Source organism: Verrucosispora sp. WMMD573, from assembly GCF_027497175.1.
In the GTDB taxonomy this organism is placed as follows: domain Bacteria; phylum Actinomycetota; class Actinomycetes; order Mycobacteriales; family Micromonosporaceae; genus Micromonospora.
In genome coordinates this window covers 686,703-915,337 of sequence record NZ_CP114901.1, presented here as the reverse complement: position 1 = coordinate 915,337, position 228,635 = coordinate 686,703, and the positions used below count along the sequence as shown (strand labels likewise).

The following is a 228,635-nucleotide window of genomic DNA, read 5'->3' as shown; positions in this document are numbered from 1 at the left end:
CACCGCCCGCAGCGCGATGTACGCCATCGTGGCGGGCGGTGAGGTGGTCGGCATGATCCGGATGAGCCGGCGGGACGAGCCCGGCGTTGCCGAGGTCGGCATGTGGCTCGGCCGGTCGGCTCGTGGCCAGGGAATCGGCGCGGCAGCGCTGCGCGAGCTGCTGCACCTGGCGGCGGCGGCCGGTATGCGGACCGTGGTCGCGGACACCGCGCCGGAGAACCGCGGCGCGCTGTCCGTCCTGGAAAGGTGCGGCGCGAAGCTGCGCGAGGCCGACGACCGGGTGTACGCCGAGATCTCGCTGGACGACGCAGCTCCCTGCTGACCGGGTCTGCTCAGCCGCGCTGTTCGGCGTACGCGGCCAGCCAGGCGACCTGGGCCGGGTCCAGGGACGGACGAACGCGGGACCGGGCCGCCGCGACGTGTTCGGCGGTGACCGTGGAGGCGGTCAGCGACTCGCGCATCGCGGCCAGCGCGGCCTCCCGCACCAGCGCCGCGCAGTCGGCGGCTGAGAACCCGTCCAACTCCGTGCCCAGTGCGGGCAGGTCGACGCCCTCGGCGAGGGGCACGTTGCGCGCGGCGGCGCGCAGGATCTCGGTCCGGGCCTCGGCGTCCGGTGGCGGCACGTACACCAGCCGTTCCAGCCGACCCGGGCGCAGCAGCGCCGGGTCGACCAGGTCGGGACGGTTCGTCGCGCCGACCACCACGACGTTGCGCAGCGCCTCCACCCCGTCCAACTCGGTCAGCAACGCGGCCACCACCCGGTCGGCGGTGCCGCCGTCGGTGGCCTGGCCGCGCACCGGGGCGAGCGCGTCCACCTCGTCGAGGAAGACCAGCGTCGGGGCGGCCTCCCGGGCGCGGCGGAACAGTTCCCGTACCGCGCGTTCGCTCTCGCCGACCCACTTGGACAGCAGCTCCGCGCCCTTGACCGACAGCACGTTCGCCCGGCCGGTCCCGGCCAGCGCGGTCACCAGGTAGGTCTTGCCGCAGCCCGGCGGACCATAGAGCAGCACCCCGCGCGGCGGCTGCACGCCGAGCCGGGCGAAGGTGTCCGGGTAGGTCAGCGGCCACAGCACCGACTCGGTAAGCGTCTGCTTGACCTCCACCAGGTCACCGACGTCATCGAGAGTCACCCGGGCGAGTTCGAGGGTGGCTGCGGCCATGGTGGTCGGCCGTACCACCTCCAGGGCGGCGGTGAAGTCCGCCATCAACACCACGGGCGTCTGCGCCGACTTCTGCCGCAGCGCCGCGCGTACGCCGGCCTCGCGGACCAGCGCGGCCAGGTCGGCGGCGACGAAACCGGGGGTACGCGTGGCGACCTCGTCCAGCCGTACGTCGTCGGCGAGCGGCACCGGACGGGTCAACACGGTGAGCTGATCCCGGCGCAGGGCGGCGTCGGGCAGCGGCACGTCGATCCGTAAGGAGAGCAGGTCCGGGGCGCGTAGGGCCGGGTCGACCGCCTCCGGTCGGCTGCTGGTGCCGACCACCGCCGCTCCCGCCCGTACGAGCTGCGCCACGCACTGCCGGAACACGGTCGCCACCGGTCCGGGAGCCTCTGCCGGGGCCACCGCCTCCACGTCCGTGACCAGCAGCACGGCCGGCCTGCCGGCCAGTGCCTCGGCCGTCACCGCCCGGAGCCGGCCGGCGGCCGAGTCGTTCGTCAACGCCGCGACCTCCGGCGCCCAGAGCGGATGCACCCGGGCACCGACCTGGGCGGCCACCGCCCGCACCAGGGCCGCCTTGCCGGAGCCGGCCGGCCCGCTCACCAGCACCCCCAGCGCCACGGTGGTGCCCAGCCGGCTGAGCACCTCCCGGTGGTGGAAACCGAGGTCGAGCAGCTCGGTCAACTCCTCGGCCTGGGCGCGCAGGCCCGGCAGTTCGTCCACCGACGGCACGGCCCGCCCGCTCGACTCGTCGGCCCGGGCTTCGTCGGCCTCCGATCCCACCTTGGCCCGTAGGGCGTCTCTGCCCGGCACCTTGGCCCGGGTACTGCTGCCACCGGCACCGGCGGCGTCCGCCGCCGAACCGGCGGTCCGCAAGCCGTCGGTCTCCGTACCCGGCCAGTCGCTGATTTCGCCACCCGTGCGCGGGCTGCCGGCCACCCCGGAGCCGCCCGTACCGGTGCCGCCGTGGCTGGTTGGGCCGTGCTCCCAGCCCACCAGGGTGTCCATGGTGACCAGCGCGCCGGGATCCGGTTCGGCGGCCAGCACCCGCAGCAGGGTGCTCGTCCAGGCGTAGCCGACCCGGGTGGCGAGACTGCGCCGAGCCGCCTCGACCAGGGTGCGGGTCGCGGCGTCCGGCAGCACGTCCTGGGGCAGCAGGGACACGTCGTCCCCGGTGGTGACCACCTTGCCGAGCAGGGCCAGCCGCAGCATCTCGGGGGAGACCACCGCGACGACCTCGGCCGGCCCGGCGAGCAGCACCCGGCGGGCCGGGGTGACCGGAGTCGGACTCAGTCTCACCTGCGCGCCGTCGCGTACGCCGAGGTTGCCCAGCATCAGGTCGTCGGCGTGCAGCAGGGTCACGCTGGCGGTGCCCTCGGCCGCCGCGACGAGGCCGGCGGTCACCCGCCGTCCCGCGAGCCGGACCGGGTCACCCGGGCGCAGCGCGAGGGCGGTGAGCGCCTCCGGGTGCAGCCGGACGATGCCCCGCCGGGCGTCCAGCGCGGCCGGCCGCAGGCTCGCGATCAGGGTCAGCTCGGGTTCGCCCACCGCCCGACCCTAGCGCGTGCGTCGAAGCCCCTGGCCAGCCTGCGTCGGGCCCAGCCGCGACGATCGCGTCGCGGCCACCCCGCCCGGTCAGCCCGCGGGTTCGTCCCCGGCGAGCAGGGACGGGTCGCGGCGGATCAGCTCGGCCAGCCGGGCGGCCGGATCGTCGTTCAGCCCGTCCTGCGCGGAGGACCAGCCGGGCACCGTCTTGACCGACAGCGGCCAGGACGGTGGCGGCTCGGCCGGCTGTCCGCTGACCGTGACCTCCTGATCGACCCAGGCCACCCGCAGGTCGTACGCCTGCCCGTCGTGCTCGACCCGGGCGGCGACGGATGCCCCCGGATGCGCCGCGACGGCCGCGCGCAGCGCCTCGGCCACGTCCTCGACCGGGTGCCGCGGCGCTGCCTGGTGGACCGGTTCGCGGACACCGGGCCAGCCGGGCCCCGCATTGCGGCTGTCGGCACGGCTCCAACCGGAGTCTTGGCCCGGACCGGGCTGGTCGTCGGCCGCCACCGTCGGGTCCGCGGCCCGTCGACGCAGCGCCTCCTCACGCCGGCGCATCCGGGCCAGAGTCTCGTCCAGTCCGCCTCTCATCCGCCTCACCCCTTCCCACGAGGGGCCTGCGAGCCGGTCGGCTCAGGCCCGTTTCTCCCGGGTGGCCCGGTCCAGCGCGCGGTCCAGGACGACCAACAGGGCGTCCCGGACCGAAAGCCGGTCCCGTGCGTCGAACTGCACCAGGGGCACATGTTCGCCGATCGCCAGAGCCCACCGGATCGCACCCAGGTCGTGCGCCAACCGCCCGTCGAAGGCGTTGACCCCGACCACGAACGGAAGTCCCGACCGTTCGAAGAAATCGATCGCCGGGTAGCAGTCGTCGAGCCGGGCGCTGTCGACCACCACCAGTGCGCCGAGCGCACCCCGGGCCAGGTCGTCCCACATGAAGCCGAAACGGGTCTGGCCCGGCGTGCCGAACAGGTAGAGCTTCAGGCTTCGATCGATGGTGACACAACCGAAGTCCATCGCCACGGTGGTGGTGGTCTTTCCGGAGCGCTGACCAGGGTCGTCGACCCCGATCCCGGCGGTGGTCATCTCCGCCTCGGTGGTCAGCGGGGCGATCTCCGAGATCGAGCCCACGGTGGTGGTCTTGCCCACTCCGAAGCCGCCGGCCACCAGGATCTTCACCGGGATCGGCGGGGTCGCCCGATGGGTACCCGTGGTGGCGGGTGTCGCGGCCGGCGGCCGGTACGGCGGCGGCGCCGGGGCAGCAGCATGGGCCGTTGGCGGTGGCGGTGGCGGTGGTGCCGTGGCCCGGCCGATGGACGGTGGGGTCGGCGTCGGACCGCCGTAGCGGGCTGCGGCGCTGTTGGCGGCGAGCGCGCCCGGTGGCGCGGCGGGCCAGTCAGGAGATTGCACGGAGTCCATCAATCACTCGCAGGATGACGTCGGGGTCGAGGGCGTCGTCGGCGTCGGTCACGTGTACGTCCAGGTGGCCGGCGGCGCGCAGATCGCCCACCAGCACTCGGGTCACGCCGAAGTGCAACCGGGTCTTGGCGGAGATCTCGGCCACCGAGATCGGCTCACCGCAGAGCGCCACGATGGCCTGGAGTTCCGGGCTCAACCGGGTGGCCGTGACACTCCACGGTTCGGTGGTCGGTCGGGCGGTCACCTGGGTCTCCAGGCCGATCGTGGGGTCGGCGCCGGCCACCCGGCCGGCGGTGAGCACGAAGGGGCGAGGCCCGGTCGGCCCGGCCTCCTCGGGCTCCGGCCCGATCGCCGCCGGTGCGCCCGCCGGGCCGGCGGAGCCGGCCGGGGAGGACTCGCGCAGGTAGGGCCGGATGCGAATCACCGGCTCCTGTTCCGCACCGGCGGCGTCGGGATTCATTGCTGAACGGAGTTCTTGAGTTCGGCGATCAGGCGCGGGGTGAGCGCACCACCGGCGCGACCGGCGAAGAGGGTCATCTCGTAGGCGACGGTGCCCAGGTTCGCCGACCGGTCGGCGACCACGCCGAGCACCGAACCGCTGCTGATCGCGCTGATCAGTAGGTAGCCCTCGGCCATGTCCACCACGACGCGGTTGAGGCCGCCCAACGCGTACCAGCTGGCGGCCCCGCCGGCCAGGCTGGTCATCCCGGAGACGACCGCGGCGAGACGCTCCGCGTTGGACCTGTCCTTGATCGCGGACATGGCCATCAGCAGGCCGTCCGACGACACGGCGATCGCCTCCACCACTCCCGCGGTCCCGGAGGTGAAGGAATCCAGCAACCAGTTGAAGGTGCGGGCCTCGGGGCTGAGGTCCCCGGCGGGATGGCTCTGGTGGTCGAGGTTCTCGTGCACGTGCGGGCTGGTCAACGTGGCGTTCCTTCATCGTCGCTGCGGTCGTTACGGACATCGCGCAGAGCCCGGGCGACGCCCGTCTCGAACGCGTTGATGCGATCGCGGACCTCGGCCGGATCGCCCGGGTCCTGGTTGAGCGGTTGTTGCGGTAGCTGCGCGATCAGATTGGCGCCGGGCACCCTGCGGGACAGCTGGGACAGCCCCGGGGGAGCGGGCGGCTCAACCGGCTGTGGCAGGGCGTCGGCCTGGCTCAGCTCGGCCCGGCGTACCCCCGACTCGAATGCCTCCACAGCGGCGCGAGCGGCGCTGGGGTCCACGCCGTTGGAGTCGACCGGGCCCACTCTCGGCGCCGTCCTCGGCAGGCTGGCGCCGGGCACCCGCTGCCGGATGCCGGGCATCGGGGCCGGCGGGGTAGCCGACGCCGGTGCGATCTGCGGCACCGGCACGGTCGCCGGGTCGATGGCGGCCGATGCCGCGTCGGTCTTCCCGGCGGGCTCCGGGCCGGTGGCGAACGCGTCCCAGGACTCGGACAGCTCCATGCTCTCGGTGGCCCGGGTCAGCAGCGTGGGGTTGAACCCGACCGGATCCGCCGCCGGGCTGGACAGGTCCACCGCCGTTGGGTTGTCCCGGGTCGGTGGCACCGGTTCGAGCTGGTGCCGGGCCGGCAGGGCGGCCACCGGCGCGGCCCGGCCGACCGGTGGAACCGGCGGGCCAGCCGGCTCGGGCGTCCCGACGACCAGCGACGTACGGGGAATCCGAATGGTTGCGGTGACGCCGCCGCCCGGGGTGGCGGCGAGACCGACCGCCCACCGGTGCCGGCGGGCCAACCGACCCACCACGAACAGCCCCAGCACCTCGGTCGGGGCGAGGTCCAGCCGTTCCCGGCGGGTCAGGCGGGCGTTCTCGTCGGTCAGCCGCGCCTCGGTCATGCCGATGCCATGGTCCACCACGGTGAGCTCTACGCCGTTGTCGGTGAGTTCGCCACTGACCAGCACCCGGGTGTGTGGCGGCGAGAAGACGGTGGCGTTCTCCATCAGTTCGGCGAGCGCCAACACCAGGTCGCCGACGATCGCGGGTGCCGCGGCGGCCTCGGTGGGCACCTGGACGTCCACCCGGGTGTAGTCCTCGATCTCACCGAGGGCGAGGCGGACCACGTTGGCCAGCGGAACCGGTGCGACGTGCGCGACGTCACCCACCGCACCGGAGAGCACCACGAGGTTGCCCGCGTTGCGCCGCAGCCGGCTGGAGATGTGGTCGAGCCGGTACAGGTTCTCCAGCCGCCCCGGATCGGTCTCCTGCTGCTCCAACCGGTCGATCAGGGCGATCTGTCGACCGACCAGGTTCTGGGTACGCCGGCCGACGTGGCCGAACATCTGGGCGACGTTGCGTCGGCTCGCCGCCTGCCGTTCCACCAGCCTCGCGGCCGTGTTCTGCACCCGCTCGAAGGCCCGGGCGAGGTCGCCGACCTCGTCCCGGGCGCGGACGTCGACGGGATCGAGCCGGACGGGTTGGGCGTTGTCGGTCTCGTCGTCGGCCACCCGGACCAGCTCGGACTCGGCGACCCGGGCGACCCGGTCGGCGGAGCGGGTGAGCCGGGTCAACGGCCCGGTCACCGTGCGGCCGATGGCCAGGGCGAGCAGCACCACGCCGACCAGGATCACCGCGACCAGCCCGGTCACCCAGTACGCCCCGGACAGCGCCGTCTGCCGTTGCGCGCGTACCTCGGCGGTCACGTCGGCGACCAGTTTCTTCTCGACGAACTGGCCCAGCGTGATCAGTGAGGAGACGGTGGGGAAAAGGGCCTGGATGGGGATGTCCGCCACCGCGGCCACCGGGTCCTGAGCGCTCTGCTGGAGAAACTCCGGGCTGGTCCGGGCGTCGACCGCGGTCTGCTCGATGTTCACCAGCGCCTGCTGCTCCGGGGTGAGCAGGTCGAGCATCTTGCTGCTCTCCGACTGGAGGGTGGCCATGTTGGCCACGAACGCGGTGGCGAACTGGGGGTTCGGCGAGGAGGCGACCAACACGATCAGGGCACCGCCGCCGCTGAGGCCCTCGCTCTTGCGCAGGATGCTGTCCAGGGCCAGCGTCTGCCGCCCGGCCGGGGTCCGGGTGTCCACGTCGTGCGGCAGCCGCAACGAGTCGATCAGGGCAATGTGCACCGGCCCGTACGCGCCGATGACCTGTGGCGGCGTTGCCTGTCCGGCCAGTACGGCGGTGCGTACCTCGGCGAGTTGCGCAACGCCGTCGAGTGCTCCGTCCACCTCGGCCGGAAGGTCGCCGTCGAAGTCGACCCGCAGATCGACGATCCGGTCGTCCACCTCCGCGATCTCCTGCACCAGCGTGCTGCGCTCGACCTGCCCGAGCAGGAGGCCGATGGCGAGCATCCGTTCCCGTTGCAGGTGCTGGAGCAGGGTGCCGACCCGGCTGGCGAGCTGGACGGTCTGGTCGATGTCGGCGGCCCGCTGCGCCACGCCGGCTCGTTCCCAGACCACCGGCAGGGTCAGCCCCAGCATGCAGAGCAGGGGAATGGTCACCAGCAGGGTCAGTTTGCCCCGGATGCGGAGCCTACCGAGCAGCATCGAACGGCCTCCACCGATCCGGCTCGTGGACCTGTCCCACCGGCTGGAGCGCCGGTGGTGGTTCGGCGGGACGTGACCCGACGGCAGCCCACTGGACGCCCGACGGGGGAGTCGGCAGGCCGCCGCCCGCCGGGGCGGCAGAGATGTCTCTCGGACGGGACATCCAGCCGCTGACCGCGAAGCCGACCAGCAGCAGTGCGGCGAGGCCGCCCGCGCCGAGGATCAGCAGGCGATCCCGGTCCAACCCGTCGAGTCGCTCCGCCAGAAGCCGGTCGATCTCGTCGAGGAGGACCGGGTGGAGCTGCTTCGCGGCCTGTTGTGCCTCGTTGCGGGCGGCGAGGAGCCGGGTCGTGTCGACCGTGCCGGCCCGGTCGACCGGTTGGGAGTGCAGGGCCATCGTCTCGACAGCCCGCTGGTAGGCGTCGAAGGGGGTGAGCACGTTTGCGCCGAGGTCGGCGCTCTCCGTGTTCTCCACCACCGCCCGAAGATTGTTGGCCAGGTCGTTGGCGGGTTGCAGGGCGGCAGCCCGAAGGGTGGCCATCTGGCTGAGCGACTGGAGCCGCTCGGCAGCGGACCGGCGGCTCATCAGCACGGCCAGGTCGGTGAGGCGGCCGGCGGCCACCAGCGCCTCCGGCATCTCCTCCGCGACGCCGTCCTGAAGGAAGTACGCGTCGACCCCCGGGTCCCGGATCAGGCCGGAGGTCTCCCGTACCTTGCTGTGCAGGGCCAGCAGCAGGTCGGTGATCTCGCCGTACACGGTGAAGGCGGCCTCCGGGTCGGTCAGTGAGCGTTCGGGCAGCGCCTCCAACTTCGCGCGGAGCCCGGCCCACCGCTCACTGGTGCTCAACTCGCCACCGATGCGCGCGTCGACGGTGGCGGCCTGCTCGACCGCCTGGTCGAGCGGGTCCCGGCGCAGCGACCGCCCGGTGACGGCGGCGCTCTGTGCGTCGACCAGCGCGTCGGTCACCGGGGCCAGGGCGCGGAGGTACTCGACGCCGAGTCTTTCCCGCGCGACCACATCGCGGTCGTTGTCGACGAACTCGTGTGCCTGTACGACGAGGAACGCCACCGGCAGCAGCAGCGCGGTGGCGAGTAGCAGCGGCAACAGCCGGCCCGGGGTCCGGGGTCGGCGACGGACCCGCGGAGCGGGAACGGTCATGGTTGTCTCCTCCGGCATGGCGCAGGTTGTCCGACGGCGTCGACGAGCCGGTCCCGTGCGCCGGACCGGAAAACTAATCGAAGCCTGGTGCTATCGGTCGGTCGGCAACCGTCAGCTTTGCGTCACTTCGAGCGATGTAACTCACGGCGATCAATTTGCTCACGGTGGGTGCCGTTGATGCGGGAGATAGGCGTAGTTGAGTATCTTTTCAAGTGAAAGGCAGGAATTTCCGCGATGCGAAGTCATCTCAAAGGTTCGCCGACTGGACGGTGTGCGGATGACCTTCGCCGGATGCCGATCGGGCTACCAGAACGGACGTACGGCGGATCTCAGCTAATACTCAGGTTTTGGGCCGTACCGTGTGCCCAATGAGATCGCCGTTCTCGGCCGCGCGGATCCGACGTGCCCTGCCCACCGGTCGCCGGGCCGTCGCCACCACTGCGGCTGTCGTCCTGCTGGCGGTGGCCGCGGTGTGGGCGGTCTGGCCGGACCGGCCGGGCTTTCGTACCGAGTCCGCGATGCTTACCGTCCGGTCCGGAGCGGACGGGAACGAGCCGGTCGACCTGGACACCACGTTGTACCTTCCGCGTGACGCCGCCGCCGGCCGCGAGGTACCGGCGGTCCTGCTCGCCCACGGCTTCGGCGGCACCAAGGAGTCGGTCCGTACCGACGCCGAGGAACTGGCCGACCGTGGATACGCCGTACTGACCTGGACCGCGCGCGGCTTCGGTCGCAGCGGCGGCAAGATTCACCTGGACAGTCCCGACCATGAGGTACGCGACGCGCAGCGGCTGCTGGACTGGCTGGCCGCGCGTCCGGAGATCCGTACCGACGCCACCGGTGACCCACGGGTGGGTGTGGTCGGCGGCTCCTACGGTGGTGCGCTGTCACTGCTGCTCGCCGCCCAGGACCAGCGGGTCGACGCGATCGTTCCCATGATCACCTGGAACGACCTGTCCCGCGCCTTCCTGCCCGAGAGCACCGGCGGCGAGCCGACCGAGGGCGTGTTCAAGTCCGGGTGGGCCGGCATCTTCTTCGGCGGTGGCGGAAACGTCGGCTCCGGTCCGGCCGGGATCTCCGGCACCGGCGCCGAGACGTCGGAGGGCGCGCCGGGTGCCGGTCCGCCCAGCCCCGCTCCGGGCCAGGGGCCCGGCACCGCACCCGGCGCACCGGCCGTCGGTGGTCTGCCCGATCCCTCCTGTGGACGGTTCGCCACCGACGTCTGCGCCGCGTACCTGCGCATCGCCGCCACCGGCCGGGCCGACCAGGCCGCCGTCGACCTGCTGCGCAGGTCCAGCCCAACCGGGGTGCTGGACCGGATCACCGCGCCAACCCTGCTGGTGCAGGGCGCGGCGGACACCCTCTTCCCGCTCGCCGAGGCCGACGCCAACGCCCGGGGCATCGCCGCGAACGGGACCCCGGTGCGGGTCGCCTGGTTCACCGGCGGCCACGACGGTGGCTCCGGACCGCAGACCGACTCCGACCGGGTCAAGTTCCTCACCGCGCAGTGGCTCGACCACTACGTGGCCGGCGACGCTGACGCGCCCGGCGACACCTTCACCTTCTCCCGGATCGCCGGCTTCGACGCGATGGACCGGGGCCTGGTCGCCACCGGCTACCGCACCGACGACTATCCGGGTCTGGGCGGCGACTCCCGGGTCGAGGTCACCCTGGCCGGCCCGGTCCAGCCGGTGGCCAACCCGCCCGGCGGCAACCCGGCCGCGATCTCCTCCGTACCGTTCGCCGGCTCGCTGGGCTCGCTGCTCAGCGGGGTGGCCGGCGACATACCCGGGCAGCACGCCCGGTTCGAGTCCAAGCCGCTGACCGAGGCGGTCGACATCGTCGGTGCGCCGACCGTGTCGCTGCGCGCCGCGTCGAGCAGCGGCGAGGCGGTCCTCTTCGCCAAGCTCTACGTGGTCGACCCGGAGGGGGCGGCCACCCTGCCCAGCGGGCTGATCGCGCCGATCCGGCTCAACGACCTGCCGGCCAGCATCGACGCCGCCGCGCCGGTCACCGTGACCCTGCCGGCGATCGTGCACCGGGTGGAGGCCGGGCACCGGCTCCGGCTGGTGGTGGCCACCTCGGACCAGGCGTACACGACCCCGACCGAGCCGGCGGTCTACTCGGTTGCGGTCGGCGACACGCCGATCAGCCTGCCGACGGTCGACAGTGACCCGATCCCCACCGAGGCGGCGCTCTGGCGCTGGATCCTGGTCGGGTTGCTCGCCGCGATCGTGGTCGGGCTCGTCGTGCTCGTGGCCGTGCTGCGCCGCCGGCACCGTCGCCAGGACACCTCCGTGCACCCGGAGTACGCGGACACCCCGTTGGCCGTGCGCCGGCTGCGCAAGGAGTACGCCGACGGCTTCGTCGCGGTCTCCGAGGTGGACTTCGAGGTGCATCCCGGTCAGGTGGTCGGTCTGCTCGGGCCCAACGGCGCCGGCAAGACCACCACGCTGCGGGTGCTGATGGGGCTGACCCAGCCGACCGCAGGGGAGATCTACGTCTTCGGGCACCGGCTGGTGCCCGGCTCGCCGGTGCTGTCGCGGATCGGCGCACTGGTGGAGGGGCCGGGGTTCCTGCCGCATCTGTCCGGCCTGGAGAACCTGAAGGCGTACTGGCGGGCGACCGGCCGGCCGGAGGGCGACGCCCACTTCGAGCAGGCACTGGAGATCGCCGGGCTGGGTTCCTCGGTGCACCGGCGGGTGCGTAAGTACAGCCACGGCATGAAGCAGCGCCTCGCCATCGCCCAGGCCATGCTCGGTCTGCCGGAACTGCTGGTGCTCGACGAGCCGACCGACGGGCTGGACCCGCCGCAGATCGCCGAGATGCGGCGGGTGCTCCAGCGGTACGCGACCGACGGACGGGCGGTGCTGGTCTCGAGTCACCTGCTCGCCGAGGTGGAGCAGACCTGCACCCACGCCGTGGTGGTGAACAAGGGTCGGATCGTGGCCTCCGGACCGGTCGAGGAGATCGTCGGCGACTCGCCCAGCGTGCTGGTCGAGGTGAGCGACCCGACCGCGGCCCGGAGCGTGCTCGACGGCCTCGGTGGGGTACGGGTGCTGGACGACGCCGACGGGCAGTTGGTCGTGGACACCAACGGCACCGCCCGCAGCGAGGTGGTCGCCGAGTTGGTCCGGGCCGGGATCGCAGTGGACCGGGTGGTGCCCCGGCGCCGCCTGGAGGACGCCTTCCTCGCCCTGGTGGGCGAGAACTCTCGGGGAAGCGGGGACCGGTGATGGCGGGATCGACTGTCGAGCCGACGCGGGACACGACCGGCGTCGCCGCCTCGGGAGCGGCGGCGGGTTACCGGCCCGCCCGGACGCTGCCGTTCGGTGCCGAGTTCCGCCGGCAGGCGTCGCGCCGGCGTACCCAGCTGGCGCTCGGCTTCATGGTGCTGCTGCCGCTGATCATCCTGATCGCGTTCCAGTTCGACACCAACGACGACGACAACGGCGGGGGTGAGTTCGGCAGCCTGATCGACCTCGCCACCTCCGGCGGGTTGAACTTCACCCTGTTCACCATCTTCGTGTCCGCCTCGTTCCTGCTGGTCGTCGTGGTCGCGCTGTTCTGCGGCGACACGGTGGCGAGCGAGGCGAGCTGGGGAAGCCTGCGCTACCTGTTGGCGATCCCGGTGCCCCGGGCCCGACTGCTCGCGGTGAAGCTGCTGGTCGCGCTCGCGTATTCGGCGCTGGCGCTGATCCTGCTCGCCGGCACGGCGCTGGCCATCGGCACCCTGCGCTACGGCTGGTCGCCGCTGCGCAGCACGGTCGCCGCACAGTTGGAGCCGGGCGAGGGGCTGCTGCGGTTGCTCGCGGTGCTCGGCTACCTGGCCATCGTCCTGCTGGTGGTCGCGGGCCTGGCGTTCCTGCTCTCGGTGACCACCGACGCGGCGTTGGGCGCGGTGGGAGGCGCGGTGCTGCTGTGGATCCTGTCCAGCATCCTGGACCAGATCACCGCGCTGGGCGCGATCCGGTCGTTCCTGCCGACCCACTACAGCACCGCGTGGTTGGGGCTGCTCTCCACGCCCGTACAGACCGACGACATCGTCCGGGGCACGGTCTCGGCGATCTGCTACGCGACCGTGTTCTGGGGCCTGGCGTTCTGGCGCTTCACCCGCAAGGACATCACCAGCTGAGCTCGCTGCCCGCGACCGCTCGGCGCGAGCCGGGCGGTCGCGGGCGACAAGAGCGTGCGGTGCTATGCCGGGACAGCTCAGAGCAGCGGGACCGGGGTGGTGGGCGGTGGGTTCGGCGTCGAGGGCGTCGGCTCCGGCGTGCGCGGCTCCTGCTTCTGCCAGGCGCTGACCCCAAGCCGGTCGGTGTTGCCCAGGTCGATCCGCCCCTGCATGACGACCCGTTGCGCGGGCCGGCCGCGCAGCGGGGCGACGTCGAGGTGCTCGGCGTTGGTCGCCACGACCGTTGGGTTGTCGACCAGGTTGCGCCAGAGCAGGGCGGTGCCGGCCGCCTCACCGGGGGCCAGCACCAGCGGCCGGGGTGGATCGTCGAAGCCGGACGTGATTCCCTCCGCGCCTTGGATCACCCGGACCGGGATGAGGGTGCCGTCCGCGTCCCGCAGTTGCGGCGCCGGATACCCGTGCAGCCGGTAGGGGCGGTCGCCGCAGTTGACCAGTTCCAGGCCCATCGCCCGCAGCCCCATGGCGGCGCTGACGCCGCGGTAGGTGATCCGGACGCCGGACACGGGGCAGCCGGACGTCGGGCTGTCGCCTCCGGCGAGATCGCCGTCCCGGGACGGCGTGCCGCCGAGATCGGCTCCGTCGGACGGTGCGCTGCCGGGTCCATGGGAAGCCGGGAGCGGGCGGGGCGGCGCCCCCGGGGCCTCGCCGGCCGGGGCGCAGCCGGCGAGCAGGCCGAACGCTGCGGCGATCGAGACCGGCACGGCGACGAGCCGACGGCCACCGGAAGCCGGAGTGCGGACCGTGGTGCGTGGCATCGCAGCATCGTCGCATCCGCCCGTGTCGGCTGGTGTTCCCGCCACCCACGCAAGCAGACCACAAGGTTTACACAGTGCTGCTGCCGCCGGAAGTTTCGGCCGCTAGACTGAGTGTGGGAGCGTTCCCAACAAGAGAGATTGAATCGACAACTATCTATAGATTCCGCATTCTGGTACCACCACCCCACTAGTAGGAGGTACCAATGCGCACTGACCGGTTCGGCGGGCCGGCTCTGTCCCTGTTCCGCATTGTCATCGGTTTGTTGTTTCTCATTCACGGCATGTCGTCCGTCTTCGGCGTCTTCGGCGGCAACCGTGGCACCGGCGAGGCGGTGCCGCTCGGCCAGTGGCCGGGCTGGTACGCCGCAATGATCCAGTTGGTCTGCGGCGCCCTTGTGCTCCTCGGCCTGTTCACCCGGCCCGCGGCCCTGCTGGCGTCGGGCTCCATGGCCTACGCGTACTTCGTGGTCCATCAGCCCGAGGCGCTGCTGCCGCTGCGGAACAACGGCGAACTGTCCGTCCTGTTCTGCTGGGCATTCTTCCTGGTGGCGGTGCTCGGACCGGGCACCTGGGCGGTGGACACGCTCTGGCGGCGCGGGGCTGCGACGGTCGCCCTGGCCGAGGGCGAGCGGCGGTCCGTGCCGGCCTGACGGCGATGCTCAGCGGCGCCGGGGGGACGGCAACGGCGCCGCTGAGGTTTCGCTCACAGGCTGGGATTGGCAGGCGACGGCCGCGTCCGGATTGCCTAGACTCGGCGGCACAACTGCATACCTCATCCAGAGGGGCTGAGGGATACGGCCCGACGACGCCCCGGCAACCACCTCGCGCGCTCACCGTTGAGCGTCCGGCGGGGCAGGTGCCAATTCCGTCCCCGCCGCAGGGTGCGATGCGGGGAAAGATGAGAGGACTTCGACATGACGTCGACGCTCGCCCCGTCCGGCATCGACACCGCCGCCAGCCCCGCCCGCGCCCTGGTCTGCCGGGCCTGTTCGGCCCGCTACCCGCTCGCCGCCCAGCATGCCTGTTACGAGTGTTTCGGCCCGCTGGAGGTCGACTACGACTCGGCCGCACTCGCCACCGTCACCCGCGAGCAGATCGAGGCCGGTCCACGCAATCTCTGGCGGTACGCCGCTCTGCTGCCCGCCGGTCAGGACCCGGCCACCCGGGTCACCCTGGACCCGGGGTTCACCCCGCTGGTGGCCGCCGACCAGCTCGCCGCCGAACTGGGCATCACCGCGCCGCTCTGGGTCAAGGACGACAGCGCCAATCCCACCCACTCCTTCAAGGACCGGGTGGTGTCGGTGGCGCTGACCGCCGCCCGCGCGCTGGGCTTCTCCCGGTTCGCCTGCGCCTCCACCGGCAACCTGGCCAACTCCGTGGCCGCCCACGCCGCCCGGGTCGGTGCGCCTTCGGTGGTCTTCATCCCCAGTGACCTGGAGCAGGGCAAGGTCGTCACGACCGCCGTCTACGGCGGCGACCTGGTCGCCATCGACGGGTCGTACGACGACGTGAACCGCCTCTGCGGCGAGCTGGTCGAGACGGACGAGTTCGAGGACACCGCCTTCGTCAACGTCAACGTGCGGCCGTACTACGCGGAAGGGTCCAAGACGCTCGGCTACGAGGTGGCCGAGCAACTCGGGTGGCGGATTCCCGCCCAGGTGGTCATCCCGATGGCCTCGGGCGAGCTGCTCACCAAGATTGACAAGGCGTTCAGCGAGCTGGTCGAGATCGGCCTGGTCGAGGCCCCGGCGGGTGGCTGGAAGGTCTTCGGGGCGCAGTCGGCCGGCTGCAACCCGATCGCCACCGCGCTGCATGCCGGCACCGACGCCATCACCCCGGTCAAGCCGACCGGGATCGCCAAGTCACTGAACATCGGCGACCCGGCGGCCGGGCTGTACGCACTGGAGGCGGTGCGCCGCACCGGTGGCTGGATGGACTACGCCGACGACGACGAGATCCGGGCCGGGGTGCGCCTGTTGGCGCGTACCACCGGGGTGTTCGCGGAGACGGCCGGCGGGGTGACCGTGGCGGTGCTGCGCAAGCTGGTCGAGTCGGGCCGACTGGACCCGGCCGCCGAGACGGTGGTGTTCAACACCGGCGAAGGGCTGAAGACCCTCGACGCGGTCGCCGGTGAGGTCGGCCCCACTCACCGGATCAAGCCTTCGTTGCGGGCCGCCCGCGACGCGGGCCTGCTGGGCTGACGACGACGAACGGATGAGTAAGCGGTATTTCGCAGGGAGTGAGCGAAACACGCCGCCAGGGACTTGACGACCGCAAACGGACGGCGCAAGATGCTCCGTGCGGGAGGGCGCTTCGCCGTAGACTTTCAGTCTTTACGACCCAGCGCCGGAGGCGTTGTGCGATCGTCCCTCCCGACCAACGTCCGAGCGGGCCAGCGAAAATTCGCTGGCCCGCTCGTCTGTCGCTGGCGCAGGCTGCCGTCATGACCATCACCATCACCCCGGTCGGGGCCGCCGACGAGGCGGCCGTCCAGCAGGCGTATCAGGTCGGTGCCGCACAGGTGGCCGCCGACGAGCCGGACTTCCCGCCCCTCTGCCGGCAACGATTCACCGCCCTTCTGCGCCATCCGATGCCGGGCTACGAAACCCGCATGCTGCTGGCGCGGATCGACGGTGAGCCGGCCGGTTTTCTCCGGCTGGACCTGCCGCAGTTGGACAACACCGAGAACGCCTCCGCTGAGCTGATCGTGCATCCGGCACAACGCCGCCGAGGCGTCGGCCGAGCGTTGGCCGAACATGGGCTCGGCCTGCTGCGCGAGCGCGGGCGTAAGCGGGTGAGTGCGATGAGCCGCGCTGAGCTTGCCGGCGAGCCCGGTCGCCGGTCGCCGGGTAACGCGTTCGCTGTGGCCATGGGCGCGGTCGATGCCCTGACCGATGTGCGGCGACGCCTCGACACCGCCGACCTCGATCAGGCGAAGCTGGACGCGCTGCGGGCCGACGCCCGGGATCGCTCGACCGGCTACCAGGTGCTGTGCTGGCGCGGGTACACCCCCGACGACCTGGCCGCCGACGTGGCGTACCTCGACGGACGGCTGCTGGCCGACGCGCCGATGGGCGATCTGGCGTGGGAGCCGGAGAAGGTCGACGCCGATCGCCTGCGCGGCACCGAACTGGCGCTGGATGCGCGGGGCCGCCGCCGTTACCACGTCGGCGTCCGCCACGAGGCATCCGGTCGGCTGGTCGCATGGACGCTGCTGGACGTCGGTGCCTCCGCGGACTGGCACTCGTTCCAGCAGATCACCATCGTCGACCCGGAGCACCGGGGACACCGGCTGGGCCTGCTTGCCAAGATCGAGAACCTGCGGCACCTGCTCGCCCACGAACCGGGCGTGCGGGTGATCGACACCTTCAACGCGGCCAGCAACGACCACATGATCGCCATCAACGAGCAGCTCGGTTTCCGGGTGCAGGACCGGTGGAGCAACTGGCAGTTGACCATCTGAAGTTGTGACACGCCCCTACTGATCTGAGGGCTTCGTGTTGCATGATGGCGGGCATGACGGAGACCCCGCACCCCCGCTACGACAGGCACGCCGAGACCCTCAACCGCGCGCTGACCGCGATCACGGAGCGGGGATACTGGTCCGCCTACCCGGAATCACCAAGCCCACGGGTGTACGGCGAGACCGCCGCCGCCGACGGCAAGGCCGCGTTCGAGGCGTACCTGGGTGGGAACTTCCCGCTCGACCAGCCGGGTGACGGCGAACGGGTCGCCACCGAGCACAGCCCGTTCGGCGTCGCCCTGAACGTGCGCTACCCGCACGCCGACGCCGACCAACTGGTCGCCGCCGCCTCAGCGGCGCTGCCCGCCTGGCGCGACGCCGGCCCTCAGACCCGGGTGGGCGTCTGTCTGGAGATCCTCGACCGGCTGCACAAGAACGTCTTCGAGTTGGCCAACGCGGTGCAGTTCACCAGCGGTCAGGCGTTCGTGATGGCCTTCCAGGCCGGTGGTGCGCACGCGCTGGACCGCGCGCTTGAGGCGCTGGCCTACGCGTACGCGGAGATGACCCGGCACCCGGGCACCGCGGGCTGGGAGAAGGCCGCCGGCAAGGGCGACCCGCTGCGGATGTCCAAGACCTTCCACGTGGTGCCCCGGGGCGTGGCCCTGGTCATCGGCTGCAACACCTTCCCGACCTGGAACTCGTACCCGGGTCTGTTCGCCTCGCTGGTCACCGGCAATCCTGTCGTGGTCAAGCCGCACCCGCGCGCCGTGCTGCCGTTGGCGGTCACCGTCCGGTACGCCCGGGAGGTGCTGGCCGAGGCCGGGTTCGACCCGAACCTGGTGCTGCTGGCCCCCGAGGCCCCCGGCGAGAAGATCGCCTCGACGCTGGCCCTGCATCCGGCGGTCCGGATCGTCGACTTCACCGGCTCCACCGAGTACGGCGACTGGCTGGAGGCGAACGCCCGCCAGGCGGCGGTGTACACCGAGAAGGCGGGGCTCAACACGGTGGTGATCGACTCCACCGACGACTTCACCGGGATGTGCCGCAACCTGGGCTTCACGCTGACTCTCTACAGCGGGCAGATGTGCACCACCTCGCAGAACATCCTCATCCCCCGGGACGGCATCGACACCGACCAGGGGCACAAGAGCTTCGACGAGGTGGCCGGCGGCATCGCCACGGCGATCGGCAAGCTCACCGGTGACCCGGCCCGGGGAGTGGAGCTGACCGGCGCGATCGTCAACGACGGGGTGCTGGAGCGGCTGGACGAGGTGACCAAGGTCGGTTCGCCGGTGCTGGAGTCGCGTACCGTCGAGCACCCGTCGTTTCCGGACGCCGTGGTGCGTACGCCGACCATCGTCAAGCTGGACGCGGGCGACACCGAGACCTACTCCCGGGAGTGGTTCGGGCCGATCTCCTTCGCCATCGCCACCGACTCCACCGCACACAGCCTGGAGATCCTGCGCTCGACAGTGGGTGAGAAGGGTGCGCTCACCGCGGCGGTCTACTCCACCGACGACGCGGTGCTGGACGCCACCGAAGCGGCGGCGATCGAGGTCGGGGTGCACCTGTCGGCCAACCTCACCGGCGGCGTCTTCGTGAACCAGTCGGCGGCCTTCTCCGACTTCCACGGCAGCGGGGCGAACGCGGCGGCGAACTCGGCGTTGACCGACGGAGCGTACGTGGCGAACCGCTTCCGGGTCGTGCAGAGCCGCCGGCACGTCTGAGGCGTGGTGGGGCTCCGGGGTCTTCCCCGGGGCCCCAGATCGGCGATCGTCTGTCGTGGCTACGCCGCCCTACGCATCTGGAGTTCGCGCAGGGTGGGGATGTTGGGGTGCGGGAGGCGGACGCCGGTGTCGACGAATCCCAGCCGCTGGTAGGCCCGGTAGGCGCGGTCGTTGCCGACCACCACCTCGAGCATCAGCTCGTTCCGCCGGCAGGCCCGGGACCAGGCCGCCACCCCGTCGACAAGATCCGCGAGCAGGCCGGTGCCCCGCCAGCTCGGGGTGATGTAGACGGCGTAGAGCACGGTCACCCCCGGCTCGGCCGGGTGCGCCATGCCGCCGGCGTGCCCGACGAGCCGGCCGCCCGGATCCGCCACGAACTGCGCTGTGCCCGGACCGGCGGAGACCTGGGCGACCCGGGCGGCGTACTCGGCGTGTGGCCGGGCCGCGGCCTCGGCGATCGTCTCCAGGAAGGCCAACGGCGCGTCCGCGAGCATCTCCAGACGCAGTGCCCGCATCCGAGCTGCGTCGGGTGGCTCGACTCGGCGGATGACGGCCCGGCGCAAGCCCGTTCCGTCGGTGGCGCTTGTCATGCCGGAATGCTTATCACAATGACGTACGACGATACGGACGATAGTAATACGCCCGATTTGTGGTCGTGCGCCGTCGTCACTCCTCGTGTAGCGTGCGATTTCGGTCACCCGTTTCAGTGGTCGTCGCCGACCGCCGAAACCGGTGGTTTCCGGGTGCCGGTGCGCCGGCGACCCGAGGTAGTGGAACGCCGTGCAGAGTGAGGAAAACACCGTGGCACAAGGCACCGTGAAGTGGTTCAACGCCGAGAAGGGCTACGGCTTCATCGCCGTCGACGGCGGGCAGGACGTCTTCGTTCACTTCTCCGCGATCGAGATGGACGGCTACAAGGCGCTGGACGACGGTCAGCGGGTGGAGTTCGAGATCGCCCAGGGCCAGAAGGGCCCACAGGCCGAGCGGGTACGCGTCATCGCCTGAGCGCCGACCACCCACCCCATTCGACCGATCGTCGTCGGGGTGGCGTGACCATCGCCGGAGGGGGCAGCGGTGCCGGCGCCCCACAAGGGAAGATCATGGACCGAGCCAGCCGTCGCTGAGGAGGTCCCATGTCCGACCAGCCGCCCCCGACAGGTCCGTCCTCTCCACCTCCGGGCGAGCCGCAGCCGCCCGCCGGATGGGCCGGCCAACCACCCCTGCACCCCGGCGGGACGCCGTATCCCGGCCAGCCGTTGTACGGCTGGTACCCACCGGGCGGCTACGGCCACGACCCCTCCGATGCCCTGGTCAACCCGCCCGGGGTCGGGCTGGGCGGCTGGTTCGCGCGGTGTGTGGGCGCCGCGCGCCGGGGTTGGCGACCCCTGTTGCCGATCCTCGTGCTCACCCAGGCGCTGCCGGCCGCACTGCTGTCGGTGCTCGTGCTGGCCGTGGACCCCTCGGCCCGCTGGGACGCCCAACTCGCCAGCGACTCCGCCGCGCTGCCGGCGAACTTCTGGTCGGACCTCGCGACGCTCCTGCTCGCGGTGGTCGGTGGCAGCCTGCTGCTCGGTGTGGTGCAGGCCCTCGGCTGGGCCGCCGGCACCTGGGTCATCGCCCGACAGGCGGTCGGCGAGTCGGCCGGCCTCGGTGCCGCTCTACGCTACGGAACGCGCCGGGCGTTGGGTCTCTGGGGTTGGACACTGCTCATCACCCTGATCGTCACCTTCGGGTTCTGTCTGTGCTTCCTGCCCGGCGTGTACGCGGCGTTCGCGCTGGCCCTGGCCGGCCCGGTCTACCTCTTCGAGCGGCACGACCCGCTCAGCAGGTCGCACCGCATGCTGCGGGACCGGCTGGGGCTGCTGCTCGGCCGGGTCGCACTGGTGGGTGCCGCCGTGATCGGTTTCTCACTGGCCGCGAGCGTGCTCGAGTCGCTGGCGATCCTGCCGTTCGGCACCACTCCGTTGGACTCGCCGGGCACGGCGGTGGGCGCGGTGCTGACGATTGCGGTGGTCGCGGTGCTGACGCTGCCGGCGTACCTCGCGCAGCTGGTCGGGCTGGTCGTCACCTACGCCGAGCAGCGGGCACACGAGGGCCCGGTGAACGCCGCCCAACTGGCGGCCGAACTCGGCTGACCCGGGCCATCGTGCTTGCACTCGGCAGGGCAGAGTGCTAAACAAGTCATTGGCACTCGCATGGCGTGAGTGCCAGCTGGTCGGGACGGTGGGGCTGCGGTCGCGCCCGTGACATAACCACGGGTGGGGCACGTGGCCGGTCGTCGCGGGCTATCCGGCCCGGCCGAGGAGACGTCGCCGTCGCCAGGTGGCGACGTCCCAAGGTGCGTACACCAGACGGCCCATCCGGGGCACAACACTCGGGTGGCCCGTGAGTGTCCAGGAGGACAACGCCGTATGGCCAAGATGATCGCGTTCGACGAAGAGGCGCGCCGCGGCCTCGAGCGGGGCATGAACCAGCTCGCCGACGCCGTGAAGGTGACCCTCGGCCCCAAGGGCCGCAACGTCGTGCTCGAGAAGAAGTGGGGTGCCCCCACCATCACCAACGATGGTGTGAGCATCGCCAAGGAGATCGAGCTCGAGGACCCCTACGAGAAGATCGGCGCCGAGCTGGTCAAGGAGGTCGCCAAGAAGACCGACGACGTCGCCGGTGACGGCACGACGACGGCGACCGTCCTGGCCCAGGCACTCGTTCGCGAGGGCCTGCGCAACGTGGCCGCCGGTGCCAACCCGATGGCCCTGAAGCGGGGCATCGAGGCTGCGGTCGCGAACGTCTCGGAGGAGCTGCTGAAGCTCGCCAAGGACGTCGAGACCAAGGAGCAGATCGCCTCCACCGCCTCCATCTCCGCTGGTGACACCAGCGTCGGCGAGATCATCGCCGAGGCGATGGACAAGGTCGGCAAGGAAGGCGTCATCACCGTCGAGGAGAGCAACACCTTCGGGCTCGAGCTGGAGCTCACCGAGGGTATGCGCTTCGACAAGGGCTACATCTCGGCCTACTTCATGACCGACCCGGAGCGTATGGAGGCCGTCTTCGACGACCCGTACATCCTGATCGCGAACAGCAAGATCTCGTCGGTCAAGGACCTGCTCCCGATCCTGGAGAAGGTCATGCAGGGCGGCAAGCCGCTGCTGATCATCGCCGAGGACCTGGAGGGCGAGGCCCTGGCCACGCTGGTGGTCAACAAGGTTCGTGGCACCTTCAAGTCGGTCGCCGTCAAGGCGCCGGGCTTCGGTGACCGCCGCAAGGCCATGCTGACCGACATCGCCATCCTCACCGGTGGCCAGGTCATCAGCGAGGAGGTCGGCCTCAAGCTGGACGCCGTCAGCCTCGACATGCTGGGCCGGGCCCGCAAGGTCGTGGTGACCAAGGACGAGACCACGATCGTCGACGGTGCCGGCGACGCCGAGCAGATCCAGGGCCGGGTCAACCAGATCCGGGCCGAGATCGACAAGAGCGACTCCGACTACGACCGGGAGAAGCTGCAGGAGCGGCTGGCCAAGCTGGCCGGCGGTGTTGCGGTGATCAAGGTCGGCGCGGCCACCGAGGTCGAGCTCAAGGAGCGCAAGCACCGCATCGAGGACGCGGTCCGCAACGCCAAGGCCGCCGTCGAGGAGGGCATCGTCCCGGGTGGCGGTGTCGCGCTGGTCCAGGCCGGCAAGACCGCCTTCGACAAGCTCGACCTGGCCGGCGACGAGGCGACCGGCGCGCAGATCGTGAAGATCGCGCTGGACGCCCCGCTGCGGCAGATCGCCGTGAACGCCGGCCTTGAGGGCGGCGTCGTGGTGGAGCGGGTTCGCAACCTCGACCCGGGTCACGGCCTCAACGCCGCGACCGGCGAGTACGTCGACCTGCTGGCCGCGGGCATCATCGACCCGGCCAAGGTGACCCGTTCCGCGCTGCAGAACGCCTCGTCGATCGCCGCGCTGTTCCTCACCACCGAGGCCGTCGTGGCGGACAAGCCGGAGAAGACCCCGGCCGCACCGGCTGGCCCGGGCGGCGGGGACATGGACTTCTGAGTCCAGCTCCAACGCCGGAAGGGGCGGGCCGCGTCAGCGGTCCGCCCCTTCCGCTGTGTCGGCGGTGGCGAGACTAGGTCGGCAGTGGCCGCTGGTTCCGTCGCTCTCGCGCCCGGTCGTACGGTGGTCGGTGCTGAACCGGCTCGTCCACCAGGATGAGCGGCTCCTCGGGTGGCTCGTCCACACCGGTCATCTCGGCCAGCTGCTCGGCGTCGCCATAGTCGAGCCGGTCGATCGGCAGTTGGCCGGGGAGGCCGTGGAGCGCGGCCCCGGTGGCTGGTGGGACCTCCCCGGCCTGATCGTCGTCCGTGCTCATCGCTGCCTCCTCTACCGAAACGGTAGGACGCGCCGGGCACCGGGATGAGCGAATGGCATTATCAGGATCTTTTTACTATTTGCCCCGTTAAGGTATTCAAGGGCGCTACGTACGTAAGAAGCTGCATTCGGTACTGCCCGAGTAATGATCAACCACGGGCAGCCGAGACAGCCGCGTACGCGTCGACCAGCCCGGCGCCCACGACGTTCGCCGGGCCGCCACAGTCATCGGTGCGCGCCCGGGCCGGGTCGCTGGTCCCGATCGGGTCGGCCGTCTCGCGGAGGATCCGCCGCGTCCGGTCGAGGTCGCCGACGAGTTCCGGGTTGGCCGACCACATCAACGCGACCACGCCGGCCACCTGTGGTGTGGCCATCGAGGTGCCGTCGAGCACGGCGTACCCGCCGCCAGGCATCGCGGAGATGATCCCCGCCCCCGGCGCCATCAGATCCGGTTTGGTCACGCCTGCGACTGTCGGGCCACGGGAGGAGAAGTCGGTTACCCGCCGCCGGTCGTCCACCGCGCCAACGGTCAGCACGTCCGCGTACGGTGCGGGCGGGTCCTGCACGGAGCCGCAGAACGGGCCGGTGTTGCCGGCCGCCGCGACGACGAGAATCCCGGCAGCCTCCAGCGCCTGCGCGGCCGGCCGCAGCGCTGCGGGATCGCAGCCTTCGATCGGCGGGCAGCCCCACGAGTTGGTCAGGATCTCCGGTGCCCGGGCGGGCCGCCCCTGTCGGAACGGGTCGCCGCCGAGCGGGAAAGGCGCCAGCATGAACTGGAGGCAGTCGAGGTAGGCGGCCGGGTTCCCCAGGTTGCGGTCGAGGTTGACGCAGCCGACCCACCGCGCTCCGGGGGCCACACCGATGCCGTCCCGCCCGACGGCGCTGCCGATCGTGTGGGTGCCGTGTCCGCTGCGGTCGGTCGGCGTCCCGCTGCCGTTCCACGGGTCGAACCACGAGTCGCCGCCGCCCCGGAAACCCTCGGCGAGGGTCGGATGCCGCCCGTCCACTCCCGAGTCGGAACTGCCCACGGTCACCCCGTCACCGGTGACGCCGAGCTCGGACCAGACTCGATCCGCGCCGATCATGGTGATGTTCCAGGGCGGACCGGACGGAGGCGAAGCGCTGCCGGTGGCGCTGTCGGCGGGTGCCGGCAACGGACGCAGTCGCTGGCTGATCAGCACCCGGGCCACCTCGGGTCGGCTGGACAGCCAGGCCCGTACCGCCGGCCCACCGGCCACCTCGATCGCGTTGACCAGGTAGTAGGGGGTGTGCGGCAGTCGGACCCGACGCAGGTCTCGCCGCAGGTCGGCCTGGGTCCGTTCGGCGGTGTCGACCAGCCGTCGGTAGACCTCCTCGGCGCGTGCGTCCCGGCCTGCCCGACCTGACCCACCGCTCACACCGCTCAGGTCCGCCTGCTCGCGGAGCAGCACGAAGAGCCGCTCCCCGTGCAGCCCCGGCTGGCCGGCGGTCGCGCCGACCAGACTGACCGTGACCAGCAGCGTCAGGGCGCTCGCCACGGCCAGCGCCCGGCTCGGCGTACGGGCCGAGCGGCGCGCCAGCAGCAGGCCGTACCCGACCGCCAGCACCAGCCCGACGGTGAGGCCGAGACCGGTCGCGGCCGCGACCCAGAAGGGCACGTCGCGGTTGCCGACCAGCAGCAGGCTGACCTCCTCCGGGTCGGTGAAGGCAAGCGGGCCGAACACGCCGAGCCCGACCAGCCAGGCCGCTGGCGTCCGACCGCCGTTCCCGGCCGGATGGTGGGCCACGACAGCCCCGGTTGTCGGTTGATCCGGCGGAACCTGACCCGTGCCGGGGTGGGTGACACCACGTCCGCCGGCCGGCCGGCGGCTGATGAGATGCAGCGCGGCCATCGCGAAACCGGCCGGCGGCAGCGTCACCAGCAGGGGCAACTGCGCTCCTGAGTGGCCGGTGCCGGCACCGATCAGCAGCAGCACCACCCCGGCGACGAGCCCGCCCAGCAGCACCAGCCGGGCCGGTCGGGGCGGCTCGTCGGCCTCGAAGCGACCCCAGAACCGGACGTCGAGCAGCGTCGCGGCCAGCACGCCGACGGCCGCCGCAGCCAGCCCGGCGAGGATGGTCTCCACCAGCCCGCCGAGCGCGCCCCACCAGACCCAGGGCAGCAGCAGGGCGAGCCCGGCGGCCGCCGCGAGCGCGGCCGGCACCGACGGCTGCCCGCCCAGTCGCGCCGGACGCCCGGTCTCGGCGTGCCGGCTGAGGCCGAGGACGTGGGAGGGCAGTCGGGAGGTCACCACCGTCAGCAGCGTGGCCACGAGAGCCAGCGCGCCGAGGTACGCCTCGTGGTGCACCGGGGGGATCGTCCGCAGCAGACCGAACAGGCCGAGTACGAGCGCGCCGGCGAACCAGACCCGGCCGGTCACACGGACCGCCGCCGAGCGGGGGACGAGCGCCAACGGTAGCGCCGCGGCGGCGATCAGCAGCACGGTGAGCAGGCAGACCACCGGCCAGAGCGGCACCAGCCGGTCCAGTCCGCCGATCAGCACCACCTGGTCCACGGCCCAGCCGCCGGTCTGTGCCAGAACCGTGACCGCGACCGTCCAACAGCCGGCGAGCACCGCCGCGACGATCGCCCAGGGGCTACCGGTCGAACCGGGTGTGGTGGGTTCCGCCCGCATCCGCACACAGTACGGCCCAACCGGCGCGCCGTCGGACGGATCTGACGGGCAACGGGTCGAGGTGCCCGGGCCGGCACGTGTCGGGGAGCACCGGGCCGGTTAACGTGGACGGGTGCGTGATCCGAACGTTCTGCGGTCCGTTGCCGGGCAGTTGTCGCCCGCCCGCCGCGCCGCCGACCTGCGTCGGTTGCGCGCCGAGCGGTTCGACGTGCTGGTGATCGGGGGCGGGGTGACCGGTGCCGGAGCGGCCGTCGACGCCGCGTCCCGGGGGCTCAAGGTTGCCCTGGTCGAGGCCCGCGACTTCGCCGCCGGCACCTCCAGCCGGTCCAGCAAGCTGATCCACGGTGGCCTGCGCTACCTGGAGCAGCTGGAATTCGGCCTGGTGCACGAGGCGCTGACCGAACGCGGGCTGCTGGCCACCCGGCTGGCACCGCACCTGGTGCGGCCGGTGCCGTTCCTGGTGCCGTTGCCCGCCGGTCAGGGCGTCCGCGACCTGCCCGCCCGACTGCTGCGGCGGGCCTACTACGGTGCCGGGGTGGCCGCGTACGACGCCTTCGCCGGAGTTTTCGGCGGCGGCCGGGGCATGCCGTTGCATCGCCACCTGAGCCGGGAGGGTGCCCGCCGCGTCTTCCCGAGTCTGCGCTCCGACGGCCTGGCTGGCGCGATCCGCTACCACGACGGGCAGGTCGACGACGCCCGCCTGGTGGTCACCCTGGCGCGTACCGCCGCCAGCCTCGGCGTGACCGTGGTGAGCAGTGCCCGGGCGGTCGGGCTGATCCGGCAGGCCCGGGAGGTCACCGGGGTCCGGGTCCGTGACCTGGAAGCGCCCGCCGGTTCATCCGAGGCCGAGTTCGAGGTACGCGCCCGTACGGTCATCGCCGCCACCGGTGTCTGGACCGACGACATGTCCCGCATGCTCAACGACGTCGGGCTGCGGCCCGGTATCCGGGTCCGGGCGTCCAAGGGCGTGCACCTGGTGGTGCCCCGCTCGGCGATCACCGGCGAGACCGGGCTGATCCTGCGTACGGCCACCAGTGTGCTGTTCGTCATCCCGTGGGGCGGGCACTGGATCATCGGCACCACTGACACCGACTGGCGATTGGACCGTTCCCACCCGGCCGCCTCCGCCAGCGACATCGAATACCTGCTCCGGCAGGTCAACACGGTGCTGGACCGCCCGCTGACCACCGCCGACATCGAAGGCGTCTACGCCGGGCTGCGTCCGCTGCTGGCCGGCGAGGCGGACTCCACCTCGAAGCTCTCCCGGGAGCATGCCGTCATCGAGCCGATGCTCGGGCTGCTGCTGGTGGCCGGCGGCAAGTACACGACGTACCGGGTGATGGCCGCCGACGTGGTCGACCGGGCGGTACGCCGACTCGGTGGCCAGCGGTTGTCGCGTACGGCGGACCTGCCGCTGCTCGGCGCGGACGGGTACGTGGCGATGTGGCGGGACCGGGCGGACCTGGCCCGCCGTCACGGATTGCCGGTGGGCGTGGTGGAGCACCTGCTGGAGCGCTACGGCAGCCTGACCCTCGACCTGCTCGCCCTGATCGACGCCGACCCGTTGCTGGCCTCGCCACTGGCGGGGGCGCCGGAGTACCTCGCCGCCGAGGTGACGTACGCGGCCCGCGCCGAAGGCGCGTTGCACCTGGAGGACGTGCTGACCCGGCGTACCCGGATCTCGATCGAGACCAGCCACCGGGGCCTGGAGTCGGCCGAGCACGCGGCCGAGCTGATGGGTGCGGTGCTGGGCTGGGACGCGGCTCGGCGGGCGCGGGAGGTCACCCACTACCGGGCCCGGGTGGAGGCTGAGCGACAGTCCCAGCTGATGCCGGACGATGCGACCGCGGACGCCGCGCGACTCGGTGCGCCGGACGTGCGTGGCTACGCTGCGGATCGGGGCGCCGACGACGGCGCGGCGGGCGTGGCCCGCTGAGAGATCCACTTTGGATATCGTGGAGCATGGATATCTTTCTGACGGGTTACGCTCCCTACCTACGGTGGGGTAAGTTCCGCGAGTGATGGCGCTTTCCCGATCACGACAGGCCTTCCTGTCCGGCATCGTCCTGCTGGCGGTCGCTCTCGGCGGCTGTGCGCCTTTCGGCGACAACTCCGAACCGGCCGTGGAGGCGAGCGCGCCGGTCGCCGGGCAACCCGGCGGTGCGGGGGCCACCACCACCGGAAAGGGCCGGGTCAGCCTGCTTCAGAACGACGGGGCTGACGGTCCGCTGCGCACCCTGAACGTGGAGCCGGACGGACGCTGGGAGTGCATCGACTGTGCCGGCGACGGAGTCACCTCGACCGGCGAGTTGAGTGCGGAGCACCGGGAGCGTCTCCAGCAGCTGCTTGCCGAGCCGGACCTGGCCCGGGAGACCGACGAGGCACGCGGCTACCGGGTCAGCTGCGTCGGCGCGCTCACCTCCACCCTGCTGACCGCCGCCGGCCTGATCACCTCGCAGGACTGTCCGGGGGAGGAGCGACCGCCGGTGGCCGAGGAGATCCTGCTGCTGCTCACCCAGAACACGCCCGCCGAGATGGTCGGCTGACGGCTGCTCGGTCAGAGCACCTTTCCGGGGTTGAGCAGGCCGGTCGGGTCCAGCGCCGCCTTGATCGACTGGTGCACGCGTACGCCCACCGGCCCGATCTCCCGGGCCAGCCAGTCTCGCTTCAGCAGCCCGACGCCGTGCTCACCGGTGCAGGTGCCGCCGAGGTCCAGCCCCAACCGCATGATCTCGTCGAAGGCCCGTCGGCCGCGCTCCAGGCTCGCCGGATCGGCCCGGTCGACCACGATGTTGGGGTGCATGTTGCCGTCGCCGGCGTGACCGACCACCCCGATCGGCACCTGGCACTCGGCCGAGATCCGGGCCACGCCGTCGAGCAGTGCGGCGAGCGCTCCCCGGGGCACCGCCAGGTCATCGATGATCAGGCCACCGCTGCCGCCCGGGTACGTCTCCGCGGCGTACTTCTCCATTGCCGGATGAGCCGACCGGCGGGCCTGCAACAGTGCGGCTGCCTCCACCGCGTCGCTGGCCGCGTACACCTCCTCGGCGCCGGCCGCCTGGCAGACCGCAGCCAACTCGGCCAGGTCCGCCGCCGCCCGGGGGCCGGTGTCGACGGCGGCCAGCAGCAGCGCCTCGGCGTCGGTGCGCAAACCCATCGGTCGGTACGCCTCGATCGCCGCCAGGTGGGTGCGGTCGAGCAGTTCCAGCAGGCTGGGGGAGAGCCCCTGGGCGGCGATCCGGGCCACCGCCTCGCCCGCGCCCGCGGTCGAGCCGAAGACGGCCACCAGGGTCAGCGACTCCGCTGGTGCGGGTCGCAGCGCGACGGTGACCTCGGTGATCACGCCGAGGGTGCCCTCCGACCCGACGAAGAGCCGGGTCAGGTCGTAGCCGGCCACGCCCTTGGCGGTGCGCCGCCCGGTGCGCAGCACCTCACCGGAGGCGAGCACCACCTCCAGACCGAGCACGTACTCGCTGGTCACGCCGTACTTGACGCAGCACATGCCGCCCGCGTTGGTGGCGACGTTGCCGCCGATGGTGGACGACTCCCAGGAACCGGGGTCGGGCGGGTACCACAGACCGTGCTCACCCACCGCGACGGTGAGCGCGGCGTTGATCACTCCCGGCTGGACGACCGCGATCCGGCTGACCGGGTCGATCTCCAGGATCGCGTTCATCGAGGTGGTGCTGATCACCGCCGCGCCGGCGACGGCGTTCGCCGCGCCCGCCAGCCCGGTACGGGCACCCTGCGGCACCACCGGTACGCCGTGCCGCCCGGCCGCCCGGACCACCGCGACGACCTCCTCGGTGCTGCGCGGGCGGGTCACCACCAGCGGCGTCGCCGAGGCACAGAGATCGGCCTCGTCCCGCTCGTGCCCGCGCAGCAGGTCAGGATCGGTGATCACCGCGTCCAACCCGAGGGCGGCACGCAGGTCGTCGAGGAGCGGGGAGGTGGCCATGGGGCCGAGGCTACGACCGGCCCCTCGTGATCATCAACCTGGGTCGACGCCCGGTACGGTGGCTGAGTGATCTACGTGGACCGGCCGTCCTGGCCGGGGCGCGGCCGGCTCTGGTCGCACCTGATCAGCGACGTCTCCCTCGCCGAACTGCACGCCTTCGCCGAGATGCTGGGTGCTCCCCGGCGGGGCTTCGACCGGGATCACTACGACATTCCCGCCGAGCGCTTCCCGATGGCCGTCTGGCTCGGCGCTCGGGTCGTGCCCAGTCGGGACATCGTCCGTCTCCTGCGCGCCGCCAACCTCCGCCGCCCCAAACACCTCTCCCACCCCACTCCCCCTCCCACCCACCCTCCCTCCCTCCCTCCCTCCCTCCCTCCCACCCCCCCGCCGTCGATCATGCAGTTGTGGTACGTAGCAAAGCGAACAAAGCACCCATAGCGCCTGCCACAACTGCATGATCGGCGAGGCGAGGAGGGGCAGGGCGAGGCGGGTGGGGTGGGGGGCTTGTTAGGGGGTGAGGTGGGTCAGTTCGCGGGTGAGGTTGGTGTGGGCGAGGTGGGTCCAGCGGGTGGCCAGGGCGGGGATGCGGTACAGGGAGGGCAGAGCGAGCAGGCCGGCGAGCACCCGGGCCCGGCCGGCCCGGTAGTCCGACTCGGGCACGTGGGCGTACTCCCGGCGGATCGCGGCGGCGTACCTGTCGTACTCCGGTGGTGACGCGGCCAGCACGGCCAGGTCGGCGTCGCAGAGCAGCGCGCCGTCGGCATCCGCCGGATCCACCAGGTGACCGGCGGTGAGCAGGACCAGTCGATTCACCTCGGCCACCTCGGCCGGAGGCAGCCCCAGCCGGGTGAGCAGGGCGTCGGCGAGCGCCGCGCTGTCGCGCTCGTTCCGGTCGCCCGCCGCGCGGGGGTCGTACACCGCGTCGTGGCACCACGCGGCGAGTCGCACCAGATCGGGTCGTGACGCGGTCGACGCGTACCGATCGATCACGTCGAGCACGGCGGCCAGGTGCCCGATCGTGTGGTAGTGCCGGTGTGGCTCCCGCCACCGTTGGAGCAACTCCGCGCCGGCGGCGTCGACCGACGCCGGGTCATCCGCTCCGGCTGCCCGGGCGGCGGTACGCCATCGTGCGATCAACCCCGTCACCGGCCCGAGTCTGCCTGATCCGGCGACAAGCCGTGATCTGGTGTCGGCCGTCCGCAGCGATGTGCCGCTTCGGCGGGAATGTCCGGGCGTCAGGTGGGTAGTCCCGGCCATGGCGGTGGCCCGGCGCGGACTTTCCCGGCTGCTGCGCCGAGGCGGCGAGCGCGACGGCCGGTCCGACGTGGACACGGCCCGGATCGCCGGGACGATGGCGCAGCTGCATGACCGGAGCAAGGCGACCCTGCGCGACCGCCTGCACCGGGTGCGCCTGTCACTCGGCCTGGCCGCGCAGGCGGGTCTGGCCGCCGGGCTGTCCTGGGTGGCGGCGCATGAGCTGCTGGGCAATCCGCAACCGGTCTTCGCCCCGATCTCCGCCGTCGGCACCCTGGCCGTCTCGGTGGGTCAGCGGTTCCGCCGGACCGTCGAGTTGATCCTCGGGGTGGGCGTCGGGGTCTTCGTCGGCGACCTGCTGATCTATTTCCTCGGCACCGGGCCGTGGCAGCTCGGGCTGGTGGTGACCTCCGCCATCGTGCTGACCGTCTTCGCCGGGGGCAGCGTCGCCATCGTCATCCAGGCTGCGGCGACCGCGGTGCTGATCGTGACGCTCAGCCCGTCGGTGGAGGATCTGGAGATACCCCGGTTCATCGATGCGATCGTCGGCGGCAGCATCGCGCTGCTGGTCACCGCGATCCTGCTGCCGCTCAACCCGCTGCGGGTGCTCAATCGGGCGGCCCGGCCGGCGCTGGACCTGCTCGCCGCCCAGCTCGATCTCGCCGCCGACGGGCTGCGGGAGCGCGACGCGGGCAAGATCCAGAGTGCGCTGGACCGGCTACGCGACAACAAGGAGGAGTTGGCCACCTTCTCCGAGGCGATCGAGGGTGCCAAGGAGACCGCGCTGCTCTCGCCGGCGCGATGGCATCGGCGCAGCGAGCTCACCCACTACGCAGAGGCGGCGGACCCGATCGACCGGGCGATGCGCAACAGCGGCACCCTGATCCGGCGGGCGGTGACCCTGGTGGAGGACGACGAGCCGATCCCGGAACCGATGCCGGACGCGGTCGGTCACCTGGCCGAGGCGGTGCGCCAGCTACAGAAGGAGTTTGCTCAGGGCGAGGAGCCCGAACAGGCCCGGGAGCGGTCGCTGCGCGCCGTCAGCGAGGCCGGCCGGGCGTACGCCGAGGGGGTCGGATTCTCCGGCAGTGTGGTGGTGGCCCAGGTGCGTACCACCGCCAGTGATCTGCTGGTGGCCTCCGGCATCAGTCAGGAGGAGGCGAACCGGCTGGTGCGCCGCTCCTTCGGTGAGCTGGACCGGCCGGCGGCACCGGCCAAGCCGCAACCGGCTGGGCAGCGGCCCGCCGCACCGCCGGTCGGCTGAGTCCTCCGCAGCGGGCCATGCGCCCGGCCGGACGGGCCGCGCATGACTACGCTGACCGCATGGCCGTCACCCCGTCCGGCGGATCGCTGCCGCCGTCGCCGTCCGTGCCCGTCGCTCCAGGCGCGGGTGACGGCGTACCCGGAATGCCGCGACGCCGCCTCAGCTGGCGACGGGCGCTGGTGCTGATCGGGGTGATCATCCTGATCGCGGCCTGCGCGATCTTCATGCTCTTCACGCTCGGCACCAGCCTCGGCCCGGAGGCGCTGCTGGTCGGTACCGCCGCTGCGGTACTGCCGGTCCCGGTGCTGGTGGCCTGCTTCCTCTGGCTCGACCGATACGAGCCCGAGCCGTTGAAGTACCTGGTCTTCTGCTTCGCCTGGGGTGCCTTCGTCTCCACCGCGGCGTCCCTGACGGTGAACGAGACGGCGGCCGGCTGGTTCGAGGACCAGGGCCTGCCCGTCGCTCTCACCGCCGTTCTGGTCGCGCCCTTCATCGAGGAACTGACCAAGACCCTCGGCCCTATCCTGCTGTTGATCTTCCGGCGGCGGGAATGGTCGGGCATCACCGACGGCCTCGTCTACTGCGGGCTGTCCGCGATCGGCTTCGCAATGGTGGAGAACATCCTCTACCTGGGCGGGTACGGATACGCCTCGGGGGTCGAGCAGTACGGGCCGGCGACCGGGACGCAACAGGTCATCGCCATCTTCATCGTCCGGATCCTGCTCTTCGGGTTCGCCCACCCGTTGTTCACCTCGATGGCCGGTATCGGGCTCGGTATCGCCGCGCGGTCGGCGGACCGTCGGGTGCGGTTCTTCGCCCCGGTCGCCGGGCTGCTGCTGGCGATGATGCTGCACGGGACGTGGAACCTGCTGCCGACGCTGACCCAGGCCACAGGTCAGGTGTTGATCTCACTCTTCGGCTTCGTTGGCGTGATGGTCCCGATCTTCTTCGGCATGGTCGGTCTGGCGGTGTGGCTACGGGCCTGGGAGGGACGGCTCACCGAGCGGGTGCTGCCGGACTACGTACGGGCCGGTTGGCTCACGCCGCCGGAGGTGGCCGCGTTGAGCAGCCTCGGCCGCCGACACGCGGCCCGGGTGTGGGCCCGGCGGGTGGCCGGCGACGCCGGTCTACGGGCGATGCGTGGCTATCAGTTCGCGGCGACCCGGTTGGCGCTGCTGCGGGACGGCGCCACCCGAGGTCTGGACCGCCGCCCCGTCGACCGGGACCGGACGGCCCGGGAGGAACAGGAACTGCTGCACTCCATCGCCGCGTACCGGTCGTACTTCGTGGGTCGGGATCCGCAGTCGCCGGTAGGCGTCTGGGATGGGCACCGCTACCACCTGCGGTTCCCGGACGGCTCGCAGCGGGCGGTGGCGGCCCCCGAGGAGCCGGTGGTCCCGATTCCGGTGGTGCTCATCCCGCCGCCACCTCCGCCGCCCGCATTTCCCGCCGGCTACGGCCAGCCCGGCTGGTACGGTCCACGTCCCGCCGCGCCCTGGCCGCCCGGTCACCGCTGACCGCTCCGGTCACCGGCCACCGTTGCTCCGCCCCGGGCCGACCAGCCAGCCGGTGACCGGAGCGACCGGCCAGTGGGCTCAGGTCATCAGGCTGGTGAGGAAGTCCCCGAGCCCTTGGGCCATCATCATCAGGGCCGCACCGATGGCCTTGAACATCTGTGCGGCGCCCTCCGGCCGGAACGCCATGAAGTAGATCAGAAACGCGAGGCTTCCCCAGGCCAGCACCTTCTTCACGAATACCGGCATCGTCCCTCCCCAGGCCGGTGGTGCGGCTGGCTTCCCGTCGGGGAGCGCGACAAACGAGGCGCGGACCGGTCGAGCGTGCCGAAGCCGGTCAGAGATAGAGGCCGGTGGCGTTCTCCTCGATCCGCTCGGCGGCCACCGCGTGCACGTCGCGTTCGCGCAGCAGCACGTAGCCCTCGCCGTGCAGCTCGACCTCGGACCGGTCATCGGGGTCGAAGAGCACCCGGTCGCCGGAGACGATGGAGCGTACGTTGGGGCCGACCCCGACGGCGGTGGCCCACGCCAGGCGTTTGCCCACCGCCGCGGTGGCGGGAATCACGATGCCGGCGCTGGAACGCCGCTCGCCGTCGCTGCCCTCCATTCGCACCAGCACGCGGTCGTGCAGCAGCCGGATGGGCAGGCCGGAGTCGAGGTTCGGATCGGCGGTCACGCCGCAGACGCTACCGTGTCGTCCCATCCGGGACGCCGGTGGTCACCGGGTTGGCGGACCGGTCGGCGGGGCACTGTGGGTGGCGTATCCGTCCTACCGTTGCCTGGTCGGGCGTATCCTGTCCGACCTGACGCAGTGCGCAGGCCGATCTGCCGGGAGGTGCGCTTGAGCCGCTTCGAGCGGATACGCGGACGGCTGCGTCGCGCGTACGAGTCGGGCAAGGAGTCGGTCAGAGCGGGCAGCCAGACTCCCGCCGATGCCGCGGAGCCGCCCGGCCTGGCGTCGCCGTCGAGCCCTGGGCCGGTGGCACCGGCGGCGGCGACCGTCGTCGGTGCCGACCCGCCCACCCCACTGCACAACTCCACCTCCAGTCGCGACGACGCCGACGTGCCGCACGCGCTGCGGATCGCCGCCGCCTGGTGCTGGCGGCTGATCGTTATCGGCATCGTCTTCTGGGCGCTGCTGAAGCTCGTCGGCACGATCAGCATCGTGATCATCCCGTTGGCGGTGGCGCTGCTGCTGTCGGCGCTGCTGGCACCCGCGGTCGGCTGGCTGCTACGGGCCCGCCTGCCGCGATCACTGGCGACCGCAGTGGTACTGGTCGCTGGGCTGGCCGCGGTGATCGGCACGCTCACCCTGGTGGTCAACGAGTTCATCAAGGGCGTTCCGGAACTGACCGCGAAGTCGACCCAGGGGCTACAGCAGATTCAGCAGTGGCTCAAGACCGGGCCGCTGCACCTGTCGGACAACGACCTCGACCGGTACATCGAGGAGACCCAGCGGTGGGTCGACAACAACACCGAGCGATTCACCAGCGGCGCCCTCTCCACCGCAGCCACCCTGGCCGAGGTGCTGACCGGCACGGTGCTGGTCCTCTTCGCCACCTTCTTCTTCCTGCGCGACGGCAACATCATCTGGCGGTTCCTGGTCCGGCTGCTGCCCGTCGCCGCGCGCTGGAAGGTCGACGACGCCGGCCGGGCCGCCTGGGCGACGCTTGTCGCCTACGTGCGGGCGACGGTGCTGGTCGCCTTCATCGACGCCGTCGGCATCGGCATCTTCCTGGTCATCTTCGACATCCCGTTCGCCTTTCCGCTGGCCGCCCTGGTCTTCCTCGGCGCGTTCATCCCGATCGTCGGCGCGACCCTCTCCGGGGGCGTGGCGGTGCTGGTGGCATTGGTGGACAGCGGCCCGGTGACCGCGTTGATCATCTTGGGCGTGGTGATCGGCGTACAGCAGGTGGAGGGCCACATCCTCCAGCCGTTGATCATGGGCAGGGCGGTCGCCATCCACCCGCTCGCAGTGATCATCGGTCTGGCGGCCGGCGTGGTGCTCGCCGGGATCACCGGCGCGCTGGTCGCGGTGCCCATCATCGCGGTGCTCAACACGGCCGTGCGACGCCTCGCCGCCCGGCGCGTTCCGGACACCCCGCCCGACGCCGTCGTCGTCGCCTCCCGGGCACCCTGAGCCGGCCCGCCTGCCGCGTGCGACGCCAGCCGGTTCAGCTCGCGGCGAGACGGGCCAGCGCGCCTCGGGCCACCTCCGGACGGGTCGTGTACCAGAACGGCGGCAACGAGCGACGGAGGAACGAGCTGTAGCCGCGGGCCGTCTCCAGCCGGGAGTCGAGTACCGCCACCACGCCCCGGTCACCGCTGGCCCGGATCAACCGGCCCACGCCCTGTGCGAGTCGAACCGCCGCGATCGGGACGCTCACCGCGGCGAAGCCGGAGCCGCCCTGCGCGTCGACCGCCGCCGCCCGGGCCGCAGCGAGCGGCTCGTCGGGGCGGGGAAACGGAAGCCGGTCGATCACCACGAGTTGGCACGCGTCGCCCGGAACGTCGACGCCCTGCCACAACGACATCACCCCGAACAGGCAGCTCGACCGCTCCTCGCGGAAACGTCGGACCAGCAGCGGCAGCGTCTCCTCACCCTGAAGCAGCACCGGCAGGTCGGTCCGGGCGCGCAGCAGCTCCGCCGCCTGCTGCGCGGCCCGGCGTGAGGAGAAGAGCCCGAGCGTACGCCCACCGAGCGCGGTGACCAGCGCGAGCAGTTCCTCCCCGGCGGCCTCGGGCAGCCCGGACGCCCCCGGGCGGGGCAGGTGCGCGGCCACGTAGAGGATGCCCTGCCGGGGATAGTCGAACGGCGAGCCAACGTCCATTGAACGCCACCCGAGCCCGGAGTCCGTCAGCCCGCCCGCGTCGTCCGGCCTGCGCGGTGCGGTGCCACCGGCCCCCTCGTCGGGACCGGACGGTCGCCGGGTGGCCTCGGCGAGGGCAGCGGCGGCCGGCGACGGGGGGCCGGTCGGAGGCGAGTCGAGGCCCAGTGCCCGGGCGACCGTGTCGAACCGCCCTCCGAGCGCGAGCGTGGCCGAGGTGGCCACCACGGTCCGCTCGTCATAGAGGTGGGTGGCCAGGGTGCCGGCGACCGAGAGCGGCGCCACCACAAGTGCCCGCCGTCCGGTCACGTCGTTGCGCTCCACCCAGGCCACGTCGTGCTCGGCCTCTTCGAGCAGCCGCTGAGCGGTGGTGGACAACTCGTCGAGGACGGCCTTGGCCTGTTGCTTGCGTACCGGGTCGGGGTCGTCGGCCTTGACGTCGCCGATGCTGTCCAGGGCGGTACGGGTGGCGGCGTCCAACAGCGTGCATGCCTCCCGCAGCGGGCCGGGCAGCCCGCTCGTGATCCGTCCCGCCGGTGCCTCGGCCAACCCGACCGCGAGGGCGTCACCCGATGCGGTCAACGCTTCGGCCGTCTCCGGGCGCAGCAGTGGCCGGGCCCGCCGGGCATACCTGTCGATCAGGTCCGGGGTCAACTCCGCCTGGGCCGCCGAGGAGACCCGGTCCGCCAGTTCGTGGGCCTCGTCGACGACCAACAGCCGGTGGGGCGGGACGATGTGCCGGCCGGCGAGCATGTCGACCGCGAGGAGGCTGTGGTTGGTCACCACGATGTCCGCCTCCCGGGCCCGGGCCCGGGACGCCTCGGCGAAGCACTCCGCACCGTACGGGCAGCGGGAGGCACCGACGCACTCGCGGGCGGGCATGGAGACCAGCCGCCATGTCTGGTCGTCGACGCCCGGGTCCAACTCGTCGCGGTCACCGGTGTCGGTCTCCAGTGCCCAGTCCCGCAGGCGCTGGACCTGCTTGCCCAGCCGGCCGGCCTCACCGAGCCAGCGGGTGCCGCCGGGACGTTCGGCCGGGGCGTCGAAGAGAGTGTCTTCCGGTTCGTCCGCTGTGGAGTTCTCCAGCCGGGCCAGGCAGAGGTAGTGGTGGCGGCCCTTCAGCACGGCGAACGTGGGGCGGCGTCGGAGCAGCGGTTCGACGGCGTCGGCCAGCCGGGGCAGGTCGTGCTCCACCAGCTGAGACTGCAACGCCAGGGTGGCGGTGGAGACCACCACGGGTCCGTCCACCGTCAACGCCGGGGCGAGGTACGCCAGGGACTTGCCGGTGCCCGTGCCGGCCTGCACCAGCAGGTGGTCCCCGGTACTGATGCATTCCTCGATCGCCGCGGTCATCCGCTGCTGGCCCGGTCGGGCCGTGCCGCCGGGCACGGCACCGACCGCAGCGGACAACAGCTCGGCTCCGCCCGGCCGGTCGCCCCGCCGACGTGCCTTGTCGCGGGCGGTGCCGGTGCCGGTGGCGGTGCGGGGCGGGGTCACCGTGGCACGGTACCCGCCGGGGCGGACGCGGTCGGTACCGAGCGGGCCCGTGTCGCGGTCGCGCGGCACGGAATTCTCCCTGTCGTCCGGTAACTTCCCGGCGGCGAGCCGTGGGCGGAATCGGCTAGGGTGCGACTCATGCCGAGCGACGTGATCCGTGTGATCTACCGCAAGTTCGACGGCAGCGCCCACCGCGACTACCCGGCCCGCCGGTTGGCCGAGGACGACCTCGGCATCTGGCTCGGCGTGCCGGCCGGCACCAGCTCGGTCTACCACGGCCGGCCGTCGGTCGAGCAGATTCCCTTCGTGCTGCTGGTGCCTCACCACGCCTGGTGGACCGGCATGTTCAACCCGCCGCCCCGCACCAGCGAGGTCTACTGCGACATCGCCAGCCCGGCCCGCTGGGAGGGCGAGGACACCGTTCATCTGATCGACCTCGACCTGGACGTGGTCCGGCGTCGCGAGACCGGCCTGGTCGAGCTGCGCGACGAGGACGAGTTCGCCGAGCACCGGGTCCGCTTCGGGTATCCCGACGACCTGGTGGTGGAGGCCGAGGCGGCGGCGCGCTGGTTGTTCGGCGCGCTCGGCGACGGCACCGAGCCGTTCGCCACCTCGTACCGCAAGTGGCTGGCCCTGGTGGTCTGACGCTGCCGTTTCCGGCGGGCGATCGTCCCCGCATCGCCGGCCCCCGGCCCGGGCGTGCACCGGCTCCGTCGCGCGGACCGGCGGCGGGCGGGTGATGATGCTCCGATGGTGGACGACTGTGGCTTCGACGTGGTGGCGCCGAACGGCGGCGCGGTACGCGACCTGCTCCGGGTACGGCCCGGCGGACCGGTGGACCTCGCGGAGATCGATCCCCGCTCGACTCCGGGGTTGCCCGGCCCGGAGGTGACCTGGCCGGACCGCAAGACCTGGGCCCGCCGGCAGCTGACCCGGCTGGGTGCGGGGCTGGCCGGGCAACAGGAGATGCTGTTCGCGGGCGCGAAGGCCGAACCCGGTGTCGGCCGGCGGGTGCTGCTGGTGCTCCAGGCGATGGACTGCGGCGGCAAGGACGGCACGGTCAAGCGGGTGGTCGGGGCGATGAATCCGCTCGGCGTGCACATCCGGGCGTTCGGCCCGCCAACCGCCGAGGAACTGCGGCACCACTTCCTGTGGCGGATCCGCCGGGCCCTGCCGCCGCCGGGCAACCTGGGGGTCTTCAACCGCTCGCACTACGAGGACGTGCTGGTGCCCCGGGTCCAGGAGCGGGCGCCGGAGGACGTCTGGCGACCCCGGTACGCGGAGATCGGCGAGTTCGAGCGGGAGTTGACCGACGCCGGGGTGACAGTGGTCAAGGTCTTTCTGCACATCTCCAAAGCCGAGCAGGCGAAGCGGCTGCTGGCCCGCCTGGACGATCCCACCAAGCATTGGAAGTACCACCCGTCCGACGTCGACGCCCGGACCCGGTGGGACGACTACCAGGCCGCGTATGCCGAGGTGCTCGCCAGGTGCGATACGGACCAGGCGCCGTGGTACGTGGTGCCGGCGGACCGCAAGTGGTACCGCGACTGGGCGGTGGCGCACCTGCTGCGTGAGACGTTCGACACTCTTGATCTGGGGTATCCGCCAGCCGACTTCGACATCGAGCGGGAACGGGAGCGACTGCTGGGCACCACGGGACCGGTGAAGGTGAACGGAAGTTGAACGAGCGGTGAATGTCATCTGGCCAGGGGTGGGCCGAATAATCGCCGATCTGACGGTTCCCTAGCATTCCCTCAGCAGGGCGCCCGAGCCACGGCCGCCACCCCTTCCACCCGACACGACGAGGTCCGTGCTGTGAGGTTTTCCTTCCGCCCCAACGAGGGCGCTTTCTACGAGCTCTTCACCAGGGCCGCGCAGAATCTGGTCCGGGGTACCGAGCTGCTCAACGAGCTGGCCCTGCCCGATGTCGAGGTGCAGTCGGTGAGCGAGCGGCTCACCGAGGTGGAGCACGACAGCGACCAGATCACCCACGACCTGTACAAGAAGATCAACTCCACCTTCGTCACCCCCTTCGACCGCGAGGACATCTACCGGCTCGGTTCCCTCCTGGACGACGTGATGGACCACCTGGAGGCGGTGGGCAACCTGCTCTACCTCTACGGGCTGACCAAGCTGCCGTCGCTGCCCCGGGAGATGCACGAGCTGGTGCACGTACTCGACCAGCAGGCGAAGCTGACCGCGGACGCGATGCCCCGACTCAAGTCGATGAAGGATCTCGAGGATTACTGGATCGAGATCAACCGGCTGGAGAACGACGGCGACCAGGCCTACCGGATGCTGCTGGTACGGCTCTTCTCCGGTGAGTACGACGCGTTGACCGTGCTGAAGATGAAGGAGGTCGCCGACGAGCTGGAGGCCGCCTGCGACGCCTTCGAGCACGTCGCCAACACGGTCGAGACCATCGCGGTCAAGGAGTCCTGATCCTGTGAGTCCCGAGCTCATCGCCGTGCTGGCGGTGATCGGGGTGGCCCTGGTGTTCGACTACACCAACGGCTTCCACGACGCCGCCAACGCGATCGCGACAAGTATCTCCACCCGGGCGCTGACACCCCGGGTCGCCCTGGCCATGGCGGCGGTCGGCAACTTCATCGGCGCCCACTTCGGCGCCGAGGTCGCCAAGACCGTCGGCAGCGGCCTGGTCGAGCTGCCCACCGGTGTCTCCAGCCTGGGCATCGTCTTCGCCGGCGTGATCGGCGCGATCACCTGGAACCTCATCACCTGGTACTTCGGCCTGCCCTCGTCGTCCTCGCACGCCCTGATCGGTGGCCTGGTCGGCTCGACCGTCGCCGCCTCCGGCACCGTGCTCTGGACCGGCATCGGCGAAAGCGTGATCATCCCGATGATCCTGTCGCCGATGGTCGGCTTCATCCTCGGCTACATCGTGATGATCGCCGTGCAGTGGGTCTTCCGGAACGGGCACCCGGGCAAGCTGAACCGCGGCTTCCGCTGGGCCCAGACCGCCTCGGCGGCGGCCATGTCGGTCGGCCACGGCATGCAGGACGCCGCCAAGACCATCGGCATCGTGGTGCTCGCCCTCTTCGTGGGTGGCTACCAGGACGATGCCACCTACATTCCGGAGTGGGCGTTCTGGACCTCGGCGGCCGTGCTGGCGGCCGGCACCTACGCCGGCGGCTGGCGGATCATCCGGACCCTGGGCCGGAAGATCATCGACCTGCGCCCGCCGGAGGGTTTCGCGGCCGAGACCGTGGCCAGCGGCGTGCTCTACTTCAATGCCCTGGTGCTCGGTGCGCCGATCTCGACCACGCACACGATCACCTCAGCGATCATGGGTGTCGGCGCCACCAAGCGGCTCTCCGCCGTGCGCTGGGGCGTGGCCGGCAACATCATCGGTGCCTGGATCCTGACCTTCCCGGCGGCCGGCTCGATCGGTGCCCTGATGTACTTCCTGGTCCGTCCTATGTTCAGCTGACCTGTGTCGAAGGGCCCCCGTCGTCCCAGGGGCCCTTCGACCTGTCAGATGTAGGAGACGCCGATCTGGGCGCGGATGTCGTCCAGCAGGCCCATGATCTCCAGGGTGGCCGAGTGCGGTACCAAGGGGCTCTCGGTCAGCCCCTCGGCCAGGCACCGCTGCACCTCGATGGCCTCGTGCTGGTAGCCCGAGCCGACCAGCTCCTCGGTGATCGTCTCGGGTGCCGCGTCGGCGCGGTACAGGGTGAACCGGTCGGGTCGGAAGAACGGCTCGGGTAGCTCGATCCGCCCGTTGCTGCCGGTGATCGAGGCGGTGAGCCCGGTGGCGCCCACCATGCCGCAGCTCAACGTGGCCACGGCACCGGAGTCGTAGCCGAGGATCAGGCCGGTGTTCTCGTCCGTGCCCTCCGGGCCCAGCTTCGCCCAGGACCGTACGTGCTGCGGCGTGCCGAGCAGCAGGTGGGCCAGGCTGATCGGGTAGACGCCGAGATCCAGCAGCGCGCCGCCGCCCAGCGCCCGGGCGCGCATCCGGTGCTCGGGCGGGAAGGGGCCGGCGACGCCGAAGTCGGCCCGGACCCCGGTCAGCGTGCCGATCGCGCCGTCGGCGATCAGCTGGCAGACCCGCCGGATGAGCGGGTTGCACCGCATCCACATCGCCTCCATGAGGAAGACGCCGGCGGCGCGGGCGGTGTCGACGAGTTCGGTGCTGGTGGCCAGGTCGAGGGTGAACGGCTTCTCCACCAGCACCGGCCGGCCGGCGGTGAGGCAGGCCAGGGCCGCCTCGTGGTGGGCGGCGTGCGGGGTGGCGACGTAGATCACGTCGACGTCGGCGTCCGCAGTCAGTTCCGTCCAGGAGCCGTACGCCCGTGGTACGCCGTGCCGTTCCGCGAAGCGTTCCGCGGTCTCGGCGGTGCGGGAACCGACCGCGACGAGTTCGGCCCCCGGCACCAGCCGGAGGTCCTCGGCGAAGCGGGCGGCGATGTGGCCGGTGGCCAGGATGCCCCAACGAGTCATGGCGCGACGCTACCGAAGATCAGCAGAGGACTGTACTGGGCATCCGGGGGTCGGGACTAGTCTCGGCGCATGACTATCGACCGTGGCTTCCCGGCGCCGCCCGCGCTGGTGCAGCACGTCCGCCGGTTCCGGGCCTCCGGCGCGGTGCCGGCGGTGCCCCGGGTGGCCGCCACCGTGCTGCTGCTCCGCCCGGCCGACGACGGCTTCGAGGTCTACCTGATCCGCCGGGTCGCGGCGATGGCCTTCGGTGGCATGTACGCCTTCCCAGGTGGTGGAGTGGACCCCTCGGACTCCACGATCCACCTGGACTGGGCCGGTCCGGCACCGACGGACTGGGGGGCACGCCTGGGGCTGGCTCCGAACGCGGCGCAGGCGGTGGTCTGCGCGGCGGCCCGCGAGGTCTTCGAGGAGGCGGGGGTGCTGCTCGCCGGGCCGGACGCCACGCGGGTCGTCGGCGATGTCAGCGACGACGGCTGGGAAGCTGCCCGGGTCGACCTGGAGCAGCGGCGGACCGGGTTCGCCGACCTGCTCGCCGGGCGCGGGCTCACGCTCCGGTCGGACCTGCTGCTGCCGTGGAGCCGATGGGTGACCCCGGAATTCGAGCCGCGTCGGTTCGACACGTACTTCTTCGTGGCGCTGCTGCCCGAGGGACAGCGGACCCGCGACGTCTCCGGCGAGGCCGACCACACGCTGTGGATCCGGCCCGTCGAGGCGGGCCGACAGGCAGCGGCCGGGGACCTGACCATGCTCCCGCCGACCCTGGTCACCCTCGGCGAGATGGCCGCCTGCACCGACCTCACCGCGGTGGCAGCGGCGGCGGCGGACCGCGACGCGGTCACCCCGGTCACGCCCCGGCTGGATCTGTCCGACCCCGACCGACCCCGGTTCTACCTGCCCTGACGGCGGATCAGCCGAGCTGGTAGTTGACGTGGGCGGACCAGCGGGCGAAGCCGAGCCGCTCGTAGAGCGCCACCGCGCCGGTGTTCGACTCGTCGACGTAGAGCATCACCCGGTCCAGCCCACGTCGGTCGCGCAGGTGGGCGAGGCCGGCCATGGTCAGGGCCCGGCCGAGCCCGCCGCCGTGCGCGGCGGGCTCCACCCCGAGCACGTACACCTCACCGATGCGGGCGGAGCCGGGTCGCTCGTGCACCTTGGTCCAGTGGAAGCCGAGCAGCCGGCCGGTCGCCGACTCGACGGCGAGCAGGAAGCCGGCCGGGTCGAACCACGGTTCGGTGAGCCGTACCCGCAGGTCCTCTGTGGTCCATCGGCCCTGCTCCGGATGGTCGGCGAAGGCTCGCGCGTTCAGTGTCAGCCAGGCTTCGTCATCGCTGCCGGGGCGGAACGCGCGCAGCGTCACCCCGTCGGGCAGGCGCGGTTCGGGCAGCGGAGCGGCGAGCGGCCGACGTAGCTGCCAGAGAACCCGGGCGCGGTGGAAGCCGAGGTCGACCGCGAGGGCGGCGGCCGAGGGGTGGTCGCCGTGCGCCCACGCCCGCAGTGGCCCGGCGGCGGTGGCCAGCACTCCCCGGGCCAGCGCCCGCCCGGTACCGCGCCGACGGTACGCCGGGTGCACCATCAGCTCCACGCCGACGCCGCTGTCCGGGTCGGTCGTGTCCAGGTGCGCGTACCCGGTGAGCGTGCCGTCGGCGGAGCGGGCAACCAGGTGGCTCGCCGCAGCGTGTTCGTCGCGCAGGCGGAGCAACACGTGCTCGTCCATCGGGTCAGCCCCGTCGGCGTCGCCGGCCGTTCGGGCGAGCGCCAGCACTTCGGTGATCTCCGCCGGGCCGAGCCGGTCGACGCGGCTGACCTGGTCGATGCCCGCCTGGCTGCTGCTCATCGCATCACCGTAACCGCACGGAAGGTGCGCCGCGCGCACGGGACGGTTGCTGCCCCCGTCACAGTCCGCGCGGTGGCAACGCCTGAACGTCGAACCGGCCGGCCAGATCGGGGAGGATCCGGTACAGCGAGTTGACGGTGCCCTGACGGTCGCCGCCCGCGTCGTGTAGCAGGACGATCGAGCCGGGCCGTACCCCGTTGATCACGGAGGTGGCGATCCGGGTCGCGCCCGGCGCCCGCCAGTCGGACGGGTCCAGCGTCCAGTGCAGCGGCGCCATGCCGAGGTCGCGGGAGACGGAGATGACCGAGTAGGTCCAGGCGCCGCCGGGCTGCCGGTACCAGGCGATCGGCGCGTCCGGCACGGCGGCGCGGATCGCCTCGCTGGTCCGGATCAGGTCGGTGCGGATCCACTCGGCCGACCGGGCACCCAGGGCGACGTCATGGTCCCAGCTGTGATTGCAGAGGGTGTGGCCCTCGGCGACGATCTGCTCGACGAGCCAGGGGTACGCCTGGGCGTTCTTACCGACCACGCAGAAGGTGGCCGTGACGTGGTGCTCCCGCAGGATAGCGAGGACCTGCGGGGTGTAGTCAGGGTGTGGTCCGTCGTCGAAGGTGAGCGCGACATCGGCGGTGCCGGTGCTCACCCGGGTGCCCATCGGGCCGACGTTCGGGTCCTGCTCCTGTTCGTCGCTGCGCTGCGACCCGTCCGGTGCGCGGGTGGCGTCGGGCTCGGCGTCGATGGGGGCCGACTGGTCCGCGTACTCGGGGTGTTCGACGCCGGTCGCGGTGACGACGTTGTCGGTCCGCGACGCATCCGGCACCAGGCTTCGTCCGAGCAGGTACGCCGAGCCGAGGACCGCCGTCACCACGAGCGTGATGATCCCGACGGCCCGTGCCGCCCCCACCTGGTTACCGCCCACCAATGCCCCCCGCTGGTCAACTGGCAGTCACGATAGAACGCACTAGTCGACCAAAAAGGGCATATCGGTAATTAGCCTTCGATGGTGAGTGCCCGCATCGGCAGCGGCGTGTGCTCGGTGGCCTCCGACAAGGTCCGCGACGACGGCACCACGAACTTGTAACCCACCTGCCGGACGGTGCCGATCATCGACTCGTACTCGGAGCCGAGCTTGGCGCGCAGGCGACGCACGTGCACGTCGACCGTGCGGGTCCCGCCGAAGTAGTCGTAACCCCACACCTCGCGCAGCAACTGGTCGCGGGTGAACACCCGACCGGGGTGCTGGGCGAGGAACTTCAGCAGCTCGAACTCCTTGTAGGTGAGGTCGAGCGGGCGACCCTTGAGCTTCGCCGCGTAGGTGTCCGGATCGATCATCAGCTCGCCGGCCCGGATGGAACCGCCGGCGCCGGCGGTCGCGTTGCTCAGCCTGCCGACCGCGAGCCGCAGTCGGGCCTCCACCTCGGCGGGGCCGGCGGAGGCGAGGATGACGTCGTCGACGCCCCAGTCGGCGTTGAGTGCGATCAGGCCAGCCTCGGTGACCACCGCGACCAGCGGTACGCCGAGCCCGGTGGCGTGCAGCATCCGGCAGGTGGCCCGGGCCTCGCTCAGCTCGGAGCGGGCGTCGACCAGCACAGCGTCCGGGCTGGGGCCGGCGACCAGGGTGCGGACATCGCGAGGTGCGGTGCGCACCGAGTGCGGCAGCAGGTCCAGTGCCGGCAGCACTGCGGATGGTTCGCCTGCCCGTGCGGTCACCAACAGCAGGATCTCCACGATCACCTCCGTCCCGGCGGCCGGTTGCGGCCGCGCGCGACCAGCGGCACTCCTGCGGGGTGTGGCGCTGGGAACTTCCGTGGGTCCCGGCGTCGCTGACGGGCGGGTTTCGCCGTTGAGCGTAACTGATTGCTCGCGTGCGACCTTGGCGCGGTTTCCTCTTTGCCCTATCTGCCCCTGATCGCGGCCCAGGTTTTAACGTCGCGGAAACGCTGGCACCCGCGATGTGAGGTTGGTCTGGCACGATCGGTGGGTGTTTCCCTCCAACTCGCCCGAGACCGGCCGTGACCCGTGGGCCGAGGATCCGCCCGCCCCGGGAGGATCGCCGCCGCGTACCGGTCCGGCCGTGGAGACCGACGAGCGGCCCTCACGCGGCCCTCGCCGTCTGCGCCGGGGCGGTTCGGCTCGCCGCGTCGACGACGAGGCGGACGTCGAGGACGAGGAGGAGGAACCACCGGTCGAGGTGCGCCGGCAGCTCTCCCTCGCCATCGGCGGCTTCGCCGCGCTGCTCGGTCTCGGCCTGGTCGTCGCCGGGCAGACGTCCAGTCCCGGGCACCGGCTGCCCTTCACCCTCGTGGTGCTCGCCGTGCAGGTGCTGTTCGTGCTCGTCTGGACCATGGTCACCCGGCCGCCGGCACTGGCGGTCGTCCTCGGGGTCGGCGCGGTGTCCGCGGTGGCGGCCGACGTGGTGGCCGTACGGTCGGCTGAGGCCCGGTTGGCGCCGCTGCTCTACATCGCGATCGTCGGGGTGCTCGCCGCGGTGCTCGGTCAACTGGTCCGACGGGTGGACCGGGTCCGGGTGACCGACTCGCTGCGGACCACCGCCACCATCGTGTTCGGAGTGGTCGCGTTGGCCACGCTCATCGTGCTCAGCCGGATCCCGGCAGGCACCCAGACGATCGCCGTCTGCCTGACCGCAGCCGGCGCGGCGCTCACCGTCGCCCGGGTGACCGACGCCGTCGCGGCCTGGCCGAGGCTCGCGCCCCAGGTGCCCAGGGGGGCGGCAGGGGTGGTCGGCGGCGCGATGGTCGGCACGCTGATCAGCGCGCTTCTCGGTGGTTACCTGGTCACCCCGTTCACCCCTACCCGGGCCGCGATCATCGGCCTGGCGGCGGCCGTCGTCGCCGTGCTGGCCGACCTTGCCGTGAGCTACGCCGAGGCGGGCCGGTTGATGGCCGGTGAAGTGCCGTCGGTCTGGGCCGTACGGCACGTGCAGGGGCCTCTGGGTGGCTTCGCGATGGCGGCGCCGGCCGCGTACCTGATGTGTCGGCTGGTGCTCTGACCGTCAGCGCGTGGCGGCCCGCCCGGCCGCGCGATTGAGAAATCCGGACCACGGGTACCACCGGTCCACCGCTGACGGCATCGAGGTACGACGAGACAGGAGACGGCGTGGAGCAGGAGCAGACGTACGAGCGGCGGCCGCGGCGACGCGGACGCAAGGTGCTGATCGGGTTCGTCGTCCTGCTGCTCGTGCTCGCCGGACTGATCGCCATCGCCGACCGGGTGGCGGCGAGCGTGGCCGAGCGCACCATCGCCGACGAGGTACGCCAGCAGGTCGCCGAACAGGGCGCGCAATCCTTGCCGCCCGAGGTCGAGGTGGGCGGCTTCCCGTTCCTCACCCAGGTGCTCGACGGCCGGTACGAGCGCATCTCGATCAAGCTGCGGGACGTGCGCGCCTCGGTGCAGGGCGACGCCGTCGCGCTGCCCAGCCTGGACGTGGACGCCCGGAACGTGCGGGCCTCGCTGGACACCCTGCGCACCGGCCAGGGTGAGGTGGTGGCCGAGACGGTCAACGGCACCGGCACCATCAGCTACCAGAGCCTGTCGGCCCTGCTCGACCGGGAGGGGCTGACCCTCGGTGAGCGGGACGGGCAGCTCGCCGTCACCGCTCCGGTGGACATCCTCGGCCAGCGGTTGACCGTCACCGGCACCGCCGACATCGTCGTCGGTGAGCAGGGGCAGGTGGCACTACAGTTCGACGACCTGGACGCCGAAGGGCTGCCGGACGTGCCGTTGGCCCGCACCCTGGTGAGCAACTTCGCCCGTAGCATCTCGGTCGACGTGCCCCTGCCGGAGTTGCCGTTCCAGCTCACCGTTCGCGAGGTTCGGCCGCAGCCGCAGGGGTTGACGGTGACCGCCGACGCACGGGACGTGCCGATCAACTCGGTCGGCTGACCGCCGGCTCGGCGTCCCGGATGCTGGTCGGCCCGATAGAGATATCTGGGATCGCTGGTAGGCTCCCTGCTCATGGGGACGCTCCTCACCAAACGGCGCGCGGTCGACCTGTGCCGCGTGGCCACCTGCCTGTGTCGCCCCGTCATCTGACGGCGGGGCTGGCTCGGGCCGCCTAGCGGCCAAGGCACCAGGGGCACGCGTACCTCGTTCCCGGTGCACCCCACCGGACGCCCGGCAGCGGCGCCGTCGCACAAACCCGTGATCCGTTCCGAGCTATGGGTCCCGCGCGTGGTGCGACATCTTGACATCCCGATCTCCGCGCGCTGGCTCACCATCCATCCTCACCAGGGAGTGATCTGATGAGTCGCGACACCGCACTCGTCTCGGCCGAGTGGGCCGAGAAGAACCTCGACGCCCCGGGCGTCGTCTTCGTCGAGGTCGACGAGGACACCTCGGCCTACGACTCCGGCCACATCGCCGGTGCCATCAAGCTGGACTGGAAGAACGACCTTCAGGATCCGGTCCGCCGGGACTTCGTCAACAAGACCCAGTTCGAGGCGCTGCTCTCCGAGCGGGGGATCAGCAACGACGACACCGTCATCCTGTACGGCGGCAACAACAACTGGTTCGCCGCGTACGCGTACTGGTACTTCAAGCTCTACGGCCACCGCGACGTCAAGCTGCTCGACGGCGGTCGCAAGAAGTGGGAGCTGGACGCCCGGCCGTTGGTCGCGGACGCCGTGACCCGCCCGTCCACGCAGTACGTCGCCAGCGAGCCGGACACCAGCATCCGGGCCTTCCGGGACGAGGTCGTCGACGCGATCGGCACCAAGAACCTGGTCGACGTGCGGAGCCCCGACGAGTACGCCGGCCGCCTGCTCGCCCCCGCCCACCTGCCGCAGGAGCAGGCACAGCGCGGCGGCCACATCCCGACCGCGATCAGCGTGCCGTGGTCGAAGGCGGCCAACGAGGACGGCACCTTCAAGTCCGACGACGAGCTGCGCAAGATCTACGGCGAGGCCGGGCTGGACGACAGCAAGGAAACCATCGCCTACTGCCGCATCGGCGAGCGCTCCTCGCACACCTGGTTCGTGCTCCAGGAGCTGCTCGGCCACCGCAACGTGAAGAACTACGACGGATCGTGGACCGAGTACGGCTCGCTGGTCGGTGTGCCGGTGGCGCTCGGCGATGAGCCGGGGGAGGCCTGAGATGACCGCACCCACCGCCGCAAGCACCGCCGCCGGCTGCGCGGCCCCCGACCAGGCCGCTCCGCTGCCTGCCGGCCTCGACCTGGAGCGGGAGACGGTCATCACCGGTGTCGTCCGCTCTGCGGAGGGCGAAGCGGTGCCGGGCGCGTACGTCCGCCTGCTCGACTCGACAGGTGAATTCACCGCCGAGGTGGTGACCTCGTCGGCCGGTCAGTTCCGCTTCTTCGCCGCGCCGGGCGCCTGGACGTTGCGGGCGCTCTCCCGCCAGGGCAACGGAGACACCACCGTGACCGCCGGTCGCGGCATCAACGAGGTGGCCGTCACCGTCACCGACTGATCCCACCCTGCTGACGGCGGGTGGCCCGCATCCCTCCCCGAGAGGAATGCGGGCCACCCGCCGCGCTGCGCGCTGCCCGCGCTGCGCGCTGCCCGCGCTGCGCGCTGCCCGCGCTGCGCGCTGCCCGCGCTGCGCGCTGCCCGCGCTGCGCGCTGCCCGCGCTGCGCGCTGCCCGCGCTGCGCGCTGCCCGCGCTGCGCGCTGCCCGCGCTGCGCGCTGCCCGCGCTGCGCGCTGCCCGCGCTGCGCGCTGCCCGCGCTGCGCGCTGCCCGCGCTGCGCGCTGCCCGCGCTGCGCGCTGCCCGCGCTGCCCGCAACTTCGCTGATGTTGCTGCCTCGTCGCCGCCGGATGCAGCAGTATCCCTGAAACTGCCGTGAATTCCTGGCGGGTGTTGCGGGGGTTGTTGGGAGTTGGGGGCGGGGCGCCGGCCCGTGAGGGCCGGCGCCCCGCCCTGCTAGTGGGTCAGATTCCGGTGGCTCTGGTGCAGGTGGAGGTGGGTTCCAGGGCGAAGTCGAGCGTGCCGACCATGCCCGCCTCGATGCGGTGGCGCTGCACCTGCGGCACCCAGCCGTCCTTGGCCACGATCACCTCGTAGCGGCCCTTCGGCAGCCACCAGGCGTAGCGGCCGTCGGCGCCGGCGGTGAGGGTGGTTCCGGTACCGGCCGAGATCAGGTTCACCCGTACCGTCGCCGGGATACCGACCGTGACGCCACCGCAGGTGGTGCCGGTGACGGTGCCCCGGATCTTGCCCCAGCTGGCCGGCGGCGACACGTTCATCTCCACCGAGACCGGGGTGACCGGGTAGGGGCTGTCGGAGGCAACGGCGAGTTCGCCCGCGTACCGGCCGGGTTGGGCGACGCCCGCCGCCTCGGTGGCCGTCAGGGTGACGGTCACCGTCCTCGACTCACCCGGCGCGAGGGTGAAGGTGGTCGGGGAACCATCCAGCCAGGGCAGGTCGGCATCGGCTGCGCAGAGTTCCAGGCCACCGAGCCGCTCACTGTCTGCGCTGCCCACGAAGGAACTGGGCGACCCGCCGATCTTGTAGGCGCCGCAGGCGGCGGCCCCCCGGTACCGGCTGAACCGGACGTTGGGCAGGTCACGCCAGGCCCCGGTGACCGGGTCGAAGCCGACCGTGCGGTTGGTGACCGCAGTCGATCCGTCGGTCACCCCGCCGGCCAGCACCAGCAGCCCGCCGGCCGCCGCGTACTGCGAGCCCCACAGCTCCACCGGCAGCTCTGGCAGCGGACTCCAGCTGTCGGCCGAGGGGTCGTACCGGTAGGCATCGGTGTACTCGGTGCTGCCCGTGCCACCGGCACAGTAGACCGAGGCGCCGATCCCGCCGCAGGCCAGCCACGAGACCGGGTGTGGGTAGGCGGCACCGGTGCTGAACGAGCCGGTGGCCGGGTCGAACACCACCAATTCGTCGCTGTCGGTGCAGGTGGCGTCGGCGCAGCCGCCCACCAGGTACACCTTCCCGCCGACCACGGCCGAGCCGGCCGCCGCGACCGGGGCCGGGTTGGCCGCCCCTGGCAGGGTGCTCCATGTTCCGGTGGCCGGGTCGAAGACGTCGACCGTGGCGACGGTCGCGTCGTCAGCGCCCCAACCGCCGATCACATAGAGTTTGCCGCCGACCGCCGCCGCAGCTGGCTTGGACCGTACCGTCGGCAGGTCGGGCAGGGCGGTCCAGGCGCCCGGCGCGGGGTCGTACACCCATGCCTTGCGCTCGGTGCCGGTGCCACCGCCACCACCGACCGAGTAGATCTTCCCGTCCAGCCATGCGGCGGCGTTGTCGAAGATCGACGCCGGCAGCTTGGCGATCTCGGTCCACGCCTCGTCCTCGGCGGTACCGGCCTGCGGTGCCGCCCCGCCGTACGCGGTGCCGGTGCGAGCCTTGCTGATCCCCTTGATCTTCTGCTGCCGCAGCGGTGCGCCGTCGCGCCTGAGCAGTTCGAACTGACCGGCGCGTTCCAGCAGATCGACGCTGGCCGGCGCGGTGCCGGTGTTGCTGACCGTCACCCGGGTGGTGCGGGTGCTGCCGTACGGCTGATGTGACTCGATCGACGTCGGGCTGACCGTCAGCCGGCCGGCGGCGAGGGCGAAGTTCGCCCGCTTGACCCGGTCGGCGGTGACCGTCACCTGCTTGGTCACCGGTGCGTACGGGGTGCGCTCGGCGGTGAACGGGTGGGCGCCGGTGAGCCCGGAGAAGAGCCAGTAGAAGCCGTCCGGCTCGGCCGGGTCCTCGGGCGTGGCCGCCGAGACCGCCCGGTCGTCGGGACGGTGATCGCTGGTCACCGTCACGCCGTTGAGCGGGTCACCGGTGTTCCGGTCGGTGGTGGTGCCGACCACCAGCCCGCCGGGCACCGGCGAGCACTCGCGGTTGACCACCGCCACGTCGTCCACCTGCCACCACCAGGCGAAGGTGCCCTTGAACCGGAAGCGGAAGAGCGCGGAAGCGGCGTTAGCGGCCGGGTCGAGCGGCACCTCCTCGACCCGGGGGCCACGCCGGCTGGCGGTCTGGTGCCAGACGTTGGTCCAGGTCGTACCGCCGTCGGTGGACACGTCGATGTCGGCGGTGTCGCTGATGCCGACGGCCCGCCAGTCGCTGCGGAACCGCAGCACCGGTGCGGCCGTCGTGGACAGGTCGACCGGCGGGGCGATCAGGTCCGTGTCCTGGGTGTTGCCGGAGCCGAGAGCGTCGCTGTCGATGATGGCGAAGCCACCGGTGCCGCCGGTGAGATTGCCCCGTGAGTCTGGATCGTCGAAGACCCAGCCGCCGGAGGCGGTGCGGTTCTCCACCCTCCAGCCGGGCGGCGCGCTCGTGCCGTCGAAGCTCTCGGTGAGCAGCGGCGCACCGAACTGTGCCGTGTAGCCGGCGGCGGTGCAGGCGGCGTCGACGGGTACCGCCACGTTGACCGTGGTGGCGTCGTCGCCTACCGCCACCTCGCGGGTGGCGGTGCGGTAGCCCGGGTACTCGGCGGTCACGGTCAGCCGGTACGAGGTGTTGCCGGGCAGCGTGACGGAGTAGCGGCCGGTCACCGGATCGGTGAAGACCGGATCGCCGGGCCGGCCCGCCACCTCGATCTTGGCGTACAGCGGCCAGCCGTGGCCCGAACCGTCGGTGACCTTTCCGCTCACTGTGACCGCCGGGGTGGCCAGCAGGGCGAAGTCCAGGCTGACGGTGTCACCTTGGGGCACCGTGACCGTCGCGGACTCCGCAGCGTAGCCGTAGGCGCTGGCCGTGAGCGTGGTCTCGCCGGCCGGCACGGTGAGCGCGTACCGCCCGTCGGCGTCGGTGGTGGTGCTGCGGGTGCCGTCGGTCACCGTCGCGCCGGACAGCGGTTCGTCGTCACCGGAGTCGGTGACCACTCCGGTGACCCGGCCGACCGGTCCACGGGGTGCGTCCCGCACCGCCCCGTACGCGTCGAGCCGTCCCTCACCGAAGACGTTGTTGTCGGCCGGCGTGCCACCGCAGGTGGTGGCGTCGACATCGCGGGCCGTACGGTCCAGCAGCGCCTCGGTCGCGGCGAGGTCGCCGCGCAGTCCGGGCGCCGCCGCCCAGAGCAGTGCCACCGTGCCGGCCACGTGCGGCGCGGCCATCGAGGTGCCGCTGAACGAGGCGTACCCGCCGTTGCGGACGCTGGAACGGACACTGCTGCCGGGTGCGGCGATGTTCGGCTTGAGCGGGTCGGTGCCGGAACCGCGTCCGGAGAATCCGGCGATGACGTTGTTCACGTCGTACGCGCCGACGGCGTACGCGTCGGTGTAGTCACCCGGTGAGCCGGCGCTGCCACACGCCGGACCGTCGTTGCCGGAGGAGAAGACCGGGAACATCCCGGCGGCCCGCCAGGCGGCCACGGTCTGCTGGTACCAGGGGTCACCACCGTCGCCGCCCCAGGAGTTGTTCACGATGTCGGGCCGCAGGTCGGGTCGGGGGTTCTGGCCGTCGGCGTCGGTGGGCGCGAGCACCCACTGACCGGCGGCGAGCAGCGAGGCGTCGGAGCAGTTGTTCGACTCGCAGCCCTTGGCGGCGATCCACTTCGCGCCGGGGGCGACGCCGATCTGGTTGCCCGCACCGTCGTCGCCGACCATGGTGCCCATGGTGTGCGTGCCGTGGTCGTTGTTGTCGCAGGGCGCGGTGCCGGCGCACACGCCGGCCGGATCGAACCAGTTGTACGCGTGGTCGTAGCTGCCGCCGCCGAGGTTGCCCCGGTACGAGCCGACGAGGGCGGCGTGGTCGTAGCGCACCCCACTGTCGATGTTCGCCACCACGACACCCTCCCCGCGGGTGCCGAACTCGTCCCACACCCGCGGTGCGCCGATGTTTGTCAGTCCCCATTCGACGGCGGCGGTGCGCGCCCGAGCGGTCTCGGTCGCGGTGGGCCGGATCAGCGGGTAGCTGCGGCTCGGTTCGATCCGGGCCACCTCGGGCCGGCGGGCGATCTCGTCGAGCAGCGCCTTGTCGCCCTCGACCCGCACCGCGTTGGCGATCCAGTACGCGGTGTGCGGCACCTTGCGATCGTCGAGCAGCGTACGCAGGTCGCGTTGGGTGCGGGTGGCCGTGGTGGTGAGCAGGCGGTGCACCTCGTCGGCCCGGGCGTCGGGGTCCCGCAGCCGACTGGCCTGTGCCAACGGCGCGGTGTCAGCCAGGTAGACCAGGAACGGTGCGGTCGACGTGGTACCGATCTGGTCGAGCAGCGCCGGGTCGACGGCGGCCCGGTGGGCCACCGGCGGTTGGGCCGGCGCGGCGAGCGCGGGCTGGCCGGTGACGCCCAGCACGGCAGCGGCCAACACCGCCACCACCCGCCATCGTGGCGACCGGGTGGATGGTCGTCGTGTGAACAATGTTCCTCCCCCACGTCGTCGGTCCCGATCCGTTCGGGCCCGCACACCCGCGCGCCGCGTTGCGGCTGCGCGCAGCGGCCGGGGCGATGTGGGTGGCCGGTGATGGTGCCTCCGCCCGCTGAAGTCATGCTCTTGCCCCAACCGTCGGTGATCAATGGACGGCGTCGGTCAGTACTCGGTCAGTGACGAGGCGCGATTCTGGCAGTTAGGCTGAGACCGGGTGTCATCGGTGACCGTCACTGGCGATCGGTGGGAGTCGCAGGTCAGAGGCGCCCTGGGGGAGGCGTCGTGTCCGGTCCAGAGTTCCCGATCGTGGTCTGCGTCAGCTCCGACGCCACCGTCCGGCAGCGCGTGGTGCAGCGGCTGGAGGGTGTCGGGCCGGTGGTGATCTGCGCAGACCTCGCCCAACTGCGGGCGGTGTTCCCCGCCCCGTCGGCTGAGCCGGAAGGGACCCACGACGAGCCCGTCGAGCGCCCCACGGAACGGCCGGCCACCTGGGGGGATCTGATGGTCGATCGAGCGGGGCACCTGGTCACCTGGCGCGGTGCACCGCTGGGGCTGACCCGTACCGAGCGGGAGTTGTTGGCCCGCCTGGTCAGTCCGCCCATCACGTTGTGGAGCTACGAGCGGCTGTTCGCCTCGGTCTGGGGTGGCGCCTACCTCGGCGACACCGCCATCCTGCACTCCGCCGTGAAGCGGCTGCGTCGCAAGCTGCGGACGCTGCCCGACGGGCCGCAGGTGCAGACCGTACGCGGTGTCGGTTACCGGCTGAGCGTGCCGCCGGAGGCCGGCGACGGGCGTCCCGGCGGGCGGTCGTAGCAGGCGTGACACGATGACCGGGTGAGCAACGCCGTCCACACCGGGTACCCGCCACCGACCGGTTCCCGATCGCCGGCCGCCGGCTCCCGGTGGCCGCGCTGGCTGATCGCGGTGACGGCCGTCTGGGCGGCACTGCTGGCCGGCCTCACCTGGATGTCGTCGGCCGAGGACCCGCCCACCGTCCGGGAACAACGCAGCCTCACACAGGCCGGGCCGGTGGTCGACGGTGCGATAGGCGAAATCGTCGCGGCGGCCGACGCCGGTGTGCCGGCGCTGGTCCCTGCCGAGGTCGACAGGGGCTGCCGGATCAGCCCGTTCGCGGACGGTGCGACGCTGACCCGCGTGGTCGATCTGGCCGCGCCGGTCGGTGAGGAGCAGGCCGTGCTGCAGCGGGTCGCCGACCGGCTGCCCGCGCGGTGGCGGGCCGGTGTCCGACTCACCCCGGATGGTCCTCGCCTCCGCGCCGACGCGGGCGAGTTCGTCACCGTGACCGGGCGGCCGGCGATCGCCGGCCGCATCCGGTTCACCGTCGACACCGGGTGCCGCCCGGTGGGCGACGACTACGACAGCGCCGGGGCCGCCTCCACCGGCCCCGAGGTGGGCGCGCTGGCCGAGGCGGTGCGTGCGCTCAACGGCCGCGTCGGCGACCGGGAGTCGGTGGTGAGCGCACCCTGCCCCGGTGGCGGCACGGCCCGCACCATCCGCTCGGTCGTCGACCCGGTGGCCACGGCACCGCAGGCCGCGCTCGCGCCGTTGGCCGGCGGCACGCCGGTGGTGGAAACCACCGAGGTGTACGCCTACCGGCGCGACGGCGTCGCGGTGCTTGCCGATTTCCAGCCGGAACAGGTCGTGGTCGCCGCGACGACGGGTTGCGCCGGCTGAGCCTCGCCCCACGTTGCCGAAGCTGAGGGTCGCTCAGTCCGGTCGGCGCGGCCCCTCGTCGCGGCTGCGACCCAGCGCGTCCACCCGGCCCCACCGGCCGGGGATGTCCAACAGCTCCACCCGGCCCATCCCGGCTGGCACGTACGGGTCGATGATCAGGTGCTCGCCCTGCGGTTCGAGTCCGAGCATCACCCGCAGCAGCAGCAGCGGGGTGCCCGCCGACCATGCCTGTGGGCTGCACGCGGTCGGATACTCCACCGGGTAGTCGGTCAGGTCGCGTTCGTAGCCGGCGAAGGCCTCCGGAAGCCGGCCCAAGAAGTAGCGGGACGCTTCGAACATCGACTCGCAGATCCGACCCGCCTCCTCGCGCAGACCGTACTTCCACAGACCCCACGCGATGATCGAGTTGTCGAACGGCCAGACGGTGCCGACGTGGTAGCCGATCGGGTTGTAACGTCCCTGGTCGTCGGCGAGGGTACGGACGCCCCAGCCGGAGAAGAGCCGGGGACCGAGCAGGTGCTCGGCGACCCGCTGAGCGCGGGAATCGTCGACGATGCCGCTCCAGAGCAGGTGCCCGATGTTGGACGTGAGCGCGTCGACCGGGCTGCCGTCGGAGTCCAGGGCCAGCGCGTAGTACTCCTTGTCCGGCAGCCAGAAGTCCCGGTTGAAGCGTTCCTTCAACTCGGCGGCCTCGCGTTCCAGCCGGTCGGCGTAGACCGGGTCGTTCCAGTACAGTCGGGCCAGCCGGGCGCCGCGCAGCTTGGCGTCGTAGGCGTAACCCTGCAACTCACAGGTCGCCCGGGGAAAGCTCGGCAGCCGACCGTCGGAGTAGCAGATGGCGTCCCAGGAGTCCTTCCAGCACTGGTTCTCCAGGCCGACCCGGGGGCTGCGGGTCTGATACCAGACGTAGCCGGTGCCGAGTAGGTCGCCGTAGGTGTCGATCCAGGTCAAGGCGGCTCGCGTCGAGAACTCCAACCGTTTGACCAGCTGCACGTCGCCGGTCCATCGCTCGTACTCGTCGAGCAGGATCACGAACAGGGCGGTCGAGTCGGCCGAACCGTAGTACGGCGAGTGCGGCTGCTCCTCGAAGCCGGCGGACTCGCCGTAGCGCAACTCGTGCAGGATCTTGCCCGGCTCCTCGTCACGGAAGTCGTCCACCCGGTGGCCCTGGAGACCCGCCAGCATGGTCAACGTCGGCGGGATCAGCTCCGGCACGAACGGCAGCACCTGGAGCGAGGTGAAGATGCTGTCCCGGCCGAACAGCGTCATGAACCACGGCAGACCGGCGGCCATCAGGCGGACGCCGAGCGCGATCGACTCGTACCGCAGCGCGGCCAGGTCGGTCAGGCTGCGCCGGTACGCCCCGGCCATCGGTTCGCAGTCGCAGCCCAGCTTGGGTGCCCGAGCGACGAATTCGGCGTGTTCCGCCTCGATCGCCGCCGTCGTCCGGCTGCCCGCGAAGGGCAGCAGGGCGCGGATGTCCTGACCGCGGGCGCCGTAGATGACGACGTTGACCGTCAACCGGGTGGTCCATTCGCCGTGCGGCCCGATCCGGATCGGGAAGGTCATGCCCCGGCGGTCGACCTGGGCGGTGGCAGTGCTCGTGATCGTCGTCTCGCGGTGGAACGCGTCCCGCCGGTAGGTCAGCCGCAGCGAGTTCTCCCCGGGTGCGGCGGTGTTGTGTCCCTTCTTGCGCTGGGTGTCCTTGATCTCGAAGATGTCCGCGAAGTCGGAGGCCATCTCCACCCGGACGGTGAAGCTCATCTCCTGCCCGGAGTGGTTGAGCACGGTCAGTTCCTCGGACAGGTCACCGCTGATCGCCCGACTCCTGATCACCGAGACCTTCGCGTCCAGGAAGTGGGTCGGCTCGCCCGGCACCAGGAAGTAGCGGGTCCGGTAGGACTCGGCGTCGTCGATGGAGAGCGCGTGCAGCCGTTCGCCGTCGATCAGCAGCAGCCAGGTGGACAGGAACCGGGTGTCGAAGGCGAACAGCCCGGTGGGAAAGTCCAGCGAGGGCTCGACGTCCCCCCGGCGGTCGCTGACCAGGAACGTGTTGCCGTCGAGGATGCTGACCAGTTCCTTCACCGGGTCCACCTGGCGTGCTCGCGGGCGACCTCGCGCGGATCACGGGTGCCGGGTGCGGTCGGGAAGAACAGGCGGAAGGCGAGAAACAGCACCACGTCGCCGCGAAAGGTGCTCTCGTTGCGAAGCACCGCGGAGATGGCCTGCGCGCGTCCGGTGACCAGTCGTTCGAAGAGATCGACACCGCAGTACCAGGTCGCGTCGCCCGGCTCCGCCCCCTGGTCGACCTCGGCCGCGCCGGGCCGCATCCGGACCAGCCAGTGTTCGGTGCGGTGCCCCTCGGACAGGTCGATCCGCAGCGTTCCCGCGACCGGAGTACGGAGGACTTCCGGGGCGCGGGCCGGCAGGGTCGTGAAGAACTGCTGGGTGGCCTCGGTCACACCCGAATCGTAGGCATTCGCCCGTCTTGTCGGGTGGGTTCCGACGCCTTCCCCGGCAGTACCCGGCGAGCCCTCCCGGACACTGACCGGCTAGTCAGTAGACGAGCGCCTGCGCGCTCTCGGCCATCGTTTCCTCGACGAAGACGGCCGCCCCGGCGATCCGTACTCCGGGGATCACGTCGCCGGAGTCGATGTCCCGGCGTGCGGCGCACTGGGTGCAGGCCGTCACCGTGCCGGTGGCGAGGATCACATGCAACAGCTCGGCCAGCGGGGCCGAGTGCGGCAGTTCGAAGCTCTGCGCCCGGCCGGGCAGTGCGAACCAGGTCGACTCACCGGTAAGCCAGAGGGAGACGGACACCCCGGCGGCTGCTGCGGTGGCCGCCACGGTGAACGCCTGGGCGCACCGTTCCGGTGCGTCGGCGCCGGCGGTGGCCTTGACGACGAGAGAGCGGGCCATGACCGCCAGCATAGGATGACCCGGATGGTCACCGAGATCGGGTTCGTCAGCCTGCTGGTCGCCGGCCTGGGCGCGCTCGCCGGTGGCCTGGTCTACCTGGCGGTACGCATATCGAGAGGCAAGTGGTGATCCGGTTCTGCGAGGCCCGCAGTCGCGAACGAAGGTGGTCCGGTGAGTGCGAGCAGTGACGACAACCCGTTGGCGCCGCCGCCCTGGCTGAACGCGCCGCCGGTGGAGGCGTACCCCTTCGAGGAGAGTCACGACCTGCGGGTCGGCCCGAAGCTGCACCCCGCGCTCGACGGCCTGCTGCCGTACATCGGGGTCTGGCGCGGCCGGGGGCGGGGCGGTTTCCCCACCATCGAGGATTTCGACTTCGCCCAGGAGATCCGGATCAGCCACGACGGGCGGCCGTTCCTGCATTACGAGTCGCGGGCGTGGATCCTCGACGAGCAGAGCCGCCCGGTGCGGCCGGCCGGTCGGGAGGTCGGTTGGTGGCGTCCGGTGCTGGACGGCGACCGGGCGACCGACGAGCTGGAGGCCCTGCTGACCACCCCGACCGGGGTGATGGAACTGCACCTCGGCCGGCGGAAGGGCACCCAGGTGGAGTTCGTCACCGACGCGGTGGTGCGCACCTCCACCGCCAAGGAGGTCACCGCTGGTCACCGCCTCTTCGGCATCGTCGAGGGCGCTCTGCTCTACGCGCAGGACATGGCCGCTGTCGGTCAGCCGCTGTCCCCGCATCTGTCCGCCCGCCTCATCCGGGTCGCCGGCTGATCCGCCGCGCACCAGGCCCATCCGGCTGCCCGGGCAGGGGTTTGGTCCGCTCCGGAGAGCCTCGGGAGACGCGGCCTATGGCAGCGGGAAGCCGAGCAGTTCCTGCAACGTCCGGGTGAGCGGGCTGGACGGCAGCGGCTCACCGTCGAGGGTGTGCACCGCGACCAGGCCGCGTACCGACGAGGTGAGCCACACTCCGTCGGCCTCGCGCAGGCCCGTCGGGGTGACCATGCGTTCGGCGGCCCCGCAGCCAACGTCGGCGGCGTGGGCGAGCAGCCAGGCGACGGTGGTGCCGGGCAGGATGCCGGTGCGACCGGCGGGCACCGTGCACAGCGTCTCCCCGGCCAGCCAGACGAGGTTGGCGGACGGTCCTTCCAGGGCGTACCCGTCGGAGGAGATCCAGAGCACGTCGTCCACGCCGGCCCGAGCGGCCCAGCGCCGGGCGGCGCTGCTGGCCCCGTACGACGTGGATTTGATGCCCGCCGGCAGCCAGTCCAGTTCCGGCCGGGCCTCGGCGGGCACCCCGAGGGAGAGCGTGGCGACGCTCACCCCCTCTTGCCGGTCCCGCCGGGCTGTGGGGGTGACCTCCGACAGGGTTGCGTAAACGGTGGGCGGGCCGCCGTGCTCGGGCCCGCGAGTGCAGATCAGCCGCAGTGCGCCTTCCACCTCGGCCGGCCAGCCGGCGGCGACCTCGTCCAGCAGGTCGGTCAGGGCGGCGTCCGCCGGCAGGGTCAGTTCCACAGCCGCCGCGCCGGTCCGCAGCCGGGTCAGGTGCTCCTGGCGCAGCCAGGCCCGGCCGTCGCGCAGGTGCATGGTCTCGAAGAGCCCGTCACCGCGGAGTACGCCGAGATCGTCGGCGCGCAGCACCGGCTCATCTGCCGGCAGCCGCCCGCGACCCAGCACGCCGATCCGTGAGGCCACCACGGGGGCCGAGCATAGTGCGGTGCCGGTCGTGCCGGGAGGTACGCGCGCGGCCGAACTATGATCGGGGGGTGTCCGAATCATCCCTCGCGGAACTGCTCCGCGCCCGTGGGCTGCGGCTGACGGCGCAACGACAGCTGATCCTCCAGGCGGTGCTGGATCTGGGGCACGCCACCCCTGAGCAGGTGCACACCGCTGTACGCGAGGTCGCCGCCGGGGTCAACATCACCACCATCTACCGCACGCTGGAGCTGCTGGAGCGGCTCGGCCTGGTCACCCACACCCACCTCTCGCACGGGTCGCCGACCTACCACGCCGCTGGTGAGGATCAGCACGTGCACCTGGTCTGCCGCGAGTGCGGCGCGATCGACGAGATGGATCCGGAACTGATGCGTCCGCTCTCCGACCAACTGGCCGGGGAACGGGGCTTCCGGGTGGACATCGGGCACGTCTCCTTCTTCGGCTTGTGCGCGCGGTGCGGAGACGGGGAACAGACATGATCGACATCGCGGGCGCGGTGGCCGTGGAAAGTATCGACGAGGCCAGCCGGGACCAGCCGGAGCCGGCGCACGCCGCAGCCGGGGTGCGGGGCGTGGCCGCGCACTACGGCGACCCGATGCGCGAGCAGCGCCAGTTGGACACCGAGGTCGGCCTGGTCGACAGGTCCCACCGGGGCGTCGTCGCGGTGCCGGGAGTGGAGCGCATCTCCTGGCTGCACACCCTCACCACCCAGCACCTGGCCGAGCTGGGCCCGTGGCAGGGCACCGAACTCCTCGTGCTCTCACCGCACGGCCATGTCGAGCAGCACGCCATGGTGGCCGAGGACGGTGACACCACCTGGCTCGACACCGAGCCGGGAGCGACCACGGGGCTGCTGACCTACCTGGAGAAGATGCGATTTTTCAGCCAGGTCGACCCCCGTGACGCCACCGTTGAGCACGCGCTGCTGTCGCTGGTCGGGCCGAAGGCCGCCGAAGCGGTGGCCCTGCTCGACGTGCCGCCGCTCGCCGAGCCGGACGTGGTGGGGCTGCCCGGTCCGAAGTTCCGGTCCGGTGAGCTGCCGCCCCGCCCGACCGCCCGCTACGACGTGCAGCCGCTGCCGCAGGGTGGCTGGGCCCGGCGCGGTCCGCTCGGTGTGGACCTGCTGGTTCCCCGGCCCGCGATGGACCAGGTGGTCACGCGGCTGCGGGAGAACGGCGTGCCCCCGGTCGGGCTGTGGGCGTACGAGGCGGTTCGGGTGGCTGCCCGGCGGCCCCGGGTCGGTGTCGACACCGATCATCGGACGATCCCCGCCGAGGCGAACCTGATCGCCCCGGCCGTGCATCTCGACAAGGGCTGCTACCGGGGGCAGGAGACGGTCGCCCGGGTGCACAACATGGGTCGTCCGCCACGCCGGTTGGTGCTGCTACACCTCGACGGGGTGTCCACCGACCAGTTGCCGGTCGCCGGTACCCCGGTGACCGGGGACGGCCGCACGGTCGGTTTCGTCGGCACGGCGGTGCTTCATCACGAGCTGGGGCAGGTCGCGCTCGCGGTGGTCAAACGTTCGGTGCCCGACGATGCCGCGCTCCGCGTCGGCGACAGCGCCGCCGCCATCGACCCCTCGTAGACACCGACACCGCTGGTGGCCGGGGGCGCTCTAGGATCGCCGGCATGACGACAGGGACGTTGATCACGGTTGCCCCCACCGGTGCGGAGTCGGCGAAGTCGGAGGTGCCGGCGCTGCCGGTGACCCTCGACGAGCTGCTGCTCACCGCCAAGGAGTGCGAGGCGCTGGGTGCCTCCGTGATCCACGTGCACATTCGCGACGACCAGGCCCGGCCTACCCTGGACCCGGGACGGCTGCGGGCGACCGTGGCGGCGCTGCGGGAGAGCACCGACCTGATCGTGCAGCTGTCCACCGGCGGCGCGGTCACCGACCCGGAGGCCGACCGGCTCGCCGTGCTGGACGCGGCCCCGGACATGGCCTCCTGCACCATGGGTACTGTCAACTTCGGCGACGAGGTGTTCCTCAACCGCTGGGAGTTCGTCGTCGACCTGCACACCCGGATGCAGGAGCGGGGCATCGTGCCGGAGTACGAGATCTTCGACCTCGGCCACCTCAGCGCCCTCCAGCGCCTGCTTGGGAAGTACGGCCTGCCGCACGGTGGCCACGTCCACGTCGACTTCGTGATGGGTGTGCCGGGAGGCATGCCCGGAACCACGGCGACGCTCGTGGCGGCCCAGCAGATGCTCCGGGATCTGCCGGAGGGCACCACGTTCTCGGCTACCGGCATCGGCCGGACCAGCCTTCCGGTGCTGCTCGCCGCGCTCTCGGCCGGCGGTCACCTGCGGGTCGGAATGGAGGACACGGTCACGTACGCCAAGGGCCGTCCGGTGGAGTCGAACATGCAACTGGTCGCGCGTGCGGTCGGCTTCGCCCAACTCGCGCAGCGCCCGCCGCTGAACACCGTCCAGGCCCGTGAGCTGCTCGGCCTGTAAGGCACGAGTCGCCCAGCATTCTTTACGCCCGGAGGTGGAGTCCCTGCTCACCCCGGCGTGAGGCCGGCCGGACACCTCGGTACCGTCCACGTTGTGGGAAAGACGTACGAGGGCGGCGTACCGCTCGCCGAGGTGGTCCGGTCCGGTTTCGTGGAGGGCGTGCACCGTGGCTCGGTGGTGGTGCTCGACAGCGCCGGTACGCCGCTGGCCGCCGCTGGCGACGTCACCTCGCCGATCTTTCCGCGCTCGTCGAACAAGCCGATGCAGGCGATCGGGATGCTCCGCGCCGGGCTGTCGCTTCCCGAGCCGGCCGACCTGGCCATCGTCTCGGCCAGCCATGCGGGGGAGGAGTTCCACCTGGCCCGGGTCGCCGGGCTGCTCGCGGGTGCCGGGCTCGGCGAGGACGCCCTGCATTGCCCGCCGGACCTGCCGGCGGGCGATCTCGCACGGATGACGGTGCTGCGGGCCGGGGGCGGTCCGGCGCGGATCCAGATGAACTGCTCCGGCAAGCACGCCGGGATGCTGCTGACCTGCCGTGCCGCCGGCTGGCCGATGGAGGGCTACTGGCGGATCGACCACCCCCTCCAGCGGCGGCTGCGCGAGACGGTGGAGGAGTTCACCGGCGAGGAGGCGGTGGCCGTCGGCGTCGACGGCTGCGGCGCCCCGGTGCTGTCCGCGTCGTTGACCGGACTGGCCACGGCGTACCTGCGGTTGGTCGCGGCCGAGGGCGACACCGGCGCGGGTCTGGTGGCTGACGCGATGCGGGCCCACCCGGAGGTGGTCGGCGGTACGCAGGCGGACGACACCCGGCTGATGCGTGGCGTACCCGGGCTGCTGGCGAAGATCGGCGCGGAGGGTGTCATCGCCGCGGCCCTGCCCGGCGTCGGTGCCGTGGCGTTGAAAATCGACGACGGCGCCGGGCGGGCCCGGATGCCGGTCCTGGTCTCGGCCCTGCGCCGACTCGGCATCGCAGCGCCGGTCCTGACGGAGTTCGCCGAGCTGCCGCTCTTCGGCGGCACCCTCCCCGTAGGCGCCACCCGCCCCCTCTGGTAACCACCCCACCCCACCCACCCCATCTCGGCGATCATGCAGTCGTGGCACCTGTTACGTACCGAAAGTGGCCTTTGCCCAGTGCCACAACTGCATGATCAGCGGCGAGTTGGCTGGGGCGGCGTCTACGGATCAGGGGAGGAAGGTGAGGAGTTGTGGGTTGATCTGGGTGGGGTGTTCCAGGGGGAGCAGGTGGGCGGCGTTCGGGACGTCGGGTAGGCGCACCGCGTGGGGTGCCTCGGCCGCGATCCGATCGGCTAGATGGCGGATGTCGGGCACGTCCGCGGCGCCTGCCGCGACCAGCACGGGCATGGTCAGCTCGGCGAGTCGCCCGATGGCCGGTGGGTCGAGTTCGGCCACGTCCACGGCGCTGAGAGCCAACTCGGCGGCGAGCGCGCGCTCGTCCATCGAGGTGGCGAAGGCGACCAGCTCAGGGTCGACGTCCGTGGGTTCGCGGTCCGGACCGACCACCCAGAACCGCACCTCACCCGCGGCCGTCGCGGCGAAGTCCTCCGGGTCGACGTCGCCGACCAGGTTCTCCCACAGGTCGTTCGTCTGCTCCGACCACTCGTGCCCAGAAACCGCAGTACCGAGCAGGGCGAGCGCGCTCACCCGATGCGGGTGGGCGAGCGCCGTGTCGATCGCCACCGCCCCGCCGAAGGAGCAGCCGACCAGTGCCGCCGAGGACAGCCCGAGGGCGTCGAGCAGGCCCACCACGTCATCGTGGTGGGCGAAGGCACTCGGTGGCAGCTCGGACTCCCCGTACCCGCGCAGGTCGAGGGCGATCACCCGGTGTCGGGTCGCGAGCGGGGCGATCTGGTCCCGCCACATCCGGCGGTCTGCGATACCGGCGTGCAGCAGGACGACCGGCGATCCGCTGCCGACCTCGTCGTACGCCAGCAGGGCGCCGTTTACCTGGATCTTGGTCACCGCAGGACGGTACGGCCGGGCGGGAACGGTTCGCAAGCCGGCAATGAGACATCGCTAACTTCGGCTAGCACTTTGCTTGCAGCTGCTAGCAGCGCGGGCTAGCGTTGAGTCATGGCCACTCCCAAGGACCTTCCCGACGTCGGCGGGTTCATTCGTGACCTGCGGCGGAATGCGAAGATTTCGCTCCGGCAACTGGCCGAGCAGGCGGGGGTCAGCAACCCCTACCTCAGTCAGATCGAGCGCGGTCTGCGCCGGCCGAGTGCCGAGGTGCTCCAGCAACTCGCCAGCGCCCTGCGGGTCTCCACCCCGGCGATGTACCTGCGGGCCGGGCTGCTCGACGACAAGGAGGGGCAGGGTGTGCTGGCCGCCATCGCCGTCGATCCGGACCTGACGATGGCGCAGAAACAGTCCCTTACCCAGATCTATGAGACATTTCGCCGAGAGAATGCGCGGCTGGCCGAAGCGACCGGGGCCACGACCGGCGCGAGCGGTGAGACCGGCGGTCCGGCCGGTGGCGTCCAGGCCGGCGGATCCGGCATCAGCGGTGAGGCCGACGCCGCGAACGTGGCCGATCGGACCGGCGGATCCACCGGGAGCGGTGAGACCAGTCCTTCGAACGCGGCTAACGCAACCGCCCCCGACCTGGCCAATCTGGCCGCGACCGGGCCCACCACCGCGGCGGGCACCCCGACCGAGGCGGTCCTCGAATCGGTGGCCGTGACCGAAGCCGGTTCCGCTCCCGCCCCGAACAGCACCCCAGCCAGGAAGGCCGCCCGCAAGGTGGTCCGAAAGACCGCGACGGCGGTCCAGGAGGAGAAGTAACGATGACCCAGCCGAAGACCAATCGCATCCCTGCCCCGCTCTACGCTGCCGCCGGCGCTGGTGAACTGGCCCTGCAACAGCTGCGCAAACTGCCCAATGTGGTCGGTGGGCTGCGCGACCGCGTCGTCGCCGATGGTGGCCGGGTCGTCACCGAACTCGGCGGCAAGGCCGTCGTCACCGGCTTCGAGCTGCGTCAGAAGGCCAACGACACGCTGCGTAACGCCAACCGGACGGCCGAGACGCTGCGGCAGAAGGCCGCCCCGACGGCCGATCTGAACCGGCTGCGTGAGCACGCCGACCTGACCAGGCTCCGCGAGGCTGCGGATCTCACCAAGCTCCGCGAGACGGCTGACCTGACCAAGCTTCGGGAGGCGGCCGACCTGGACCGACTGCGGGAAGTGGCCAGCCGCAACGCGGCGGTCGTCGTCGCCGGTGCCCAGGCCGCTCAGGTGCGGGCGCTGGCCGCGTACGGCGCGCTGGTGGCGCGGGGCGAGCGAGTCGTGGGTGCCGGTGTGCTGGAGGCCGCCGACACCGTGAACGCCGACATCGAGGCGACCGGGACGACCGCGCCGACGTCGACGACCGCGCCGACGTCGACGGCGACGGCCGAGAAGACCGAATCGGTCGAGGTGCCGAGCCCGGCGGAGGTGGCCGGGATCGTGGAGGCCAAGCCGGCCGCCGCGAAGAAGGCCACCCGGGCGAAGTCGACCACCCGGCAGCCCGCCGCCAAGCGGACCGACAGCCCGTCGGCGAAGCTGCCCCGGGGCACCAAGCGAAGCGAGTGAGTCAGCAGCCGGTGACCCCGGGACCGTCCTGTCGCCACGGATCCGGGGTCGCCGGCATAAGCTTGCCGTCATGGCCAACGCCGCGCCGATCTTCGTCTTCGACGTCCGCTACGTGATCGAGCTGATCCTGTTCGTCTTCGCACTTATCGTGCAGGGGGTGGCTCTCGTGCACGCCGTCACGCAACGCTCCGATGCCTTCCCGGCCATCGGGACCTTGCCGAAGGGCGGCTGGATCGCGATCATGGCGGTCACGCTCCTGCTCACCCTGCTCACCCGCTCCACCCTCAGCATCTTCGGGCTGATCGGGGTGGCGGCGGCGCTGATCTACCTGCTCGACGTCCGGGTCGGGCTACGTGACCTCGGCGACAACAGAGGGTCCTGGTGAGAGCTTTCCGCTGGCCACCACCACCGGACGGCGGGCCACGCACCTGGGGACCCGGCCCGGGTGCCCCGCGGACCGGCCGACCGCCGCTACCCGATCCGGAAACGGAACTGGTTGCCACCCCGCACGGCGTACGCCTGGAGCGGCTCGTCACCGGCGTCGGTGACCCGGTCACCGTCTTCGCGCACGGGTTGGCCAACGGCATCGCCACCACCCGACCCTTCGGCAGCGGTGTCACAGGTCGTCGAGTCTTCTTCCAGTTCCGTGGTCACGGCCGCTCCGACGCTCCCGACAGGCCGTGGAGCTACCTGGACCTGGCCCGCGACCTACGGGCGATGGCTGACCTCAGCGGTGCGACGCGCGCCTTCGGGGCCAGCCTGGGCGCCGGTGCGTTGTGCCGCCTGCTCGCCCAGAGCCCGGAACGGTTCGAGCGGCTCGTCTTTTTCCTTCCCGCCGCGCTCGACCAGCCGCGCGGACCGGTCGCCTCGGCGCGGCTGAGCGAGTTGCTGTCGGCCGTGGAGAGCGGCGACGCCTCGGCGGTGGCGGAAGCCGTCTCCACCGAGCTGCCGCCGGCCGTACGCAACACGCCGGCCGGCTGGGCATACCTGCGGCAACGGCTGGATCATCTGCTGCGCGACGGCCTCGCCGCCGGGCTGATCGATCTGCCGCAGCAGGCGCCGCTGCCCGATGCCGGCGTGCTCGCCCGGGTGACCGCGCCGGCACTGGTCATCGCCGCCGAGGGCGACGACCTGCACCCGGTGGAGGTGGCCGAACAACTCGCCGCCACCCTGCCCCGAGCCACCCTGCACCGCTACGACCGCCCCGGTGTCCTCTGGACGGAGCGCGCCGACCTACGCAGCCGGATCTCCGACTTCCTCAACGGCTAGCGCCGCCCGCCCGCCGCCGCCCGGCCCGCCCGCCACCCGCCCGCCCGCCGCCGCCCGCCCGCCGTCGGCCGCCCGCTGCCGCCGCACGAGTTGCGGCATGTCGGGGTGTCCGGCGCGCGGGAGGACCTGTGATGCCGCAACTCGCGAGCCAGATCGTGGCCTTCCCGGGTCGATCAGCCGACGCCGCTGCGACAAGTCAGCAATACCTGCCACCAGGTGGCAGGTATTGCTGGCAGCGTGGAGCGCATGACGAAACCGCTTATCGGAAAGGTGGCGCTGGTCGCCGGGGCCACTCGGGGCGCCGGCCGGCAGATCGCCGTGCAGCTCGGTGCCGCAGGCGCCACCGTGTACGCGACCGGCCGCAGCAGCCGCGCCGGCCGCTCCGAACTTGACCGCCCGGAAACCATCGAGGAGACCGCCGAACTGGTCACCGCCGCCGGCGGTACCGGCATCCCGGTCCGGGTCGACCACCTGGTGCCCGACGAGGTGCAGGCGCTGGTCGCGCGGATCGACGCCGAGCAGGGCCAGCTTGACGTGCTGGTGAACGACGTGTGGGGCGCCGACCCACTCATCACCTGGGAGAAGCCGGTGTGGGAGCAGCCGCTCGACGCTGGTTTCCGAACGCTGCGGCTGGCGGTCGACACCCACGTGATCACCAGCCACTTCGCAATGCCCCTGCTGATCCGCCGGCCCGGCGGACTGGTGGTGGAGATCGGCGACGGTACGAAGGCGTACAACGAGGAGAATTACCGGCTCTCGGTCTTCTACGACCTGGCCAAGACCTCGGTCAACCGGCTCGCCTTCAGCTGGGCTCACGAACTCAGGCCGCACGGCGGTACGGCGGTCGCGCTCACCCCGGGCTGGATCCGCTCGGAGGCGATGCTGGAGCACTTCGGCGTCACCGAGGACAACTGGCGCGATGGCGCGGCCAAGGACCCGCACTTCCTCATCTCGGAGACCCCGGCGTTCGTCGGCCGCGCCGTCGCCGCGCTCGCCGCCGACCCGGACCGGGCACGCTGGAGCGGTCGGTCCGTCTCCGCCGGGGAACTGGCCAAGGTGTACGGCTTCACCGACGTCGACGGCTCCCAACCGGACGCCTTCCGCTACATCAGCGAGGTGGTCGACGCCGGCAGACCCGCCGACGTCACGGGCTATCGCTGATCCTCCCGCCCGTCTGAGCGGCCCGGCCGGCATTCAGCCGGACGGTGCCGCCCGGTCGGCAGACCGGTCGTCGGCGGTGGAGTACAGCGCGGCGGCTCTGGTCGCCGCCTCGGCCAGCCGCGACCGTAGCTCCGGCGGCTCGATCACCTCCACCTCCGGCCCCAGCGCGAGCAGTTGGGTGTACGCCACCTCGACGGACTCGACGGGCAGGCGGGTCCGCACCCAGCCCTGCCCGTCGGGTTCGTCCGCCGCGGCGACCGCCGCCTCGTACCCGAACGGGATCTCGGCGAGGTGGCGGAGTCGGCGCAGGCCGGCGGGGCTCAGCCGGATCGTCACCTCGGCCCGCAGCATGCCGCGCAGGAACGCCTCGGCCTGGGTCCGCCAGTGGCCGGCCAGGTCGAATCCGGGATCCCGGTCGAAGCCCTCCTCGTGCTGCTCGACGGCGACAACCCGGTCCACCCGGTAGGTCCGCAGGTCCTCGCCGACCCGACCCACCAGATACCAGGTCCCGCTCTTGAGGACCAGGCCGTACGGGCAGACCCGGCGGGTGACCTCACGCTCCCCGCGCCGGTAGTGGAGCGTCACCACCCGGTCCCGCCAGACCGCACCGGCCAGCTCGGCCAACCACTGCGGCGGCGCGGTCTCGCGGTACCAGCCCGGCACGTCCAGGTGGAACCGCTGGCCGGTGCGCGCGGGGGCGTCGCGCAGGCTCGGCGGTAGCGCCGCGAGAAGCTTCAGTTCCGCCGCCGCGACGGCGTCGGCCAGTCCCATGTCACCGGCCGGGCCGGGCAGACCGGCCAAAAAGAGCGCCTCCGCCTCGTCCCGGGTCATCCCGGTCAACCGGGTCCGGTAACCGGCGAGCAGCCGGTAGCCGCCGGCCCGCCCCCGGTCGGCGTAGATCGGCACCCCGGCGGCGGAGAGCGCGAGCACGTCCCGGTAGACCGTCCGCTCGGACACCTCCAACTCGCGCGCCAACTCCGCCGCCGTCAGCGCCTCACGGGTCTGCAACAGCAGCAGCAGGGATAGCAACCGCGACGCCCGCACCGACGCTCACCGGCCACCGGGGGTCAGCAACCCCCGGTCGTACGCGACCGCCACCGCGGCGGCTCGGTCGTTGACCCCGAGCTTGGCGTAGACGTGCAGCAGATGGGTCTTCACAGTGGCCTCGCTGATGAACAGGCGCGCCGCGGCCTCGCGGTTCGACGATCCCCGAGCGACCAGGGTGAGCACCTCCAACTCGCGTTGGCTCAGCGGCTCCTCGGCCGGCTGGCGTGGCGTCCGCAGGCGACCCATCAGCCGGCCGGCCACGCTTGGTGAGAGCACCGACTCGCCTCGGGCGGCGGCCCGTACCGCCCGGACCAGTTCGTCGCGGGGCGCGTCCTTGAGCAGGTAACCGGTGGCGCCGGCCTCGATCGCCGGGAGCACGTCCGCGTCCGTGTCGTACGTGGTCAGTACCAGCACCCTCGCCGGGGTGTCCGTCGCGACGAGACGGCCGATCGCGGTGACCCCGTCCATCCCCGGCATCCGCAGGTCCATCAGCACCACGTCGGGGCGGTGCCGGGCGGCCATGGCCAGCGCCTCGGCACCGTCCGCCGCCTCGCCGACCACCTCGAACCCGGGATCGCCGGCGAACATGCCGCGCAGCCCGTCCCGCACCACCGGATGATCGTCGACGATGAGCAGGCGTACCGGATCGGTCATGCGGCGGCTCCGGGCAGGGCCGGTACGGAGGCCGAGACGGCCGTCCCGCCACCCGGCTCGGACTCGACGGCGAGCTGGCCACCGACCCGGTTGACCCGCTGCCGCATCGCGGTCAGGCCGTAGCTTCCGTGCTGATCCGGAGTGGTCGACCGGTTGGCCACGTCGAAGCCGGATCCGTCGTCGCGGACGTCCAGGGTGACCACGTCCGACATGTACGACAGGGTGAGCCCGACCCGGGACGCGGCGGCGTGCCGGGCCACGTTGCTCAGCGCCTCCTGCGCGGCCCGCAGCAGCGTCACCTCGATCTCCGGGTGCAGTGGGCGGGGCGTCCCGGTGGTGCTGACGCTGGCCGTCACCCCGTGCACGGCCGACCAGCGTTCACCCAGCTCGGAGAGAGCGTCGGGCAGGCGGGCCAGCTCCAGCGGCTCGGGGCGCAGCGCCCGGACCGACCGGCGGGCTTCGGTGAGGCTCTCCCGGGCCAGCGCCAGGGCGTTGTCCACGTGGCGTCGCCAGTCGGCGGAGCGGTCGCGGGTCTGCCCGGCCGCCTCCAGTTGGGTGATGATGCCGGTCAGGCCCTGGGCCAGGGTGTCGTGGATCTCCTGCGCCATCCGCTGCCGCTCGTCAAGTACGCCGGCCTCGCGGGCCTGGGTGATGAGCTGGGCGTGCAGCCCTTCGTTCTCGCGTACCGTCTCGGCGAGTTGGCGGTTGGTGGCGGCGAGTTCCGCCACCAACCGCTTGCGCCTGGCGTCCTCCCGCTCACCGACGAGGTTGAACCAGCTCACCGCACCGGACAGGACCAGGTTGACAAGCACCAACACCAGCCACAGCGGCCAGTTCGACCACGAGGACAGCAGGCCGCCGCCCTGCGCGGTGGCGACCAGCACGGCTGTCGCGGCCATGCCGACGAACCGCCATCGCCCGTTGAGCACGAGGAAGGCGTGCAGGAAGCCGACCCAGGCGAAGAAGCCGTACCACGGGCTCGCGGCCACCAGGACGGCGGCGAAGGCCAGCAGCCCGACGTAGTAGACAGTCATCGACCCCTGCCGCCCCTGCCACTTCGGGTGCAGGACGACGAACCAGGTGACCCAGCAGGCGGTCAACCCGGCGATGACCAGGGTGAGCAGCATCGGCAGGCCGCGCGGTGCCGGCGCGAAGGCGGCCAGCAACGAACCCACGAGCAGCCCGCCGTAGGGCAGCACCCGGTGCAGCCGCGCCTCCCTTGCCCGCCAGGCGGCCAGCCAGTCGTCGTCGGGAGGCACGGCGTCGTTGCGGCTGGCCGCCGAGCCGCCTCCGCCGCAGGTCATTCCGTCCCCGCTCACCATGCGCTCACTCCCAGCGGAACAGCCTCGCCGCTGCGGCACCGGCCGCCACGGCGATCACGGCCATTATCCCCAGTTGTAGCGGGTGCGGTGCGGTGCCCGTCCAGGCGTCGAGCAGCGCCTGGACCCCGGGCGGCGTGTAGGCGCCCACGTCGGCCAGGAAATCGGGCAGCAGGAACCGGGGCAGGTACACCCCGCCGAAGAACATGATCACCATGAACAGCGGCACGGCCAGCGCCTGGGCCGCCTTCGCGGTGGGCGCGACCGCCGCCACCAACAACCCCACCGCGAGCAGCGCGGCCGTACCCAGGACGAGCGCCGCCGCGAACCCGAGCGGATGCCGCGGCAGCGGGGTGCCGAACGCGACCCGGGCGACCACCGCGAGGAGCACCGCGCTGGCCAGGATTCCCACCAGGGCCAGTACGAGCTGGGCGGCCAGCAGCGCCAGCGGACTCGCCGGTGTGGTGGCCAGCCGGCGGAGAATGCCGCGCTCCCGGTAGGTGGCCAGCACGGTGGGCAGCGCGTTGATGCCGACCATGGCCAGTGTGATCACCAGTAGCGAGGGGGTGAAGTACGTGACGAAGGACTGGTTGCCGAGGTCCGGACTGGGTTCGCGGAGTGTGGGAATCAGCCCGAGCACCACCAGGATCAGGGTGGGCAGGCCGACGGTGAGCACCAGCGTCGGGATGTCCCGCAGGTGCAGCTTCGCCTCAGTCTTGAGGATCTGGCCGAAGGCGTGCATCGTGCCCCTTTCAGTCGACGAACCGGCGCCCGGTCAGCTGGACGAACGCGTCGTCAAGCGTGGCCTGCTCCAGCCGTAGGTCGGCGGCGATGATCTGGCGGCGGGCGAGCACCGAGGTGACCGCGTGCAGTACGTCACCGGTGCCGGTCACCACGATCTGGCTGCCGCTGCGTGTCACGGCCGTGACCTGCGGCAGGTCGGCCAGCAACCGGTCGTCCAGCGGTGCGGACGGGCGGAACCGGATGCGCTGCTCCGGGGCCACGGCCGAGATCAGGCCGGCCGGGGTGTCCAGGGCCACCACCCGTCCCTTGTCGATCACGGCGAGGCGGTCGCAGAGTCGCTCGGCCTCCTCCATGAAGTGGGTGACCAGCAGGATGGTCACGCCGCGGTCCCGGACCCGCTCGATCAGATCCCAGGTGTCCCGGCGGGCCTGCGGATCCAACCCGGTGGTCAGCTCGTCCAGGATGGCGATCCGTGGGTTGCCGACAAGCGCCAACGCGATGGAGAGCCGCTGCTTCTGGCCGCCGGACAGCTTCACGTACGCGGTGTTCCGCTTCCCGTCGAGGCCCAGCTCGTCGATGAGCTGCGCCGGGTCGGCGGGGTCGCGGTAGAACGAGGCGTAGAGCTCCAACGCCTCAGCGACCCGGAGCCGGTCGGGCAGTTGGCTCTCCTGGAGCTGCACCCCTACCTGTTGGCGCAGCCGGGCGGCGTCCCGGCGGGGGTCGAGCCCGAGGACCGACACCCCGCCCCCGTCTGGGACACGCAACCCGGCGACGCACTCCACAGTGGTGGTCTTTCCGGCGCCGTTCGGCCCGAGTACGCCGAAGATCTCGCCGACCTCGACGTCGAAGGACACGTCGGCCACCGCCACCGTGTCGCCGTACCGTTTGTGCAGGCTCGTCACCTCGATGACCGGCATGGCCACCGCCTCTCGCCGTCGGGTCGTCGGGTACGACTCAAGCGTCGCGAGAGCAGGCCGGCGGCGAATCGACCGGCTGGAGGTGACCTTGGTCAGCGCCGGCTGATTCCGGCGATCCGTCAACCGGTGGATGCGCCGACGAGTGACTACGCTCCTGGACGTGCACGCATCCGAGATTCCCGCCACCGCCGTGGGCACGGGCCGCCGCTTCGTCAGCGGGGCCACGCTGCTGCTGCGGGGCGTCGGTCTGTACGTACGCAACCCGGGCCTGATGCTGCTCGGCGTCATCCCGGCGCTGATCTCCGGGGCGATCTTCGTGTCCGCGTACGCTCTGCTGGTCTTCTTCGTCGACGACCTGGCCGCCGCGGCCACCCCGTTCGCCGACGACTGGGCGACGACGCCGCGCAGCGCGGTCCGGGTGATCGCCGGGCTGGCCTTCCTCGGTCTCGGTGGCCTGCTCACCGTCCTCACCTTCACGGCGGTCACCCTGGCCATCGGCGATCCGTTCTACGAGAAGATCTCGGAGCGGGTGGAGCGGCGCTACGGCGGTACGCCGGACGCGGTCGAGGTGCCGTTCTGGCCGTCGCTGCGGCGCAGCGCCGCCGACTCACTCCGGCTGGTCGCCCTGGCGGTGTTGTTCGGTGTGCCGCTGTTCGCCGCCGGTTTCATTCCGGTGGTAGGGCAGACCGTGGTGCCGGTCATCGGTGCGGCGGTGGGCGGCTGGCTGCTCGCCGTCGAACTGACCGGCGCGCCCTTCTCCCGGCGGGGCAAGCGACTGCCGCACCGGCGCGCCGCGCTCAAGGCGGACCGCCCCACCGCACTCGGCTTCGGAGTCGCGGTCTTCGTCTGCTTCCTTATCCCGCTCGGCGCCGTACTGCTGATGCCGGCCGCGGTGGCCGGTGCCACCCTGCTGGCCCGCCGCTCACTCGGCCAACCCATCACGGAGAGTTGACATGGACATCGCCCTGGTCGAGGGGGACATCACCGCCGAGCGGGTGGACGCGGTGGTCAACGCCGCGAACTCGTCGTTGCTGGGCGGCGGCGGGGTCGATGGAGCGATCCACCGCCGGGGCGGCCCGGCGATCCTCGCCGAGTGCCGCGCGCTGCGCGCCTCCCGCTACGGGCGCGGCCTGCCGACCGGACAGGCGGTGGCCACCACCGCAGGCGACCTGCCGGCGCGTTGGGTGGTGCACACCGTCGGCCCGGTCTGGTCGGACACCGAGGACCGTTCCGCGCTGCTGCGCGCCTGCTACACCAACAGTCTCACCGTCGCTGACGAACTGGGCGCTGCCACTGTCGCCTTCCCGCTGATCTCCGCAGGGGTGTACGGCTGGCCGGTCGAGGACGCCGTCCGTCAGGCCCTGTCGGTGCTGTGCGCGGCGACGCCGACGACGATCACCGAGGCCCGGTTGGTGCTGTTCGGTGCCGACACCCGCGCGATCGCCGAGCGGGTGTACGCAGAGCGTTAGTGCATCTCGCGTACGCAGGACCACTGGCTGGCCACCCGTCGGTAGCCGAGCCGGTCGTTTACCGCCAGCATCGGCGCGTTCGCCGCGTCGTTGCCGGTGTACGCGACGGTGACGCCGCGCTCCGCCGCCCGGTGCAGCGCGGCCAGCTTCACCAGCCGGGCCAACCCGCGTCCCCGGTGCTGTGGCACGGTGCCGGTGTAGTCCGACCACATCCGCGCGCCGTCCCGCTTCACCAGGCTGATCGCCACCAACTCGCCGTCGACCTCGACGCCCATGCTGGCGTCCCGGTCCAGCCCGACGTTGTCCCAGGTGGTGGCGAGCCAGTCGGCATAGCCGATCGCGCCGGACACGACGTCGCCCGGCTCGTCGGCACTGGCCACCACGTCCACCCGGTGCACACGACGAGGGTCGACGTCGGCCAGTGGGACCAGTCGGGCGCCGTCGGAGGGGGTCGGCAGCGGCGGCAGCATGTGCAGGTCCAGGGCTGAAAAGTGCTCCTGGCGACTCGGGGTAAAGCCGTGCCGGCGGACGAACGGCAGCGCCTCGGGCAGCGCGCGCCCGTGCAGCCGGGTCAGGTCGAGCGGGGCGAGGTGCGTCACCGCCTCGGCCAGCAGCGCGCTGCCGATCCCCCGGCGTCGGTGGTCGGGGTGTACGTGCAGCAGCGACACCTCCCCGACAGCCTCGGTGGTGTGCTCGTTTCGGGACGCGCACACCCAGCCCACGATGTGCCTGTCGACCTCGGCGACGAAGCCGGTCCAGTGCAGACCTGGAGGCGGGGCGGCGATCAGCTGCCGGGTGGACGCGACTCCCCGGACCAGGAAGGGAAACACGAGCGTACGCAGCGCCACCACGGCTGCGGCGTCGTCGGGATGCGCCGGACGGATCAGCGCGGACGACCGTCTTCTGGAATTCGACATGCGCGGCAGGCTAGTGCGGTGGCTCTCGTACCGCCTCGGCTTTTTGCCTCACCTGAATGGCGGCGCACGTGCCGACGCACTCCGGCCGGCAGCTCGCTGCGGCACCGGTATCCACCTGTTCGGCGGCTCGGCTGAACGTGGCGCTTCGCGGCAGCGTTGTGGGGACCGGACAGCGTCCGTGCCCGAAGGCAGACCGTGACGGGAAGGCGGACTGGGGTGAGGACCTGCCGATACCCGGTTTTCTCAATCCAGGCCGGTCGTGGATGAACCGGCGACGGTCCCGCACCGTCATGCGCGTGCCGTACTCGCGCGGACGGGCGCGTGCGGCTGACCGGCCATAGGAGGGCTGCATGACTGTGCGTACTGGTTCCTTCTCGCCCCGCCGCATGTGGACGAGCACCCGAGCGGCGTTGGTCGTCGTGACGGTGCTCGCCGCCGGTCTGATCGTGGTGATGTCCAGCAGCTCCGACGCCGTCGCGGGCGAACGCGTCACGTTCGTCAACCGCACCGGGGAGACGTTGTGGGTAGGTGCGGGCGAGAGCGGGGACGGCTCGCGCCGGATCAGCGGCCTGCCCGTCCTGCGGCCGGGGGAGTCGAAGAGCATCGTGATTCCGGACAGTGGACAGCCGGGCCACTGGCGGGGCAGGTTCTTCGCCCGGCAACGGTGCGGTGGAGATCCCGGCGGCACGTTCAAATGCCTCGTTGGTGACTGCGGCCCGTACCTGGACCACTGCGAGCGGGGTGCGGAACCGGTGAGCCTGGCCGAGTTCAACTTCGACCAGAACAACCCCGGCGCGCCCTGGTACAACGTCAGCTACGTCGACGCACTGTCGGTGGTGATCACCATCGAAGCGCCAGGTGCGCCGAATCCGGCACTCGCGGGGAGCTGCGTCAGGTCGGCCTGCGGCGGCGGCCAGATGCTCGCCGCCTGCCCCGAGGCACACGCCGTACGTGACCCGCGTCGGGGCGACCGGATCAACTGCGTCAACCCCAACCGGGACGCGGAGAGCGCGTACACCGCCGCCCTGCGTCCATTCGGCCCCCGGGCGTATCTGTGGTCGACCCACGACAAGGTGCCGGGCAACGAGACCGTCTTCAACTGCCCGGGGTGTGCCGACTTCACTGTCACCTTCCGCAGTTCCGGGGCGGCCAACCCGGTGCCCCGGCCGGAGGAGCGGGCCGACACCCCGGACTCCTCGACCTTCAGCCTGCGCGGATTCGCGAACAAGTGCGTCGATGTGCCGGGCGGCATCTCGGCCGACGGCTCGCAGATGCAGCTCTGGAGGTGCAACGGCACCGGGGCACAGCGGTTCACCCGTGGACCCAACGGCTCGCTGGTGGCGCTCGACAAGTGCATGGATGTCGCCTGGGCGGCGCGGGACAACGGGACCAAGGTGCAGCTCGCGCACTGCAACGGTGGACCAGCGCAGATCTGGGTCGCCGAACGGGGCATGGTGCGCAATCCACACTCCGGTAAGTGCCTCGACGTACGCGACTGGAATGCCAACGACGGCGCCCCGTTGCAGATCTGGGAGTGCAACCCCGGGCAGGACAACCAGACCTGGCGGGCCATTCGACACTGACCGTCGCGGCGGGCCGGGCTGTCCGACGGCCCGCCGCCAAGGTTCCTCCGACTAGCCGGAGGCGATGGCCACGCGGTGCGACAGCAGGACGAAGGGGTACGAATGGAGTCAGGGCGCTGCCGACCGGTGGCGAAGTACTGGTTGGCGCTACCGTGGCTGCTGGCCGCCTTGCTCGTGCCCCTCGGCCTGGCCGGTCCGGCCACTGCGGCACCCGAGGAGACCGGCAGGTACTACGTGGTCGGGCCGCCGGTCAACGGTCAGCGGGAGTATCTGTACAGCATCGCTCTGGTCACCCTTGGCAACGGTAACCGGTTTCGCGAGATCATCGATCTCAACCGGGGGCGCGTGCAACCGGACGGCGCTACCTTCACCGACGGCGTCGAGCTGGGCCCCGGCTGGATCCTGGTGTTGCCCCGGGACGCGGACGGGCCGGGCGTGCGGAAGGGCGCGCTTCCGGCGATCGGCCCCCCGACGCTCCGTTCGTCGCCGAGCACTGTCGCACCGACCCCGAGCACTGCGGGACCGTCGCCCTCGCCGAGCGTCACGCCACCACCCCCGAGCGCGCACCCGCGACCTTCGACGGACAGCCCGGCCGTCGTCGCCGTCAACCCTCCGTCGGAGTCCGGCTCGGGGCCGCTAAGTCCCAATCCGGTCCGGATCGGCGCAGCCGTGCTCGCAGTGCTCCTCGCGGTCGTCGCGCTCCTGGTTCTGCCCCGGCGCAGGCGCCAACTGCGCTCGGCCGGTCTCGACGACGGGCCCTGGCCGCCGGAGCGGCATCACACACCGACCCCGGCGGAGCTTGCCGCCTTGGCGACCGATACCCCGTCGACGGCTCCATCCGCCCCGGCAGACCCGTCTCAGCCACCCCCCGCCGCGGATCCGCCCCCGCCACCCCCCGCTCCGCCGCCCCCCGCTCCGCCGCCCCCCGCTCCGCCGTCGGTGGAGCCTGGCCCGTCACCCGCCTCGCCGCCTCCCGCGCCAGCGGTATCGCCCCGGCCGGTGGCTGCGGAAGGGCTGGGCGATGCGGCGGGTGACGATGAGACGGCGGACCGGGTCGACCTGCCCCGGCCGACGCTGCCGGTCGACGGTGATGTGCCGTACGTCCGGACTGAGGTGCTCACCGAGGTCGGCTCGGTCATGGTGCGCCTGATCGGCGTCACGACCGGTCCCAGTACCCCCGCCTATGTATGGCTCGCCGACGACGAAGCGGCGCCCGAAGCAGCGGTGCCGCTGGTGCTGGGACGCCGGGGGGCGTGGCGGCTCCAGGTCGACCTCGGTCGGGCACCCGACGTCTTCACCCTGGTGGGCGACCTGGACGAGTGCCGACGGTTGGTTGCCGCCTACGCGCGGCAGTTGCACACGGGCGGGGTCGGGGTCGGGGTCGTCGGTGACGCCCTCGGCACCGACAGCTTTCCTGGCTGCCGCCGCCTGGACGGGCTCCCCAGGCCGAGCGACCTGGACTCCGACCGGTACGTCGTGATCACCGCTGGCCTGCCGAAGGGCCCCGAGGTTCGAGGGCTCGCCGCCGCCACCGGCGGTCGCTGCGTACCTGTGGTGATCGGTCCGGTTCCGGACGGCCGATGGTCCGCTCAGGTCGGCGCGGGGGTCTGAAGCTGAGGCACCACGGAGGGCAGCGGGCCCATCGGTGGCCCGGCCACGCGGAGCCAGGCGTCCGCCTCGGCCCGATACACCCTGCGTACCCGGACCCGGGGGTAGGAGCGGCTGCCGAGGATCAGCTCCACCTGCGCGGCCCGTAGCGGTTCGGCCTGGGAACGGACCTGGGCGAGTGGGGCGAGCAGATCGGCTGTCGACATGACGTCGATCGCGCGCCCCCTCGGCACCTGGAGTTCCAGCAGCAGCCGGCCGGGCTGGACCGCTGGCTGACGTCGGTGCAGCCGCAGCCAGTTGCGCGGCAGTTGAAGACGTCGTGCCGGCAGGAGCGCGTACGCCCGGCGGGTGCCGAAGGCCGGCCAGCGTCGTACCTCGTGGGGCAGACCGGCGATCGAGCGGGCCCGGGATCCGCAGCGGATCCGCAGCGGCTCGCCCTCGCAGTCACCGGTCGGCGTCAGGCGGCCGGTGTGGTCGACATCGAAGGTGTCCACCGCGGAGGTCCGGTCCAGCCGCGCGGCCGGCAGGAGATACGCCTCGCGGAGGCCACGCAGGTGCTGAAGGCGTGCGGGCAGCGCAGCCCGGAGCACCGCCATCGGGATCGCACCGCCCGGCTCCACCCGGACCCGTACCTGCCGAGCGCCGTCCGGCACCGACCTGGGATCCAGGAAGGCGAGCAGGAAGAGTTCGGCACCGGGCAGGCCGTCGGCGATCGATGCAGCGTCAACGGGGGCGGCGACGAATGCCTCGAACTGCTCGGCGTTCACCTGCTGCGCCGCCGACAGCCATGCCGGGCCGTACGTCGCCCGCCGGTTCTCGGCGGCCAGCGCGGGCCGGGGCAGCGGCAGCACCGGAACGGTCGACGGCGGCTGCGCTGTCCCCGGCGGCTCGACGGCCGGTAGCGGGTCTGTCGTCGGTGGTCCGCTGTCCGATGCGGTCGTGCTGGTGGCAGTGCCGACGACGTCGGCGGAGACCGGGACCAGCAGGCCGGTCGAGGTTGCGTGCAGCGTCGGTGGGCCGAGCGCGCACCGGGGCCGGAACGCCTGCCACTCGGCGGGCTCTCCCGCCTGATCGAGGGCGCGCAGATCCTGCCGGCCGTCCACCAGTTCCGCGCTGCCGCCCGGCGGGGGTGTCCAAACGGTGGCGCCGGTGGTCTCGGCCAGCTCCTGCGCTTGCCGACGGAGCCGCTGCTGCTCGTCCGGATCGGACGGCCAGGTGAGCCAGAGCCGCAGTTCACTGCCGTAGAGCGGCAGATCACCCAGCAGCGCGGCGAGCTGGCCGCCGTCGTACACCCGCTGGGTTCCGCCGTAGTCGCCGACCAGGAAACCGCCGGAGCGGGCGGTCACCGCGATGGTCACCAACGCGTCCGAACCCGCGCCGAGCCGGTGCGCGGTGGCCCGCCGGGTGACGAAGTCGGCCCGGGTGGCCAGGACCACCCCGCCCTGGAGCGGTAGGCCCACCACGCCGGTGCGCGGACGCACCACCCCGTGATCGAGAGTGAACCAACCGGGTAGCGGGGTGGCCAGCTCGGGTGGCTGGATCACGATCCAGTCCCGGACCTGGCGGGTGGTCCGGTCCAGCGGTATCGCGTGTCGTGGTCCGTTCCCGACCTGCCGGTCGTGGTGCCGGATCACCGCGCCGTCCGGGCTGACCAGGACGTCGTGGGCGAGTAGCCCGGCGACCTCGCCGAACAGATCCGTGTGCCGGGCCCCGTCCTGGGTCAGGATCCGTACGTCGTCCGCGGTTTCGCCGGAGCGCCGGACCAGATCGGTGATGGCCGACGCGGTCAGCGGCCGGTCGGGCCGGTCCGGCACCACCAGACCACCGTGTACGCCCGGCTCCAGCCAGAGATCGAACAGCCCGGTGATGCGGCGGTGTCGGCGGGGGTCGAAGCGGTGTGTGGTTTGCGGCTTGTCGAAGCCTGCGGCTGTCGTCCTGGTCATGGCGTACACGCGCTCTCACCACCGTCCGTTCGGCTCGACGCCCGCCGCCAGGCCCGGCGGCCTGAACCCCGATTCCCGGTCGGCACATGGGTCGATGTGCGGCCTCCGCCTTCACGACGAGGATCGCGGGGCGCTGGTTCAGCGCGACTCGAACGTTTCTGCCGATCTGATTGAACGGATCCGGCGCTGATCCGCTGTAGAGGGTGTCGGCCGCGCCGATCGGCCGCAGGCTACCGAAGGAGGACAGATCAGTGCTGGCGAACGTTGGACGCCTGCTCGCGGGCGTGGCGGTTGCCTGCTGCCTGGTCGTGGCCATGGCCGGTCCGTCGACGGCTCAGAAGGCCCCGCCGGACCCGCAGGCATACGTCAAGTACTACGTCGTCGCCGCGACGTACCAGGGGCAGCCGGAGAACCTCGCAGAGATCGCGAACCGGTTTCTCGGCAGCGGTGAACGATCCGCAGAGATCTACAACCTGAACGCCGGGCGGTTACAGCCGGACGGAGCGAACCTGACCGACCCGGCCCGGCTCAACCGTGGCTGGTATCTGGTGCTGCCGTGGGACGCCGCCGGCGAGGGAGTCAAGTACGGGCAGGTACCGTCCGGCACGAAACCGACCAGACGGCCGGCGCCCACCGGCACCGCGAAACCATCCGGAAGCCCTCGGCCCAGCGCATCTCCCAGCGCCAGCCCGTCCCCGTCCGGCACGAAGGGGCCGGGCTGCACCGCCGTGGCCGCGTCGAGCAGCCGCTCGGACTGGGCCCAGCTGCGGATGGCGGCCGACGGAGCGTGGGACCTCAGCCGGGGTAACGGGGTCATGGTGGCGGTGGTCGACTCCGGGGTGGACGGCGATCTCGAACAGCTCAGTGGCCGGGTCGCGGTCGGTGCCGACGTCACCGTCGGCAACGGGCGCGGTGACACCGACTGCCACGGAACCGGCACCGCGATGGCGAGCATCATCGCCGCTGACTCCGGCGAGGACCGGGTCCCGGCGGGCCTCGCGCCGGACGCCACGATCCTGCCGGTACGAATGGTCGGTGCGTCCGGCAAGAGCCGGGCGACGGACGCGGCGAACGCCATCGAGGTGGCGGTGAGCGCGGGTGCGACGGTGGTGGCCCTGGGCTCGCACGTGGATCTGGCCGATTCGGCGGTTGTCGCCTCGCTCACCACGGCGCTCAACCACGACGTGCTCGTGGTGGCCGGCGCACCGACCCGGCCCGTCACGCTCCCGGCCCCCGGTGAGTCGTCCGCCACCGGCGCGCTGCTGCTGGTCGGGGGGATCGGCGCCGACAACCAGTTGGTCGAGGAGTACCAGCCGAAAACCGTGGAGGTGGTGGCTCCCGGCGCGGACGTGACGAGCGTCGGACCGGGTGAGGCGGGACCACTGAGCTACACCGGTACCCGCTTCGCTGTCGCCTTCGCGGCCGGTCAGGCGGCGCTCGTCCGGGCCGGTTACCCGGAGCTGAACGCCGTCCAGGTCGAGCAGCGGATCCACGGCACCGCCGACGCGGTGGGCGGCGATACCCCCGACGACCGGTACGGCGCCGGGATGATCAACCCAGCTGCCTCGGTCGCCCGACCGATCGAGGACGAGCGTCCGCTCGGGGTCGGCGCGGACAGTGGCGGTGGCAGTGGCGGGCTCGGTGCGCTGGTCCTGCTCGGCCTGGCGCTCATCGGCGGTGGTGCCTTCCTGACGCTCCAGCTCCGTCGCCGTCGTGCCCTCGGCTGACCGCACCTGATCAACCGACGGCGACGGGGTACGGGCATCTCGCCCGTACCCCGTCGCGTTGGCGCGGACCGCGGGCTACCGCTCACGCCAGGTCTGCTCGGCGTTGCCAACGTAGATCCACAGCTCAAGTGGCTTGTCGGCGTTCTTGACCGTCATATCGACGTCGACGGACTTGCCGTTGAGCTTGCTGATGATGCCGCCCTTGTCGTTCAACTGCCAGGACTGGGCCGCGTTGCCACTACAGACGGCCACCTGGATGGCGGTGCCGTCCGTGGAGCCGGCCCAGGCGATGTCCATGCAGAGCCCACGGGCCCGGATCGTGCCGTCCTTGCGGAACTCCCACCACTGGGCCGGATCCTCCGTGCAGGGCTTCAACAACAGCCGGGTCCCGTCACCCGTCTTGCCGGAGCTGATGCATCGTCCGGTACGCGGGTGGAAGATCTGCTTCATCCCGGACGGCCGGACCGGCTTCGGTGCCGCGGTGGTCGACTTCGGTGCGGCAATGGTCGGTTTCGGCTCGCTGGCCGAGGGCTCCGGGCCGCCGGTCGGCGAGGTCGGCGTGGCGGTCGGTGTGGCCGACTCGCTCTCCCTCGGCTTGGGCGCCGTGGTCGTCGGTGCCGGCGGTGCCGGCGTGGGGCGGCCGAGCCGGGTGTCGAGCACGTAGAGGTCGGTGAGTGCCTTCACCGCACGTAGGAACGTCTCGGTCGGCTGGTCGAGCGTGCCGGCGGTCTGCCGTACCGCGGTCGGGCCGTTGCGGTAGGCGGCCAGCGCCAGCAGGTAAGGGTCACCGTCGAGACCGGACAGCTCCGAGACCAGACCACACATCGCGACGCCAACGGTCGGTACCGCCACGGCCGGATCCCAGGCCGAGCCATCGGCCGGCCCGTACGCCTGCCACACCTCCGGACGGAACTGTGCGACGCCCCGCTGCCCGGTCGGCCCCAGCAGGTTCGCGTCGAAACCCGAGATAGCCATCAGTTGGGCGGCCACCATCGGCGGCGTCACCTGTTCGCAGACCGATCCCGCCGCCACCACCAGGGGCACGTACTTGGCGGGCACCCCCTTCGCGTCATTGACCGGCGGGGCCGTAGGAGTGGGATCGCCACTGCCGCCGAACTGCCGCAGCTTGCCGTAGTACCCGGCGTATCCACTGACCCGGTCGACGTACTCGACGGCACCGGCGGGCACCCCCTTCGCCTGGGTGACGGTGGGCAGGCCGGTGTGGAAGGCGGCCACTGAGAGGCGCCACGGGTCATCGTTGATGCCGGCCAACCGCAGTTGACCGCTGTAGTCGCACATCTGGTGGGCCAACGCCAGGATGCTCGCGGAGATGTCCGAGCGTCGGGCGTCCGGCCACGGCTTCCACGTTTTCCAGTCCTCGTCGTCGAGGCCGGCGATGCCCCGGCCGCCGGAGGTGGTCTGCCGCTCGCGGTTGTTCAGGCCCGACTCGGCCATGAGCTGTCCGGCGATCCGCGCCGGGTCGAGCATCGGGCAGGAGCGGGCGGCGGCGGCGATCGCTGTCATCTGCTGCTGGCTCACCGGGTCACCGACGAGCGTGTCGTCGCGTGCCGAAGCGACGCTCCAGTTGATGGTGGCGAGGACGGCGGCGAGCACCGCCAGCGCGGCCAGTACGGCCGCGAGCACCTTGCGCGGCATCCGGCCGAAGGTGATCTTGTTGGGTACGAGGTCGGTTGTCACGGGGCCATCCCTTTCGGCGTGGCGACACCAGTCGTGACGGATTTCCACCACCCCGCGTTCAGATCCGGTGCGGATTTCTCCTTCGGAAGTTTGGGCTTCGGCTGAACCGGCTGAACCGGCTGAACCGGCTGAACCGGCTGAACCGCGTGGCCGTCAATCGGGCTGCACGCGGCCTGCCCGCTGAGCACTCCATCGACCTTCGATCCGCAGCCCCAGCCGTGGTGCGGCTATGCTGCGTTTCAGGGCCGTGGGGGCGAGGACGCGTCGCGTCGACCCGGCCGGCAGGATGCAATCCGTCCGTCAGGGAGGCGGTCTGTGTCGGCGGTGCCCAACGAGTCCGTTGGACCGTGTCTATCGGACAGTTCCGCCGTCGAGCCGTCCGCCGCCACGGCACTGCTGAACCAGGTCGTCGAGGAGTACCGCCGCCCCCTGCACCGGTTCCTCACCCGTTTGCTGCTCGGGCAGCAGGAGCTTGCCGAGGATCTGGTGCAGGAGACGTTCCTGCGTGCCTGGCGGCACGCGGAGACACTCGCCGCCGACCCGTCGAAGATCGCGCCGTGGCTCTACACGGTCGCCCGGCACGTGGCTATCGACGCCATGCGGGCTCGGCAGGCCCGGCCGCCGGAGGTCAGCCTGCCGGATCTAAACCGGGTGTCGACCAACGACGACGAGATGGACCGGGTGGTGAACGCCCACGCGGTGCGGCTTGCGCTGACGAAGATCAGCCCGGAGCATCGTGCGGTGCTTCACGAGATGTACTACCGGAGCGCCTCGGTCGCCGAGGCGGCGGTGCGTCTGGGGATACCCGAAGGTACGGTGAAGTCCAGAGCCTTCTACGCGGTGCGTGCCCTACATGCCGTGCTCGGCTCTTCCGAGTCGTCCTGATGCCAGGCCGTCCCGGGCCCAGACCAGTGAACACCCGTGGTGCCGACCCGTTGAGGAGAGGGCTGGATGCGCGCAGGCGGGGATCACACAACGGCCGAGCAGGAGAGGCTTGCCCTCTACCTCATGGGGGCCTTGGGCGACGCTGAGCGCGAGTCGTTCGAGGAGCACCTCGCCGGCTGCTGGCAGTGCCTCGACGAGGCGGCCGTGATCGGTCCTCCGATCGCCGGGCTGGCCGGGCTGAACGACGACGACTGGGCGCTGCCCGGCGCTGGTCCGGTGGTGCCGGCACCGTCGCCCGCTGCCGATCCCGTGCTGCCGGCCCCGCCGGCCGTCCACCCTCCGCCCGGCCCCGCCACTGCTTCCCCGTCCACGGCTGACACCGCTTCGATCGGTCCGGCCGACAGCCGTCCGGCCGACAGCCGTCCGGCCGACAGCCGTCCGGCCGACAGCCGTCCGGCCGACAGCCGCCCGGCCGACAGCCGCCCGGCCGGCAGCCGTCCTCCCGGCCGGCGTGCGACAAATTCGCGCCCGGGGGCGGCGGCCACCGCCTGGCGCCGCCGCCGGGTTCTCTGGACCGGCGCGCTAGCGCTGGTCCTGGCCCTGGCCGGCGGTGTGGTGGCGGTCAGCGAGTGGGCGACGTCCCCCGATCCGGTGCTTACCGCCTCCGGGGAGGCACCCGGTTACGGCGCCAGCCTCTCCGTCGCGATCACCGTTGGTGACCAGGGCAGCGCCACGATCCGGATCACCGTCACGGGCCTGCGTCAGGGCCTGCGGTACCGCCTCTTCGCGGTGACCCGCGACGGTGCCACGCACGTGGTGCGGGACTGGACCGCCACCTCCGGTCCGCAGGAGGTGGCCGGTGAGACGTCCCTGCCGGTGGCCGAGCTGTCCTTCATCACGGTCGGGCTGGTCGACGGCTCCGCGATCGTGACCGCACCGATCGCCCAAGGGCCAGCCTCTCCCCGCTGAAGCTCACGTCCCGCCTTCGCGTCTGGCTGGCCCGCTGACGCTTCTGGCGCGCCCCTGCTCGACGGAGCACCTCGTCCAGACCCGCCCTCGACGGCTGCCCTGCCGCCGCGGATGAGGTCGGGAAAAAGTTCCAACCTCTGCTGAACCGACCGGCCGGTAGCGCCGTTAAGCGGCCGTCGCCAGTGCCACATCGGTGGCTGGTGATCGCAGCTGGCGAGCAGGAAGGGAGGTGAGGCGGATGGGCAACGGATCGGTAGCGCTACGGGGGTCGGGGGTTCCGGTCGCGGGATCGACGCTGGACGAGCCGATCGGCCTGCGGGCGTACGACAGCGGTCGGACCGGCCGGCGCGACACCCTCTCCGACGACGGAATCGGGTGGATCGGCGCGCACGGCGGCGCCGGTGCGAGCACCCTCGCGCGCCTGTTGGGCGGCACCGACATCGGCTGCCGCTGGCCGGACCCGGCCCTTGCCGAACCCGCCCAGGTCATGGTGGTTGGGCGGACGAACCTGGACGGGTTGCGGGCGGTCTCGCGAGCATTGAACGCATTGCGCGAGGGTCGGCACCCGACCGGGATGCGACTGGTCGGGGTGGTGTTGATCGCCGACGCTCCCGGCCGGCTTCCGCCGACGCTGCTCGGCCGGATCCGGCTGCTGCGGTCGATCGCCCCGGTGCACCGGCTGCCGTGGATCCCGTCGTACCGGGTGGGTGCGGAGCCGAAGCGGCCGCCCCGGCAACTGTCCCGCCTGGCCACGGTGGTGGACACCCACGGCGAGCGACGGAGACAGCCGTGACCAGGATGGTCCGGAGCACGGCGGCTGTCGTCGTCACCGTGTTGGGGGTGGGCCTGCTGGCACCCTCGGCCGCGTTGGCGGCCGAGGACAGCTACACCGTGAGAATCCACGGCGGCGGTGCCATCTACTTCTACACCCTCTGCCTCAAGACGACCACCACCATGGCCCGGCCGCGCGGCAACGGCAGCGACCGCATCTGCACCGGAAAGAGGAACTCGACGAACGGCTCCTACGACCTGTCCGCCCCGTACACGGAGGGCGACACGGTGAAGATGGACGTCGAGATGCACACCGGCCTTGCCGGCGAGTCGGTCACCAAGGACAACATCGAGATCACCGGGGCGACGAGCTGCACGATTTCGGGCGTCCTGCACGCCGGGAAGTTCGAGTGTGACACCCCGATCAACAGCGTCAGGTTCTCACCGCCGGCCATCGAGGCGTACACGGTCAATACCAATCCGGACAAGGCGGTCTCGAAACTGCTCGGCTTCATGGCGTGGCTGGTGAGTGCCGCCGCCGTGGCCGGCCTGCTCATCACCGCCGCGACCCTGGCGTCGCAGGTGCGTCGCGGTGCTCTCGAGGAGCGGACCGACTATGTGAAACACCTGGCCTTCGTCCTTGTGGCGTGCCTGGTGGCGACCACAGCCGGCCCGATCATGGCGTGGCTCGACGTGACCGGGTGACTCCCGTCCGGGGCACCAGCCCGAGCCCTTGGCATAAACGATGATCCTGATTCGAAGGAGACACGATGATCCTCCCCGACATCTACCACCGGAGCATTCTTCTTATCTCCGTGCTCCGGGCGCCCGACGATCCCGATGGCGGTGGCTCAGTCCCGCAGCCCTCGATCGGTGGCTCACTGCCGGACGGCCTCGCCACCAAGGTCGAGCAGGCGCTCGGCCTCATCGCCTGGGTGGGAACGGCGGCAGGTGTCGTCGGCATCCTGGCCACCGGTGCGGTCATGGCCATCTCGCACAAGCGGGGCGAGAGTTCGGAGCACATGAGCCGCCTCGGCATGGTGCTGGGCGGCTGCATCCTGGTGGCCATGGCCGGGCCGATCGTTTCCTGGCTCTTCGGCGGTGGCGGCGACAGCAACTGAGCCAGCCGGCTGCGGCCACAGCGAGCCGGGCCGGCACACGATCGCGTACCCGAATCCGTCGAAAGCGATAGGTGTCATGAGACTGCGATACGCATCCGACGACGACACGGAGGAGGAGAGGCCGTTCTGGCAGCACCGCCGCTGGCAGCTGTCGGCCGCTTTCCTCGCCCTCGCCCTCTGTACCGGCACCGTCGCGGCGCTGAGCGGTGGCCGTGACGCCAACTCAAGGGGGGCGGCGCCCGCCGGGCCGGTGATCGGCGCGCTCGGCTCGGACGGTGCCCGGCCGCAGGACTGCCGTACCGACGACTCCGCACAGCGGCTGCCGAGCGAGACGCCCAGGGACATCACCTGGAGACCGCTGAACGGGGCGCAGACTCCGGTCTCCGCTTCGGCAGGTCCGTTGAAGACCACCGGTCCGCTGCTGTGGTGTTTCGCGCACACCCCGATGGGGGCGGTGATGGCGGCGCACACCATCTCCCGCCAGATGAGTGGACCTGACTGGCGGACGGTCAGCCGGCAGCAACTCGTACCCGGGTTGGGGCGGGACTACTTCGACGCGATGCGGGCCTCGATGCCGGAGACCGGACCGGTGCAGACCAACAACGCCCTGGCCGGGTTCCTCGTGCTGACGTACTCGCCGAGCACCGCCACCATCCGGGTGCTGGTCCGGCAGGCGAAGGCGCTCTACGCCTCGGTCGACTACATCGTCGACTGGAACGGGGTGGACTGGCAACTCCGGCCGCTGAACTCCGGCGGCCTGTACAGCCGGGTCAATCCCGTCATCTCCCTCGTCGGCTTCGTGCTGTGGAACGAGGTGTGACATGGCGGAGTGCGCCACCGGTGACGCCGTCTACATCGGCACCATCGGCCAGGTCGTCGGCTTCTTCGAACGGGGGATCGACGGCATCCTCAGTGACATCGCCGCCGCCATCCTGGGCGCGGCGGTCGAACTCTTCGCCAACCTCGGCGACATTCCCACCGTCGGCGACGAGAGCCTGAACGACAGCATCCACCTGCAGACCGACTGGCTGGTCGTGACGATCGCAGTGGCGTCGCTGCTGGCGGCGGCCTTCCGGACGGCACTGGAACGCAAGGGGCAGCCCCTCGTGGTGGCGCTCATGGGCCTGGTCCGCATGGTGCTCACCGTGATCGCCGCGTGGTGGGTGGTCAACTGGCTCGCCAGCGAGGCGGACGCCTACTCGCAGCATCTCTACGAAGAGGGCATCAAGGCGCAGCTCAAGCTGATCGCCAACTGCGGTACGGACGGCCTCACCGCCTTTCTGCTGATCATCATCGGGCTGCTGCTGCTGATCGCCGGTTGCATCCACGTCATCCTGATGTACATCCGGCTCGGCGTGATGGTTCTGCTCACCGGCACGCTACCGTTGGCCGCCGCGGCCTCGATGTCCGAATGGGGCGGGGGGTGGTGGCGCAAGCACATCGCCTGGATGGTCGCCTGGCTGGCCTTCAAACCGGTGGTCGGGCTGATCATGTATTCGGGTGCTGCCATGATCGGCGCCACCGACGACGTGGCGGACGCGGACAGCGCCAAGCACTACAAGCTCGCCGGTGTCGCCGTCCTGCTGATGGCCGCGGTCGCGCTCCCCGCGCTGATGCGTCTGGTGGTGCCCGCGATGGCGAGCCTCGGCGCGCGCGACGGCGTCGGCGCGGGCGCCGGTGCCGGTGCCGCCGCGGCCGGAGCGGTCGCGAGCGGGGCGAAGAAGATCGCTGGCGGCGCCGCCTCGGCGGCTCGCTCCGGCAGGTCCCGGGGGCCGAGCGGTGGCAGTTCGTCACCGGGCGGCGCGTCGGGCGGCGGTCGCCCGGCAGGTGGGTCCGGCGGCGGCCCGTCCGGTGGCTCCGGTGGCGGTTCCGGTGGCGGCTCATCCGGTGGCTCCGGCGGCGGCGGTTCCAGCGGATCCGGCGGTGGATCGAGATCCGGGCAGATCGCCCGGGGCGCGGTAGGCGTCGCGGCCGCGACGGTCGGTGCCGCTGCCTCGGCGGTGCAGGTGGGCGCCCGCGCCGCGACCAGCGCCCACCGGCACGCCGGAAACATCGCCAGCGGAGCGCTGCCCGACAGACATGACGACACGAACTGACGCCGGGGACGGAGGAAGAGGTTCATGGTGAGTACGACAGCGGAATCCCTCAAGACACCGACGTACGGCAACTGGCGTCGCCCCCGCAAGGCCGGGCTGGGCTCGTTGGGCCTGGTCGGGACCGTCGGCCTGTTCGGTGCGCTGGTGCTGGTCCTGATCTCCTCAATGGTGTCGCTGAACGCGGCGGTGGTGGTGGGGCTGCCGTTCGCGGTGCTGCTGGCGCCACTGGCGCTCCGTACTCAGGACGGGCGCAACGTCTACGACATGGCGGCCGTCCGGATCGGTTGGCTACGCCGGAGGTCCAAGCGGCAGCACCTGTACGCCGCCGGACCGCTCTCGACGCGCCCGGGTGGCCGGTTCCGTCCACCCGGGCTGCTGAGCCGGGTGACCATGATCGAGGGACGCGACCCGTACGACCGCCCGTTCGGAGTGCTCCACCACCGCAACCGCAACCAGTACACCATCGTGCTCAGCTGCGAGCCGGACGGTGGTTCGCTCGTCGACCCCGACCAGGTCGACACCTGGGTGGCGCTCTGGGGCGAGTGGCTGTCCCGGCTGTCGCACGAGCCCGGACTGCGGGGCGCCTCGGTGGTGATCGAGACCGCACCGGATCCGGGCACCCGCCTCGCCACCGAGGTGCTGGGCCGCCTCTCCCCGAACGCACCGCTCGCCGCGCGGGCCGTGATGGAGGAGGTGGTGCAGACGTACCCGGACGCGTCGTCGGAGATGAACACCTTCCTCACCCTCACCTACTCGGCTCCCGGTGGGGCCCGGCGGGACCACGACGCGATGCTCGCCGACCTGGCGCTGCGGCTGCCGGGTGTGCTCGGTGGGCTGGTCGCGGCGGGTGGCGGCTCGGCGGAGCCGCTGTCGGCCGAGCGGATCGCCGAGGTGATCCGCGTCGCGTACGACCCGGCCGTCGCCGCAGAGGTGCTCGACGTTCGCGCCCAACACGGCGGCACCGGGCTTGAGTGGGCCGACGCCGGCCCGGCCGCCGCCGTCGAGACGGTCACCCACTACCAGCACGACTCCGGGATCTCCCGTAGCTGGCTGCTGACCCTGGCACCACGCGGCACCGTGCGATCCGGCGTGCTGCGTAGCCTGCTGGACCCGGCACTTGGCGTCCGCCGCAAACGGGTGGCCCTGGTCTACCGTCCGATCGACCCGGCGACCTCCGCCAAGATCGTCGAGTCGGATCGTCGGAACGCCCAGTTCATGGCCAACTCGACCCGTGGCCTGGTCCGGGCCCGTGCAATCTCCGAGATCGAGGCCGCCGAGCAGACGGCGGCGGAAGAGGCGTCCGGCGCGGGTCTGGTGGAGTTCTCGATGTTGGTGACGCTTACCGTCGACTCGGTCGCCGACGCCCGGGAAGCCGACGTGACCATGCGGAACCTGCTGGGCGCCACCCGCATCGCGATGCGCCCGGCCGACCGGATGCAGGCTGCCGCGTTCTCCTGCGCCCTTCCGGTCGGCATCCTGCCCTGGGAGCAGACGATGATTCCGCACGAGTTGCGGGAGGCGTTGTGACGCCCACCGGCGGTGCCCGGCCGCCGGATCTCGGTGCCGGCTGGCCGAGACACGCCTCCGGATCGGTCACGGCGATGTCCGACCTGGTGGTACCGGCGGCGGAGGCACAGGACCGGGAACCCGACGAGACAGGCAGCCAGACTCCCCGGGCGCTGCGGCGGGCCCGCCGACAGCAGGCCCAGCAGGAGGCAGCCGAGCAGCGGTATCTGCGGCGGCTGGCCAAGGCCAACACGGACGACGCCGTGCCGCACCGTGGCTCGTACCTCCTCGGCGGAGGTCGGGTGGCACCGTTGGATCCGCCCACCATGTGGCGGGCCACCACCGTGCAGGCATGTGGGCTCTGGCCCTTCGCCTCCGGCTCCGGCGCACCGATGACCGGCATCCCGCTCGGACAGCACCTGCACTCCGGGGCGACCGTCTGCGGTGACCCGCTCAACTGGTTCACCCGGGCCCGGTACATCTCCAACCCGTCGCTGTTCATGCTGGGGATGCCCGGTCTCGGCAAGTCGACGCTGATCAACCGGATGCTGATCGGGCTGAGCGCCCAGGGCGTGGTGCCGCTGGTGCTCGGTGACCTGAAACCCGACTACGCCGACACCGTTCGGGCCCTCGGCGGTCAGGTCATCTCCATCGCCCGTGGCGTCGGGGGACTGAACATCCTGGACCCGGGTGCGATGGGTATGGCGGCGGCGCGGATCGGTGGGCAGGCGGGGCAGGCACTGGCCGCCGAGACCCATGGCCGCGTCCTCAACATGGTCGCGGCGTTGCTCACCATCGTCCGGGGCACGCCGATCAGTGACCACGAGCAGTCGGTGCTCTCCGCCTGCCTTCGCCACCTGCGCGAACGCACCACGGTGGGGCAGACCTTCCGGCTGCCCGACCTGCTCACCGTGCTGGAGGAGGGGCCGCCTCGGGTGCGGCAGGTGACCCTCGACCGTGGGCAGGAGGCCCGCTACCGCGACGCCGTGGACCCGCTGCACCGATCACTGCTCGGCATCCTCGACGGCCCGCTGGGTGACACCTTCGCCGCGCAGACCTCGACCAGGATCGACCCGGACGCCACCGCGGTTTGCATCGACATCTCCCGCATCGGTGAGGCGGACGGGCAGTTGACCGCCGCCGCGATGCTCGCGGCATGGTCGGACGGTCTGGGTACGGTGGCCGCCTCACACGCCCTGGCCGACGCGGGACTAGCACCCCGGCGCTGGTTCTTCACAGTTCTCGACGAACTGTGGCGACCGTTGCGCGCGGCCTCGGGCATCGTCGATCGGATCGACGCCCTCACCCGGTTGAACCGGTCGCTCGGTCTCGCCGACGCGAAGATCACCCACACGTTGAAGGACGCCGAGGCGCTGGGGTCGGAGGCGGACAAGGCCAAGGCCCGGGGTTTCGTCGAGCGCGCCGGCATGGTGGCCTGCGCCGGTCTGCCCCGAGCCGAGATGGAGGATCTGGGCCGGGTGGTGGGGCTGTCCCGGCGTGAGATCGAGCTGGTCTCGTCCTGGTCGTCACCGCCGGGCTGGGCCCAGGACGGCGGAAACGAGGAACCGCCCGGCCGGGGCCGGTTCTTGATCAAGGTAGGCGGTCGTCCCGGTATCCCGATCCGGGTCGCGATCACCGACGCCGAACGCCACCTGCACGATACGAACACCCGCTGGATCGCCAACGGTGAGGCGGAACGGCTGCTGGCCGAGCGGGCCGCCTTGGTGCGCGCGGTGACCGGCGGAGACCTACCCCACCTCGGAGCCGTTACCACAGTTCAGGCCCACCGGCGACATGACGAACCGGGGCGTCGGTGAGCCGCCCGGGTGGGATCGGCGGCGATTACCTGCCGTGGCTGATTCCCGGAGTCGCGCTGCTCAACCTGGTGATCTTCGTGTTGCTGTGGCTCGGTGGCACCCTCGCCGCAGTGCTCACCGGGCACGGCTGGCAGCTGCCGCCCTTCACGATGGACGTCTATCTCAACCTGCTCGGCGGTGCCACCGAGGAGGTCTGGCCGGGGCTGCCGTCCCACCTGGCCTATGGCGGGGCGGTCACGCTCGTCCTGCTCGGGTCCGCGCCGGTGGCCGGCCTCATCCGTGGGCTCGTCCGCCACCTCCGGCAGCCCCGTGGCCTCGCCCGGGCCGCTGAACTCAGCGCCCTGACGGGCAAGGGAATCGAGGCTCGCGCCCGTGAGTTGCGTCCCGGGCTGAAGGGCGTCTCCCGGCTACGCCCGGATGACACCGGCAACCTACTCGGTGACCTCGTGCCGGCCGGACCGGAGCTGCGCTCCTCCTACGAGGACGTCGAGCTGGACCTGATGGCTCCGCGCTCCGGCAAGTCCACAGGTATCGCCGTGCCACGTGTCCTACGGGCGCCCGGAGCGGTCCTGTTGACGTCGAACAAGTCCGACGTGTTCACCGTCACCCGGCAGGAGCGGTCGAGGGCCGGCCTGGTCTGGACCTTCGACCCGCAGGGCATCGCGTACGCCGAGCGCGAGATGTGGTGGGACATGCTCAGCGGATGCGACACCATCGAGGGAGCCCGACGGCTGGCCGGGCACTTCGTCAGCTCCGTCAACGACGACTCGTCCAAGAAGGACTTCTGGATCGCGGCGGCCCAGAACACGCTTACCGCGCTCTTCCTCGCCGCCTCCCGCAGTGGTGCATCCATAAACGAGATGCTGGCCTGGCTCGCCGACCCCGCCGACCGTACGCCGATCGACCTGCTCCGCGACCTTGAGATGACGGCCATGGCCGACCAGTTGCAGGGCACGGTGCGCGGCGCCGTCGAGACCCGCGACGGCATCTACGAGACCGCCCGGCAGTGCGTCGCCTGCCTGCTCGATCCGGAGATCGTGGCCTGGGTGAGCCCTGATCCGCAGCTGCCGCAGTTCATTCCGGACGAACACGTCCTCGGCCGCGACACCCTCTACCTGCTCTCCAAGGACGGTGGCGGCTCCGCCGCCGGGGTGACCGCCGGCCTGGCGGATGCCGTGATCCGTGCCGGAGTGGTGGCTGCCGAGCGCATGGGCGGGCGGCTGGATCCGCCGATGACCGCCGTTCTGGACGAGGCCGCCAACGTCTGCCGCATCTCCGACCTGCCCGACCTCTACAGCCACCTCGGCTCCCGGGGGATCAGCGTGGTGACCCTGTTACAGAGCTATCGGCAGGGCGTCCGGGTCTGGGGCGAGGTGGGGATGGACGCGCTGTGGAGCGCGGCCACCATCAAACTGCTCGGTGCCGGACTGGACGACGCCGACTTTGTCGACAAGGTCGCCAAGCTGGTCGGCCAGCACGATGTGCGTACCCCGAGCTACTCCCGTTCCCGGGACGGGTCGTCGCGGTCGGTGTCGTACCGGCAGGAGCAGGTGCTGCCGGCGGACAAGATCCGGGCTCTGCCGAAGGGCACCGCCCTGTTGCTGGCAACCGGAATCCGGCCGGCCCTGATCCAGCTACGCCCCTGGTATCGGGAGCCCCATGCCGGGCCGATCGCGGTGGCGGCGAAGGCCGAGGTGCAGGCCATCACCGAACGTGCCGCGGCGAGGTGGCAGCGCCGCGATTCCCGTCAGGTCGGCTGACCGCCATGGCACTCGGGAAGGTGCGCGCGGCCGGTCAGGCGACGAAGTCGCTGACCAAGTTCGACTCGGCGCAGCTGCTCTGGCTGATCATCTCGGTGGTAGGGATGTTCCCGCTGGTGGTGCTGGCGATGTTGGCGCTGATCGTCCTGCTGGTCATCTTCGCGATGGCCGGCGGGTCACAGATGACCTCATCCGCACCCGACTCCGCAGCCGCCAGCGAGCCGGCGACCAGTACCAACGCGCTGATCCAGTTGGCGGGCGGAGACGGCCGGGGCACCTTCGACGGGACTGAGGTGCCGGACCAGAACCTGGTGGCACCGATCAAGGCCGCCGCCAGGAAGTGCGACCTGCTCACCCCCGTGATCATCGCGGCCCAGATCGATCACGCGTCCGGGTTCGACGCGGAGCTGGAAGGCCCGCAGGGGAGGGCGGGACTCTCCCAGCTGACGCCCGAAGTGTTCGAGGAGTTCGGCGAGGACGACGACGACAGCGGCGATGCGTCGGTGCTCGACGCGGAGGATTCGATCCACGCCCACGCCCGTTACTTCTGCCATCTGGCCACGGAGACCAGGCGGCTGCTGACGGAGCGCGAGGCGGTCGGCGACCATCTGACCCTGACCCTGATGGCCTGGGACATCGGTCTCGAAGGTGTGAAGGTCCAGGGCGGCATGCCCGTCCTCGCCCTGGGCAGCTATCCGTTCCAGATTCGCGGGCTCTTCGCGAAGTACACCACCGATGACGACGAACCTGACGCCGACGCCGACACGGATGCCGACGCGGACGCCTCAGCGCCGGATCCGGACGCGACCGCGTCGTCCGGATCGGAGGAGCCGGAGGGCTCCCCGGACGCGGACGGGGAGACGCTGCTCAGCGGGTCGGACTTTGCTGCCATGTTTCCCGGCCGGAACTCCTTCTACAGCTACGCCGGACTGACCGACGCGATGCGCAAGTTTCCCGCCTTCGCGAGCACGGGGAACGCGCAGACCCGCAAGCGGGAACTTGCCGCCTTCCTGGCCAACATCGACCACGAATCCGGTGGTCTGGTGCACGTCGAGGAGATAAACCGGGCTGCCTGGGGGAACTACTGCGACAGCGGCCAGCCCTACGGATGCCCGGCCGGACAGACGGCCTACCACGGGCGCGGGCCGATCCAGCTCAGCTGGAACACCAACTACAAGGCCGCGGGTGATGCGCTCGGGCTGGACCTGCTCAACCAGCCCGACCTGGTGAAGACCGACTCGTCGGTGGCGTGGCAGACCGCGTTGTGGTTCTGGATGACCCAGTCCGGCGCCGGCACGACGACCGCGCACTCCGCGATCACCGGTGGCGGGGGATTCGGCGAGACGATCAGGACCATCAACGGTGCGCTGGAATGCGGTGGCGGGAACCCGGCGCAGGTGCGGGCACGGGTCGAGGCGTACCGGCGCCTCGCCGCCACGTTGAACGTCGACCCTGGGGCAGACAACACGCTTACCTGCTAGAGCCTGGCCATGTGCGACCGCAGCAGAGACGAGGACTGCGGCGACCGGCTGACCGGTCGCCGCAGTCTCCTCGCCGGACCGTCAGGAATCGACGGCGAACATCTCTACAGCGGGCGATGTCTTGGCTCGATGCGCTCCGGCCTTGCAGCCGGCGAATGGCCCAGCCGGGTCACGAAGGGTGGTCATCACCGGGCCCAGATAATCCCGATGCCAGTTGGCCGGGCCGAGCGGCCCACCGAGGTGGCCGGTCAACTCCTGCCAGGTCAGCCAGAGGGCGTGTAGTTGAGCAACCGCCTCGGCATGATTCCACCATTGCGGGCACCAGGGCAGGGACGAGGTGACCTCCCGTCCGTACGTCGGCAACAGGACGTGCTCGACCCAGATGCACAGGTGAGCCAGGGCGTCGTCGTACTCCTCGTCGTCGAGGTGGTAGATGAAGCGCGGCGCGGGCGGAGGCGGCGGTGCCGGCGGGCCTACGGTCATCGCCGCCGGCTGCTCCTGGTGTCGCTCGGCCACCTCCGTCATTTCCGGCCCTTGCCCTTCTGCTGCCCGCTCGCCCCGGCCAGGTTGTTCCCGTAGGCGGACACCCGGGTGGACGACGTGCCCGCCACCGGTCCGATCCGCTGCACCTCGCCGCCGTGCTGGTGCCGGACGCTGGCCTCCTGCGAGATGGCCCGGAGCTGGTTGCCGACGGGACCGTCGGAGAGCCGGGCATCACGCAGCGAGCTCAACAGGTCCCCGGAGACCGACTCGTTGTGCACGTGCGGATTCGCCTGGGCGTAGTCGACCCGCCCGTTCACGTAGTCGGACCAGGCCTGGTCCCTGGCGATGGGCCGGTCCCGAGGGACCGCGTTTCGCACTTCGTCCCAGTTCTCGTGGATGGTCTGGGTCTGTCGTCGGTACGAGGCCTGCAGCTCGGCGCTCTCCGCGTCGTTGCCGGGCAGGTGCATGTTGACCGCCCGCAGGTCGCGGTCGTCGGGATGCTGGTACGTGCGGTCAGCGAACTCGTGGTCGCCCACCTCGTGGTCGAGACTGCCCGCTGCCGTCAGGCCGGGCTGTCCCGGCTGGGCATAGGGATAGCTGGGGTCGTAGGTGACCTCGTTGGGCTGCCCGTGCGGGGTCGCGTGCCACTGCGCGGACTGCCCGTTGTTGGCCTCCGAGAACCGGACCCGGTCCAGGTTCTGCGCCGTCCGGTCCCGCAGCTCGGCCTCGTCCGAGTCCGAACTCGACTGCTGCGACCGCCGTCGCCCGCCGTTCAACTCACGAACCCGCTGCTCATAGCTGATTCGGCTCATCTTGATGTCCCGCGAATCATTCTTGCCCACCGTGCTGCCTCCGTCGTGGTAGCTGCCGGATGCCCGAAGAACCGGACGACCGCCTGACGGACCGGTGGCCTGAGCGGTTCAACCCGAAGGCGCAGAACTTTGCGCCGATCGGATCGCCAGCGTCGCGCCGGTCGGTGTCTGGGCCCCACTGGGCCCTTCGCCTCAGGTGCCGCCCGGGCAGCGGCCACTAGCCTCCGTCCGGGGTGCCCGGGCAGACCGTCCGGGCCGGGGGAGAGAACAGCTGTGGACATCGAGACACGCCCGTCGAGCGACGCCGACGCCGTTCGCAGGATGCGGGCCATCTTCGCCGCGAACGCGCATCCGCTGTACGCGTTCCTGTTGCGCTTGACCCGGGGGCAGCGTGAGCTCGCCGAGGACCTGCTCCAGGAGACCATGCTGCGGGCCTGGCGCCGGCTGGCAGAACTTCCGACCGAGGCGGAGACCGTACGTCGGTGGCTCTTCATCGTCGCGCGGCACCTGGTGATCGACGCCGTCCGGGCCCGTGCTGCCCGACCGACGGAGATCTACGGGGTCGACGTGGCGTGGCTGCCGTCAGCTGAGAACGCCTTCGACGAGATCGTCGACCGGTTCGCGCTGGCCGACGCGCTTCGCCAACTCACCCCCGAACACCGCGCCGTGCTGGTCGAGCTGTACTACGGCGGCGCCTCGGTCGCCGAGACGGCCAATCGGATCGGCATTCCGGAGGGGACAGTGCGGTCGCGCTCGTTCTACGCCCTGCGGGCCGCGCGGGGAGTCCTCGGCCGGGTCGATGAACTGGTGTCCTGAACGTTACCGGAGGCCGATGGTGTCCGTGCCGGTCAGCGCGGTCGCGACGGGCCGCCGCCTGCCGCGCAACTGCCAGCTCGCTGCGGCGACCGCCACCGGTGAGAGCCAGCCCAGGCCGGCGGCCACCGCGCGGACTGCCTCGCGCAGGTCGGCGGCCTCGAACTGGCCGTACACCAGGCAGCCACGCACCGGGTCGCGGAGCAGCGCCGTGATCGTGGTGCATTCGGTGGCAGCGGTCATGATGATCACTCGGGATTGTCTGGCCAGCGTCCGGACCAGCTCCCGGTAGTCGGGCGTGGCGATTCGGTCGTCCAGCAGGATCACGGCGGGACGCAGCCGTTGCGTCAGGGTCGTCGCCGTGCCGCCGTCCTCGGTGCGGGCGACGACCCGGATCTGTTCGCCGACGTCGAGGACCGCGCGCAGCGCGGCTCCCTCCGCTCGGCCGGGATGGACGATCAGCGCGGTGACCAGCTTCGGGTCGCGGCCGGTGTCGCTCCTTGGTTGTTCCCTCATCGGCCGGTCGCCGATCGATCGCGCATGGCTACCCCATCCGGGCGGTGTGGCCGGGCGGCAGGGCCCGTCGTCCATACGACGGCGGATAACGCCGTGGCGTTCAACCGGCGGACACAGGTCGGGCGACTACTGGCGGCCCGTCCACCGTACGACTGCCTCGGTGCGGTTGGTGGCGTGCAGTTTGGTGAAGATGTTCGCAAGATGGTTCTTCACCGTCTTCTCGGTCAGCAGCAGGCGACGGGCGATCGCCGCGTTGGCATGCCCGGCGCAGAGCAGCGCCATCACCTCCTGCTCGCGCGGGGTCAGCCCGAATGCCGCCCGCCGGGCCTGGTCGTGCTGCGTCCGTTCCGCGTCCTCCTCCTCGCGGGCGGCCTGCTCGCGGAGCACCGAGATGGTGACCGAGGCGCCGCGCGGCGAGAGCCAGCCCTGTCCGTCAGCCACTGCCCGGACCGCGCGCAGCAGCTCGGCCGGATCGAACTCACCGTGCACCAGATAGCCGCGGGCGCCGCCGCGTAGCATCCCGGCGATCAGCTCGTCGGCGTCGTCGCTGGTCAGGACGAGGATGCGAGAGTGTTCCGTGAGCTGGCTGACCACGCTGAGGCCGTCGGCGATCGGCATCCGGTGATCCAGCAGGGTCACGTCCGGACGGAGACGTGCCGCCATGGTCACCGCGCTCCGTCCGTCGGGCGCTTCACCGACCACGGTGATGTCGTCGGCGCTGGCGAGATAGCCGCGTAGGGCCATCCGGACGATGGGGTTGTCATCCACGAGCATGACTTCGATCACGGTCGCCATCCACTGGACGGGGTGGTGGTGACACCGGCGGCGGCCGGAAGTGGTACCCGGGCGACCACCCGGGTGCCCGTTCCGGCATGAGAGTCGAGCCGCAGCGTGCCACCGACCGCTTGGGCGCGCTCGGTCATCCCGATGATGCCAAAGCTGCCCATTGTGGACAGCGTAGTGAGCTCGCCGGGCGGCGCGAAGCCCACACCGTCGTCGGAAATGGTCAACTCCACGTGTCCCTCCCGTTCGCGCAGGCTCACGTTGACCAGTGTGGCCGCGGCGTGCCGGGCGACGTTCTCCAACGCCTCGGCCGTGATCTGGCTCAACTCGTACCGAGCTGCCGGTGTCGGCTCCTCGACGTCGGCGGCGTCGAGCTGCATCGCAATCCCGGTCCGCTCTGTCCAGTCCCGGCACAGCTCGCGCAGATGAGCGGCGAGCGGCCGGTCCAGCGGATCCCGGCGCAGTCCGGTGAGCAGTTCGCGAGCCTCGCGGATAGCGGTGTCGGCTCCGACGGAGACGGTGTTGGCGAGTTCCTCGGCCAGGTCGGGTTGGCGGCGGAGCAGGGTGGGAAGGGCGACGGCAGCGAAGGAAACACCGCGCAGCGTCTTCGCGACCGAGTCGTGCAACTCGCGTGCCAACCGTGCCCGCTCCGAAGCCGCCGCCGAGTGGTAGGCGCTGGCGACCGCTGCGATCGAGGCGTCGAGGTAGCGGGTCAGGGCCGCAGTCAGCACGGCCGCACCGTACCCGCAGACGATGTTCATCATCGGAAAAGCCAGTACGAACGGTGCCGCGATGGAGTCCGCCGGCCCGCCGGTCCGCAGCAGGTGGGTCGCCACGGCGAGCCCGAGCCCGGCGACGGCGATCCACAGGGGTAGTGCGCGGATCCCCAACAGGGCGCCGGTGAGCGCGGCGAAGCCGGCGGAATAACAGAAGAAGGCCACTTGTCCCTGGCTGACCACCAGCACCGCGATCATGATGAAGGCGTCAACGGCCAGGAAACCCAACCGCCACCGAATGACGCTCGGCCAGCGGCCCAACACGGTGACCTGCACGCATGTGGTGACGGTGACGAGCAGCAGAGCACCACCCGCTTGCCAGGGATCGTCGACAAGCCGGATACCGACGCCGACCGCCGCCAGCGTCAACGCCAACCTGCCGAGCAGCATGGCTCGGCACAGCGCGACGTACGCGACGAATCGACTCATCCGCGCGGAGTCAGCTTATGGTGATCTTGTCGATGTCCGGAGCTGGGCCGGTGTCGTTGTAGAAGGCCATGCTGACCCGCCCCGCCGGGACCATCGCGGTGTACCGGAGGGTGCGGGGGGTGTCCCAGTCGGTACCGGTCAGGTGGTGTGCGGTTGGCGCGGCACCGTTGATGGAGATCTTGATGGTGCGGTCACCCTTGACTGTGTACCTGACGGTGATGGTCCGACTGCCGCCGGTGGCCGTGGTGAGGTAGGCGGTGAGCCTGCCGACATAGCGAACCCGGGCACCGTTGCCGCAGGCGGCGCAGCTGGCGATGCCGGCGCCCTCGCTGAGCAGGTTGGCCGGGTCCTCGGCCTCCACGCTGACCGGGCTGAACGGTGCCGCCGCAGTGGAGCGGTCGGGGGCAGCGGCCGACGGTGACGCCGGTGCGGGCGCGACCGGCGGCGGTGCGGACGTCACCGACCCGACCGACCGGTCCGAGGCCGGTTCGCTGCTCGGCGCTGCCGGCTCGGCAGCCGTTGCCGTGCCCTGGGTGGTCGGACCGGCCGAGGTCGGATGGGTGCTGGGCACCGAGGACGTCGCCGGATGGGTCAGATTGCCCGTCGCGGCGGGGGCGGCGGCTTCGTCGCGACGGCTGTCGTCCGACGCCAGCAGCCAGGGAACCGCGACAGCGGTCAATGCGATGACGCCGGCCAGGGTGGTGACTCCCACAAATTGCCAGGTGCGGGTCGAGCGATCTGCTGCGCCGCCGATGATGCGACGACTCGGATCGGCCGCATTCGACGGCGTTTCGGTGGGCACCGTTCGACTCCCCCACGGATCGAAGCCACGAACCACTGTGCGTGACGCGCTCACGGTACATACCGGATATGGGAGCAGACAATGCCGGATGTGCCCGGTCCGGGCGGGATCGGCGGCCTCTCGGGCGGTGATCGGGAGTCTCGGCGGCCTGCTGGGAGAGGCCCGCCCCGTCGATGGGCCGTGAGGCGTAGTGAGGACGTAATGCCGAACATCACAGTCCGCGCAGGTCCGGGCGCCGGGGGACGCCGACGTGGCTCAGGCGGATTCGCGGATGATCAGCTCGGTGGGCAGGATGAGCGCCGGCTCTACCTGGTCGCCGGCGGCGAGGCGAAGCAGCAGCCGAGTGCCCTGCCGACCCAGTTCCACTATCGGTTGCCGGACGGTGGTCAACGGCGGATCGGTGTACGCGGCCGTCTCGATGTCGTCGAAGCCGATCACCGCGACGTCCTCGGGCACCCGCCGTCCCGCCGCACGCAGCGTACGCAGGGCGGCGTGGGCCATCAGGTCCGATGCGGCGAAGACGGCATCCAGGTCGGGGTGGGCGGCGAGCAGCTCGCGCATCGCCGCCGCGCCGGACTCGCGGGTGAAGTCGCCGACCGCCACCATCTCGGTCAGCCCGGCGGCGGTGACGGTGTCCCGGTAGCCGGCCAGCCGCTCGATGCCGGCGACCATGTCCTGCGGACCGGCGATGGTGGCGATCCGACGTCGGCCGCTGTCGATCAGGTGCCGCACCGCGCGGGTGACCCCGCCGACCTGGTCGACGTCGATGTACGGCACGTCCGCCCCGTCGAGCGGTCGGCCGCTGCACACCACCGGGATGCCCAGCGCCGACAGCCGGGCGGGCAGCGGATCAGCCCCGTGCAGCGAGGCGAACAGCACCCCGTCGACGTGCCGGCCGGTGGTGTACCGGGCGACCCGTTCATGCCCGGCCGGCGACCCGGCCAGCATCAGCACCAGCTGCTTGTCCGCGGCCTCCAACTCCTGCGCGGCGCCCCGGATGATCCCCGGGAAGACCTGGTCGTCGGAGAAGACCCGGGTGGCCTCCTCCGGCATCACCAGGGCGATCGAGTCGGTCCGCTGGGTGACGAGGGTGCGTGCGGCCAGGTTCGGCACGTACCCCAGCTCGGCGACCGCCTGACGGACCGCCTCCTGGATCGGCTCGGCGACCGTGGTCGAGCCGTTGACCACCCGGGAAACGGTGGCCCGGGACACACCGGCCCGTCGTGCCACCGCTTCCAGAGTGGGCCGCTGTGCCCCCGTCATCGGAGAAACCACCACCTCGTCACAGCCCGTTCCGGGAGATCACCTCCTGGTACCACCGGGCGCTGGACTTCGGTGTACGCCGCTGAGTGAGGTAGTCGACGTGCACGATGCCGAATCGCTTACGGTACCCCTCGGCCCACTCGAAGTTGTCAAGCAATGACCATACGAGATAGCCGCGCAGGTCGACGCCCCGGGCGATGGCCTCGTGCGCGGCACGCAGGTGGCCGTCGAGGTAGGCGACCCGGTCCGAGTCCTGGAGGGGGGTCGTCTGGTCGGCGGTCTTGTCCGGGAACGCCGCACCGTTCTCGGTGATCAGCAGCGGCACCGCCGGATAGTCGGTGGCGATGCGTTCCAGCAGCCGGGTCAGGCCGGCCGGTTCGATCATCCAGCCCATGTCGGTGAGCGGCCCGACCGGTGCCAGGAACTGCACCTGCCCCTCGGTGCCGGGGTACGCCCCGCCCCCGCCGGCACCGTCCGGCCGGCCGGCGACGTAGGTCGGCGCGTAGTAGTTGATCCCGAGCAGGTCGATCGGCGCCGCGATGATCTTCTCGTCCTCGTCCCGTACGAAGATGGGTTCGACGAACCGCGCGACATGCTCCCGGACGTCGTCCGGGTACCCGCCGACCAGCAGCGGATCGAGGAAGATCCGGTTGTGCAGGCCGTCGACCAGGCGTACGGCGGCGGCGTCGGCGGCGCTGTTCGGGTCGGCGGGGCGTACGTCGGCGGGATTGAGCGTCACCCCTACGCGCCCGGCACCGCCCGCGCGCAGCGCCTGGACAGCCAGGCCGTGCGCGAGCAGCAGGTGGTGTACGGCGGTGAAGGCGGCTCCCGGTTCCTGCACCCCGGGGGCGTGCACGCCGTTGCCGTAGCCGAGGTACGCCGAGCACCACGGCTCGTTGAGCGTGGTCCAGGTGCCGACCCGGTCGCCGAGGCGGGCGTACAACGCGGCGGCGTAGGTGGCGAAGTGCTCGGCGGTGTCCCGGCTGGTCCATCCGCCGCGATCCTGCAACGTCTGCGGCAGGTCCCAGTGGTAGAGCGTGATGATCGGGTCGATGCCCCGGCCCAGCAGCGCGTCCGTCAGCCGGTCGTAGAAGTCCAGGCCGCGCGGGTTGACCGGGCCGCTGCCGTCGGGCTGGATGCGAGGCCAGGACACCGAGAAGCGGTACGCCTGCAACCCCAGCTCCGCCATCATCGCGACGTCGTCGGCGTACCTGTGGTAGTGGTCGCAGGCGACGTCACCGGTGTGGCCGGCGTGTACCTTGCCCGGGGTCCGGCTGAAGGTGTCCCAGATCGACTCGCCGCGCCCGTCGTCGCGGGTCGCCCCCTCGATCTGGTACGCCGCAGTGGCCGCACCCCAGAGAAAGTTGTCCGGAAATCTCAACTCAGTCACGCCTTGACCGCACCTTCCATGATCCCGCCGATGATCTGGCGGCCGAACAGGACGAATACCAGCAGCAGGGGCAGCGTGGCGATGGCCGTGCCGGTGAAGACCTGGGACATGTCCTGGTAGTAGCCGTCAGACAGGGCCCGCAACGATAGCTGCACGGTGGGATTCTCCGGGTCGTTGAGCACCGCGTACGGCCAGAGGAAGTCGTTCCAGGTGGTCATGAAGGTGAGCAGGCCCAGGACGGCGGCGGCCGGCCGCAGTGCCGGCACCACCACGTTCCAGTAGATGCGGGCGGTGCCGCAACCGTCCACCCGGGCAGCCTCGATCAGCTCGCTGCTGACCGCCTGCCCGGCGTACTGCCGCATCATGAACACCCCGAACCCGGTGACCAGGGCGGGCATGATCACCGCTGGCAGCCGGTCGTTCAGGTTCAGCTTCGTCATCAGGATGTACAACGGGATCACGCCCAGTTGGGTGGGCACCATCATCGTGGCGATGATGACCATCAGCAGTGCGTTGCTGCCCCGGAACCGCAGCTTGGCGAAGGCGAACCCGGCCAGGGTGGAGAAGAACACCACGGAGACGGTGACCGTGACCGCGACGATCGCCGAGTTGATCAGGCCGGTCACGAAGTAGGCGTCGGTGTTGGCGAACAGCCGGGAGATGTTCGCACCCAGGTTGCCGCCCGGGGTCACCGGCGGTGGCAGTTGGCCCATCGCGTCGCTGGACCGGCTGGCCACCACGAACATCCAGTAGATCGGGAAGACCGACAGCACCCCGGCGGCGACGAGTGCGAAGTACGTCAGCGGGCTCGCCCGCCACAACCGGCTCATCGCGCCACCTCGCTGCGCTCGCTCATCGCGAGACTCCCTTCCGCTTGCCGGTGTCCGGCCGGGCGCCGGCGCCGAGCCGGCGGATGATCAGTACGTTGATCGCCGCGACGATGGCGATCAGGGCGAAGAGCAGCCAGGCGACCGCGGATCCGTAGCCGAAGTTGTAGTAGGGCGCGAAGGCGTTCTCGAACATGTACATGGTCATGGTCTGTGACTCGCGCATCGGCCCGCCGCGGATCGCGTTGGTGCCGGAGTGGAACAGCCGGGGCTCGGTGAACAGTTGCAGCCCGCCGATGGTGGAGATGATGACGCAGAAGATGATCGTCGGCTTGAGTAGCGGCACGGTGATGGTCCAGAACTGCCGGGCCCGGTTCGCGCCGTCGATCGCCGCCGCCTCGTAGAGGTCGCGGGGAATGGCCTGCATGGCGGCCAGGAAGATCAGCGCGTTGTAGCCGGTCCAGCGCCAGTCGACCATGGTCGAGATGGCCACCCAGGAGGCGAACCGGTTGGACTTCCACTCGATGCCGTCGACGCCGATCAGGTCGAGCAGCCAGTTGACCATGCCGAACTCGCGGCCGAACAGCACCCCGAACACGATCGCCACGGCGGCCGTGGAGGTGACGTTGGGCACCAGCACCGCCATCCGCCAACCGGTACGCATCCGCAGCTGCCGGTTGAGCAGGTTCGCCAGCCAGAGCGCGGCGAGCAGCTGCGGGACCGTGCTGATGAGGAAGATGCCGAGGGTGTTGACCACCGAGTGCCAGAAGTCGCTGTCCGCCAGCAGCCGGGCGTAGTTGTCCGTACCCACGAAGGTGGGATTGCTACCGAGCAGGTCCCAGTCGTGCAGCGAGACCCAGAAGGTGTACGCCAGCGGCCAGGCCCCGAAGATCGCGAAGATCACGAAGAACGGAGCGATGTAGAGGTAGGGCGAGTACTTCGCGTCGATCCGGCTCAGCCGGCCGGCCCGGGACGGGCGGGTGTCCCGCGGCGCCGGTCTGGCCGGCGGTCGCGCGTCGAGCTGCAACGCCATGACCCGTTGACTCCTTTCCACGCCCCCGCCCCGCGCCGGCCCAGGGCGAGCCCGCCGTACGCGTCGATACGCGGCGGGACCCTGGACCGGCGGCGGGGAATGGGGCCGTCGGGCCGGTTACTTGGCGGCGGCCTTCTTGGCGTTGTTGATGGCGTCCTGCCAGCCCTGGTCGGGGCTGCGCTGGCCCAGCTCGACGGTGCGGACCGCGTTCTCCACCTCGGTGCGGACGGCCTGGTTCTTCGGGCCCATGTAGACCGGCTTCAGGGTCTTCGCACCCTCGCCGAAGATCTTGCCGACCGGCGCGTCGGAGAAGTACGCGTTGGTGGCCTCGGTGATGGCGGGGTCGTCAAGCGCCTGCGGCGAGGACGGCAGCGGGCCCTTGGCCTTGAACGCGCCGATGTGACCCTCGGCGCTGGTCAGGAACTTGGCCAGCTTGATCGCCTCGTCCTGGTGCTTGCTCTGCTGCGGTACGGCCAGGTGCGAGCCGCCCCAGTTGCCGCCGTTGCCCGGCACCCGGGCGATGTCCCACTTGCCCTTGGCCTCCGGCCCGGCGTTGCCCTCGATCACGCCGGTCATCCAGGCGGGGCAGGCGATGGTGGCGAACTTGGCCTGCTTGAAGGCGGAAACCCACTCCTCGGACCAGGAGCCGTACTTGCCGGACAGGCCGGCGGTGACGATGTTCATGGTGATGTCCCAGGCCTGCTTGACCGCCGGGTTGGTGTCCACCACCAGGTTGTCGCTGGTGTCGTAGTAGTGGTAGCCCTGCGCGTTGCCGGCCGTCTGGAGCACGATGGTGTTGAAGGTGTTGGTGGCCGCGTCCAGGAACGACGCGCCGGTGTCGGCGGCCTTGAACTTCTCGCCGGTGGCGATGTAGTCCTCCCAGGTCGGCCAGAGCGCGGAGACCTGCTCACGGTCGGTCGGCAGGCCCGCCTTCTCGAACAGGTCGGTGCGATAGCACATGGCCATGCCGCCGACGTCGGTGCCGAGCCCGATCAGCTTCTGGCCGTCGGCGGTCAGCCCCTGGTTCCACTTCCACTCCAGGAAATTGCCCTTGAGGTCGGCGGCACCATGGTCGAGCAGGTTCACGAAGTTGTCCGGATTGGCCTTGTACTCGACCATCAGGCCCTCTTCGATGGCCACGACGTCGCCGGCGCCCTTGCCCGCGGCGAGCCACTGGGTCAGCTTCGGCGAGTACTCGTCGAGGTTGCCGCCGGTGCCCCGCTCGACGATCTTGATGTTCGGGTTGGCGTCCATGTACTGCTGGTAGAGCTGCTCGTAGCCGAACTGCCCGAAGACGTCGACGGTGAGCGTTATCTTGCCGTCCCCGGCGGCCTCGTCGCCGCCGCCGCAGCCGCTGGTGACGAGCAGGACGCCGGTGGCGGCCAGAGCGACCGCCGCGAGGCGGTGACGCGGGAATGTGCCCATTGTCTGATGACCCCTCTCAGGTCGGGGTGGTGGTAGGAGGTTCTGAGAGCGCTCTCTCGTAGCCTGCGGTCCGCCCTGGGACCATGTCAAGAGAGCGCTCTCTCAGCACCCATCACAGAATGGCCACAACCGTCACCCCCGCCCCACCCTGCTTGATCATGAGGTTGGTGGCGGATTTGATCTGGCGGTTGCCGCCAACCTCATGATCAACGAGGTCGGGAGGGGGTCAGCCGGTGCGTACGCCGTCGAGCAGGGCGCGGTCGCCGGAGACGGTCAGGGTGTCGAAGCTGACCCGGCCCCAGAGCGCCAGCAGCAGGTCGCTGGCGGTGCCGGTGACCTGAACCCGGGCGTGATGGTCGTCGTGATCGAGGATGGTGCCGGTGTCGAGCAGGGCCACCCCCTCGCCGCGCAGCCGCAGATACCACTCCTGGTCGGCGTCGGTGGCGGTCAACCGGACCACGCCCGCCCACGGGCCGCCCGACTTGCGCCGGCCCGCCGGCAGCCAGGTGTCGAGTACCTCGCTCACCCCGTCGGCCGCGAGCTTCGCCTCGACCGGCTCACCCGCGGCGATGGCGAGTTGGGCGTCCCAACGGTGCACCGCCGTCTCGTGGGCCATCCGGCGCGGCCAGAAGCCCGCCTTCTTCGGCTGTGGAGCCCAGTTCCAGGCCGGCGCCTCCGGGTCGAGGGAGTCGAAGAGCGCCATCAGCTCGTCGTACGCCTGCTGCCACTGCTGCACGGCGGTGACGTCCGCCGCCGGCTCGACCGGCTGTGACCTGCCCTGCTGTGGTGCCGACGGATCGCCCGAGCCGGCCACGGCGTGCACCCACCGGTAGACGCCGGCGAGATGGCGGGTCAGGTCGGTCACGGTCCAACCGGGGCAGGACAGCACGGGTGTCTCGGGCGGTGCCTCGGCCACCGCGGCGGCGAACGCCGGGCCCTCCGCCCGGAGCGCGCCGATCCAGAAATCCTTGGTGCCGTGCAATCTGCTCATCGCCATCCTCCCGGGGGTGACCGGGCCACCAGTGGGTGCCACGGCTACCCCTCAGCCTAGGGTGAGAGGCGTGTCTGACGTCTACGCCCAGCCGACAGCCGCCGCGCAACCCGCCAGCACGGACGATCTGGCGCAATACACGACATTGTGTCTGGGTGGGCCCGCCGGCCGGGTGGTCAGCGCCACCACCGCCGCCGAGATCGTCAGCCGGGTACGCGAAGCGGACGCCGAGATCCTCCTGATCGCCGGCGGTAGCAACGTGGTGATCGGTGACGGCGGCTTCCCCGGCACGGTGGTGCTCGTCCGCTCCCGGGGGCTGCGGGTGGTCGCCGAGGACGAGCAGACCGTCACAGTACGGGTCGAGGCCGGCGAGCCGTGGGACGACCTGGTCGCCGCGACCGTACGCAACGGCTGGTCGGGGCTGGAGTGCCTGTCCGGCATCCCCGGCTCGACCGGTGCCACGCCGATCCAGAACGTCGGGGCGTACGGGCAGGAGGTCGCCGAGACCATCACCGCCGTGCAGGTCTACGACCGGACGGCCGGTGCCGTCGGGCAGGTCGAGGCCGCCGACTGCGGCTTCGCCTACCGGTCCAGCATCTTCAAGTACAACGAGCGCTGGGTGGTGCTCTCGGTGGACTTCCGACTGGCCCGCTCGCCGCTGTCCGGCCCGGTGCGCTACGCGGAACTCGCCCGGGCGCTCGGTGTCGAGGTCGGTGGCCGGGTGCCGCTGGCCCAGGCCCGGTCCACGGTGCTGGGGCTGCGCGCGGGCAAGGGCATGGTGCTCGACGCTGGCGACCCCGACACCCGCTCCGTCGGCTCGTTCTTCACCAACCCGGTCCTCGACGCCGCGACGTACGAACAGTTGCGGCAGCGAGCCGCCGGGCTGGGTGAGCCGCCGGCCTGGCCGGGTGCCGGTGACCTGGTCAAGGTCAGCGCCGCCTGGCTGATCGACAAGGCCGGTTTCGGCAAGGGGTATCCCGGCCCCGAGGGCACCGCCATCTCCTCCAAGCACACCCTCGCCCTGACCAACCCCACCGGCAAGGCCAGCACCGGGGCCCTGCTCACCCTGGCCCGCGAGATCCGCGACGGCGTCCAGTCCCGCTTCGGCGTAACCCTCCACCCCGAACCCGTCCTCATCAACTGCACCCTCTAACAACCCACCACCCTCGCGCCCCCAACCACCCCCGCCCTCTCGCGTTGATCATGAAGTTATTGCATCGGGCAAGCGTTTCCCGGGGCAACAACTTCATGATCAACCCGGGAAGGCGGGGGCGGGGGGGTGGGTGGGGCGGGTGGGGTCAGGTTTACTGGTTGGGGGCAATGGTGGGCCAGGGGACGGTTAGGCGGCCGTGGCGCCAGTGGCCGGGGCGGTCGAGGACGGGCCAGCCCTGGGCGCGGACGGTGGACACGGTGTGCAGCCAGCGCTGGCGGGGACCGAAGGGGGCATAGCCGGCGGCGGCGCGCCAGGCGTCGTCGAGGGCCCGGATCAGGTCGTGGATCCGCTCACCCGGCACGTTGCGGTGGATGAGCGCCTTCGGTAGCCGCTCGGCCAGCTCGGCCGGACTCCTCAGGGTCGCCAGCCGGGCGGCCAGGGTCAGCGAGCGTGGGCCGTCGGCATCGAGCAGCACCCAGCCGGCGAGGCGTCCCAACTCGTCACAGGTTCCCTCCACCAGCAGGCCACCCGTGGTCAACCCGGCGCACATCGTGGCCCACGCGTCGGCCACCTCGCTCTCGTCGTACTGGCGCAGCACGTTGAACGCGCGGACCAGGGTGGGACGCAGACCGGCCAGCTCGAAGCCGCCACGGGCGAAGGTGAGCCCGGGTGGATCGGCGGCGGGCTGCGCGTCGGCGACGCGTACCGGATCGATCTCCAGCCCGACCACCCGCACGTCCGCGCGGACCCGGGCGGTTAGCCGGGCGCGCAGCTCCACCGCGGTCACCGGGGTCGCACCGAAGCCGAGGTCCACCACGAGTGGGTCCGGTGCGGCGCGCAACGGGTCGGCGCAGGTCTGCACGATCCAGTTGTCCACCCGCCGCAGCCGGTTGGGCCCGGTGGTACCCCTGGTGACCACGCCGAGCGGCCGGGACGCCGGCACCACCGTCAGCCCGTCCGGTGCACCTTGTGCTGGGCGGCCTGGGCCAGCGGCCGGACCACGAGACGGTCCACGTTGACGTGCTGCGGTCTGGTGGCGCACCAGGCGATGCAGTCGGCGACATCCTCGGCGAGCAGCGGCTCGGCGACACCGGCATAGACCGCCTCCGCCCGCTCGGCGTCCCCGCCGAAGCGGGTCAACGAGAACTCGTCGGTCTTCACCATGCCCGGGTCGATCTCGATCACCCGCACCGGGCGCCCACACAACTCCAGCCGTAACGTGCCCGCGATCGCGGTCTGCGCGTGCTTCGCCGCGGTGTAGCCGCCGCCACCCTCGTAGACGGTGAAGCCGGCGGTCGACGAGACGACGACGATCGTGCCGCAACCCGAACCCTCCAGCGCTGGCAACAGCGCCTGGGTGACCCGCAGCGTGCCGAGCACGTTGACGTCGTACATCCACTGCCAGTCACCGATCGCGCCGGACTCCACCGGATCCAGCCCACGTGCCCCGCCCGCGTTGTTCACCAGGAGGGTCACCGGCCCGCCGACCTGCTGCGCGGCCCGGGCGAGGTCGGCCACCGACTCGTCGGAGGTGACGTCACAGCTCACCGCCGTGGCGGAACCGCCGGCCGCGGTGATCTCCGCGACCAGTTCGACCAGCCGGTCGGCACGCCGTGCCGCGGCGAGCACGTGGAAACCCTCGCTGGCGAGCCGCCGCGCGGTGGCGGCGCCGATCCCGCTGGATGCTCCGGTGACGATCGCGACACGACTCATCCGGCCATTCTCGCCCCCTGCCATCGGACGGCGGGCGGCGCGGTCGCCATGAGGTCGGTCACGCCCGAAGACCTGCCTGACGTATTACCCGTCGCCGATCGGGAAGATGACATCCGGCGTGGATTGTTGACGCAGGAGCGCCGGTCGTGCGGGGACGGCATCAACCGTGGCAAAGGGAGCGGACGTGGCGGAAGAGCACACCGGTGTCGGTCGTCAGCGAGGTGCCCTGCCGTGGCCGCGACCCCGGCGGATCGCGACCCTGTCGGTACACACCTCGCCGTTGCACCAGCCGGGCACCGGGGACGCGGGCGGGATGAACGTCTACATCCTGGAGGTCTCCCGACGACTGGCCGAGGCCAACGTCGAGGTCGAGATCTTCACCCGGGCCACCTCGGGCGACCTGCCACCGGTGGTGGAGGTGGCCCCCGGGGTGCACGTCCGGCACGTGATGGCGGGCCCGCTGGAGGGCCTAACCAAGGAGGAACTGCCCGGCCAGCTCTGCGCGTTCACCGCGGGCGTACTGCGCGCCGAGGCGGCCCGCCCGCCGGGCCACTACGACCTCATCCACTCCCACTACTGGCTCTCCGGGCAGGTCGGCTGGCTGGCCAAGGACCGCTGGGGGGTGCCGCTGGTGCACACCGCGCACACCCTCGCCAAGGTGAAGAACGCGCAGCTCGCCATCGGTGACCGGCCGGAGCCGAAGGCGCGGGTGATCGGTGAGGAACAGGTGGTGGCGGAGGCGGACCGGTTGGTGGCGAACACCCGGGTCGAGGCTGGGGACCTGATCGGCAGGTACGACGCCGACCCCACCCGGGTCACGGTGGTCGAGCCCGGGGTGGATCTGGAGCGGTTCCGTCCCGCCGTCGGCGACCGGGACGCGGCGACCACGGCCGCCCGGGTTCGGCTCGGCCTGCCGATCCGTGGTCATCTGGTCGCCTTCGTCGGGCGGATCCAGCCGCTGAAGGCACCCGATGTCCTCATCCGCGCGATCGCCGCCCTCCGTGCGCGAGACCCCGAACTGGCCCGCGAGGTGGCGGTGGTGATCTGTGGCGGGCCCAGCGGCACCGGGCTGGACCGGCCCACCGCGCTCATCGAGTTGGCCGCCTCGCTCGGCGTCACCGACCGGGTGCACTTCCTGCCGCCGCGCACCGGAGCGGAACTGCCCCTGCTGTACCAGGCGGCCGACCTGGTCGCGGTGCCGTCGTACAACGAATCCTTCGGCCTGGTCGCGCTGGAGGCCCAGGCCTGCGGTACGCCCGTGGTGGCCGCCGCCGTCGGTGGGCTGGTCACCGCGGTGCGTGACCAGGTCAGCGGGGTGCTGGTGCGTGGGCACGACCCGGCGGACTGGGCGATTACGCTGGCCCGCCTGTTGCCCGACCGGGCCCGACGGGCGGAAATGTCCGTCGGCGCCGCCCAGCATGCCCGGGCCTTCTCCTGGCATCGCACGGCCGCCGGCCTGCTCAGCGTCTACGGTGAGGCGATCGCCGACCACCGGGCCGGCCTGACCGCCGAACTCACCGCCTGCTGCTGACCGTGAGGGCCGGGCCAGGCGCTCTGGCCCGGTCCCCACGGGGGCAACGCAGGGAGGCACGGCGCTGCGCCAAAGTCGCCCGGCGGTGCCGGACCTGCACGGGTGACCGCCCGGCAGTCGGGCGACGCGGTGATGATCGCCGTAGAGTTGTCCGGATGAGCGACCTCGGTGCCCTTATCGAGTCCGTCTGCGCGGAGCGGGAACTCGCCTGCGAGTCCACCGGCTCAGGGTCGTACGCGGTGACCCTGCCCGGTACGCACAAGCTCAAGACAATCTGCAACCTGATCGTCGGTGAGCACGCGCTGCGGATCGAGGCGTTCGTGATGCGTCAGCCGGACGAGCGGCGCGAGGAACTGTGGGCCTGGCTGTTGCAGCGCAACGCCAAGATGTACGCCGTGTCGTTCTCCATCGACGCGGTCGGCGACGTCTACCTCACCGGCCGGGTCAACCCGGACGCTGTGGATGCCGACGAGTTGGACCGGCTGCTCGGCGCGGTGCTTACCTACGCCGACGAGTCCTTCGACACGATGCTGGAGATCGGCTTCGGCAGCTCGATTCGCCGCGAGTGGGAGTGGCGGGTGAAACGGGGTGAGTCGACCGCCAACCTGGCCGCCTTCGCGCATCTGTTCGAGCCCTCGGCGGCCACCCGCTCGGCTCCGCCGGCCGCAGCCGGAGACTCGGACGACTCTTGACGGCAGCCGGAGGTTCGGACCGCTCCTGACGGGTAAGCCGCTGCGCGCGGTGCGGCGTTGGGACCCGCCGCGCCGAGACGGCGAGTGGCGAGGAGCGTGAGCATCCATGGCTCAGCGAAGCAGCTCGGGTCGCGGCGGGACCGCGACCAGGACCAGGCGGCAGGGCGGCAACCAGACCCCGAACACGCCACGGATCTCCGAGTCGGAGATCTCCCGCATGCGGGTGGACGACATTCGGGGACAGCTGCGGCGACACGGGGTCTCCGGCATCTCGGCCCTGCGTAAGCCGGAACTGGTGAAGACACTGGCGAAGACGTTGCGGTCCAGTGGCGCCGGGCGTCGCAGCAGCGGTCCGGCCGGCCGGGCCGGTGCCACGAAGGCGTCCGGCACGAAACAGGCGACTTCCGGCCGGACGACGCCGGGACGGGCGAAGGCGGCACCGGGACGGGCCAAGGCGGCACCGGGACGAGCGAAGGCGGCACCGGGACGAGCGAAGGCGGCACCGGCACGGGCGAAGGCGGCACCGGGACGAGCGAAGGCGGCACCGGCACGGGCGAAGGCGGCGCCGGCGAAACGGGCTGCTCCGGCGCGTAAGGCGACCGGCACGGCGGCCAGGTCGACGACCGGCACCGCCCGCAAGGCGACAAGCGCGGCGCGCAGGTCCACGACGGGCGCGGCGCGGAAAAGCACCGCGGGAGCCCAACCGGCCGGTGGCGGCGCGGCGCGGACCGGTCGGTCGACGTCGCGGTCGGTCCGGTCGTCGCAGCTCATCTCCTCGCTCCAGGATCGGCCGGAGCGCCCCGGCCGCAGCCTGGTCACCACCAACCATGACGTCATTCGACGGTGGGCCCGGCAACGGGGCGCCAAGCCGGCGACGATCAGCGGTACCGAGCGTGCGGGTCGGGCCGGGGTGCTGACGTTCAACATCCCGGGTTATCGGGAGAGCAGCCGGATCCGCGAGATCACCTGGGACGAGTGGTTTCACACCTTCGACCTGCGTCGGCTGAACCTGATTTATCAGGAGCAGATGCGGGACGGCCGGCCGAGCAACTTTTTCCGGACCGAATCACCCGATCGGGAGGACGGCTGAGAGGTTTGCGGGAATAGTGCTCGGGTACCCGCAGTTGGCCTTGACCGAGGGCCTAGGCGCCGTCTCAAGGGGGATCGCGCTGTGACGGGCGAGACAGTCGCTCAGGTTGAATCCCGAGGTCGGGCCGCACTAACTTTATTGCACCGCGTCACGCTCGGTGCCGTTCGGGGGAGCGGCGGATCGATCAGATCTGTGCAGCCGGGTGAGACGCGGGGGACGGGTGGACCGACACCGTTGGGGGACGGTGGCCCACCTGTTTGGACCGGCGGCGCGAGCGGGCGTCGCTTACGGGGGTGAGTGCCGCCCGCCGCCGCCGGTCGTACGACGTGAAATGCCCGGCACGATTTCGTGCCGGGCATTACGCGTGTGCTCAGGAACGCCCGGCCAGCGACGGCTCGGCCCGTTCGCCCCGATGACGCAGGGTGGCGACGCGTCGCTCCCGCGCCGGCCCGGCGACCAGGTGCGCACCGGCGGCCAGCAGACCCAGTGCGCCCACCAGCAGCCAGTGCCCGTCGCCCCACCGTTGCAGGCTGAAGCCGCCGAGCGTCGGCGCGAGGAACGACGCCGCCGGGAAGGCCAGGTAGAACACCGACTGGTAGCGGGCCCGCAGCGCCGGTGGGGCCAGGTCCGCGTTGATCTGTGCGTTGGGTGGCGCGGCCAGCATCGAGCCGACCGTCCAGATCAGGCAGGCACCCAGGTAGAACACGAGGTCGTCGGCGACGGCGAGCGCGCCGAAGCCGACGGCGAGCAGCGCCGTCGACAGGGCCAGCACGTGGGCCTTCCGGTGGCGGTCGATGAGCCGGGGTACGAACAACTGCCCGAGCACGATCAGGACGCCGCCGAGGGCCACCACCGCGCCGTACGACGACGGCCCCAACCCGTCGGCACGCATGGCCAACGGCATGATCGTCGACGCCTGCATGGTCAGTACGGCGAGTACGAAGGTCAGCCCGACGAAAATCAGGAAGTGCCGATCGGTCAACGCGGTGTGCAGTCCGGGGCGACGCGGATGCCGGGCTCCAGCGGCCGGACTCGCCCGCGGCTGTCGGCGGGCCAGCGTCTCCGGAACCTTCCAGGCGATCAGCGCGGCGGTCGCCACCGTGGCGACCGCGTCGACCAGGAAGAGCGCCACGTAGCTCGCCTCGGCCAGCAGTCCGGCCAGCAGCGACGCGACGGCCATGCCGAGGTTGAACGCCCAAAACTGCAGGTTGAAGGCGCGGGACCGGCGATGCTCCGGTACCACGTCGACGATCGCGGCGACGAAGGCCGGGCTCGGCATCGAGTGCGTCACCCCGACCAGCAGGGCGAGCGTCGCGATCACGCCCAGGTGATGGCTGAGAGCCAGCGCGACCATCAGGGCGGCGGTGAGCAGGTGAGCTGCCACCAGGGTCGAGCGTCGACCCCACCGGTCGGCCAGCACCCCACCGAGCAGGACCCCGACCGCACCACCCGCACCGAACCCACCGACCACCACTCCGGCCAGCGCCTCGCTGGCGCCCCGGGCGGCGGTCAGGTAGAGCGACAGGAAGAGCATCGCGAACGCGCCGGCCCGGTTGATCAGCAGGCCGACCCAGAGGTACCAGAAGGTCGCGGGCAGGCCACCCGCGGTGTCGGTCAGCCAGCGACGAAGCGCCCCGGTCGGTGGCGGCTCGTGCTGCTGCTCGGCCGGCACCGCGACCTTCCTAATCTGTTCGGACACCTAACAGATATTGCCTGGGCTGGTCGGCGGGAGAGACCCGGGGTGGCGGGGTTCACCTCCGGGAGGTGGCCACCGGCTCGGCCGCCTGCGGTGCGGCGGGCTGCGGTGCGGTCGACTGCACCGTCACCACGGGGGCGGCGCCGGCGGTACGCAACACGAGGGCACGCCGTTCCCGCGCGGGCCCGGAGAGCAGGTGGCCCACCGCCATGACCAGGCCGATCGCCGCACAGCCGGCCCAGAGGGTCGCGTTACCGGCCTGCTCCCGCACCAGTCCGCCGAGGATCGGCGCCGCCGCCCCGGCCAGCTGCCAGGAGAGCGAGAAGACGCCCTGGTAGCGGCCACGCAGCTCGGTCGGGGAGAGTTCGGCGATGAGGGTGGCGTTGGACGGCGAGTTGAGCATCTCCCCGAGCGTCCAGATCAGCACCGTCAGCCCGTAGAACCAGGCGACCTCGGCGAATGCGGTCAGCCCGAAGCCCACGCCCATCACCACCGCGGCCAGGGCGAGCACGTGTGAGCGGTTGCGCCCCTTGATCAGTCGGGGCACGAAGAGCTGGCCTGCCACGATCAGCACGCCGTTGAGTGCGATCACCGATCCGTACGTGGCGGGGCTCAGGCCGGAGTCGGCCATCGCGATCGGCAGCATCGAGATGTGCTGAAGGAAGACCAGCGCCCCGAGGAGATTCAGCGCGACGAAGCCGAGGAAGACCCGATCGGTCAGGATGGTCCGCAGGGCACCGGCCGAGACGCCGCCGCGCGGCATGCCGACGGTGACCGTCCGGGTCTCCCTGACCTTCACGAAGATGATCAGCGCGGTGACCACCGTGGTGGTCGCATTGACCACGAAGAGCAGCAGGTAGCCGGCCTGCGCGGCGAACCCGGCGAGCACGGCGGCGCAGGCGAAACCGAGGTTGATCGCCCAGTAGTTGAGCGAGAAGGCGCGAAGCCGGTCCCGCTCCGGCACCACGTCGATCATCATCGCGCCGAACGCGGGGCGGGCCGCCTCGGCGAAGAGGCCGAGCAGCAACGCGCCCGCTGCGACGGTCCACAGGTCACGGGCGAAGCCCAGGGCGAGCATCATGGCCGCGGCGCCGAGGTGGGCGGTGAGCAGGGTCGGTCGGCGACCCCATCGGTCGGTCAGGGTGCCGCCGGCGGTGGTGCCGACCGCACCGCCGACGCCCCACGCGCCGAGCACCAGCCCGGCCTGCGAGGCGGAGAAGCCGCGTTCCTGGGTCAGGTAGATGGCGAGGAAGACCAGGACGAACGAGCCGAGCCGGTTGATCAGCGTGCCCGTCCAGAGGTACCAGAAGGTCCTCGGTAGCCCGCCCGTGGTGTCCCGGAACCACCCCTGCATCGCGCGCACGCCCGCGCCCCCGTTTCCGTAATGCCTGGAGATCTATTTGATCCTTACCAACCTAGTGGCGTGCCGGAATCAAGGTCACCCGTATTTCCACGTGGTGGTCGTCACCACCCTTCCCGCGCGTGCCATTGCGGGTTGCGGCAGGATGATCGGCATGACAGCTAGCGAGGGGCCCACCGTCGGGACGCTGGTCCTGCTGCGGCACGGCGAGAGCGACTGGAACGCCAAGAACCTCTTCACCGGCTGGGTCGACGTCGACCTGACCGCGAAGGGCGAGGACGAGGCGCGCCGCGGCGGCGAGCTGCTGCGCGAGCACGGCCTGCTGCCGGACGTGGTGCACACCAGCGTGATGCGCCGCGCCATCCGGACCGCCGAGTTGGCGCTGAACGCCGCGGACCGGCACTGGATCGCGGTGCGTCGGTCCTGGCGGCTGAACGAGCGCCACTATGGGGCGTTGCAGGGCAAGAACAAGAAGCAGACCCTGGATGAGTACGGCGAGGAGCAGTTCATGCTCTGGCGCCGGTCGTACGACACCCCGCCGCCGCCGATCGAGGACGACGACGAGTGGTCGCAGGTGGGTGATCCGCGTTACGCGCTGCTGCCGACCGAGCTGATGCCGCGTACCGAGTGCCTGAAGGACGTCGTCGAGCGGATGCTGCCGTACTGGTACGACTCGATCGTGCCGGACATCCTGGCCGGCCGCACGGTGCTGGTGGCCGCGCACGGCAACTCGTTGCGGGCGTTGGTCAAGCACCTGGACCAGATCAGTGACGAGGCCATCGCGAAGCTCAACATCCCCACCGGAATTCCGCTGCGCTACGACCTGGACCCGCTGCTGCGTCCGCAGACGCTGGGCGGCACCTACCTCGACCCGGAGGCCGCCAAGGCGGCTGCCGCCGCCGTGGCCAACCAGGGTCGTTGAGTCGACCGAGGACGTCGAGACGGACCGAGGGGCCCCGGTGCTGGCCGGGGCCCCTCCGCGTGCTCAGGGAGAGGTGACCGGTTCGCCGGTGATCAGGTAGACCACGTGTTCGGCGCTGTTGACCGCGTGGTCGGCGAAACGCTCGTAGAAGCGACCGAGCAGGGTGGCGTCGATGGCGGTCTCCACCCCGTACGGCCAGTCCGCGCCGAGCAGCACCCCGAACAACCCCTTGTGCAGCTCGTCCATGGCGTCGTCGTCGCTGTCCAGTTCGGCGGCCAGGTCGGCGTCGGGGTGGGCCAGCACCGAGGCGATCTTCTCGGCCATCCGGTCGGCGATGCCCGCCATGTCCGTGAAGACCGGGCGCAGCTCCGCCGGGACGGCCGGCGACGGGTGCCGGCGAAGCGCGGTCTTGGCCACGTGGTCGGCCAGGTCGCCCATCCGCTCCAGATCGGCGGCCACGTGCAGCGCAGTGATCATGGCGCGCAGGTCGGAGGCGACCGGTGCCTGGCGGGCCAGCAGATCGCAGACGCGCTCCTCCACCTGGCGGTACAGCCCGTCGATCTCCGCGTCCCGCTCGATCACGGACTCGGCAGCCCGGCGGTCGGCGGTGAGCAGGGCGCGGGTCGCCTGCCGCAGCGCCGCCCGAACTCCGTCGGCCATCTCGACAAGCAGTTGGCTGACGGCCTCAAGTTCGGCCCGGAACTCGTCGCGCATCGTCACGTCCTGTCCGTCGGCGCCGGCGAGCCCGCCGGCGGGGATTTGCGCTGGTACGCCGCCAAGCTATGACTCCCGGGCGGATCGGAGGTGAACGCTGGTGAACTACGCCGGACGCGCGGGTGAACTTTCCCGGAAGTGAGAGTGCTTCGTCCTGTTCTGGGCGATAGCCAGGTTAACAATGACCATACGATCGCCGAGTGACGTGGGCGGTGACGGTGGGTGTGGCTGCGGCCCTGGTGATCGGGGTCGCCGCCGGCCTGTGGTTGTCCCGGTTCGGTAAGGGGAGGCTCGCGATCGTCGACGAAGTGCAGGTCGGGCTCGGCCGCCGCGCGATCGATTCGCTGCGCGCGGGGGTCGTGGTGCTCGACGCGGACGATGTGCCCGTACTTGTCAATCCCGCGGCACGGGCGATGGGGCTGCTGCGTACCGGTGGGCGGCCGGGTTCGATCATGGCGCATCCGCTGATTCGTACCCTGGCGGGGCAGGTGCGGCGCACCGGGGTGCGGCGCGAGATCGAACTCGACCTGCCCCGAGGTCGCGACAACGCCGGGGAGAATCCGCTTGGCGTGCACCTGCGCGCGATGGGGCTGGGCAACGGCTACATCGCGGTGGAGGCGGCCGACGTGACCGAATCGCACCGGTTGGCCCGGGTGCGCCGGGACTTCGTGGCCAATGTCAGCCACGAACTGAAGACCCCGATCGGCGCGTTGCAGCTGCTCGCCGAGGCGCTGCTGGACGCCACCGAGCCGGCCGACGAGGGGCGCCCGGATCTCTCCGAGGATATGGTCGCCGCCCGGCGGTTCGCCGAACGTATCCAGCACGAGTCGACCCGGTTGGGCCGGCTGGTGCAGGAGCTGCTGGAGTTGACCCGACTTCAGGGCGCCGAACCGCAGCCGGCTCCCGAGCCGGTCGCGGTGGACTGGGTGATCTCCGAGGTGATCGATCGCACCCGGACCGCCGCCGCCGCCCGCCGGATCGAGGTGACCGTCGAAGCGGAGCGGGGCCTGACCGTGTACGGCAGCGACAACCAACTCGCCACCGCGGTGGCGAATCTGGTGGAGAACGCCCTGAACTACTCCGGCGAGGACACGACGGTACGCATCGCCGCCCGGGCCGCCGGGGAGCAGGTGGAGATCGCGGTCACCGACCAGGGCATCGGCATCGCCCCCACCGACGTCGACCGCATCTTCGAGCGGTTCTACCGGGCCGATCAGGCGCGGTCGCGGGCCACCGGCGGCACCGGCCTCGGGTTGGCGATCGTCAAGCACATCGCGAGCAACCATGGCGGCCGGGTGGAGGTGGCGAGCACTCTTGGTGGTGGGTCGACGTTCACCCTCCGGCTGCCCGCCCGCCCGCCGGACGACCTGCTGGCGACACTGCCGCCTGCTGAGATCGAGGCCGGTCCGGCCGAGCTCCGGCAGGTCTGAACCGCACCTGGATCAGGCCGGGCTCCACCCGGTCCGACCGATGAAAGGAAACGCCGTTGAGTCGCGTTCTGGTGGTCGAGGACGAGGAGTCGTTCTCGGACGCACTGTCGTACATGCTCCGCAAGGAGGGGTTCGAGGTCTCCGTGGCCGCCACGGGGACGTCGGCTCTCACCGAGTTCGACCGGACCGGTGCCGACATCGTCCTGCTCGACCTGATGCTGCCGGAGATGTCCGGTACCGAGGTCTGCCGGCAGCTGCGCCAGCGCTCGCACGTGCCGATCATCATGGTCACGGCTCGGGACAGCGAGATCGACAAGGTGGTCGGCCTGGAGATCGGGGCCGACGACTACGTGACCAAGCCGTACTCCCCCCGGGAACTGGTCGCCCGGATCCGCGCGGTGCTGCGCCGGCAGAGCCCGGAGGCCCCCGAGTCGGGCGCGCCGACGCTCGCCGCCGGTCCGGTCCGGATGGACATCGAGCGGCACGTGGTGACGGTGGACGGCGGCGCGGTGCAACTGCCGCTCAAGGAGTTCGAGCTGCTCGAACTGCTGCTGCGCAACGCGGGCCGGGTGCTCACCCGGGGGCAGTTGATCGACCGCGTCTGGGGCGCCGACTACGTCGGCGACACGAAGACGCTGGACGTGCACGTCAAGCGGCTGCGCTCCAAGATCGAGCCGGAGCCGTCCACTCCGCGTCACATCGTCACGGTGCGCGGTCTCGGCTACAAGTTCGAGCCCTGATCGGGCCGAGCCGCACCGGCTCGTGACTGCCATCGTTGGTGACGGTCTGTCGCTGAGTCGGCGCGGTTGCGTTGGGTGACGTCGCAGCCACCTACCCAACCCTCTACTCGGCTCCTTTGCTCTGCTTACCTATACGCACAACTCGCTGAACAGGACTTATGCGGGCCGCTCTTGCGGCTGGCGGCGAGACGCAGACCACAGAGAGTTACCTGTGCGTATAGGTAAGCAGAGCAAAGGCGGCAAGGGGGTCGGTCGGGTCGGGTGCGGATGGTTACCACGTGTGACGGCCGCCCTGCTCCGACATGCCGGCACGCGGCTCCGCGTCAGGCGCCGTCGGCCGGGTGCGGGGCGACGAGGCCCTGCCGGCTCCGCGCCGCGCACAACTCGGCCAGCCTGGCGTACGCCGGCTCGCCGATGAGCGCGGTCAACTCCGGGGCGTACGACAGGTACATCGGGTCGGCACCGACGTGCGCGTCGGTGGACGAGGTGCACCACCAGTCGAGGTCGTGCCCGCCGGCACCCCACCCGCGCCTGTCGAACTCGGCAAGCGTGGACACCAGCACCTTGGTGTTGTCCGGCCGCTTCACCCACTCCTGATCACGGCGGATCGGCAGCTGCCAGCACACGTCCGGCTTGTACTCCAGCGGATGCGCCCCGTCGCGCAGCGCTTGGGCGTGCAGCGCGCAGCCGCCCCCGCCCGGGAAGTCCGCGTCGTTGAGGAAGACGCAGGGCCCGTCGGCGTCCTGGGTGGCGGTCCGCCGGGCCGGGTTCTTGCCGTCGACGGTGTCGTTCGCGGTCCAGTTCTTGAACCCACGCCGATAGTGCTGCCAGGTCTGCGGGGTCAGTCGCTTCACCGCGGCCCGTACCCGTGACTCGTCGTCGGAGTCGGTGAAGAACGCGCCGTGCGAGCAGCAGCCGTCGGCCGACCGGCCGGCGATGATGCCGTGGCAGCCCCGGCCGAAGATGCATGTCCACCGGGACAGCAACCAGGTGAGGTCGGCCCGGATCAGATGCCGCTCGTCCGCCGGGTCGACGAACTCGATCCACTCCCGGGGGAAGTCCAGTGGCACCTCCCGGCTGCGCGGGTCGGCCGGGTCGTCCACCAGCACGCGGAGTTCGATCTGCCCTGTCACTCGGCCAGCGTACGCGTGGTGCGGCGGGCAGGTCGCCGAGTGGCGCGAACCGGGTGGGCCTAGGGTTTCCCCATGCGACTGGGTGTCCTCGACGTCGGTTCCAACACGGTGCACCTGCTGGTGGTCGACGCCCACCGCGGCGCACACCCGTGGCCGGCGCATTCGGAGAAGGCCGTCCTGCGCCTCGCCGAGCAGATCGGACCGGACGGCGCGCTCCGCGAGGCCGGCGCGGACGCCCTGGTCAAGGCGGTGGAGGCGGCGCGTACGTCGGCCGCCGGCCTGGAGGTCGACGACCTGATCGCCTTCGCCACCTCCGCGGTGCGTGACGCCACCAACGCGGCCGACGTCCTGACCCGGGTACGGGACTCCACAGGTGTACGGCTGGAGGTGCTCTCCGGCGCCGACGAGGCGCGGATGACCTTCCTCGCGGTCCGCCGGTGGTTCGGCTGGTCCGCCGGGCGGCTGCTGGTGCTGGACATCGGTGGCGGCTCGCTGGAGATCGCGGCCGGTATCGACGAGGACCCGGACGTCGCGGTATCGCTGCCCCTGGGCGCCGGTCGGCTGACCCGGGACCGGCTCGGGGTGGATCCGCAGAGCACCGTCCCGCCCGCACCGGAGACGGTGGAGGAACTGCGGCAATACGTCGACGCCCACCTCGATCCGGTGGTCGAGCGGATGACCGAGGTGGGTTGGGAACGGCCGGTGGCTACCTCCAAGACCTTCCGTACGCTGGCCCGACTCGCCGGTGCCGCGCCCAGCGGGGCCGGGCTCTGGGCCCGACGTCGACTCACCCGGTCCGGCCTGCGACAGGTGCTCGGCTTTATCCGGCACATCCCACCCGCGCAGCTCGTCGAGTTGGAGGGGGTCAGCGCCGGGCGCGCCCACCAACTGCTGGCCGGCGCCGTGGTCGCCGAGTCGGTGATGCGTCGAATCGGCGTGGACTCCCTGGACGTGTGTCCGTGGGCACTGCGGGAGGGCGTGATCCTCAGCCGGATGGATCGACTCGCTCCGGTGTGATCCCCGTCGTCCTCGCTGTCCGGTTTACGCACTCTCGTCAGGGTGGTCGAACCGCACGGCGGCTACCCTCGGTGGTGTGACTTCCCGCGTCCCGGTGCTCCTGTCCAGTTCCTCGGTCTTCCCTGAGCGGACCGCGGCGGCGTTTCAGCTGGCCGCGACGCACGGCTACGACGGCCTTGAGGTGATGGTGTGGACCGACGCGGTCAGCCAGGACGCGGGCGCGTTGCGCGGACTCTCCGATCACTACGGGGTGCCGGTGCTCTCCGTGCACGCTCCGTGCCTGCTGGTCACGCAGCGGGTGTGGAGTCCCGACCCGTGGGAGCGGCTGCGCCGGGCGGCGGTGCTGGCCGAGACGCTGGAAGCACCGACCGTCGTGGTGCACCCGCCGTTCACCTGGCAGCGGGATTACGCGCGAGGCTTCGCCGAGGGGCTCGACCGGGTGGCCGGCGAGTTCGGCGGCCTGCGGTTCGCGGTGGAGAACATGTACCCGGTACGGATGGCCGGCCGCCAGTTCGTGCCGTACGTGCCCGGTTGGGATCCCACCGAGGCCGGTTACGCCTCGTACACGCTCGACCTGTCGCACTGCGCGGCCTCGCACACCGACGCGTTGGCGATGGCCGACCGGATGGGCAACGGTCTGGCGCACGTGCACCTCGGTGACGGCACCGGCGAGGGCCGCGACGAGCATCTGGTGCCGGGACGCGGCAACCAGCCCTGCGCCGAGCTGCTGCGTTCGCTGGCCGGGCGGGGCTTCACCGGCTCGGTGGCGGTGGAGGTGACCACCCGGGGCGCGAAGAGCCGACAGGTCCGCGAGGCGGATCTGCGCGAGGCGCTGGCGTTCGCCCGTCAGCACCTCAGCACGCCGTCCCCGGTCGACGCCTGATCGGCGTGACCGTCGGCCGGCCGGATCAGGAAACCGGTGTCAGCGGATCCGGCTGGCTGGGCACGGCGGCCCGCTTGCGGGCCCGGTGGGCGGCCACGTGTGAGCGGGTGGCGCAGCGCTCCGAGCAGAACCGCCGGCAGCAGTTCGACGAGGTGTCCAGGTAGACGTTGCCGCAGCGGTCGTCGGCGCAGACGCCGAACCGGGCGCTGCCGTACTCGCAAAGCCACACCGACAGACCCCAGACCGCGCCGGCCAGATACTCCGAACTGACCGAGGCACCCCGGCTGGTCACGTGCATGTGCCAGTCGCTGGAGTCGTGCCCCGAGATGCGCGGCTGCACCGGGAACGCCTCCAGCAGGGAGTTCAGTTCGCTCACCGCCTCGACGTCCCGCCCCGAGGTGCCGTACTCGAAGACGTCACGCAGTCGCTTCTGCGCGCGCCGGAAGGTCGGCAGGTCCCGCTCCGCGACCTCGTCGCGCATCCACTCCTGGTCGTCGCAGAAGATGGCCCGCAGATCGTCGAGGTCATCCAGGCGCGCGTTGACGAGGTCAACCCCGGTTCGGGCGTACGCGTCGAAGTTCACGCTCCCACGGTAGACGACTCACCCCGGGCGTGGCGCATCGATGTAGTGCGGCAGGAACCGCGCGTAGCCGTCGGTGATCAGGCTCGCGCTCTCCCGCAGCCCGGCACCCGCCGACTCCCCGTCGACGATCCAACTGCCCAGCACCAGGTGGCTCCCGGCGAACTCGGGCAACGCCCGGAACTCCTGGTAGCAGAAGCCCTCGTCGCCGTAGTCACCCGGATTGCTGATCTCCTCGTTGGGGGTGACGATCCGCACCGCGGCCCCCTCCCGCCCGAGCAGCGGCTTGGCCACGTATTCGGGCATCCCGCGCGGCGAGTCCAGGTACGCCGGCAGCAGCAGCTCGTGCCCCGGGTACAACTCCCACAGCACGGCCAGCAGCGCCTTGTTCGACAACAGCAGCTTCCAGGCCGGTTCGATCCAGGTGGTCGGGGTGCCCGGCGTCAGAGCCAGCGGACCGTACGGCTCGGCGAGCATCCACTCCCACGGGTAGAGCTTGAAGCAGGTGGTGACCGGGCGGTCGTCGGTGTCGATGAAGCGTCGGCCGTCCCAGCCGAGATCCTGAATCGGCAGCAGCTCCACGTCCAGCCCCGCCTGGCGGGCGGTCTCGGCCAGGTAGCCGGCGGTCATGTGGTCCTCGCCGGTCTCCTCCTCGTTCGACCACACCACGTGCACCCGCCGGTCGTACAGCCCGGCGCCGATCTTCGCCCAGCTGCCGACGAGCCGTTCGTGCAGGCTGTTCCACTGGTCCAGGTCCGGTCGGGTGTGTTCCAGCCAGTACCACTGGATGATGCTCGCCTCGACCAGCGCGGTCGGGGTGTCGGCGTTGTACTCCAGCAGCTTCGGCGGCCAGCTGCCGTCGTACCAGAGGTCGAAACGGCCGTAGAGGGTCGGTGGCGTCTCCCGCAGCGAGCGGGCGACCGCCTCGGCCGCCCACGCCGGGATGCCGAACTCGGCGTACCGGTTGCGCGCCACCACGTGTTCGGCGGCGGCCACCGACATCCGGTGCAGTTCCTCGGTGGCCTCCTCCAGGCGCAGCACCTCGTCCAGCTCGAAGGCGTACGCGGCGGACTCGTCCCAGTAGGACATCACCCCACCGTCGGGTAGTTCCGTGTCGACGTAGACCAGGCCCTGCTCCCGGATGGTGGTGTCCCAGTCGGGGCGCGGTGTGGTCGGTTCGCGACGCACGTTCAGCCGCCGCAGGAGGCGAGATGGGTGCCGAAGCCGCCGCGGTCGGGCACGGCCGCGCCGACCGGCTCGGGCGCGACCCGGCCGATGCTGGTCTCGGCGGCGGGGGCCGGCACCCGCAGGGCCAGGGCCACCGTCTCGCCGCCACCGGTCGGGCCGAGGGCGCAGTCGTCATCGTCGTCGTCGGAGGTCATGTTGCAGCCGGAGAGGGCGAGCGCCAGAGCGGTGATCGCGCCGAGCTGTACGGAGGCCGATCGGAGTCGGCGGCGAGGGCGTTGTTCCACGACATGGTTGTAACCGATGAACGCCATCCCGTCCGCCCCGGGCTCGGGGCGGGACGGGGAACGTACCTGGCGGTCGGGCGGGCGTTACGCTCGGCTCATGCTCCGTTCCGTCATCCTCGCCGCCTCCCGGTCATCCCGGGTCGAGCGGCTCGTCGCGACGGCCCCGTTCTCCCGGGACGTCGTCCGCCGGTTCGTCGCCGGCGCCAAGACCGACGACGCGTTGCGCGCGACTCGCGAACTCGTTGACGACGGTCTCGCGGTCACCCTCGACAATCTCGGCGAGGACACCGTCACCGGCGAACAGGCCAACGCCATCCGGGACGAGTACCTCACGCTGCTGCGAATGCTCGCCGAGGCGAAGCTGACGCCCGCCGCGGAGGTGAGTGTGAAGCTGTCCGCGCTCGGCCAGGCGTTCGACGAGCAACTCGCCTACGACAACGCCCGGGCGATCTGCGCCGCCGCCGAGGCGGCGGGCACCACGGTCACCCTGGACATGGAGGACCACACCACCACCGACTCGACCCTGGACATCCTGACCAAGCTCCGGAAGGACCACCCGTCGACCGGGGCGGTGCTGCAGGCATACCTGCGGCGTACCGAGTCCGACTGCCGCGAGTTGGCGTCGGCCGGGTCACGGGTGCGGCTGTGCAAGGGCGCGTACCGGGAACCGGAGTCGGTGGCCTACCAGTCGGCCCGTGAGGTCGACAAGTCGTACGTCCGGTGCCTCAACGTCCTGATGTCCGGCGACGGCTACCCGATGCTGGCCACCCACGATCCGCGCCTGATCGCGATCGGCGAGGACCGGGCGCGTTGGTTCGACCGTGACCCCGACCGCTTCGAGTTCCAGATGCTCTACGGCATCCGGCCAGAGGAGCAGGCTCGCCTGGTCGGCGAGGGCTACACGGTGCGCACCTACGTGCCCTACGGCGATGACTGGTACGGCTATCTGATGCGCCGCCTCGCCGAGCGCCCCGCCAACCTGGCCTTCTTCGCCCGCGCGCTCACCTCCAAGAAGTAGCCCCGGCGGCGCCCGCACCGCCGATCGACCCGGTCGGCGGTGCGCGGCGAGCCCTTGACGTCGCCAGCTAATGACATTAGCCTCATGGCTATGACTACTAGCTGGGTGGAGCGTGCCGGCGGTCGGATCGCGTACGAGGTGCACGGGCAGGGGCCGCTGGTGGTCCTCTCGCACGGCATGGGAGAGAACCGGCGCTCCTACCGGCATCTGATTCCGTTGCTGGTGGCGGCGGGCTACCGGGTCGCCTCGATCGACGTACGCGGGCACGGCGACTCCAGCGCCGACTGGCCGTCGTACGCCCCGGTGGAGGTGGGTGGCGACCTGCTCGCGGTGGTGCGCGACCTCGGCGGCGGTCCGGCCGTCCTGGTCGGCAACTCGTCCAGCGGCGCGGCAGTGGTCTTCGCCGCCGCCGACGCACCGGACCTGGTCAACGGCATCGTGCTGGTCGGCGCGTTCGTCAACCAGCCGAAGCTCAACCCCTTCCTTCGGCTGGCCCAGACGGTGGTGCTGCGCAGTCCACGGCTGTTCGGCCTGTTCCACCGCACGCTCTTCCCCGTGCACCGTCCGGCCGACGACGCGGAGTACCGCCGACAACTGGTGGCGGCGCTGCGTCGCCCCGGCCGGATGGCACCCGTGCGGGGCGTGATCCACCCGGTGCAGCCGCACTGGACCGCCCGAGCCCCGCAGGTGCGCCAGCCGGTGCTGGTGCTGATGGGCACGAAGGACCCCGACTTCCCCGACCCGGGCGCCGAGGCGCGGGCCGCCCGGCGGCTGTTTCCGGTCGCCGAGGCGCGGATGCTCGCCGACGCCGGGCACTACCCGCACGCCGACCGTCCAGCGGCGATGGCGAACGAACTGATCGGCTTCCTGGCGGCGGCCAACCGTGCCTAGGGCCGGACTCAACGCGCAGGTCGTGGTGCGCGAGGCGGCCCGGCTCGTCGACGAGGTCGGGTATCACCGGCTCACCCTCGCCGCGCTGGCGAACCGGCTCGGCGTGGCGCTGCCCAGCCTCTACAAGCACATCAAGGGCGCCGAGGCGCTCGCGCAGCAACTGTCCGCGTTGGCCACCGCCGAGATCGCCGACGAGATGACCACCGCCGCCGCCGGTCGGAGCGGCGAGGACGCGCTGCGCGCCGTCGCCGCCGCCTACCGTTCGTACGCCCGTCGGCACCCCGGCCGATATCCCGCCACCCAGCGGGTACCGGATCCGTCCGACCCGGCGCACCTGGCCGCCGGGGAGCGGGCGGTCGGCGTCGTCTACGCCATCCTGCGGGGTTACGGCATCGACGGTGACGCCGCGGTGGACGGGGTCCGGATGTTCCGGGCGGCCGTGCACGGTTTCGTCTCGCTGGAGGCGGCCGGCGACTTCGGGCTGCCGCGTGAACTCGACCGTTCCTTCGACCAGATGATCGCCGCGCTGGGCGTGGCGTTCTCGTCCTGGCCCGCGCCCGGCCCTGCCTGAAGGTGCGAACCGTGGCAGCGGCCGGTTGATCACTCTTCCGTCGGCACCACCACAGGGCTTACCCTGCGCCGGTGAATCACGGGGGCCCTGAGGGCGACGGACAGCCAGCGCCGACCAGTGCGACACCGGACGAGGTGACGGCGCAGCCGGCACATTCTCCGGCGGTGGGGATGCCGCCCGTCAGCCCGACCTCCGGCAGCCGGCCGCGCCGTCGATGGCCACTCTGGGCGGCGGCAGTCGCGGTGGTGCTGACGCTGAGCGTCGGCGTTCCGGTGGTGCTGCTGACCGGCGGAGTGTCCGATGTAGCGGTCGGCGAGCCGGCGACCGCCGCCTCGCCGACGGAGAACCCGACCACCGTCGCCGCCCGACAGGTCGCCGAACGGATCACCGCACAACTCGACAAACAGGCCACCGCCCTGCTCGGCGGCGACCGGTCAGGGTTCGCCGCGATCGCGTCTTCAGCCGTACGCCCAGACCTGCGCCGCCGGTTCGACGCGCTCAAGGCGCTGCGGGTCACGCACTGGCAGGGACGCCCGAGTGGCCTGCCCACCTCCGCGGGTCGGGCGGGCGAATGGCGGGTGTCGATCGAGTTCCAGTACTGCTTCGTCGTACCGAACTGTCAACCGAGCCCAATGGTGGTCGAGACCCGGTGGCGGGACGGCGCAGAACCACGGCTGCTGACCTTTCCGAAGTCGAAGTCCTCGGCGTATGTAAACGGTCGCTACAACGGTCAGCCCGGCGTCCTGCCCTGGGAGGTCAGCAAGCTGGCCGTCCTGGTCGGCAAGCGCGTGATGGTGGCCAGTACCCCGGCTCACCGGAACCGGTTGCCGGGGCTGTTGAAGCGGGCCGAGGCGGCGGCGAAGGTGGCTGACACCTACGCCGTGACAGGTACGTCACCTGACCTGTACCGCGTCTTCTATGCCGGGCCGAAAGAGTGGGATCGGTGGTACGGCGGTGACCAACCGGAATGGGGTGCGGGGTACGCGGTGAACGTCGGCGGCGGTCACCACGAAGTGGTGCTGGCACCCGAGACGCTCGGTTACGGTCCCGGGCTGGACGAGGTGCTCCGCCACGAGTTGGCCCACGCCGCCTCGCTGCCTGACAAAGGCTACTGGGACGACTCGGCGTGGTGGCTGGTCGAAGGGTTGGCCGAGCACGCGGGCGCGGATGGCCAACAGGTCGCCCGGTACGAGGGACTGGTGCCCACTCGACGGCTGGTGGAGGGCGACTGGGACGGCAAGCTGGACAAGCTCCTACCCGCCGCCGACGCACCGGACGAGCAGGTGGCAGGCCACTACGGGATCGCGTACCTGGCCTTCCGGCATCTGGTCGACCGCTTCGGCGAGGAGCGGGCGTTCGCCTTCTTCAAAGCGGTGGTCCACGACCTGCGACTACCGGCGCAGACCACCGAGGAGATCTTCGGGGAGTCCTGGGCGAGCCTGCGCAAGGAGTGCGTCGCGTACATCCGCAAGGCCGTGCGGTGACCGGCATGACAGGTTCAGATGTGCCCGCTGATCCGTCGGTTCCCGCACCCGGGCGACCTCGGCGGCGTTGGGGACTGTGGGCCGCGCTGCTCGTGGTCGTGTTGCTGGTGGCTTGCAGCCTGCCGGCGGTGACGGTACTGATAATCGGATCCGGTCGCGAGGGCGCCGACGGAGCATCGAGCGAGTCGGCCAGCCCGACCGAGAACCCGACCACTGCGGCAGCCCGGCGGCTCGCCGAGCGGATCGGTGTGCAGCTGAACCGCCAGGCGGCCGCCCTGCTCGACGGGGACCGGGCCGGATTTCTGGCGATCGCCGAAACCGCAGCCGCGCGCACCGAGCTGCGCCGCCGGTACGACTCGCTCAGAGCGCTGCGGGTGGCCCGTTGGGTGGCCAGCCCGAGCGGCCTGCCCACCAGCGCGGGCGAAGTCGGCGAGTGGCGAATGCGCGTCTCGATCAACTACTGCTTCGTGACCGCCTCGTGTCAGCTGAGCCCGATGGTCGTCGACACCAGATGGAGCGACGGCCCGGAGCCGCGGCTGCTGGAGATCGAGAGGTCGAAGCCGTTCCCACACGTGCTCGGCCAGGCCAGCGGTCAGCCCGGCAACGTGCCCTGGGAGATCAGCGAGTTGACCGTGGTGGTGGGCAAACGAACACTCGTGGCGACCGTACGGGAGCATCGCGAACTGCTGCCGATCCTGCTGCTGCAGGCCGAGGCGGCAGCCAGGGTGGCCGACCGGTACGCGGTGGACGGCACGCCGCCGGACCGGTATCGGATCTTCTACGCCGGCAAGAAGGAATGGCGGAGCTGGTATGGCGGCGAACAGCCCGAATGGGGGATCGGTACGGCGATTAGCATCGGCGGCGGTCACCACGAGGTCGTACTCGGGCCGGACAGCCTGTACTACGGCCCTTACCTCGACAAGGTGCTCCGGCACGAGTTCACCCACGCGGCGACGATGCACGACGGCTACTGGGAGGATTCGGCCTGGTGGCTGGTTGACGGGTTGGCCGAGTACGCGGCGGCGAACGGTCAACCGATCGCCCAATACCCGGCGCTCGACGAAACCCGGCGGCTGGTGCGCGGCGACTGGAACGGCAGGTTCGACGACCTCTACCCCACTGCCGAATCCTCGGCGGGGGAGGTGAATGGAACCTACGGCATCGCGTATCTCGCGGTGGGGTACTTCATGGAGCGGTTCGGTACTGACCGGCTGCTCCCCTTCTTCAAAGCTGTGGTGTACCAGGGCCGTCGACCAGCCCAGACCTCCGAGGAACTCCTGGGCGTGCCCTGGTCCGAGCTGCACGAGGAGTGCGTCGCGTACATCCGCGCGGCCGTGCGTTGACCTGGTGCCCTGGTCGGGGCGACATCGACAGGGGCTCGTAGCATGTGTCGCGTGCGCCGCTCCGACTCGCCGCGGCTGCCAGCCCCGCGGCTCCGTCTGCTCACCGTCCTGCTCGCCGTCGCCGTCCTGACCGTCACCACCGCCGCCTCCTGCGGTGGCGACGAACCGTCGATCACGCTCGCCGCCGCGGCCCGGGCCGCCGTGGCGGAGGAGATCGACGCCCCGGCCACGGTCGTCGCGCGGGCGGCGGCCACCCTGACCGCCCCGGCCGATGGCACCCTGGCCCGCCTGCGGGTGAAGCCGGGCCAGCGGGTCAAGCGGGGCCAGGTGCTCGCCGTGATCAGCTCACCATCGGCCCGGGAGCGGCTCCGCCAGGCGCGCGGCGCGCTGGCCGCCGCGAAGCGCGCCGGTGCCGGCGGTGGCGGCGGCAACCTCGCCGGTTCCCTGCGTGGCACCGACCGCGCCGCCGACGAGACGCACGCCGCCGCCCGTGCCGCCGCGGCGAAGATCAGTGATCCGGAGCTCCGGAAGGCGTTGCTCACCCAGGTCGAGGCGGCACAGCGACGGTACGACTCGGCGGCCCGGGCCGCCGACCAGGCGGTACGGGAGGTGCAACGCGGCGTCCGGAACCTGAACTCCGCCGTCGGTGCGCTCGCCACCGCTCAGCGACTTCAGGCCCAGCAGGCGTACGACCTGGCCAAGGTGACCGTCGACGCGTTGACCCTGCGCGCGCCGATCGCCGGGGTCGTGCAACCGGGCGGAGTCAGCACCGGCGGTGGCTCGGCGGGGGCGCTCGCCGGGCTGCTGGAGTCGGGCGGGATGCCAGCGGGGATCGACCCCGCGGCCCTCGGCGCGCCGGCCAACCCGCCGCCCGGGGTGGACACCGCGGTTCCGGTGGGTGGTCGGGTCAGCGCCGGCACCCCGGTGCTGACTGTGGTGGACACCCGCGACCTGGGCCTGCTCGCCGAAGTCGACGAGACGGACGTGCTGCTGGTCCGGCCCGGACTCACCGGCACCGTCGAACTGGACGCCGTCACCGGCGCCACCTACGAGGCCACGGTCCGCTCGATCGACGTACTGCCCACCACGTCGGCCCGGGGCGGGGTGAGCTACCGGGTCCGACTCGCCCTCGGCGCCGGCCGCTACGGCGAGGCCGAGCCGGCACCCACCCCGCGCCCGGGCATGAACGCGGTGCTGCGGCTGCGAGTGCGGGAGGAGGCGGACGCGGTGACCGTGCCCGCGTCGGCGCTCTTCTCGGTCGACGGTCGGGACACCGTCTGGCTGGTCCGCGACGGCCGCGCCGACCGGGCGGTGGTCACCGTCGGCGTGCAGGGCCAGGACCTGGTGCAGATCGTCGACGGGGTGCAGGCCGGAGACCGGATCGTGGTCCGGGGCACCGACCAGATCCGCGAGGGCCAGGAGATCGGGTGAGCCGGGCGCCGGCGATCGAGGCGTTCGACGTTTCCCGGACGTACGAGTTGGACGGGGTCTCCGTGCCCGCCCTGCGGGGTGTGTCGCTGACCGTCGCGGCTGGGGACTACGTCGCGTTGATCGGGCCCTCCGGGTCCGGGAAGTCCACGCTTATGCATCTGCTCGGTGGGCTGGACCAGCCCAGCGGCGGCCGGCTGGTGATCGGTGGCCGGGAGGTGGGCACCCTCTCCGCCCCGGAACTGGCCCGGCTGCGCAACGAGACCATCGGCTTCGTGTTCCAGGCGTTTCACCTGTTGCCGCGTACCTCGGCCGTGGACAACGTGGCGTTGCCACTGGTGTACCGGGGGGTGGGCGCGCGCCAGCGGCGTGAGCGCGCCGCCGCGATGCTGGGGCGGGTGGGCCTGGGGCACCGGTTGCACCACCGGCCCAACCAGCTCTCCGGTGGCGAACAGCAGCGGGTCGCCATCGCCCGGGCGCTGGTCACGGACCCGACGGTGCTGCTGGCCGACGAGCCGACCGGCAACCTGGACAGCACCACCGGCGCCGCCGTGCTGGAACTGCTGGAACGGCTCAACGTCGAGTCCGGGGTGGCGCTGGTGATGGTCACCCACGACGCGGAGGTGGCGGCCCGGGCCCGGCGCCGTGTCGCGATGCGGGACGGGGTGGTCGTCGCCGACAGCGCGGCCACCTCGGCTGAGGAGACGGCGGTGCCGGTCCGCGGCGACGCCGCCGGGGGCGGGACGGCGGATGGCGGTGCCGGCGCGTGAGGGTGGCCGAGGCGTGGCGGGTGGCGTGGGACGCGCTGCGTGCGAACCGGCTGCGCAGTGCCCTCACCATGCTCGGGGTGGTCATCGGGGTGGCGTCCGTGGTGCTGCTGGTGGCCATCGGTACCGGCACCAAGCAGCGGGTGGAACAGCAGGTGGAGGGGCTCGGCTCCAACCTGCTGCTGGTCGTGCCGGGGCGGCTGGACGTGGGCAGCGCGCCGGCGCTCTCCCCGCTCACCCTTCAGGACGTGGACGCCGTCGGCCGGGTGGTAGGTGATCCGAACCGGGTGGCCGTGACGGTTGCCTCCGGTGCGACAGTGCGGGCCGGCAACCGGGAGGACTTCACCACCGTCCAGGGGGTGCTGGAGACGACCCCCACCGTCTTCGCCCGGGAACTGGCCCGGGGGCGCTACCTGACCGGATCCGACGTGGACACCGGGCGGCGGGTCGCGGTGCTCGGCGACTCGGTGGCCCGGTCCCTCTTCCCGGACCGGGAGGCCGTCGGCCAGCAGATCAACGTGGCCGGCGTCCGCTTCCGGGTGATCGGCGTCTTCGTCCCGCTCGGGCAGAGCCTCGGCGTCGACCGGGACGACGAGGTACACGTACCGGTGACGGCGGCGCAACGGCTCTACGGCACCCAGCGGGTCGACGCCATCGCGGTGAAGGCGCCGGACCGGGAACGGATCGACGAACTGGGCGAGCGGATCGTGGCCGAGCTGAACGGTCGGCACCCGGGTACCGAGTTCAGTGCGGTCACCCAGGAGCAGATCCTCGGTGTGCTGGGCGACATCCTCGGCATCCTGACCGGCGTACTGGCCGCCATCGCGGGCATCTCGCTGCTGGTCGGCGGGGTCGGCGTCTCCAACATCATGCTGGTCTCGGTCCGAGAGCGGACCCGGGAGATCGGGCTGCGCAAGGCGGTCGGCGCCCGTCCCCGCGACATCGGCGTGCAGTTCCTGCTGGAGGCGGTGCTGCTGACCTCCGTCGGTGGACTCACCGGGATGGCCCTCGGGGTGGGCGGCGCGCTGCTGGTGGCCGCCCTCTCACCCATCCCGGCGGCGGTGACCTGGTGGTCGCTGGCACTGGCGTTCGGCGTCTCGGCAGCGGTCGGCATCGTCTTCGGGGTCGTGCCCGCCCAGCGGGCCGGTCGGCTCGACCCGGTGGTGGCCCTGCGCACCGAGTGACATCCCCGATACTCGCGGCCGAGGTTGATCGTTGCCGAAATTCCGGGTACGGCACCCGACCAGGGGTTTTTCGTGGCCAGGCCGGGCCGGATCCGTGATCAGTTGCAGGAAGGGATCGCGCCGGTCACAGCCGTCCCGCTACCGTACTGGTAACACGCGCGTCGCCGGCCGCGCGGGAGGACCCGTGTGGCGGCACGCGCCGGGCATGGGATGGGTCGGGTGAGCCATGGCCGGGTCGCAGTCCGACGGTCGGCTGTCGGAGGTCAAGTTCCTGACCGTCGCGGAGGTGGCGACGGTCATGCGGGTGTCGAAGATGACGGTCTACCGCCTGGTGCACAGCGGTGAGTTGACCGCCGTACGGGTGGGCAGGTCGTTCCGGGTTCCGGAGCACGCGGTGCACGAGTACCTGCGCGGCGCCTTCCAGGAGACCGCCTGACCCTGGTACGGCCGGGTCACGCGGACCCGGCGGAAGGGGCATCGAACGGGGGCGCGTTGGTCCTGCTGACGCAGTCCCGCTACGCTGGACTCCGATCGTGACCGCTGGTGCGCTCCGCCGCCCATCCCGCCGGTCCGATCCCTGTCCGCAAGCGGTCGCTGACGCCACGGGTTCGTGGTGTCCTCCCGGTCGCGCCGCACGTTGCATCGAAAGGCTGTCGTATGGGCTCGGTGGTCAAGAAGCGCCGCAAGCGCATGGCTAAGAAGAAGCACCGCAAGCTGCTGCGCAAGACCCGCGTCCAGCGTCGCCGTCTCGGCAAGTGACCGATGCCGGGCCTGGTCCCGGCGTCCGTCCCTCGCCAACTGTCGACCCTCGGAGGCTCAGGTGATCAGGCCGTGGCTGCCCCGGCTCGGTCCCACCTGTCGGGGTAGGTGCCAGACATGACCCCCGGTGGCTCCCAGAGCCCTCCGGGGGTCGTCGTCGTGACCGGGGTCAGCCGCTATCTCGGCGCGCACGTCGCCGCCCGGCTCGCCGCTGACCCGCGCATCGACCGGGTCATCGGCATCGACCTGCCGGAGCCGGGGGCCGACATCGGCGTGCTGCTCGACCGGGTGGAGCGGATCCAGGTCGACGCCGGGTCGGTGGGTGGCCTCCTCGCCGACCTCGACGTGGACACCGTGGTGCATCTGGCCCTGGTCAGCTCTCCGGATCCGCAGCACGGCGGCCGGGCGGCGATGAAGGAGCAGAACGTCATCGGCACCATGCAACTGCTCGCCGCGTGCCAGCGGGCACCACGGTTACGCAAGATCGTGATCCGCTCCTCCACGGCGGCGTACGGTGCCTCGTTCCGTGATCCGGCCGTCTTCACCGAGGAGACCGAGCCGCGCGAGGTGCCGCGGGGCGGCTTCGGTCGCGACATCCTCGACATCGAGGGGTACGTCCGAGGCTTCCGTCGTCGGCGCGGTGACGTCACCGCCACCGTGCTGCGCTTCGCGCCGTTCATCGGCTCGACGGCGGACACCACGCTCACCCGCTACTTCGCGCAACCGGTGATGCCCACCATCCTCGGGCGGGACGCTCGACTGCAGTTCCTGCACTTCGACGACGCGTTGGAGGTGCTGCACCGGTCGGTGGTCGAGGATCATCCCGGCACCTTCAACGTCGCGGGGCCGGGGGTGCTCGCGTTGTCGCAGGCGATCCGTCGAGCCGGGCGGGTCGCGGTGCCGGTGCTGGAGCCGAGCCTGTCCGGCGCCGTGGCGCTCGCCAGGGTGATGGGTCTCGGCCGCTACGGTCTCGACCAGGTCGACCTCTTCGTGCACGGCCGCGTGGTGGACATTTCCCGGCTGGAACGGGAGTTCGCCTTCACGCCCCGCTCGACCGCCGCCGCCTTCGACGACTTCATCCGGGCGCACCATGGGCGTGCCGTGGTTACCCGGGAACAGTTGGCCGCCGCCGAGCAGTTGGTGCTGGACCGCATCCGGCAGGTGCGCGCCGCCGTCCGGGAGCGGTCGTGACCGAGCCCGAGGAGCGCCATGACGAGGGGCGCCTCGACGACCGGTACGCCGTGCCGGCGCCGGTCACCCCCGACGCGGACCCGGCACGGCGCAACGGGCACCGCCCGGCCGTACCGGACCAGGCGGACGACGTCTGGGACCGCCGGGTCGCCACCGGCCTGGCCTTCCTGCGGCGACGGCTGGCCGGCGACTACGAGGTGGACGAGTTCGGCTTCGACCGGGATCTGACGTCGGCGGTCTTCCATCCGCTGCTGCGCCGGCTCTACCGAGACTGGTTCCGCACCGAGGTCACCGGCCTGGAGCACGTGCCCACCGACGGGGCGGGACTCATCGTCGGCAACCACTCCGGCACCGTGGCCATGGACGCGTTGATGCTCTCCACCGCGCTGCATCACGAGCATCCCGAGCACCGCTATCTGCGGCTGCTCGGTGCGGACCTGGTCTTCCGGATGCCGGTGGTCTCCGAGATCGCTCGCAAGACCGGCGGCACGATGGCCTGCAACCCGGACGCCGAGCGGCTCATGCGCCACGGCGAACTGGTCGGCGTCTTCCCGGAGGGCTTCAAGGGCATCGGCAAGCTGTACGCGGAACGCTACAAGCTGCAACGCTTCGGGCGGGGTGGCTTCGTCTCGGCGGCGCTGCGCACCGGCACCCCGATCATCCCGGTGGCGATCGTCGGCGGCGAGGAGATCTACCCGATGCTCGCCGACATCAAGCCACTGGCCCGGCTGCTCAAGCTGCCGTACTTTCCCGTGACACCCACCTTCCCCTGGCTCGGGCCGCTGGGCATGGTGCCGTTGCCGAGCAAGTGGCTGATCGAGTTCTGCCCGCCGATCCCGACGGAGCACCTGATGGATTCGGCGGACGACCCGCTTGTCGTGTTCAACCTTGCCGACCAGGTACGGGAGACCATTCAGCAGACCCTGCACCAACTGCTGGAACGTCGACCCGATCCGTTCGGTCCCTGACCGGTCACCAGCGTGACCGGCGGCCGGCGGGCCGTGCTGAATCTCCCGGCAGGCTCGTATTGCCGCCCGGTCAGGAGCAGACGGCGGGGATCGGGCCGAGCGTATCGCTGGTGACGGTGAGCTTTTGGGAGCAGGCGATGGCGGCGCGCAGGGCGTCGACCCGCTCGGCGACCGACTCGAGCAGCGCCAACGATTCGCTGGTACGCACCCGGTCGATCCGGGAACCCCGGCCCTCCAGCGCCTTCAGCGAACGCCGCTGGTCGGTGAGGAAGGCGTCGACCGCGGCCAGCGCCGCCGGGTCCGAGCGCTGGGCGGCCGCTCCGGTGAGCAGGCGTACGCCCTGTCGGGTGTCCGCGTCCATGTCGTCCAGGACGGCGCTGTAGCCGCTCGGGTTGCCCCGCAACGTGGCCGCCTCGGCCAGTCGGGTGCGGGCGAAGTCGAGGAAGAGCTGACCCCGGCTGATCTCGGAACTGGTGAGTGCGAGTTGCGCCCGTTCGGTGCCTCGCTTCATGCCGTACAGCGGGTCGCCGGGCACCGCGTTCTCGCTGGCCGCCGAGATGCCGGAAACGGCCACCGCACCGGCGGCGATGCCGATCAGGATTGCACCGCGGGCGCGGGCCCGACGGGCGGTCACCGCGGGCAGTAGCGCCGCACGACTGGAAGCCGACTTCTCGGCCGGCCGGGCCGGGGCAGGCGCACCGATGCCCTCACGAGCAGCGGTGGCCAGCAACATCGCCCGCAGGCCGGTGCGGAATTCCGGGTCGACCTCGGCCGCCGGCGGGTTGTCGCCGAGGCGACGACCGAGCGTCACGAGCGGCGCCAGCCGGTCGTCGTCCCTGGATCGCACGTGATGACGTCGGCCGCCGTTGGCTTCGTCGAGAAGCTGCGCGAAGCGCTCGGCGCGCCGACGGGAGAAGAGGGCGTTGTCCACCGTGGCACCTCCTCTCGCTGGTCACGGCCGGTCGGCCGCGTTCACCGCCAGCGACCGATGATTCCGTGACTGCACGGCGGAGGCCGTCGTCGGCTCCGTCGCAGATCATCCGAGGACCCCGTGGGTTCCCGACCTGTCACCGGTCGCACCCGGAGAAACGCGCCGCGCCGGGGGCGGGTTACGGCCCGGCCGGTGCCGAAATTACGCAAAGTGATCGCTGTCAGACCTCGGAGGCCCGGGAGTCGGTCGGGCTGGACGGCCGTCGTCGCGGTGCGGGCAGGTCACGGCTGGAAGCCGTCCGGAAGCAGCCGGGCCAGGGCCCGGACCGCCCGGTACTGCAACGCCTTGATCGCGCCCTCGTTCTTGCCCATCGCCCGGGCGGTCTCGGCGACCGAGAAGCCCTGGAGGAAGCGGAGCACGATGCACTCCTGCTGCTCGGGGTTGAGGCGTTTAACGGCGCTCAACAGGGCGACGTTCGTGATGTGCTCCACCACCGCCGCCTCCGGGCTGCCCTCGGGACCACGATCCTCCCGATCGGCGTCGAGGACATCGCCGGTGGTCACCTCCAGCCGGTACCGGCCGGACTTGAAGTGGTCGGCGACCAGGTTGCGCGCGATGGTGACCAGCCAGGCTCCGAGGTCGCGGCCCTGCCAGGTGAAGCTGCCGATCCGCTTGAGGGCGCGCAGGAAGGTGTCCGAGGTGAGGTCCTCGGCGAGTTGTCGATTGCCGACCCGGAAGTAGACGAAGCGGAACACGGTGTCCACGTAGCGGTCGTAGATCAGCCCGAACGCCTCGGCCTCACCGGCCTGGGCGCGTTCGACGAGGGTCCACACCTCGGTCGCCGGATCGGAGGGATCCGGGCGGCTCGGGTACCCGGTCGAGGTGCCGGTCGTCTCGGTCACCGCCGGAAGGACCGCCGTCTCGGTGGTGGACACCTCGGTGACCGGGGCATCCCCGCTGCGCCGGGCCTGGGCCGGCATCGTCGGGCGGTTCGGTGAGGCAACCCGCCCGCCGGCCGGTTTGGCGTTCCCCCCGGGCACGGGTGGTCGGTGCGGCGGCTCGTTCTGATGCGGCCGGCTGCCGACCCGACGCGCGGTGCCGTCGCCCCGGACGGCGAGGTTGGCCGACGTGTCCGGCGCGCTGTGCGCGCCGCCGCGTTCGTTGATCGAAGTGCGGGCGGCCGGACCGGTCAGGCCGACCGGACGCTCGGCGAAGCCGAAGGTGGTCATCGCGCCGCCTCCGATCCGCCCGGGGCCGGCGGGCTGGCGACGACCGGTCGGCCGGTCGTCGCCCCGTCGGGCAGGTTGGCTCCGGGGTGTGCCGGCGGGCGGCAGATCCCCTTGAGGTGCTGGTCCAATGCGCTCAACGGCACGGGGGCCTCCTCGGGCTGAGGGGTGTCGACTCACGGCAAATGGGGTGAGCCGACCCGAGTGATGATAGGGCCAACGTCACCCGCGCGTGGCAAGTCCGTTACACAGGGCCGAAGTATTTCCCGACGTGTCGCCGACCTGGCGGACCGGTTGTCCGTCGGGTGTGGTTGACAACCGGCGGTCCGGCTGATCCCCAGTGGAGCCGCCGTTCGTGCTGGTGAGGGGCCGGATCGGCGGTGGGTGCCCCGGGGCGGTGAAGGCTGGTGCCGGAAGGGGACCGGGACACCCGCGGTGCGCTGCCGTGGTGGCTGTGCCGCACCGTCGGTGACGTGGTCCGGTTCCGTGTACGGGACTCACCGTGGCCCCGGTGGACTGTCCACACGTTGATGTCGATGAGGCGAATGGCGGTCGCCGGTGGTTCGCGGGCATGGCCGTGCGGATCGGGCGTGGCCGCGCGGATCGGGCTGTGCCAGACTCAGCCACCGTGCAGGATCCTGACTCGGTTTCCGGTCCCAACCTCGCCGATCGCCTCCGCCGGGCGGCCGAGTTGCACGCCGGCAAGCCCGCACTGCATTGGCGGGATCGGACGATCACCTGGTCCGAACTGGACGAGGCGGTGAGCGCCGCAGCCCGGGCGCTGGCCGACGCGCTGCCGGAGGCCGACGCGACCGGGTCGGGCGCCCGGGTCGCCGTGGCGCTGCCCAACGTGCCGGACTTCGTGATCAGCCTGCTCGGTGCGCTGCGGGCCGGCTTGACCGCGGTACCGGTGAACCCCGGCCTGGCCGCGCGCGAACTGCGACACGTCCTGGCGGACTCGGGGGCGTCGGTGCTGATCGCTACCGAGCGGATCCGGGCTCTGCTCGGGGACCTGGACCTGCCCGCGCTGGTGGCGGTGCACACCAGCGCGCCGACGGCCGGCAGCGACCGGACGTTTCCGGTTCGCGGCGCCGACGACCTGGCGGTGCTGCTCTACACCTCGGGCACCTCGGGCTGGCCGAAGGGCGCCATGCTTTCGCACGGGGCGTTGGCGGCCAACCACGAGCAGGTCGAGCGGATCGAGCCGCCGGTGGTCGGCCCCGACGACACGGTGCTGCTGGCCCTGCCGCTGTTTCACGCGTACGGGCTGAACGCCGGGCTGGGCGCGGTGATCCACCACGGTGCGACAGGTGTGCTCGTCGATGATCCGGGCTCCGACGCGGCGCTCGCCGAGATCGCCCGGCACCGGGTGAGCGTGCTGGTGGGCGTACCGTCGATGGTGCAGACCTGGTCCCGGGCGGACGCTGACAGTCTCGCCGTGGCGATGGCCGCGGTGCGGCTGGTGGTCTGTGGCGCGGCGCCGCTGGAGCCGGCCGACGCGGCCCGCTTCACCGAGGCCGCCGGCCGTCCGGTGCATGTCGGATACGGCCTGACCGAGACCGCGCCGGTGCTCACCTCGACCCTGGTCGGCGGCGAACCTCGGCCCGGATCGATCGGCCGGCCGCTGCCCGGCGTGCAGGTGCGGCTGGTCGGGGCGGACGGTACGGAGTTGTGGCGCGACGGAGTCGCCACGCCCGACGACGACCCGGACGGGATGGACCTCACCGACCCCGTCGCGGGAACCGACCCGGGTCAACTCGTGGTCCGCGGCGCGAACCTGTTCTGCGGGTACTGGCCGGACGGCGCGGGCGGCCCGGACGCCGACGGCTGGTGGGCGACCGGCGACGTCGCGTACGCCGACGCCGACGGCGATCTCTTCCTGGTTGACCGGGTCGGTGAGCTGATCCTGGTCAACGGCTTCAACGTGTACCCGCACGAGGTGGAACTGGTGTTGTCGGCGCATCCGGCGGTGGCGGAGTCCGCCGTAGTGGGCGTGCCGCACCCGAGGACCGGGGAGACTGTCCGGGCGTACGTGGTGCCGGTGCCGCAGGCCGCGGTGGCCGGTACCGAGCTGATCGCCCACTGCACGCGTAATCTGGCCAGATTCAAGTGCCCGACCGAGGTCGAGTTCGTCGACGTGCTGCCGCGCTCGGTGATCGGAAAGGTACGCAAGACCCTGCTCGGTACGACGGAGGAGACCGATGCGTGAACCCCGCCTGACGCTGATCACCCGTCCCGGCTGTCACCTCTGCGAGGACGCCAAGGCGGCGCTCGACCGGGTGGTCGCGGTCACCGGCGACCGGTGGACCGAACGGGACGTCAGCGGTGACGTGGAGCTGGAACGTGAGTACGGCGACCGGCTGCCGGTGGTGCTGCTCGACGGCAGGGAGCACGGCTACTGGCGGGTCGAGGAGGAGCGGCTGCTGCGCGACCTGACCACTCCGCAGCTCTGAGATCCTCGCGCCATCCCGCGGATCCTCGCGCCATCCCGCGGCCGGATAGGGTGCGGCGATGACCCCTGCGAGCCCTCATCTGGTGTGGGACTGGAACGGCACCCTGCTCAACGATCTCAGCCTCGTGGTGGCCTGCACCAACGCGGTGTTCGCCAGCGAGGGCGGGCCGAGCGTCACCCCCGACGAGCACCGGGTCCGGTTCCGCCGGCCGATCGCCGACTACTACGCGGAGGTGCTGGGTCGCGCGGTGGACGACGACGCCTTCGGCCGGCTGGACAAGATCTTCCACGACGCGTACCGGTTGGGTCTGACCACCTGTGAGCTGGCGCACGACGCCGTGGAGGCGATGGCGGCCTGGCCGGGCAGTCAGTCCCTGCTGTCGATGTGGTTCCACGACGAGTTGGTGCCCACCGTCGAGACGTACGGCCTGACCAGGCGGTTCGCCCGGGTTGACGGGCTGCGGGCGCAGGTGGGTGGTGACCGTAAGGCAGAGTCGCTGGCACGGCATCTGGACGCGTTGGGCGTCGACGGCCGGTCGGTGGTGCTGATCGGCGACTCGCTGGACGACGCCGACGCGGCCCGCTCCGTCGGTGGCCGCGCCGTCCTCTACACCGGTGGATTCACCGACCGGGCCCGACTGCTCGCCTCCGGCCATCCCGTCGCCGACACCCTCACCGAGGCCGTGACCCTCGCCACCGACCCCACCGCCAAATCGCGCTGATCATGAAGTTGTAGCCCGCCAAATCGGCGTGTCGGGGCGATAACTTCATGATCGGCCATTTGGAATGGGAGCCAGGGGCTGCGTGTGATTGGTCAGAGAAGTCGGGATTGAGCGATAATCGCGCGGGTGCCGATGGTGAGGTGGTGATCGATCTTGTGGGATGGAGGGGCCGGTGGGTGCGCGGGCCGTGCCAGCAAGATCGCGATTTGTGCACGTCTTCACAAGCGCCTACTCTGTAATTCCGACGCGCCCTGCTAGCACAGCCGGCAACATCGGTCGCCAGCGGGAGTCCCGAAACGGCCGGCCGGTGGAGTTGGTCGAGGATCGCACCGCACGGAGTCTCATGAGTCAGCACCGTCACCCTGGCGCGCCCGGTCGCGCAGGTGCCGTACCGGCGCTCCCGGATCTGCCGGAGGCGACGGTGGCCCGGCTCCCCGAATACCTACGTGCCCTGCACAACCTCGCCGAAACCGGTCACGAGACGGTGTCCAGCGAGGGGTTGGCCAACGCCGCCGGAGTGAACTCGGCCAAGCTCCGCAAGGACCTCTCCCAACTCGGCTCGTACGGCACCCGGGGCGTCGGCTACGACGTCGGGCTGCTGATCGATCAGATCGAGTACGTGCTCGGGCTCACCCAGCGGCGGGCCGTCGCCCTGGTCGGAGTGGGTAACCTCGGTCACGCCCTGGCCGGCTACGACGGTTTCGCCAGCCGGGGGTTCCGGATCGCCGCCCTCTTCGACGCCGACCAGGAACGGGTCGGCGAGGAGATCAACGGACTGGTCGTGCAGCACATCGACGAGCTGCCCCGGGTCGCCGCCGAGGAATCAATCGCGATCGGTGTCATCGCCACCCCGGCCACCGCCGCCCAACGGGTGGCGGATCGATTGGTCGCCGTCGGCGTCACGAGCATCCTGAACTTCGCACCGTGCGTACTCTCGGTCCCCGAAGGGGTCGACGTGCGCAAGGTCGACCTGGCCATCGAGTTGCAGATCCTGTCGTTCCACGAGCACCGCAAGGCATCCCTGACCGCGCTTCCCGCCGCCGGTGGGTCCGCCCTCACCGCCCTGCCCGGCGGTCTCGCGGTCACCGAGAGCCAGGAGGCGATCGGCACGTGAAACTCCTCGTCGTGGGCGCGTCGTACCGCACCGCACCGGTCGCCACCCTGGAACGACTCGCGGTGTCACCCAGCGGGCTCGACCGCACCCTTGGGCGCCTGGTGGCGCAGCCCTACGTCAGCGAGGCCGTCCTCGTCTCCACCTGCAACCGGGTGGAGGTCTACGCGGCGGTGTCCGGCTTCCACGGCGGGCTCGGCGACATCTGTGCCGTCCTCGCCGAGCAGGCGGGATGCCAGCCGGCCGCGCTGGCCAACCACCTTTACGTGCACTTCGACTCGGCTGCTGTGGATCACGTCTTCCGGGTCGCCGCCGGCCTGGACTCGATGGTGATCGGCGAGGCGCAGATTCTCGGGCAGCTCCGGGACGCCTACCACTGGGCCAGCGCGGCCGACACCGCCGGGCGGCTGCTGCACGAGCTGATGCAGCAGGCGCTGCGGGTCGGCAAGCGCGCCCACTCGGAGACCGGTATCGACCGCGCCGGCCAGAGTGTGGTCACCGCCGCGCTGGGGCTCGCCGCCGGCCACCTCGACGACGACCTCACCGGCCGTCCCGCGCTGATCGTCGGTGCCGGTGCGATGGGCTCGCTGGGCGTGGCGACGCTGTCCCGGCTCGGTGCCGGGCCGCTGACCGTGGCGAACCGCAGCACCGACCGCGCCGTCCGGCTGGCCGAGTCGTACGGTGCCGGTGCGCGCCCGATGGCCGAGTTGGCCGAAACCCTCGCCACGGTGGACATCGTGGTGGCCGCCACCGCCGCTACCGAGCCGGTCCTCACCCGCGAGGTGGTGGCTGCCGCGGCGGCCGGTCGCGACCCCGGGCGTGGCCCGCTGGTCCTGCTCGACCTCGCGGTACCGCGAGACGTCGGTCCCGGCGTCGCCGAGCTGCCTGGCGTCGAGGTGATCGACATCGACCGGATGGCGGCGCTGCTCGCCGATGGTCCGGTCGCCACGGACGCCGCCGCCGTCGAGCGGATCGTCGCCGGCGAGGTCGAGTCCTTCCTCAGCTGGCTGCGCGGTGCCGACGTCGCCCCGACCGTCGCCGCCCTGCGCGGCCGGGCCGACGACGTGGTCACCGCCGAGCTACGCCGGCTCGCGCAACGCCGTCCCGACCTCAGTGACGACCAGCGCGCCGAGGTGGCCCGTACCGTGCACCGAGTGGTCCAGCGGCTGCTGCACCAGCCGACCGTCCGGGTCCGTCAGCTCGCCGCCGAACCCGGCGGTGACCAGTACACGGCGCTGCTGCGGGAACTGTTCGATCTCCAGGTCCCGCAGACCTCGCCGGTGGACACCGTGCCCGACATCACCCCACCCACCGGAGGCGAGCGATGAACGACGCCCCGCTGCGCCTCGGTACCCGGGGCAGCAAGCTGGCGATGGCCCAGTCGGGCCACGTCGCCGAGGCACTGACGGCCCGTACCGGACGCCCCGTCGAACTGGTCGAGGTGGTCACCGCCGGTGACCGGTCCAGCGCGCCGGTGCATCGGCTCGGGGTCGGCGTCTTCGTCTCCGCGCTGCGTGACGCGCTGGTCGCCGGCACGATCGACTTCGCGGTGCACTCGTACAAGGACCTGCCCATCGCAACCGCGGCGGGGCTGCACATCGCCGCGGTGCCGCCACGACAGGATCCGCGCGACGCGCTGATCGCCCGCGACGGCAGGACGCTCGCCGAACTTCCTCCCGGCGCGATCGTCGGCACCGGCGCGTTGCGCCGGATCGCCCAGCTGCACGCGCTGGGCATGCCGCTGTCGGTCACCCCGATCCGGGGCAACATCGACACCCGGCTCGCCCGGGTGCTGGGACCGGAGGCCGACCTGGACGCCGTCGTCCTGGCCCGAGCGGGCCTGGCCCGCATCGACCGGAGCGACGTCATCACCGAGACGCTCGACCCGATGCTGATGCTGCCGGCACCCGCTCAGGGTGCCCTGGCGGTCGAGTGCCGGGTCGACGACCCGGATCTGGTCGAACTGCTCGCCCTGCTCGACCATGCGCCGTCCCGCGCCGCGGTCACCGCGGAACGGGCGATGCTGGCCACCCTGGAGGCCGGATGCTCCGCTCCGGTCGCCGCCTACGCCGAACTCGCCGAAGGCGAGAACGGCGATGAGATCTACCTGCGCGGAGCGGTGATCAGCCCGGACGGTATCCACGAGGTCCGGCTGTCCCGCACCGGTACGCCCGCCGACGCGGCGGAGATCGGTAAGGCACTCGCCGCCGAACTCCTCGACCTCGGCGCCGACTCGATCCTCGGCCCGCAAGGACACGACGGCCCGGGGACCCAGCAATTTGGGAGCACAGAATGACCCGCACCCGTAAGCCCGTAGGCCGTATCGCGTTCGTCGGGGCAGGACCCGGCGACCCGGGCCTGCTGACCCGCCGGGCGCACGACGCCCTGGTCGACGCCGACCAGGTGGTGTACGACCGGGGAGTCCCCGAGTCGCTGCTCGACGTCGTCCGGGCCGAGGCCAGCTCCGACGCCCAGTTCACCCCGGCCGAGGGCGCGCCGGGCGATGTGGCCAAGATCCTCATCTCGGCGGCCCGCTCCGGGCAGAACGCGGTGCACCTGGTGGCCGGCGACCCGTTCGGCCACGACTCGGTGGTCAAGGAGGTGCAGGCGGTGGCGCGTACCGCCGCGCACTTCGAGGTGGTTCCCGGAGTCGGCCAGGCCGAGGGGGTGGCCACCTACGCGGGCGTGCCGCTGCCGGGCGTACGCACCGCCGCCGACGTCGAGGACGTCAGTGCCCTGGACTTCGACGCGCTGGCCGCGGCCGTGCAGCGCGGTTCGCTGGCGCTGGCCGTCGATGCGGGTGACCTGGCCGCGATCCGTGACGGGTTGCTTGCCGCCGGCGTGGACGGTGGCACCGACGTCGGGGTGACCGGGGACGGTACCGGTGAGACGCAGTACACCACCACGTCGACAGTGGACTCCTTCGTCGCGGCGGCACTCGGCTTCACCGGCCGGGTGGTGCTGACCGTCGGTGACGGTGTGGGCCAGCGGGACAAGCTCAGCTGGTGGGAGAACCGCCCGCTGTACGGCTGGAAGGTGCTGGTGCCGCGCACCAAGGAGCAGGCCGGTGCGATGAGTGCCCGGCTGCGGGCGTACGGGGCGATTCCCTGTGAGGTGCCGACCATCGCGGTCGAGCCACCGCGTACCCCCGCCCAGATGGAGCGGGCGGTCAAGGGCCTGGTCGACGGCAGGTACGCCTGGGTGATCTTCACGTCGGTCAACGCGGTGCGGGCGGTCTGGGAGAAGTTCGCCGAGCACGGCCTGGACGCCCGGCACTTCGGCGGCGTCAAGATCGCCTGTATCGGCGACGCCACCGCCGACGCCGTCCGGGCCTTCGGCATCCAGCCGGAGCTGATCCCCTCCGGTGAGCAGTCCTCAGACGGGCTGCTGGCCGAGTTCTCGCCGCACGACGAGGTGCTCGACCCGGTCGGTCGGGTGTTGCTGCCGCGTGCCGACATCGCCACCGAGACGCTCGCCGCCGGGCTCACCGAGCGCGGTTGGGAGGTCGACGACGTGACCGCGTACCGGACGGTGCGGGCCGCTCCGCCGCCGGCCGAGATCCGGGACGCGATCAAGTCGGGTGGGTTCGACGCGGTGCTGTTCACCTCGTCCTCCACAGTCCGGAACCTGGTCGGCATCGCCGGCAAGCCGCACACGCGTACCGTTGTTGCTGTCATCGGGCCCAAGACGGCGGAGACCGCGACGGAGTTCGGCCTGCGGGTTGACGTCCAGCCCCCGCACGCGTCGGTGCCCGATCTGGTGGAGGCGCTCGCCGGCTACGCCGTCGAGCTGCGGGAGAAGCTCGCCGCGATGCCGGCGAAGCAGCGCCGTGGTTCGAAGGTGCAGGGGCCGACCGCGCTGAGGTTCCGGTAGCCGCCGCCGGCTCCGGCTGGTTGTCGTCAGGGAGGGTTCGTGCCGTACCCAGAGATCCGGCCCCGTCGGCTGCGCCGAACCTCGGCGATGCGTCGGCTGGTCGCCGAGACCCGCGTCGACCCGGCCGAGCTGGTCGTGCCGATGTTCGTCAAGGAGGGGCTGACCGAGCCGCGCGCCATCGCCTCGCTGCCGGGCGTGCTCCAGCACTCCCGCGACTCGCTGCGCAAGGCGGCGGTGGAGGCGGTGCAGGCCGGCGTCGGCGGCATCATGCTCTTCGGCGTGCCGGCGTCGCGCGACGAGTGCGGCTCCGGCGGCATCGACCCGAACGGCATCCTCAACGTCGCGATCCGTGACGTGGTGGCCGAGGTGGGCGACGCCACCGTGGTGATGAGTGACCTCTGCCTGGACGAGTTCACCTCGCACGGGCACTGCGGGGTGCTCACCCCGGCCGGTGAGGTGGACAACGACGCCACCCTCGCCGCGTACGCCGAGATGGCGGTGGCCCAGGCCGCCGCCGGGGTCGGGGTGGTCGGCCCGTCCGGGATGATGGACGGCCAGGTCGGGGTGGTACGCCGGGCACTCGACGCGGCCGGTCACACCGACGTGGCAGTGCTCGCGTACGCCGTGAAGTACGCCTCGGCCTTCTTCGGCCCCTTCCGCGACGCGGTGGAGTCGGCGCTGGACGGGGATCGACGGGCCTACCAGCAGGATCCGGCCAACCTGCGCGAGTCGCTGCGCGAGGTCGAACTGGATGTCGCCGAGGGCGCCGACATGGTGATGGTCAAGCCGGCGCTGCCGTACCTCGACGTGGTGTCGGCGGTCCGCGCCGCCGTAGATGTCCCCGTGGCGGCCTACCAGGTTTCCGGCGAGTACGCGACTGTCGAGGCGGCTGCCGCGAACGGCTGGATCGATCGGGAGCGGGTGATGCTGGAGACCCTCACCTCGATTCGCCGCGCCGGTGCCCAGATCATCCTCACCTACTGGGCCGTCGAGGCCGCCCAACTGCTCCGCCAGCGCTACTGACCCAGCTCGACTATCCCCGCAGCACGGCTGACAGCTGGACGGCTGACGGCTCACGGCTCACGGCTGTTGCGGCGGCCAGGCCACCCACCCCGTAAGCACTGGTGTGGCCGGCGAATCGGCTCATCGCTGTCACTATGAGTAGTTTCCCTCCGCCCCCCACCAATGCCCCCACACTCCTTTGCTCTGCTTCAACCCACGCACAGCTTGCGGAGGGTGATTGTCGGCGGGGGGTGCATTGAGGTATCGGCTTCGCTTGACTGCTGGTCAGAGACGGTTGCGTGGGTTGAAGCAGAGCAAAGGGCGCCGGAGGTGTTGTCGGAAGGGCGGAGCATGAGGATGCCTTCATCGCGCAGCGTGACTGTCGCTCACGGTAGCGGGTCACCCGACTGTGCCAACCTGCGAGGGCCGGGCCAGCGGGGCGGATTGTCCACAGGTTTTTCCACAGGGGTTGCGGGTCTGGTTCGTGTAGCGGCACGGTCGGGGGCATGTCCACCGTCTTTGAGCCGCCAGACCTCGGCCCGACCGTCGGCCCCTTTCCCATCGCCGGTCTGGTGCGACGTGCGCGTCGGATCGTCGGGCTCAGTCAGCTGCGGATGGCCCGGTTCGCCAAGGTCGCCCCGTCGACCGTCGCGCGGGTCGAGGCGGGCAGCCTGACGCCGAGCCTGGCCGTGCTGGAGCGGCTGCTGGGCGCGGCCGGGCTCTACCTCGTGGCCGTCGACCAGGAGGGGCGGGTCGTGCTGCCGATGGAGGTCTGGGACGACACGCGGGACGGCGCGGATCGTCGCTACCCCGCCCACCTGAACACCATTCTCGATCCGGAACCGGGCGAATGGTGGGCGGACATCTACGGGCTGGCCCGACCGCCGGAGACCTACCACCGTTCCAGGCCAGATCGGGAGGCGCGGCGGCGCCGCAGTCAGTGGGAGGTGCGGGTGGCGAAGTACCGGAACGCGCCGCCTCCGCCCGACCCACGGACCTGGTACCGAGACTGACCGCCGGTGAGCCGACCGGGTCAGCGCGTGGCGTCGATGCGGTGGACCAGCTCGGCGACGTCGATGCTGTATTCGCACCAGTCCCGGTCGGTGCGGTAACCCAACTCGGCGTTGACCTTGAGCATGGCCTCGTTGGCCTGCGCGTTCCAGGTCTGCACCTCGGTCAGCTGCGGCTCGGCGGAGCGCAGCTCCAGCAGCATCCGAGCCTTGATCGCGCGGTCGATGCCGTAGCCCTGGTGATCCTGCACCACGATCGTGTCGTACTGGTCGGCACGGGTCGGATGCTGAGCCGGCACGACCACCTCGGTCAGGCCGGCCACCTCACCGGTCTGCTCGTGTAGCGCGAGCACGATGTACGGCTTCATGCCCCGTCGGTGTAGGCAGTCGAGACTGTCCCGGAGCCGCTGCGGATCGTACGAACTGGGTCGTAGCTCGCCGTCCTCGATGTCGCGGATCTCGGCCTTGGCCCGCGCGTACGCCTCGATCAGCTCGTCCGGCGGGCCGCCCGGGTGGAACTGGACGCGGTAGCCCGCACCGAGCCCGGTGGACATCTCCGCCAGCTCGGCCCAGTCGACGCCGGAGAGGTCGAGGACGCTTCGGGTCTCGACGTACTCCCGGCTGAAGCCGAGCGATTCGTAGAAGGCGACGGCAGGAGTGTCGCCGACCACCTCCACCCCGATCGACTCGAAGCCCTCCTGATAGACGCGCCGGGCCGCGCGCAGGACGAGATCACGGCCCAGTCCGCTGCGCCGCGCGCTCGGGTGTACCAGGACCTCAAGCACGCCGATGTTGCCGAGTAGCAGCACGTGTACCTGACCGAGGATGGCTCCCGGGGTGCCGTCGGCAGCGGGATCCTCCTCGGCGATCCAGGAGATCCGCCGTTCGCCCGGCATCACCTCGGCGAGGTACTCCCGCAGGGAACTCTCCCGCCACGGCGGATCCTGCGGGAGATCGGCCGCCAGGACCGCGTTCAGCGTGTCCAGCAGCGACGCGATCTCGGCGGGCGACGCGGTCCTGGGGTCCCACTCGCGCACCATCACCCGTCTAGCTTGCCGCTAACCGCAGCCGGGGGGAAGTGTCCAGTTCTCCAATGTATGCGGACGATCACTTCACGTGCGACTGGCCTGTCCGTAGCGGTTGGCGGCGTCGAAGACATCCTGGGCGTACCTTCGGACGTCGTTGTACGACAGAATCGCGTTCCACCAGTCACCCGGAATGGTGAGGTTGCGGCCGCCCTTGCACAGGTACATGCCGGCGGCGAGCGCGGCGTCGTGGATGTTGTGCGGGTCCTTGCGGCCGTCGTTGTCCGCGTCGGCGCCGATCTCTGCCCAGGTGGTCGGGATGAACTGCATCGGCCCGATCGCCCGGTCATAGGTGGTGTCCCGGTCCAACTCGCCCCGATCGGTGTCGGTGATCCGCATCCGGTTGCCCTGACCGTCCAGCGGCAGACCGATGATCTCCGGTACCGCCCGGCCGTCCGCGCCGAGCTGGGCGTTGTTGGCCTGGCCGTGACGGGACTCGACCAGACCGATCGCGGCCAACGTGGTCCAGCTCAGGCCGCAGGCGCGATCGGTCTCGGCGAGCACCAGCTCGGCGTAGCCGTACGCCTGCATGGCGGTCGGGTCGATGCCGACCTTGGCTCCCGTGTCGCGGGCCCAGCCGGCCAGGGTGTCGGACGGGCGTCCACCGGCCGGCGCGGCGGTGCCCGGTGGGGTCGCGCCCGGCGGAAGGGTCGCGGTGGGTGGCGGGAACTGCCCAGGTGGCGGCGCCGCGCCGGACGGCGGCAGGTCGCTGGGCAGCGCGTCGGGCACGCCGGCGGTGGCGTCGACCGCCACCGGACGCGGGGCACGAAGGGCGGCCGGCACCAGCAGTGCGCCGGCCGTGGCGGTCGCGGCGACCAGGGCCAGCAGGAACACGCCCGGCAGCGTCAACCGGCCGCTGGGCCGGCGCGACCAGTCGCGGGTCGCCCGGGCCGCGACACGGGGCCCCGGCAGGCGTACGGCGGGCACGAAGCGCATCCGGCGACGCCGGGCTACCGGCGCATCAGACTCCGGAGTGGACTCCTCGACAGTGGTCGTCGGCGTCGATTCAGGAGCCGCAGCGTCGGACGAGGTGTCTGCGCCATTGTCGATGGCCGTTGCCGGCTCCGACCCGGCGGTGAGTGAATCAGGCGTCGCGTCGCCGGCCGGCTTGGCTGCCGCGTCGTCGGCTGGCTTGCCGGAGCTGAGCCAGGGTCGGCGGGGCCGGGGCAGCCTGGTCGCCGGCCCGTCCGGGCCGGCACCGGAGTCGGCGCGCGGCGTGGCCGGTCGGAGGGGCCGAAGGGTGCTGCGCTCTTCGCCGTCTGCCACCCGTCGAGTATCACCCATGTCCCCGCCGACGTCAGGTCCGGTCGTAGGCTGGTGTCATGCCCCGGTACGAGTTCCGTTGCCGCGCCTGTGGCGCCACCTTCGAGGTCAACCGTCCGATGGCGCGAGCCGGTGAGCCAGCGCCCTGCCCACAGGGGCACGCCGACACGGTGAAACTGCTCTCCGCGGTCGCGGTCACCGGGCGCGGCGGCGGGTCCGGTGCCGCGTCCCCTGCCTCCGGTGGCGGCTGCTGTGGTGGCGGCTGCGGCTGCTGACCGCGCCGGCAACGGTCATGGAATGGGTGGTACGGGTGATGCCGGCCTTGCCCGGACGCAGGGTCCGATGGCACCTTGGGTCGGAGTCTCGGCCGGCCGTTCTCACGATGCGTGATGATCCGGTCTCGGGAAGTATGGTGCCGAGACCAGGGGGGAGGTTCCACGCATGCCGCCACGGATCCACCTCCCGACCGGCTGGGTGACCTTTGTTTTCACCGACATCGAGGGCTCCACCCGGCTGGCACAGCTGCTCGGGTCGGGCTATCGGCCGGTGCTGGCCGAGCATCGACGGCTGCTGCGCCGCACGATCGCGGCGACCGAGGGCGCGGAGTTGCTGACCGAGGGCGACTCGTTCTTTCTGGCCTTCGACGACGCCAGCGCGGCCCTGACCGCCTGTCTGACCGCCCAGCGGGCGCTCGGTGAACACGACTGGCCGACCCCCGAGGCGGCCCCCCGGGTCCGGATGGGACTGCACACCGGTTGGGCGGAGCCACGCGACGGCGAGTACGCCAGTCCCGAGGTGCACCGCGCGGCCCGCGTCGCCGCTGCGGCGCACGGCGGGCAGATCCTCTGCTCCGGTGCCACGGCACGGCGGGCCCGTCCCCTGCCGGCCGGCGCCTCCCTGCTGGACCTCGGGTTGCACCGGCTACGCGGCTTCGACGACCGGGAACGGCTCTTCCAGCTCGTCGCCCCCGGCCTCGAACGGCAGTTTCCGCGACCGCGCACCGCCGACGCGGTGGCGCACAACCTGCCGATCCAGGTCACCACGTTCGTCGGTCGGCAGACCGAACGGGCCGAGCTGAGGCGACTCGTGGCCCGGCACCGGCTGGTCACCGTGCTGGGCGCGGGTGGCAGCGGCAAGACCCGGCTGGCCGTGGAGTTCGCCACCGACCTGGTGGACGAGTACCCGGACGGCGTCTGGTTCGTCGACATCGCCGCGGTCACCGATCCCGGGCTGGTCGCCTTCGCGGTCGCCGCCGTGCTCGGGCTGCGTTCGGAGCCGGGCCGCCCGATGGTCGACACGCTCGTGGAGTACGCCGCTGCCCGCCGGATGCTGATCGTGCTCGACACCTGCGACGCCCAGCCGGCGTCCTGCGCCGAGGCGGTATCCCGGTTGCTCGCCGGTGGCGGTGGGGTGCGGGTACTGGCGACGACCCGGGAACCGCTGGGCCTGCCGGGCGAGGTGGTGTGGCGGATCCCGCCGCTGTCCGTCGACCCGGCACCCGACGGCACCGAGAGCGACGCGGTGGCGCTGCTGCTGGATCGTACGGCGGCGGCCCGGGGCGGGCGGCAACCCAACCCGTCCGAGTCGGCCGACATCCGGCGGGTGGTGCGCCGCCTGGACGGGTTGCCACTCGCCATCGAGCTGGCTGCGGCTCGGCTGCGGGTGCTCTCGGTCGGTCAGCTCGCCGAGCGTCTCGATGACGTGCTCGGCACGCTCGACGCCGGCCGTGAGGATCTGCTGCCACCACCGGCCGATCGGGGCAACACCGGCAATCAGCGGGACACGGTCGATCTGGCCGCGGCGGCCACCGGCGTCGACCCCTCGGCCCCGGCGACCCGGACGGCGGCCCGTTCAGCGGTCGAACGACACCTGACCATGCAGGCCACGGTGACCTGGTCCTACCGGACCCTCGGGCCACGAGCCGCGCGACTGCTGCGTTGGCTGGCGGTCTTCGCCGGCCCGGTCGACCTGGCGATGGTGGAATGGCTGCTCGACGACGATCCCCTCGACCCGCTGTCGGTGCTGGTCGACAAGTCCATGGTGCTGGCGGAGCCGCACGCGGCCGGCTGCACCTACCGGATGCTCGACCCGATCCGGGCGTACGCGGCGCGTCGGCTCGCCGAAGCCGGTGAGGAGCGGGCGGCCCGTGACCGGCACGTGGCCTGGTCGACGCACGCCCTGGAGCGGGCACACCTCGGCCCGGACGGGCAACCGGTGACGCTGTCGCTGTACACGCTGGATCCACTCGCCGGTGAGCTGCGTGCCGCGCTGCGCTGGTGCGCCACAGGTGGCAGTGCCCGGGTCGGCCTGCGGCTGGCCGGCGGGCTGGACCAGTGGTGGCGTGAGCGTGGACTGGCCCGGGAAGGGCGGCTCTGGCTGTTCCGGCTCTACGGCCGCCTGGCCGAGACCGGTGAGGTGATCCCGGAGGACGAGCTGGCGGCGGCCTACCACATGCATTCGCTGCACGCCGGTGGCGACGGCGAGTTCGGCGAGGAACTGCGCTACTCGCAGCGGGCCGAGGCGGCGGCCCGCCAGGCTGGGGACGCCGGTCTGCTGGCCCGGGTGCTCGCCGGCCGTGCCGCCCCTCTTGTCGACATGGGACAGTTCGCCGAAGCGGAGCGGGTCTGCCGGGAGGTCATCGACTGGGCGCAGGACCAGGGGGTCGAGTCGGAGGCGCTGTTCGCCGTCTTTCGCCTGGCCGAGTTGCTCTGGCGGCGGGGCGCGCTGGGCGAGGCGGCGGATCTGCTCGGTGCGGCTCGTCCGGTGGAGGCGTCCCGGCCGGTCGACCGGGGGCGCCGCTCGGTGGACATGCTGCTCGGCATGGTCGCGCTGGCGCGGGGTGACCTGGTGGCCGCGCACGAGCACCTGCTGGTGGCGCTTCGCTCGCGGATGAATCACGGCTTCCACGGTCGGGCCTGCGACACGTTGAACGCGGTCGCGGTGCGTTGTGCGGTCGGTGACCAGCCGCTGACCGGTGCCCGGCTCTTCGGCGCCGCCCAGGCGACCCGGGCGGGCCTGCGGTCGACGCCGGGCATCTTCGAGACGTACTGGATGGATCGGCAGGAGGCGCTGCGGCGGGTGTTGGATGACGCGGCCTTCGACGAGGCGTACGGCGAGGGCGCCGAACTGGGGTTGGACGAGGCGGTCGCGTTGGCGCTGGGGGTCGAGCATCCCGACCTGGCGGCCGATTCGGGACGGTTCGCCTCGGGATCGGGTTTCCCCGCTCCACCTCGGCCCGGCAGGCTAGACCGGCACACCGAGCACGCCTGAAACGCTCAGAAATCCGCGCGGGTTCCCAACGGCCCTGAGCAGCGGGACGCCCGACCCTGGTTGCTGCCGGGCGTCCGTCACTGTTCGTCAGGCGCGGGCGCGGCGCTCGGCGTCGGCCTTCATCCGGGCGGCCCGGTCGATGTCGGACTGCTGGACGGCGGCCACCGACCCGAAGATGGCGACGGCCTGGTAGTAGGTCCACGCCAGGCTCAGGCAGGCCGGCCGGACGACGGAGTTGTAGGTGGCGCAGGACCGCTGCAGATCCGCGTAGAAGGCGCTGTCGAGGCGCGGCTTGTTGGCACTGAACTGGCCGACCGCCTTGTAGTTGCGGTAGCCGAAGTCGTGGCGGGCGCAGGAGAGGCTGAACTTGAACCCGAGCGGGTTGTCCGGGCTGGACGAGCAGTAGTCGGTCGACCAGTCGAAGTTGTACTCGGCCCAGGGCGCGCGATTCTGGCGGGCGGAGTACCAGGCGTTGTAACTGCTGGCGCTGGTCTGGGTCCAGTTGGACAGGACCGACAACTTCTGCTGTGGAGTCACGGCCGCCGTGGCGGGGGTGGCCACAGCGAGGGCGGCGAACAGCGCTAGTACGCCCGAGGTGAGGATGGTGGCGAGACGTCTGGGCATGGTCGTACCTCCGCGGGGGGTGTGCGGTGGAGCCAGTTGTTACCGGCGAGTCACCGGGGTTCGATCAGTCTCGATCAATGGCGCGGCCTGCCGGTGTTACCCGCGAGAAATATTGGTGACCTGTGCCGAAACAGACGAATGTCCTGGACACCGCCGGTGTCCAGGACATTCGTCGAGCGGATCTGCCTAGTCGAAGAAGCGGGCCAGGTGGGTGGCGCTGGGACCGTCGTCCTCCGGTCCCAGTGGGGTCAGGTCGGCGAAGATCGACGCGCCGTCGCTGCCGGCGTGCAGCGGATACCAGCGCGGGGTGCCGGGGGGTCTCATCACGCAGATGCCCTTGACGGTCTGCACGTCCAGCAGCCGCACGTGGGTCGGGTCGGCCACCGCGTTCACATGCCCCCACCACGGGCTCATCACATGCAGCACGCCCCCCGGGCGAAGCACCCGGTGGCACTCGTCCAGCAAAGGCAGGAAGTCGATCAGGTGCTCCAGGATGTGCACCGCGAACAGCACGTCGACCGAGTCGTCGGCCAGCGGCAGGGAGCCGGAGAGATCGGCGACCGCGTCCACGCCCGGGGCGGGGAAGATGTCCAGCCCCAGATTGCCCGGCCACTGCTTGGTGGCGCCGCAACCCAGGTCGACCACCACCGGATCGCGTCCGCCGACCCGTACCCGGCACCAGACGCCGAAGACGCCGGCCAGCCGACCGACCTGCTCGCGAATCAGTCGTAGCTGTGCCGGCTCGTCGACCTCGCCGGTCAGGTGGGCGACGCCCCGGTCGAAGCGGACCTCGACGCCGAGGGGGCGCAGCCGCTCGTCGTGGCGGACCTGGTCCAGCCACGCTTCGGTGAGGAACCCGTCCACCGCCCGCAGCCGCTCGGCGGAGGACGGAGTGTGTGCCAACGCGACCATGGCGGCCACCTCCGGCCGGCCCGTTACCCGGATAATTGCCCGGTATGCGCCGGTTGTCCCTGAAACTCGCGCCGGGTCAACGCCCGATGGGCCGTCGAGGACGCCCCGTACGCATCCGCTGCCGCGGTGCGGCCGCCGTCCGCGGCCGCTTCAGGTGATAACGGTGCAACTCGTTGTTCCCCGGCAGGGACGGGTCCTCGCTCATCGCGACCAGTTCCCAGCCCTGATCGCCGGCCCGGTTGAGATGGGCCAGCGCGGTGTCGCCGTACGGCGTGACGTCGATCATGGATCCGTCGGGGCCGTACCAGGAGAAGATGACCTCGAACCCGAGGTCGTTGGTGGCGGCCTGGCGGCGGCGCACCAACAGGGCGTACTCCCACCTCAGCATGGGTTCATTGTCGCCCCGCCGTCCGGATTCCGCCGGATCAGAACCCGGTGATCCGCCCGGCGTCCACCCGTAACCGCCGGTCCAGGCGTACCGCCTCCAGCATCCGCCGGTCATGGGTCACCAGCAGCAGCGTGCCCGGGAAGCTGGCCAGTGCGGACTCCAGTTGTTCGATCGCCGGCAGATCAAGGTGGTTCGTCGGCTCGTCCAGCACCAGAAGATTGACCCCGCGCCCCTGCAACAGGGCCAACGCGGCGCGGGTCCGTTCGCCCGGGGAGAGCGTCGCGGCCGGTCGCAGCACGTGCTGCGCGCGCAGGCCGAACTTGGCCAGCAGCGTACGCACGTCCGCCGGGGACATGTCCGGCACCGCCGCCTGGAACGCGTCCAGCAACCGCGCGTCGCCGAGGAACAGTCCACGAGCCTGGTCCACCTCGCCGACCACCACGCCCGGCCCGAGCGCGCCCTGGCCGGCATCCAGCGGCAACCGGCCGAGCAGGGCGGCCAGCAGGGTCGACTTGCCGGAACCGTTCGCCCCGGTCACCGCTACCCGGTCCGCCCAGTCGATCTGGAGGTTCACCGGGCCGAGGACGAAGTCTCCCCGGCGTACCACGGCATCGCGAAGAGTGGCCACGACGGCGCCGGCGCGGGGCGCGGCGGCGATCTCCATCCGCAGCTCCCACTCCTTGCGTGGCTCCTCCACCACCTCCAGCCGCTCGATCAGCCGCTCGGTCTGCCGGGCCTTCGCCGCCTGCTTCTCGGACGTCTCGGACCGGAACTTGCGGCCGATCTTGTCGTTGTCGGTGGCCTTGCGCCGCGCGTTGCGAACCCCCTTCTCCATCCAGGCCCGCTGGGTACGCGCCCGTGCCTGGAGCGCGGCCCGGGTGTCGGCGTACTCCTCGTAGTCGGCGCGCGCCTGGCGGCGGGCCACCGCCCGCTCCTCCAGGTACGCCGCATAGCCACCGCCGAAGTGGTTCACCTGCTGCTGGTGCAGGTCCAGCTCCAGCACCGAGGTCACCGTGCGGGCCAGGAACTCCCGGTCGTGGCTGACCAGCACGGTGCCGGCGCGCAGCCCGGTCACGAAGTTCTCCAGCCGATCCAGCCCGGCCAGGTCGAGATCGTTCGTGGGCTCGTCGAGCAGGAAGATGTCGTACCGGCTGAGCAGCAGCGACGCCAGGCCGGCGCGGGCGGCCTGGCCGCCGGAAAGACTTGTCATCTCCTGGTCGAGATCGACGGCGAGGCCCAGTTCGGCGGCCACCTCCTCGGCCCGCTCGTCCAGGTCGGCGCCGCCGAGCCCGAGCCAGCTCTCCAGGGCGGCGGCGTACGCGTCGTCCGCGCCCGGCCTGCCGGCGGTCAGTGCCTCCGTCGCCGCGTCGAGCGCAGCCTGCGCCCCGGTCACGCCGGTGCGGCGGGCCAGGAACGCCCGCACCGTCTCACCGGGGCGGCGCTCCGGCTCCTGGGGCAGGTGCCCGACGCTCGCGCCGGGCGGGCTCACCGCGACGCTGCCGGCCTCGACCGGCAACAGACCGGCGAGCGTACGCAGCAGCGTCGACTTGCCGGCCCCGTTGGCCCCGACCAGGCCGACCACGTCGCCGGGCGCGACCACGAGGTCCAGGCCGGTGAAGAGGGTACGTTCCCCGTGCCCGGCAGCGAGGTCCTTGGCGATCAACGTGGCGCTCACAAGCAGCCGAGCCTACCCGTCGTCGCGCGGCGGACCCTGCGACGAGGCAGACTCACGTGCGTGTTGACCACTCTGGCGATCGACTGCGGGGGCGGCGGAATCAAGGCGTCCGTCCTCGACGGGGCGGGCACCATGCGGGCCCAGCCGATGCGGGTGCCGACGCCGTACCCCCTGCCGCCGGACCTGTTCGTCCGCACGCTCGTGGAACTCGGCGGTCGGCTGCCGGCGGCCGGTCGGGTGACGGTCGGCATGCCTGGCATGATCCGACACGGAGTGGTGGTGGCCACCCCGCACTACGTGACCCGTTCGGGCCCACGTAGCCGGGTCGATCCGGCGCTGCTCGCCGAGTGGTCCGGGTTCGACGCCCGCAGCGCGCTCTCGGCCGCGTTCGGCCTGCCGGCGCTGGTGCTCAACGACGCCGAGGTGCACGGTGCCGGAGTGGTCGCCGGCACCGGCTGCGAACTCGTGCTGACCCTCGGCACCGGGCTGGGCAGCGCCCTCTTCGACGGCGGGGTGCTCGCCCCGCACCTCGAACTCTCCCACGCCCCGGTGCGTTGGGGCACCACCTACGACACGTACGTCGGTGAGCCCGAGCGCCGCCGGCTGGGCGACGCGTTCTGGTCCCGACGGATTCGGCAGGTGGTGGAGGGGCTGCGTCCGGTGTTCCGCTGGGACCGGCTCTACCTCGGTGGCGGGAACTCGCGGCGGATCCGGCCCGAGCAGCTCAACCGGATGGGTGACGACGTGGTGGTGGTCCCCAACAGCGCCGGCATAGTCGGCGGCGTCCGCGCCTGGAACCTCGCCACCGTGTAGGAGGAGGTTCTCTCGGGCAGGAAAAGCCACCGGGAACAGTCGCGGTACGGCTGGTGTTGTGCCAGCGTCGGAGCAGTGGTGCGACACGGAGGGGGTGGCGGCATGGATCTTCTGGCCGAGTACCGGCGGGCGACCCTGTTCTTCGAGGCGGGCGACCCCAGCAGCGCGGCCCGGCTGCTCGAACCGATCATCGAGGCGGAGCCGGACAACGCCTCCGTACGCCAGTTGCTGGCCCGGGCCTACTTCCAGTCGGCACAGCTCAACCGAGCCGAGGAGCAGCTGCGGGAGATGGTCGACCGCAACCCCAGCGACCACTACGCCCACCACGTGCTGGGCCGGACGCTGGAACGGCTCAACAGGTACACCGACGCGCTGCGTCACCTGCGCATCGCGGCGGCCATGCACTCGTCCAACGACGACTACACGACGGCCCTGCGTCGGGTCGAGACCCGGGTCGGCGGCGGTCGCTGATCCGGACAGGTGTCGCGAGGGCAGCCCGTTCGGGCTGCCCTCGCGGCGTCCGGGGGCCCGGGCAGCCGGCGTGCCCACGGATGGCCTGGCCGGCGCCCGGCCTGCCTACCATGGGCCGGATGAGAGCCGACCGGACGGTGGACGTGGCATGAAGCTGAAGCTGGACCTGCACGACATCTTCAACAAGGGCCACGACATCGACCGGGCGCTGCGCGGGATCATGGACGAGGCGGTGGCCAAGAAGGCCACCCTCGTCGAGATCATCCCAGGCAAGGGCTCCGGTCAGCTCAAGAAGCGGGTGCTGCGCTTCCTCGACCAGAAGGATGTCAAGCAGCTCTACCACCGGGTCGAGAAGGACTCCAAGAACTTCGGCCGCCTCTTCGTCCATTTCCGCTGGAAGTAGCCCTTCACAGCGGGTAGGTACGGGCGACGGCGAGCATCTCGGAGCTGTGCGAGCCGGCGACGCCGACGTCCGGTGGGCGGGGGCGGAAACCGGGCAGCGCGTCGAGGCCGTCGCTGGCGTCCATCGCGCGCAGCGCGATCCGGTCCGCCTTCGGCGTGACGGTTAGCGTGACCTCGATTCCCTCGGGCGGTGGGGCGTGGAAGACCACCCCGAATCCCCAGCGGCCGTCGCGGGTCTCCACCGGAACCGGGCGGCCGGCGACCTCGGCCCGCCGCACTTCGGCGGTGTCCGTGTCGACGTGCAGGGTGGTCAGGCGTACCTGACGTTGCGGGGTGAGCCGGAGGGTCAGGGTGCGCTCGCCCGCGGTGGTGGTGTCGGTCAGCACGTCCAGCCGGGGCGCGGGCAGGTCCGCCGGCTGTGCCGGCCCGCCGAGCAACTCGTCGCCGCCGATTCCGGGGAACTCGTCGGCGACCTGGACCGGGCCGTCCACGTACTCGTCGGTCCAGGGCTGTGGCTCGCCCTCGTGGCTGAGCCAGCGGGCCTGGCCGGTGCCGGCGTCCAGCGCGTACATCAGATGGGTGGGCACGGGATGCGTGGCGTCGAACCGGTCGACGGCGACCCCGACCCCGGCGAGGACCACCGCGGCCAGCGCAGCGGCCCCGGCCGGCAGGGCACCGAGTCGGCGGGCCCGCAGCGCCATCGTGCCCCGCTGACCGCCAGCCTGTGGGTGCAGCAGGTCGACCACCGGCAGCGCGGCGAGACCGAGCAGCACCGCGAAGAGCGCCGCGACGCCGCCCATCGCCATGCCCAGCGCCGGGAAGAGCAGCACGACGGTGGGCAGCAGTAGGAGCACCGCGACCGCGGCCGCGACGGTCACCGCGATCACCGGTACCGGCCCGTCGAGGCGGGTGGCCAGCGCCACCAGCCCGCCGAGCGCCCCCGCCAGGGCGGGCAGGGTCGCCAGGTAGGCCCCGCCGGGCGCCAGGAACGCCAGCAGTACGCCGAGCAGCGCCAGCCAGCCGAGCCCGCCGATCGCCAGCGCGGCCGGGCCGATCCGGCGTCGGCTCAGCGCGTACCAGGCGAACACGACGGCGGCGGCGAGCGCCAGCACGGCCAGTCGGTACCAGGTCGGCCGGTACGGGTCGAGCAGTTCGGCGTTTCCCGGCCGGAGGGCGAGGATCGCCGCCCAGAGCAACTGGGCGCCCAGCGGGGCCACCACGATCGGCACCAGAGCCAAGCCGAAGCCGGCGGCCAGCCGACCGGTGGTGACCCGGTTCCGCCGTCGGGCCAGCCAGCCGAGCCCGACCACGCCGGCCAGCGCCAGCAGCGCCAACGGCAGTACCAGCCAGCCGGGGTAGCGGGCGAGACCGCCGGGCACGGGGAAGTAGGTGGCGTCGTGACCGGCGCGCAGGTCGCCGAGGTCGATCCGACCGAACTCCTTGGCGAGACCGAGGGTGTTGTCCCCGTGGTGTTGGAGGCTGGCCCGGTCCATCGAGGCGGGGGTGTCCAGCGGCGTGTGGTAGATCGCGCCACCATCCAGGTACGCCGAGTTCAGCCCGAGGAACCCCTCGTCGAGGAAGGCGGTGAAGTCGGTGTCGTTGGGCAGCGCGCGGTACACCTCGACCGCGAAGGAGGTGCCCACCGGGTGCGGTGCGGCCCGGCCGAAGACCTCGACCAGACGCGCGTTCTCCGGCGACGTCTCGAACATGATCACCGGACCGGTGCGACCCCTCGCCTCCAGGTTGAGCACCACCCCCTTGCCGGCGGCAAGTGGGTGCTCGGAGGCGAACGTCGAGGCTCCGCAGAGGCACGCCTCCTCGGCGTCGGTGAGCACGAAGACGACGTCGTTGCGGGGCGCCGGGCCGTCGGTCAGCGCGCGGGCCACCTCCAGGATGGTCGCGACCCCGGCGGCGTCGTCGTTGCCGCCCGGCCCGGTCTGCACCGCGTCGTAGTGCGCGACCAGGAACACCGTCCCGGTGGGGGCGGTGCCGGGCAGCCGGGCCACCACGTTGCGGACCCGGGCCAGGGTGGCGCCACCCGCCGCGCCGCTGAGCTGTCCGGCTTCCTCGGCGACGGTGTCCTGCACCTGCGTCTGGAGCCCGAGGTCACGCAGTACGCCTTCCAGGTAGCCGCGGACCGCCTCGTTGGCCGGGCTGCCCGCGACGTGTGGTCGCCCGGCGACCTGCGTCACGTGCGGGTAGGCGCGCCCGGCGCTGAACTCGCCGGGCGGCGTGTCGGTCGGCCGGGGTGCCGGAGGACGCAGGTCGAGCAGAGCGCCCGCGCCGACGGCGACGAGCGCGACGAGTGCCGCCAGCGCGGCGAGGGGACGTCGACGCGGCCTGCTGAAGGCGCGGTCGGCGGCGGGGGTGGGGGGTGCGCCCACGGGTGGCTCCTTGCGAGGGGGTGGTCCTGGGGTGGACATCATCCTCCATGCCACCCGAGGGTGGCCCGTCGTGTTGTGTGCGAACGTTGTCTAATACAGGATCAGCAGGGCACTCGGAAGGAGCCCGACATCACCAGCGATCAGCCGCCAGTCGCGGCGGTGACCCGGCCGGCCCGGGGGACCGGGACGACCGGTCCCTCCGTCGTGTCGTGGCCGTACCCACAGGGCGGGCTGGGTGGCAACCCGAACCTGCCGCCCGGGGAGCGGCTGAGCGTGCTGCTGGTGGAGGACGACGAGGGTGACGCCTTCCTGGTCGGCGAGCTGCTGGCCGAGACGAACTCCGGGATCGACCTGCTGGTGGCCACCAGCCTGAGCGAGGCCCGCCGACGGATCGCGGGGGTCGACTGCGTACTGCTCGACCTGGGGTTGCCCGACGCACAGGGGCTGGACGGGCTGCGGCAGGTGCTGGAGATGTCCGGCAGCGCGGCCGTCTGTGTGCTCACCGGCCGCACCGACGAGCACCTGGGCATCGTGGCAGTTGCCGAGGGGGCACAGGATTACCTGGTCAAGGGTCAGGTCGACGGGATTCTGCTGACCCGGGCGCTGCGCTACGCGGTGGAGCGCAAGCGGGCCGACGAGAACGCCCGCCGGCTGCGTGAGGTGGAGCTGCGCCAGGCCGAGTCGGCCCGGTTGGAGCGCGGCCTGCTGCCCCAGCCGCTGATGTCGACCGATCAGATCGCCGTACACACCTTCTACCGGCCCGGCCGGCACGCCGCCCTGATCGGCGGGGACTTCTACGACGTGGTGCAGACCCGTCCGGACCGGGTGGATCTGATCATCGGTGACGTCTGCGGACACGGCGTGGACGAGGCCGCCCTCGGCGTCGAACTGCGGGTGGCCTGGCGGGCGCTGATTCTCGCCGGAGTGCCGGACGACGAGGTGCTTCCCGCGCTGGAACAGGTGCTGATGAGCGAGCGTCGGCTGCAGGAGATCTTCGCGACCGTGGCGACGGCTCGGCTGGACCTGAACGCCGGCCAAGCGACGGTGCGGCTGGCCGGCCATCCGCCACCGGTGCTGCTCGCCGGGGGGCGGGTGACGCCGGTGCCGGCCCCGGGTGGGCTGCTGCTCGGCGTACGGCCGCGCCGGCCCGTCGCCTTCGACCTGAAGTTCGACACCGAGGACTGGTCTCTGTTGATGTACACCGATGGTCTGATCGAGGGCCGGGTGGGCGCGGGCGACGAACGGCTCGACGTGCCCGGCCTGACCCGCCTGCTGACCGAGCCGGACAGCCGGGCGGTTGCGCTGCCCGATCTGCCGGCCTGGCTGGTAGGGCGGGCCGAGCAGCTCAACGACGGTCCGTTCGCCGACGATGTGGCGATGCTGCTGGTTTCCCGGGGTGGTGGCCGGTGACGACCACGGATACCGGCTGGAGCTTGCGTGGCCGGCTGGCCGTGCTCGTCGCGGTCGTCGGGTTGCTGTTGCTCGGGGTGGCGGTGGCGGAGGCGGTGGTCGCCACCCGTAGCCGGGCGCACATCGACGCGGTGCTCAACCAGACCGGTCCGCTGCGGGTCCAATCCCAGGAACTGCTCGCGGTCCTGGTCGACCAGGAGACCGCGATCCGGGGGTATGCGCTGACTGGCGATCGGGAGGATCTCGTCCCGTTCGACACCGGCAGGCAGCGGGAGGAGGAGCTGGCCGTCTCGATGGACCAGCTGCTGGCCAGCTACCCGGAGCTTCGTGACGAGTTCGACACGGTGCAGCAGCGGACGGAGCAGTGGCGGCAGGCGGTCGCCCTGCCTGTCATCGCAGCCATCGAGACCGGTGGCGCCGCCGCCGGCCAGCAGCTGCTCACCGACCAGTCGCGGCAGCAGTTCGACCAGATCCGGGTCGCCGTCGAGGTGCTGCAGAACGGCATCCTGGAGGTTCGCGACGAGGCCGCCGCAAACGTACGCAGCACCAGCAATCTGTTGGTGCTGCTGCTGGTCATCGCGGCGCTCGTGGTGCTGGTCGCCGGGGTGGTGCTGCTCACCTCGCTGGAGCGGATGGTGATCCGTCCGCTGACCAGCCTGGCCGGGCAGGTTCGGGAGGTCGCCGTCGGCGACTACGGCCACGGCATCACCGGCACCGGTCCGCCGGAGTTCCAACGTCTCGGCGAGGACGTGGACGCCATGCGGCAGAAGATCGCCGCGGACCTGGCCGAGGTGCGTGCGGCCCGCGAGCGGATCGAGTGGGTCAACACCCAGTTGCAGAAGCAGGCCGAGGAGCTGACCCGGTCCAACCGTGACCTGGAGCAGTTCGCCTACGTCGCCTCGCACGACCTGCAGGAGCCGCTGCGCAAGGTGGCGAGCTTCTGTCAGCTGCTCCAGCGGCGTTATGCCGGGCAACTCGACGAACGGGCCGACCAGTACATCGCCTTCGCGGTGGACGGCGCGCAGCGGATGCAACGGCTGATCAACGACCTGTTGGCCTTCTCCCGGATCGGGCGGCTCACCACGGGCTTCACCGATGTCGACCTGAACCGCCTCATGACGGAGGTGGCGGCCCAGACCGAGCCGGCCCGGCAGTACGCCGACGCCGAGCTGACCTGGGGCGAGCTGCCGGTGATCCGCGGCGAGGAGCCGCTGCTGACCAATTTGCTGGTCAACCTGGTCAGCAACTCGGTGAAGTTCCGTCGGGCGGATGTTCCGCCGAAGGTGCATGTCTCGGCCCGGCTGATCGGCGAGGATTGGGAAATCACCTGCCAGGACAACGGCATCGGGATCGAGCCGGAGTTCGCCGACAAGATCTTCGTCATCTTCCAGCGGCTGCACGCCAAGGACGCGTACCCGGGTACCGGGATCGGGCTGGCGATCGTCAAGAAGATCGTGGAGTACCACGGTGGCCGGGTCTGGGTGGACACCGACGTGCCCGAGGGGACGGCGATCCGTTTCACCCTGCCCGCGCTGCCCGCCGACGTCGAGGCCGCGAAGAGCGCCCACGGGTCCGCAGCGGTTGGGGACGCGGCGGACGGGCCCGATGCGGCGCAGGTCGGAACGGACGCGGCGGCGGTCCGGGCCGATGACGAGGTCCGGCCGGGTGACGGTACCGTCGGCGCCGAGGCCGGCGGCGACTCGGAACGCCCCTCGGCCGTCGCTGGCCTGCCACAGGCCAGCGGTGGGACAGGTGGCATGAAGGAGGCGGTGGGATGACCGCGCCGGCGGACGGCAACAGCCCGATCGAGGTGCTCCTGGTCGAGGACGACCCGGGTGACGTGTTGATGACCCAGGAAGCGTTCGAGGAGCACAAGCTGCGCAACCGGCTCAACGTCGTCTCCGACGGTGCCGAGGCGCTGGCCTACCTGCGTCGCGAGGGCCAGTACGCGGACGCCCAGCTGCCCGACCTGATCCTGCTCGACCTGAACCTGCCCCGCCGGGACGGCCGGGAGGTGCTGGAGGAGATCAAGAAGGACGAGCAGCTCTGCCGGATCCCGGTGGTGGTGCTGACCACCTCCCAGGCCGACGAGGACATCCTGCGCAGCTACCAGCTGCACGCGAACGCGTACGTGACCAAGCCGGTCGACTTCGAGCAGTTCATCGCGGTGGTCCGGCAGATCGACGAGTTCTTCGTCAGCGTGGTGAAGCTGCCGCCGCGTGGTTGACACCCTGCTCGACGACGTCTCCGGGCTGCTGCGGGAGACCGCCGACCGCGTCGTGCTGCCCTTGTTCCGCCATCTCGACGCCGCCGACGTGAGCGAGAAGGCCCCCGGTGAGCTGGTCACGGTCGCCGACCGCCGGGCCGAGGAAATGATCAGCGCCCGGTTGCGCCGGCTGCGCCCCGGCTCGGTTGTGGTCGGCGAGGAGGCGGTGGCCGACGATCCCGACCTGTTGCGGCACCTGCGAGCCTCGGGAGACGTGTGGTTGGTCGACCCGGTCGACGGCACCGCGAACTTCGCGGCGGGTCGCCGCCCGTTCGCGTTGATGGTCTCCCTGCTCACCGATGGTGAACCGGTGGCCGCCTGGGTGTTCGACCCGCTGGCCGACGCGTTGGCGACCGGCCGTGCCGGCGAGGGCACGTACCTGGACGGTCGGCCGTTGCACCTGCCCGACGGGTCGCCGCCGACGGGTGAGCTGCGGGGCACCGCGATGACGAAGTTCCTGCCGGGGCCGTCCCGGCGCACGGTGGAGGCGGGCGGTGCGCGGCTCGGCGAGTTGCTGCCGGGGCAGCACTGCGCCGGTCGTGAGTATCTCGACGTGCTCACCGGCCGGCAGCAGTTCGTGCTGTTCTGGCGGACCCTGCCCTGGGATCACGGCCCGGGCACCCTGCTGGTGCGGGCCGCAGGTGGCGTCGCCCGCCGGCTCGACGGCACGGACTACCACCCCGCCGACACCGAACACGGCCTGCTGATAGCCGCCAACCAAGAGGTCTGGACCAAAGTCCAAACCACCCTCCTCCCCACCTAACCCCCACCCCACCCAACCCCACCTCACCACCGCCGCGTTGATCATGAGGTAGACGGCAAGTTTGATCTCTGAAAATGCCGCCAACCTCATGATCAACGCAGCGGTGAGGGTGGGGTGGGGGTGGGGGTGGGCGGAGGGTGAGGGGGTGGTTGCGGGGGGTTGAGGGTTGTGGGGGTTGCGGGGTCGGTGGGCTGGTCGGGGGGGCCGGTTCCGGTATCCTGACCGGCGGCCTTCCGCCAGCAGGCCGCCGACCGGCGCCGGCGGGGGTCGCCGCCGCGCAGTGGTGCTCATCGGGGGCCGGCGGCCGACGAAAGGATGCTTTCGTGCGCAGGTCCATGTCCGTCCGGCGGGATGTTCGCCGGTCGCTGATCGCCCTGCTCGCCGGCGTGGCGCTGCTGCTCGGCATGGGTGCCGTGCCGGCGTACGCCGAGCCCAACGAGGGTGGCAGCAAGAAGCTGCGGGACGCCCTGGAAGCCACCGCCAAGGCGCACATCGACGCCAAGCGCAAGCTGGACGGCTCCAAGAAGCGGCAGCAGCAGATGGCCAAGGAGTTGTCCGCGATGGAGGGCCGGCTGGACGAGCTGACCGCCATGGTCGGTGAGGTGGCCGCGCAGTCGTACCGGGTCGGGCGGCTCAGCCCGGCTGCCGTGCTACTGGACAGCGCGACCCCGGAGGCGTTCGTGCAGCGGGCCGCCAACCTGGACATGATGGCCCAGCGGGACAGCCGCCGGATCCGGGACCTGACCGAGGCGCGTGAGCAGGCCCGGCAGGCGAAGCTCGCGATCAACGCCGAGGTGCGCGAACAGACCAAGCAGTTGGCCGTGATGGCGAAGAAGAAGAAGGAGGCCGAGGCGGCCCTGGCCGCGGTCAGCTCGGGCAGCGGCGGCGGGTTCAGCGGCGGCAGTTCCACCTCGGCGAAGCCGGCGCCGCGTAACTCCGACGGCTCCTGGCCCGGCGAGTCGTGCTCGGTGAACGACCCGACCACCTCGGGCTGCATCACGCCCCGCACCCTGCACGCGCTGAATCAGACCCAGGCCGCCGGATACAAGCGGCACGTGTCCTGCTACCGCAGCGGCGGCTCCGGCGAGCACCCCAAGGGTCGGGCCTGCGACTTCTCCGCCGCCACGAACGGCTTCGAGGACCGCACGGCGACCGGTGGCGACAAGTCGTACGGTGACAGCCTGGCCGCCTGGCACGTCCGCAACGCCGATCGGCTCGGGGTGCTCTACGTCATCTGGTACCGCCAGATCTGGCACCCGGGCACCGGCTGGCGGGCGTACAGCGGTAGCGGCAGCCCGGCCGCCGACCACACGAACCACGTTCATCTCTCGATGTACTGACCCGCCGGCCCGGGGCCGCTGCGTACCATCGCCACGATGAACTCTCCATCGCCTGACGTGGCGGCCCCGTCCGCGCCGTCCCCGCCGGAGGCGCCTCGGGCCCTGCCCAACGGGCTCGCCGCGTTCCTGGTCTTCTACTCCAGCGGTGCCGTCCTGGTCCTGGAGACCGCCGCATTGCGTCTGGTCGGGCCGTACGTCGGGGTGACCCTCCAGGTGACCAGCTCGGTCATCGGCATCGCGTTGGCCGCGATCGCCTACGGCGCGTGGGCGGGCGGCTGGCTGGCCGACCGGCGCAACCCCCGTACGCTCCTGGCCCCGGCGCTGGTGCTCTCCGGCATCGCCACCGCGATCACCCTACCGGCGGTGCGGTACGCCGGTGAGGTGCTGCGCGGCGGCGCGGCCAGCGCGGTCCTGCTGCTGGTCGCGGTCGCCGTGTTCGCGCCCGCGATGCTGCTCTCGGCGGTCAGCCCACTGGTGATCAAACTCCAGCTAGCCGACCTACGCCGTACCGGCCAGGTAGTCGGGCGGCTCTCCGGCATCGGCACCCTCGGTGCCGTCACGGCCACCCTGGTCACCGGGTTCGTGCTGGTGGCCGCCCTGCCCAGTACCGTCATCCTGTTCGGGTTGGCCGCGTCCCTCGGCATCACCGGTATCGCGCTCGGGGTGTACCTGCACCGGCAGGATCGGGCCGCCCTGCCCGGACCGGCCCGGGTCAAGGCCGCCCTGGCGGTGCTCGGCCTGGCCGGGGCCGGGCTGACCATGGTCGCCCCGAATCCCTGCGACGTTGAGACGGCGTACCACTGTGCCCGCGTCCAGGCCGATCCGGGTCGGGCCAGCGGACGGACGCTGCTGCTCAACTCGGCCCAGCACTCGTACGTGGACCTGGCCGACCCGACCCACCTGGAGTACGCGTACACCCGGTGGATCGGGGCGGTGGCCGACGTGATCGCACCTGAGGGGCAGCGGCTCGACGCGCTGCACCTGGGTGGGGGCGGATTCACCGTCCCGCGTTACCTGACCGCCACCCGGCCCGCCACGGACAACCTGGTGTTCGAGATCGACGGCGGGCTGGTCGAGTTGGGGGAGCGGCGACTCGGCGTACGCCAGGGACCGGACCTGCGGGCGGTGGTGGGTGACGCCCGGATGCTGGTGGCCGACGAGGCGACCGACAGCCGGGACTTCGTGGTGGGCGACGCCTTCGGGCACCTGGTGGTGCCCTGGCACCTGGCGACCAGGGAGATGGCCGCCGAGATCCGCCGGGTGACCCGCCCGGGAGGCGTGTACGTCCAGAACGTCATCGACTACCCGCCGCTGCGGTTCATCCGCAGCGAGGTGGCCACCGTCGCCGCCGAGTTCACCCACGTCGCTCTGGTCGCCCCGCCCGAGGCGCTGGCCGGCGAGCGGGGTGCCAACTTCCTCATCATGGCCTCGGACGCGCCGCTACCACTTGCCGCGGTACGGGCCCGGCTCGACGACGCCAACGAGCCGGCCAGTCTGCTCAGCGGCGGTGACCTGACGGACTTCGTCGGCGACGCGCTGGTGCTCACCGACGACTACGCCCCGGTGGACCAACTGCTCGCCACCGCCTGATCGGGTGACATCCGTGACCGAATCAGACCAGAAAGGTGTAGGCGGCCTCACGTCGGGCAACAACGCCGACCATGGGTGGTGCGGTGAGCAGAGGCGCGCAACTGCTCGGTGAGCGGTACCGGCTCATCGAACAGCTCGGCGCGGGCGGCATGTCGGTGGTCTGGCGGGGCTACGACGAGGTGCTCGGCCGGCAGGTGGCGGTGAAGGTGCTCGCCTCCCGGCTGGCCAGCGACCGGGCGTTTCGGCACCGGATCCGGATCGAGGCCCAGGCCGCCGCCCGGCTCTGCCACCCCAACATCACGAACGTGTACGACTACGGCGAGTCCGTGCAGGTCGGGTTGACCGTGCCGTACGTGGTGATGGAACTGATCGACGGTGGTCCGCTGACCGCGCGGCTGGCCCGCGACGGACGCCTGCCGTGGCGGGAGGCGGTGACGGTGGCGGCCGAGGTCGCCTCCGCGCTGGCCACCGCGCACGCCAGGGGTGTGGTGCACCGCGACGTCACCCCCGGCAACGTGATGCTCACCGCGACCGGGGTGAAGGTGGTCGACTTCGGCATCTCCGCGCTGGTCGGTGAGAGCGAGAAGGGGCCCGACGGCACCCTGCTCGGCACCCCGGCCTACCTCGCTCCGGAACGGCTCGACAATGGCCAGGTCAGCCCGGCCACCGACGTGTACGCGGTCGGGCTGCTGCTGTACCGGATGCTCACCGGCCGGCTGCCCTGGCAGGCCGACACCACCACCCAGATGCTGCGCGCCCACATGTACCGCGAGCCGGAACCGATGCCCGACGTGCCGGGCCTGCCCGGCGGCGTCGCCGACCTCGTCCAGCGCTGCCTGGCGAAGCGACCGGCGGATCGGCCGGGCACCGGCGAACTGGCCCGGGTTCTCGCCGAGGCGGCCGGCAAGGTGCCGACGGTGCCGGCGGGCACCGGTGTGGGCGACACTGACCCGTCGTCGCTGGCCGAAGCCGGTACCACGATCCTGCCCTGGTCCGCGGCGACCGACGCGCTGCCCCTGGCCGGCCTGCGCACCCGTCGCCGTCTGAACCGTCGGCGGCGGATCGAGGTGGTGACGGCCGCCGCCGGGCTGATGGCGGTCACGGCGGCGGTCTGGGGGGTCACGTCGCACAGCCCCGCCAGCGGCGGAATCGACCAGCCGACCCAGGCGCGCATCGGCGGCGAACAGGAAATTCCCTGCCAGGTGACGTACGCGCTGCGCAAGGACTCCGGCAAGGACTTCACCGCGGAGTTGAGCCTGACCAACACCGGGGAGCGCGAACTGCGCGACTGGACCATGAGCTTCGCGTTCCCCGGCGAGCAGCAGGTGACCGGCGCGACTCCGGCACCGGTACGGCAACAGGGTCGGTCGGTGGCGGTGCAACCGGTCCCGCAGCGGCCGGCGCTGGCACCAGGCGCCACCGAGAAGGTGAACCTGACCGGGCGGTACTCCGGGACGAACCCGCTGCCGGTCGAGTTCCGGGTCGGCACGGCGGTGTGCCGGGTACAGGTCTCCGGCGTGGCCGGCACCGCGCCCACCACCAAGCCGGCACCCACCGAGTCGGCTACGGCCAAGACGGTGAAGGCAACCGCCGGCAAGGCCGGGTCGGGCGGCTCCAAACCGAAGGCCAAGGAGCCCAAACCCGAGAAGGCCAAGCCGGACGAGGGCAAGGGAAAGGGCAAGGGCGGCGGGAAGCCGCAGCCGGGTAAACCCGGCAAGGGCCCCGGCCGGTGAGCTGACCGGTCAGGACAGCGTGGAGAAGCGCTGAACCTGTTCGATGGTCCCCTCCACGATGAGAATCGTGTCATCGACGAGTTGCATGTCGCCCGAGACGTACCGGTACCGCTGCTCGCCGGATCGCTTGATGCCGATCACCCGTATCCCGTAGCGGTCCAGCAGCTGGATCTCGCTGGTCGGGCGACCCGCGAGCGACCGCGGAACGCGGATCCGCGCCACCGCGAAGGCCTCATCGAACTCGACGAGGTCGAGCGTCCGGCTGATGATCAGGTGGGCGAGCCGCTCACCGGTCTCCGCCTCGGGAAAGATCACGCGGTGCGCACCCACCGAGGAGAGGATCTTCGCGTGCTGACCCGAGGTCGCCCGGGCCCAAATCTGCGGAATGCCCAGCTCCACCAGGGCGAGCACGGTGAGCACGCTGGCCTCGACGGAGGCGCCGATGGCCACCACCGCCCGGGGCAGGTCGGTCAGGCCGAGCTGGCGCAGCGCGCCCTCGTCGGTGGCATCGGCCTGCGCCACCTGGTCGAGCATCGACGACCACTTCTGCACCTGCTGGGCGTCCCGGTCGACGGCCAACACCTCGCGGCCGAGGGCGGAGAGCGATTCGGCCAGATGGCTGCCGAACCGGCCGAGGCCGATCACGGCGATGCCGCCCGGGTCCGATGTCCTATCCGACAATGGGTTGCTCCTCTGGGTATCGGTACAGCCTGCGTCTGGTGTTCAGCGCGATCGCCGAGCCGAAGGTGAGCGGCCCGACCCGGCCGACGTACATGAGCACGGTCAGCAGAAACTGACCACCGTCGGAGAGGGAGGACAGCACGCCCACCGAGAGCCCGGTGGTGCTGAACGCCGATGTGACCTCGAACAATGCGGCATAGAACGGAAGCTTGTCGGTCATCGCGATCAGCGCGGCGGTCCCGGCGGCGACGATCGCGACGCTGAGCAGCGCGACGGTGAGGGCCTGCCGCTGGCTGGCGGTGGCGATCCGGCGGTGCCCGACCGTGACGTCCGGCTCGCCGCGGACCTCCGCCCAGATGACGAAAGCGAGCAGGAAGAAGGTGGAGACCTTGATCCCACCGGCGGTGCTGGCGCTGCCGCCACCGATGAACATCAATCCGGTCAGCAGGGTGTAACTCTCCTCCCGCAGCAGCTCGGTCGGCACCACCTCAAAACCGCCGGTGCGGGCCAGCGCGATCTGCGTGAACGCTGCGACCACCTTGCCGGGCACGTCGTACTGGCCGACGGTGAACGGGTTGGCCCACTCGGCGGCCAGGAACGCGACCGCACCGAAGGCGACAAGCGCCGCACTGCCCCAGATGGTCAGCTTGGTGGCGACCGCCCAGCGGGCCGGTTGCCGCCATTCCCGGACGGCCTCGAACATGGCCGGAAATCCGAGACCGCCGATGATCGCGCCGAGGGCCAACGGCAGGCTGACCCACGGGTCGCGGGAGAAGGCCAGCAGACCGTCGCGGTAGAGCGAGAATCCGGAGTTGTTGAATGCCTGGATGGAGTGGAACCCGGCGGACCAGAGGGCATTCCAGAACGGTTGGTCGTAGGCCAGCCAGAGCCGCCCGGTGACGATTACGGTCATCACCAGCTCGCAGGCGAATACCGTGGTGGCGATGCGCAGCAGCAGCCGGCGCACGTCGCCGAGCCCGTACTCCGCGGTCTCGGCCCGCAACAGCAGCCGGTTGTGCAGCCCCAGCCGCCGGGACACGGTGAGGATCACCAGCGCGGCGCCGGTGAGGATGCCGAGCCCGCCAAGTTGGGTGAGCACGGTGATGAGCACCAGCCCGGAGCCGGACCAGTAGTTCGGGGTGTCGGTGATGGTCAGGCCGGTGACCGAGACGGCCGAGGTGGCGGTGAACAGCGCGGTCATGAAGGGGGCGTGCTGGTACTCGATGGTCATCGGCCGCAGCATCAGCAGGCCGGTGCCGATCAGGATCGCCACCAGGAAGACCAGCGGCACGAGCCGCACCGGGTGACGAAAGAATCGACGCACCAGACAATCTTCCGATTCTGCACGCCGTTCCGGGCCTGAACCGCCATCCCGACGCCCGTCGTCGCCGGCCCTCCCTTGCTCTGCTTCACCGGACGCAACGGCGGAGGATTCACCGGATGGTCAGGCGCGGACCAACTGCCGGTCAGCCCGGGCAGGTCTGCTGAGGCGGTCCCCCGACGAGTCAAGGAGACCGCGTTGCGACGTACCCTTTCCGCCCTCGGTGTGTCGGTGACCCTGCTCGCCGCCGCCGTGGCCACACCCATGGTCGCCACGGCCAAGCCGGCCGGCGGCACGGACCCGGCCCGCGTCGGTGATCAGCCCATCGTCATCGGCCACCGGGGCGCCAGCGGCTACCGGCCGGAGCACACGCTGGAGGCGTACCGGCTGGCGATCCGGATGGGTGCCGACTACATCGAACCGGATCTGGTGTCGACCGCCGACGGTGTGCTGGTCGCCCGGCACGAGAACGAGATCAGCGGTACGACCGACGTGGCGGCCAAGCCCGAGTTCGCCGACCGCCGGACCACGAAGACCATCGACGGGGTGTCGGTGACCGGCTGGTTCACCGAGGACTTCACCCTGGCCGAACTGCGGACGCTGCGGGCCAAGGAGCGGCTGCCCCAGGTACGCGTGACGAACACCGCGTTCGACGGCCAGTTCCAGGTGCCGACCTTCCAGGAGGTGATCGACCTGGCCCGGGTCGAGGGTCGGGCGCGTGGCCGGGTGATCGGCGTCTACCCGGAGACCAAGCACCCGACGTACTTCGCCTCGGTCGGCCTGCCGCTCGAAGCGCCGCTGGTCGAGACGCTGCGCCGGAACAAAATGACCAATCGGCACGCTCCGGTGATCATCCAGTCCTTCGAGACGGCCAACCTGCGGCGGCTGGACCGGATGATCGACGTACGGTTGGCCCAGCTGCTCAACGCCGCCGGCCAGCCGTACGACTTCACCGTGGCCGGCGACACCCGCACGTACCGTGACCTGGCGACCCCCGCCGGCCTGCACTGGATCTCCCGCTACGCCGACGGCATCGGAGTGCACAAGGACCTGGTCGTGCCCCGCGACCCGGCCGGCAGGCTGCTCGCCCCCACGACGCTGATCAGGGACGCGCACAAGGAGAAGCTGATCGTGCACGCCTGGACCTTCCGGGCGGAGAACCAGTTCCTGCCGGCCGACTTCCGGATCGGCACCGACCCGAACGCCCGCGGCGACATCCAGTCCGAGTACGAGCTGTTCTACCGCCTCGGCCTCGACGGCGTCTTCACCGACCACCCCGACACCGCAGTCGCGGCCCGCGCCGCCCTACCCCGCCCCTGACCGTCACGCCACTCGCACCGATCGGCCCGCCGTCCACTCCAGCCGGCGGGCCGCCCAACCCAACCCAACCCTGCCCCGCCCCCCGCCCCCCGCCCGCCCCGTCCCCGGCCAAGCCTGCAACTTCGGGGATACTGCTGCCTCGGGCGCTGGCGACCCTGCAACTTCGGGGATACTGCTGCCTCGGGCGCTGGCGACCCTGCAACTTCGGAGATGTTGCTGTCTCCCTTCCCGCGACCACCGCCGTTCCCGCGGTGTTGCGGGGCATCGCATCGCGGGTCGCGGACGTAGAGTCGGCGGGGCGGGCGGGCGGGCTGCGGAGGACCGGCGGGTTGGGGCGCTGATGATCACGGATGCCACACTGGTTCGCATCGGCCACGGGGTCGAGTTGCACCATCAACAAGGCCAGCGCGAGGCCGCTCGCGACCTGTTCGCGCAGATCTGGGACGAGATCGGCGGGGAGCGGGGCGACCCCTTGCACGTATGCGTCCTCGCCCACTCGATGGCCGATGTGCAGGACGACGTTCACCGGGAGTTGCTCTGGGATCAGCGGGCGCTCGCGGCGGCCGACCAGATCACCGACGCCCGGGTCGCGGAGGCCGGCGTGCCGATGACCGTGGCCGGCCTGTATCCGTCACTGCACCTCAACCTCGGTGACTGCTACCGCAGACTGGGTGATCTCGACCTGGCCCGGAACCACCTCCAACGCGCGGAGGCGGGGATGGCCGAGCTTGCTGACGACGACTACGGCCGGTTGATCAAAAGCGGCCTGGACAGACTGGCCGAGCAGTTGACTGCCGAGTAGAAACAGGCCGCCGTCCCACGAGACACCGCAACCTGTGCCTTCGGCTGGCCCGGGCGCCTCCGACATGCCGCAACTCGTCGTCGGCAGAGGACGGCCGCGCCCGCGAGTGGCGGCGGACCGTGGCGGGGGCGACATCGGCAGAGAGCGGCCGCGCCCGCGAGTGGCGGCGGACCGTGGCGGGGGCGACACATGACGGCCTCGAACCGTGGCAGCGGGCGACCACCGCTGTGCTGGGTCGGATGTGCCCAGGCTCCGGGCCTGTAAGTGCCACCCACCCCGCCCAATCCACCCCCGCCCAACCCCCAACCCCAACCCCAACCCCGCCCAACCCCCAGCCCTGCCCACCCCACTCCGCCCAACCCCCACCCCACCCCACCCCGCCCGGTCTAGCCTGCAACTTCGGGTATGTTGCTGCCTCCGGCGCTGGCGACCCCGCAGTTTCGGGGATGTTGCTGCCTTGCGCGACCACCCATCGTTGCTGGCGTGCGGGCGTCGGTCTCGGCGGGCGGGCCTAGCGTGGGTGTGGGCGACACATCGTGTCTCGACGTTTGGGGAGGTGGCCCCTGTCGCCTCGGCAGGCCGCCGGCACAGGGTCACTGATGCTGTAAGCCGAGCCCACCCCACCCCGGTTACTTGTGTGTTTCGACCACATGGCCCGTGGGTGACGTCACTTCTAGCGTGAGCCGACACATAAGGTTCCTCCCTCTGAGTCCTCACGTGGAGTCGCAATGACGGTCCGGACGACACGGCGGGTGTTCATCTCCGCCGCCACGATGATGGCCGCGGCGATCGCCGCCACGGCCTGTGGCAGCCCCCAGGACACCGCCAACGGTGGCGGCGACAGCGCCGCCCCGGTGAAGGTTGGTCTGGTCTACTCCCAGTCGGGAGCGCTGGCCAGTTACGGAAAGCAGTACATCGAGGGGTTCAGGGCCGGCCTGGACTTCGCCACCGACGGCACCAACAAGGTGGGCGATCGAGCGATCGAGATCACCGAGGTCGACGACGCCGGTGACCCGGCGAAGGCGGTCTCCGCAGCCAAGGATCTGATCGGCAAGGGCAACAAGATCATCGCCGGTTCGACGGCCTCGGGCGTGGCGCTCCAGGTTGCCCCGATCGCCGCGCAGAACAAGGTGCTGTTCATCTCCGGGCCGGCCGCCACGGACGCGGTGACCGGTGCGAACAAGTACACCTTCCGCTCTGGCCGGCAGTCGTACCAGGACGTGGTGACCGCGAAGTCGTTCATCGGCGACCCGGCCGGCAAGAAGGTGGTGGTGTTCGCCCAGGACGGCGCCTTCGGCGACGCCAACGAGGCCGCCGTCAAGGCCGTCATCGGCGAGGCGGGCGCGAGCGTCAGCGCCGTCCGGGCACCGGCCAGCGCGACCGAGTTCACCCCGTTCGCCAGCCAGATCAAGGCCGCCAAGCCGGACCTGCTCTTCGTCGCCTGGGCCGGCACCACCGCCCCGGCCATGTGGCAGACCCTGGACCAGCAGGGGGTGCTCACCTCCACCACGGTCGTCACCGGCCTGGACATCCGCGCCTCCTGGCCCACCTTCGGTGCCGCCGGTAGCAAGATCTCCTTCCTGTCGCACTACTTCGACGGCGCCAGCGACACCGAGGCGGCCAAGGCCGCCAAGGCGAAGGTCCCCGGCGGCACGCTCGACCTGTTCCACCCGGACGGGTTCGCCGCCGCGCAGATGGTGGTCCGCGCCGTCGCCGAGGGCGGCGACGACGTCGAGAAGATGGTCACCGCGCTGGAGGGCTGGAGCTTCGAGAGCGTCAAGGGCAGCATGACCATCCGCGCCGAGGACCACGCGCTGCTCCAGCCGATGTACCAGGCGAGCCTGACCGGCAGCGGCGACACCTTCACCGCGACCGCGCAGAAGGCGCTCACCGCCGACGAGACCGCGCCCCCGGTCCAGGCGATGAAGGGCTGAGGCGGAGATGCTCGCCACCCGCGGTCTGACCTGGCGGATCGGTGAGGTGTCCATCGTCGACTCCGTCTATCTGGACCTGGCACCCGGGGAGTTCCTCGGCGTGATCGGTCCCAACGGTGCCGGCAAGACCTCGCTGTTCAACCTGATCACCGGCCTGCGACGGGCCACCGAAGGTCGGGTGACCCTGGACGGGCAGGACATCTCCGACCTGCCGCCGCACCGGCGGGCCCGGCTGGGCCTGGGCCGTACCTTCCAGGCGTCCTCGGTGTTCGGCTCGCTGAGCGTGCGGGAGAACGTCCGGCTCGCCGTGCAGGCACACCGCGGGGGTTCGCTCAAGTTGTGGCGGCGGGCGGCGGCCGACCGGGAGGTCGCCGCCGCCGCCGACACGGCGCTCGACCGGGTCGGCCTGGCCCACCGGGGTACGGCGCTGGCCGGTACCCTCGCTCACGGCGAGAAGCGGAAGCTGGAGATCGCCCTGCTGCTGGCCGGCGAGCCACGGGTGATGCTGCTCGACGAGCCGATGGCCGGGGTCAGCGCCGAGGACGTGCCGGAACTGGTCCAGGTGATCCGTTCGTTGACCGGGGACAGCGGCCGGGCGGTGCTGATGGTGGAGCACCACATGGACGTGATCCTCGAACTGGCCGACCGGATCGCCGTGATGCACCACGGCGCGCTGCTGGCGTGTGACACGCCTGAGACGGTGATGGCCAACCCGACAGTGCAAGAGGCCTACCTCGGGGAGTCGCTGTGAGCGAACCCGTACTGACCGTGGAGGAGCTGTCGGTCCGGATCGCCGGGCTGCACATCCTCCAGGGAGTGTCGTTCACGGTCGCTCCGACCGGAGTCACCGTGCTGCTCGGCCGCAACGGGGTCGGCAAGACCACCACGCTGCGCGCCATCGTCGGCCTGACGCCGCGCAACGGCGAGGTGCGCGGCACGGTCCGGATGGGTGCCCAGAGCCTGCTGTCTCAGCGGACCCATCGCCTGGTCCGCGGTGGGCTCGGCTACGTCCCGGAGGACCGCTGTGTCTTCGCCGGGCTCACCGTCGCGGAGAACCTGCGGCTCGCCGAGCGGCGCGGCACCACCCCGGCGTACGACCGGGTGTTCGCCCTCTTTCCCGAGCTGAACCGGCGTTCCCGGCAGCGCGCCGGATCGCTTTCCGGCGGGCAGCAGCAGATGCTCGCCATCGGCCGGGTGCTGCTCAACGACAACCGGCTGCTGCTGGTCGACGAGCCGACCAAGGGGTTGGCGCCGAAGGTGGTGACCGAGGTGGCCGAGGTGCTGGAACGGGTCGCGGAGTCCGTGCCGGTGCTGCTGGTCGAGCAGAACCTGGCGGTGGTCCGGCGGCTGGCCCGCGACGCGGTGGTGCTCGCCGCCGGGCGGGTCGCCTGGGCCGGTGACGCCCAGGAGTTGCTGTTGGAGACCGCGCTGACCCGGTCCCTGCTCGGTGTCGGCTCAGCCGAGAGCCACCAGCCCGCCGGCCAGTCGGCCGCCGACCGCAAACCCACCGCCGACCGCGAACCCGCCGGCCAGTCGGCAGCCGCCGCGTCGGCCCCGGAGGACGGCAGCTGATGGACGCGATCATTCTGCTGACGCTCACCGGGCTCGGCCTGGCTGCCCTCTACTTCCTGGTCGCCTCCGGGCTGTCGTTGGTCTTCGGCCTGGCCGACGTACTCAACTTTGCCCACGGGCTCTTCCTCGGCGTCGGCGCGTACGCCACCTGGTGGGCGGCGGGGAACCTGCCCGGCGCCGGCCCGGACGGCCTCGGCTTCGTGGTCGCGGTCGTCTTCGGGGTGGCCGCCGGCACGCTGATGGCGGTGCTCGTTGAACTGGTGCTGATTCGGCCGCTCTACTCGCGCACCATCGAGCAGGTGCTGGTCACCGTCGGCCTCTCGCTGGCCGGTGTGGCGTTGTTGCAGGCCACCTGGGGCGCGGACGCCCGACCGTTCCCGCGCCCGGCCTGGACCCGCGAGGTGACCTCGATCTTCGGCGCGCAGGTGCCAAACGGAGGTCTGCTACTGATCGTCGCCGCGGCGCTGGTGCTCGGTGCGATCCTGGCCTTCCTCCGCTGGACCCGCTACGGCCTGATCATCCGGGCGGGAGTGGAGAACCGGGAGATGGTGACCGCGCTCGGCATCGACGTACGTAAGGCGTTCACCCTGGTCTTCGCCATCGGCGGGGCGGCAGCGGCGTTGGCCGGGGCGCTGGGCAGCGTCTATTTCGGCACCGTCTCGCCGCAGCAGGGCGGCTCGCTGCTGATCTTCGCGTTCATCGTGGTCGTCATCGGCGGCATGGGCTCGGTGGTCGGGTCCGCGTACGCGGCGGTCGCGGTCGGGCTGCTGCAACAGTTCGTCAACTACTACGGCACCTCCGGGCTCGGTGACATCTGCGTGGTGGCGCTGCTGGCCGTGGTGCTGCTGCTGCGCCCGCAGGGCATCGCCGGAAAGGCGGTAACGGCATGACCGAGGTCAAGAGCCCCGAGGTTTCGGCACCGCCGGCCGCGGTGCCCGACGAGTTGACCGGGCGACCGGGCCGCTGGGGCCGACTCCGACCGTTCCTACCGCTGGTCGCGCTGGCGGTGGCGCTGATCCTGCCGTACTCGACGCTGCACCTGCCAGGCATCTTCGAGGGCGCACTGAACTCGCCGGGCACCCTGCAACTGCTCGCCGTGTGTCTGATTTTCGGCGGTCTGGCGGCCGGTTACGACCTGCTGTTCGGCCGTACCGGGATGCTCTCGTTCGGTCACGCCCTCTACTTCGCCGCTGGTGTCTACGGCACCGACATCCTGATCACCCGGGCCGGGCTGCCGCTGTGGCAGGCCGCGCCGCTGGCCATCGTCGGCGGAACCATCCTCGCCGGGCTGCTCGGCGCGGTGGCGCTGCGTACGGTCGGCATCGCCTTCGCCATGGTGACGCTGGCGTTCGCACAGGTCGGGGCGATCCTGGTGGCCCGGGACTTCGGTGGGCTCACCGGCGGTGAGGAAGGGCTGCCGCTGGACGTGGTCGGGCTGCCGGACGGGCTGGTCGGGGTCACCAACACGGTCAACCTGTACTGGTTGGCGCTGGCGTATCTCGTGGTGGTGGTGTTCGTGGTGCACCGGGTCAGTGCCTCGCCGACCGGTCGGGTGCTGGCCGGGCTCCGCGACGACGAGCGCCGCATCGGTGTGCTCGGGTTGGATTCGTACCGATTCAAGCTGGTCGCCTTCACCCTGGCCGGTGGTCTCGCGGCGGCTGGCGGGGCGGTCTACTGCCTGATCGTCGGCGGTGCCTCGCCGCACATCACCAGCAGCGAACTGACCCTGTCGCTGCTGGTGATGGTGGTCCTCGGCGGGCCGGGTACCCGGTGGGGCCCGGTGCTGGGCGGCATCCTCTACATGTACCTCGATCACCGACTGGTGTCGTTCGGCACCTCCGACGCGGTGAACGCGCTACCAGCGTTCCTCAGCCGGCCGCTGTCCCAGCCGCTGTTCGTGCTCGGCACGGTTTTCATCCTGGCCGTCTACTTCTTCCCCGGCGGCCTGGCCAGCCTCGCACCTCGCCTGGCCCTACTCCGTGACTCCCTGCGTCCCGGTGCCCGGCACCAGGGTTGATCACGAGGTCGGCGGGACGGCACGGACGGCGTGTCGTCCCGCCGCGCTAGCCTCAAGATCGGTGCTCCGGTCCAGCCCGACCTCCGGGCGGGCATCCGCGCCACGGAACGGCGGTGACGGATCCGGACGGAAGCGTACGGGACGAGCGGTGGCGGGAAGGACGGCATGAGCGAGCGGTTGGCCGTGGTCAGCGGCGGCGGTACGGGGATCGGAGCGGCCGTGGCGCGGGCGCTCGTCGTGGACGGGTGCTCGGTGCTGGTCGTGGGCCGGCGCGCGGAGGTGCTCACGGCGACCACCGAGCGGATCGGCGCCGAATGCGGCCGTCCCGACGCGATCCGTGCCGTGACGGCGGACCTCACCGACCCCGACGAGGTGGTGAAGGTGGTCGAGGCGGTCGGTGAACGACCGGTCGACGTGCTGGTCAACAACGCTGGCGGCTACCACAGCGCGGACAGGGACACGCTCGCCGGAATCGCCGCGAACTGGCGGGCGACCCTGGACACCAACGTGCTCACCGCGGTGCTGCTCACCGAGGCGTTGCGACCGGCACTGCGCCGGCCCGGCGGGCGGGTGATCCTGATCAGCTCCATCGCCGCGCAGCGCGGTGGCGGTGACGCGTACTCGGCGGCGAAGGCGGCGTTGCACGGGTGGGCGTACAGCCTCGCGGCTCAGCTCGGGCCGGACCAGATCACGGTCAACGTGGTCAGCCCGGGCTACGTCGCGGAGACCGAGTTCTTCGCCGGCCGGATGACCCCGGAGGGCCACGCGCAGCGGGTGGCCGCGACCCTGGTCGGCCGGGCCGGGGTGCCGGACGACGTCGCCGCGTCGGTGCGCTACCTGGCGAGTCCCGCCGCCGGCTACGTCACCGGCCAGGTGCTCGGGGTCAACGGCGGGTCGGTGCTCGGCCGCTGACCGGTCAGCCGTTCAGCAGGTCGTACGCGGCGGTCGGGGCCTGCTGGGCCTGCTCCTCGGTGAATGCGACGACCGCGGGGGCGGTGCCGAAGTCGAAGTACTCGACCACGTACTCGGATGCCTTCTTCTTGCCGGCCGGCGGGATCTCCAGAGTCAACGAGGACAGGTTGCCGTCCGCGCCGACCACCGCGCTGAGCGGAAGCTGCCCGTCGCCGTCGTCGAGCGCGGCCACCCCCTCCAGGGCGTCGGCCAGCTCCGGCACGGCGGACAGGTCCACCACACCTGTGTACGTCCCGGGCTCACCGACCTGGACGTCGGTAGCCGCCCGAATGATCGCGGCGGCGTTGCCCGGGTCGGTGCTCTGGTAGCTGAGCAACGGGTTCGTTCCCTCGATCTCCGCCGGGTCCAGCTCCATCCACTTGGTGGGCAGCTTCATCAGCTTCTGGATGTCCTTGGCGCCCTTGAAGTTCACCTTCATCCAGGTGCGTGACTCGACCATCCGGTAGGACATCTCCAGCGTGAAGTCCTTGTCCTTGGTGACCGTGTCGATGTCCATGCCCCGGTTCGCCGGATCGACCACGCCGGAGACGTCCCCCGAGGAGTCGCTGGTGGTGAAGCGGAAGGCCGGGTCCTGTTCACCCGGCACGGCCGCCAGCAACTCCTGCTTCGGGTCCGGTGGTGGAGCCGCCGCCGGGGTGGCCTCGTCGTCGCAGCCGGCCACCACTGTCGCGGCCAGCAGGGCGGCGGCCACGGCCGCGAGACGCCGGGTCGTGGCGGTGGTGCCGGTTCGCTGAGTCATCTCGTCTCTCTCTCCGGTATCGAACGGGAATGGTAGAACACACTCCCGGCCGCGGTGCGGCTCTGCTGCCGCACCGCTGGTAGAAACGTCGGATGGGGCAGGAACGGACGGCGGTACGGCAGCGGGCCGAGGCGGTGCTGCGGCGGCTGGCCGGCGCGCAGGCCCGGCTCCGCGAGGACCAGTGGCGGGCGATCGAGGCGCTGGTGGTGGACCGGCGTCGGGTGCTCTGCGTGCAGCGCACCGGGTGGGGCAAGTCGGCCGTGTACTTCGTGGCGACCGCGCTGTTGCGCGAGCGCGACGGTGACGAGCCGCACGGCCCGGCTGCCATCGCCGGCCCGACGGTCATCGTGTCGCCGTTGCTGGCCCTGATGCGTAACCAGGTCGACGCCGCGGCCCGCGCCGGCATCCGGGCGCGCACCATCAACTCGGCGAACCTGGACGAGTGGGACACGATCACCGCCGAGATCCACGCCGGCACGGTGGACGTGCTGCTGATCAGCCCGGAACGGCTCAACAACCCGGATTTCCGGGACGCCGTCCTGCCGAAGCTGGCCGCCACCACCGGTCTGTTGGTGGTCGACGAGGCGCACTGCGTGTCGGACTGGGGGCACGACTTCCGGCCGGACTACCGCCGGCTGCGTACCTTCCTCGGTAACCTGCCCGACCGTACCCCGGTGCTCGCGACGACCGCGACCGCCAACGCCCGGGTGACCCGGGACGTGGCCGAGCAACTGGGCACCGAACCGACCGCGGCGACCGGGCCACGACCGGACGTCCTGGTGCTGCGCGGCAGCCTGGACCGGGAGTCGCTGCGGTTGGGCGTGCTCGACCTGCCGAGCCCGGCGCACCGGCTCGGTTGGCTCGCCGACCACCTGGACCGGCTCCCCGGTTCCGGCATCATCTACACGTTGACGGTGGCCTCGGCGACCGAGACCGCCGAGTTCCTCCGCTCGCGCGGTTGGGCGGTGGCCGCGTACACCGGGCAGGCCGAGGATGCCGACCGCCGCGCCGCCGAGCAGGATCTGCTGGACAACAAGATCAAAGCCCTGGTGGCCACCAGCGCGCTCGGCATGGGTTTCGACAAGCCGGATCTCGGTTTCGTCGTGCACCTCGGCGCACCGCCGTCACCGATCGCGTACTACCAGCAGGTCGGCCGGGCCGGGCGGGCCGTCGAACACGCCGAGGTGCTGCTGCTGCCCGGTGCCGAGGACGCGGCCATCTGGCGGTACTTCGCCTCGCTGGCATTCCCGCCCGAGGAGCAGGTCCGCGCAGTGCTGGCCGCGCTGCACACCGACCGGCCGCTGTCCACGCAGGCCCTGGAGCCCTTGGTGGACCTGCGCCGGGCCCGGTTGGAACTGATGCTCAAGGTGCTCGACGTGGACGGCGCGGTCCGTCGGGTACGGGGCGGCTGGCTCGCCACCGGCGAGCCCTGGACCTACGACGGGGCCCGGTTGCGTCGCGTCGCCGCCGCCCGCACCGCCGAACAACAAGCCATGGTCGAGTATGCGACGGCCACCGGCTGCCGGATGCGCTACCTGCGCGAGTGCCTGGACGATGCGGAGGCGGTCGACTGCGGCCGGTGTGACAGTTGCGCCGAGCCACTGTTTTCGCCCGAGGTGTCGGCGGTCGCGCTGACCGCCGCGCAGACCTTCCTCGGCCGTCCCGGGGTGCAGGTCGCGCCGAAGAAGCTCTGGCCGACCGGGCTGGAGTCGGTCGGCGTACCGCTGAAGGGGCGCATCGCCCCGACGGAACAGGCGTTGCCGGGCCGCGCCGTCGGCCGGCTGTCGGATCTCGGCTGGGGCGGTCGGTTGCGCGGGCTGGTCGGCCCGGCCGCGCCGGACGGCCCGGTGCCCGACGACGTGGCCGCCGCCGTCGTCGAGGTGCTCAAGGCGTGGGCGCACGGTGACGACCCCTGGCCGGACCGCCCGGCCGGGGTGGTCGCCGTCGGCTCCCGGACCCACCCGGAACTGGTCGGTTCGCTCGCCGAGCGGATCGCCGCCGTCGGCCGGCTGCCGCTGCTGGGCCAGTTGATCAGCGGCGGGTCGGCGGCCGCCGACGGTCCGCGTGGCAACAGCGCGCAGCGGGTACGCGCCCTGCACGGCACCCTCACCGTCCCCGCCGATCTCGCCGCCGCCGTCGCCGACCTGGGCGGCCCGGTGCTGCTGGTGGACGACCTGGTCGACTCCGGCTGGACCATGACGATGGCGGCCCGGGAACTCCGCCGTGCCGGTGCCACCGGAGTGCTGCCGCTCACACTCGCCGTCGCCGGCTGAGGGTGCGACCGGAGCCACGATCCGGTCGGCCCGCCGAGTGCCCGATCGACCCGGCGGTACGGTGGGCGCATGGCTGACCAGGCACCCGACGCGCCCGCGCTCGGGTCGGTACGCACCGCCGAGCGACCAGTCGCCGACCAGGGGTCAGACGCGACTCCGGCCGGTCAGCCGCCTGGTGCGGCCTCGGCCGTGCCGGACCGGGCCACGCTGCGGTTGGCCCTGGTGGTCGGCGGGCTCGTGCTGGCGGTGCTGCTCGGGTTCGGGCTCGGGCGGCTCAGCGGGGGCGGTGGCCCGACGGCGGCCGGCGGCACCGACAGCGCGTTGGCCGACCACTCTCACGCCCCCGGTGCCGGTGCGCACTCGCACGGCGCCGACCAGAACACGGCGGCCGAGGCCGGCGGTCTGGCGGTCAGCCGCGACGGCTACACCCTGACCCCGCTGGCCGCCGAGTTCACCGCCGGGCAGGCGGGTGAGCTGCGGTTCCAGATCCGGGACGGGCAGCGTCGGGCGGTCACCCGGTTCGCGGTGGTGCACGAGAAGCCGATGCACGTGATCGTGGTGCGTCGGGACCTGTCCGGCTACCAGCACCTGCACCCGACCATGGCGGTGGACGGCACCTGGTCGGTGCCGCTGACGCTGCCGTCGCCCGGGATCTGGCGCGCGTACGCCGACTTCACCGCCGTTGCCGGCGACGGCCGGCAGACGGCGACGACGCTCGGGGTGGACCTGGTGACGCCCGGCGGCTACACGCCCCGTGACCTGCCCCGCCCGGCGACCGAGACCAGGGTCGACGACTTCACCGTCGAGTACCGGGGGGTTCCCCAGCCCGGGCTCACCGTGCCACTCGACTTCCGGGTCACCGGGGCGGACGGCGCGGCCCCGGCGCTGGAGCCTTACCTCGGCGCGTACGGTCACCTCGTCGCCTTGCGCGAGGGGGACCTCGGCTACCTGCACGTGCACCCGGAGGCGGAACTGGTCGACGGGGCGATCCGGTTCTGGCTCACCACACCCGCACCCGGGCGGTACCGGCTCTACCTGGACTTCGCGACCGGGGGAGAGGTACGCACGGCAGAGTTCACGGTGTCGGTGCCTTAGGCCCTGTGTCAGCCCGCCGTGCGGCGCATCGGTGCGGCGGTGGGGTCCGCCGGCCGGCGGACCGGGCGTCGGGCGAGGTAGCGCAGCAGGTCGCGGATGTGGTGTTTCTCCTCCGCCGGCACCGCCGGATCCGCCAGCCGTTGCAGGATCACCCGCACATCGGCCTCCACCGGGCCGTCGTCGCCGCGTCGCCACGACCCGGGGCCCGCGTCGGGTAGGCCGAGGGCACGGAAGGCAGCCGCCACCGGCAGATCGAGCGCGGCGCAGAAGCCGCGAACCTTGGCCAGTTCGGGATAGTCCTGCCAGTCGCCGGCGAGCCAGCGGAAGACTGTCGAGCGACCGACGCCGGTGTGGGCGGCCAGGTCGGTGACGGTCCAGCCGCGCTCCTCGCGGGCGTCGTCGATGGCCCGGCGCACGAAACGCGCGAAGGCCATCTGCGGCGAAACCTCTGCCGAACCCATTCGGTGGGTCTACCCTCCCGACCGGCACCCGACGGTGCGCGCTCTTCGAGAGTAGTACGGGAAGGACGCCGGACAACTGACTGATCGACCAGACGATTGCCGGCGGCGGGACGCGAACGCGTCACACCGCCGACGAGGCCGGCGTGAGCAGCGTCTCCAACCGGGGTGTGACCTGCCACTGAGCTACCAGGTCGCGGTACTCCGCACGCTGGGCGGCGGTCGGGTCGGCACCGGTTCGTCGGGCCCGGATGAGCAGGTTCCGCGGGGTGTGTGCGGAGTCGACGAACTCGACCACCTCGGCCCGGTAGCCGTGTAACCGCAGCAGTCCGGCACGCAGCGCGTCGGTGAGGACGTCCGCGAAGCGCTCCCGCAGGATGCCCTGCCGGGTGAGCAGGTCGTACGGCTCCGGCGCCGGCCGGTTACGTAGCTGCGCCGCGACATCGTGGTGGCAGCACGGCGCGGCGAGCACCCAGCGGGCGCGCCAGCCCACCGCCCGGGCCAGCGCCTCATCGGTGGCGGTGTCGCAGGCGTGCAGCGCGAGCACCAGGTCGGGCGGCGGTTCGACAGCCGCGTCGGCGATCGTGCCGGCGACGAAACGCACCCGCCCGGCCCAGCCCAGCCGCTCGGCCAGCTCGGTGTTGCGGCGGCGCTGGTCGTCGCGCACGTCCACACCCACCAGCTCGACGTCGAGACCCGACCGGGACAGATAGCGGTACGCGGCGAAGGTCAGGTACGCGTTCCCGCAACCCAGATCCACCACCCGCAGCGGTCGGTCCAACTGCCCGGCCAACCCGTCCGGGAGGGTGGCGGTCAGCGCCCGCAGGAACGCGTCCACCTGCCGTCGCTTGGCCGCCGAGCCGCCGATCTCGGCGAAGAGCGGATCGCCCGGATCGAGCAGGTACTCCTTGGCCCGGTCGTGCCCGGAGGCTGCCGCTGGAGCAGCCGATCGGCTTGCCGCGCTGCGGTGCACCTGGGCCTCACCCGACTTGGTGACCCGCAGTTGCAGGGTGGCCTCGGCGGTCTCCACATGCCAGTTGCCGAACGGCTCGGCCAGCAGCGCCTCCACTGCGGCGTCCGCCTCTGGCCCTGGGCTCAGGTTGCGGGTGTGTGGCCGGGCGCCGTCGGAGGTGGAGATCTGCAGCCGCTGACCGGCCCTGAGGGCGACGGGGCGCAGCTCGGCCCGGATCACCGACGGGCGCTGGCCGCGCCGCCGTCCGGCCGCCACGGCCCGGGTGAGGGCCGATCCGAGCAGCATCGAGCGGACCTCGGCCAGGGCGGAGTCCAGTGGTTCGGGCATCGCTCCATCTTTCGGGGACGCTTCGGCGGCATCGTCAGCTGGCAGGCGGCAAAGACCGCCTCCCGCACACCAGCCGCCAGCTCTGCTGCAACCGGCGCACAGGTATCGGCGCGTAGCCGGTGCGTGGAGTGAAGCAGAGCAAAGGGGGGCGGACAGGAAGCACCGCCCAGGCGGCGACGGGTCGGTCAGCGGCGCTGGCCGCTCTCCGCCGCCTCGGGCGGTACGTCCGTCAGTCGGTGGTCGCCTCGGTCGGCGTACCGCTGTCGGCTGCGGCACCACGGCGGCGCCGGCGGCGACGCGGGCGCGGAGTTGCCTCACCGGCGCCGTCCTCGCCGCGGTCGGTGACTGCCTCGGCGGGGCCGCCGTCGACGGCAGTCGCCGCGGTCTCGGTACCCGCCACCGCCTCGCCGGCCCGGCGACGCCGCCGACGTCGTGGGGTGCGGGCGCCTTCCTCGGCGTCACTCGCGGTGGCGTCGGTCGGCGTGGTGTCGGCACCGTCCCGCCGGCGACCCCCAACGCCGCGTCCACGGCCGCCCTCACTACGGCCGCCCTCACCACGGCCTCCGTCGCCGCGACCGCGGCGGCGGGTGCCGCGCGGCTCGCCCCGTCGGGAGCGGCCACCACCCAGGTCCTCCTCGACCTCGGCGGCCAGTCCCGCACGCGTGCGTTCCGCGGTGGGCAGGGTCCCGGTGACCTCGGTGGAGATGTGCAGGTCGGTGTAGAGGTGCGGCGAGGTGTGGTACGTCTCCGGTGGCTCGGGCATGTCCAGGCCGAGCGTCTTGTCGATGATCCGCCAGCGGGGCATGTCGTCCCAGTCGACGAAGGTCACCGCGACACCGCTCGCGCCGGCCCGACCGGTCCGGCCGATCCGGTGGGTGTAGGTGTCCTGGTCTTCCGGACAGTCGTAGTTGATCACGTGGGTGACGCCGCTGACGTCGATGCCCCGGGCTGCCACGTCGGTGGCGACCAGGGTGTCGATCTTGCCGGCCCGGAACGCCCGCAGGGCCCGCTCACGGGCGCCCTGCCCGAGGTCGCCGTGCACCGCCGCGACCGCGAAGCCACGGAAGTCCAGGTCCTCGGCGACCCGATCGGCGGCCCGCTTGGTTCGGGTGAAGATGATGGTCAGCCCACGGCTGTCCGCCTGAAGGATCCGGGCCACAATCTCGATCTTGTTCATCGAGTGGGTGCGGTAGACGAGCTGCTCCGTCTGCGGCGACGGGCCGGTCTCGGCGGTGTGCCCGGCGTGGATGGTGATCGGGTGACGCAGGAAGCGGCGGGACAATGTCACGATCGGATCCGGCATGGTCGCGGAGAAGAGCATGGTCTGCCGATCCTCCGGCAGCATCGCCAGGATCCGCTCGACGTCGTCAAGGAAGCCGAGGTCGAGCATCCGGTCGGCCTCGTCCAGCACCAGCGCGCGTACGCCGTGCAGGCGCAGGTGCTTCTGCTTGGCGAGGTCCAGCAGGCGCCCCGGAGTGCCGACGAGGATTTCCACGCCCTTGCGCAACGCCTCGATCTGCGGCTCGTACGCGACACCGCCGTAGATCGGCAGCACCCGTACGCCCCGGGTGCGGCTGGCGGCGGCGATGTCCTTGGCGACCTGGATGCCCAGCTCGCGGGTTGGTACGACGACCAGGGCCTGCGGCAGCCCGTCGCCGCCCTCGTCGGGTGCGAAGACCCGCTCCAGCAGCGGTACGCCGAAGCCCAGCGTCTTGCCGGTGCCGGTCGGCGCCTGCCCGATCAGGTCAGCTCCGCGCAGCGCGATGGGCAGCGCGTACTCCTGGATGGCGAAGGCGCGGGTGATGCCGGCCGCAGCCAGCGCGTCGACGGTCTCGGCGCGGGCGCCGAGCTCGGCGAAGGTCGGTGCCTCCGGTCGGACCGGAGCGGTCGGGGCCAGTTCCTGGCCGTCGATGAGGTCTTGAATCGGCTCACTCATGTGGATTTGGGGGTGCCCTCTCGTGGGTGCGCCCCGTCATGTCCTCAGGGCGCGTTCGGTATTGCGCGGGCCACACGGTCGGCGGCAGAGAGCCGAGCGGACCGGGCCGCACGCGCGCCGTGGGTCGGACTTCGACCGGATCGGAGTTGACTCCGGCCGGATCGGCACCTACGGCAACTGCTCCATGCTACCTGAACGGGCCAAACAGCGTCCCGATTCCACCGGGGCCGGTGGCGACGCAAAGGTTTGCAAGTGACCCGTATCACACTTCAATGGGTTGGAGTGGTTCGCGGCGGCCTGCCGGTGCCCCGGCCGGACGGTAGCCTGCGCACGTGTCCGCCCCCACCCCGTCCGGCCACGCAGTCGCCGACCTGCTCGGTCTGGTGGCCCTCGGCGAACTGCTCGCCTTCGACCGAATGGCGGCCGACGCCCGGCTCGCTCCAGACCTGCGCCGCCGGGCCGCTCTGAGCGAGATGGCCGCTGCCGAGATCGTCAACTACCGGCGGGTGGCCGACCGGCTCACCGCGCTCGGCGTGCCGCCGGACGAAGCGATGGCGGCGTACGTCACGCCGTTGCAGGCGTACCACGACTCGACCGAGCCCCGCGACTGGGCGGAGGCGGTCACCAAGGCGTACGTCGGCGACGCGATCACCGACGATTTCCTCCGGGAGATCGCGATCGCGTTGGGCGAGCCCGACCGCCAGCTCGTCCTCGACGTGCTGCACGAGTCGCGGTACGCGGAGTTCGCCGCGGCCGAGATTCGGCTGGCCGTCGAGACCGATCCGACCGTGGCGGGCCGGCTGTCGATGTGGGCTCGACGTCTGGTCGGCGAGGCGCTGTCCCAGGCGGGGCGGGTCGCCAGCGCCGACCATGGGGCCCTCACCGTGCTGATCGCCGCAGGTGGTGACATCGACGTGGCGGAACTGTTCCGGCGGCTGACCGCCGCGCACACCGCGCGGATGGCCACCGTCGGGCTCAACAACTGAGCTAGGCCCGACAACTGAGCTGGGCCGGCAACAGGGCGGTGTGGCGAGACCGCTCGCCCCGCCGATCCTGTCGCCGGTCCGTCAGAACGTCAGAACGTCAGCGGACGGTGAAACCGACCGCCCGAGGGGATGCCTCGGCGATCTCGACGTAGGCGACCTTGCCGACCGGCACGATCACCCGCCGCCCCTTCTCGTCGGTCAGGGAGAGAGTGCCCTCGCCCCTGGCGACGGCGTCGGTCACGATCCGCTCGATCTCGGCCGGCGACTGTGCGCTCTCCAGGACCAGCTCGCGCGGCGCGTACTGCACGCCGATCTTGACCTCCACTGTGCCTCCTCCATCGGGCGAAATGGCCGCCCTGCGAAGGCTATCCGATCACGAGGTCGAAGGTCAGGCTGACTCACCTTGCAGCGGGAAGCTGGCGATGCCCCGCCAGGACAGCGCCGCGACCAACGCCTCGGCCTCGGCCTTGGGCACCTGGCGGCCGCCGGCCAGCCAGAACTGGGCGGCGGTCTCGGCCGCGCCCACCAGGCCCGAGGCGAGCAGCTCGGCGTGCGCCCGGCTGACCCCGGTGTCGGAGATGATCGTGTCGGTGATCGCCGCGATGCAGCCCTGCTCGACCCGCTCCACACGTTGCCGCACGGCCGGCTCGTTGCGCAGATCCGACTCGAAGACCAGACGGAAGGCTTCGCTCTCGTGATCGACGAAGTCGAAGTACGCCCGCACCGACGCGCTGACCCGCTCCTTGTTGTCGGTGGTGCTCGCCATGGCGTCGTGAACCTTGGCGACTATCGCGTCACAGTGCGTGTCCAGCAGCGCGAGGTAGAGCTCCATCTTGCCGGGGAAGTGTTGGTACAGCACCGGCTTGGAGACCCCGGCCCGCTCGGCGATGTCGTCCATGGCCGCAGCGTGGTAACCCTGCGCGACGAACACCTCCTGAGCAGCGGCAAGTAGCTGCTTGCGGCGCGCCGAACGGGGCAGGCGCGTGGGTCGTCCGGCGGTCTGGGCGCCGTTCCCCACAGCGGTCATGGGAACCTCCGAGGTCGTCGTACGGGCCGGCATATCACCCGAACCGGTCGGGGCCCCTCGGCCCCTCGCGGAATTGGCCCGCCGCTGTAACTTATCGCCACTGTCGCCACACGGTAGCCTCAGCGGGGGCGACCAAGGAGCGCGCGGTGAGTGAAACAGGGCAACCCGGTGCCGCCACCCCGGGAGAGCACGGCGACGGGACGGGTCAGCGTGATGACCTGGCCCGTTCCGGCAACGGGTGGGCGCCGTCACCTGTCGACTGGTCGTGGGGTCCCGAGGTCGTGCCCGGTTCCGAAACGACGAGGCCGCGGCCGGAGTCTCCGTCCGGTTGGGCCACCGCCTCGTCACGCCACGCCGACCTGCCCGCTCCCGTCGGTGAGCAGGCGGAGCCGGAGCGACCCGCGCGGGTCAACGGCAACCACGTCAACGGTCACCGGACGAACGGCACGCCCGTCACGGAACAGACGCCGGCCAACCGGCACGCCCCGGTCAGCGCCCCGCCCGGCCTGCACGGGCCGGGTCAGGAGCCCGGCAAGGACCGGCTCGTCGTACCGGCCCCCCGCCCGGCACCGTCCGGCGAGCTACCGATGAGCACCGGCACCGGTCTGCCGACCTCATCGCCCCCGGCCGTGCAGGTGCCGCCCGTCGGCACCGCTCCCTCCGGCTTCGAGATGCCACCCGGAGTGCACGCGCCCACTGCCGAACGGTCCGGTGAGGGCCCGACGGGTGGCCGGCAGCAGAGCTGGGACGACGAATTCCCGTCGGAGTCGGCCGGCGAGCCCTGGCCGACCGCTCCGGTCGCCGATCAGGCCGCCGGGCCGAACGATCACCCTTCGGCCGGCACCGACCAGCCCGCCCGCTGGTCGCCTGCCGACCAGCCCGTCGGTGACGCGGATCGACCCAGCTGGGCCCAGCCCGGCCCAGCCCGCGACTGGGCACCGCCCTGGGCACGCGACGACACTGAGTCCGTCGACCGCCGGTCCCGCGAGTCGCCGGCCCGGAACTGGGCCAGCGAGCCCAGCCGCCCGTACGAGCCGGTCCGCGCCGAGCCGACCCGCCCGTACGAGCCGGTCAGTGCGGAGCGGCCCCGGCCGTACGAACCCCGCCGGGATGCCGAGACCGCCCCGGAAGGCGAGTCACCCACCGCGCCCGATCCCGTGGACAAGTCGGCCGCCGTCGAACCGACCAGTGCACCTCCGATCCCGCAACCGCCCTCGTGGGCGCGGGCGTCCGAGGTGCCACCGGTCGAGCAGCGCCCGTCCTGGGCGCTGCCCCCGGCCAGCGGCGATCCGACGAGCGCCCCGCCGCCGCCCCAGCGGCCGTCGTGGGCGCGTGCGCCGGAGGTGCCGCCGGTGGAGGAGCGGCCGTCCTGGGCGCTGCCGCCGGTCAGCGGTGCGCCGGCTAACGAGGGCCTGCCCTGGGCCACGCGGAATGAGGAAACCCCGTCCTGGGGCAGCCGGCCCGGCGGCCAGCCGACCGACGAGCGCCTGCCATGGGCGCTGCATCCGGCCAGTTCCCCGCCGTCCGGTGCCGTCGATCCGACCAGCGCCCCACCAGCCGGGACCCGGTCGACCGTCCCCACCGGCAGCGTGCCGCAGCCCGGCACGCCGAGTCGGCGGCAGACACCCGATTCCGCCGCGAAGCCACCGGTCGCCGAGGCCCGGTCGGCCGCCGATCCTCCCGGGTATCGACCGTTCCGGCTGCGGCCGGTTCCGGACGAGCCGACACCCGCGCCCGCCTCGACGCCTGCCCCGCCGGACCCGACCACCGGGCCGGCCGCGACCGACCAGGTTCCGGGTGAGCCCGGCCGCCGCGAGCGCACCCCCTCTGCGCCCGTCCCGACGAGTGCAGCCCCCTATACGGCACGTCGGTCCGCGCCCGAGCCGGTGCCGTCGACCGAGTCGGCCGGCGACCGATCGCAGGACAGCACCACGGCGGTGCTGCCGCAGCGCGTCCCTGCCGAACCGGACGTGCCCGTCGTGCCGGAGCCGCCAGCTGTGGAGCCACCCGCCGAAACCCCGGAACTCGCCCGGATCGCCACTCATCTCCGTCGTGACGACGAGCCGGCCACGCTGCGGGACCGGCCGGAGGGCTTCGACGTCAACGCGATCCTCGCCGCGGTACGAGGAGTCGAGGGCGTCCGCGACGCCGCCCTACGGCGTACCCCCGCTGGGGCGCACAGCCTGCGCCTCGATCTCGCCGACGGGGCCGACCCGGCCGAGGTGAGCCGCCACGTCGCTCGGCTGTTGCAGGAGCGGATGGGGCTCGCGGCGGCACCGCGCGGCCTGCCCGGAGTGCCCGCCGCGCCGGTGCGTCGACGCGCTGCGGAGAGCCGGAGCGAGGCGGGTGAGACGCGTCCGGTCGCCGAGCCACGGCGGCCGTCCGCCCGACCCGGTGGCGGCACCCGGACGGAGACTCCGCCGAGCCGCCCGGAGACCGTGCCGGAGACCACCCGGCGGCGCCGGCAGTCACCGGCTCCGCACCGGGGCCGGGCAGTCGTGGACGAGCCGGGTGCGGCGGGCAGTCCGGCGACCCTCGGCGCCTCCTACTCCGGCGGGCAACTCACCACGACCGAGTCCGCGCCGTCGCGGCCGCTGGACACCGGCGGGGTGCCGGGACCCCGGGTGGTACTCGACCACGTCCAGGTGAGCACGTTCGGGCTTGACGCCAACGTCGAGGTCCGGCTGGTCGCAGGCGACCACAACGCCTCGGGGTACGCCACCGGGCCGGCCGTGGACGGCTTCGTGCTGCGGTTGTGCGGCATCGCGGCGGCGGCGGCGATCGACGAGCTGCTCTGCGCCGCCGTTCCCACGGCGGAACGTGGACGGTGCTTCGTGGAGCACGCCGCGGTGGTGCCGTTCGGCAACTGCGAGGTGGCCACCGTGGTGGTGCTGCTGGTCTGCGACGGGTGGGTCGAGCAGTTGGCCGGTTCCGCCCTGGTGGCCGGCGATCCCCGGCAGGCGGTGGTACGCGCGACCCTGGCCGCGGTCAACCGTCGACTGGAGGCGCTGCTGGCGTGAGCCGTTCCGGGCAGACTGGAACGGTGAAGCCTGCCACCCTCTGGCCCGAACGACTGTTGCCCGCGCACTCGGTTCCGCCGCCCTGGCCGGGGCGCGAGGTGCGACTCGACGGAGCCGTCACCTATGTCCGGGAGACGCCGGCCACCGGACCGGACGCCGAACCAGCGTTGTACGTGCACGGCCTCGGCGGCTCGTCGCAGAACTGGACCGACCTGGCCGGCCTGCTCGCCGAGCGGCTGGACGGTCAGGCGATCGACCTGCCCGGCTTCGGCCGCAGCGAGCCGGGCCGGCGCTACACCGTGCCGGTCTTCGCCGACCGGGTGATCCGCTGGATCGAGTATTCCGATCGCGGGCCGGTGCACCTGTTCGGCAACTCGCTGGGTGGCGCGATCTCGGTTCGGGTGGCCGCCCTCCGGCCGGATCTGGTCCGGACGCTGACCCTGGTGTCGCCGGCCCTGCCGTTCCTGGACTTCCGCCGGTCGTTGCAGGGCCGGATGCTGCCGCTGCTGGCGATCCCCCGAGGCGAGCGGGTGGCCGCCTGGCGGCTGGCCCAACTTGCGCCGGAGGTGATGGCCCAGCAGGTGATGGAGGCGTGTGTGGCCGATCTCAGCCGGATCTGCGACCAGCGTCGGCGTGAGGCGCTGGAGGAGATCCGGATCCGCTACGAGGCGGAGCACTACGCGGCGGCGTACGTGCGCACCTTCCGTGGCCTGGTGTCCAGCTTTGTGCGGTCGTACCTGCCCGGGTCGGGCTCGCTGTGGCGGATGGCCGGCATGGTGCGCGCCCCGTCGCTGGTCATCGGAGGCCGGCGGGACCGGCTGGTCGACGTACGGGTCGCGCCACAGGCCGCGCGGGTCATCCCGGACAGCCGACTCATGATGATCAGCGATGTCGGTCACGTGGCTCAGCTGGAGGTCCCACGCCTGGTGGCCCGGGCGGTGTTGGGGCTACTCGCCGAGACGGGGGAACCCGCCCGCCGGGCCGACCTGGCAGGATGACCGGGTGCACAGCCCTGGTAGCCGTCGTCGATCGGCGCATTCCGTTGGCCGTCGAGCCGTCCGGCGGGGCCGCGATGGTCGGGCGGCGGACCGGACCGTGTCCGCCGAGGGCGGGGGGAGTCGTAGACGGCCCGGAACAGGGACCCTGATCCGGGTGGCGGTGCTGGTGACCGCCGTCGGTGCCGCGGTGGCGATGGTGACCGGCGGCGCCGGAGTGGGCTCGGGGGCGGCCGGCGAGGTCGACCCGGTGGTCTCCGGGCCGGCCGCGGCCCTGACGCCCGTCGCGACGCCGTCGCCGGTGTCCCCGTCGCCTCCGGCGAGGTCACCGTCGCCGACGGCACCCGTGCTCCAGGAGCCTGGTTCGATCCCGTCGACCGGTCCGGGTCGGTTCGGGTACGACGACCTGACCGGCCCGGTGCTGGGTGCGGCCGGTGACCTCCGGCGCTACCGGGTGGCGGTGGAGTCCGGCTCGGGCGTGGACGCGGGTGAGTTCGCCCTGACGGTGCGCACGGCGCTGGCCGGCCCGGGCAGTTGGGTGGACAGCGGCCGGCTGCGGCTGCGGCAGGTCGAGCGCACCGCTCGTCACGACTTCACCGTGTATCTGGCCACGGCCGGGACGGCGGGTCGGATGTGCGCCGCCGGGGGCGTGGACATCCGGGTCGGTGGTCGGCCGTACACCTCCTGCCGCGCGCCGGGGAAAGTGATCATCAACCTGGACCGCTGGCGGTTGTCGGTGCCGCATTTCGTCGAGGCCGACGTGCCGCTGTCGCTGTATCGGACCTACGTGGTCAATCACGAGGTCGGTCACGAGTTGGGCAACCGGCATGAGCGCTGCCCGGGCCGTGGTGAACCGGCTCCGGTGATGATGCAGCAGACGCTCTTCCTCAAGGGGTGCGTCGCGAACCCGTGGCCGTACCTGGACGGCCGGCGGTACGCGGGCCCGCCGCTGTGAGCACATTCCCCGTGACCGGCAGTCAATCGATCAAAACGCGGTGATGTGCCGGAATAGGGTGCGACGATGACATCATGCCCTCTTCGCCCCTTTGGCGCGATTGCCGTCGCGCCAACCACCCGCCGGAGTCCGGAGACCGGCACCGTAGAACGGTGGTCCCGTACCGGGCGGTCGTGACGCTGGGCATGGCGCTGGTGCTGGCCGCCACCGCGGCGGTGCTGCTGGCCCGGACCGGACAGCGGGTGGCCGCCCTGGATCAGGGCTTCGGCAATCGGATCGCGTCCGGAGCGGGGGGTAACGAGCGGATCGAGCCGAGCAGGTACCCATGGGCGGGCGTCGGCAGCTTCACGGTGGCCGGTGGCCGCTCGCCGGTGCACGGCGAGGACGGTCCGGTGGCCCGGTACCGGGTCGCCGTCGAACGGGGCATCGGCCAGGATCCGGCCGCCTTCGCCGCCGCCGTCGACGAGGTGCTGGCCGACCCGCGTAGCTGGATCGGCGCCGGGCAGTTGCGCGTGCAGCGGATCGCCGAGGCGGAATCAGCCAATTTCACCATCTACCTGGCCACTCCGCACACCTCTGAGGTGATGTGCGCGGAGGGGGGACTGAGCACCGAGGGTTACACCTCGTGCCGGCTGCCCGGGCAGGTCGTCATCAACCTGGCCCGCTGGGTGGAGGCGGTGCCGGACTACGGCGCACCGCTGGAGGTCTACCGGGCGTACGTGATCAACCATGAGGTCGGGCACGAATTCGGGGAGGGGCACGAGGCGTGCCCGGCACCGGGCGACCCGGCACCGGTCATGCAGCAGCAGACGTACGGCCTGGACGGCTGCCTGCCGAACGCCTGGCCGATCCTCGACGGGCACCGGTACGCCGGCGAGCTGATCGGCTGACCGCGGCGGCCGTGAGCGCCGCCGACGCGGCCGGTATTCCCGCTCCCGCATAGCGGGCGACGTGTCCCTGCTCATGGTCGATGGGTGCGTCGGCGAGCGACAATGGCCCGGTTGCCCACCATCGATCCCGGGGAGTCCACCGTGTCGCTGCCCCCGCTCGTCGAACCCGCCGCCGAGCTGACCGTTGACGAGATCCGCCGCTACTCGCGCCACCTGATCATTCCGGACGTCGGGGTGGAGGGGCAGAAGCGGCTGAAGAACGCCCGGGTGCTCTGTGTCGGCGCGGGTGGCCTCGGTTCGCCCGCCCTGATGTATCTGGCCGCCGCCGGTGTCGGCACGCTGGGCATCATCGACTTCGACACCGTCGACGAGTCCAACCTCCAGCGCCAGATCATCCACGGGGTCTCCGACGTCGGCCGTTCGAAGGCCGAGTCGGCCGCGGCGAGCATCCGCGAGATCAACCCGCTGGTGAACGTGGAGATCCACAACACCGCGCTGGACCGGGACAACGTCCGCGACATCTTCGCCCAGTACGACCTCATCGTCGACGGCACCGACAACTTCGCCACCCGGTACATGGTCAACGACGCGGCGGTGCTGCTCGGCAAGCCGTACGTCTGGGGGTCGATCTACCGCTTCGACGGCCAGGCATCGGTGTTCTGGGCCGAGCACGGTCCCTGCTACCGCTGCCTCTACCCGGAGCCCCCGCCGCCCGGCATGGTCCCCTCCTGCGCCGAGGGTGGCGTGCTGGGGGTGCTCTGCGCCTCGATCGGCTCGATCCAGGTCAACGAGGCGATCAAGCTGCTCGCCGGCATCGGTGATCCGCTGGTCGGCCGGCTGATGGTCTACGACGCGCTGGAGATGAGCTACCGCAAGATCAAGGTCCGGAAGGATCCGAACTGCGTGCTCTGCGGTGAGAACCCGACGCTCACCGATCTCATGGAGGACTACGAGGACTTCTGCGGCGCGGTGTCGGTGGAGGCCCAGGAGGCGGTGATCGACGCGACCATCACCGCATCCGAGCTGAAGGAGTGGCAGGACGCCGGCAAGGACATCTTCCTCGTCGACGTCCGGGAGCCGGCCGAGTACGAGATCGTCCGCATCCCCGGCGCCACCCTGATCCCCAAGGGCGAGATCCTCTCCGGCGAGGCGCTGTCCAAGCTTCCGCAGGACCGGCAGATCGTGCTGCACTGCAAGTCGGGCGTCCGGTCCGCGGAGGCGTTGGCCGCATTGAAGGCGGCTGGTTTCCGCGATGCGGTACACGTGCAGGGCGGGGTGCTCTCCTGGATCAAGCAGATCGATCCGTCGCTACCCGCCTACTGATCGGACGGCGAGGGGTCTCGCAGCCAGGACCGATGGGGCACGGGCCCCTCGCCGCTACCCTGCCGTCGGTCGGATCTCACCTATCCGTCCTCCTGAGGCGAGATCACGTTTGCGCCGGTAGCGTGGCCGCCGTGGTCGACATCGACGCCGCGACCGGGTTCGTGGTGGCTCACGGAGATGCGGTGGAGCGTGCCCGCCTGTCCTGGTTGCGTACCGGCACGCAACCACCGCCGGAGGTGCTCGACAGCGCCGAGGTGGGGCAGACACTTGGCGGTGGCTGGCCGGCGTCCTGGGGCGACGAGGTCGCTTCGGTCGACGCGACCTGCTTCCGCCTCGCGGAACTGGACGACCTCGGCGCGCTGGGCCGCCCGAGCGCCCGCCGGGCACTGGACTGGCTCGCCGCCGGCCAGCAGCGTGACGGCTGCTGGGAGGAGGACCAGTCCCTCGCGGACTCCGCTCCGGAGTGGGCTCGTCCGGGTGACCCGGAGGCGCGGCTGTACCTGACCGCCAACGCCGCCTTCTGGCTGACCGTGGCGGGCCTGGACGCGCGGGCCGCCGGGCCGTTGGACCACCGGGTCGGTGGGGCGTACGCCGGGGTGGTGCATGCCGCCAGCCAGGCGCTCGCCACTCAACTGCGCCCCGACGGGAGCTGGCCGTCCTTCCTGGCCGCCGGTTGGCTCAGCGCGGCCGTCCTGCACCGGCAGCAGATGTTCTACGAGTCGGCGCAGATAAAGGCGGTGTTGGCGGAGCGATTACCGCAGGCGTCGGCGGCCGATGCCGCCTGGCTCGCCGTGACGCTGCGCCGGGTGGGCGTCGATCATCAGGAGTGGACACTGGTGGCAGCCCGACGCCGGCTCACCGAGACCCAGCGCAGCGACGGCGGCTGGAGCAGCGACGACGGCCACCAGTTCGACGTGCACGCCACCCTCGCCGTCATCCGCGCCTTCCGCTGACCCCGGACCAGCGTCCCCAGCCCCGGAGACCAGCGTCCCCAGCCCCGGCGTCCCCAGCGTCCCCGGCCCCGGGTTGATCATGAGGTTAGCGCCGCGGAAAGCGCTTACCGAAACCGCTAACCTCATGATCAACAAAGAGGGAGAGGGTGGGCTAGGGGCGGAGGTGGCCGGTGCCGGTGACGACGTACTTGGTGCTGGTCAGTTCGGGCAGGCCCATGGGGCCGCGGGCGTGCAGCTTCTGGGTGGAGATGCCGATCTCGGCACCGAAGCCGAACTCGCCGCCGTCGGTGAACCGGGTCGAGGCGTTGACCATCACGGCCGCCGAGTCGACCCGGGCCACGAACTCCCGGGCGGCCGACTGCGAGTCGGTGACGATCGCCTCGGTGTGGCCGCTGCCGTACCTCCGGATGTGCGCGACCGCCGCGTCCAGGGAGTCCACGACGGCGGCGGAGATGTCGGCGGCGAGGTACTCGGTGCCGAAGTCCTCGTCGGTGGCCGCCACCACGGCGTCGGAGTAGGCCGCGACCCGCTCGTCGCCGTGCACGATCACCCCGGCCTCGGCGAACGCGGCCAGCATCGTCGGCAGGAATGCGTCGGCGACGTCGGCGTGCACCAGCAGCGACTCGGCGGTGTTGCAGGTGGACAGGCGCTGCGTCTTCGCGTTCAGGGTGATCGCGACCGCCATCGCCACGTCGGCGGCGGCGTCCACGTAGACGTGACAGTTGCCGACCCCGGTCTCGATCACCGGCACGGTCGACTCCTCGACCACCGCGCGGATCAGCGACGCCCCGCCGCGCGGGATAAGCACGTCGACCAGGCCCCGAGCCCGCATCAGCTCCTTGACGGAGTCGCGGGTGCTGGCGTCGACCAGCTGCACCGCGTCCGCGGGCAGACCGGCCCCGTCGACGGCGTCGCGTAGCACCGTCACCAGCGCCGCGTTGGAGTGCGCGGCGGAGGAGGAGCCGCGCAGCAGCGCCGCGTTGCCGGCCTTCAGGCAGATCCCGGCGGCGTCCACGGTCACGTTCGGCCGCCCCTCGTAGATGACGCCGACCACCCCGAACGGCACCCGGATCTGCCGTAGCTCCAGCCCGTTGGGCAGGGTCGAGCCCCGGACCACCTCGCCCACCGGGTCGGGCAGCGCGGCCATCTGGCGCAGCGCGTCGGCGATGCCGGCCACCCGTTTCTCGTCGAGGGCGAGTCGGTCCAGCACGGCCGCGCTCAGCCCGGCGTCGCGCCCGGCCGCCAGGTCCGCGGCGTTCGCGGCCAGGATCTCCGGCGTACGCGCCACCAGCGCGTCGGCCATCGCGTGCAGCGCGGCGTCCTTGGCGGTACGCGTCGTCACCGCCAGCGTCTCCGCCGCCGTACGCGCCCGGCGGGCCTGCTCGCTCACGTTCATCTCCCCACTCCTTCCAGCTTTTCCACTCACAGCAGCACCAGGTCGTCGCGGTGGACGACCTCCCGTTCGTACGCCGGGCCGAGCGCCGCGGCGAGGTCGGCGGTCGACCGCCCGAGCAGGCCGGGCAACTCGATCGCGTCGTAATTGACCAGCCCTCGGGCCACCGGTGCGCCGGAGGTGTCGACGAGGTCGACCGGGTCGCCGGCGGTGAAGGCACCGTCCACGGCGGTGATCCCCGCGGGCAGCAGTGACTTGCGTCGCCCCACCACCGCAGCCACCGCACCCGGGTCGAGGTGCAGCCGGCCCCGGGGCGCGGTGGCGTGGGCGAGCCAGAACAGCCGGGCCGCGGGTCGCCGGAGGCTGGGGTGGAAGAAGGTGCCGACCGGCTCACCGGCCAGCGCGGCGAGCGCCTGGGTGGCTGAGGTGAGCACCACCGGGATGCCGAAGCCGGTGGCGATCCGGGCCGCCTCCACCTTGGTCACCATGCCGCCGGTGCCGACCCCCGCGCGACCGCTGCCGCCGATCTCGACACCGACCAGGTCCGCCTCGTCGCGTACCTCGGGGATGCGACGGGCGCCGGGTCGGGTCGGGTTCCCGGTCCAGAGCGCGTCGACATCGGAGAGGAGCACCAGCAGGTCGGCGTCGACGAGCGCGGCCACCAGCGCGGCCAGCCGGTCGTTGTCGCCGAACCGGATCTCCTCGGTCGCGACCGTGTCGTTCTCGTTGACGATCGGCACCGCCCGCAGGTCGAGCAGCTTGCGCAGGGTGCGGTACGCGTTGCGGTAGTGGGCCCGCCTTGTCACATCGTCGACGGTGAGCAGCACCTGGCCGACGGTGCGGCCGTGCCGGGCGAAGGCGGCCGCGTACCGCCCGATCAGCAGGCCCTGGCCGACGCTGGCGGCGGCCTGCTGGGTGGCCAGGTCGCGCGGTCGACGGGCCAGACCGAGTGGGGCGAGGCCGGCGGCGATCGCGCCGGACGAGACCAGCACCACCTCGCGGCCGTCAGCGGCCCGTAGGCCGAGGGCGTCGACAAGCGCGTCGACCCGCCCGTCGTCCAACCCGCCACTGGCGGTGGTCAACGAGGAGGACCCGATCTTGACAACGACCCGCCGGGCCGCCGTGACTGCGTCGCGCACCCGCCCATTCTGCGCTGTTGTCGCGGCGCGGCCCGCCGCCGTTCCCATAGTCTGGCCGCTTGTGACACCTGATGAGTACGTCGAGGCAGTGCTGGCACTTGTCGACCGGATCCCACCTGGCCGGGTGATGTCGTACGGGGCGGTGGCCGACGCGTTGGCGGAGCGCTCCGGGCGGACGTCGGCGCGGCTGATCGGGGCGATCATGGCGCGCCACGGTGGCGGGGCGCCGTGGCACCGGGTGGTGAACGCGTCCGGGGGCCTGCCGCCCAGGCTGGCCCGGGAGGCGCGGGCACGTTGGCTCGCCGAAGGGACGCCGCTGCGTGGTACCGGCGTGAACATGCGGATGGCCGCGTGGTGGCCCGGGCAGGGGATGTGACCCCCACCATAACGTGAGTAATATTCGGCCCCATGACCGCGCCGCCGGGTGGATCCGGCCCCACGCCTGCCCCCGGACAGCCCGCGCCCGCTGCCGGTCCGACGGCCCCCGGCGCGGCACCCACCGCCGTACCCCCGACGGCCCCCGGCGCGGCACCCACCGCCGTACCCCCGACGGCCGCTTCCGGCGCTGCGCCCGCGACGGCCGCGTCCGGCGCGACCCCGCAGGACAGCGGCGCGCTGCCCCGAGGGGTGCACGCCGGCTACGCGCTCGGCTCGCTGGCGACCGGGGCCTTCGGCACCGTGCCGGGTCTGCTGCTGCTGCCGTACCTCACCGACACGCTCGGTGTGGCCGCCGGTGTGGCCGCCCTGCTGGTGCTGCTGCCGAAGGCGTGGGACGTGTTGGTCAACCCGGTCGCCGGGCGGATCTCCGACCGCACCCGGTCGCGCTGGGGCGCCCGCCGTCCGTACCTGCTCTTCGGTGGGCTGGCACTTGCCGTCCTCTTCGGGGCCATCTTCGCCGCGCCGTTCGGAGCCGGTCCCGCGTCCGGGGCGTACGTCGCCGTCGCCTTCCTGGCCACGGCTACCGCGTTCGCCTTCTTCCAGGTGCCGTACGTGGCGATGCCAGCCGAATTGACCAGCGACTACGCCGAACGTACCCGGATGATGACCTGGCGGATCGCGGTGCTGGCGCTGGCCATCCTGGTCGCCGGTGCGGTGGCGCCGCTGGTACGAGACGCGGCCGGCGGCGGTGTTGCCGGACACCGCTGGATGGGCGTCTTCGTGGCCGCCCTCATCGCGCTCGGCGCCGTCGGCGCCTTCCTCGGCACCCGGTCCGCCCCGCAGGGCGCGGTCGGCGAGAGCGAGCCGAGTCTGCGCGCCCAACTGACCGTCGCGGCCCGCAGTCGGCCCTTCCGGGCCTTGCTGCTCTGCTTCGTGGTGCAGTCCGCCGGGGTGGCCACGATCCTCGCCGGGGTCCAGTACTTCGCCGACCACGTGCTGCGGGACTCGACGACCGGTCCGACAGTGCTCTTCGCTTGCTTCGTCGGCCCGGCGCTGGTGGTCATGCCGCTCTGGTCCCGGGTGGGTGCCCGAGTGGGCAAGCTCGCCGCCCTGGTCGCCGCGTCGCTGATCCTGTCGGCCGGCGGACTGGCGCTGGTCGCCGCGCCGGTGCTGCCCACCGCCGTGGTCTACCTGCTGGTCGCGTTGCTCGGCGTCGGGTACGCCGGGCAGCAGGTGTTCGCGCTGGCCATGCTCCCGGACTGCATCGCGTACGACACGATGCGCACCGGGCGTCGGCAGGCCGGCGTCTTCACCGGAGTGTGGACGGCCGGCGAGACCTTCGGACTGGCCCTGGGTCCCGGCATCTACGGACTTGTCCTCGCCACCACCGGCTACGTCTCCTCCACCACCGGTACCGCCGCCACCCAGTCCGACACCGCCCGCCTCGGCGTCCTGCTCGGCTTCACCATCCTCCCCGCCCTCCTCATCGGCTCGGCCACCCTCCTACTCCGCCCCTACGACCTGACCCCCGCCCGCCTCTCCACCCCCACCCCACCCCCAGCCACCGCCGATCTTGCAGTTGTGGCAGGAACAAAAGCCGAGGAAACCGACGGAAAGGGTGCCACAACTCCATGATCGACGAGAATCGGCCGGCTGGGATGGCGGCGGAGCAGGTGTTGGCGGAGATCCGGCAGTTGCGGGCGATGGATCGGCCGACGCACGGGGGGCGGCTGTTCGCGTACGTGTACGACCCGGCGGTGCCCGGGCTGGACGCGCTCGCCGCTGCCGCTCACGCCGAGAGCGCTCACGTCAACGGGCTCGACCCGACGGCCTTCCCGTCCCTGCTGGCCATGGAGAACGCGCTTGTCGCGACGGCGGCGCGCCTGCTCGGCGGTGGGCCGGGCACCACCGCCCCGGACGTCGTCGGCAGTGTCACCAGTGGTGGCACCGAGTCGCTCATCCTGGCCGTGAAGACCGCCCGGGACGCCCGGCCGGACATCGCGGCGCCCCGGATCGTGGTGCCGGCCAGCGCCCATGCCGCGTTCGCCAAAGCGGCCCATTACCTGCGGGTGGAACTCGATACCGTGCCGATCGACCCGACCACGCTGCGGCCGGCGGTCGACGACGTGGCCGCCGCCGTCCGGCCGGAGACGGTGCTGGTGGCCTGCTCCGCCCCCTCGTACGCGCACGGCGTCGTGGACCCGGTCGAACAGATCGCCGAGGTGGCCGCCGCCGCCGGGGTCCGTTGCCACGTGGACGCCTGCTTCGGCGGCTGGACGCTGCCGTACCTGCGTCGCCTGGGCCGGCCGGTGCCCCCGTTCGACCTGGCCGTACCCGGGGTCACCTCGATCTCGGTGGACCTGCACAAGTACGCGTACGCGCCGAAGGGCGTGTCGGTGCTGCTGCACCGCGACCCGCAACTGCGTACCCCGCAGTACTTCGCGTACGCCGACTGGCCCGGGTACACGATGATCAACCCAGTGATCTCCTCCACCCGCTCCGGTGGGCCGATCGCCGCCGCGTACGCCACCCTGCGGCACCTCGGCGACGACGGTTATCTGGAGCTTGCCCGCCGCACCTGGGAGGCGGTGGGCACATTGGCGGACGCGGTACGCGCCACCGACGGGCTGCGGCTGGTCGCCGAGCCGGAGTCCACGGTGGTCTGTCTCACCGCCGACGACCCCACCCTCGACCTGTTCCTGCTGGTGGACGAGCTGACCGCGCGAGGTTGGCACACCCAACCCCAGCTCCGGTACGCCGACCTGCCGGCCAGCGTGCACCTGACGGTGACCGCAGCGGTGGCGCCGCGGGTGGCCGAGTTCGGTCCGGCGCTGGCCGACGCGGTCGCTGCGGCCCGCGCCGCCGGGCCGGTCGAGCTGCCGCCCGATCTGTTGGCGATGGCCGGCAGCCTCACCCCGGCGGCGCTCACCCCGGAGCTGGTGGCGGGGCTGGCCGAAGGGCTCGGCCTGGGCGGTGCTGCTGGTGCTCCGGACCGGATGGCGGTGGTCAACACGCTGCTCGACGCCGCCCCGGCGGCGGTGCGGGAGCGGCTGCTTGTGGAGTTCGTCGGGCTGCTGCAACGCCCGGCCTGGTGAGCCGACGATGCCAGCGCCTGCCCAGTGACCCGACGACGTCGACGCCCGGCGTGGTGACCGACGACGTCCGGCCGGCGCCCGTGGGCACCGGCCGGACGAGGGACGGTCAGGCCGCGGCGGCCACGCGAACCGTGAATGATGCGGTGTTGTCGGCCGGGTCGGCGTCGGCCACGCTGTTGCCGTACCACTGGGTGCTGAGCTGCAACGAGACGGTGCCGAGGTCGCCCGGCACGGTCTCCGGCTCGGCGTGCAGCAGCACGTCGAAACTCCGCTGTTCGCCGGTCATGAAGCGGTCGCCGGGTACGACGAAGTTGGTGAAGGAGCTCGGGGCGTCCTGCGGGTCGGTGCCCCAGATCACCACGTCCGCCGGCCGGCCGGTCGCCTCCACCCACAGGTACTCGTGCGCGGTGTCGCCGGCCCATCCGACGGTCACCGGCGGAGACAGGCGGGCCGCCGGATGTTCACCCCGAGGTGCGGAGCGCCCGATCCCCCGCCGGCCCGGGTTTCCGGCCTCGGACCCTGTGGTTGACTGTCGGGGGACAGGAGGGGGAGCGGTCGTGCAGCTGCCTGCGGTGCTCGGTGAGCCGATCCGGTTCGTGCTGAACTGGGGCCGCCGCTACTCGCTCTGGGTCTTCAACTTCGGGCTGGCCTGCTGCGCCATCGAGTTCATCGCGACCAGCATGTCCCGCCACGATTTCATGCGACTCGGCGTGATCCCGTTCGCGCACGGCCCCCGGCAGGCCGACCTGATGGTGGTCTCCGGCACCGTCACCGACAAGATGGCCCCGGCGATCAAGCGGCTCTACGACCAGATGCCCGAGCCGAAATACGTGATCTCGTTCGGGGCCTGCTCGAACTGCGGCGGCCCGTACTGGGACTCGTACTCGGTGACCAAGGGGGTCGACCAGCTGATTCCGGTCGACGTCTACGTGCCCGGCTGCCCGCCCCGGCCCGAGGCGCTGCTGCACGGCATCCTCCGCCTACAGGAGAAGATCGCCGCCGAGCAGTCCGGTCTCGGGGGGGTGCCCCGCACCGACCCGCTCGCCGCTCCGGTCGACGCGCCACCCAGCGACGGCGCGCCGGCCCGCTCCGTGGCCTCCCTGACCTCACCGCCGGTACGCCCGCCGACCGCCTGACCGGTGCCCGCGCCGCCGCGCACGGGACCCGGCCCCGGTGCCCGGCCGGGTGCGGGCGGCGGTCCGGTCGGTCCGGCGAGACCGGTCGCTCGGCTGGCCGTCCGGGTGGTGAGGTTTCGCTAGCGTACGGATCATGACCGACCTCGCCGAGCAACGTTCCGCCTTCATCATCGAGGTGCTGACCGAAGAGTTCGGCACCCTGATGGCGCTCGACCCGGCCGCCTTCCGGCGCAAGTTCCGCAAGATGGCGGCCTCGCCGTTCGCCTTCTACCGGGGCAGCGCCAGCCTGTTCTACGCCGACCAGCGGGGCGACTTCGTCGACGACAGTTTCCTGGACGAGCAAACCAGCCGGGTGTGGATCCACGGCGACCTGCACGCGGAGAACTTCGGCACCTACATGAACGGCTCCGGTCAACTCGTCTTCAACGTCAACGACTTCGACGAGGCGTACGTCGGACCGTTCACCTGGGATCTGCGGCGGTTCGTCGCCAGCGTGGCGTTGATCGGCTACACCAAGGCGCTCTCCGACCGGATCATCAGCGACCTGGTCACCTGCTTCGCGAACGCGTACCTGGTCGAACTGCGGGCCATCGCTGCCGGCGGGGACGACGCCATCGGGTCGATCACCCTGGACAACGCCGACGGTGTGCTGCGCCGGGTGCTTCAGCAGGCGCGGCTGAACACCCGGGTGGACCTGCTGCGGGGACAGACCACCATCGACAACTACGAGCGGCGCTTCTCCGTCGGCGACGGGGTGTACGAGATCGACGGTCAGGTGCGGGCGCGGGTGTGCGCGGCGTTCGAGGCGTACCTGGAGACGCTGCCGCCCACCACGGCGCAGGCCCGGCCGCTGGCCGCCCAGATCAAGGATGTGGTGCTGCGCAAGGGGGTGGGCATCGGCTCGGCCGGACTGCCGTCGTACAACCTCCTGTTGGAGGGGCACACCCAGGCGCTGGAGAACGACGTCGTCATCTACATGAAGCAGGCCCAGGTGCCGGCGGTGGCGCGGTACATCGACGACGAGCGGGTCCGGGGCTACTTCCGGCACCAGGGGCACCGCACCGCCGAGTCGCAGCGGGCCCTCCAGGCCCACGCCGACCCGTGGGTGGGCTTCACCGAACTCGACGGCGTCGGCCAACTCGTCGCCGAGGTGTCCCCGTACGCGGCCGACCTCGACTGGGCGGACGTCAACGAACCGGAGGAACTGGCCGGGGTGCTGGCCGACCTGGGGCGGGCGGTCGCCCGGATGCACTCGGTGGCCGACGACGAGTCCAGCCACGACCTGGTCGACTACTCGACCGAGGAGGCCATCGTCGCCGCCGTCGACGCGGACACCGCCGGCTTCGTCGGGCACCTGGTCGACTTCGCCCACACGTACGGGGTACGTGCCCGCCACGATCACCAGCTCTTCGTCGACCTGTTCCGCAACGGGCGGCTGCCCGGCATCTGACCACTCCGTCTCAGCGCGATCAGGCGGTGAAGTCGAGGACCACCTTGATGTCCTGCGGTCCGGGTGAGTAGGCGGTGGCGTACCGGGCCAGCGGTACCCGACGGGTGATCAGCGAAGCGAGCCAGGCCGGGTCGGCCTTGGACAGTGCCTCGGCGGCGCCCTCCCAGTGGCGCCGATTGGCGTTCACCGACCCGAAGACGACGTTGTTCTCCAGCACGAGTGTCCGGTTCAGCGCGCCCGCGTCGAAGTCGATCGTCCGGCCGCCGCTGGACACCCCGGCCAGGCAGACGATCCCGTTGGGGCCGACCTTGCACATCGCCTCCAGCACGACCACGGGTGCGCCGGTGCACTCGATGATGACGTCCGGTTCGAGGTCCAGCTGATCGAGTGGTCCGGAGTGGTACGTCGCACCGAGCGCGCCGGCAAGCGCCGGCTTGGGGCCCTCGGTGGCCAGATCGAGTACGTGCACCGAGAGACCCCGCTGGCTGGCCAGCAGGGCGGCGAGCAGGCCGATCGGCCCGGCACCGGTGATCAGCGCAGTGCGGGGCTGCCACTCCGCGCGCAGGCCGATCCGGTCCACGTGGTCCCACGCCTTGACCATCACGCTCGTCGGTTCGAGCAGCATGCCCACCTCGATCAGCGACGGGTCGAGTCCCACGGCGAAGCGGGGCTGCAACCGCCACCGCTCACGGGCGAAGCCCGGCAACGCCTTGATGCCGTGCTCGGTGAACAGGCCGTTGCGGCACATGTCCCATTCGCCCACCGCGCAGTTCGGGCAGGGCATCGGATCGGGGTGCCGGACGATCCCGGCCACCAGGTCACCGGGTTGCCGGGTGCCGGTCGGATCCTCCAGCACCCGGCCCAGCGACTCGTGACCGAGCACCAGGTGGTCGGTGTCGGGCGGGGCCTCGCCGTACTGTCCGTCGATGATCTCGATGTCGGTGCCGCAGACGCCCACCGAGAGGGCCTCCACCAGGATCGGTCCCTCCTCGGGGGCCGGTTCCGGGTAGTCGTCGAGGAGCCGCAGCGAGCCGGCTACTCCGGGGATGACGGTCACAGCGCGCACGGGTCCATCCTGGTGACCATTGACGATCGGCACCGGCGAAGCGCGCGAGAGTCACCCGACCGCGTGCACCCGGCCGGCTGGTCGGGCGCCACCCGGCTCCGCATCGGCTCGGCCGAGGACTCCGGGCACAGGGCCTAGGATCAGCCACATGACACCGGAAGAGATCGGCCAGCGGCTCGTCGCGCTGCTTGCGCCCGTCGAGGCGACCGCGACCGTCTCCGGCGGTGAGGTCCATTCCCGGGCCACCATCGACGTACCCCCGCACGCCTGGCGGGCCGCGCTGCTGGCCGCCCGCGACGACACCGAGCTGGCCTTCGACTACTTTGACTGGCTGTCGGCCGTCGACGAGCTGGCCGACGGGTTCGACGTGGTGGCCCACCTCTGGTCCACCACGCACCGGCACGGGGTGCTGCTGCGCGCCCGGGTGCCCCGCCAGACACCGATTGTCGACTCCGTGGTGGCGGTCTACCCGGGAGCCGCCTGGCACGAGCGGGAGACCCACGAGATGTTCGGCATCGACTTCGCCGGGCACGCCGATCTGCGCCCACTGCTGCTGCCTCCGGAGTTCGAGGGACACCCGCTGCGCAAGGAGTTCGTACTGGCCTCTCGGGTGGCGAAGCCCTGGCCGGGTGCGAAGGAGCCGGGCGAGTCGGAGGCCGGCGGTGGACGCCGCCCGATCCGACCCCCGGGTGTACCCGCGCCAGGTGAGTGGGGCGTCGTGCCGACCCCGGCCGGAGCCGGTGGGGTGGGGGAGGGTCCGCGCGGCGGCACCCCGGCCCGCCCAGCCCGGGAGCGTCCGGCCCGTCCGGCGCCGGGTGCCCGCGGGCCGCGTACCCCTCGGGCTGCCGGCTCCGCCGGGGAGTCGGCGGCCCCCCGACCGGGTCCCGGCGGCCCGACGGCTGAGGATGGACCCGCATCCGAGGGCGGTCCGGCACCGGATGACGGAGGTGAGAGCTGATGCCGCTCTGGCTGGAACTGGTTGTCCGGATCGGTGGGGTGCTGGCCGCCTTCCTCGTCCTGCCGCTGCTGGTTGGGCAGGCGGAACACAAGGTGATGGCGCACATGCAGGGTCGGCTCGGCCCGATGTACGCGGGCGGGTTCCACGGCTGGGCGCAGTTGATCGCCGACGGGGTGAAGTTCGTCCAGAAGGAGGACGTAACCCCGCGCGCCGCCGACCGGCCGGTGTTCCGACTGGCGCCGGCGGTGGCGCTGGTGCCGTACCTGCTGGCCCTGCTGGTGATCCCGCTCGGCCCGAACGACCTGGTCGGGCAGCCGCTCGACGTCGGGCTGTTCTTCGTGCTGGCGGTGGTCGGGGTGGGCGTGCTGGCGGTGCTCATGTCGGCCTGGGCCTCGGCCAACAAGTACAGCCTGCTCGGTGGGCTGCGTGGTGCGGCACAACTGCTCGGCTACGAGTTGCCGCTGGTGCTGGCCGCCGCGTCGGTGGCGATGGCCGCCGGGACGCTCAGCCTCTCCGGCATCGTCGAGGCGTGGCAGCCATGGTGGCTGCTCTGGCAGGCGCCGGCGATGGTGGTCTTCTTCGTGGCCGGGCTGGCCGAGATCCGCCGGCCGCCGTTCGACATGCCGGTCGCCGACTCGGAGCTGGTCTTCGGCTATCTGACCGAGTACACCGGCCTGCGCTTCGCCTTCCTGCTGCTGGCCGAGTACGTCGGCATCGTGGTGATCGCCGCGCTCACCACCGTGCTGTTCCTCGGCGGCTGGCAGGGCCCGTTCGCCGACGCGCAGCTCGGTTGGCTCTGGACCCTGCTCAAGGTCGCCGCGGTCAGCTTCGTGATCATCTGGCTCCGGGTCTCCTACCCCCGACTCCGCGAGGACCAGCTCCAACGCCTCTGCTGGCTCGTCCTGGTCCCCGCCGCCCTGGCCCAGCTGGTCCTAACCGCCGCCATCCGCCTCGCCCTCTGACACCCCCGCGCCGCCCCCGCGCCGCCCCGCGCGATCGTCGAGGCAGCACTATCCCCGAAACTGCTGTCTCCAGTCGCGGCGACCCAGCAACATCCCCGAAACTGCCGCCTCCCCCGAGCAGCGGTGACAGCAACCTCATGATCGAGGAGGCTCGGGTTGGGTGGGGTCAGTCCAGGGGGGTGTGGGTGGGGTCGACCCGTTCGGTGGGGGTGGGGGGTGCGGGTGGGGTGCCATCGCCGAAGGGGTGGCCGCCGAGGGACTCGCGGTCGTGCGGGGTGAGCCAGTTCGACAGGTCGGGGCCGAGCGGCACCACGCCGGTCGGGTTGATGTCCCGGTGCACCTCGTAGTAGTGCCGCTTGATGTGGTCGAAGTCGATGGTGTCACCGAAGCCGGGCGTGGTGAACAGGTCCCGGGCGTACGCCCACAACACCGGCATCTCGCTGAGCTTCTGCCGGTTGCACTTGAAATGGCCGTGGTAGACCGGGTCGAAGCGGACAAGCGTGGTGAACAGCCGGACGTCGGCCTCGGTGATCGTGTCGCCCACCAGGTAGCGCTGACCGGCGAGTCGCTCACTGAGCCAGTCCAGCCGGTCGAACAGCCGCCGGTACGCCCGCTCGTACGCCTCCTGGTTGCCGGCGAAGCCGCACCGGTAGACGCCGTTGTTGACGTCGGCGAAGACCACCGCGTTGACCTCGTCGATCTCGGCGCGCAGGTGTTCCGGGTAGAGCTGCGGAGCGCCGGGCCGGTGGTACGCGGTCCACTCGGTGGACAGGTCCAGGCTCATCTGGGCGTAGTCGTTGGTCACCACCTGCCCGGTGGGCACGTCCACGATGGCCGGCACGGTGATGCCCCGGGGATAGTCCGGGTAGCGCGCGAAGTAGGCCTCCTGGATGCGCTCGATGCCGAGCACCGGGTCCCGCCCGTCCGGGTCGAGATCGAATGTCCAGCTCCGCGCGTCGTGCGTCGGCCCGGCGACGCCCATCGAGATGGCGTCCTCCAGGCCGAGCAGCCGCCGTACGATGATCAGCCGGTTCGCCCACGGGCAGGCGCGGCTGACCACCAACCGGTAACGCCCCGGCTCGACCGGATAGCCGTCCCGCCCGTCGGCGGTGATCCGGCTAATGATGTAGTTCTGGTCCCGCTTGAACTCACCCGGCTCGACGTACCTGCCGCCGGTGCCCTTACCGTCCTCGCCCATGTCGCCCCCAGGGTGTGCCCGTCTCGTCCGCACCCCCATCATGGCGGATCTTCATCCGACCGGCCCGGTGACCGGGCGGCGGGCCAGAGCCGGGCCGGCGTGGCCCGCTCAGCCCGACCGAGGGGTGATCCGGTCGAGTGGGATGTCCATCTCCCACGGGTCGGCCAGCAGGATGCCGTCGCTCATCCGGGCGTGCTCGACGTAGACGCGCTTGACCGGGTCGAGCCGGTGGGCGTGCACCACGATCCCCGTCTCGGTCTCGATCCGCCAGAAGAAGGGGATGTCCGCCTCGGCGTACAGCGCCGGCTTGAGCACCCGGTCGATGCTGCGGGTCCGCTCCGAGACGATCTCCACCACCAGCAGAACCTCGTTCGGCAGGTAGGAGGAGGGGTTGCGGGCGGCCGCGTCCAGCTCGGTGACCAGCAGGTCGGGAATGAGGGATCGGCTGCGGGACATCCGCACCGACACCCCCTGGGTGACGTCAAACTCGGCGGGGCAGGTCTCCTGCAAGGCGGCACCGAGCAGCATTGCGATGGATTGGTGCAGTCGCGTGGGGGAGGGCGACACGATCAGTTGTCCGTCCAGGAGTTCACGGCGGCGGCCGTCGTCCGGCAGGCGGTCGAGGGCGTCCGTCGTCCACTCGCCCGGCGCCGGGTTGTCGTCGTGCAGCGCGGCGGTCATTGACGGGTCCTTTCCGGTGCGTCGTTTCTCCCCGCGGCCACCGTACTACCGGCTACCTCCGGGGGGTGGTCGCGCGCGCCGTGGCCACAGGGCAGGATGTTCGGCATGAGCGAGCGCGAGCGAAGCGAGGCGACCGGCCTGCCCGGCAGCGGCTTGGTCAAGGGGCTCGCCGTCACGTTGAAGACGATGACGAAACGTTCCACCACGGCGCAGTACCCGGACGTCGCCCCCGAGCTGCCGCCCCGCTCGCGCGGGGTGATCGCGCTGCTGGAAGAGAACTGCACGGTCTGCATGCTCTGCGCCCGCGAGTGTCCGGACTGGTGCATCTACATCGACTCGCACAAGGAGGAGGTGGCGGTGCCGGGGGCCGCCCGCGCCCGGCAGCGCAACGTGCTCGACCGGTTCGACATCGACTTCTCACTCTGCATGTACTGCGGCATCTGCATCGAGGTCTGCCCGTTCGACGCGCTCTACTGGTCGCCGGAGTTCGAGTACGCCGAGTACGACATCAAGGACCTGCTGCACGACAAGGACCACCTGGGCGAGTGGATGGCCACGGTGCCGCCACCACCGGCGCACGACCCGAAGGGCGAGCCGGCCAAGGAGGAGACCGCCGCCGCGCGCAAGGCCGCCGTCCCGGGCACGCCCGCCGCCCGTCCGACCACCCCGGCGGTACGCCCCGAGCGTCGAACCGCACCACCCCGCGCCGCCGACGACGAAGGTACGTCCGCGTGACCGGGGTGGACGCACTGCTGCTCGCCCTCGGCGCGGTGGCGGTCGGCTCGGCGGTGCTGGTGGTGGCGACCCGGCACCTGGTCCGTGCGGGTCTCTACCTGGTGGTCTGCCTCGGCGCGGTGGCCGGCATGTACCTGGTACTCGCCGCCGAGCTGGTCGCCTGGGTGCAGGTGCTGATCTACGTGGGCGCGGTGGTGGTGCTGCTGCTGTTCGCGGTGATGCTGACCCGCGCGCCGATCGGCGCCTCCGACGACCTGGACCGCCCCGGCTGGCCGGCCGCGCTGATCGGCGGTGGGGCCGGGCTCGGCCTGGCGGCGCTGCTCGTCGACGCGTACCGCTGGACGGCGGTGGAACTGCCCGAGGCGGGCACCGCCGAGCGTCTCGGTGCGCAGGTCTTCGGCAACTGGGTGCTGCCCTTCGAGGTGCTGTCGGTGCTGCTGCTCTCGGCACTCGTCGGCGCCATCGTGCTGTCCCGCCCCGACATCGGCGCCAGCAGGGACGCCGCGCCGGGCGATCGGGGGCGGTCGCGGTGAGACCGGTCATCCCCTACGTCACCGCCGCGCTCCTGTTCGGCCTCGGCGGGTACGGCGTACTGCGGCGGCGCAACGCGGTGCTGGTGCTGATGTCCGTCGAGCTGATGCTCAACGCGGTGAACCTGATCCTGGTCACCGCCGACACCACCGCGAAGGCGGTGCTGCCGCACAGCGGGCAGGTCTTCGCGTTGTTCGTGATCGTGCTGGCCGCCGCCGAGATCGGGGTGGGCCTGGCGATCGTGCTCCAGCTCTACCGGATACGGGCCAGCGTCGCCGTCGACGAGATCCCCCTGACCGAACGGCAGACCGGGGACGCCGGAGCACCGGTGCCCGCCACGGCGACCGGCGCGGCGTCCCCGGCCGCCGGAGGCGAACCGGAGGGACCCCGGTGACCGTCACGACACTCGGTGCGTTGCTGCCGGCCGTACCGCTGCTCGCCGGCCTGACCGGCCTGCTGCTGCCACCGTCGCCGCGGGGCGCGGCCATCGGCGAGGCGACGGCCCGCCGGGTGGCCGCCACCCTCGGCATCGCCGGCGCGGCCGGTGCGCTCGTCCTGGCGGTGGCCCTGCTGGTCACCCTGGACGGCCCGACCGACTCCTCGACGACCTGGATCGAGTTGGGTGGGCTCACCGTCACCCTCGGGGTACGCCTCGACGGCGCCGCCGCGCTGGTCGCCGTCGCGGTCACCACTGTCGCCCTGGCGGTGCAGATCTACTCGACCGGCTACCTGCGACAGGGGCCGCCCGAGGAGCCCGACCACCGCTACCCGCCCTACGCGGGGCAGGTCAGTCTCTTCACCGCCGCGATGCTGCTGGTGGTGGTCTCCGGGGACCTGATCCTGCTGCTGGTCGGCTGGGAGGTGATGGGGCTCTGCTCGTACCTGCTCATCGCGCACGACCGGCGGCTGCCGGAGGCGCCGGCCGCCGCGATGAAGGCGTTCCTGGTGACCCGGGTCGGCGACGTCGGTTTCCTGCTCGGCATCGCGCTGCTCGGCGTCTCGGCGGGCAGCTTCCGGATCGCCGACGTGCTCGCCCACGACCACGGCAGCACCACCCTCACCGCCGCCTGCCTGCTGCTGCTCGCCGGGGTGGCCGGCAAGAGCGCCCAGTTCCCGCTGCACACCTGGCTGCCCGACGCGATGGCCGGCCCGACCCCGATCTCCGCGCTGATCCACGCCGCGACAATGGTGGCCGCCGGCGTGTACGCGGTCACCCGGCTGTGGCCGCTGTTCAAGGCCACGCCGACCGCGCTTGTCGTGCTCGGCGTGATGGCCTCGGTGACCCTGCTGCTCGGCGCGCTGGCCGCCACCGCCCAGGACGACATCAAGCGGGTGCTCGCCTGGTCGACGGTCTCGCAGATCGGCTACATGACCGGGGCGCTCGCCGTCGGATCCCCACCGGCGGCGCTGTTCCACCTGCTCACCCACGCGGCGTTCAAGGCGTTGCTGTTCCTCGCCGCCGGCGCGGTGATCCACGGCGTCGGCACCACCCTGATGTCCCGGATGGGCGGGCTGCGGCGCAGCATGCCGGTGACCTTCTGGTGCACCGTGGTCGGGCTCGGTGCGCTGGCCGGCGTACCGCCGCTCTCCGGTTTCTGGAGCAAGGAGGGCGTGCTCGCCGCCGCCGAGCAGGCCGCCCTGCACGGTGACGGCCCGGCACCGGCCTGGGTCGGCTGGCTGGTCTGGCTCGCCGGGTTGGTCGGTGTCGCCGTCACCGCCTGGTACGCCACCCGGCTGTTGCTGGGCACCTTCTTCGGTACGCCCCGCACCCCGCTGGCCCATGCCGGGCACCGGGCGGCGGGTGCGTCGGAGGCGCACGGCGTGCCGCACGACCCGCCGGCCGTGCTGCGCTGGCCGGTGCTGGCGTTGGCCGTACCGGCGGCCCTGCTCGGCCTGGCCGGCTTTCCAGGCTGGTTCTCCCGCCAACTGCAATCCACCCCGCCCGTCGCTCCCGACGCCGGGTCGGATCTGCTGCCGCCGGACGGGCTGATCCACCTCACCCCGACGGTGCTGCTGCCGCTGGCGCTGCTGGTGACCGGCGCCGGACTGGCGTGGATCGGTTGGCGGCGGGGCGGCGGTGCCGACCCGGTGGCGGCGCTCGGTCCGCTGCGGCCGGTCTTCGCCCGCGCGTTCCGGCTCGACGACGTGCAGCACACCCTGGTCGTACGCCCGAGCACCGCGCTGGCGCGCGCGGCGCGTACCGCCGACGAGCGGGTGGTGGACGGCGCGGTCACCGGCACCGGACGCGCCGTCCGTGCCCTCGGTGGCGGCCTGGGCGTCCTGCACCGGGCGGCGTTGCCCCGGGCCGCCGCTGCGGTGCTGGCCGGCGCGCTGCTGATCGGCCTGGCCGCGGCCCTGATCGGAGCGACGGCATGAGCGAGCGCCAGCGGGCGAACCATCAACCCAGCGTTCCGGAGCCTGATGCCAGGCTGCGGCATCCCGGAGGGGCGGCATGAACGTCGGGGAGTTCCTGCTGGTCTCGGTGCTCGTGGTGCCGGCGCTCGGCGCGCTGGCGGTGGCGGCCACGCCCCGCGACCGGGCGGCCCGGATCGTGGGCACCGCAGCCGCCGCGCTGACCCTCGTCGCGGCGGTGTCGCTGGTCGGCGGGAGAGCCGCCGGTTGGTCGGCGTACGCGCCGACGGACACCGCCGGGGCGGTGCGTCCCTGGCATTCGGTCGACCTGCCCTGGGCCTCGGGGCTGGACCTACGCTTCCACCTGGGCGTGGACGGCATCTCCTGGCCGCTGGTGGTGCTCACCGCCCTCCTCACGCTGCTGTGCTGCGGCTACAGCCTCTGGCGGGTGCCGGGTGGCGGCGACGGCCGGGCCCTGGTGGCGCTGCTGCTGGTCGTCGAGGTCGGTATCATCGGCACCTTCCTCGCCCTCGACCTGGTGTTGTTCTTCCTCTTCTTCGAGGTCGTCCTGCTGCCGATGTACGCGATCATCGTCGGTTGGGGCGGCGACGGCGCGGACCCGGTGTCACTGGACGCGCGGCGGCGGGCCGGTCGGAAGTTCGCCCTCTACACCCTGTTCGGCTCGGTGCTGCTGCTGGTCGGCGTGTACGTCGTGGTGGCCGCCGCCGGCACCGCCGACATCGTGGCGCTGACCGGCGGCACCGAGCTGTCCCGCACCACCCAGCTCGCCGCCTTCACCCTGCTCGCGCTGGCCTTCGCGGTGAAGAGCCCGCTGTGGCCGCTGCACTCGTGGCTGCCCGACGCACACACCCAGGCGCCCACCGTCGGCAGCGTGCTGCTCGCCGGGGTGCTGCTCAAGATGGGCACGTACGGCCTGATCCGGGTCGCCGTCGGGGTGGCTCCCGAAGGTGCCCGGTGGGCGGCGCCGGTGCTCGGTGTGCTCGCCGTCGCCGCCATCCTGATCGGCTCGCTGGTCTGCCTGGCCCAGACCGAGTTGAAGCGCCTCATCGCGTACTCCAGCGTCGGGCACATGGGCTTCGTCCTGCTGGGAGTCGCCACCCTGACCGCCACCGGCATCCAGGCGGCGCTGATCGGCAACGTAGCCCACGGCATCATCACCGGTCTGCTGTTCTTCCTGGCCGGGGCGATCAAGGACCGTACCCACACCGGCGCGCTCAGCGAGCTGTCCGGGCTGCGGGAGACCGCCCCGCGCCTGTCCGGGCTGCTCGCGTTCGCGGCGGTCGCCTCGTTGGGGCTGCCCGGGCTGGCCGGATTCTGGGGCGAGGCGTTCGCCGTGGTCGCCGCCGTCGAGTCCGGTGGTGCGCTGTGGACCACGCTGGCGGTGCTGGCCGCGATCGGCGGGGCGCTGACGGCGGCGTACCTGCTGCGGCTGTTGCGGCGGGTGACCCACGGTGAGCCCAGCCGGGCGGTCGCCGCGCTCGGGCCCAAGCTGGCCGGGGCCGAACTGGTCGCCTGGGCGCCACTGGTGCTGCTCGCGTTGGCCGTCGGGTTGGCCCCGACGCTGGTGCTGGGCGTCGCCGAAGCTCCGGTCGAGGCCCTGGTGGGGGTGGTGGCGCGATGAGCGAGTCGAGTCTGGTGCAGGCCGTCGACCATGTGGCGCTGTTGCCGGCGTACCTGGCCGCCGGGACGGCGGTGCTGGTGCTGCTGGTGGACCTGCTGGCGGCCCGGCCGCCGGCCACCGTCGCCACGGCGGTCACCGGAGCGGTCGCCACGGCGGTCGGCGCGGCGGCGGTCGGCTCGGGGGCCGAGCGACGCACGTTCTGCGCCGGCACCGACTGCTCGTACGTCTTCGGCGGTCGGGCCGCCCTGGTCGGGGCGCTGGTCGCGCTGCTCGTCCTCGGGGTGCTGGCGTTGTCCGGGCCGCTGCTGCGGGCCGGGAACACCCCGGTGGGGGAGTACTGCTTCCTGCTCGCCTGCTCGATGACCGGTGGCGTGGTGCTCGGCGCGGCCGGTGACCTGATCACCCTGATCGTGGCGGTGGAGGTGCTCACCCTGCCGTTGTACGTGTTGGTCGGCCTGCGCCGGGGCAGCCTGGCCAGCGCCGAGGCGGCGGTGACCTTCTTCGTGGTCAGCGTGGTGGCCACCACGCTGACCCTGCTCGGTGCCGCGCTGCTCTACGCGGTCACCGGCGGGCTGCACCTGGAACGGCTGGGCGCTCTCCTCGCCGACGAGGCGCTGCTCGACCTGCCGTTGACCACGGTCGCGGTGACGCTTGTGGTGGCGGGACTGGCATTCAAGGTGGCGGCGGTGCCGTTCCACGCATGGGCGCCGGCCACCTACGACGGGGCGCCGCTGCCGGTGGCGGCTTACCTGTCGACCGCATCGAAGCTCGGCGGGGTGATCGCCCTGCTGGCGGTGGTGCGACACGCGCTGCCGCCGGAGGTGACCGGGCCGGTGCTGGCCCTCGTCGCCGCGCTGACCATGACCGTCGGCAACCTGGTGGCCCTGCGCCAGCGGCGTACCGTCCGGCTGCTCGCCTGGTCCTCGGTGGCCCAGGCCGGCTACATCCTCGCCCCGCTCGGCGCGCTGGCCCTGACCACCGACGCGGACGCCCGCACCGCCGCGTACGCCGCCACCCTGGCGTACGCCGTCTTCTTCGTGCTGCTGGAACTGGCCGCCTTCGCCGGCGTGGTGGCCCTGCGCCCGGCCGGCGCGGACGGCGGCAGCCTCGACGACCTGCGCGGCGCGGCACGTCGGCACCCGTGGACCGGTGCCGGGCTGGCATTCGCGCTGATCGGCCTCGCCGGTCTGCCACCCGGCCTGGCCGGTCTGTTCGCCAAGGTGACGGTGGTCCGGTCGCTGCTCGGCGGCGACGCCGGTTGGCTGGCCCTGGTGGTGGCGGTGAACGCGGTCATCGGTCTGGCCTACTACCTGCGGGCCGCCGCGCTGCTCTACGCCCCGGCCGGCGACGTCGTCAGCCCCGCCGTCCGGCCCGCCCGTACGGTGGCCGCGACACTGGCGGTGGCGACCGTGGTCGCTCTGGTCGTCGGCTTCGCACCTCAGGTCGTGCTCGATCTCGCCGGGAGCTGAGCCCGCTCCGCCAGCGCGCCGGTCGTCCCTCAGGTAACTCTCAGTCATGAGGCGGATGGTTGACGGGTACCGGTGTGTTGTACCGGTCAGCGGATCCCGGCATCCGTGCACCGAAGGAGTGATCGTGCACCACAACCGTCTGAAGACCGCCGCGCTGCTCGGCCTGCTCACCTCGCTGATCCTGGCGGTGGGCTACTGGTTCGGCGGCAGTGGCGGCCTGGTCATCGCCGTACTCGTGTCGCTGGTGATGAACGGCGTCACGTACTTCTACTCCGACAAGCTGGCACTGCGCTCGATGCGGGCGCAACCGGTCAGTGAGGCACAGTTCCCTGAGCTGTACCACATGGTTCGGGAGCTGGCCGCCGAGGCCCGTCAGCCCATGCCCCGGCTCTACGTGAGCCCGACCGCCCAGCCCAACGCGTTCGCCACCGGGCGCAACCCGCAGAACGCGGCCGTCTGCGTCACCCAGGGCATCGTCGAACTGCTCGACTACCGCGAGTTGCGGGGCGTCATCGGTCACGAGCTGTCGCACGTCTACAACCGCGACATCCTCATCTCCAGCGTGGCCGCCGGCCTGGCCGGCATCATCACCATGTTGGCGAACCTCGCCCTGTTCATCCCGCTGGGCGGCAACAGCGACGAGGACGGCCCCAACCCGCTGGTCCTGCTGCTCACCATCATCCTGGGGCCGATCGCGGCGACCGTCATCCAGCTGGCGATCAGCCGCAGCCGTGAGTTCCAGGCGGACGCCTCCGGCGCCGAACTGACCGGGGACCCGCTGGCGCTGGCCAGCGCCCTACGCAAGATCCACATGGGCGCGCAGCGGCGGCCGTTGCCGGCCGAGGGGCAGCTCACCAGCACCGCGCACCTCATGATCGCCAACCCGTTCCGGGGCGGCGGGGTGGCCGCGCTCTTCGCCACCCACCCGCCGATGGAGCAGCGGGTCGCCCGGCTGGAGCAGTTGGCGAGCCAGACGGGCCCCGTGCGTTTCCAGCGCTGACAGACCTGCCCTTTCACCCCGGCGAGGGGCGGCACCGTCCTCTCGCCGGGGTGAAAGGGCAGCACGAGTTGCGGTATGCCGGCCGCTCGGAGGCGGTTCGAGAGAGCAGGTTGCGGCATCCCGGGAACCGGATGCAGCCGTCCGGATGCGGCCGTGCGGGCATGCCGTCGGTCTGGTCGCCGACCGGGCTTGCGGCGTCCGCCGCCACGGGGTGGGTGAGCGCTGCCACAGGGGCGGACCGGGTGGTCGGTCGAGCGCGGGGCGTTAGGGTCTAACCGAGTCTTGCTCGTTACATTTCGTGGAGGTCCGCTGTGGCTGGGCTGCGCCGGTATCTGGCTGTCTGGCAGATTCCGGGCGCGCCGAACCTGCTGATCACCGGCATCATCGGGCGACTCGGGATCGGTATGACGCCACTCGCGCTGCTGCTCGTCGTGGAGGGAGTGACCGGCCGCTACTCGTTGGCGGCTGCGGCCGGCGGCTGCTACGCCCTCTCCGGTGCCGCGCTGAGCCCGGTGGCTGGCCGGATCGCCGACCGGATCGGCCCCACCCCGGTGCTGCTCGGCACCGCTGTCGCCCACCCGTTGGCCCTGATCGGGCTGCTCTGGGCGGCCCGCGCCGATGCCGCACCCTTTGCGCTGGTCCTGCTGGTTTCGGCGGCGGCCGGTGGAACGTACCCGCCGATGACAGCCGCGATCCGTGGCGCCTGGAACGGCCTGACCAACGTCGACTCCGGTCGGTACCACCTGCGCAACACCGCACTCGCCGCCGAAACCACCCTGTTCGAGATCGTTTTCGTGCTCGGACCACTGCTGGTGGCCGGGTTCGTGCTGGTCGCCGACGCGGGGACGGCGCTGATCGGTGCCGCGGTGGTGACCCTGGTCGGCACCCTGTCGGTCGCGCTCGGCCAGGCCATGCGCGGCTGGCGTCCGCACTCGCGGGAACATCGTGCCCGGGGCCTCGGCCCGCTTCGGGTCGCCGGCTTTCCGGCGCTGCTGCTCTGCGTGGCCAGCATCGGCATCGCCTTCGGTGCGGCCGGCGTGACCGTACCGGCGTTCGCCACCCGGTACAGCCCGGACGACCCGAACGGCCTCGCCGGCGTGCTGCTGGCAGTCTGGGGGATAGGCAGCGCGATCGGCGGGTTCTGGTTCGGCGTCCGTCGACCGGCCCGCAACATGACCCGCCTGTTCGCCTGGCTGCTCGCCGTGCTCGCCGGCACCTTCGCCGTCTTCGCCGTGATGCCCACGCCGGGTGCGTTGGGCACCGCACTGCTGGTCGGCGGAGCCGCCATCGCTCCCGCGCTGACCCTGGAGAACACCCTGGTCGGGCGGATCTCTCCGGCCAGCATGCTGAACGAGGCGTACACCTGGGTGGTGACCATGTCGGTAGGTGCGAGCGCGGTCGGCGGCGCCGTCTCCGGCCTGATCGTCGACCACGCCGGCGGGGTGCCCTGGGCCTTCCTGTTTGCCGGGGCCGCACTCGCCGTCGGAGCGGCGGTCGCCGGGCTGCCGGCCGGTCCCATCGCCCGCGCGGAGACCACCTCCGTCCGGGCCGAGCAGCCCGCCGCGGCCTGACCCGCGCCCCGATGGGTACGACGGCGGGATGTTCCTTTTCTTCTCGAACCGGATCGGCTGTCTGGGCTCGATTCTGGTGAGCGCGATCCTGACGGTCGTCCTACTGCTGATCTTCGCCCGTTGACCCGAATCTCGACGCCCGGCCGGCCCGGTCAGGTGGGCCGGGCCGGCCGGCGGAGGTTCTCCCGAACACGAGCGGGCGGTAGCCTCCCGTGCCGAGGAGGCGAGTCATGGAGCTGACCGCGCTGGGCCCGACTGATCCGGCCGTCGTGGCGAGCTGGGCGACCTCTGCCGAGGAGAACCGCCGCTGGTGCTCCCGGGACCGAGTGACAGCGCAGGACGTCATGCGCTGGGGAACCGAGCCCGGCGTGCTCGCGTACCTGGCGCTCGTCGACGGAGAACCAGCCGGGTACGGCGAGCTGTGGCTCGACGACGACGAGGCCGAGGTGGAGTTGGCCCGGCTCATCGTGGCCCCGGCGCTGCGCGGGCGGGGCCTGGGCCGCCGGATCGTCACCCTGCTCACCAAACTGGCCCGGGACCACCAACCGACGGTGCTGATGCGGGTGCACCCCGACAACGTTCCGGCGCTGCGGTGCTACACCGCCGCCGGCTTCGACCCGGTGCCGTCGGACGAGGCGAGCGAGTGGAACCGCGGCCAGCCCGTGCCGTACCGCTGGCTGCGACACCGGCCGGCTGAAGCCGGACCGCGCTGAAGATCGACGCCGGACCCGTGGCAGCGCAACCTCATCGGTCACCGGGCCGTTCGTTGTAGACAGTGAGCTGTTGTGCGCCAGATCCCGCCAGCTCGGCGCGGCCCGCGAGCTACGACTGCCGCACGAGGGGATCGAGCTGCGCCGGTGTTCACCGGGAACCGCGGCGCAGGTCGGCCACCTCAGCTGACGGCGTGAAGCCGGCCGAGGCGTAGGTAGCTACAGCGCCGACGTTGGAACTCTCCACGCATACACCCGCGCTGGACGAACCCATGTCACGAAGGGCCGCAGCGGCAGCAAGCGTGATCGCCGTGCCGTAACCGTGACCTCGGTGACTGCGATGGACACCCACAGGTTCCAGCAGACCCGGCCGCGCCGGGCCGGCTGACCACACAGCCGCGACTGCCACGGCGTCGTCGTTCTGATCGAATGCGGCAAGGCAGCGTGCGTCAGCGTAGAACGGGCCGCCGGCCATGGCGAGCCATCGCCCGACCGTGCGGTGGCGGTCGGCGTCGGTGAAGGGCGAGCCGCGGAACGCGGACCAGTGGACGCCGACCCACACCTCGGCTCGATCGGGCTCGATCGTCTCGACGCGCAGACCGCAGTCCGGTACCGGTTTTGACAGACTGCGATGCAACGTTGTCCACGGCTCGTCCCGCTCCCAACCCCGCTCCAGCAGCAACTGGGTGAGAAGTTCCGCACCTCGGGCTTCGACGGTCGCACCGTCGGACGTCAGGACACGCCCCGGGTCGTCCAGATCAGCCGCGAGCCGGCTAGCCAGTGCCTCGTCATCACGCCAGTCAGGAGCGACGGCCAGGCGCGCCAGTTCGGGGCCGTCCAGCAGCCCGATCGCGAGAACCTCCCCGTCGCGCCGCCACATCCGGATGGCAGCCGCCGTCGCCTCGGCGCCACGTAACGAGTGCCACCCGAGATCGCCGGAATGCAGGTGCAGCGGACCCCCGTCGTACTGCCACTGCTTGAGCGCGACCACCGCTGGTGACAACTCGTCGACGCTCGGGGTGCTCAAGCTGATGCTCACGAGTGCACCCAAACCCAGACAGCGGCCGGGCACCAGCGATTTTGTGGGGAAGCCGGCGGTCACGCCCCAGGGCTGCGTTTACCGGTAGTTGGTGAACTGGAGGGCCACGCCGAAGTCCTCGGCCTTGAGCAGCGCGATGACCGCCTGGAGGTCGTCCCTCTTCTTGCCGGTGACCCGCAGCTGGTCGCCCTGGATCTGGGCCTGCACGCCCTTGGGGCCCTCGTCGCGGATCTTCTTGCTGATCGCCTTCGCCTTGTCCTGGTCGATGCCCTGGATCACCTTGGCGTCAAGCTTGAAAACCTTGCCGGAGGGGCGCGGATCGCCCGCGTCCAGCGACTTCAGCGAGATGTTTCGCTTGACCAGCTTCTCCTTGAACACGTCCAACGCGGCCCGGACCCGCTCCTCGGTCTCCGCCTGGAGGCTGATCGCCTCCTCACCCGACCAGGAGATCTCCGCGCCCGTGCCCCGGAAGTCGAACCGCGTTCCGAGCTCCTTGTCCGCCTGCCTGAGGGCGTTGTCGACCTCCTGGCGGTCGACCTTGCTCACGATGTCGAACGACGGGTTCGCTGCCATACTCATGCTCCTGCTGTCCGGCTGTTTTGTGATCCTTTGGCCCTGGTTGCCCAGAGGCACGACCCCCCGACGGTACCCGGTTGCGGCGGCGACGGGTTGAGCCGCTATCCTTGCTTCCGCCGCCGCGCCACGGTGCGGTGGTACGCCCTGGCGGGTTGCCCGAGCGGCCAATGGGAGCGGACTGTAAATCCGTCGCGAAAGCTACAGAGGTTCGAATCCTCTACCCGCCACCAGGTGCGCCAACGGCCCCTGACCAGCAGAGATGCTGATCGGGGGCCGTTTTCGTTGAGGTGGCCTGGACCGGCTGAGAGATTCAGGCATCCATGGGGGTGACTGAATGGGGTCCGCGGCCTAGTCTGGCGGTGGCGAACCTTCCGGGTTGAGGTCGGTCGGTCGACGTGTGGTGACTGAGGGTGGCGGGCGAGGGGCGCTGGAGGTCCCCGTCATTCCGCAGCGGCGACTGGCGGCACTCCATGATCATGTCCACTAGATCCATAACGCCGCCTTGGCATGGGAATAGGCGGTTGGTGCT

Annotated in this window: 210 protein-coding genes, 1 tRNA gene, 1 pseudogene and 1 riboswitch (1 of these 213 only partly in view); of the genes and pseudogenes, 132 read left to right on the top strand and 80 right to left on the bottom strand. The window is 71.6% G+C overall.

Annotation, left to right across the window (positions count from 1 at the left end):
* On the top strand, positions 1-322 hold the 3' portion of the coding sequence (locus tag O7601_RS04260) for a GNAT family N-acetyltransferase (RefSeq protein WP_281564960.1). Its footprint begins 185 nt before the window's first position; only the last 322 of its 507 coding nucleotides appear in the window; the start codon falls outside the window, past its left edge; its stop codon occupies positions 320-322.
* Positions 323-332: 10 nt separating this feature from the next.
* Here the strand turns inward: O7601_RS04260 and O7601_RS04255 are convergent, their stop codons facing one another.
* The 7 genes from O7601_RS04255 to O7601_RS04225 form a co-directional block, all read right to left on the bottom strand.
* Positions 333-2,708, bottom strand: a complete 2,376-nt coding sequence (locus O7601_RS04255; protein WP_281564959.1) for an AAA family ATPase — start codon at positions 2,706-2,708, stop codon at positions 333-335.
* An 87-nt stretch (positions 2,709-2,795) separates the two neighbouring features.
* Positions 2,796-3,299, bottom strand: a complete 504-nt coding sequence (locus O7601_RS04250; RefSeq protein ID WP_281564958.1) for a hypothetical protein — start codon at positions 3,297-3,299, stop codon at positions 2,796-2,798.
* A gap of 42 nt (positions 3,300-3,341) precedes the next feature.
* On the bottom strand, positions 3,342-4,127 hold the full coding sequence (locus O7601_RS04245; protein ID WP_281564957.1) for an ATP/GTP-binding protein: 786 nt from the start codon (positions 4,125-4,127) through the stop codon (positions 3,342-3,344).
* Positions 4,105-4,587: a DUF742 domain-containing protein gene (locus O7601_RS04240; RefSeq protein WP_281564956.1), complete on the bottom strand. Its 483-nt coding sequence runs from the start codon at positions 4,585-4,587 to the stop codon at positions 4,105-4,107. Before O7601_RS04240 ends, O7601_RS04245 begins: the two co-directional genes overlap by 23 nt.
* Positions 4,584-5,054, bottom strand: coding sequence for a roadblock/LC7 domain-containing protein (locus tag O7601_RS04235; protein WP_281564955.1), 471 nt, complete (start codon positions 5,052-5,054; stop codon positions 4,584-4,586). Before O7601_RS04235 ends, O7601_RS04240 begins: the two co-directional genes overlap by 4 nt.
* Positions 5,051-7,618: a nitrate- and nitrite sensing domain-containing protein gene (locus O7601_RS04230; RefSeq protein ID WP_281564954.1), complete on the bottom strand. Its 2,568-nt coding sequence runs from the start codon at positions 7,616-7,618 to the stop codon at positions 5,051-5,053. Before O7601_RS04230 ends, O7601_RS04235 begins: the two co-directional genes overlap by 4 nt.
* Positions 7,605-8,777 (bottom strand): hypothetical protein, encoded by a 1,173-nt coding sequence (locus O7601_RS04225; protein WP_281564953.1) that lies wholly within the window; start codon positions 8,775-8,777, stop codon positions 7,605-7,607. Before O7601_RS04225 ends, O7601_RS04230 begins: the two co-directional genes overlap by 14 nt.
* A gap of 368 nt (positions 8,778-9,145) precedes the next feature.
* Between O7601_RS04225 and O7601_RS04220 the strand changes: the two genes are divergently transcribed.
* Both O7601_RS04220 and O7601_RS04215 read left to right on the top strand, forming a co-directional pair.
* On the top strand, positions 9,146-12,013 hold the full coding sequence (locus O7601_RS04220) for an alpha/beta fold hydrolase (protein WP_281564952.1): 2,868 nt from the start codon (positions 9,146-9,148) through the stop codon (positions 12,011-12,013).
* Positions 12,013-12,912: an ABC transporter permease subunit gene (locus O7601_RS04215; RefSeq protein WP_281564951.1), complete on the top strand. Its 900-nt coding sequence runs from the start codon at positions 12,013-12,015 to the stop codon at positions 12,910-12,912. The genes O7601_RS04220 and O7601_RS04215 overlap by 1 nt, the downstream gene beginning before the upstream one ends.
* A gap of 77 nt (positions 12,913-12,989) precedes the next feature.
* Here the strand turns inward: O7601_RS04215 and O7601_RS04210 are convergent, their stop codons facing one another.
* A complete protein-coding gene (locus O7601_RS04210) occupies positions 12,990-13,727 on the bottom strand; it encodes a DUF4232 domain-containing protein (RefSeq protein WP_281564950.1) in 738 nt (245 codons plus the stop codon).
* Between the two features lie 203 nt (positions 13,728-13,930).
* On the opposite strand from O7601_RS04210, the gene O7601_RS04205 reads away from it, so the two are divergent.
* The 4 genes from O7601_RS04205 to paaN all read left to right on the top strand — a co-directional run bounded on the left by O7601_RS04205 (position 13,931) and on the right by paaN (position 18,917).
* Positions 13,931-14,377, top strand: a complete 447-nt coding sequence (locus tag O7601_RS04205) for a DoxX family protein (RefSeq protein WP_210940698.1) — start codon at positions 13,931-13,933, stop codon at positions 14,375-14,377.
* 119 nt (positions 14,378-14,496) lie between these two features.
* Positions 14,497-14,632, top strand: a riboswitch (SAM riboswitch).
* 9 nt (positions 14,633-14,641) lie between these two features.
* Positions 14,642-15,928: a threonine synthase gene (gene thrC / locus O7601_RS04200; RefSeq protein WP_281564949.1), complete on the top strand. Its 1,287-nt coding sequence runs from the start codon at positions 14,642-14,644 to the stop codon at positions 15,926-15,928.
* A 242-nt stretch (positions 15,929-16,170) separates the two neighbouring features.
* On the top strand, positions 16,171-17,190 hold the full coding sequence (locus O7601_RS04195) for a GNAT family N-acetyltransferase (RefSeq protein ID WP_281564948.1): 1,020 nt from the start codon (positions 16,171-16,173) through the stop codon (positions 17,188-17,190).
* 53 nt (positions 17,191-17,243) lie between these two features.
* Entirely contained in the window at positions 17,244-18,917 is a 1,674-nt protein-coding gene (gene paaN / locus O7601_RS04190; protein ID WP_281564947.1) for a phenylacetic acid degradation protein PaaN, read from the top strand.
* Between the two features lie 59 nt (positions 18,918-18,976).
* On the opposite strand, the gene O7601_RS04185 is transcribed toward paaN, so the two are convergent.
* Positions 18,977-19,507: a GNAT family N-acetyltransferase gene (locus tag O7601_RS04185; protein WP_281564946.1), complete on the bottom strand. Its 531-nt coding sequence runs from the start codon at positions 19,505-19,507 to the stop codon at positions 18,977-18,979.
* Between the two features lie 211 nt (positions 19,508-19,718).
* Between O7601_RS04185 and O7601_RS04180 the strand changes: the two genes are divergently transcribed.
* The 3 genes from O7601_RS04180 to groL all read left to right on the top strand — a co-directional run bounded on the left by O7601_RS04180 (position 19,719) and on the right by groL (position 22,951).
* A complete protein-coding gene (locus O7601_RS04180) occupies positions 19,719-19,922 on the top strand; it encodes a cold-shock protein (protein ID WP_013288855.1) in 204 nt (67 codons plus the stop codon).
* 128 nt (positions 19,923-20,050) lie between these two features.
* Positions 20,051-21,052: a hypothetical protein gene (locus O7601_RS04175; RefSeq protein WP_281564945.1), complete on the top strand. Its 1,002-nt coding sequence runs from the start codon at positions 20,051-20,053 to the stop codon at positions 21,050-21,052.
* 276 nt (positions 21,053-21,328) lie between these two features.
* A complete protein-coding gene (gene groL / locus O7601_RS04170; protein ID WP_203999680.1) occupies positions 21,329-22,951 on the top strand; it encodes a chaperonin GroEL in 1,623 nt (540 codons plus the stop codon).
* A gap of 73 nt (positions 22,952-23,024) precedes the next feature.
* Here groL and O7601_RS04165 read toward each other — a convergent pair whose 3' ends face one another.
* Entirely contained in the window at positions 23,025-23,267 is a 243-nt protein-coding gene (locus O7601_RS04165; protein WP_281564944.1) for a hypothetical protein, read from the bottom strand.
* A gap of 148 nt (positions 23,268-23,415) precedes the next feature.
* Complete coding sequence (locus tag O7601_RS04160; protein ID WP_281564943.1) at positions 23,416-25,920, bottom strand: S8 family serine peptidase; 2,505 nt, start codon at positions 25,918-25,920, stop codon at positions 23,416-23,418.
* Positions 25,921-26,032: 112 nt separating this feature from the next.
* Between O7601_RS04160 and O7601_RS04155 the strand changes: the two genes are divergently transcribed.
* Both O7601_RS04155 and O7601_RS04150 read left to right on the top strand, forming a co-directional pair.
* The gene (locus O7601_RS04155) at positions 26,033-27,856 is read left to right on the top strand and encodes a glycerol-3-phosphate dehydrogenase/oxidase (protein WP_281564942.1); all 1,824 of its coding nucleotides are present in this window, start codon (positions 26,033-26,035) and stop codon (positions 27,854-27,856) included.
* A gap of 85 nt (positions 27,857-27,941) precedes the next feature.
* Positions 27,942-28,466, top strand: a complete 525-nt coding sequence (locus tag O7601_RS04150; protein ID WP_281564941.1) for a hypothetical protein — start codon at positions 27,942-27,944, stop codon at positions 28,464-28,466.
* 11 nt (positions 28,467-28,477) lie between these two features.
* Here O7601_RS04150 and O7601_RS04145 read toward each other — a convergent pair whose 3' ends face one another.
* Entirely contained in the window at positions 28,478-29,878 is a 1,401-nt protein-coding gene (locus O7601_RS04145) for an FAD-linked oxidase C-terminal domain-containing protein (RefSeq protein WP_281564940.1), read from the bottom strand.
* Positions 29,879-29,944: 66 nt separating this feature from the next.
* Between O7601_RS04145 and O7601_RS04140 the strand changes: the two genes are divergently transcribed.
* Positions 29,945-30,316, top strand: a complete 372-nt coding sequence (locus O7601_RS04140) for a DUF4031 domain-containing protein (protein ID WP_281564939.1) — start codon at positions 29,945-29,947, stop codon at positions 30,314-30,316.
* Between the two features lie 69 nt (positions 30,317-30,385).
* Here O7601_RS04140 and O7601_RS04135 read toward each other — a convergent pair whose 3' ends face one another.
* The gene (locus tag O7601_RS04135) at positions 30,386-31,024 is read right to left on the bottom strand and encodes a metal-dependent phosphohydrolase (protein ID WP_281564938.1); all 639 of its coding nucleotides are present in this window, start codon (positions 31,022-31,024) and stop codon (positions 30,386-30,388) included.
* A 115-nt stretch (positions 31,025-31,139) separates the two neighbouring features.
* Between O7601_RS04135 and O7601_RS04130 the strand changes: the two genes are divergently transcribed.
* A complete protein-coding gene (locus tag O7601_RS04130) occupies positions 31,140-32,396 on the top strand; it encodes an FUSC family protein (protein WP_281566785.1) in 1,257 nt (418 codons plus the stop codon).
* 17 nt (positions 32,397-32,413) lie between these two features.
* Positions 32,414-33,913, top strand: a complete 1,500-nt coding sequence (locus tag O7601_RS04125) for a PrsW family intramembrane metalloprotease (RefSeq protein ID WP_281564937.1) — start codon at positions 32,414-32,416, stop codon at positions 33,911-33,913.
* A 78-nt stretch (positions 33,914-33,991) separates the two neighbouring features.
* Here the strand turns inward: O7601_RS04125 and O7601_RS04120 are convergent, their stop codons facing one another.
* Together O7601_RS04120 and O7601_RS04115 are read right to left on the bottom strand one after the other, a co-directional pair.
* Positions 33,992-34,159, bottom strand: a complete 168-nt coding sequence (locus tag O7601_RS04120; RefSeq protein WP_166458800.1) for a hypothetical protein — start codon at positions 34,157-34,159, stop codon at positions 33,992-33,994.
* A gap of 88 nt (positions 34,160-34,247) precedes the next feature.
* A complete protein-coding gene (locus tag O7601_RS04115; RefSeq protein WP_281564936.1) occupies positions 34,248-34,586 on the bottom strand; it encodes a co-chaperone GroES in 339 nt (112 codons plus the stop codon).
* Positions 34,587-34,751: 165 nt separating this feature from the next.
* On the opposite strand from O7601_RS04115, the gene O7601_RS04110 reads away from it, so the two are divergent.
* Entirely contained in the window at positions 34,752-36,050 is a 1,299-nt protein-coding gene (locus O7601_RS04110) for an AI-2E family transporter (RefSeq protein ID WP_281564935.1), read from the top strand.
* 34 nt (positions 36,051-36,084) lie between these two features.
* On the opposite strand, the gene O7601_RS04105 is transcribed toward O7601_RS04110, so the two are convergent.
* Positions 36,085-38,235: an ATP-dependent DNA helicase gene (locus O7601_RS04105; RefSeq protein ID WP_281564934.1), complete on the bottom strand. Its 2,151-nt coding sequence runs from the start codon at positions 38,233-38,235 to the stop codon at positions 36,085-36,087.
* Between the two features lie 138 nt (positions 38,236-38,373).
* Here O7601_RS04105 and O7601_RS04100 point away from each other — a divergent pair, with 138 nt between their 5' ends.
* From O7601_RS04100 to O7601_RS04085, 4 genes are all read left to right on the top strand, one after another.
* On the top strand, positions 38,374-38,880 hold the full coding sequence (locus O7601_RS04100) for a DUF402 domain-containing protein (RefSeq protein ID WP_281564933.1): 507 nt from the start codon (positions 38,374-38,376) through the stop codon (positions 38,878-38,880).
* A gap of 105 nt (positions 38,881-38,985) precedes the next feature.
* A complete protein-coding gene (locus O7601_RS04095) occupies positions 38,986-39,918 on the top strand; it encodes a PPK2 family polyphosphate kinase (RefSeq protein ID WP_281564932.1) in 933 nt (310 codons plus the stop codon).
* A gap of 132 nt (positions 39,919-40,050) precedes the next feature.
* Positions 40,051-40,677, top strand: coding sequence for a DUF47 family protein (locus O7601_RS04090; protein ID WP_093403380.1), 627 nt, complete (start codon positions 40,051-40,053; stop codon positions 40,675-40,677).
* Positions 40,678-40,681: 4 nt separating this feature from the next.
* On the top strand, positions 40,682-41,686 hold the full coding sequence (locus O7601_RS04085) for an inorganic phosphate transporter (RefSeq protein WP_281564931.1): 1,005 nt from the start codon (positions 40,682-40,684) through the stop codon (positions 41,684-41,686).
* A 44-nt stretch (positions 41,687-41,730) separates the two neighbouring features.
* Here O7601_RS04085 and O7601_RS04080 read toward each other — a convergent pair whose 3' ends face one another.
* Entirely contained in the window at positions 41,731-42,699 is a 969-nt protein-coding gene (locus tag O7601_RS04080) for a Gfo/Idh/MocA family oxidoreductase (RefSeq protein WP_281564930.1), read from the bottom strand.
* A gap of 69 nt (positions 42,700-42,768) precedes the next feature.
* On the opposite strand from O7601_RS04080, the gene O7601_RS04075 reads away from it, so the two are divergent.
* Positions 42,769-43,599, top strand: coding sequence for an NUDIX domain-containing protein (locus O7601_RS04075; protein WP_281564929.1), 831 nt, complete (start codon positions 42,769-42,771; stop codon positions 43,597-43,599).
* Between the two features lie 7 nt (positions 43,600-43,606).
* Here O7601_RS04075 and mshD read toward each other — a convergent pair whose 3' ends face one another.
* The 3 genes from mshD to O7601_RS04060 all read right to left on the bottom strand — a co-directional run bounded on the left by mshD (position 43,607) and on the right by O7601_RS04060 (position 46,261).
* Positions 43,607-44,533, bottom strand: a complete 927-nt coding sequence (gene mshD / locus O7601_RS04070) for a mycothiol synthase (RefSeq protein WP_281564928.1) — start codon at positions 44,531-44,533, stop codon at positions 43,607-43,609.
* A 58-nt stretch (positions 44,534-44,591) separates the two neighbouring features.
* A complete protein-coding gene (locus O7601_RS04065) occupies positions 44,592-45,452 on the bottom strand; it encodes a polysaccharide deacetylase family protein (RefSeq protein WP_281564927.1) in 861 nt (286 codons plus the stop codon).
* Between the two features lie 71 nt (positions 45,453-45,523).
* Positions 45,524-46,261 carry a response regulator transcription factor gene (locus O7601_RS04060; protein WP_281564926.1) on the bottom strand — a complete coding sequence of 246 codons (738 nt, stop codon included), beginning with the start codon at positions 46,259-46,261 and terminating at the stop codon, positions 45,524-45,526.
* Positions 46,262-46,514: 253 nt separating this feature from the next.
* On the opposite strand from O7601_RS04060, the gene O7601_RS04055 reads away from it, so the two are divergent.
* From O7601_RS04055 to O7601_RS04040, 5 genes are all read left to right on the top strand, one after another.
* The gene (locus tag O7601_RS04055; RefSeq protein ID WP_281564925.1) at positions 46,515-47,543 is read left to right on the top strand and encodes a hypothetical protein; all 1,029 of its coding nucleotides are present in this window, start codon (positions 46,515-46,517) and stop codon (positions 47,541-47,543) included.
* Positions 47,544-47,650: 107 nt separating this feature from the next.
* The gene (locus tag O7601_RS04050) at positions 47,651-48,436 is read left to right on the top strand and encodes a DUF2993 domain-containing protein (RefSeq protein ID WP_281564924.1); all 786 of its coding nucleotides are present in this window, start codon (positions 47,651-47,653) and stop codon (positions 48,434-48,436) included.
* 72 nt (positions 48,437-48,508) lie between these two features.
* Positions 48,509-48,586: an Ms5788A family Cys-rich leader peptide gene (locus O7601_RS29450; RefSeq protein WP_311202345.1), complete on the top strand. Its 78-nt coding sequence runs from the start codon at positions 48,509-48,511 to the stop codon at positions 48,584-48,586.
* A 209-nt stretch (positions 48,587-48,795) separates the two neighbouring features.
* Positions 48,796-49,644, top strand: coding sequence for a sulfurtransferase (locus O7601_RS04045; protein WP_281564923.1), 849 nt, complete (start codon positions 48,796-48,798; stop codon positions 49,642-49,644).
* 1 nt (position 49,645) lies between these two features.
* The gene (locus O7601_RS04040) at positions 49,646-49,981 is read left to right on the top strand and encodes a DUF1416 domain-containing protein (protein ID WP_281564922.1); all 336 of its coding nucleotides are present in this window, start codon (positions 49,646-49,648) and stop codon (positions 49,979-49,981) included.
* 461 nt (positions 49,982-50,442) lie between these two features.
* Here O7601_RS04040 and O7601_RS04035 read toward each other — a convergent pair whose 3' ends face one another.
* Positions 50,443-54,822, bottom strand: a complete 4,380-nt coding sequence (locus O7601_RS04035) for a S8 family serine peptidase (protein ID WP_281564921.1) — start codon at positions 54,820-54,822, stop codon at positions 50,443-50,445.
* A gap of 288 nt (positions 54,823-55,110) precedes the next feature.
* Between O7601_RS04035 and O7601_RS04030 the strand changes: the two genes are divergently transcribed.
* Both O7601_RS04030 and O7601_RS04025 read left to right on the top strand, forming a co-directional pair.
* The gene (locus O7601_RS04030; RefSeq protein ID WP_281564920.1) at positions 55,111-55,641 is read left to right on the top strand and encodes a winged helix-turn-helix domain-containing protein; all 531 of its coding nucleotides are present in this window, start codon (positions 55,111-55,113) and stop codon (positions 55,639-55,641) included.
* Between the two features lie 21 nt (positions 55,642-55,662).
* A complete protein-coding gene (locus tag O7601_RS04025; protein ID WP_281564919.1) occupies positions 55,663-56,523 on the top strand; it encodes a hypothetical protein in 861 nt (286 codons plus the stop codon).
* Positions 56,524-56,556: 33 nt separating this feature from the next.
* Here O7601_RS04025 and O7601_RS04020 read toward each other — a convergent pair whose 3' ends face one another.
* From O7601_RS04020 to O7601_RS04010, 3 genes are all read right to left on the bottom strand, one after another.
* Positions 56,557-58,608, bottom strand: a complete 2,052-nt coding sequence (locus tag O7601_RS04020) for a glycogen debranching N-terminal domain-containing protein (protein WP_281564918.1) — start codon at positions 58,606-58,608, stop codon at positions 56,557-56,559.
* Positions 58,605-58,985, bottom strand: coding sequence for an SCP2 sterol-binding domain-containing protein (locus O7601_RS04015; RefSeq protein WP_281564917.1), 381 nt, complete (start codon positions 58,983-58,985; stop codon positions 58,605-58,607). The genes O7601_RS04020 and O7601_RS04015 overlap by 4 nt, the downstream gene beginning before the upstream one ends.
* A gap of 94 nt (positions 58,986-59,079) precedes the next feature.
* Positions 59,080-59,454, bottom strand: a complete 375-nt coding sequence (locus O7601_RS04010) for a DsrE family protein (protein ID WP_281564916.1) — start codon at positions 59,452-59,454, stop codon at positions 59,080-59,082.
* 12 nt (positions 59,455-59,466) lie between these two features.
* Here O7601_RS04010 and mtfM point away from each other — a divergent pair, with 12 nt between their 5' ends.
* On the top strand, positions 59,467-59,571 hold the full coding sequence (gene mtfM, locus O7601_RS04005) for a small membrane protein MtfM (protein ID WP_046570768.1): 105 nt from the start codon (positions 59,467-59,469) through the stop codon (positions 59,569-59,571).
* 42 nt (positions 59,572-59,613) lie between these two features.
* Positions 59,614-60,216, top strand: a complete 603-nt coding sequence (locus O7601_RS04000; protein ID WP_281564915.1) for an FABP family protein — start codon at positions 59,614-59,616, stop codon at positions 60,214-60,216.
* A gap of 75 nt (positions 60,217-60,291) precedes the next feature.
* On the opposite strand, the gene O7601_RS03995 is transcribed toward O7601_RS04000, so the two are convergent.
* Positions 60,292-61,140 (bottom strand): aminotransferase class IV, encoded by an 849-nt coding sequence (locus O7601_RS03995; protein ID WP_281564914.1) that lies wholly within the window; start codon positions 61,138-61,140, stop codon positions 60,292-60,294.
* Between the two features lie 68 nt (positions 61,141-61,208).
* Between O7601_RS03995 and O7601_RS03990 the strand changes: the two genes are divergently transcribed.
* The 4 genes from O7601_RS03990 to O7601_RS03975 all read left to right on the top strand — a co-directional run bounded on the left by O7601_RS03990 (position 61,209) and on the right by O7601_RS03975 (position 64,671).
* Positions 61,209-61,637 (top strand): Fur family transcriptional regulator, encoded by a 429-nt coding sequence (locus tag O7601_RS03990; protein ID WP_210941211.1) that lies wholly within the window; start codon positions 61,209-61,211, stop codon positions 61,635-61,637.
* Positions 61,634-62,746, top strand: coding sequence for a folate-binding protein (locus tag O7601_RS03985; protein ID WP_281564913.1), 1,113 nt, complete (start codon positions 61,634-61,636; stop codon positions 62,744-62,746). The genes O7601_RS03990 and O7601_RS03985 overlap by 4 nt, the downstream gene beginning before the upstream one ends.
* Before the next feature lie 44 nt (positions 62,747-62,790).
* Positions 62,791-63,618, top strand: coding sequence for a 3-keto-5-aminohexanoate cleavage protein (locus O7601_RS03980; protein WP_281564912.1), 828 nt, complete (start codon positions 62,791-62,793; stop codon positions 63,616-63,618).
* A 93-nt stretch (positions 63,619-63,711) separates the two neighbouring features.
* Positions 63,712-64,671, top strand: coding sequence for an asparaginase (locus O7601_RS03975; protein WP_281564911.1), 960 nt, complete (start codon positions 63,712-63,714; stop codon positions 64,669-64,671).
* Between the two features lie 129 nt (positions 64,672-64,800).
* On the opposite strand, the gene O7601_RS03970 is transcribed toward O7601_RS03975, so the two are convergent.
* Positions 64,801-65,598 carry an alpha/beta hydrolase gene (locus tag O7601_RS03970; RefSeq protein WP_281564910.1) on the bottom strand — a complete coding sequence of 266 codons (798 nt, stop codon included), beginning with the start codon at positions 65,596-65,598 and terminating at the stop codon, positions 64,801-64,803.
* A 111-nt stretch (positions 65,599-65,709) separates the two neighbouring features.
* Between O7601_RS03970 and O7601_RS03965 the strand changes: the two are divergent.
* From O7601_RS03965 to O7601_RS03945, 5 genes and pseudogenes are all read left to right on the top strand, one after another.
* Positions 65,710-66,291: pseudogene (locus O7601_RS03965) on the top strand (helix-turn-helix domain-containing protein); the annotation flags it as partial.
* 131 nt (positions 66,292-66,422) lie between these two features.
* The gene (locus O7601_RS03960; RefSeq protein WP_281564908.1) at positions 66,423-67,205 is read left to right on the top strand and encodes a hypothetical protein; all 783 of its coding nucleotides are present in this window, start codon (positions 66,423-66,425) and stop codon (positions 67,203-67,205) included.
* Between the two features lie 70 nt (positions 67,206-67,275).
* Positions 67,276-67,590, top strand: coding sequence for a DUF2516 family protein (locus O7601_RS03955; protein WP_281564907.1), 315 nt, complete (start codon positions 67,276-67,278; stop codon positions 67,588-67,590).
* Positions 67,587-68,474 carry an alpha/beta hydrolase gene (locus O7601_RS03950; protein ID WP_281564906.1) on the top strand — a complete coding sequence of 296 codons (888 nt, stop codon included), beginning with the start codon at positions 67,587-67,589 and terminating at the stop codon, positions 68,472-68,474. Before O7601_RS03955 ends, O7601_RS03950 begins: the two co-directional genes overlap by 4 nt.
* A gap of 246 nt (positions 68,475-68,720) precedes the next feature.
* A complete protein-coding gene (locus O7601_RS03945) occupies positions 68,721-69,635 on the top strand; it encodes an SDR family oxidoreductase (protein WP_281564905.1) in 915 nt (304 codons plus the stop codon).
* A gap of 33 nt (positions 69,636-69,668) precedes the next feature.
* Here O7601_RS03945 and O7601_RS03940 read toward each other — a convergent pair whose 3' ends face one another.
* The 5 genes from O7601_RS03940 to O7601_RS03920 are packed head-to-tail and all read right to left on the bottom strand — an operon-like array spanning position 69,669 to position 74,316.
* Positions 69,669-70,679 (bottom strand): WYL domain-containing protein, encoded by a 1,011-nt coding sequence (locus O7601_RS03940; protein ID WP_281564904.1) that lies wholly within the window; start codon positions 70,677-70,679, stop codon positions 69,669-69,671.
* 6 nt (positions 70,680-70,685) lie between these two features.
* Entirely contained in the window at positions 70,686-71,336 is a 651-nt protein-coding gene (locus tag O7601_RS03935; RefSeq protein WP_281564903.1) for a response regulator transcription factor, read from the bottom strand.
* Entirely contained in the window at positions 71,333-72,658 is a 1,326-nt protein-coding gene (locus O7601_RS03930; protein WP_281564902.1) for a sensor histidine kinase, read from the bottom strand. The genes O7601_RS03935 and O7601_RS03930 overlap by 4 nt, the downstream gene beginning before the upstream one ends.
* 4 nt (positions 72,659-72,662) lie before the next feature.
* Positions 72,663-73,397, bottom strand: a complete 735-nt coding sequence (locus O7601_RS03925) for an ABC transporter permease (protein ID WP_281564901.1) — start codon at positions 73,395-73,397, stop codon at positions 72,663-72,665.
* A 10-nt stretch (positions 73,398-73,407) separates the two neighbouring features.
* Positions 73,408-74,316, bottom strand: a complete 909-nt coding sequence (locus tag O7601_RS03920; protein ID WP_281564900.1) for an ABC transporter ATP-binding protein — start codon at positions 74,314-74,316, stop codon at positions 73,408-73,410.
* Positions 74,317-74,476: 160 nt separating this feature from the next.
* Here O7601_RS03920 and O7601_RS03915 point away from each other — a divergent pair, with 160 nt between their 5' ends.
* On the top strand, positions 74,477-75,268 hold the full coding sequence (locus O7601_RS03915; protein ID WP_281564899.1) for an EI24 domain-containing protein: 792 nt from the start codon (positions 74,477-74,479) through the stop codon (positions 75,266-75,268).
* Position 75,269: 1 nt separating this feature from the next.
* A complete protein-coding gene (locus O7601_RS03910; protein ID WP_281564898.1) occupies positions 75,270-75,785 on the top strand; it encodes an O-acetyl-ADP-ribose deacetylase in 516 nt (171 codons plus the stop codon).
* Here O7601_RS03910 and O7601_RS03905 read toward each other — a convergent pair.
* Complete coding sequence (locus O7601_RS03905) at positions 75,782-76,702, bottom strand: GNAT family N-acetyltransferase (protein WP_281564897.1); 921 nt, start codon at positions 76,700-76,702, stop codon at positions 75,782-75,784. The two genes, O7601_RS03910 and O7601_RS03905, sit on opposite strands and share 4 nt — an antisense overlap.
* A 350-nt stretch (positions 76,703-77,052) precedes the next feature.
* On the opposite strand from O7601_RS03905, the gene O7601_RS03900 reads away from it, so the two are divergent.
* Both O7601_RS03900 and O7601_RS03895 read left to right on the top strand, forming a co-directional pair.
* On the top strand, positions 77,053-78,285 hold the full coding sequence (locus O7601_RS03900) for a ricin-type beta-trefoil lectin domain protein (RefSeq protein WP_281564896.1): 1,233 nt from the start codon (positions 77,053-77,055) through the stop codon (positions 78,283-78,285).
* Between the two features lie 102 nt (positions 78,286-78,387).
* A complete protein-coding gene (locus tag O7601_RS03895; protein WP_281564895.1) occupies positions 78,388-79,896 on the top strand; it encodes a hypothetical protein in 1,509 nt (502 codons plus the stop codon).
* On the opposite strand, the gene O7601_RS03890 is transcribed toward O7601_RS03895, so the two are convergent.
* Positions 79,875-81,836, bottom strand: coding sequence for a hypothetical protein (locus tag O7601_RS03890; RefSeq protein ID WP_281564894.1), 1,962 nt, complete (start codon positions 81,834-81,836; stop codon positions 79,875-79,877). The genes O7601_RS03895 and O7601_RS03890 overlap by 22 nt on opposite strands.
* 251 nt (positions 81,837-82,087) lie before the next feature.
* Here O7601_RS03890 and O7601_RS03885 point away from each other — a divergent pair, with 251 nt between their 5' ends.
* Positions 82,088-83,563 carry a S8 family serine peptidase gene (locus tag O7601_RS03885; RefSeq protein WP_281564893.1) on the top strand — a complete coding sequence of 492 codons (1,476 nt, stop codon included), beginning with the start codon at positions 82,088-82,090 and terminating at the stop codon, positions 83,561-83,563.
* A gap of 75 nt (positions 83,564-83,638) precedes the next feature.
* Here the strand turns inward: O7601_RS03885 and O7601_RS03880 are convergent, their stop codons facing one another.
* On the bottom strand, positions 83,639-85,261 hold the full coding sequence (locus O7601_RS03880) for a ricin-type beta-trefoil lectin domain protein (protein ID WP_281564892.1): 1,623 nt from the start codon (positions 85,259-85,261) through the stop codon (positions 83,639-83,641).
* Between the two features lie 315 nt (positions 85,262-85,576).
* Between O7601_RS03880 and O7601_RS03875 the strand changes: the two genes are divergently transcribed.
* The 11 genes from O7601_RS03875 (at position 85,577) to O7601_RS03825 (ending at position 97,667) form a co-directional block, all read left to right on the top strand.
* Positions 85,577-86,146, top strand: a complete 570-nt coding sequence (locus O7601_RS03875; RefSeq protein WP_281564891.1) for a sigma-70 family RNA polymerase sigma factor — start codon at positions 85,577-85,579, stop codon at positions 86,144-86,146.
* A 66-nt stretch (positions 86,147-86,212) separates the two neighbouring features.
* Positions 86,213-87,115: a zf-HC2 domain-containing protein gene (locus tag O7601_RS03870; protein WP_281564890.1), complete on the top strand. Its 903-nt coding sequence runs from the start codon at positions 86,213-86,215 to the stop codon at positions 87,113-87,115.
* 238 nt (positions 87,116-87,353) lie between these two features.
* Complete coding sequence (locus tag O7601_RS03865) at positions 87,354-87,908, top strand: hypothetical protein (RefSeq protein WP_281564889.1); 555 nt, start codon at positions 87,354-87,356, stop codon at positions 87,906-87,908.
* 5 nt (positions 87,909-87,913) lie between these two features.
* Positions 87,914-88,591, top strand: a complete 678-nt coding sequence (locus tag O7601_RS03860) for a hypothetical protein (RefSeq protein WP_281566784.1) — start codon at positions 87,914-87,916, stop codon at positions 88,589-88,591.
* 65 nt (positions 88,592-88,656) lie between these two features.
* The gene (locus O7601_RS03855) at positions 88,657-89,007 is read left to right on the top strand and encodes a hypothetical protein (RefSeq protein ID WP_281564888.1); all 351 of its coding nucleotides are present in this window, start codon (positions 88,657-88,659) and stop codon (positions 89,005-89,007) included.
* A 76-nt stretch (positions 89,008-89,083) separates the two neighbouring features.
* Positions 89,084-89,827: a hypothetical protein gene (locus tag O7601_RS03850; protein ID WP_281564887.1), complete on the top strand. Its 744-nt coding sequence runs from the start codon at positions 89,084-89,086 to the stop codon at positions 89,825-89,827.
* 1 nt (position 89,828) lies between these two features.
* Positions 89,829-91,103, top strand: a complete 1,275-nt coding sequence (locus O7601_RS03845) for a hypothetical protein (protein ID WP_281564886.1) — start codon at positions 89,829-89,831, stop codon at positions 91,101-91,103.
* A 24-nt stretch (positions 91,104-91,127) separates the two neighbouring features.
* Positions 91,128-92,630, top strand: a complete 1,503-nt coding sequence (locus O7601_RS03840; RefSeq protein ID WP_281564885.1) for an SCO6880 family protein — start codon at positions 91,128-91,130, stop codon at positions 92,628-92,630.
* The gene (locus O7601_RS03835) at positions 92,627-94,426 is read left to right on the top strand and encodes an ATP/GTP-binding protein (RefSeq protein WP_281564884.1); all 1,800 of its coding nucleotides are present in this window, start codon (positions 92,627-92,629) and stop codon (positions 94,424-94,426) included. Before O7601_RS03840 ends, O7601_RS03835 begins: the two co-directional genes overlap by 4 nt.
* A complete protein-coding gene (locus O7601_RS03830) occupies positions 94,423-96,186 on the top strand; it encodes a TraM recognition domain-containing protein (RefSeq protein WP_281564883.1) in 1,764 nt (587 codons plus the stop codon). Before O7601_RS03835 ends, O7601_RS03830 begins: the two co-directional genes overlap by 4 nt.
* A 5-nt stretch (positions 96,187-96,191) precedes the next feature.
* Positions 96,192-97,667: a glycoside hydrolase family 19 protein gene (locus tag O7601_RS03825; protein WP_281564882.1), complete on the top strand. Its 1,476-nt coding sequence runs from the start codon at positions 96,192-96,194 to the stop codon at positions 97,665-97,667.
* A gap of 81 nt (positions 97,668-97,748) precedes the next feature.
* On the opposite strand, the gene O7601_RS03820 is transcribed toward O7601_RS03825, so the two are convergent.
* Positions 97,749-98,192: a DUF4913 domain-containing protein gene (locus O7601_RS03820; protein ID WP_281564881.1), complete on the bottom strand. Its 444-nt coding sequence runs from the start codon at positions 98,190-98,192 to the stop codon at positions 97,749-97,751.
* Positions 98,189-98,992 carry a hypothetical protein gene (locus O7601_RS03815; protein WP_281564880.1) on the bottom strand — a complete coding sequence of 268 codons (804 nt, stop codon included), beginning with the start codon at positions 98,990-98,992 and terminating at the stop codon, positions 98,189-98,191. Before O7601_RS03815 ends, O7601_RS03820 begins: the two co-directional genes overlap by 4 nt.
* A gap of 243 nt (positions 98,993-99,235) precedes the next feature.
* Between O7601_RS03815 and O7601_RS03810 the strand changes: the two genes are divergently transcribed.
* The gene (locus O7601_RS03810) at positions 99,236-99,778 is read left to right on the top strand and encodes a sigma-70 family RNA polymerase sigma factor (protein ID WP_281564879.1); all 543 of its coding nucleotides are present in this window, start codon (positions 99,236-99,238) and stop codon (positions 99,776-99,778) included.
* Positions 99,779-99,781: 3 nt separating this feature from the next.
* On the opposite strand, the gene O7601_RS03805 is transcribed toward O7601_RS03810, so the two are convergent.
* From O7601_RS03805 to O7601_RS03760, 10 genes are all read right to left on the bottom strand, one after another.
* A complete protein-coding gene (locus O7601_RS03805; RefSeq protein ID WP_281564878.1) occupies positions 99,782-100,291 on the bottom strand; it encodes a hypothetical protein in 510 nt (169 codons plus the stop codon).
* A 126-nt stretch (positions 100,292-100,417) separates the two neighbouring features.
* A complete protein-coding gene (locus tag O7601_RS03800; protein WP_281564877.1) occupies positions 100,418-101,086 on the bottom strand; it encodes a response regulator transcription factor in 669 nt (222 codons plus the stop codon).
* A complete protein-coding gene (locus O7601_RS03795; RefSeq protein ID WP_281564876.1) occupies positions 101,074-102,279 on the bottom strand; it encodes a sensor histidine kinase in 1,206 nt (401 codons plus the stop codon). The genes O7601_RS03800 and O7601_RS03795 overlap by 13 nt, the downstream gene beginning before the upstream one ends.
* 10 nt (positions 102,280-102,289) lie before the next feature.
* Positions 102,290-103,081: a hypothetical protein gene (locus tag O7601_RS03790; RefSeq protein WP_281564875.1), complete on the bottom strand. Its 792-nt coding sequence runs from the start codon at positions 103,079-103,081 to the stop codon at positions 102,290-102,292.
* Between the two features lie 255 nt (positions 103,082-103,336).
* Positions 103,337-104,344 carry a LacI family DNA-binding transcriptional regulator gene (locus O7601_RS03785; protein WP_281564874.1) on the bottom strand — a complete coding sequence of 336 codons (1,008 nt, stop codon included), beginning with the start codon at positions 104,342-104,344 and terminating at the stop codon, positions 103,337-103,339.
* A 19-nt stretch (positions 104,345-104,363) separates the two neighbouring features.
* Positions 104,364-105,734: a GH1 family beta-glucosidase gene (locus O7601_RS03780; RefSeq protein ID WP_281564873.1), complete on the bottom strand. Its 1,371-nt coding sequence runs from the start codon at positions 105,732-105,734 to the stop codon at positions 104,364-104,366.
* Complete coding sequence (locus O7601_RS03775; protein ID WP_281564872.1) at positions 105,731-106,564, bottom strand: carbohydrate ABC transporter permease; 834 nt, start codon at positions 106,562-106,564, stop codon at positions 105,731-105,733. Before O7601_RS03775 ends, O7601_RS03780 begins: the two co-directional genes overlap by 4 nt.
* 22 nt (positions 106,565-106,586) lie before the next feature.
* Positions 106,587-107,594: a sugar ABC transporter permease gene (locus O7601_RS03770; RefSeq protein ID WP_281564871.1), complete on the bottom strand. Its 1,008-nt coding sequence runs from the start codon at positions 107,592-107,594 to the stop codon at positions 106,587-106,589.
* A gap of 117 nt (positions 107,595-107,711) precedes the next feature.
* Positions 107,712-109,019, bottom strand: coding sequence for an ABC transporter substrate-binding protein (locus tag O7601_RS03765; RefSeq protein ID WP_281564870.1), 1,308 nt, complete (start codon positions 109,017-109,019; stop codon positions 107,712-107,714).
* A gap of 226 nt (positions 109,020-109,245) precedes the next feature.
* Complete coding sequence (locus O7601_RS03760) at positions 109,246-110,010, bottom strand: maleylpyruvate isomerase family mycothiol-dependent enzyme (protein ID WP_281564869.1); 765 nt, start codon at positions 110,008-110,010, stop codon at positions 109,246-109,248.
* A 70-nt stretch (positions 110,011-110,080) separates the two neighbouring features.
* On the opposite strand from O7601_RS03760, the gene O7601_RS03755 reads away from it, so the two are divergent.
* Positions 110,081-111,163, top strand: coding sequence for a UDP-N-acetylmuramate dehydrogenase (locus O7601_RS03755; protein WP_281564868.1), 1,083 nt, complete (start codon positions 110,081-110,083; stop codon positions 111,161-111,163).
* Between the two features lie 151 nt (positions 111,164-111,314).
* Here O7601_RS03755 and O7601_RS03750 read toward each other — a convergent pair whose 3' ends face one another.
* Together O7601_RS03750 and O7601_RS03745 are read right to left on the bottom strand one after the other, a co-directional pair.
* Entirely contained in the window at positions 111,315-112,115 is an 801-nt protein-coding gene (locus tag O7601_RS03750; protein WP_281566783.1) for a class I SAM-dependent methyltransferase, read from the bottom strand.
* Positions 112,112-112,876 carry an SDR family oxidoreductase gene (locus O7601_RS03745; RefSeq protein ID WP_281564867.1) on the bottom strand — a complete coding sequence of 255 codons (765 nt, stop codon included), beginning with the start codon at positions 112,874-112,876 and terminating at the stop codon, positions 112,112-112,114. The genes O7601_RS03750 and O7601_RS03745 overlap by 4 nt, the downstream gene beginning before the upstream one ends.
* Positions 112,877-113,060: 184 nt before the next feature.
* Here O7601_RS03745 and mshA point away from each other — a divergent pair, with 184 nt between their 5' ends.
* From mshA to O7601_RS03730, 3 genes are all read left to right on the top strand, one after another.
* Entirely contained in the window at positions 113,061-114,407 is a 1,347-nt protein-coding gene (mshA, locus tag O7601_RS03740) for a D-inositol-3-phosphate glycosyltransferase (RefSeq protein WP_281564866.1), read from the top strand.
* Positions 114,408-114,562: 155 nt separating this feature from the next.
* Positions 114,563-115,099, top strand: coding sequence for a YbjN domain-containing protein (locus O7601_RS03735; protein ID WP_281564865.1), 537 nt, complete (start codon positions 114,563-114,565; stop codon positions 115,097-115,099).
* A gap of 217 nt (positions 115,100-115,316) precedes the next feature.
* A complete protein-coding gene (locus O7601_RS03730) occupies positions 115,317-116,189 on the top strand; it encodes a hypothetical protein (protein WP_281566782.1) in 873 nt (290 codons plus the stop codon).
* A gap of 370 nt (positions 116,190-116,559) precedes the next feature.
* Here the strand turns inward: O7601_RS03730 and O7601_RS03725 are convergent, their stop codons facing one another.
* Both O7601_RS03725 and O7601_RS03720 read right to left on the bottom strand, forming a co-directional pair.
* The gene (locus O7601_RS03725) at positions 116,560-117,807 is read right to left on the bottom strand and encodes an MFS transporter (RefSeq protein ID WP_281566781.1); all 1,248 of its coding nucleotides are present in this window, start codon (positions 117,805-117,807) and stop codon (positions 116,560-116,562) included.
* A gap of 133 nt (positions 117,808-117,940) precedes the next feature.
* Positions 117,941-119,248 (bottom strand): MFS transporter, encoded by a 1,308-nt coding sequence (locus O7601_RS03720; protein WP_281564864.1) that lies wholly within the window; start codon positions 119,246-119,248, stop codon positions 117,941-117,943.
* Between the two features lie 151 nt (positions 119,249-119,399).
* Between O7601_RS03720 and O7601_RS03715 the strand changes: the two genes are divergently transcribed.
* On the top strand, positions 119,400-120,167 hold the full coding sequence (locus tag O7601_RS03715; protein ID WP_093403711.1) for a phosphoglyceromutase: 768 nt from the start codon (positions 119,400-119,402) through the stop codon (positions 120,165-120,167).
* A gap of 63 nt (positions 120,168-120,230) precedes the next feature.
* Here O7601_RS03715 and phoU read toward each other — a convergent pair whose 3' ends face one another.
* Entirely contained in the window at positions 120,231-120,881 is a 651-nt protein-coding gene (gene phoU, locus O7601_RS03710) for a phosphate signaling complex protein PhoU (RefSeq protein ID WP_281566780.1), read from the bottom strand.
* A gap of 200 nt (positions 120,882-121,081) precedes the next feature.
* Here phoU and O7601_RS03705 point away from each other — a divergent pair, with 200 nt between their 5' ends.
* A complete protein-coding gene (locus O7601_RS03705) occupies positions 121,082-122,311 on the top strand; it encodes an ATP-binding protein (protein WP_281564863.1) in 1,230 nt (409 codons plus the stop codon).
* Positions 122,312-122,367: 56 nt separating this feature from the next.
* Positions 122,368-123,051 carry a response regulator transcription factor gene (locus tag O7601_RS03700; RefSeq protein ID WP_093403456.1) on the top strand — a complete coding sequence of 228 codons (684 nt, stop codon included), beginning with the start codon at positions 122,368-122,370 and terminating at the stop codon, positions 123,049-123,051.
* A 323-nt stretch (positions 123,052-123,374) separates the two neighbouring features.
* On the opposite strand, the gene O7601_RS03695 is transcribed toward O7601_RS03700, so the two are convergent.
* A complete protein-coding gene (locus tag O7601_RS03695) occupies positions 123,375-124,184 on the bottom strand; it encodes a hypothetical protein (RefSeq protein ID WP_281564862.1) in 810 nt (269 codons plus the stop codon).
* Between the two features lie 72 nt (positions 124,185-124,256).
* On the opposite strand from O7601_RS03695, the gene O7601_RS03690 reads away from it, so the two are divergent.
* A complete protein-coding gene (locus tag O7601_RS03690; protein WP_281564861.1) occupies positions 124,257-125,201 on the top strand; it encodes a Ppx/GppA phosphatase family protein in 945 nt (314 codons plus the stop codon).
* Between the two features lie 76 nt (positions 125,202-125,277).
* Entirely contained in the window at positions 125,278-126,084 is an 807-nt protein-coding gene (locus O7601_RS03685) for a sugar phosphate isomerase/epimerase (RefSeq protein ID WP_281564860.1), read from the top strand.
* A 25-nt stretch (positions 126,085-126,109) separates the two neighbouring features.
* Here O7601_RS03685 and O7601_RS03680 read toward each other — a convergent pair whose 3' ends face one another.
* The 3 genes from O7601_RS03680 to O7601_RS03670 are packed head-to-tail and all read right to left on the bottom strand — an operon-like array spanning position 126,110 to position 128,163.
* Positions 126,110-126,667 carry a CGNR zinc finger domain-containing protein gene (locus O7601_RS03680; RefSeq protein WP_281564859.1) on the bottom strand — a complete coding sequence of 186 codons (558 nt, stop codon included), beginning with the start codon at positions 126,665-126,667 and terminating at the stop codon, positions 126,110-126,112.
* 18 nt (positions 126,668-126,685) lie between these two features.
* Complete coding sequence (locus O7601_RS03675) at positions 126,686-127,852, bottom strand: glutathionylspermidine synthase family protein (RefSeq protein ID WP_281564858.1); 1,167 nt, start codon at positions 127,850-127,852, stop codon at positions 126,686-126,688.
* 2 nt (positions 127,853-127,854) lie between these two features.
* Complete coding sequence (locus tag O7601_RS03670) at positions 127,855-128,163, bottom strand: hypothetical protein (protein WP_281564857.1); 309 nt, start codon at positions 128,161-128,163, stop codon at positions 127,855-127,857.
* Positions 128,164-128,233: 70 nt separating this feature from the next.
* On the opposite strand from O7601_RS03670, the gene O7601_RS03665 reads away from it, so the two are divergent.
* From O7601_RS03665 to O7601_RS03610, 12 genes are all read left to right on the top strand, one after another.
* Positions 128,234-129,154 (top strand): proline dehydrogenase family protein, encoded by a 921-nt coding sequence (locus O7601_RS03665; protein WP_281564856.1) that lies wholly within the window; start codon positions 128,234-128,236, stop codon positions 129,152-129,154.
* 90 nt (positions 129,155-129,244) lie between these two features.
* Positions 129,245-130,045: an alpha/beta hydrolase gene (locus tag O7601_RS03660; protein WP_281564855.1), complete on the top strand. Its 801-nt coding sequence runs from the start codon at positions 129,245-129,247 to the stop codon at positions 130,043-130,045.
* Complete coding sequence (locus O7601_RS03655; protein WP_281564854.1) at positions 130,038-130,616, top strand: TetR/AcrR family transcriptional regulator; 579 nt, start codon at positions 130,038-130,040, stop codon at positions 130,614-130,616. The genes O7601_RS03660 and O7601_RS03655 overlap by 8 nt, the downstream gene beginning before the upstream one ends.
* Positions 130,617-130,786: 170 nt before the next feature.
* The gene (locus O7601_RS03650) at positions 130,787-132,100 is read left to right on the top strand and encodes a hypothetical protein (RefSeq protein WP_281566779.1); all 1,314 of its coding nucleotides are present in this window, start codon (positions 130,787-130,789) and stop codon (positions 132,098-132,100) included.
* A gap of 128 nt (positions 132,101-132,228) precedes the next feature.
* Positions 132,229-133,443 (top strand): hypothetical protein, encoded by a 1,215-nt coding sequence (locus O7601_RS03645; protein WP_281564853.1) that lies wholly within the window; start codon positions 132,229-132,231, stop codon positions 133,441-133,443.
* Between the two features lie 42 nt (positions 133,444-133,485).
* Positions 133,486-134,874 carry an HlyD family efflux transporter periplasmic adaptor subunit gene (locus O7601_RS03640; RefSeq protein WP_281564852.1) on the top strand — a complete coding sequence of 463 codons (1,389 nt, stop codon included), beginning with the start codon at positions 133,486-133,488 and terminating at the stop codon, positions 134,872-134,874.
* On the top strand, positions 134,871-135,641 hold the full coding sequence (locus tag O7601_RS03635; protein WP_281564851.1) for an ABC transporter ATP-binding protein: 771 nt from the start codon (positions 134,871-134,873) through the stop codon (positions 135,639-135,641). The genes O7601_RS03640 and O7601_RS03635 overlap by 4 nt, the downstream gene beginning before the upstream one ends.
* Positions 135,638-136,822, top strand: coding sequence for an ABC transporter permease (locus O7601_RS03630; RefSeq protein WP_281564850.1), 1,185 nt, complete (start codon positions 135,638-135,640; stop codon positions 136,820-136,822). Before O7601_RS03635 ends, O7601_RS03630 begins: the two co-directional genes overlap by 4 nt.
* Before the next feature lie 226 nt (positions 136,823-137,048).
* Complete coding sequence (locus O7601_RS03625; RefSeq protein WP_007465625.1) at positions 137,049-137,258, top strand: helix-turn-helix domain-containing protein; 210 nt, start codon at positions 137,049-137,051, stop codon at positions 137,256-137,258.
* 221 nt (positions 137,259-137,479) lie between these two features.
* Complete coding sequence (locus O7601_RS03620; protein ID WP_007465623.1) at positions 137,480-137,581, top strand: AURKAIP1/COX24 domain-containing protein; 102 nt, start codon at positions 137,480-137,482, stop codon at positions 137,579-137,581.
* A gap of 117 nt (positions 137,582-137,698) precedes the next feature.
* Positions 137,699-138,772 carry an NAD-dependent epimerase/dehydratase family protein gene (locus tag O7601_RS03615; protein WP_281564849.1) on the top strand — a complete coding sequence of 358 codons (1,074 nt, stop codon included), beginning with the start codon at positions 137,699-137,701 and terminating at the stop codon, positions 138,770-138,772.
* Positions 138,773-138,930: 158 nt separating this feature from the next.
* Complete coding sequence (locus tag O7601_RS03610) at positions 138,931-139,740, top strand: lysophospholipid acyltransferase family protein (RefSeq protein WP_281566778.1); 810 nt, start codon at positions 138,931-138,933, stop codon at positions 139,738-139,740.
* A gap of 70 nt (positions 139,741-139,810) precedes the next feature.
* Here the strand turns inward: O7601_RS03610 and O7601_RS03605 are convergent, their stop codons facing one another.
* Both O7601_RS03605 and O7601_RS03600 read right to left on the bottom strand, forming a co-directional pair.
* Complete coding sequence (locus tag O7601_RS03605) at positions 139,811-140,671, bottom strand: DUF5667 domain-containing protein (RefSeq protein ID WP_281564848.1); 861 nt, start codon at positions 140,669-140,671, stop codon at positions 139,811-139,813.
* A 281-nt stretch (positions 140,672-140,952) separates the two neighbouring features.
* Positions 140,953-141,900, bottom strand: coding sequence for an ECF subfamily RNA polymerase sigma factor, BldN family (locus tag O7601_RS03600; RefSeq protein ID WP_281564847.1), 948 nt, complete (start codon positions 141,898-141,900; stop codon positions 140,953-140,955).
* Positions 141,901-142,525: 625 nt separating this feature from the next.
* Between O7601_RS03600 and O7601_RS03595 the strand changes: the two genes are divergently transcribed.
* From O7601_RS03595 to O7601_RS03555, 9 genes are all read left to right on the top strand, one after another.
* Positions 142,526-144,106, top strand: coding sequence for an AMP-binding protein (locus O7601_RS03595; RefSeq protein WP_348650226.1), 1,581 nt, complete (start codon positions 142,526-142,528; stop codon positions 144,104-144,106).
* The gene (locus O7601_RS03590; protein ID WP_093403479.1) at positions 144,099-144,350 is read left to right on the top strand and encodes a glutaredoxin family protein; all 252 of its coding nucleotides are present in this window, start codon (positions 144,099-144,101) and stop codon (positions 144,348-144,350) included. Before O7601_RS03595 ends, O7601_RS03590 begins: the two co-directional genes overlap by 8 nt.
* Before the next feature lie 58 nt (positions 144,351-144,408).
* Complete coding sequence (locus O7601_RS03585; protein WP_281564845.1) at positions 144,409-145,071, top strand: HAD hydrolase-like protein; 663 nt, start codon at positions 144,409-144,411, stop codon at positions 145,069-145,071.
* 343 nt (positions 145,072-145,414) lie between these two features.
* The gene (locus O7601_RS03580; RefSeq protein WP_281564844.1) at positions 145,415-146,185 is read left to right on the top strand and encodes a redox-sensing transcriptional repressor Rex; all 771 of its coding nucleotides are present in this window, start codon (positions 145,415-145,417) and stop codon (positions 146,183-146,185) included.
* On the top strand, positions 146,182-147,510 hold the full coding sequence (locus O7601_RS03575) for a glutamyl-tRNA reductase (RefSeq protein WP_281564843.1): 1,329 nt from the start codon (positions 146,182-146,184) through the stop codon (positions 147,508-147,510). Before O7601_RS03580 ends, O7601_RS03575 begins: the two co-directional genes overlap by 4 nt.
* Entirely contained in the window at positions 147,507-148,478 is a 972-nt protein-coding gene (gene hemC / locus O7601_RS03570; protein ID WP_281564842.1) for a hydroxymethylbilane synthase, read from the top strand. Before O7601_RS03575 ends, hemC begins: the two co-directional genes overlap by 4 nt.
* Positions 148,475-150,055: a uroporphyrinogen-III synthase gene (locus O7601_RS03565; protein WP_281564841.1), complete on the top strand. Its 1,581-nt coding sequence runs from the start codon at positions 148,475-148,477 to the stop codon at positions 150,053-150,055. Before hemC ends, O7601_RS03565 begins: the two co-directional genes overlap by 4 nt.
* Positions 150,056-150,094: 39 nt before the next feature.
* Entirely contained in the window at positions 150,095-151,078 is a 984-nt protein-coding gene (gene hemB, locus O7601_RS03560; protein ID WP_281564840.1) for a porphobilinogen synthase, read from the top strand.
* 485 nt (positions 151,079-151,563) lie between these two features.
* Positions 151,564-152,070: a helix-turn-helix transcriptional regulator gene (locus tag O7601_RS03555; protein WP_281564839.1), complete on the top strand. Its 507-nt coding sequence runs from the start codon at positions 151,564-151,566 to the stop codon at positions 152,068-152,070.
* Positions 152,071-152,090: 20 nt separating this feature from the next.
* On the opposite strand, the gene O7601_RS03550 is transcribed toward O7601_RS03555, so the two are convergent.
* Positions 152,091-153,107 (bottom strand): GNAT family N-acetyltransferase, encoded by a 1,017-nt coding sequence (locus O7601_RS03550; RefSeq protein ID WP_281566777.1) that lies wholly within the window; start codon positions 153,105-153,107, stop codon positions 152,091-152,093.
* A 72-nt stretch (positions 153,108-153,179) separates the two neighbouring features.
* Positions 153,180-154,418, bottom strand: coding sequence for a lytic transglycosylase domain-containing protein (locus O7601_RS03545; protein WP_281564838.1), 1,239 nt, complete (start codon positions 154,416-154,418; stop codon positions 153,180-153,182).
* 56 nt (positions 154,419-154,474) lie between these two features.
* Here O7601_RS03545 and O7601_RS03540 point away from each other — a divergent pair, with 56 nt between their 5' ends.
* Both O7601_RS03540 and O7601_RS03535 read left to right on the top strand, forming a co-directional pair.
* Positions 154,475-154,690, top strand: a complete 216-nt coding sequence (locus tag O7601_RS03540) for a zinc ribbon domain-containing protein (RefSeq protein WP_281564837.1) — start codon at positions 154,475-154,477, stop codon at positions 154,688-154,690.
* Between the two features lie 166 nt (positions 154,691-154,856).
* Positions 154,857-157,685, top strand: coding sequence for an adenylate/guanylate cyclase domain-containing protein (locus tag O7601_RS03535; protein ID WP_281564836.1), 2,829 nt, complete (start codon positions 154,857-154,859; stop codon positions 157,683-157,685).
* Between the two features lie 87 nt (positions 157,686-157,772).
* On the opposite strand, the gene O7601_RS03530 is transcribed toward O7601_RS03535, so the two are convergent.
* The 4 genes from O7601_RS03530 to O7601_RS03515 form a co-directional block, all read right to left on the bottom strand.
* Positions 157,773-158,309 carry a phospholipase gene (locus O7601_RS03530; RefSeq protein WP_281564835.1) on the bottom strand — a complete coding sequence of 179 codons (537 nt, stop codon included), beginning with the start codon at positions 158,307-158,309 and terminating at the stop codon, positions 157,773-157,775.
* A 186-nt stretch (positions 158,310-158,495) separates the two neighbouring features.
* Positions 158,496-159,221 carry a methyltransferase domain-containing protein gene (locus O7601_RS03525; protein ID WP_281564834.1) on the bottom strand — a complete coding sequence of 242 codons (726 nt, stop codon included), beginning with the start codon at positions 159,219-159,221 and terminating at the stop codon, positions 158,496-158,498.
* 76 nt (positions 159,222-159,297) lie between these two features.
* Positions 159,298-159,609, bottom strand: a complete 312-nt coding sequence (locus tag O7601_RS03520; protein WP_281564833.1) for a hypothetical protein — start codon at positions 159,607-159,609, stop codon at positions 159,298-159,300.
* 37 nt (positions 159,610-159,646) lie between these two features.
* Entirely contained in the window at positions 159,647-161,284 is a 1,638-nt protein-coding gene (locus O7601_RS03515; protein WP_281564832.1) for an ABC-F family ATP-binding cassette domain-containing protein, read from the bottom strand.
* A gap of 60 nt (positions 161,285-161,344) precedes the next feature.
* Here O7601_RS03515 and O7601_RS03510 point away from each other — a divergent pair, with 60 nt between their 5' ends.
* From O7601_RS03510 to O7601_RS03500, 3 genes are all read left to right on the top strand, one after another.
* Entirely contained in the window at positions 161,345-162,097 is a 753-nt protein-coding gene (locus tag O7601_RS03510; RefSeq protein WP_281564831.1) for an ROK family protein, read from the top strand.
* A 102-nt stretch (positions 162,098-162,199) separates the two neighbouring features.
* Positions 162,200-162,568 carry a tetratricopeptide repeat protein gene (locus tag O7601_RS03505; RefSeq protein ID WP_281564830.1) on the top strand — a complete coding sequence of 123 codons (369 nt, stop codon included), beginning with the start codon at positions 162,200-162,202 and terminating at the stop codon, positions 162,566-162,568.
* A 148-nt stretch (positions 162,569-162,716) separates the two neighbouring features.
* Complete coding sequence (locus O7601_RS03500) at positions 162,717-162,971, top strand: Smr/MutS family protein (RefSeq protein WP_013736060.1); 255 nt, start codon at positions 162,717-162,719, stop codon at positions 162,969-162,971.
* 4 nt (positions 162,972-162,975) lie between these two features.
* Here the strand turns inward: O7601_RS03500 and O7601_RS03495 are convergent, their stop codons facing one another.
* Positions 162,976-165,354: a M28 family peptidase gene (locus O7601_RS03495; RefSeq protein WP_281564829.1), complete on the bottom strand. Its 2,379-nt coding sequence runs from the start codon at positions 165,352-165,354 to the stop codon at positions 162,976-162,978.
* Between the two features lie 204 nt (positions 165,355-165,558).
* Here O7601_RS03495 and O7601_RS03490 point away from each other — a divergent pair, with 204 nt between their 5' ends.
* From O7601_RS03490 to O7601_RS03460, 7 genes are all read left to right on the top strand, one after another.
* On the top strand, positions 165,559-166,764 hold the full coding sequence (locus tag O7601_RS03490) for a fused response regulator/phosphatase (RefSeq protein WP_281564828.1): 1,206 nt from the start codon (positions 165,559-165,561) through the stop codon (positions 166,762-166,764).
* A complete protein-coding gene (locus tag O7601_RS03485) occupies positions 166,761-168,542 on the top strand; it encodes a sensor histidine kinase (protein ID WP_281564827.1) in 1,782 nt (593 codons plus the stop codon). Before O7601_RS03490 ends, O7601_RS03485 begins: the two co-directional genes overlap by 4 nt.
* The gene (locus O7601_RS03480) at positions 168,539-168,991 is read left to right on the top strand and encodes a response regulator (RefSeq protein WP_281564826.1); all 453 of its coding nucleotides are present in this window, start codon (positions 168,539-168,541) and stop codon (positions 168,989-168,991) included. Before O7601_RS03485 ends, O7601_RS03480 begins: the two co-directional genes overlap by 4 nt.
* A complete protein-coding gene (locus tag O7601_RS03475; protein ID WP_281564825.1) occupies positions 168,984-169,793 on the top strand; it encodes an inositol monophosphatase family protein in 810 nt (269 codons plus the stop codon). Before O7601_RS03480 ends, O7601_RS03475 begins: the two co-directional genes overlap by 8 nt.
* A gap of 335 nt (positions 169,794-170,128) precedes the next feature.
* Positions 170,129-171,133: a hypothetical protein gene (locus tag O7601_RS03470; protein ID WP_281566776.1), complete on the top strand. Its 1,005-nt coding sequence runs from the start codon at positions 170,129-170,131 to the stop codon at positions 171,131-171,133.
* A gap of 36 nt (positions 171,134-171,169) precedes the next feature.
* Positions 171,170-172,723: a fused MFS/spermidine synthase gene (locus tag O7601_RS03465; RefSeq protein ID WP_281564824.1), complete on the top strand. Its 1,554-nt coding sequence runs from the start codon at positions 171,170-171,172 to the stop codon at positions 172,721-172,723.
* Positions 172,724-172,794: 71 nt separating this feature from the next.
* On the top strand, positions 172,795-174,456 hold the full coding sequence (locus tag O7601_RS03460) for a serine/threonine-protein kinase (protein WP_281564823.1): 1,662 nt from the start codon (positions 172,795-172,797) through the stop codon (positions 174,454-174,456).
* Between the two features lie 9 nt (positions 174,457-174,465).
* Here the strand turns inward: O7601_RS03460 and O7601_RS03455 are convergent, their stop codons facing one another.
* Complete coding sequence (locus O7601_RS03455) at positions 174,466-175,137, bottom strand: TrkA family potassium uptake protein (RefSeq protein ID WP_281564822.1); 672 nt, start codon at positions 175,135-175,137, stop codon at positions 174,466-174,468.
* Complete coding sequence (locus O7601_RS03450) at positions 175,127-176,461, bottom strand: potassium transporter TrkG (RefSeq protein ID WP_281564821.1); 1,335 nt, start codon at positions 176,459-176,461, stop codon at positions 175,127-175,129. The genes O7601_RS03455 and O7601_RS03450 overlap by 11 nt, the downstream gene beginning before the upstream one ends.
* A gap of 195 nt (positions 176,462-176,656) precedes the next feature.
* Between O7601_RS03450 and O7601_RS03445 the strand changes: the two genes are divergently transcribed.
* The 8 genes from O7601_RS03445 (at position 176,657) to O7601_RS03410 (ending at position 185,015) form a co-directional block, all read left to right on the top strand.
* On the top strand, positions 176,657-177,778 hold the full coding sequence (locus O7601_RS03445) for a glycerophosphodiester phosphodiesterase (protein WP_281564820.1): 1,122 nt from the start codon (positions 176,657-176,659) through the stop codon (positions 177,776-177,778).
* Between the two features lie 340 nt (positions 177,779-178,118).
* Positions 178,119-178,580 carry a hypothetical protein gene (locus O7601_RS03440; RefSeq protein ID WP_281564819.1) on the top strand — a complete coding sequence of 154 codons (462 nt, stop codon included), beginning with the start codon at positions 178,119-178,121 and terminating at the stop codon, positions 178,578-178,580.
* 728 nt (positions 178,581-179,308) lie between these two features.
* Complete coding sequence (locus O7601_RS03435) at positions 179,309-180,514, top strand: substrate-binding domain-containing protein (RefSeq protein WP_281564818.1); 1,206 nt, start codon at positions 179,309-179,311, stop codon at positions 180,512-180,514.
* 7 nt (positions 180,515-180,521) lie between these two features.
* The gene (locus tag O7601_RS03430; RefSeq protein ID WP_281564817.1) at positions 180,522-181,265 is read left to right on the top strand and encodes an ABC transporter ATP-binding protein; all 744 of its coding nucleotides are present in this window, start codon (positions 180,522-180,524) and stop codon (positions 181,263-181,265) included.
* Entirely contained in the window at positions 181,262-182,086 is an 825-nt protein-coding gene (locus O7601_RS03425) for an ABC transporter ATP-binding protein (RefSeq protein ID WP_281564816.1), read from the top strand. Before O7601_RS03430 ends, O7601_RS03425 begins: the two co-directional genes overlap by 4 nt.
* Positions 182,086-182,976, top strand: a complete 891-nt coding sequence (locus O7601_RS03420) for a branched-chain amino acid ABC transporter permease (protein WP_281564815.1) — start codon at positions 182,086-182,088, stop codon at positions 182,974-182,976. The genes O7601_RS03425 and O7601_RS03420 overlap by 1 nt, the downstream gene beginning before the upstream one ends.
* A complete protein-coding gene (locus O7601_RS03415; RefSeq protein ID WP_281564814.1) occupies positions 182,973-184,103 on the top strand; it encodes a branched-chain amino acid ABC transporter permease in 1,131 nt (376 codons plus the stop codon). The genes O7601_RS03420 and O7601_RS03415 overlap by 4 nt, the downstream gene beginning before the upstream one ends.
* A 165-nt stretch (positions 184,104-184,268) precedes the next feature.
* On the top strand, positions 184,269-185,015 hold the full coding sequence (locus O7601_RS03410) for an SDR family oxidoreductase (protein WP_281564813.1): 747 nt from the start codon (positions 184,269-184,271) through the stop codon (positions 185,013-185,015).
* Between the two features lie 4 nt (positions 185,016-185,019).
* On the opposite strand, the gene O7601_RS03405 is transcribed toward O7601_RS03410, so the two are convergent.
* On the bottom strand, positions 185,020-185,814 hold the full coding sequence (locus O7601_RS03405) for a hypothetical protein (RefSeq protein ID WP_281564812.1): 795 nt from the start codon (positions 185,812-185,814) through the stop codon (positions 185,020-185,022).
* 92 nt (positions 185,815-185,906) lie between these two features.
* On the opposite strand from O7601_RS03405, the gene O7601_RS03400 reads away from it, so the two are divergent.
* Both O7601_RS03400 and O7601_RS03395 read left to right on the top strand, forming a co-directional pair.
* Positions 185,907-188,087: a DEAD/DEAH box helicase gene (locus O7601_RS03400; RefSeq protein WP_281564811.1), complete on the top strand. Its 2,181-nt coding sequence runs from the start codon at positions 185,907-185,909 to the stop codon at positions 188,085-188,087.
* Between the two features lie 69 nt (positions 188,088-188,156).
* The gene (locus tag O7601_RS03395; RefSeq protein ID WP_281564810.1) at positions 188,157-189,182 is read left to right on the top strand and encodes a hypothetical protein; all 1,026 of its coding nucleotides are present in this window, start codon (positions 188,157-188,159) and stop codon (positions 189,180-189,182) included.
* A gap of 8 nt (positions 189,183-189,190) precedes the next feature.
* Here the strand turns inward: O7601_RS03395 and O7601_RS03390 are convergent, their stop codons facing one another.
* The 3 genes from O7601_RS03390 to O7601_RS03380 all read right to left on the bottom strand — a co-directional run bounded on the left by O7601_RS03390 (position 189,191) and on the right by O7601_RS03380 (position 192,876).
* Positions 189,191-189,643 carry a helix-turn-helix domain-containing protein gene (locus O7601_RS03390; protein ID WP_210937859.1) on the bottom strand — a complete coding sequence of 151 codons (453 nt, stop codon included), beginning with the start codon at positions 189,641-189,643 and terminating at the stop codon, positions 189,191-189,193.
* 121 nt (positions 189,644-189,764) lie between these two features.
* The gene (locus O7601_RS03385; protein WP_281564809.1) at positions 189,765-190,940 is read right to left on the bottom strand and encodes an SAM-dependent methyltransferase; all 1,176 of its coding nucleotides are present in this window, start codon (positions 190,938-190,940) and stop codon (positions 189,765-189,767) included.
* Between the two features lie 229 nt (positions 190,941-191,169).
* Entirely contained in the window at positions 191,170-192,876 is a 1,707-nt protein-coding gene (locus O7601_RS03380) for a DEAD/DEAH box helicase (protein ID WP_281564808.1), read from the bottom strand.
* Between the two features lie 332 nt (positions 192,877-193,208).
* Between O7601_RS03380 and O7601_RS03375 the strand changes: the two genes are divergently transcribed.
* A complete protein-coding gene (locus O7601_RS03375) occupies positions 193,209-193,862 on the top strand; it encodes a ferritin-like fold-containing protein (protein ID WP_281564807.1) in 654 nt (217 codons plus the stop codon).
* Between the two features lie 97 nt (positions 193,863-193,959).
* On the opposite strand, the gene O7601_RS03370 is transcribed toward O7601_RS03375, so the two are convergent.
* Positions 193,960-194,187, bottom strand: coding sequence for a DUF3107 domain-containing protein (locus O7601_RS03370; RefSeq protein WP_093403539.1), 228 nt, complete (start codon positions 194,185-194,187; stop codon positions 193,960-193,962).
* Between the two features lie 63 nt (positions 194,188-194,250).
* Entirely contained in the window at positions 194,251-194,889 is a 639-nt protein-coding gene (locus O7601_RS03365; protein WP_131302398.1) for a TetR/AcrR family transcriptional regulator, read from the bottom strand.
* A gap of 146 nt (positions 194,890-195,035) precedes the next feature.
* Between O7601_RS03365 and O7601_RS03360 the strand changes: the two genes are divergently transcribed.
* The 6 genes from O7601_RS03360 to O7601_RS03335 all read left to right on the top strand — a co-directional run bounded on the left by O7601_RS03360 (position 195,036) and on the right by O7601_RS03335 (position 203,025).
* A complete protein-coding gene (locus tag O7601_RS03360) occupies positions 195,036-197,909 on the top strand; it encodes a hypothetical protein (RefSeq protein WP_281564806.1) in 2,874 nt (957 codons plus the stop codon).
* 23 nt (positions 197,910-197,932) lie between these two features.
* Positions 197,933-198,907, top strand: a complete 975-nt coding sequence (locus O7601_RS03355) for an alpha/beta hydrolase (RefSeq protein WP_281564805.1) — start codon at positions 197,933-197,935, stop codon at positions 198,905-198,907.
* Positions 198,908-199,061: 154 nt separating this feature from the next.
* Positions 199,062-199,859: a DUF3152 domain-containing protein gene (locus O7601_RS03350; RefSeq protein WP_281564804.1), complete on the top strand. Its 798-nt coding sequence runs from the start codon at positions 199,062-199,064 to the stop codon at positions 199,857-199,859.
* 152 nt (positions 199,860-200,011) lie between these two features.
* The gene (locus O7601_RS03345) at positions 200,012-200,749 is read left to right on the top strand and encodes a DUF3152 domain-containing protein (RefSeq protein WP_281564803.1); all 738 of its coding nucleotides are present in this window, start codon (positions 200,012-200,014) and stop codon (positions 200,747-200,749) included.
* A gap of 102 nt (positions 200,750-200,851) precedes the next feature.
* Positions 200,852-202,072: an adenylyltransferase/sulfurtransferase MoeZ gene (gene moeZ / locus O7601_RS03340; RefSeq protein WP_281566775.1), complete on the top strand. Its 1,221-nt coding sequence runs from the start codon at positions 200,852-200,854 to the stop codon at positions 202,070-202,072.
* A gap of 32 nt (positions 202,073-202,104) precedes the next feature.
* Complete coding sequence (locus O7601_RS03335) at positions 202,105-203,025, top strand: squalene--hopene cyclase (protein ID WP_281564802.1); 921 nt, start codon at positions 202,105-202,107, stop codon at positions 203,023-203,025.
* Between the two features lie 151 nt (positions 203,026-203,176).
* On the opposite strand, the gene O7601_RS03330 is transcribed toward O7601_RS03335, so the two are convergent.
* Both O7601_RS03330 and proB read right to left on the bottom strand, forming a co-directional pair.
* Positions 203,177-204,451 carry a glutamate-5-semialdehyde dehydrogenase gene (locus O7601_RS03330; RefSeq protein ID WP_281564801.1) on the bottom strand — a complete coding sequence of 425 codons (1,275 nt, stop codon included), beginning with the start codon at positions 204,449-204,451 and terminating at the stop codon, positions 203,177-203,179.
* On the bottom strand, positions 204,448-205,557 hold the full coding sequence (gene proB, locus O7601_RS03325) for a glutamate 5-kinase (RefSeq protein WP_281564800.1): 1,110 nt from the start codon (positions 205,555-205,557) through the stop codon (positions 204,448-204,450). Before proB ends, O7601_RS03330 begins: the two co-directional genes overlap by 4 nt.
* Positions 205,558-205,618: 61 nt before the next feature.
* Between proB and O7601_RS03320 the strand changes: the two genes are divergently transcribed.
* From O7601_RS03320 to O7601_RS03310, 3 genes are read left to right on the top strand one after another with little or no spacing between them, the layout of a single operon-like run.
* Entirely contained in the window at positions 205,619-205,933 is a 315-nt protein-coding gene (locus O7601_RS03320) for an MGMT family protein (RefSeq protein ID WP_281564799.1), read from the top strand.
* A gap of 32 nt (positions 205,934-205,965) precedes the next feature.
* Complete coding sequence (locus tag O7601_RS03315) at positions 205,966-207,570, top strand: MFS transporter (protein WP_281564798.1); 1,605 nt, start codon at positions 205,966-205,968, stop codon at positions 207,568-207,570.
* Complete coding sequence (locus tag O7601_RS03310; RefSeq protein ID WP_281564797.1) at positions 207,567-209,030, top strand: aminotransferase class V-fold PLP-dependent enzyme; 1,464 nt, start codon at positions 207,567-207,569, stop codon at positions 209,028-209,030. Before O7601_RS03315 ends, O7601_RS03310 begins: the two co-directional genes overlap by 4 nt.
* 106 nt (positions 209,031-209,136) lie before the next feature.
* On the opposite strand, the gene O7601_RS03305 is transcribed toward O7601_RS03310, so the two are convergent.
* Positions 209,137-209,463, bottom strand: coding sequence for a hypothetical protein (locus O7601_RS03305; protein ID WP_281564796.1), 327 nt, complete (start codon positions 209,461-209,463; stop codon positions 209,137-209,139).
* A gap of 124 nt (positions 209,464-209,587) precedes the next feature.
* Between O7601_RS03305 and nuoB the strand changes: the two genes are divergently transcribed.
* Both nuoB and O7601_RS03295 read left to right on the top strand, forming a co-directional pair.
* Positions 209,588-210,166: an NADH-quinone oxidoreductase subunit NuoB gene (nuoB, locus tag O7601_RS03300; RefSeq protein WP_281564795.1), complete on the top strand. Its 579-nt coding sequence runs from the start codon at positions 209,588-209,590 to the stop codon at positions 210,164-210,166.
* 133 nt (positions 210,167-210,299) lie between these two features.
* On the top strand, positions 210,300-211,616 hold the full coding sequence (locus tag O7601_RS03295; RefSeq protein WP_281564794.1) for a DUF2252 domain-containing protein: 1,317 nt from the start codon (positions 210,300-210,302) through the stop codon (positions 211,614-211,616).
* Positions 211,617-211,635: 19 nt separating this feature from the next.
* Here O7601_RS03295 and O7601_RS03290 read toward each other — a convergent pair whose 3' ends face one another.
* Positions 211,636-212,682 carry a glucose 1-dehydrogenase gene (locus O7601_RS03290; protein ID WP_281564793.1) on the bottom strand — a complete coding sequence of 349 codons (1,047 nt, stop codon included), beginning with the start codon at positions 212,680-212,682 and terminating at the stop codon, positions 211,636-211,638.
* A gap of 148 nt (positions 212,683-212,830) precedes the next feature.
* On the opposite strand from O7601_RS03290, the gene O7601_RS03285 reads away from it, so the two are divergent.
* Complete coding sequence (locus O7601_RS03285; protein WP_281564792.1) at positions 212,831-213,640, top strand: NADH-quinone oxidoreductase subunit C; 810 nt, start codon at positions 212,831-212,833, stop codon at positions 213,638-213,640.
* On the top strand, positions 213,640-214,602 hold the full coding sequence (locus O7601_RS03280) for a complex I subunit 1 family protein (RefSeq protein ID WP_281564791.1): 963 nt from the start codon (positions 213,640-213,642) through the stop codon (positions 214,600-214,602). The genes O7601_RS03285 and O7601_RS03280 overlap by 1 nt, the downstream gene beginning before the upstream one ends.
* Before the next feature lie 166 nt (positions 214,603-214,768).
* Here O7601_RS03280 and O7601_RS03275 read toward each other — a convergent pair whose 3' ends face one another.
* Positions 214,769-215,800 (bottom strand): glutathione S-transferase C-terminal domain-containing protein, encoded by a 1,032-nt coding sequence (locus O7601_RS03275; RefSeq protein ID WP_281564790.1) that lies wholly within the window; start codon positions 215,798-215,800, stop codon positions 214,769-214,771.
* Positions 215,801-215,908: 108 nt separating this feature from the next.
* A complete protein-coding gene (locus tag O7601_RS03270; RefSeq protein WP_281564789.1) occupies positions 215,909-216,481 on the bottom strand; it encodes a Uma2 family endonuclease in 573 nt (190 codons plus the stop codon).
* Positions 216,482-216,577: 96 nt separating this feature from the next.
* Here O7601_RS03270 and O7601_RS03265 point away from each other — a divergent pair, with 96 nt between their 5' ends.
* The 9 genes from O7601_RS03265 (at position 216,578) to O7601_RS03225 (ending at position 226,494) form a co-directional block, all read left to right on the top strand.
* Entirely contained in the window at positions 216,578-217,216 is a 639-nt protein-coding gene (locus tag O7601_RS03265) for an NADH-quinone oxidoreductase subunit I (RefSeq protein WP_281564788.1), read from the top strand.
* Positions 217,213-217,749, top strand: a complete 537-nt coding sequence (locus O7601_RS03260) for an NADH-quinone oxidoreductase subunit J (protein ID WP_281564787.1) — start codon at positions 217,213-217,215, stop codon at positions 217,747-217,749. The genes O7601_RS03265 and O7601_RS03260 overlap by 4 nt, the downstream gene beginning before the upstream one ends.
* Positions 217,746-218,141, top strand: coding sequence for an NADH-quinone oxidoreductase subunit NuoK (gene nuoK, locus O7601_RS03255; RefSeq protein WP_281564786.1), 396 nt, complete (start codon positions 217,746-217,748; stop codon positions 218,139-218,141). Before O7601_RS03260 ends, nuoK begins: the two co-directional genes overlap by 4 nt.
* A complete protein-coding gene (locus O7601_RS03250) occupies positions 218,138-220,123 on the top strand; it encodes an NADH-quinone oxidoreductase subunit L (RefSeq protein WP_281564785.1) in 1,986 nt (661 codons plus the stop codon). The genes nuoK and O7601_RS03250 overlap by 4 nt, the downstream gene beginning before the upstream one ends.
* Before the next feature lie 76 nt (positions 220,124-220,199).
* On the top strand, positions 220,200-221,741 hold the full coding sequence (locus O7601_RS03245) for an NADH-quinone oxidoreductase subunit M (RefSeq protein WP_281564784.1): 1,542 nt from the start codon (positions 220,200-220,202) through the stop codon (positions 221,739-221,741).
* Entirely contained in the window at positions 221,738-223,210 is a 1,473-nt protein-coding gene (locus O7601_RS03240; RefSeq protein WP_281564783.1) for a proton-conducting transporter membrane subunit, read from the top strand. Before O7601_RS03245 ends, O7601_RS03240 begins: the two co-directional genes overlap by 4 nt.
* Before the next feature lie 124 nt (positions 223,211-223,334).
* Positions 223,335-224,210 (top strand): zinc metalloprotease HtpX, encoded by an 876-nt coding sequence (gene htpX, locus O7601_RS03235; RefSeq protein ID WP_281564782.1) that lies wholly within the window; start codon positions 223,335-223,337, stop codon positions 224,208-224,210.
* Positions 224,211-224,521: 311 nt separating this feature from the next.
* Positions 224,522-225,781 carry an MFS transporter gene (locus O7601_RS03230; RefSeq protein ID WP_281564781.1) on the top strand — a complete coding sequence of 420 codons (1,260 nt, stop codon included), beginning with the start codon at positions 224,522-224,524 and terminating at the stop codon, positions 225,779-225,781.
* Between the two features lie 230 nt (positions 225,782-226,011).
* Entirely contained in the window at positions 226,012-226,494 is a 483-nt protein-coding gene (locus O7601_RS03225) for a GNAT family N-acetyltransferase (protein WP_281564780.1), read from the top strand.
* A 148-nt stretch (positions 226,495-226,642) separates the two neighbouring features.
* On the opposite strand, the gene O7601_RS03220 is transcribed toward O7601_RS03225, so the two are convergent.
* Positions 226,643-227,530 carry a GNAT family N-acetyltransferase gene (locus O7601_RS03220; RefSeq protein WP_281566774.1) on the bottom strand — a complete coding sequence of 296 codons (888 nt, stop codon included), beginning with the start codon at positions 227,528-227,530 and terminating at the stop codon, positions 226,643-226,645.
* 78 nt (positions 227,531-227,608) lie between these two features.
* Positions 227,609-228,103 carry a YajQ family cyclic di-GMP-binding protein gene (locus tag O7601_RS03215; RefSeq protein ID WP_210936658.1) on the bottom strand — a complete coding sequence of 165 codons (495 nt, stop codon included), beginning with the start codon at positions 228,101-228,103 and terminating at the stop codon, positions 227,609-227,611.
* Positions 228,104-228,252: 149 nt separating this feature from the next.
* On the opposite strand from O7601_RS03215, the gene O7601_RS03210 reads away from it, so the two are divergent.
* Positions 228,253-228,336, top strand: a tRNA-Tyr gene (locus tag O7601_RS03210).
* The last annotated feature ends 299 nt before the right edge of the window (positions 228,337-228,635 follow it).

Excerpts from the sequence above, each read along its gene's own strand:
- O7601_RS03870 (WP_281564890.1), top strand. The coding sequence starts at position 86,213 with ATGCGCGCAGGCGGGGATCACACAACGGCCGAGCAGGAGAGGCTTGCC.
- O7601_RS03800 (WP_281564877.1), bottom strand. The coding sequence starts at position 101,086 with ATGGCGACCGTGATCGAAGTCATGCTCGTGGATGACAACCCCATCGTC.
- O7601_RS03435 (WP_281564818.1), top strand. The coding sequence starts at position 179,309 with ATGACGGTCCGGACGACACGGCGGGTGTTCATCTCCGCCGCCACGATG.
- O7601_RS03280 (WP_281564791.1), top strand. The coding sequence starts at position 213,640 with ATGCCGCTCTGGCTGGAACTGGTTGTCCGGATCGGTGGGGTGCTGGCC.
- O7601_RS03640 (WP_281564852.1), top strand. The coding sequence starts at position 133,486 with ATGTGTCGCGTGCGCCGCTCCGACTCGCCGCGGCTGCCAGCCCCGCGG.
- O7601_RS03890 (WP_281564894.1), bottom strand. The coding sequence starts at position 81,836 with ATGACCAGGACGACAGCCGCAGGCTTCGACAAGCCGCAAACCACACAC.
- O7601_RS03850 (WP_281564887.1), top strand. The coding sequence starts at position 89,084 with ATGAGACTGCGATACGCATCCGACGACGACACGGAGGAGGAGAGGCCG.
- O7601_RS03585 (WP_281564845.1), top strand. The coding sequence starts at position 144,409 with ATGACCCCTGCGAGCCCTCATCTGGTGTGGGACTGGAACGGCACCCTG.
- O7601_RS03905 (WP_281564897.1), bottom strand. The coding sequence starts at position 76,702 with ATGTCGAATTCCAGAAGACGGTCGTCCGCGCTGATCCGTCCGGCGCAT.
- O7601_RS04075 (WP_281564929.1), top strand. The coding sequence starts at position 42,769 with ATGACTATCGACCGTGGCTTCCCGGCGCCGCCCGCGCTGGTGCAGCAC.
- O7601_RS04145 (WP_281564940.1), bottom strand. The coding sequence starts at position 29,878 with ATGGCCACCTCCCCGCTCCTCGACGACCTGCGTGCCGCCCTCGGGTTG.
- O7601_RS03985 (WP_281564913.1), top strand. The coding sequence starts at position 61,634 with ATGATCGACATCGCGGGCGCGGTGGCCGTGGAAAGTATCGACGAGGCC.
- O7601_RS04045 (WP_281564923.1), top strand. The coding sequence starts at position 48,796 with ATGAGTCGCGACACCGCACTCGTCTCGGCCGAGTGGGCCGAGAAGAAC.
- O7601_RS03625 (WP_007465625.1), top strand. The coding sequence starts at position 137,049 with ATGGCCGGGTCGCAGTCCGACGGTCGGCTGTCGGAGGTCAAGTTCCTG.
- O7601_RS03430 (WP_281564817.1), top strand. The coding sequence starts at position 180,522 with ATGCTCGCCACCCGCGGTCTGACCTGGCGGATCGGTGAGGTGTCCATC.
- O7601_RS03590 (WP_093403479.1), top strand. The coding sequence starts at position 144,099 with ATGCGTGAACCCCGCCTGACGCTGATCACCCGTCCCGGCTGTCACCTC.
- O7601_RS03860 (WP_281566784.1), top strand. The coding sequence starts at position 87,914 with ATGGTCCGGAGCACGGCGGCTGTCGTCGTCACCGTGTTGGGGGTGGGC.
- thrC (WP_281564949.1), top strand. The coding sequence starts at position 14,642 with ATGACGTCGACGCTCGCCCCGTCCGGCATCGACACCGCCGCCAGCCCC.
- O7601_RS03690 (WP_281564861.1), top strand. The coding sequence starts at position 124,257 with ATGCGACTGGGTGTCCTCGACGTCGGTTCCAACACGGTGCACCTGCTG.
- O7601_RS03840 (WP_281564885.1), top strand. The coding sequence starts at position 91,128 with ATGGTGAGTACGACAGCGGAATCCCTCAAGACACCGACGTACGGCAAC.
- O7601_RS03580 (WP_281564844.1), top strand. The coding sequence starts at position 145,415 with ATGAGTCAGCACCGTCACCCTGGCGCGCCCGGTCGCGCAGGTGCCGTA.
- O7601_RS03550 (WP_281566777.1), bottom strand. The coding sequence starts at position 153,107 with ATGGTGCGCGAGTGGGACCCCAGGACCGCGTCGCCCGCCGAGATCGCG.
- O7601_RS03775 (WP_281564872.1), bottom strand. The coding sequence starts at position 106,564 with ATGAGCCGGTTGTGGCGGGCGAGCCCGCTGACGTACTTCGCACTCGTC.
- O7601_RS03225 (WP_281564780.1), top strand. The coding sequence starts at position 226,012 with ATGGAGCTGACCGCGCTGGGCCCGACTGATCCGGCCGTCGTGGCGAGC.
- O7601_RS03565 (WP_281564841.1), top strand. The coding sequence starts at position 148,475 with ATGACCCGCACCCGTAAGCCCGTAGGCCGTATCGCGTTCGTCGGGGCA.
- groL (WP_203999680.1), top strand. The coding sequence starts at position 21,329 with ATGGCCAAGATGATCGCGTTCGACGAAGAGGCGCGCCGCGGCCTCGAG.
- O7601_RS03845 (WP_281564886.1), top strand. The coding sequence starts at position 89,829 with ATGGCGGAGTGCGCCACCGGTGACGCCGTCTACATCGGCACCATCGGC.
- O7601_RS03785 (WP_281564874.1), bottom strand. The coding sequence starts at position 104,344 with ATGACGGGGGCACAGCGGCCCACTCTGGAAGCGGTGGCACGACGGGCC.
- O7601_RS04215 (WP_281564951.1), top strand. The coding sequence starts at position 12,013 with ATGGCGGGATCGACTGTCGAGCCGACGCGGGACACGACCGGCGTCGCC.
- O7601_RS03925 (WP_281564901.1), bottom strand. The coding sequence starts at position 73,397 with ATGCACGCCTTCGGCCAGATCCTCAAGACTGAGGCGAAGCTGCACCTG.
- O7601_RS03530 (WP_281564835.1), bottom strand. The coding sequence starts at position 158,309 with ATGCCCAGACGTCTCGCCACCATCCTCACCTCGGGCGTACTAGCGCTG.
- O7601_RS03825 (WP_281564882.1), top strand. The coding sequence starts at position 96,192 with ATGGCACTCGGGAAGGTGCGCGCGGCCGGTCAGGCGACGAAGTCGCTG.
- O7601_RS03895 (WP_281564895.1), top strand. The coding sequence starts at position 78,388 with ATGGAGTCAGGGCGCTGCCGACCGGTGGCGAAGTACTGGTTGGCGCTA.
- O7601_RS03285 (WP_281564792.1), top strand. The coding sequence starts at position 212,831 with ATGACACCGGAAGAGATCGGCCAGCGGCTCGTCGCGCTGCTTGCGCCC.
- O7601_RS04250 (WP_281564958.1), bottom strand. The coding sequence starts at position 3,299 with ATGAGAGGCGGACTGGACGAGACTCTGGCCCGGATGCGCCGGCGTGAG.
- O7601_RS03945 (WP_281564905.1), top strand. The coding sequence starts at position 68,721 with ATGACGAAACCGCTTATCGGAAAGGTGGCGCTGGTCGCCGGGGCCACT.
- O7601_RS03670 (WP_281564857.1), bottom strand. The coding sequence starts at position 128,163 with ATGGCGTTCATCGGTTACAACCATGTCGTGGAACAACGCCCTCGCCGC.
- O7601_RS04100 (WP_281564933.1), top strand. The coding sequence starts at position 38,374 with ATGCCGAGCGACGTGATCCGTGTGATCTACCGCAAGTTCGACGGCAGC.
- O7601_RS03335 (WP_281564802.1), top strand. The coding sequence starts at position 202,105 with ATGGGGCACGGGCCCCTCGCCGCTACCCTGCCGTCGGTCGGATCTCAC.
- O7601_RS03520 (WP_281564833.1), bottom strand. The coding sequence starts at position 159,609 with ATGCTGAGGTGGGAGTACGCCCTGTTGGTGCGCCGCCGCCAGGCCGCC.
- phoU (WP_281566780.1), bottom strand. The coding sequence starts at position 120,881 with ATGCGCGACGAGTTCCGGGCCGAACTTGAGGCCGTCAGCCAACTGCTT.
- O7601_RS03385 (WP_281564809.1), bottom strand. The coding sequence starts at position 190,940 with ATGCCCGAACCACTGGACTCCGCCCTGGCCGAGGTCCGCTCGATGCTG.
- O7601_RS03760 (WP_281564869.1), bottom strand. The coding sequence starts at position 110,010 with ATGAGCAGATTGCACGGCACCAAGGATTTCTGGATCGGCGCGCTCCGG.
- O7601_RS04010 (WP_281564916.1), bottom strand. The coding sequence starts at position 59,454 with ATGCTGGCGGTCATGGCCCGCTCTCTCGTCGTCAAGGCCACCGCCGGC.
- O7601_RS03660 (WP_281564855.1), top strand. The coding sequence starts at position 129,245 with ATGACTACTAGCTGGGTGGAGCGTGCCGGCGGTCGGATCGCGTACGAG.
- O7601_RS03465 (WP_281564824.1), top strand. The coding sequence starts at position 171,170 with ATGAACTCTCCATCGCCTGACGTGGCGGCCCCGTCCGCGCCGTCCCCG.
- O7601_RS04150 (WP_281564941.1), top strand. The coding sequence starts at position 27,942 with ATGGCGCTTTCCCGATCACGACAGGCCTTCCTGTCCGGCATCGTCCTG.
- moeZ (WP_281566775.1), top strand. The coding sequence starts at position 200,852 with ATGGCCCGGTTGCCCACCATCGATCCCGGGGAGTCCACCGTGTCGCTG.
- O7601_RS03525 (WP_281564834.1), bottom strand. The coding sequence starts at position 159,221 with ATGGTCGCGTTGGCACACACTCCGTCCTCCGCCGAGCGGCTGCGGGCG.
- O7601_RS03460 (WP_281564823.1), top strand. The coding sequence starts at position 172,795 with ATGGGTGGTGCGGTGAGCAGAGGCGCGCAACTGCTCGGTGAGCGGTAC.
- O7601_RS04195 (WP_281564948.1), top strand. The coding sequence starts at position 16,171 with ATGACCATCACCATCACCCCGGTCGGGGCCGCCGACGAGGCGGCCGTC.
- O7601_RS03620 (WP_007465623.1), top strand. The coding sequence starts at position 137,480 with ATGGGCTCGGTGGTCAAGAAGCGCCGCAAGCGCATGGCTAAGAAGAAG.
- hemC (WP_281564842.1), top strand. The coding sequence starts at position 147,507 with ATGAACGACGCCCCGCTGCGCCTCGGTACCCGGGGCAGCAAGCTGGCG.
- O7601_RS03395 (WP_281564810.1), top strand. The coding sequence starts at position 188,157 with ATGGCTGACCAGGCACCCGACGCGCCCGCGCTCGGGTCGGTACGCACC.
- O7601_RS04230 (WP_281564954.1), bottom strand. The coding sequence starts at position 7,618 with ATGCTGCTCGGTAGGCTCCGCATCCGGGGCAAACTGACCCTGCTGGTG.
- O7601_RS03295 (WP_281564794.1), top strand. The coding sequence starts at position 210,300 with ATGACCGACCTCGCCGAGCAACGTTCCGCCTTCATCATCGAGGTGCTG.
- O7601_RS03535 (WP_281564836.1), top strand. The coding sequence starts at position 154,857 with ATGCCGCCACGGATCCACCTCCCGACCGGCTGGGTGACCTTTGTTTTC.
- O7601_RS03795 (WP_281564876.1), bottom strand. The coding sequence starts at position 102,279 with ATGAGTCGATTCGTCGCGTACGTCGCGCTGTGCCGAGCCATGCTGCTC.
- O7601_RS03555 (WP_281564839.1), top strand. The coding sequence starts at position 151,564 with ATGTCCACCGTCTTTGAGCCGCCAGACCTCGGCCCGACCGTCGGCCCC.
- O7601_RS04095 (WP_281564932.1), top strand. The coding sequence starts at position 38,986 with ATGGTGGACGACTGTGGCTTCGACGTGGTGGCGCCGAACGGCGGCGCG.
- O7601_RS03615 (WP_281564849.1), top strand. The coding sequence starts at position 137,699 with ATGACCCCCGGTGGCTCCCAGAGCCCTCCGGGGGTCGTCGTCGTGACC.
- O7601_RS03415 (WP_281564814.1), top strand. The coding sequence starts at position 182,973 with ATGACCGAGGTCAAGAGCCCCGAGGTTTCGGCACCGCCGGCCGCGGTG.
- O7601_RS03245 (WP_281564784.1), top strand. The coding sequence starts at position 220,200 with ATGAACGTCGGGGAGTTCCTGCTGGTCTCGGTGCTCGTGGTGCCGGCG.
- O7601_RS03410 (WP_281564813.1), top strand. The coding sequence starts at position 184,269 with ATGAGCGAGCGGTTGGCCGTGGTCAGCGGCGGCGGTACGGGGATCGGA.
- O7601_RS03865 (WP_281564889.1), top strand. The coding sequence starts at position 87,354 with ATGGGCAACGGATCGGTAGCGCTACGGGGGTCGGGGGTTCCGGTCGCG.
- O7601_RS03480 (WP_281564826.1), top strand. The coding sequence starts at position 168,539 with ATGACCGCGCCGGCGGACGGCAACAGCCCGATCGAGGTGCTCCTGGTC.
- O7601_RS04040 (WP_281564922.1), top strand. The coding sequence starts at position 49,646 with ATGACCGCACCCACCGCCGCAAGCACCGCCGCCGGCTGCGCGGCCCCC.
- O7601_RS03400 (WP_281564811.1), top strand. The coding sequence starts at position 185,907 with ATGGGGCAGGAACGGACGGCGGTACGGCAGCGGGCCGAGGCGGTGCTG.
- O7601_RS04245 (WP_281564957.1), bottom strand. The coding sequence starts at position 4,127 with ATGGACTCCGTGCAATCTCCTGACTGGCCCGCCGCGCCACCGGGCGCG.
- O7601_RS29450 (WP_311202345.1), top strand. The coding sequence starts at position 48,509 with ATGGGGACGCTCCTCACCAAACGGCGCGCGGTCGACCTGTGCCGCGTG.
- mtfM (WP_046570768.1), top strand. The coding sequence starts at position 59,467 with ATGGTCACCGAGATCGGGTTCGTCAGCCTGCTGGTCGCCGGCCTGGGC.
- O7601_RS04205 (WP_210940698.1), top strand. The coding sequence starts at position 13,931 with ATGCGCACTGACCGGTTCGGCGGGCCGGCTCTGTCCCTGTTCCGCATT.
- O7601_RS03270 (WP_281564789.1), bottom strand. The coding sequence starts at position 216,481 with ATGACCGCCGCGCTGCACGACGACAACCCGGCGCCGGGCGAGTGGACG.
- O7601_RS03600 (WP_281564847.1), bottom strand. The coding sequence starts at position 141,900 with ATGACCACCTTCGGCTTCGCCGAGCGTCCGGTCGGCCTGACCGGTCCG.
- O7601_RS03420 (WP_281564815.1), top strand. The coding sequence starts at position 182,086 with ATGGACGCGATCATTCTGCTGACGCTCACCGGGCTCGGCCTGGCTGCC.
- O7601_RS03730 (WP_281566782.1), top strand. The coding sequence starts at position 115,317 with ATGCGGGTGGACGACATTCGGGGACAGCTGCGGCGACACGGGGTCTCC.
- O7601_RS04080 (WP_281564930.1), bottom strand. The coding sequence starts at position 42,699 with ATGACTCGTTGGGGCATCCTGGCCACCGGCCACATCGCCGCCCGCTTC.
- O7601_RS04185 (WP_281564946.1), bottom strand. The coding sequence starts at position 19,507 with ATGACAAGCGCCACCGACGGAACGGGCTTGCGCCGGGCCGTCATCCGC.
- O7601_RS03405 (WP_281564812.1), bottom strand. The coding sequence starts at position 185,814 with ATGACTCAGCGAACCGGCACCACCGCCACGACCCGGCGTCTCGCGGCC.
- O7601_RS04160 (WP_281564943.1), bottom strand. The coding sequence starts at position 25,920 with ATGCGGGCGGAACCCACCACACCCGGTTCGACCGGTAGCCCCTGGGCG.
- O7601_RS03735 (WP_281564865.1), top strand. The coding sequence starts at position 114,563 with ATGAGCGACCTCGGTGCCCTTATCGAGTCCGTCTGCGCGGAGCGGGAA.
- O7601_RS04220 (WP_281564952.1), top strand. The coding sequence starts at position 9,146 with ATGAGATCGCCGTTCTCGGCCGCGCGGATCCGACGTGCCCTGCCCACC.
- mshD (WP_281564928.1), bottom strand. The coding sequence starts at position 44,533 with ATGAGCAGCAGCCAGGCGGGCATCGACCAGGTCAGCCGCGTCGACCGG.
- O7601_RS03765 (WP_281564870.1), bottom strand. The coding sequence starts at position 109,019 with ATGGGCACATTCCCGCGTCACCGCCTCGCGGCGGTCGCTCTGGCCGCC.
- O7601_RS03930 (WP_281564902.1), bottom strand. The coding sequence starts at position 72,658 with ATGGTGAGCGGGGACGGAATGACCTGCGGCGGAGGCGGCTCGGCGGCC.
- O7601_RS03715 (WP_093403711.1), top strand. The coding sequence starts at position 119,400 with ATGACAGCTAGCGAGGGGCCCACCGTCGGGACGCTGGTCCTGCTGCGG.
- O7601_RS03980 (WP_281564912.1), top strand. The coding sequence starts at position 62,791 with ATGACGACAGGGACGTTGATCACGGTTGCCCCCACCGGTGCGGAGTCG.
- O7601_RS04175 (WP_281564945.1), top strand. The coding sequence starts at position 20,051 with ATGTCCGACCAGCCGCCCCCGACAGGTCCGTCCTCTCCACCTCCGGGC.
- O7601_RS03310 (WP_281564797.1), top strand. The coding sequence starts at position 207,567 with ATGATCGACGAGAATCGGCCGGCTGGGATGGCGGCGGAGCAGGTGTTG.
- paaN (WP_281564947.1), top strand. The coding sequence starts at position 17,244 with ATGACGGAGACCCCGCACCCCCGCTACGACAGGCACGCCGAGACCCTC.
- O7601_RS04210 (WP_281564950.1), bottom strand. The coding sequence starts at position 13,727 with ATGCCACGCACCACGGTCCGCACTCCGGCTTCCGGTGGCCGTCGGCTC.
- O7601_RS03540 (WP_281564837.1), top strand. The coding sequence starts at position 154,475 with ATGCCCCGGTACGAGTTCCGTTGCCGCGCCTGTGGCGCCACCTTCGAG.
- O7601_RS03390 (WP_210937859.1), bottom strand. The coding sequence starts at position 189,643 with ATGGGTTCGGCAGAGGTTTCGCCGCAGATGGCCTTCGCGCGTTTCGTG.
- O7601_RS04225 (WP_281564953.1), bottom strand. The coding sequence starts at position 8,777 with ATGACCGTTCCCGCTCCGCGGGTCCGTCGCCGACCCCGGACCCCGGGC.
- O7601_RS04165 (WP_281564944.1), bottom strand. The coding sequence starts at position 23,267 with ATGAGCACGGACGACGATCAGGCCGGGGAGGTCCCACCAGCCACCGGG.
- O7601_RS03440 (WP_281564819.1), top strand. The coding sequence starts at position 178,119 with ATGATCACGGATGCCACACTGGTTCGCATCGGCCACGGGGTCGAGTTG.
- O7601_RS03855 (WP_281564888.1), top strand. The coding sequence starts at position 88,657 with ATGATCCTCCCCGACATCTACCACCGGAGCATTCTTCTTATCTCCGTG.
- O7601_RS03745 (WP_281564867.1), bottom strand. The coding sequence starts at position 112,876 with ATGAGTCGTGTCGCGATCGTCACCGGAGCATCCAGCGGGATCGGCGCC.
- O7601_RS03470 (WP_281566776.1), top strand. The coding sequence starts at position 170,129 with ATGTCCGTCCGGCGGGATGTTCGCCGGTCGCTGATCGCCCTGCTCGCC.
- O7601_RS03935 (WP_281564903.1), bottom strand. The coding sequence starts at position 71,336 with ATGACCGATCCGGTACGCCTGCTCATCGTCGACGATCATCCGGTGGTG.
- O7601_RS03960 (WP_281564908.1), top strand. The coding sequence starts at position 66,423 with ATGACCCAGCCGAAGACCAATCGCATCCCTGCCCCGCTCTACGCTGCC.
- O7601_RS04240 (WP_281564956.1), bottom strand. The coding sequence starts at position 4,587 with ATGAATCCCGACGCCGCCGGTGCGGAACAGGAGCCGGTGATTCGCATC.
- O7601_RS03365 (WP_131302398.1), bottom strand. The coding sequence starts at position 194,889 with ATGACCGCTGTGGGGAACGGCGCCCAGACCGCCGGACGACCCACGCGC.
- O7601_RS04125 (WP_281564937.1), top strand. The coding sequence starts at position 32,414 with ATGCGCCCGGCCGGACGGGCCGCGCATGACTACGCTGACCGCATGGCC.
- O7601_RS04120 (WP_166458800.1), bottom strand. The coding sequence starts at position 34,159 with ATGCCGGTATTCGTGAAGAAGGTGCTGGCCTGGGGAAGCCTCGCGTTT.
- O7601_RS03315 (WP_281564798.1), top strand. The coding sequence starts at position 205,966 with ATGACCGCGCCGCCGGGTGGATCCGGCCCCACGCCTGCCCCCGGACAG.
- O7601_RS03265 (WP_281564788.1), top strand. The coding sequence starts at position 216,578 with ATGTTCGGCATGAGCGAGCGCGAGCGAAGCGAGGCGACCGGCCTGCCC.
- O7601_RS03380 (WP_281564808.1), bottom strand. The coding sequence starts at position 192,876 with ATGAGTGAGCCGATTCAAGACCTCATCGACGGCCAGGAACTGGCCCCG.
- O7601_RS03275 (WP_281564790.1), bottom strand. The coding sequence starts at position 215,800 with ATGGGCGAGGACGGTAAGGGCACCGGCGGCAGGTACGTCGAGCCGGGT.
- O7601_RS03910 (WP_281564898.1), top strand. The coding sequence starts at position 75,270 with ATGGACATCGCCCTGGTCGAGGGGGACATCACCGCCGAGCGGGTGGAC.
- O7601_RS03215 (WP_210936658.1), bottom strand. The coding sequence starts at position 228,103 with ATGGCAGCGAACCCGTCGTTCGACATCGTGAGCAAGGTCGACCGCCAG.
- O7601_RS03665 (WP_281564856.1), top strand. The coding sequence starts at position 128,234 with ATGCTCCGTTCCGTCATCCTCGCCGCCTCCCGGTCATCCCGGGTCGAG.
- O7601_RS03240 (WP_281564783.1), top strand. The coding sequence starts at position 221,738 with ATGAGCGAGTCGAGTCTGGTGCAGGCCGTCGACCATGTGGCGCTGTTG.
- O7601_RS03500 (WP_013736060.1), top strand. The coding sequence starts at position 162,717 with ATGAAGCTGAAGCTGGACCTGCACGACATCTTCAACAAGGGCCACGAC.
- O7601_RS03770 (WP_281564871.1), bottom strand. The coding sequence starts at position 107,594 with ATGGCGTTGCAGCTCGACGCGCGACCGCCGGCCAGACCGGCGCCGCGG.
- O7601_RS03955 (WP_281564907.1), top strand. The coding sequence starts at position 67,276 with ATGGCCAACGCCGCGCCGATCTTCGTCTTCGACGTCCGCTACGTGATC.
- O7601_RS03505 (WP_281564830.1), top strand. The coding sequence starts at position 162,200 with ATGGATCTTCTGGCCGAGTACCGGCGGGCGACCCTGTTCTTCGAGGCG.
- O7601_RS03920 (WP_281564900.1), bottom strand. The coding sequence starts at position 74,316 with ATGCCGGTCATCGAGGTGACGAGCCTGCACAAACGGTACGGCGACACG.
- O7601_RS03650 (WP_281566779.1), top strand. The coding sequence starts at position 130,787 with ATGCCGCCCGTCAGCCCGACCTCCGGCAGCCGGCCGCGCCGTCGATGG.
- O7601_RS03900 (WP_281564896.1), top strand. The coding sequence starts at position 77,053 with ATGACTGTGCGTACTGGTTCCTTCTCGCCCCGCCGCATGTGGACGAGC.
- O7601_RS03805 (WP_281564878.1), bottom strand. The coding sequence starts at position 100,291 with ATGAGGGAACAACCAAGGAGCGACACCGGCCGCGACCCGAAGCTGGTC.
- O7601_RS03820 (WP_281564881.1), bottom strand. The coding sequence starts at position 98,192 with ATGACGGAGGTGGCCGAGCGACACCAGGAGCAGCCGGCGGCGATGACC.